Raw genomic sequence first — 230,686 nt, 5'->3', positions numbered from 1 at the left:
AACTGATCTTAGGTCCTTATGTAGGAGCTCCTACCGATCACACTATTATTCCTTACGGAAAAGGAATTTGCGGTCAGGTTGCGGTTTCCAATGAAACGTTCGTAGTGCCTGATGTGCATGAAGAAAGCAACTATTTAAGCTGTTCAATCGATACAAAAGCAGAAATAGTGGTTCCTATTTTTAAAGACGGAATAAATATCGGTCAAATTGATATCGATTCTCATACCGTTGACCCATTCACCAGTGAAGATCGTGAATTGCTGGAATGGCTTTGTAAGGAAGTTTCCAAGATTTTGTAATTGAATTTCAATACGATATAATATAGACTCCGGCTTTTATAGTCGGAGTTTTTTTAGCGTATTGAAATAGAATGTAGAGCCAAAGATTTCCAACCTTGCCCTTCATAGATTATGAATGATAAGTGGTAATGACAAACATAATTAAAGGCTCGTCTCCCGTGTTTTCAATAGAATGATAGCCTATTGAACTGATGGCTGTAATATCTCCTTTCTGAAGAATTTTCTTTCGTACTGGCCCTTCAGTTCCGGTTCTTTCACGATATTCTCCGGTTCCATGCATGACCACGTACAGTTCCTGCTCATTTCTTTGATTGTGCGTGTGAAACCCGGATTCATCACCCTTATTCAATAAAACCATATAAGCCGCCAAACGGTTATTAGCCAAATCTTTCTGATCAAACATCTGTACCATATATACGGTTCCGTTTCCACCATACATATTTTCACGTCTATCTACTTGTGTTATGGTCCGTTCATTCTTTTCAAAGGCCATTACATAAAGATGAATATATTTTGAGACTTCTTGTATAACGTGATCAAACTCTGCGCCTTCAGATAGTATAACCGTATCAGCCATGTGTATTAAATATTTAATGGATCAGTAGTACAGTCAATGTACCAGAAATTTTACAATAACAAAATTAACGATTTTTGTGACAGAGGCGCTATATAATGGCAGCATTTACCATTCCATGAAATGTAAACTATTTTTATTTGTAATTTGAAAACCGGAAATTTTCAAAAACGTAAATGTAGTTTTCAAGCATTCAGTCGTTTCAAAAAAACTTTTGCGCTAAAAAATCAGAGCTGCATACGGTGTACTTCTGCCAGCAATTCTTTAAAGTAGTTTTCACATTTCGCAATATGCGTTCCATACCAGGAAAATGCCTCACCATCTACGATTATAATGTTTTTGTCAGGATAGAAAGCCTGCAGTTCTTCAATATGTTTTTCTTTAAATGGGAAGGGCTCGGAAGAAAGCATAATGACATCAGCATCAGCCAGATCTTCAGTGGTAATTTGAGGATAACGGGTTTTATCCTTAAAAATATTTTCGAAACCAATTTCTGACAAAATTTTATGAATAAAGGTATCTGAGCCAATTGTCATATAAGGATTCTTCCAGATAAGATAGGCAACTTTAATAGGACTGTCCAGTTTTGCCTGATTCAGGATATCATAAATTTTGAGATTGAAAAGTTGTGCTCTGTCTTCCTTTCCGAGAAGTTTTCCGAGATTTTTAAGCAGGTAATAATTGTCTTCAATTGTTTCCACATGGGTTACCATTACCTTGAAATCATCCATTAAAGCTTCCACCTGATCTTTTACATTTTCTTCCTTATTGGCAAGAATAAGATCTGGCTGCAGCGCTTTGATTTTCTCGATATTGATGTTTTTGGTCCCACCGATTACAGGTACATTTTGTATTTTATCCTGAGGATGAATACAGAATTTTGTTCTCCCGATGACTTCATTTTCAGTAAGCCCAAGGTCAAATAATGCCTCAGTAATAGAGGGTACAAGTGAAACGATTTTCATATTGGCATGTTAGATGATGCCTAAAATTACAAAAGTTTTCCCGTTAAGAAAAGTCCGGCTACAGAAAAGTAAATGATAAGTCCCGTAACGTCTACAAGAGTGGCTACAAAAGGAGCAGATGAAGTAGCAGGGTCTAGTTTTAATTTCTTTAAGATAAATGGAACCATTGACCCTGAGAGAGTTCCCCAGAGTACGATCAATACTAAAGAAACGGCTACACTTAGTCCTACATAAACCCAGTGGGCACCATAACTGAAGAAGCCTGCTTCATGCCAGACCATGATTCTTAAGAAACCGATAATTCCCAAAATTCCTCCTAAAAACAATCCGGTGAAGATTTCTTTTTTCATGACATACCACCAGTCTTTTAAACCGATTTCTTGAAGTGCCATTGCTCTAATAATAAGCGTTGCGGCCTGTGAACCAGAGTTTCCGCCACTGGAAATAATTAACGGAACAAATAGGGCCAGCACCACTGCTTTTTGGATTTCGTCTTCGAAATATCCCATGGCCGATGCGGTGAGCATTTCGGAAAAGAATAATATAATCAGCCACATTCCTCTCTTCTTTACCATTTCGATGAGAGAAGTCTGGGTATACGGTAAATCTAAGGCTTCAAGCCCCCCGAATTTCTGAATATCTTCAGTGTTTTGCTGTTCAATCTGGTCAAGGATATCATCAATCGTTACAATCCCTACAAGAACTCCCGATTCTGTAATAATAGGAAGCGCTGAACGGTCATATTTTTCAAAATAAGTAACGGCATCTTCTTTGGAAGTCATCGTGGTGATCGCCACAAAATGGTTGTCCATAAGATCGGACACTAAAGTATCTTCTTCGGCCAACAGTAAACTTCCTACAGCTAAATCATCAATCAGACGGTTTCTTTCATCCACCACATACAGATAGTTCATGGTTTCCACTCTTTTTCCTACCTTTTTGATTTGCTGAAGACATCTTTTTACCGTCCATTCCTTACGGATCTGGATATAATAAGGCGTCATCAGACGGGCAATAGAATCAGAGTTGTAGCCAAGAAGCTTTAAAGCAATTCTTCTTTCCTGCGGATTAAGATGATTGATGGAATACTTGATAAGCTCATCGGGAAAATCCTCAAAAAGAGCAGTCCTGTCATCCGGAGTCATAGCATTCAGAATTTCAGAAACTTCATCGCTTCCGATACTTCTGATGGTATCTTCCTGAAAATCAGGATCAAGGTGTGAAAAAACTTCTGCTTTGTACTCTTTCGGAACCTTCAGGAACGCGAGCAGCCTCTCGTCAGCATGAAGTTCGCTGAGAGTTTCGGCAATATCGGCAGGGTTAAAGATAAGTTCGTCTCTAGAATTCAAAACGTGAAATTTTTGGATATGCAAAAATAATTCAAATTTTTAAGACTAAGCCATAAACTGGCAAATTTAAGGATTAATTAAAGTTTAGTCCTTCAGTATAAGGCCAAAAAAACACCCACCGAAGCGGATGTTCAAAAAATTAAATTTTAAAATTCCAATATACTTTTAAATGGGTTCACATTCTGAAGTAGGAATGAATACACAGACGTTATTGGTACAGCATAGATATGGACCGCAATCTGCATTGCTACCACATTTCTTTATTCCGCCCCCATTAATTCCTTTTTGTTCCTGTCTGTTTAGCTTTTTAAGATTTGAATTTCTCATAATCATCAATATATTTAAGATTAAGGCTCTATCATACAATCATGATCCAGGCATTCTCCATTACAGCAATATCCAACGGAGCAAGGTCTTGTTATGCTGCATCTGAACGGTCCGATACCGCCATTAATTTTTTTGGCAGCTTCTCTGCTGAGTTTCTTTAAGTTTTTCATATAGTTTAGATTTAATGTTGTACTAAAATAATAAATATTTCTATATTATTCATTTGTTAATGAAATATTTTACCATAAACTGAATTTTTATTTAATTTTTTAAATAAAAAACACCTACAAGGGCAGGTGTCTGTAATGATCATATATTATTCCAGAGGACATGGATTCAGAACACAAATGTTGTGACAACATGATCCGCCCGGACATTGGTAATGTTCTGTACATTTTTTGAAAGGCCCGCTGCCTTTGATTTCTTTTTGTGCTTGTCTACTGATTTTTTTTAGATTTTTCATGTGATTTTATTTTATAGTTGAGTGTTAAGTTTATTCAAGACAGATAAATGGTGAGCAAATCCCGTTACAGCACCATCCTACAGTACATGGATTGATATCACTGCATCTTTCAACAGATCCGCCGTTAATCTGCTTTGCTTTTTCTCTACTGAGCTTCTTTAGATTTTTCATATGATTTAAGTTTTAATGGTACACTAAAATAGTAAAAAATATTTAATAAATCCTTATTTGGTGAAAATATTTAATTGTTAGTCAGTTGTTTATAGTGTTTTTTAATATAAAAAGCACCTGTTTGTAAATAAAACAAGTGCTCAAATATTTAACATGAAAATTATTGTAACTCAGCACATGGGTCATTTATACATACTCTATGACAATATGATCCGCCCGGATATTCTAAAGAATTGGTATTTTTGAAAACGGATGATATTTATTACAATGTCTTTCCGCTCAGTCTCCTTAAATTTGAATTCTCCTAACGAGCTAGATCGAGCTAGATTTAATATGAAACTAAGCTAATGAAAGCCTTTACATTATCGATTAAAGGGTATATATTCTACAGGAAGTAGTCTATGAATGAATGATGAGCTGATATGCCTATTAATATGCATAGCAAATTCACGCTTGCGGAGCAAAATTGACCATTGATAATCAAAGGTCCTATATTCCAGCTTTAAACTTAAAGCTCAGCCTCCGTGGGTTTCAGTTTTCTCAGTTTTTTAATGATCCCTTTTATAGCGCCTTCAGTTCCTATTTTAACAGAATTTACTGTAGAACCCAGTAAACGCATATTTTTTCTATAGGTATCATGGTCTGTTTCAGTCACAAGATTTCCGTCAGCACCAAAAAGTTTCATGCTGACCACTACCTGATTGGAGAAAACATATTTTCCAAAACCTACTTTGAAATATCTTACTTTGGAAACAATAGCAAAATCTGCGTCATTATTGAGGCAGTAATCTACAATAGTCTGTTTGTCTATGCTGTCAAAGGGAACCTGAACTTCTGCCCGGAGTATTTTATTTCTTCTGCTGCTGAAATTATCAGAAATAACATCAAAGAATGCCGTGTTGGTAGGATCTTTTATCTCATCAACATCAGGCTCTACCTCGGGATTAAAGTAGAGAACTTTTTTTATTTTATCATCAGCAGATTTCTGAGCTTTTACCGAAGTAACGCCGATCAATAAAAAAGTAGCAATTGCTGTAAAGAATATAATTTTTTTCATTTGTAATTCGAATGCAAAATTACTGCCTTTTCGTTGGATTGCATATAATTTATTAAGAAATTTTTAACATTTTTTTCTATCAATTTTGATTTATGAAATCAATAATGTTTGCAGAATCAAAAAATAGTCGTAATTTTGCACCCGTTACATAATAATCATTAAACAATATTGGAATGTACTTAACAACAGACAAAAAGCAGGAAATTTTCGCAAAGCACGGAAAATCTGCACAAGACACAGGGAGTGCTGAAGGACAAATCGCTCTTTTCACTTTCAGAATCAACCACTTATCTCAGCACTTAAAGGCTAACCGTCATGATTTCAACACAGAGAGATCTCTAGTGAAATTGGTAGGTAAGAGAAAAAGTTTACTAGATTACCTTAAAAACAAGGATATCGCAAGATATAGAGCAATTATTGCTGAACTAGGTTTAAGAAAATAATCTATAAAGATTTTCAAAATAAAAAGCAACTTCGAAAGAGGTTGCTTTTTTTGTTTCTAAACATCAGTTACTGTACTATTCTTATCCCTAGCAAAATTTTTTTCACTCTTTTATTTATACGCAATAAGACTGCGTACATCGTTCTTTATTTTGCAGTATCAAAATGGGAATCATAATCCCATCCAAAAGTAATAAGATGAAAATACGTTTTAAAAACAAAGAGCAGGCTGCCCTTTCACATTTTTTTAAAGATGAGCATAAAGTAATTATTAAAGAGGCAACGCTTCAGGGATATTACAGCTATACCCTTTTTAATGAAAACCTGAATGAGATATTAGTGAATGATAATCAAGTGGTAGTTACTGATCATGATATGTCTGATATGATACAAAGAAATGATCTTGGTTATGGAAAAGAATTTTATATTAATCGGTTTTTAATAGAGTTGTTACCATTACAACCAGGAGAATTCATAAGTACACGGTCTCTTTGGGTAGCAGGCAAGCTTTTAAGGTTTTTTGAAAAATATAATTATGAAATTCCGGATTCTTATAGAGATAGAGTCTTGAACGAAACTTATAAAATGAATCTTATCGAAGGCTTCCTGATGGCCATAAATCCTTATATGGAAAGAAAGTTTATTGGTGGGAATTATTTTGAAAGCTTTGAGTTTTATAAAGGAAAAGCCATCTCTGAAATTCAGCTTAAGATAAATGATAGTCTTAATGAGCTTGCAATTGTGGATTATAAAAGCCTTTTGAAAAATTTTATTATGAAGTCTTTACATGATACCTATGATAACGAAGAAAACTCTAAAACGTTTTCAAATACCCTTTTTATTTTAATAGACTCTTTGTTCGTTTATGAAATCACCCGGATTTTTTCTTATAAGACTTTCTATGATGATTGTTTTGTTATAGAATATCAGAATGAATATTACTATTTGAATCAGTTCTGGTGGGGATAATAAGTTATTCCTTGTTTCTCCCGATTTTCCCAAGGTGCGTATTCTGAAAGCTGTCCGGATATTTCAATCCATAGCCCAGAATTCTGTCAAAAGCTGAATGAGAAAATAATATCGCTCCAATCATTTGTAAATAGGGTAGAGATAAGGCTGTTCCGGCAAGATAAACGATAATAGCCAATCCAAAATGATGGAAGACATTATAGGAAACAGCTCCGACTTTATTATTAACCGTATATCCCAACATGGAAATATCGGGAGCCAGAAAAAGTCCTGCAAACCACCACCATGAATATTCTGTTTGGGCAAAAGCATATATTCCTAACAATAGAAATGCTGCGTATTCAAGCTTTAATTGTATTTTCATTGTAATTGTGCTGGTCTATCCTTATTTTAATAGGAAGTTACGTTATAAGATCGAAAAAAAGCGGAATATTTTTGAGATATTCCGCTTTGTATATGTTAATCTAATAGAGTTTAATGTCCTGATTTGGCTTCTGTACTTTCTACATGACCGAGATATTTGGTACAATAAGCACCAAAGATCAAAATAACCAGATAACAGAATACAGGAATGATAAATGAATGCTGTACTCCAAACTGGTCTGCAAGATATCCCTGGAAAATAGGAACGATAGCCCCTCCTAAAATCGCCATTACCACTAAGGAAGATCCTTGGCTGGTATATTTCCCCAGTCCTGAAATCGCTAATGTATAAATATTCGAGAACATAATGGAGTTGAAAATCCCGATTCCCAGAATACTGTACATAGCCAGTTCGCCTTGATTTACCATAGCAGAAATCAATAATACGACATTGACAGCTGCAAAGATTGACAGGGTTCTCGCCGGAGCCGATTTACCAACGAAAAAGGCAATGAAATTAAGAATGATGAATACAAGGAAAAAGCTGATCTGGGCAAAGGTAAGATTCACAATACTGAAGATCACAAGGAAAACAGCGCCCGCTGCCCCCAGCATATAAAGAGCCTTTTTACCCTGGCTTAAAGATTGGTTTAAAGAGATAGCTCCAAGAAAACGGCCGATCATGGCCCCACCCCAGTAAAGAGAAAGATAATTCTTACTGATGATTTCATTAAAGCCCATAATCTGGGGCTGTTCAAGGAAACTGATGATAAAACTTCCCACAGCAACTTCTCCACCCACATAGCAGAACATCGCAAATACTCCAAATTTAAGATGGCTGAACTCAAGAGCTCCCCAGCCTTTTACCACTTCCTCTTCATCCATCTGGAATGACGGAAGCTTCACTCTGGAAATCAATAAAGCGACCAATAAAAGAATACCCGCAAAAATTAAGTAAGGAATTCTTGTTGCTACCGCACTGAATGATCCGTCCGGAGAAGAGAAAAATTCAAAAATAAGATGGCCTCCCAACACTGGAGCAATGGTTGTTCCGAATGCATTGAACGCCTGGGTCATATTCAGTCGGCTGGATGCGGATTCTTCACTTCCCAATAATGAAACATAAGCATTGGCTGTAATCTGCAGTACTGTAAAGCCAAGTCCTAAAATAAACAAAGCCCCCAAAAACAAAGGATAATAAGAAAAAGTAGCTGCCGGGTAAAATAGAACACAGCCAAAAGCGGCAAGGAAAATTCCGAACAGGATTCCTTTTTTATACCCTAATTTATTGATGGGATCTCCTTTTGTAATGGAGATCAGAAAATAAATCAGAGATCCGATAAAGTAAGCTCCGAAAAAACAGAACTGTACGAGCATGGACTCGAAAAAGGTAAGATTGAAAAGTTGCTTCAGATAGGGGATAAGGATGTCATTCATACAGGTGATGAATCCCCACATAAAAAACAGCAGGGTGATGGTAATCAACGGAACCGTATAATTCCTGCTTTGCGGTTGTACTTCTTTATTAGTCATAAACATTTATTTATCTGTATAAGGATAGGCCCTTAACTTTTTTTCCTACAGCATTGTAATTGGTGAAGTAGGGCAAATATAGGAATCTACCTATATTTTTGCAATAATTTTAATCGTTTTTATAATGAAATGGATATCTTTTCTCTCATCAGATTGTTATTTTCACTTTTTGAGACAATAATACAAAAACAACAGGATTTTTCAATGCATTATCTTTAAAAAAACACTTTTTTATTTTCACGAATAATGAATAAGTTGAGAGTACTGATACACATTTTTGAATCTTTCATCAATTGATAGCCAATTTTTTGTATTTTCAGAGCCTATTAATGCAATTGAAAAATTTAATATATCATTATTATATAGTACCTTTGCACACGAAATTTAAAGAGTTTAAATATTAATTCATACTCAATACGGAGTATCAAGAAGACAAATTTATGAGTATACCTCAAGCGTTTACAGAGCTGATTACTCTTGCTGATGGCAGAGAAATCACTATTGAAACAGGGAAGTTAGCCAAACAGGCTGATGGATCTGTGGTAGTAAAAATGGGTGGAACAATGCTTTTAGCAACTGTTGTAGCCAATAAAGAAGCAAATCCTGGTGTAGATTTTTTACCATTAACAGTAGATTATAGAGAAAAATTCTATGCAGGTGGAAGAATTCCTGGAAACTTCTTCCGTAGAGAAGCAAGACCTTCAGATCAGGAAATTTTAACAATGAGATTGGTAGACAGAGTATTGCGTCCACTTTTCCCTGAAGATTTCCACGCTGAAGTACAGGTAATGATTTCTTTAATTTCTTATGACGGAGAAACGATTCCTGATGATTTAGCAGGTTTAGCAGCTTCTGCAGCTATTGCAATTACTGATATTCCTTTCAATGGACCAATGTCTGAGGTAAGAGTAGTAAGATTTGACGGACAACTTTCTGTCAATCCTAGCTATGAAGAATTGAAAAATTCTGAATTGGATATTATGGTTGGAGCTACTAAAGATTCAATCGTAATGGTAGAAGGAGAGATGAAGGAGATTTCTGAGCAGGAAATGTTAGAAGCGATCATCTTCGGTCATGCTGAAATTAAAAAGCAGATTGAAGCTCAGGAGAGATTAGCAGAAAAAGTAGGTAAGGCTTTCCCAAAAAGAGAGTATTCTCACGAAAACCACGACGAAGAAATTCGTGCAAAAGTTTGGAAAGAGACTTACGATAAAGTATATGAAGTAGCAAGAACTCCTTCTGGTAAAGAAGAAAGAGGAGAAAAATTCAAAGCACTTCGTGAAGAATTTTTAGCTCAATATGCTGAAGATGCAGAAGAATTGGAAAGAGTAACTCCTTTCGTAAAAGTATATTATCATGATGTAGAGAAAGAAGCGATGCGTCAGATGATCCTTGAAGACAATATCCGTCTTGACGGTCGTGATCCTCAGACGATCCGTCCGATCTGGTCAGAAATTGACTACCTTCCGGGAGCTCACGGTTCTGCAGTGTTTACAAGAGGTGAAACTCAGTCTTTAACAGCAGTAACTTTAGGTTCTGTGAAAGATGCGAACATGGTAGACAGCGTTATTTCTCAGCACGACGAAAAATTCTTCTTACATTATAATTTCCCTCCTTTCTCAACAGGTGAAGCAAGACCTTTAAGAGGTACTTCAAGAAGAGAAGTAGGACACGGGAACCTTGCTCAAAGAGCATTACAGGCAGTTATTCCTGAAGAAAATCCATATACCATCAGAATTGTTTCTGATATCCTGGAATCAAACGGTTCGTCTTCAATGGCAACAGTTTGTGCAGGAACATTAGCATTAATGGATGCTGGGGTAAAGATTACAAAACCTGTTTCCGGGATTGCAATGGGATTGATCACGGATACAAAATCTGGTAAATTCACGGTACTTTCTGACATCTTAGGAGATGAAGATCACCTGGGAGATATGGACTTCAAAGTAACAGGTACTGCAGACGGTATCACTGCTTGTCAGATGGATATCAAAATTCAGGGTCTTTCTATGGATATCATGGAAAAGGCTTTGATGCAGGCTAGAGACGGAAGATTACACATCTTAAATAAAATCACTGAAACTATTGCTGAGCCAAGAGCAGATGTGAAACCTCACGCTCCTAAAATGGTAGTAATGGAGATCTCTAAAGACTTCATTGGCGCTGTAATCGGACCTGGAGGAAAAATCATTCAGCAGATGCAGAAAGATACTGATACAGTGATTGCTATTGAAGAAGTAGGAGAGATCGGACGTATCGAGATTGCAGGAAAAGACAGAGAGAAAATCAATGCTGCTGTTGCAAAAATTAACGAAATTACTTTCGTACCGGTTGTAGGCGAAGTTTACAGCGGAAAAGTTGTGAAAGTAATGGATTTCGGTGCTTTTGTTGCTATTGCTAAAGGTACAGAAGGACTTCTTCACATTTCTGAAATTGAGTGGGCTCGTCTTGACAAAGTTCCATATGCAGAAGGTGATGAAGTAGAAGTGAAGTTCATGGGTTACGATGACCGTAAGAAAATGAAACTTTCTCGTAAAGTTCTTTTACCAAGACCAGCAAGACCAGAAGGACAAAATAGACCAGAAGGACAAGGAAGACCAGAAGGTCAAAGAAGACCGGAAGGACAAGGAAGACCTGAGGGACAGAGAAGACCAGAAGGACAAAGAAGACCTGAAGGAGAAAAACCACAAGGAGAAAACCAAGTGGAAAACGAAACGCCTTCTAACGAAGCTTAATAAGATTCATTCTTAGATATAAAAAATCCCTCAGTTTTGAGGGATTTTTGCTTTTATGTCATTGCGAAATGTGTAACATTGAGGCAATCTCATCATTTTTATTTAAATTTTCAAAAGTGAGATTGCTTCGCCTTTGGCTCGCAATGACTGTTGTTACTAGCTTCCGATTCTCTGCTTAAGATCCTCAGCACCTCCCGTTTTTCTAGGCTGCCCATTTTTAGAAGAACCAAAATTATAAGTATAGGAGATGGTGGCGACACGCGAATCTCTTTTTACCGCAAAGTTTTCTATATAATCATTATAAACAGTCTGTCCTTTGATGTTGCTGGTAAAGAAAATATCTGTGAAAGAGAGCTTCAGTACACTGTTGTTCTTAAATTTCTTCTGTGCACCAATGTTTAAATACCAGTTAGGGCTCACATTCAGATAGGCATAGACTTCTCTGGCTTTATAATTTCCGGTAAGTTCAGCGGAGAAACCATTTCCTAGTTTAAAGGAATTAATACTGTTGATGCTAAAGGTAAAATTCCCCTGGTTATTGATCTGGGTTCCGGAAACATTTCCAGTGTATGAACCATAGTAGAAATTGGCACTGTTGTTCATCTCCCACCATGGGGTCACCTTTACCGGAGCGATCAGGTTTAACCCAAAATAAGAAGCCGAACTTAGGTTTTCAATCGTCTGTACCGTTACAATCTGTCCGTTTTCTATAACAGGTTTTAAGATGTCTGTAATGTTGTCAGAAGTCTTGCTGTAGCTTAACGTGGCGAAATATTTATTGCTAAGACTGTACGTCAGTTCATAATTCATCGTGATCTGCGGATTCAGGTCCGGGTTTCCGGCCTTCAGCGTGGTAGGATCAAGATAGAACTTAAAAGGATTCAGCTGATTGTAGCTTGGTCTTGTAATCCTTCTGCTGAAATTGACTTCCAGGTTACTTTTATCTGTAAGATCATAGGAAAAAACAGCACTTGGAAATAGCTGGGTATAATTTCTTTTGTTGATCTGGTTGGTTGTAATCTGAGTGCCTTTGACGTTCGTGTTTTCAAGTCTCAATCCTGCATTAGCTTTAAATTTCTCCCATTTTTTAGAGACATTTCCGTAGACTGCATTGATGTTTTCTTCGTAAATGAAATGATTGGTTTTAGACAAATCGGGAATGGAAACTCCTGAGCTTGCATTGAAGAATTTCAGATCATTGTCCGTCTTTACAAAACTCGTTTTAACGCCGCTTTCCAGCTTCCAGTCGTTCTTTAAGTTTTTCGTCAGATCAGACTTTAAAGAATAAATATTCAATTTTCCGTCCATATCCCCTTTGATAATATCAAGATTGTTCATACCACTGGCTATTTCATGAGTACTGGTATCAAAACTTTGTAAAGAAGAATTCGTGTAATTGATATAGTCAAAATCGGTTGAGATTTCAGAACCTAGAGAATCTATCGTGTATTTATGATTAAGATTAAATGAAAGATTGGTCCAGTGGTCATTTGATCTGTTGACGGTTGTGAAAGAGCTTTCAGGAAGGTGATTGCTGCCCAGGGTCACGTTAGAATTATCTCCGTTGATATTGAACTTGTTTGAAACCAGTCCTACAGAAAATCCAAGTACATTTTTATCATTCAGATAATAATCCATTCCTGCTTTGGCAAGATGACTGTTGAATTTGAATTTCAAATAATTATCCTGTACATATGCTTTTTTGAAATTGTTAGCTTCATAGAAATTTCTGTCCAGTACCAGACCGTTGTAAGCTTCCCTGTAAGCAAAGCTGTAATTTCCAAAAATATTGATTTTCTTATTCCTGTGGTTAATGCTGAAACTATTGTTGTTTTTCACGTATTTACCCGTACCCAGAGAGGTTGAAATGCTTCCGTTGGTTCCTTTTCTTTGTTCCTTTTTTAGTTTGATATTGATAATTGCAGATCCCGATGCGTCATATCTGGAAGAAGGATTCGTTATGAATTCTATCTTTTCAATGGTAGAGGATGGTATTCCTTTAAGATAATTGGCAAGATCAGATCCGGTCATAGGCGTATTTTTACCATCAATCTGAACCAGGAGATTTCCCTTTCCACGGAGGCTGATATTATCGTTGTTGTCTATATTGACTCCCGGAGCTTTCTCCAGTACTTCAAACGCAGAATTTCCAGTGCTGGCAATACTGTTTTCAACATTCATAATCATTTTTCCGTCCTGTCTTTCAATGAGAGGCTTGGTTTTGGTGATCGTTACCCCTTCAATAGATTTTACATTCAGGTCAATTGAAGACAGAACAGTGTTTTTTGCCAACACAATGTTTTCAGAATGATAGACTTCAGAACCGTTTTTATTGATCTTTAATTGATACGTTCCTTCTTTTACATCATTGAAATTGAACTGACCATTGTTATCAGCAATCTCTGTTTTGATTAATTTCTGATGGGTATCGAAGAGATTGATTTCCATCTGCTCTGCTTTGCCGGAATTGATGTTTCCAGACAATGAAAAACTTTGCGAGGTCTGTGCAGAAAGCATACTGCTGAAAGAAATCAACAGCCAGACAAAAATAAATGTAAATATTCTGATCATTGTATTTTATTTTTTAGAATTAAGACAGTTTTCTGAAATTTTCAGTAAAGCAGAATACATGACTTCCATTTCTTCATTGCTGATTCCCTTCAAAGCTGTGTTGCGGTTCTTCTCCACAATATTCTGAACCTCTTTGATTACCTTTACTCCGGAGTTTGTTACTTCCAGATTGGTTTTCCGGCGGTCTTCAGAATGAACATGTCTTGTGATGTATTCGGATTTTACCATTAAATCAATAATTCTGGTGACAGAAGCATTGTCCTTGAAAACAAGATCACCAATTTCATTCTGGGTAATGCCCGGGTTTTCCAGAATCGCCTTGATGATAAGCCACTGATCGATCGTAATCGTAAAACCATGGGCTTTCAGCTGACGCTGAGCATAGTTTCTATAGGCTCTGATCGCTTTGTCTATATTGTAGAATATAATTGAATTTAACTTTTCCATATTTTCAGACTTAAAATGATGTATCAATTATTGATATGTCAATTAATTAGTAAATCATCATTTTATTTTGTTACAATTCCTGAAAAATATTTTAAAAAAAAAATAAAACTGTTGATTTCTTACTTTGATTTTGCCCTTACAGAAGAGTTTTTTTGGTCATCACTAACAGTTATATTGTCTATGGTTTTGAACAATCTGTCAATCTCTTTTCTGGCTGAAATATCAGGAGCAGCTTTGTAAAACTCATTCATCAGATCTAATGAAGTCGGTTTTTTTGGATATTGATTATTGTTGAGAAAGCTTTTTAATGCTGTATTGAGTCTGCTTTCGCCTATCACATGACTCAATTGTACCATGGCCATTGCTCCTTTTGAATAAGAAATATGAGGGGCATCCCCAGTGGCTTTATAGATCGGAACATTTTCGGATAAACCTTTTTCATTGTCGTAAATCTGCTGATGCACTTTGATTCTTTCCATCATTTTTTCTCTGCCGTGCATCTGTTTGTAAAGCATCATTTCCGTATACATCGCCAGCGTTTCGGTAAGCATTACAGAACCTTCTCTGTCATCAGGGTTGATCTGGCTGTTTCCCCACCAAAGGTGTGAAAGCTCATGTCCTGCCAATTCATTGATGACATCCTGTTTCTTATCCGCCTGGATATTGGCATGGAAAATCATATCTTCAGGCATAAAGATGGCAGAAGGATAGGCAGTGGCAGCAAAACCTTTGGTAAAAGAAGAGATCTCTGCAAAATTGATCGTTTTAAAAGGATAGTGTCCGAAATTCTGCCGACAATAATCTAGAGTAAGTTGGGCATTTTCAAGAAGATGATTAACATTTTCATCATGTTTTTGATGATAAAAGATATTGATGGTAATTCCTTTATAATTAGCACTTTTTATCTCATATTCTGCGGATGAAACGGCAAACCGGAAAGGGATCTGATCTGCTTTATATTCAAAATAATGACGGCCGGATTCTGACCATTTTTTCATAAGATCTCCCGTTCCTATCGCTGTCTGGCCCTTTTCAGTGGAAATAATCATACTCAGATTGATAAAATCCTTTTTTAAAACTTCAGGAGCTTCCGGCTTCTTCAGTGCTGTGAGTTTTCCAAGCTTGAATTGGCTTCGCTGTTTTTCATCCTGAATTTCATAATCCTTTTGGTAGCCGATCGTAGGATAATACCTGCTGATTCTCATAAAAGATCCGTCTGCGATAATGGCGTTAAAGGATTGATGACCATTGACTGCGAACCATTGATAAGACAATGTGAAATTCAGGAAAGCCGTTTTACCAGGCAGGAGAGGCTGTTTTAATGAAACTTCCGTGACGTTTTGATGAATTTTTGTCGTTTCATTACCTGATGTCATTACTGCAGATTCCAGTTTTAAATCATCATTAAAATTGATTAAAATTTTGTTGATGGATTGGTTGGTTTGATTTTTAAGGATGTATTTTCCAACAATCTGGTAAGCGTTTTCAGAAGGATAAAGTTTAATTTCCGTGGTAACGTCAGAAATATCGGGCTGCGGAAGAGCTTCATATTTTCGGTAGTTCTTTTCATATTCTACAGAGCTTACAATAGCCTGCTCTTTATCTTTAGGAACATACCCTTTCATAAACAATATTCCGGCAAAGATTCCTGAAATCAATAGGATTATACTGAAGCAAGATGCAATGACTGGGACTTTTTTAATTTTTATAATACTGTTGAATACCCACAAAATACTGATGATACCCGCTCCGAAGAGAAGTCTTTGGGCAAAAGCTTTTTCATAGATTCCATAGCCGTTAAAATCACTGTAAGTTCCTTTAAAATCAGAAAATATTCTGAAAAGAGGGTAGGAGATCAATTTCCCGGAAACGGGACCTGATAATACAAATACCGCAAGTATGGAAATCCCGAGCGCAATGAATTTATGAGGAATTCTGTCATTAATCAAAAGGATCAATCCTGAAAACAGGATCAAAGGGAAAGTATTGAAAAGGAAAACACCGAGATAGGCATTCCAGTCAATATGAAAATACTGATAAGCCGCCTGAAAAATAATGCCCTGAATAATTACAATTCCGGTAAAGAAAAACATCAGAAAACTGATTGAAATAAAATGCCCGGTTAACCGGTTTTTTGAGAAAAAAGTGCTGTTTTCAATCAGGAAAAATCCGGAAGATTGGCTTCTCCAATAGACATCGTTCAGAAAATAAGCTGAAATAAGCAATCCAAGAAGGTGAAAGTTTTCTGAGATCGTTGCAGCCATAAGCCCTGAACCTGCATACTTTTGCGGAAGGCGGATTCCCTTTTCAATTTCGGCATACATTTCCATTCCGACACAAAATAACAAAAGGATGGATACAGCAGGAACAGCAATGCTCTTGAACAGGTAGGTAAGATCAGTTTTTGTAAAAGAGAGTACGGACCGGAAAGAGTTCAACTGATTAAAACTTGGGGTAACTGTGGAGTATTCTGAGGCATTTGTTTCAGATAGTGTATGAACGTTTGACAATGTTTTTACTTTCTTCCCGGAGGTATTGGAAAAAGAAAATAATCTGAGTGAAAGGAAAAGAATTCCCACCGATATAAAGAAAAATAGAAGCCTGTTGAACAACAGATATCCTGTAAAAGGAACCATCTGAATGTTTTTCTGATGCGAACTAAGATCACGGGCCTGCATAAAATAAGCAGATAGACCAAAAGGATCAATGAACGCTGAAAACTGCTGTATTTCCAATGACTGAGGCAGGCTTCCGGCCATAAAAGGGGAGTTGGAAAACAGCAAAATAATCATATAGAGCACATATAGAAGCAGCCCGCCCACTACAACCAGTAGTTTTCTTTTGACAATAACAGCAATGAGAAACAGAAAACTGCAGACAAACAAGCTGTTGGTAAAACCGAAAAGTAATAATGGGTAGAGGTAATGGATGATATGAAAATCTTCCTGCATTTCACTTCCGGTACGCATCATCTGACCTATGAGAAATCCAGTCATTAAGAAAGAGAAACTTACAAATGTCTGAAGAAAGTAAGCGATGAATTTCCCTTTCAGATAGGTTGATTTTGAAAATAGAAATGAAAACAGAATGCTGTCAAATTTTGAATCCTGATCTTTAAACAACAGTTGTAAGGCATACACAGTGGCAAAAAAAATCACGGCAAGACTCAGCATTCCGGTCATAAAACCAATGGTGTAGGGGGAGTTTAAATAAATTCCTTCTCCTACCGAAAGATTAAACTGATTCCCGCAAAAAATACCGATCCCTACCAAGAGTAAGGCCACAAGATAGGTGAGCCAGTGCTGGGTGCTGCGTCTGGCTTCGAATAAAAACAGAGTGTTCATGATTAAGGTTTTTGGGTGAGTGTATGGAAGTAAACGTGTTCCAGTAAAGGGGGTACGGAACTAAAGTCCTTGGGAGATTCTTCAGAAAATATGGTAATGTGAAGTTCTCTTTCGAGAAGTTGTCTGCTGATGATCTCATAGCTGGAATGATAGCTTTCCAGTTCGTTTTTGTCAATAGGTTTTGACCAGATTCTGTTTTCCAGTTCTGCGATCAGTGTTCCGGGATTTCCTTTTCTGAGAATCTGCCCATGATTCATCACTGCCATTTCCGAACAGAGATTTCGGACATCTTCAACGAGATGCGTGGACAGGATGACGATAACATCCTGGCTGATATCGTTGAGCAGTGTATTGAAACGGTTGCGTTCCTCAGGATCCAATCCTGCGGTAGGCTCATCCACAATGATAATTTTCGGATCTCCCAATAATGCCTGGGCAACCCCAAAACGCTGTTTCATCCCTCCTGAAAATGTATGAACTTCTTTTTTAGCAAAATCAGAAAGGTTGACTTTTTCCAGCAGACCCATAATTTGATTTTTCCGCTTGCTTTTATCGGTAATGCCTTTCAATACAGCAATATGTTCCAATAGATCATAGGCTGATACTTTCGGATATACTCCAAAATCCTGAGGGAGAAATCCCAGATTCTGCTTGATATAATCAGGGTTTTTAATAATATCCACTTCATTGAAAAGCAGTGTTCCTGACGTGGGTTTCTGAAGTCCTACAATGGTTTTCATTAGAGAAGATTTTCCGGCTCCGTTGGGTCCAAGCAGTCCAAACATACCGTTTTTGATTTCGAGAGAAATGTCTTTAATAGCCAGGAAACCATTTTTGTAGGTGAGGCTAAGGTTGTTGATGGATAATGTATTCATAGTGTTGGGTTTAGGGAATAGAAGGACAGGCGGCCTTTCGGCAGATGATGATTTAGAAATTAGAAATTAGAGGTTAGAAGTTAGTGGCTGGAAGCTAGAGGTTAGAAGTGAAATTTTACACTCCCACTCTCAAACACTCTTACTCTCAAACCCACACCCGCGGCTACTCTTTAAATTCAAGAATATCTCCCGGCTGGCATTCCAGGATTTTACAGATGGCTTCCAGCGTATCAAAGCGGACTCCTTTGGCTTTTCCGGTTTTAAGGATAGAGAGGTTGACGGGCGTGATACCTAGTTTTTCGGCCAATTCTTTACTCTGCATTTTTCGTTTGGCAAGCATCACATCTAGGTTGACTATAATTGGCATTTTAAATAAATAGGTCTTGTTCGTTTTGCAAATGTAGTCCTTGCTTAAAGATATTCGCAAGAAACAAACAGAAAATTCCAAGCATAAAGTGAATAAACACCAGTCCCCATATCATACTTTCTACTTCCACAAAGAAACTCGCGATAATTACTAATGGAAGCGGGATGAAAATATTATACAGGTAAAATCTCTTAAGCTGAATGATATTCTCCTGAGTAAACAGTTTCTGCTGGAAAAATACTTTGAAAACCCTGGCAGACAACCAGAAAAAGATTCCATAAGTAATAAGCACCAACATAAAAGAAAAGATCATATAGGGATAATTGTTTTCGATATTCAGAAACGGCTGTTCTGTAAACGGATAATTGATGTGAAGGAACTGTCCTTCTTTATATGGCGTAACTGAAAATCCGGTGATCAAACAGAGCAGAGAATACACAAAAGTAATCAGATATCCGGCCGAAAGTAAGGAGCAGATATAAAATAAAATCCTTGAAATAATTTTGGTCTGGTTCATGGCATGAATAATAATTGATATTGCAAATGTATAATTAATTATCGTAAAACAATAATTAATTTAAATAAAATTTTATTTTTCAAAATAAGAATCTATCAATAAACCGAAACAAATAGTGTGATAATCACCGTTTTTATTTAATTTTAAATAACATAAAAATTGAAATCATGGCTTACAGTACTGAACTTACCGACCGGGTACGTGAACGGCTTTCCATTGAAAATAATATAGAGGTTGAAGAAAAGAAAATGTTCAGCGGATTGTCTTTTTTGGTGAACGGAAAGATGTGTATCAACATCAGCCATGATAATCTGATGTGCCGTTATAATCCTGAACTTGAAGATGAGGTTTCGGAGAAAAAAGGATTTCTGCCGATGATCATGAAAGGGAAGCAGCTGACAGGATATTGTTATGTAGAACCAATTGGTTTCCAAAAGACAAATGATTTTGAATACTGGGTCAAAATCTGCCTTGATTATAATCCGATGGCAAAGGTGTCGAAGAAGTGAGTTGTGGGGTTTGAGTGAGAGTGTTTGAGAGTAAGAGTGTTTTAGAGTGGGAGGGTTTGAGAGTCGGAGAGTGGAAGTGCTGGAATTGATCAATACTGCCACTCATAACTCATCATTTATAATTCATCATGATGTCCGTAAAGCTTTTCCCTTATCTCAATCAGGATTTTTATTGTTTTTTCTAAATCCGGAGCGTCAGGAAGATTTGACTTGGAATAATGATTTTCTATAGACTGTATCAGATTTTCTGCCTTTTGCATTACGTTTTCATAAGACTGGTTTCCCGCTTTGATATCTAAGAGTTCGTCGCGGTTTTCTACGCGGATCGTCAGGGAATTGGTTTTAAAAATCTGTTCACAGGACTGCAGCAGCCGAATGGTATGCATCATATTTTTGCTGTCGTAATTTTGTCCGTGGGTATGATTGACATTATAACGGTCTTCATTGCGCTCAGCCACCCATTTCCAGTATTCTCTGTAATCTTTACAGTAAATAGAGTAGGCATCCAGATTGCAAAACAAATAAGCAGCCGGTTTTTCATCTTTGGGAACAGAGGATACGGAAACCTGATTCGCTTCTTCATTTTGAATAATACCTTTATATCCCAACGTCTCCGATTCATCATAAAATAAAGCATACATTCCCTTGGTATGATCAATACCTACCAATCCGCATTTTTCCTGTAAAAGACCATTTCCCCCTCCAGTGGAAGGGAATTCATCCAGCCATTTTTTCAACGGTACAGAACCCTGCCCATCAAGAATAAAACAGAAATCCAGGATCGATTTTCTTTCTTTATCGATAGGATTTACAATCTTTTTGTTCAGACCTTTTGCCTTTTTAATCTGCGATACAGCATAACCTGCAAAAGTATCTTTGCATAATTTTGACAGGAAATCTTCAGTTTTCAGCAGATCCATCAGGGGATGTTTGTACAGGATACTGTCTTCCGGACTTGCCAGAATTTCCAGAATATTAGGGTTGTTTTTCTGCAGCAGTTCTACAAACCTCCCGATTTCATAATACGTAATATCATTCGTTTCATTGGAAATCTGCGGAATATAATTTAGTCCAAAGAAATCTTCCTTCGGCAGATAATACACTCCACGGATATCCGTATCAGAATTCTCCGTTGCCAGCCCAAAAGCCCGGCTTCCGGAGATGGCTTCGAAGAGGAGGAGGTTTTTATTTTTTAGGTCTTGGATGGTCATAATTTTTCAAGTTTTGTAAATATTTTTTCGTGATATTGTTACCTTAGAAGTAAGTTTCCAAAAGATTTTATGGGCTTTTCAAAAAAATTAAAATTTGTCAAAAATCTCTTTTAAAAATGTTCTATAACTCTCACGTGTTGCTAATTCGTTTTCGACAAACAATTCATTTCTTAAATAAACAACAGATTCTTTAATAAAAGGATTGAAGCCTTGCTTTTTTATCTCCTTATTTAAAACTCCGACACCACGTTTTTGCCATGACGGAAGATTGTTATAATTGATTCCGTACTGAAAAAGCAATTCGTTTTTATCAGATTGTGACATTTTTTCAATGGTTTCTGTGGTTTGTTTGGCATTAAAACCATTTTTTCTTAATGTCCAGTAACAATAAGCAGAAAGCGAATTTCTGTGAGAATCTTCCTGTCTCCAGCAAAAATAATCCAGAAGCATTTCCCGATTGGGAATGGCAATGGTTCTACAGTCGAAAACACAGATTTCCTGAAACTGCAGACTGAAAAAGGCACTTGCTTCCCCTGCTAAAACAGAGTTTATCTTTCTTATTTTTCTATTGAACGTATTGTCATCTTTATGAATCAATAGAGAAATTTCATCGCTTTGAGTATAACCGTATATTACTTTAAAACCAATGCTAAAGAGGTATTTTGTAGTATCAATCATTACCTGACTGAACTTTTGATCAAATGGCTTTTCAAGTGAAAGTTTTTCTTTGGTGAGTTTTGTGAATCCTCTTCCATCTAATCTTACAATCATAAAATTTTCCGGCAGAATGTACTGTTCCAAAAGACTTTCATTTCTTCGCATTAAAGCTTCAATTTCTTCAAATTTCATAATCGTTGACTTCAAATTTTTGATCCACAATTTTCACATTGAATATTTTGTCAAAACCTTCTTCGAATAAAGGTATTTCCAGTTCTTTATATTTTGCTTTTATTCCAATTTCGTTAATGGAATCTTTTCTGTTTCTATTTCGTTCCATACAATCCTGAACATTGCTGTCAAAATAATACCCGATAACTTCATATTTATTTTGTTGAGCGAATTCAATGTATTTTTTTCGGCTTTCTTTAGTTACATTCGTATTATCAATTACCATCTTTGATTGTGTTTCGAAACAATACTGGAGTAACTTTCCTTCTTTATTTCGTGTATTCAGTAAATCCATGCTGATTCTGATATGCGAATTGAAAAAAAGCTCCTTGTAAAAGGAACTTTTTCCACTTGCAGGAATCCCAATGAGAATATTCATTTCCATAATCTTAATTTTTAATGCAACTGTTCACAATTACCTCCAGTGCTTTCTCTGCATCGCATGCATACAAACCTGAACACCATGCGGGATTAGCTTCAATTAAAGCCCAGCCTTTCCCTTTTATAATTCCAAAATCCAGCACAATACCAGTGGGAAGAGTAGAAGAATACTTTTGAATAAAGGATTCAAAGAATTGAAATAGATCTTTCTTTTCTCTTTCTGAAAGTTCATCAGTATCGAAAACATCATTTCGCCAATAAGAAGAATACGTTTTAATTTCATTATTTAAAACAAAACATCTCACTTCAAGCTCCCATTCCACAACTTCAGAGGTGAAAACCATGCTTTCCGGATCCAGTGTTTCAAAGCCTTTGATATCTGTAACTTTATCGAAAACTCCTGCTTTAAAACTTTTAAAATCCGAACATTTGATGAAAATATTTTCTTCATGTACGAAATCTTTCAGCCTTCCGTAAACAATTTTCCGTTTTGTAAACTCTTCTGAAACATTTGAAAGCCAGTCATCATCGGGTTTTGTTAATGTTAAATTACATTGTTCAGCAACAATTTCCGCATAAATATCCTCACCATACACTCCAATTACATCCTGACGAAATTCTTCGGGAACATTCCATTTGGCGTTGAAACGACTCAGTACATACGGCGAACTGAGGGATGCTTTTTTCAGATTGTTACTGTCTTCTGTATACATAGGAGACAGAGCAATTATATTTTTCATAATAAGGTCACTTTTTTTGATTCAAAATATTTAACTAGGTGGCTACGCTCATCTTCTGAAACACTATCCAAAATAATGTTGTACCCTTCTGTATATAATCTGGCATGCACAAGATTGGAACTGTTTTTCCACATCATATGATACTTGTCAGAACATTCAGAAATGAAGTCATAATCAGAAAGAGCTTCTGAAAGCGAGTTAAAGTCATCAATGCCATATCCAATGCAGGGAAGTTGTCTGTATTCCTGATAACTTGCAAAAAAGGCTTGTTGCTCTATAAAGGTTTCAAAAGATTCATAAAAAAATAGATAAGGACCGGGAATGTTATCCTTTAATGCAACCGTTCCACTTTCCGAAAGGTAGAGTCCATCGCACAGAGGAAACAGAACCTGTCCTTCATAACGAAAAGTCTCAATCTGTTGAAGTTCTTTTATTTGCTCAGGCTTGAAAATATAGAAGATAATGTCCTGTATGATATATCCGGAATAGCTTTCTTGAAACCTTAGAATTTCAGAAAAATCTTTGATGGGATATAAGCTTAAATGCTTTTCAATATCTTCTCTTTCAATATAAAATTCTTTTTTTCTTTCCTTACTGTTTAAAAAAGTCAGTGCTCTTTCAGATAATTGTTTCATAAATTATTATAAATGTAATATCTCCCTAAAAACCCTTTCCATCTCAGCTTTATCGGCCTTTCCTCCTGATAAACTCTTCGATTTTTCCTCATTTTCAGCGACTGTTTTCTCAAGAAAATCAAACAGTTCCCAATCGTTCGGATGGTAGTAAGATTCTCCTTTGGTCGCTTTTAAGGCAACAAGATCTTCTATTTTCCGTCTGGTTGTATCATCTGTTAAAACAAGCAGATCACTGAACAATACAGGCGGAAACGTTCCTTTTTCTATGATCCATTTTCCGGTAAGGGTAGTTCGGAGGCAATAAAAATAACTTTTTAATTTTACTTCATCACTTCTGCACGCTTCCAGATATTTCTTGCTCATGCTCAAATAATGATAAGAAACTGCGACCGGAGAAAAGCAGGCATCAGCCAAAGGTCTGAAGAGTTCTGCAAACTTTTCGTCCGCTTTATAAACGATAGGAGAATAGAACCAGCTCAGCAAAGCAGCATTTGACTTCAGCAAAAGGTGAAAAGTCTTTCGCAGATCCCAACCGGAGCCGTCCAGATCATCTTCTGTCATAAATTCTATGGTTTCATCCTTATCCCAGGGAGAAAGATACCAGTCCTTTTCATGACGGTATATAAAACGTATATCATAATCACTGTCAGGAGACGCAAAACCCCAGGCTCTGCTTCCTGATTCTACGGCAAGAAGGACTTCTACGCCCCGGCTTGCCTCAACTTCTTTTATTTTTTCAAGTATTTTTGGTGTCATTGTTTTTCATTTATATTGCAAAGTAAAAGATGATGTGCGCAATGTACTCGCGTAGTTATTTTGAGTTACAGAAATTTTTAAAAGAATGAGAAGATAAATGAATGCTGCAGACCAAAGTCTTTCTTTGACCTTTGAAAATTGTGTGGTAAAAAAATAAATTTTGTGAACGTTAAGAAAATTCTTCTGTTTGAGTGCGACAAAAATATTGATACAAAAAAACAATAATGAATTCGCACGAGTTTAGAATTTTTAGAGAACACATTTTATTTTTAGCTCAATTTTCCAGGTCTTGACCTTTTGTTTCTTTTGTGTCAAGACAAAAGAAAGATACTCATTGAATTTTACTAATATTGCACTTTTCCATTTAACATAACTATAAAAATCCATGTTATCATCAGAACTACAGCATAAAATTGATTTCAAAACAAAACCATTAGGCGCATTAGGACAATTGGAAAATCTTGTTCACAAAATTGGAATGGTTCAGAAGACCACTTCGCCCCAGTTATTGAATCCTCATATGGTGGTTTTCGCTGCCGATCACGGGATTGCTACAGCAGGGGTAAGTGCCTATCCACAGGAAGTAACCTATCAGATGGTCATGAATTTTCTTGGAGGAGGGGCTGCAATCAATGTTTTTTGCAGACAGCATGGTATTAAGATTAACATTGTAGATGCAGGAGTCAATTTTGATTTTCCGGAAGGGTTGAATCTGGTAAATAAAAAAGTCAGAAAATCCAGCCGTAATATTCTGGAAGAACCCGCTATGACTCCCGAAGAATATCAGCAGGCGCTTAAAAACGGTAAGGCTGTGGTTACTGATATTGTGGGAAAAGGGTGTAATATCATTGGTTTCGGTGAAATGGGAATCGGGAATACTTCAGCTTCTTCTTTAATGATGAGCAAACTCTTTGATATTCCGATTACAAACTGTATCGGACGAGGAACCGGACTGAATGACCATCAGCTGCAGAATAAGGTGAATATCTTAACAGAAGCCATAGAAAAATATCCGGCTGCAATGACTGAGGATGAAATTGCCCAAACTTTTGGCGGATTAGAAATTGCCCAAATGATTGGAGCAATAGAAGAAGCTTATCATCATAACATGCTGATCATGGTGGATGGATTTATTGCCACGGTAGCGGTAGCGACAGTCTGGAAAAAGAACCCTGAGATTCTGAACAACTGTATCTTCTGTCATGTAAGCAATGAAAATGCCCACCCTCAACTGTTGGGGCTGATGAGAGAGAAAGCTGTTTTAAATCTCAATCTTCGTCTTGGTGAAGGAACAGGCTGTGCATTGGCATACCCGATTATTCAAAGTGCGGTTAATTTCCTGAATGAAATGTCAAGCTTTGAAGATGCTCATATTTCTAATAAATCATCTTAGCTTTAGAAAATAATAAAGGGGCAGTGAAGCCCCTTTTATGGTATAGAAATGAAAACGATTAGTAAGTTTTAGCAATATCCTTGCCTGTAAACATCATACGCACAGGTTTGTGCTGAATAGCATCTTCATTGAAGTTATACAATTTAAATATCAGATCAGTAGGAATATATCGGTATAAACCATCATCAACCAAATATATTTTACCGTCGTTGGTGTTTTGTACCAATTGATTGGCTGAAGTGATATCTGGTCCTCTTTCTCCGGTATAGTCATTGATATTATTAACCTTTAAAATCTTCCAGTCTTTAGGTTTTCCTGTTCTTGGATTCGGTTTAAAATCGAATAATCCATTCACAACAGACCAGGATTCAATACGTCTTAAAGTACTTTCAAAAACAATGTATACGGCTCCTGTACTGTTATCCTGGAAAAATTCTCCGTCACGGATTCTGAAAGCTTTAGGCTCCGATTCTTTTAAGTAGAAAGAAATACCTTCGTAAACAAATCCGTCTTTTCCGTCTCCCAATTCATTTTTATCTCTCGTATAAAAGTGCGTTTTTTTATCAGCATTAAAATACCTGTAAATCGGAAAGCTTCCCGGCTCATCACCATTGTAGCTGGTGCCAAGATCTCTTTTCTCCCAATAACTTTGTCCGGCAAATTCATTAGGATTGGTTGTTAATACCAAATCATTACTGCCTGTATGAAACCAGCTTGAAATAACAGCCCCCGGCCCGTCTGCAGATCCCAGTAATCTATCCTGAAAATAATAGCTTAGTCCCGGATAAGATTTAGGAAGTTCGGATGCTAAGGGAGAGTTATTGTACAGGTATTTTTTGGTAAGAGTACTATAAAAACCGTAAATAGGTTTTGTTAAGTAAAAAGATTGGGACCAGATTCCTGCGGGAGGCGGAGTAGGGGTATCCGGATTATCTCTGAAGCCTCCTTTTGCTAATAGGTTAGGAGAAGATCCGTTAAGAGTTTGCGACTCATTTAAAGCTTCCAGTTCATCACCGGGAGCCGAACAGCTTACTATGGATAGAAGACACCATCCAACGAAATACGCTTTTTTCATTTGTTTTTTTTCATGGTTATTATGGTGCAAAACTAAAAATACTCAGGAAATAAAAGGGATCAATTTCGAATGATAAGATTCATGTTTTTCATTTTTTTAATTGATCTCTTTACCATTATTAAAAGCTTTCCTAATTTTACGGGAATTGGTTAATCCAATTTTATATTTAAAAAGAACATATGAAAGTACTCAAGAATGAACTGATCTACTTTGCCACAGCTCTGATGTTCTTCACCAGAATTCCGGTTCCGTTTACCGTTCCTTATTCTAGTGAGATCATGAATAAATCTCAAAAATACTTTGCCTGGGTCGGGCTCTTGGTAGGATTGATCAACGCCGTGATTCTTTATCTTTCTACATTGTTTTTTAATCTTGAAATAGGAATTGTGTTAATGATGATTTCCAGTGTTTTATTGACCGGAGCATTTCATGAAGATGGTTTTACAGATATGTGCGACAGTTTCGGAGGGGGATATGGGAAAGAGAAAATTCTGACCATCATGAAAGACAGCCGGGTAGGAGCTTATGGAACTATTGGAATTATCCTGCTTTTTGCGTTAAAATTTTACAGTATTCAGGCGTTGGGAATGGCTCATCCAGTGGGAGTTTTAGGGATTGTTATTTTAGGTCATACAGTAAGCCGTTTTATTTCAGGAACAATGATCTATACTCACCAATATGTTACCGATATTGACGTCAGCAAATCGAAACCTTTGGCCAATAAACCTTTGGACGGAATGGGTTTGCTGGTAGGATTCATCAGTATTTTACTTGCTTTTGCCCTGATTCCGGACTGGCGGTTGATTTTCGCTTTTGTGCTGGCGTATGTAGGGAAAATCTATATGGGCTGGTATTTTAAAAAGCATATCGGAGGCTATACTGGAGATTGCCTGGGGTCTGTTCAGCAGGTTTGTGAAGTTTTGTTTTACTTAGGAACAATAATCGTATGGAAATTCATCTGATTCGTCATACCGTTGTAGAAAACCCTGAAAACCTTTGTTATGGATTTGCTGAAATGCCACTACGGAAGGAGTATCTTGAAGATTTTAAAAACGTGAATATAGACTTTGATTATGACGCGGTTATTTCAAGTCCTTCTGAACGCTGCCATTTTTTAGCGGATTATTGTATGTTTCATTATCAAACAGATGAAAGACTTCGCGAAATGAATTTCGGGAACTGGGAACTGCAAAAATGGACTGATATTCCGGAAAAAGAAATCAATCCGTGGTACAAAGATTTTATCAATGTAAAAGCTTCGGGAGGTGAAAATCTTCTTGAAATGCAGGTCCGTGTCCTTAGTTTTTGGAATGAACTCATTCAGAAAAAAGATATCAATAAAGTGCTGGTCATCACCCATGCCGGAGTCATTCGTCTGATCCTTCAGACTGTGCTTCAGTTTCCGTTGGAGAATATGTTTACGATTCAGATTGATTATGGAAAGAAAGTCGTCATTGATCTAAATGAAGAAATTTTTTCTGTTAAAAAGTTGAATGTATAATACTGACCAACATCCCAACTGAAGATGTGAAAATTTCCCTCCCTCGGAGGGGTGGCGAAAATTCAAAGAATTTTTGACGGGGTGGTCAAAGTTGTCTCCCACAAAAAAACGCCACCCGATACAATCAGATGACGTCATGGAATTTATTTAAAAATCCTGATAAAACTATCTTTTTCCAGGCTTTCCAGTGAGAAATCAAAATCAGCTTCCGCTTTTTCTGTAGTAATCTCTGCTCCAAGTTCTTTTACAAGTTCATTGAAAGACATCGCTTCGTACCATTGCTGGTACAAGGCACTGGTTGCCATGATGGATACTTCATTATTTCCTGAAACATGAGAATGTCCTGCTCCGAAATTCAATAGTACGAAACATTGCTTTCCGTCCTTTGGTAACAACATTCCCAGAATCATTTGTTTCTGAACCGAGTTACATCTGGCTTCAGTAAAGAGATGATTAGGATTCATCATATAGTCGTAGGAAATGTTATCTCCTTTTCCGATGACGATTTTATATCCACAATTCGCATCTCCACTGAAAACGTTGTTCATGACAAGTGTTGGCGTACTCAGCCCTTTATTGGCATAAAGATATTCAACAGCACCGTTGGGAGCGGAAGTCATATCTCCGGAATACATCAATTGTCCTTCACCATGATTATAAGCGGCATTCCAACCTATTTTTCCGGCAATATTCAATCCTGAAAGGTCAAGGTCATTGGCCCCCCATTGATCTTCCCAATAGATACCAACGGCAAGTCTATCTCCATAAAAACGGGTTCCGGTAGGAATATTTCCCACAAACATTTTTTCAGATGTCGGCAATGCAAATTCTACATTCTCCGGGAAATAGAATTTCTTTCCGGAAAGGTTTTCGTACTTCAGTTTCAAAAAGTCCAAAATGAAATCATAGTTGAATTGATTCACGTAAGTTTCCTTACCTTTTTTAGTCCATGATTTTCCGTTTCTGACTCTGTAAACAAAGGTATCCTGACCATACATTCTTGAATGACATGCTGACAATGCTTTAAATAATGCAAACGGTGTCGCATTTTCCAGCCAATGCCAATCGCTGTTTTCCAGCAATGTATTGGTAGCATCATTCAATGGATTTGAAATTAATGGCTTATGGTGTACTTTAGACAGCTTGGATATTTTATTGACCGCTTTTGGAGCTCTGTTTTTATAAGCAAGGAATAAAGGTTTGAATCTGTTAAAAATTTCTGCCAGTTTTTCCAGTCCAAAGCTTTCGAACAGATAGGTTGGGTTGAATTTACTTTGCTTGATTACATTAATCAAATCATCATTTTTGATGAGAAGCGTTGTATTCGTTGTTTTATAAATAACATAACGGAAAAACTCAACAGGATTTTCAGGATAGATGTCATATAAGTCGGCTATTTTTATGATCGCTTCTTTATTTCTGATGTTTTCTTTTCCTGTAAAATCATAATCCAGTTCTGTATGTAAAATAGAAAGCAGATCATCAATCGTTTCTTCTTTCAAAGCAATTCCGGATCTTAAAAGAGAAAGGCATTTTTCCTGCATTTCTTCTACAGTATAGGCTTTGACTACTTTAAAGATCAGTTTCATGTTGGGAACATTCAAAACTTCTTCAGGAATATAAATTTCGTTCTGAAAATTACTTCCGTACGTTGAAATATAATGTTCGATCTGTTCAAAAAACAATTCTATTCTGGAAGTGTTTTTTATTTTCTCCCAGGATTTATGAAAGGTTTTGTTCAAATCATTTCCATTTAGTTTTTCCTTTGCATAATAAGAGATAATCTCTTTTTTTGCCCAAACTGCATCAGGCTCAATGATAAAACCATTATCAGAAATAAATGGCTTTTCATCAGATTTTCTAGCCAGTACAGCATTGAATAATTGTAGTGTTTTCATTGTTTTTTAGTTTAAAAAATAAGTGAGGAGTAGATTCATTAAAAGTGAAGGGTATAGGAACTCCTTTTACCTATAGTTTATAAAAAGCGGGGAGTAATTTATCCAAAAAATATAGGAACTCCCTTTGCCTTATCATTGGTGAAAAGGCGGAAAGTAATTCTGAATTATAGGAACTTTCTTTGCCTTTAATTTTTTTATCTTATGAAAATGACGAATACATGAATATAAGCATTTTCGTTATTTTGAGGAGCAGACAGGATTCGAACCTGTGACACACAATGGGGATTCATAGGAACTTTATTTGCCTGCAGCGAAAAGTAATTTTGTTGCTCTACCATCTGAGCTACTGCTCCTGCCGTTATGAAAAAAGTTTTCATGAACCCTACAGGCTTTTAGACCTGTAAGGCTTGGTTATTAGTTTTTTTTTGATGCTCTTATAGTGTTCTATGGCTATAAGATTTCGTTATTATTTTTCATAAACCTTATAGGTTTTTAAAACCTATAAGGTTTAAGTATTAAAGAAATTTTACATATTAAATTAAAAATTATGCTTTTCTGAATTTCTTCTTTTTCTTCCATGGGGCATTCTTCTGCACGTCTCCGGCCATGATACACCCATAAGGCATTACTTCATCCAGAACTTCACAAAGTCCGTACTCCTCAATCTGTGCTCTTACGTTCTTCGCACTTTTATAAGCGCTCGGAAGTTCAGAAATATCAACCTCATTGGAGTAGAAACGGATATCCAATCCTTCTGTTTCTTCATTGAAGATGTCTTCAGTCGTTTTATGAGCCAAAGATCTTTTATGCTGGCTTCTGCTGAAATTTCTTCCTGCTCCATGCGGTGCAAAACCTAAGTTTCTTTCATTCGTTTTTCCCTGAACGATCAATACCGGTTCTGCCATATTCAACGGAATCAATCTTGGTCCCGTGATATCAGGCATGAATTTATCATCCAGCGGAGTGGCTCCTTTTGCATGATAGAACAGATCTCCATCTTTGAAAACGAAGTTATGCTCATTCCAATATCTGTCTTCCTTTTCCATTTCCAGTTTATTCAAAACTGCATCATGAAGGGAAGTATGGTTTTCTTTTGTCCATTGTCTGATCAGCTGTAGCGCTTCCCAATAGGATTGTCCTTCTTCAGTATCATAAGGAATCCAGGCATTTTCTCTCAATGTTTCAGGGGAGATTTCCTGTCTGAAACGGTTGGCAACCTTCATTCCTTTATCATATAAAGCAGCTCCCGGTGCTCTGGACCCGTGATGTGTGACCATCATGGTATTTCCTGTATTTTTGGAGATTCCCACGAAAATGAAGTGGTTTCCGTCTCCCTGAGTTCCCATATGAGAACGGGCAATGCTGATCAGTTTTTCATCATTTAAGAATTCATTTTCTCTGAAAGCATCCATCAATTCCTGAGACATTGGCATCTGTTCTCCTCTTGGTCTTCCTCCATATCCAAAATGTGTTATAGAATGAGCTGCATCCAGAACCTCTTTAGGATTGGCTTTTCCAAAATCCGTCAGCATGACAGAACAGCAGATATCAGCGCTATGGAATCCTGGGTGAATGGCATTTTTGGCAACCACCACACCCCCTACAGGGATTTGACCTTCAGGACCTGTAGGGCAGGCATCAGGCATTAAAGCTCCGTCAATCAGCGTAGGGGTTTTCATCAGGACTTTCATGGTTCTGATTACTTTTTCTACATTATCACTTTCACTTTCGTGTTCTGCACGGATGTTGATCATAAAATCTTTAGCTGTTTCATGGAGCGGAATAATATCTGGCTGCTTGAACTGTACCAGATATTCCGCGATCTGATGTTCATCCAGATTATTCTCATTGATATAGCTAATAGCATCTTTAAACCATTTTGCTGGTCTATATCCTAATTCGATTAAATGATTACCATTAAATTCCATTTTATTTCATTTTGATATTGCAAAGTAAATACGTTATTGCGCAACTATTTTGCGCAGATAAAGAAATTTTAATTATTTTTACAAAAAGTTTAATTAAAAAGGCGAAAAGGCAGATCTGCAAATTGGCCAAACCAATATATAATCTAAAAAAAAACAAGGCTCATGGTATTATTAGAACAACTAAAACATTTCCCGGAAACGATACAGTTTAATGATGTTATTGCTCACATTGATGAAAATTATGAATTTACTCCTACTGCTTTTCAGAATGGAGATACTACGAACCAGGCGGGACAGAATAATGGTTCGTGCAAAGTTTTCAGCTTCGCCAGTATTCAGGATCTGACGAAAGAAGAAACACTTTGTCTTTTTGGAGAATTCTATAGAGAAGATGTGTTGAAAAATCCGGAGGGAACTGATCACCAGAATATCCGAAACTTTATAAAATTTGGCTGGGAGGGCATTACTTTTGACGAAAATGCACTGAAAGAGAAATAGTTTTTTAGAAAAGATCAAAAGGCGAATAAGCGAACTGCTTAATAAAAACACCCAATCATTAAACACTAAGGTATGTCATCCAATAAAAACGCTCTGATCAGATATAAAACATTAGATAAATGTCTTAAAAACAAATATAGAAAATATACGCTGGAAGATCTCATTGATGAATGTTCGGAAGCATTATTTGAATTCGAGGGAAAAGAATCTTATGTAAGTAAGCGGACGGTTCAGCTTGATTTGCAAAATATGCGGAGTGAGAAATTCGGGTATGAAGCTCCTATTGAAGTGTATGAAAGAAAATATTACCGCTATAGTGATGCTGACTACAGTATTCATAATATTTCTGTGAATGAAAGCGACCTGAAGGCGATGAACAATGCGGTCCAGATTTTAAAACAATTCAAAGACTTTTCTATGTTTAAGGAAATGAACGGGGTCATTCAGAAGCTGGAAGACTCTATTCACGCAACAAGTCAGAAGTCTATCATTCATCTCGATAAAAATGAACAGCTGAAAGGACTGGAGCATATTGATATCCTGTATGAAAGCATCTTGAATAAAAAAGGGTTGAAGATTCTCTATAAAAGTTTTACGGCAAGGGAATCCAACGTTTTTACTGTTCACCCGCAGTTGTTGAAAGAATTCAACAACCGTTGGTTTTTGATCTGTCTTTATAAGCAGAAAATGTATAATCTGGCGTTGGACAGGATGGAAAGCATTGAAGTAGATGAAAAACTTCAATATATTGACAAGGATCTTGATGGTGATGACTATTTTAAAGATATTGTGGGGGTTACGGTTTCAGAGTCAATGGATCCGAGGAATGTCATCTTTTGGGTAGATTCAGGCAATGCACCCTATGTGAAAACCAAGCCGCTGCATAAAAGCCAGGAGATTATAAGAGAAGATCATGATGGAACTCTGTTTAAAATATGTGTTCAGATCAATTTTGAATTAGAAAGATTATTGCTTGGGTTTGGTGACAGTTTGATTGTTCATAAACCTCGGAAATTAAGAGTGAAAATGGAAGAAAAATTTAAAATAGGAAGTAAAAATTATCAGAATCTGATTGTTCCTGATGAGAATTAAGGTTGTTTAAGATGCTTATTGATAGAAGGTTGTGTAAAATAATTTGTTCTTTCGTTTTATCTTGGCTTGGAAATTGCATTTATATAGCAACAATACCACACTATGAAATCAAGAATATTTAAAGCATTAATAGCAATCTTAGCCCCTATAGCAATAGAATATATTGTTAAAAAAATATCTGAGAAACTTGATAAAAAAGAAGATCAGAAAGATAAAGAACCAAAGCAGATTACGGCTTAAACGTAATAGTAGTTAAAATTTAAAATTATTGAAAAAGAGACTGTCATGAGTATGCACAGTCTCTTTTTTTGTTGAAACCACCCCGTCAAAAATTCTCTGAATTTTCTCCACCTCCAAGGGAGGGGAATTCTTGCGTCTCTAGTTGGGGCTATTGGTCAGAATTGTAATCTTTATTATCACTTGAAAATCAAAGATTTTCAAAAGCTCAAGTGTACTTCTTAAGCATTTAGCAGTGTCTTAAAACAACTTAAGTGTTCAATAAACTTTGACTGATTTACGGGTTTTTCTACACAAAATCATAAATTCCATCTTTCCAGCCTAATACTTTGGAAGAATCCGCTTTAAGCCAGTTTTTCAGGATCGTAGCATACACCTTTCTGAAATCTTCCTTGTAAATAAGATCTCCTTCATTGAGATTTTGCAAATCCGGGAGCGCGTTCAAAAGGCCTTTCTTTTTAAGATTTCCGCCGATAAAGAACATTTGGTTGGCCGTTCCGTGATCCGTTCCATTGCTGGCATTCTGGGCAACACGGCGTCCGAATTCTGAAAATGTCATCAGCAGGATATTTTTAAACAGTCCATTACTTTTCATATCGGCTACAAATGATTTTACCGCTTCATTGATATCATCAAATAACTTTTTCTGCCTTTCATTTTGATTGACATGGGTATCAAAACTTCCTATCGAAAGATAATAGACTTGGGTATTGATATCTGATTTTATTAAAGAAGCTACCGTTTTAAAGTCTTTTCCTAACTGAGAATTAGGATAGGTCTGTTCCGTTTTTTTGGCTTTGCTTTTTTCAAAAATATAATCGGCATTATTGATCGTGGAACCTAAAGTCTGATAAAGATAAGACACCGTTTCATCATCGTGGTGATGGTCATAGAGAGACTTAAAATATTTTTCCTGACTGGTCTGATAAAGTCTTTTAGGATCTTTAAAGGCGAAAGCTTTATTGTGATCTCCTTTTAAGGCTAAACTCAGCATATCATCCACTTCTAATGCCTGGGTAGGATGGTCACATCGGTAGCATTCTTCATCCAGAAAACGGCCAAGCCAGCCTGTTTCCAAAAACTGATCACTTCTACTTGCCGACTGCCAGATATCCATGCTGCGGAAATGCGACTTGTCCGGATTGGGATACCCTACATTATTCATCACAGAAAGTTCCCCATTATCAAAAAGCTCTTTAAAATAAGAGAGAGAAGGATTGATCCCGGCTTCATCAGTCAATGCCATTGAATCCTGAATGGCCAGCGTTTTCCTTTCCCTGAAATAAATGTCATTTTTGATTGGAACAATGGTATTCAACCCATCATTTCCTCCCGTAAACTGAAGCACTACCAGAATATTCTGATTAGGATTCAGGGCCTCATCAAAGGTCATCGCTTTTAAGAAATTAGGCATCAGCATAGAAGCGGTAGCCAGTGAACTTATTTTTAGGAATTCTCTTCTTTTGATTAACATAATTTTGTTTTTAGGGTAAAGGTGGTTGATAGGTGATAGGTGATAGGTGATAGGTGATAGGTGATAGGTTGCGGGTTGCAGGACTTGTCTATATACTACTGTTTGTTTTTATAAAAATTTTATAGCAGCAAATAATAAATAAATAGATAAATAGTTGCAAAGCTATACAGCGACCGCTATTACCTGTTGTCTGCAACCTAAATCCTGCAACCTACATTAACTGGTATTCCGGAGTAGACATCAGATTAATGACATTCATTTTTATACTCTTATCAGAAAAATTCTTTACAGAGTTCATATCGAGGCTCTGGATATTTTGAAGAAGATAATCTTCACAGTTTTTATTGGCGAAAAGCTTTTCAATACGGCCCCAGTCGATCGTGATATTGGGATTTTTAAAGCTTTTGTTTAAAGCTGTTTCCCGGGATTTCATTCCCATATCTATGTCATCATCCTGTCGCGGGCTGTATTCCAAAGGCCGGAGACCGGACCAGATCTGTGGCACCTGAAGTCTCAGCATAAGAGTTGAGCTGTCGATCCACGATTTTCCGTTGGGCCATCCTGAAACATTAGGAGGATAAAGAAGCATCTGTCCCAATAATTTCTGATAAACGATGAGGTTTTCAGGATTTTGAATCTGCATAGGAAGTATCCGCATGATACCTGCCATTAGCTCTACAGGAGATTTTATCCGGTTACCTATATTTTTTTGATCATAAAACCATGTGCTCGAAAATATTTCAGTCATCAGCTTTTTTATGTCATATCCGGAATTGTAAAAGTTCACACTGAGCTTATTAACGATATCCTGATCGATCTTTTCGTTGACAAAGAACTTATATATCTTGGTAGTAATAAACTGTGCCGTTGTTTTTTGTTCCAAAATAATATGTAAAACATCATTCCCATCGAAGTTGCCTGTTTTTCCTAGAAAAGTTTTAGAACCTTCATCATGGAAGTTTTTTCTTTCTTTAAAATTTCCCTCTTTATCATAGCTCCATCCTGTAAAGGCTCTGGCGCCCTCTCTCACATCTTTTTCAGTATAGTTGCCCCTTCCCATGGTAAAAAGTTCCATGACTTCGCGGGCGAAATTCTCATTAGGATGATCTTTTTTATTCTGTTGATTATTCAGAAAATTAAGCATGGCTGGCGACTGGCTTACCTCAAAAAGCAGATCTTTGAAATTTCCCAGCGCATTTTTCCGGATAGTATTTAAAAGCTGTTTGTTGAACTTTGGATTTACCACTCTTGAGGCAAAATGCCCATGCCAGAAAAACGCCATCTTTTCCCTCATCTGTTCCTTGCTGTTAACGATTTTATCCAGAAAGTTGAGGTTAAGTTCATTATTTTGCTCTCTGTTGATTCGCTGCATTTCTTTTTTCTTTTCTGCAGGAGCCGTACTGTTCATATAGTCTGCAGCAGAATCCGGATCAGGAGTGCTATAAGTAATCTCATTAAAGTTATCCTCTTTAAATAACTCATTCATCAACGTTTTAATGGTCTTATTCTTCAAATCATCAATTTGATTAACTCCAAGACCGAAACCTGCCCGCCAAAGAAGATGTTTATTTTTTAATAATGAATCAGCCATGAGAATTTATTTTTTTGATGTATTTACAAGAGAAAGGTTAAAAGTAATAACGGGTTAAGAATTGTTAATATTGTAGAGAGGGCTGGAGGCTGGAAGTTATTATGTTCTGGTAAACAGAATTAAGTTGTATAATAGTATATTACTTCAAGCTTCCATCTCCTGCTTCCTTTCTTCTTTAATTCCACTTTTTGATATCATTTTTTGATAAATTTTGTTAAACAAACATTTAAATTTTGTTAAAAATAAGATATTGATATTCATTGTTTTATGAGTTGTTTGAGTGTTAAAGTCAATGAATTAGCCTTGCTTGGCACGATTTTTACATCCTCTTGTTTAGTAAAATTTAAAAATTAGAGTTATGAAAATGTTTAAACAAGCAATATTGCTGGCTGGAGTTTTAACAGCAGGTATAGCAAGCGCCCAAAGTTCTCAAATGAATAATATGATTAAAGTAGGTGCAAATGTTGGTTTAGCAGTTCCCTCAGATAATCTTTCTGCTGCAGTAGGAGTAGATGTTGCTTACCAGAACCTGATTACACCAGGATTTGGATTAGGTATCGCAACAGGATATAGTCACTATTTCGGAAAAGAGAACAACGGGTATAAAAACAATGATGTAGGAGTAGTTCCTGTAGCAGCTTTAATCAGAATTTATCCAAAACAAACAGGTTTCTATTTCGGAACAGATTTAGGATATGGTTTCCTGGTTGGAGATAAAACAGTGGCATCAAACACCAATGTTGAAAGAGCAAACGGAGGTTTCTACATCAAGCCGGAGATCGGATACCACAACAGAGACTGGAATTTCTTCGTACAATACCAAAAGGTTTTTGTAGGAACAAAAGGAGATTTGCCAGGTCAGGACTATAATGTGGGGAATATCGGAGTAGGATTCGGTTACAATATTCCATTAGGAAAGTAGTTAGATTTAATATATAAACAATTATTAACCAAAACCTTTTCACGAAAGTGGAAAGGTTTTTTTGTTCTGTGCAGGATTTACAAAAACAATTATTATATTTGGTAAAATTAGAGGTTATGATTCTGAATCCAAAATTTCCACTTTATTTACCAGGAGTAGAGAACAGTAATAATGATAATGTTTCTATCATTGGAGCAAGTCTTCGTGAAGATATAACGATCTTAGGATATTTTGTTTCCGGAAACGGAGGTCTTGAGATACAAGTACAAAATACCTATGCAACTAAAGAATATGCTGCTTTTTCAGATATTTTAAAGAAGTTTATCCAGGATAATCAACTGCAAAATGTAAAACGTCTGGGAATGGCTGTGCCAGGTCCTGTACTTTACGGGAAAAGTAATCCTGTAAGGTTGGGATGGAATTTAGATGTTGAAGAGTATGCCCGTGATTTCGGGTTTGAAAAAGTAGACATGCTGAACGACCTTGAAGCTTCTGCTTACGGAATGGCTCTTCTTGAAGATAACGATCTTGAAGCGATCTATACCAGCGGACATCTTGAAAGAGGAAACGTAGCAGTGCTTGCTCCCGGAAACGGACTGGGTGAGGCTGGATATTTCTTTGACGGAAAATACCTGAGACCTTTCGCAACTGAAGGAGGTCACTCAGAATTTTCACCAAGAACCAATGTAGAAGTTGAGTTTTACCAGTTCTTAAATAATATCTATGGTATTGTAAGCTGGGAAAATGTACTTTCCAAGTCAGGATTATTCAATATTTATAGATTCTTAAGAGATGTAAAGAGACATCCTGAACCAGAATGGCTGAGCGAGCGTCTTGCACAAGGGAATTTCGTAGAAGAACTATATAAAGCCGCCGTAGAGGAGAATGTCCTTATTTGCAAAATTGCTTTAGATACCTTCCTTGAGTTTTTGGCAAGAGAGGCAAACAACTTAACATTAAAGCTTAAAGCTACCGGAGGATTACTGATTGCCGGAGATATTCCACAGACGATAAGAGAATATATTGATAAGGCTAAATTCTATGAGAAATTCAAGATCAGTGATAAAATGGAGGAGATGCTTAGAAGTACTCCCATTTATCTGGTCAAGCAAAATCATACAGCATTAAATGGTATAGCGCTTTATACTGCTTACTATCAAGAATAAACAGAACTCCGAAGAAATTCGGAGTTTTTTTATGAGATGATATTATTCATGAAAATAATAAAATTTATTGATATACATCAATGAAATCTATTGAATAAGATACCTACATTTGTATTATCAAATAAGTAAATAACTCTATTCAATGAAAAAAATATTTTTATTAGCAGTTTTAGCTGGTGGTCTAGCTTTCGGACAGTCAAAAAAAGTAGTAGCGTCTGATGTACACTGGTGGGGATACAAAGTAGCAAAATCTGAGGCTAGCTCTCACGACGGTACTGTAAAAGTAAAGTCTGGAGATATGGTGATGAAAGGAAACCAATTAGTAGGCGGTAGCTTCGTTTTGGATATGACTTCTATCAGCTCTACTGACCTTACAGGAGAATATCAGCAAAAACTAAACGGGCACCTTAAGAACGGTGACTTCTTTGAAGTTGAAAAATTCCCTACAGCAAGTTTCAAAATTACAGGAGTAAAGAAAAACAACGATAAAGTATACAACTCTCTTGTAACAGGAAACCTTACTGTAAAAGGAAAAACAAATCCGGTATCTTTCCCTGCTAAGATTTCTTACAGCAAAGGAGTAGTAAGTTTAGTATCAAACAAATTCTCTTTCGACAGACAAAAATTTGATGTAGCATACAAGTCTACAATGCAGGATGTTTTTGTGAAAGATGATATTGAAATGCTTGTAAAAGTAACTGCTCAATAAATTAATCAAAAAAAGATTGTTAAAAGTGTAGAAGTTCTACACTTTTTTTTATTTTTGTTGAATTGTAAATAAAAAAGAATGAAAAGATTACTATTGTTTGCTATGGTGTGTGCAGGCATATCATTTGTTTCTGCCCAGAAGAAATTTGATAAAGTTTCAAAAGTGACTTCATCAGAGATCAGATGGTGGGGGTATAAGGTGGTAAAAACCGAAGCATCTTCCCACTCAGGAACAGTAAAGCTGAAAAGCGGAAAATTCAACTTTGATCATACTGTTCTGGTAGACGGAGAGTTTGTGATAGATATGAGAAGTCTGATGGCTGGAGATGTTTCCGATGAGGATCAGATCAAGCTTACTAATGATCTGAAAAGCACAAACTTCTTTGAAGTAAAAAAATTCCCTATTGCCAAATTCCATTTGACTAAAATTATTCCTTTAGCAAACAGTGAATACAATTCTACAGTCTATGGTGACCTTACCCTTAAAGGAGTAAGAAAGACGATTTCTTTCCCTGCGAATGTATACGTTACCCAGTTTACAACATCTATTGAATCTGCGAAGTTTTCTCTAAACAGAAGAGACTTTAAAGTGTTCTATCAGTCTTCATTGAAAGATTATTTCATTAAGAATGAAATGGATATTCAGTTCAAAGTTACCACAGAAATGCTGGATAATGAGAATAGAGTTCCGAAGAAGAAAAAATAAGATTGAAAATACTACCAATATAGAAAAGAGCAGTTCTCATGAGCTGCTCTTTTTTTATGATTGTATTTGATAAGATTTGTGGCAGTCATTCCCATTTTCCTGTATTTTTTATAAATTAGTAGTATGAAAATTTATATCGTAAGCGGTCTGGGAGCAGACTTTAAAGTTCTTGAAAGAATAACGTTTCCCAAACATTGTGAATTGATTTTTATAGATTGGCTTATTCCGGAAAAAAATGAGCCTTTTGTTGCCTATGTCAAAAGAATGGCAGAGAAAGTAGACGACTCAGAGCCGTTCTGCTTGCTGGGATACTCTTTTGGAGGAATTATCGTGCAGGAGATCAATCAGCTGAAACCTGCAGAGAAAGTAGTGATTCTGGGGAGTATAAAATCTGACAAAGAAAAATCCAGATTCATAAAAACAGGTGAGGTAACCAAAATTCCAAGAATATTGCCTGTAGGCTTATTCAATGATAAAGCCGCGAATGTATATGCTGTTATCCGAAAGCTTTTTGATCCTAAAAATCCAAAGCTTATGCAGTATTTTAAAGTAAAAGATCCTTATTATCTGAAATGGTCTGTAGAAAAAGTCTCCGAATGGAAGTTTGAAGAAAATCCCAATGTAATTCAGATCTTAGGAGATAAAGATATTGTTTTCCCAATCCGCTATTCCAATCCGGATTATGTCGTTAAAGGAGGAACCCATCTTTTTCCTGCGACCAAATCTAAAGAAGTTACTAAAATATTAAATGAAGTATTTTGTGAAAAACAATAATATTGTTTTATAAATAGTTTTTTAAAGGGGTGTTATTGAAAAAAAATGTGTTTTCATAAAATTTATATTTAAATTTGATAGGGTTAAATATAAATTTATGAAAATAGGATTAAAATGGATCGTTTCATTCTCTGTGATTACACTTGTTGCATTCGGAGGTTTATTCTGGAGTCCGGCAGCAGATATTCCTGATACACGCGAGTTTTTAAGCGAAGATAAAATTGTGGGGGCAGATGTTGCCTGGATTCTGGCCGCTGCGGGACTTGTCCTGTTGATGACGCCGGGGCTATCCTTTTTTTATGGAGGGATGGTAGGCCGGAAAAATGTGATTTCTACGATGTTGCAAAGCTTTATTGCTTTAGGAGTAATTTCTCTTGTCTGGGTAGTCGTAGGATTTTCTTTATCTTTTGGAGAACCTCTGGGAATTACAATTGATGGACAGCATTACGGAATTATTGGAAACCCATTAAGTTACCCCTTCTTTAGCGGAGTAGGAAATCTGCCGCATAAAATGATGGCGCCTACTATTCCCTTTATCCTTTTTGCCCTTTTTCAGATGAAATTTGCAGTTATTACTCCGGCTATTATTACCGGATCTTTTGCAGAGAGGGTTCGTTTTATTTCTTATCTTTTATTCATTGTTCTTTTCAGCATTTGTATTTATACACCGCTTTGTCATATGGTATGGCATCCTGATGGCCTTTTAAACAAATATTTTGAAGTAAAAGATTTTGCAGGCGGTACGGTCGTACACATGAGTGCTGGTTTTGCAGCACTTGCAGGGGCATTGGTGGTCGGAAACAGGAAAAATCCACATCATGAGCCTTCCAATATTCCTTATGTTCTTTTGGGAACTGGAATGTTATGGTTTGGGTGGTTCGGATTCAATGCAGGGTCGGCATTGAGTGCTTCTGCTTCTGCAGCTACAGCTTTCGGAACGACTACCATTGCCTCTGCTTCAGCGATGCTGACTTGGATTTTTTTTGATAGGATCAATGGAAGAAGTGTATCTGCATTGGGAGCTTGTATTGGTGCTGTTGTAGGACTGGTAGCTATTACTCCCGGATGCGGCTTTGTAAGTATTCAGGAAAGCCTTTTTATAGGATTTATCACTGCGATAGTTTCAAATGTGATGGTCAACTGGAAAGCTTTAAAGAAAATCGATGATACTTTAGATGTTTTTGCCTGTCATGGAGTAGGAGGGATTATGGGAATGATTCTTACCGCCATTTTTGCCCATGGTGAAAAAGCCAGTTTGCTTCACGGAGGTTTTGATGTTTTTCTTCATCACATGGCTGCATTAATTTTGGTTTCTGCTTTCACCTTTTTGGGTTCACTGCTTTTGTATAAAATTACAGACTCTATGATTACATTACGTGTTTCTGAAGAGTCTGAAAATAAAGGGCTTGATCTTTCACAGCATGAGGAAAGTTTAAGCTGAGAAAGAAACAGGAGGCTGTCTCAAGAATGTCATTCTGAATACAGACTGAAGGTCTGCGAACGTAGTTAAGGAAATGTAATGAAGAATCTCATGCGTCTGGTTAATAATAAGATTCTTCCTTCGTCAGAAATCAAACATTCGACGTAGTCAATGACAAATGCCAAATAATCGGGCTTTTAAGACAGCCTACTGAGTAATATATTAAATCAAAAATGATTTATTGAATCGAATGAATCGCTTCAAAGATTGTATTTTTTGAATCTTCAAAGATATCACCTCCAAATTCTTCATTATCTAAGGAATGAATGGTGACATCATTCACCCCCATGATCCCGAAAATATGTTTCAGATAAGTTGTTTGAAAATTGACATGGCCATTCTTTTCATTTTCTCCGTATCCGGTATCACCCCTTGTTGAAAGAATAAAGAGTTTTTTATTTTCAAGGAGACCCACGTAATCACCATCCGGAACTCCTGATCTGAATTTCCAGGTTTCATTGATCCGCATTACCTGGTCAACATAAGCTTTTAATCCGGAAGGAATAGACCAGTTGTACATGGGAGTTCCGATCACATATACGTCATGTTCCTTAAGTTCTTGTATCAGTTGGTTACTGAGCTGTAAAGGCTTCTGGTTTTCTTCAGTCTTATCTGTAGGTTTTTTGAACGCTCCTGCGATCCAGGACTCATCAATGTTGGGGATGTTGTCTGTTCCAGCTTCTCTGTAGGTAAAGATGTCGAGAGGATATTTGGTCTTCCAGTTTTCAACGAAAAGCTGGGTTAGTTTTCTGCTGTAAGATCTTTCACTTCTTACACTGGCATTAATAATCAATATTTTCATTTGCTAAGAATTTATAACAGCAAAATTCCTGATTATTTGTTCCTGAAAAATTGATCTAGTTCAAGAGGATTTATTTTTTTTACGGATTCTGCTGATAAATTCTGCGGAGACTCCGAGGTAGGAAGCAATCAGATACTGAGGAACTCTGGATGAAATGTCGGGATAAGTTTCCAGAAAATCATAGTACTTTTGTTCCGCTTTCAGCATATGATTGAATACAACTCTTTTTTCAAGAGTTCCAAGATAACCTTCCAGAATAATTCTGAAGTATTTTTCCAGGGATGGAATTTCCTTCAGCATTTTTTGAAAAGACTGATGGCTGATCTGTAAGAGCTTTGTTTTTTCTACGGCCTGTATATTATAAATGGAAGGTTTTTGTTTTGAAAAACTGGCAATATCTGTTGCCCACCAATGGTCAATGGCTAAAAAGAGGATCTCTTCATTTCCATTTTCTTGATTAATGCAAAACGCTTTTAAAACTCCCGAAATAATATAGCTGTCATAGCGGCATATTTCTCCGTTTCTCAATAGATATTCCCCTTTTTCCAATGTTCTTTCTGTCCAGAAATTTTTACAGGCAGCTATTTCTTCCGGACTTAATTGGGCATGTTGCAGAATACTTTTAATTAATGTTTCCATGTAAAAAAATGATTAAAAAGAACAATGTAGTGATAGATCTGATTGAAACTCATACAATCGCTCATCTGCAAAAATACTTATTTTATAGGCTGTCAAACCAAATAAATCTAAGGTTTTGCTATGCTTTTATTAGGATTTATCATGTATCTTTGTTATTGAGGAAAATGACGAATCATTTATGGAATCAATATCGGTTTTTGAAATTATTAAAGTAGGAATAGGCCCGTCCAGTTCGCACACGATGGGACCTTGGAATGCAGCAGCAGCATTTATCAGGATTATAAAAAGAGAAAGATCAATCGAAGAAGTTAAAGAGGTTTTTCTTGAATTTTTTGGCTCACTCGCAAAAACGGGGATCGGGCATGGAACTGATATTGCAGGAATGCTCGGTTTGAACGGGGAAGATTTTAAGACAATCAATACTTCAAAAATTGACGAGAAAATAGACTACATCAAAAATACTCAAACCCTTAATCTGGGAGGGGAGAAAATCATTCCATTTGTCTACGGACATCACTTGATTTTAAATATGAAAAAGAGCCTTGATTTTCATCCGAACGGAATGATCTTCAGAGCTGTTTTCGAAGACGGAACAGAGCTTGTGCAGGATTTTTATTCTGTAGGAGGTGGTTTCATCGCCAGCCAGGAAAAAAACTCTATCCAAAAGCAGTGTGTACGTACATTGTATCCTTGTCATAAAGCTTCGGATATTGCGAAATACTGCGAGAAGTTAGGATTTGATAAAATTTCAGACTTAATTTTCATGAATGAAGAAAGCTGGAGAACTCAGGAGGAAACGAGAGGGGAAGCGCTTTACATCTGGCAGCAGATCAAAGAATGCATCTACAAAGGTGTCAATAAAGAAGGAATTCTTCCGGGTGGACTGAATGTTACCCGAAGAGCTGCGGGAATCAACAGAAAATTGTTAGGAGACAAAATTTATAAAAATAAAGATGAATGGTTCCAGCAGGTAGTTGATGCCGAAGAAAACTTCACGAACATCAACAAATGGATTGCCTGTTTCGCATTGGCCGTGAATGAAGAGAATGCAAGTTTCGGAAGAATTATTACCGCACCTACCAATGGGGCGAGTGGAGTAATTCCGGCCGTATTGATGTATTCTCAGGCGTTTACACCATTTACCAATGAAGATGATATTGTAAGATTCTTGCTTGTTGCAGGAGAAATTGGGACATTATTCAAGAAAAATGCAACCATTTCTGCAGCAATGGGAGGCTGTCAGGCTGAGATCGGAGTTTCTTCCGCCATGGCTGCGGCCGGGCTTACAGAAATTCTGGGGGGAAGCGTAGGACAGGTATTGATGGCGGCAGAAATTGCAATGGAACATCACCTTGGATTGACATGTGACCCGATTAAAGGACTGGTGCAGATTCCATGTATTGAAAGAAATACAATGGGAGCGATGAAAGCAATTACAGCTGCCAATATTGCATTGGAAAGTGATCCTGCTAAGGCAAAAGTAACATTAGATGAGGTGATCCAGACGATGTGGGAAACCGCTCAGGCGATGAGTGACCGTTTCAAAGAAACTTCTGAAGGCGGACTGGCTATTGCGGTAAATGTTCCGGAATGTTAACAAAGAAATTTATTTAAAAAATATAAAATCCTTAGATCATAGGTCTAAGGATTTTTTTTATGAATGATGTGATCTGAATATTACTTTTTATTAAACAGATATTTCTTATCTCGTTGTATAAGTTCAAACTGTCCTTTTTCAGGAATGAAAGTGATTTTCAAACCAGCTTGGTCAAACTTAAACTGATTTTTATCTACATATTCTAAGGCGAATTCCGGCTGCCCTGTTCCCTGAGCAAACAGGGTTTCGTTTTTGATAAATATTTTTAATCCTAAAGGAATATCTTTAGAAGTATAGTCTCCCGGATATTTTTCCAACTCGGAAACAGGAGCTTTAATTTTATTAAAGGCAGGATATGAATAATCCCTGTCATATATAAAATTCAGAATCGCAACAAACATACTGTTGTGTGGGAAGTTTTCACCATTGATGCTCATCGCAAAAGAAAGCTGATCAGTTGGTTCATAAGATACCGTTGAATGGGTTCCTGCAGTATCTCCACCATGCCCGTATGCCTCAATATTATAAAAAGGCATCTTCATAATTCCGGAGCCGAAAGTTTTTTCATTCTTATCTGAAATCATCGTTGTCAATGTTTCTTTTTTTATGAACTGCCCATTAAATAATGCATTGGCGAAGATGTTAAGATCTTCCGTCGTAGAAACAATATCTCCTAATCCGATGCAGTTATGAAAGTTGAAATCCTTCACTTCAGTCCAGTTTCCTGCTTCTTGGTGATAAGATTTAAAAACATTTTCCGGATTATCAATGACCGAAAAGGTATGGTTCATTTTTGCTTTTTCCAGGATGTTTTCTTTTAAGATCTCATTATAAGGCTTGTTATATAGCTTCTCCAAAATTCTGCTTAATAAAAAATATGCTGAATTGGAGTATCGTGTTTTTTTCCCAGGCTGGAAAAGGACCCCTTCTTTTTTTATAGCATTAATAATCGCTTTATCACCTACAGGTTTTTCGAAAAGCCAGTTATTATGAATGGATTTTCCTACATAATCTCCCAGTCCGCTGGTGTGATTGAGCATATTTTTTAGGGTAATATTTTTGGAATTGGGAATATCAGGATAGAATTTTTCCAGTTTATCAGTTAAAGATAATTTTCCTTTTTCTATAAGCTGATAGAGCATGATAGCAGTGATGAGTTTGCTCACAGATCCTATCTGGTATTGGGTATTTTTATCATACGTAATATTTTTCAGCTGCTGCTGGCCAAAATTTCTATGATAGATTTCTGAACCATTTCTGAAGATGGAGACACTGCCTATTCCCTGATTGTTCTGAACCATATAATCCAGAAAATCATCTATTTTCTTTGTGTTGATGGCCTTTCCATTGAGGTAGGGAACATCCTGACTTTTCTGAACATCCCTGAACAGATTTAAAGGGATCGTTTTTCCATTTTGGACAAAGGTTCCTTCAAAATGGTCTGTTTTATAAACTCCTTTATAACTGGCATTTATTTCTTGTATCTCAAAATTCAGTTCATTGTTGCTGAACTGAGTCTTATCAACGATAAAATCCCGGGCACTCTGTTTCGGACTGTTAAGAAAAGAACTATATCCTTCTTTTTCTTTTTTAACTTTGAAAATGATAGGGAGTTTCATGTTTTGGATATCCAATTCACCGTTCCATATGCCTTCAATTTGGGCGTGACAAAGATGTGCCAGAAAGACCAGCACGAGTAATAATTTGATTTTCATGGTATTTTAAATAAAATTAGACATTATAATCTGGCAGGCTAAAGTCGTAACAAGCGATACTACAGCAAAAAGAACAATATGCTGCCATTTTTTGATATTGGTAGCGGTTTTAAAGCCATTATAATAAATGACAATGCTGTAAATTAAAACAAGAATACTGAACATAGCCAGAGCCATCATAATGCTGATATCAAATATAGGGGTTGATTCAGTAGGATGTCTGGTGTAGCTTATCATTGTTTTTTGCGCGTTCTCTATAAAAGGAATCTTGTTCAGAGGCTGCAAAACAGCTAGAACAAGCTGTGAAAGTAAAACGGTATTGACAATATCAATAAGCCTTGTTCTATTATTTAATATTTTACCCAATATAAAAAGAATAATAATTGCAGAAGCAAAACTTGCCGTGGTTATAATGGCTGTAGTTTGAAGAGAAATGTTTTCTACATTATTGATTTTATATATACTGGTATAAGTAGTTTCCGTCCAATACCCAATTGTAATAGAAATTACTATTGTGAAGACTCCTACCAACAGGAGTAATTTTTCGTCAAATTTTTCAAACGGATTGAAAATGGTTTTCCAGTTCATAAGATTGAGTTTTACAAATTGGTTTTCAGTTGATCGATCTTAGTAATGAGGTCATCCATTTTATTTCTCATGGTAGGATAGGATAGGGCTGCCTGTTTAGCCATTTCTTTGATACTTCCGCTCGACAGGAAAAAATTGAGAACAAAATCCTGTTCTTCGCGGTTCAGTTTAAGGAGCACCGGAAGTTCATAATCACCGCTTACTTCTGTTTTGCAGTTAGGGCATTTCATCTGGCTTACGTTAAGCGTATTGTCGCAGCTTGGACAGACTATGGGGAGTTTCATGGATTATATTTTTTACGAAAGTAATACTTTTTTTAATAAAGTTAAAATATTTTTTAATTTTATTAAAATTTAATTGATTAAAGTGAATAAAAGTAAGTGCTGGAAGCTGGAAGGAGTGTGAATGAAAATAGTAGGATATAAAAACATAAAATCCTTAGACATGATTGCCTAAGGATTCTTAATAAAAATAAAAGTAAAAGCTGTCGGGCTTTTAGTGTCGTATATAGGTTGTTACCTTAAAATTCCCCTGATTCTGTTGGCATTGGTAATCAGTTCTTCAAGATATTCATAGTTTTCTTTTTCCAGTGCAGATTTGAATTTTCTGAGCTGGGTGATATGTTCATTCAGAACATCCAGAACATTTTCTTTGTTCTGCTTAAAAATGGGAACCCACATTTCAGGATGTGACTTGGCAAGACGAACCGTACTTGAAAAACCGGAACTGGCAAGCTGAAAAATGGTTTCTTCTTCACGTTCTTTTTCCAACACGGTATTGGCAAGAGCGTATGAGGTAATATGGGAAATATGAGAAATGTAAGCCGTATGGATATCATGATCTTCAGCATTCATGTAGATCATATGCATGTCAAGAGCATCCACTACTTTTTCAACGATGTTCAGCGCGTCTTCTGCAGACTCTTCCTTATTGCATATAACGCCTGCTTTCCCTGCAAAACTCTCTGCAATGGCTGATTTCGGACCACTGTTTTCTGTTCCCCACATCGGGTGGAAGGCTACAAATCTTGATCGTTTCGGGTGGTTTCTTACGGCTTTTACAATTCCAGCTTTTGTAGAACCTGCATCCATTACTGTTTGATGGTCAGACACAAGATCCAAAACACCTGGAAGTAATTTTCTGGCTGCATCTACAGGAATAGCAAGGATAATCAGATCCGAATTTTTGATTCCCTGCTCCAGATCTGCTCCAGCATCAATGATCTTGAGGTCTAAGGCATCATTGATATGCTGTGTATTGTTATCGATTCCGTAAATGAAGCTGGCGATATTTCTCTCCCTTAATTTCAAGGCCATCGAACCTCCGATTAATCCTACTCCAATAATACTTATTTTCATCTTTTTAAATTTTTTTAAATAAAAAAACCTCGTCCTAGGACGAGGTTTTAAATTATATTCATAAGAATCCCTATCCCAGATCTGAGTTAAAAATTCTATAATAATATGTTCCGTTGTTAAAATTCACTTAGCAAAGGTAAAAATATTTTTTAAACGAAACGAAATTTCTTATCTAAATTATATATAGATACCATTAATCGGCGCTGTGGATGTTACTTACTAAATGTATTGCATTAACTATTGAGTATTCGCTTTGATAATAGTAAGCCTTTCCTCTACTTCATTGATCCTTTTGATCCAGTAGTTGATTCCCTCCTGATTGGTTACGGTTTCTTTAAAAGCATTGCGGTTGACCGTCAACAAATAACTACCACTTTTTTGATAATCCTGTTCGCGTTCTTTTTTATTTTCAGGCTCTATACGGTATCTCCAGAATACAAGAGAATGCATATATTCTGCGCGGATTTTTTCAAGATAACAAATAATAGCTTTTCGGTCTTGCGGTATATATCCCGGTCCGGAGCAGCCACAGGAATGAAAAGTGATTCCGACTGTGTACAGATTCCGGATGTGAGCCCATTGTTTATCGTCATTTTTTGAAGGCGATTTGAAATCGAGCCCCATATTGGCCATCAGATTGCCGCATTCAGGGCATTTGGCTTCTACGGAGACCTGAGCATCCCGGTCCACATCTTTTAAATGACGTCGTTTGAAAGTTTTCTGGCAGTTAAAACAGGCATAATGTCCTTTGTAAACCATCATGGAATATCGGCACATACTAAAATCTTATTCTTTGGTTATAAGTTATTTTTATTTGTTTTTTTCCTCTTCATTAAAGTTGATTCCCATAAGGCTGCTGGCACTTCTTGGATCGTAGACCGACCATACATTTCCCCAGGGAAATTTGAAGGTGCAGCTTGGGTAAGGGTTTTTCTTTTTTTGGGTTGGAGACATTTCCAGAATCTGAGAAAGAAAAGTAGTATTCCGGTAGAAAACCTTCATTTCTTTTTCCTCTGTCCATTCATTCCAGTCTTTTGCATCACCATTTTCCCATGTGTTCATATGAATGATGTCCAGCTGATCTTCGAAAAAGCACAGACTGAAAGATACCTGGTATCCTTGTACTTCTATGCTCTTAAAATAATACCAAAAATACCCGGTTTTTGCATCCCACATATGATGATACTTTTCTTTATGAAAATCAGTTTGCTTCAGCTGATCAAATTTCATTCCTTTATAAAGCCGGGTAGTAAAGACTTCCAGTTCTATAACTCCATTTTCACTGTTAATCAGCATGTCCCAAAAAATTGAAGCTATAAATATACCCGTTTTTTCTTTACAGACAACGAATAATATTTACAGCTTCTGGTAGAAATAGAAATATCGGTGTGTTATTGTGCTAGGGATTTGATATAATCAATGTTGATGGGATATCAGAAAGCCAGAGACTTTTTGTATCGATCAGGTTTTTCCAGCTTTTGCTGCTGATAAGCATCAGATCCTGAGAGGTCAGAAACTCTTTCTCAATCTTTTTCTCATTGTACAAGGTAATATGATTAGGAGCTACCTGTTCTATACTTCTGATCAGTTCTTTCACCTCAATATTGTTTCGGATCTGTCCTGCAGCATCCAGAATAATAACCTGGGAATTGTTGTTATTGATAAGTCTTTTGGCATATTCCAGAAGATAGAAATCACTTAGATTAAAGATGGGTACAAATATTTTGTCTGCCGTTTTAAATTCTTTATCAACAAGAATTCCGACAGGAATGGTCGCTTTTTCTAAAACCTGAAGGGTAAGATCATCGTAAGGAGAGTTGTTGAAAATATTTCCTTTTCCTTTTACGGTGTTCAATAATTTTTCAGGATTAATGATTTTGGTTGTAAATCCTAATAATCTTCCCAATAAACTTCCTTCGTACATTGATTTTCCCAGCATGATAAGAAGAAGGTCATAATTCCCCTTATTGGTAATATTGGTGAGGTCACTTTCAACATCTGTAGAAGCCTTGAAAAGTGTTGTCACTTCAAGCTGAAGCTCGTGGGAGGTTTCAATGACATTTTTAAACTGTTCTCTTTCAAAGTTTTCTATATCGAAGGCGTGAAGCTCGTCAACAGGAGCAATATTCATTGCTGTTACACTTTTGTTCCCGTTCATTTTATGGGTGAAATTATCTGCAAGTTTCAATAGCTTACTTCCGGATTTTGCGGTTTCAAAAGATAAAAGAACCCTGTATTTTGTATCATCATCTTCCTGTTCATCTTCTTCAATCATCGATTTTTTTCCTTTGAAAAGATAATTGATAAAATCCAGACACGGCCCCGTCATAAATGTTGTAAATAAAGCCATGATAACAAGCATTGCGAAAAGTTCCGGACCTAATACTCCTAAATCATAACCGATATTAAGTACGATAAGTTCTGTAAGGCCTCTGGTATTCATTAAAGCACCTATTGTGAGGCTGTCTTTCCAGCTTATTTTCAAAAACCTTGCGGTGAGCGCACTTCCTACAAATTTTCCTGTAACGGCTGTCAAAATGATCAATCCTCCAATTTTCCAAAGGTGAGGATCATTCAATAATCCGATCTGGGTTCTTAGCCCTGTAAATACGAAGAAAAGCGGCAATAGTAAAACCAGGGCAACATCTTCTATTTTTTCTATGAAAAGATTCCTGAATTTAACGTTTTCCGGCATAATTGCTCCGGCCATAAATGCTCCGAAAAGAGCATGGATACCGATTACTTCTGTTGCATAAGAAGAGATGATAAGGATTAAGAAAAATACAGCAACCAGTGATTTGCTGATAAATCCTTTTCCTTTTTGTGATTCGGCAATTCTGTTCAGGAATGGTCTTACCGCTTTTATCATAATGAAAACATACAGAATAGCCATTAAGATAACGAATACTGATCCTGAAAAAGATCCAGCTTTTACCACGGCAATTACAGCTGCCAGAATACACCATGCGGTAATATCATCAGCGGCGGCACAGGTAATAACAACTGTTCCTATTTTTGTTTTGTGAAGGTTTCTTTCCTGAACAATTCTTGCGAGAACCGGAAAGGCTGTAATACTCATTGCAATCGCTATGAATAAGGCAAATGAACTGAACTGAATGCCTTCCGGGGCAAATTCTTTATAAATGAAATAAGAAAGTCCTACTCCTAATGCAAAAGGAAAAATAATACTTGCGTGACTGATCACTACGGCATCGTGTGCCTTTTTTCTCAGAACGCTCAGGTCAAGTTCCATTCCGACAATGTACATGAAGAGAATCAGACCGATCTGGCTTAAAAACTGTAGATTGGGAAGAGATTCTTTCGGAAAGATAAAGGCAGAAAGTTCAGGGAAATATAATCCGAAAAGTGAGGGTCCCAAAACAATACCGGCGATCATTTCACCTATTACAGAGGGTTGTTTCAGTTTTGTACAAATCCATCCGAAAAGTTTTGCGACAAGGATGATGGTTACAATCTGGGTAAGAAGAAGTGCCAAAGGGTGATGAAGGTTTGCCAGAAAAGAATCTGCAAAATTCTCCCACATCGTAGCTCCCGTAGCTTTGCTAGGAGTGATATTTTCTCCGATTTCCAGTGTTTTGCCCTGGATAAAGAACCAATACATGATGCAAGAAAAGAATGCAATGGTACTGATGTAAAAGATAATATTTTTGTATTTCCCCAAATTCATGATTCCAATATTTTATGCAAAGTTGATAAGAATATATTAAGATTAAAATACTATTGTTTTTAAATGTAATGAATGTTCTAAAAAATGTAATCAAATCTATTTAAATGAATAGCCAAGTCCAATTCCTACTTTCCAGCTGCCATTCTGATCAGCCGTTTTAGCATTGTAATAGGCCGGAATCTGAAAAGCTATCTTTTTATAAACCATGGTGAGGCCTGCTCCCAATGTGGGCATAATAGGGCTGTTTTTGGTTCCGGGCGAGTGGTCTTCTTTAATTCTCAATGAAGGAAGCATTCCCAGTATAAATTTAACATTTTTATGAGTAAGACTCACATTAGGACCTGTAAAGTTGATAAAGGCACCATGATCTACATATCCGGCCACTGCTATCCCGTCAAAAAATGACACCTTAACTTTTGAAGAGGTTTCCTGAGAAAAACACAGACCGGATATGAGAAATCCTGCAGCATAGAAAAAGTTTTTCATTATAAAATCAATTAATTCTCTACAAAATTAAATAGATTGAATACTGAAAAAGGGGAGTTGTAATGAAGCGTGGATATTCTGTAACGAAACCCTAAAGATTTGAAGAAGGTCTATTTTCCGAATAGCTCCATCAGAGAGTTTTTATAGGCATCTCCAATCTGAAGTTTCAAAAAATTATGATCCTCCGTAGGAATAGTGGTGATAATCTCGTTGGTTGAAAATACCTTAATGGAAGACAGAGCAATGATCTCTTTCTTGTTGACCTGTGCAAAATCTTTGGCTGGAAGCATTTCCAGAAGGTTTTTAAAATTCAGGTTTTTTAAAACAATAGTCGTTCCATCAATCAATATGATATCTTTATCCCTGCTGTCTATCTCAGAGGTTTTGATATAAGAAATCTGTTCTGTGAATATGACCGTTTTTCCGATATTGGTATTCCATTCGATAAAAGCTTTTTTAGGAGTGTCTTCCACCAGTTCTTTAGCTTTTTCAAAGGCTTGAATCAATCTTTCTTTTTTAATGGGTTTTCTTACGTAATCTACCACATTCAGGTCGAAAGCTTCGGCGGCATATTCTTTATAAGCCGTTGTAAAGATTATTTTTTTTGAGCCTGAAATAATCTCAGCTACCTGAAGTCCTGTCATTCCGGGCATTTCAATATCCAGAATACACAGATTACAGTCGATGTTATCTATTTCGTTCAGAAAAATTTTAGGATCATTAAATGCCTTTACGACCTCTACATTGTCAATCTGCTCGCATAGAAGTTTTAAATAACTGATGGCCAGTAATTCATCATCCAGAATAACGCATTTTATCATAGAATTCTCCTAAATTGATTTTTAATTCCGCTGTAAAGACTCCGTTTTTCGAACTTCTTTCCAGCTGGTAATAAGTGCTGTAGATCATTTTAAGTCTTTGATCAAAAGACTGGCTTCCAAAACCGCTTTTTTCCTTTTCCAGAATATTTTTTAAAGAAGCCTTATTGCTTACTTTCATGGTGAAAATACCATCTTCAAGCTCCATATAAATGGAAATGAAAGAATCCAGGGCAAGGAAATCTGTATGTTTGAAGGCATTTTCAATAAGGTCCACAGAGATCAGCGGAGCAAATACCTTTTCTTCATATAGAGAATCGGACTTGTTGATCCTGGATTTGATTCTGAAATCGAAAAGGGGATTGATTTTAATTTTATTAATCTCAATAAGGCTTAAAGCAAAATTAAGTTCTTCTTTAGGGCTGACATACTTATTGTTGCTTTCATATAAAATATAATCCAGCACATTGGCCAGTTTATCCAAAGACATATACGTCTGATAGGCATGAGACTGAACCGAATTGAGAATGTTTTTAAACAAATGCGGATTCAGCTTTGTACCGATATGTTCCAAACGGACTTCATTCAGACGCTGCTCGATAAGTTTGTTGGTTTCTGATAATTTGGTATTTTTCTGACTCAGCTTCTGATTCTGGCTGAAGAGATAAATACTTACCGTAAGAAACAGGAAAATGGCAAAAACTCCGACGAATATCAGATAATCATGAATCATGTAGTAATTGCCGCCCATAGAATCGTGGTTATTAAAAACTATTTAAGTTTCTTAAGACCGTTTACCGTTACCTCTTCTTCACATTTTTCAAAAGAGATCTCGTAAGATGGATTTTTTTCAGGATAGGTCAAAATATAGTTTGGACACGGTTTTTTCTGCGCCTGGCTGCGGTCAAAATCTACTTTTCCGTTAGTAATGATACTATCTTTTACAAATTTCTCATCAATCTTGTAGGTAGTCATTGCGCTTTTAACCCCTTCAGAATATTTGAATTCCTTCGATAGCGTTTCAGCAATAACACGGCTGTTGGGTAAATAACCGCTGCAGCTTGCTCCTTTTTTGTTTAAAATAAAAAATACGAGTAAAAGCCCAGGAACGAAGCCTATTGCATAAAATTTCAGTTTCTTCATTAGAAAATTAAAAGATTGATATCGTGGTACGTAAGTCCGAAACGGTCGCAGATGATCTTTTTGGTATGTCTTCCTTTGTACATATATAAGCTCTGCTTCATTTCGTTTTTGCGGATCAGCATGTTTTCAAAGCCGCCCTCTTCGTCATAATTTAAAATATAGGAAAGGAAGAAATTCGAGATGGCCTTGGTGGTAGTTCTCGGCATTCTTGAGGTAAGGTTCGGAAGTCCGCAGTGGATGACACCGTGCTTGATGATATAAGGATCTTCCATAGTGGTGAGTTCTGAAGTTTCAATAACTTTACCATTATCTATAGTGATATCGATGATCACGCTGCCTTTTTTCATTTTCATGACCATATCTTCAGTAACGATAGGGGTCATATTCAATCTTGGGAGTGCTCCTATGACAACATCAGCACGTCTTAAACTTTTGCTGAGTTCTTTAGGATCAATAATGGAAGTCGGAACACGGCTGTCAACAATCGTATGAAGTCTTCTCAGCTTCGATAATGAGTTGTCGAAAACCTTTACACTGGCTCCCAGACCTATGGCTGCTTTCGTAGCGAATTCACCTACAATCCCAGCTCCAAGAATCACTACTTCAGCAGGTCTTACACCTGTGATCCCTCCGAGCATTAAGCCGTTGGATAAGGCTAATAATTCCGAAGCATATAAAATAGAAACAGTGCCTGCAATTTCTCCTACTAATCTTACCAAAGCCAGCTGCTTGTATTCATCAACGATGAATTCGAAAGCAATGGCATTTATTTTTTTCTCAGCAAGCTTTAAGAAATAATCCTTGTCTCTGAGGTTGATCTGAAGTGCTGAAACCAGATAAGTATTCGGTTTCATATACTCTATTTCGTCTTCCGTAGGAGGGTTGACCTTAAGGATAAGATCCTGCCCGAAAGCTTCTTTAGGATCAGTGGTGATCTTCGCTCCAGATTCAGAGTATTGTAAATCTGTAAAAAAAGAACCTTGTCCGGCCCCAGATTCAATAATGATCTCATGGCCGTGCTCTACCAACACCTGTACGGCGTCAGGAGTAATGCAGGTTCTCCTTTCGTTGAGACAGGTTTCTTTAGGAATTCCAATACTGAATTGTTTTCCTTTTTTTATCACCTCCAATTTTTCCTCTTTCGGCATCAATTCTTCTTCTGTGAAAGGAGTAAAAATATTTGTACTCATCCTTAAATTAAATTATGTCTTACAGATTGTTATTTACACTCAATTAATGAGCAAAGATACATAATATTTAATCGAATGAAACTTCTCTGTTTTCACCCGTATTCACAATACTCATTGTGTGGTAGTTGAGCCCGTAAAGTTCCTCTTCATAGACTTCCGGCCACTCGATGATACAAAGAAAAGAGTTGTCCAGGTATTCTTCAATTCCGATATCATAGACTTCTTCAATGTTTTTTAAGCGGTAAAGATCAAAGTGGTACACTTTTCCTTTTTCTGTATTGTATTCATTGACAATAGAGTAAGTAGGAGAGTTGACTTCATCTTTGCTGCCCATATTTTTAAGCAAAAATTGGGTGAACGTCGTTTTTCCGGCTCCCAGGTTTCCCTTTAATAAAAAAATATTATGTTTTAATTGAGGAATGATGCTGTCAACAACTTCCTGCCAGTCTTCAATTGTATTTATAGTGAACTGCATATACTAATTTGTTTTGCAAAAATAATGAATTTAAAGAGCGAAAATTGAGAATAAAGAGAAAAGAATAAAGACCATAAAGATAGGTGAGTAGGATTGAAGCTACAATTGATTTTTGAGAGCAAACCCGAAACTCACATCTTACTCTTATACTCTCACTCTCAAACTCTTTCAATTTCTACATAAAAATACTTAATTTTACAGCATGATTTCTAAGCAGACCATTGATAAAATATTCTCCACGATCCGCGTTGAAGAGATTGTGGGCGAATATGTGCAGTTGAAAAGAGCAGGGTCTAACTTTAAAGGACTGAGTCCTTTTCATGAAGAAAAGTCTCCCAGTTTTGTCGTTTCACCAAGCAAACAGATCTGGAAAGATTTTTCAACAGGAAAAGGGGGTACAGCAATCTCTTTCCTTATGGAGATTGAAAATTTCACTTATCCTGAAGCGCTTCGCCATGCTGCCAAAAAGTACGGTATTGAAGTAGAAGAAGATCTGCGTGAAATTTCTGAGGAAGCAAAAAATGCCCAGACAGAAAAAGATATTTTATATAAGATCCACGAAGTAGCGAATACCTATTTCCAGGAGATCTTGTGGGATGATAAGGAAGGCAGAAGCATAGGGCTTTCTTATTTTAAAGAGAGAGAACTTAAGGATGATATTATCAATAAATTCCAGCTGGGATATTCTCCTGAAAAAAAGAATGCTTTTACGGCGTATGCCCTGGAAAAAGGATATACGAAAGAAATTCTTGAGAAATCAGGACTTTCTATTTTCCCGGAAAACACGCCGGGAGGAGTAGACCGTTTCAGGGATAGAGTGATCTTCCCGATTCACAGTTTTTCAGGGAGGGTTTTAGGTTTTGGAGCCAGGATTCTTAAGAGTAATGTCAAAACAGCAAAATACCTCAATTCGCCGGAAACGGAGATTTATCATAAATCCAATGTTCTTTATGGATTAAACCAGAGCAAGCAGTCCATTTCAAGGAAGAATGTCTGTCTTTTGGTGGAAGGATATATGGACGTGATCTCTCTTCACATGTCCGGAATTGAAAATGTAGTGGCCAGTTCGGGAACTTCTTTAACTACCGAGCAGATCAAACTGATCAAAAGGCTTACGGAAAATGTAACCATTCTTTTTGATGGTGATAATGCAGGTATTAAAGCCAGTTTCCGAAGTATAGATATGCTTTTGACTGAAGGAATGAATATCCGTGTATTGCTTTTCCCTGATGGAGATGACCCGGATTCTTTCGCCAGAAAACATCCTCAGGAATACGTTGAAAAGTATATCGAAAATGAAGCGATGGATTTCATCGACTTTAAAGCGGAAATCCTGTTGAGAGATGTTGGAAATGATCCTATTAAAAAGGCTGAAGCAATAAGAGATATCGTGAAATCGGTTTCTTTTGTACAGAATGCACTGAAAAGGGAAGTCTATCTTAAGGAAGTATCCAATAAGTTCGGACTTTCTGAGCAGAGTCTTTTCAATGAGCTAGGGGTTCAGAAGCAGATCACGCAGAATCAGACTCATCATGTGCAGCAGCAACCGAAGGAAAATGTTGCTCCTAAGATGGAGATTGTTCCTTTGGATAAGGAAAAAGAAGATCCTTTTTTGTTCGATGTATTGTTTATGGAGAATAAACTTGTAGAACACATGCTGGCATTTGGAGATATTGTTCTGAAACGTAAAAATGAACAGGGTGAAGAATATCAGATTACAGTCATTGAGGAGATTCTTCATCATTTTGAAGAAGAGCAGTATGCATTTTTAGTCAAAGGAAATGAAATCATTATCACTCAGGTAAGAGAAGGAATTCAAAAAGACGAGCTCAGAAGTGGAAACTTTTTTGTATCTTTTATGGATGAAGAGATTACCACAAAGGTTGTAGATGCTTTGATTCCGTTGGATGATCTTGAAAATTGGGCTTCCAGAAACATCTATCCACCCAATTACGGAGATAAAGTGGCGGATCAGATCCAGGGAGATGTTTTATTGCACAAATACAGATATATTGATTATTTAATCACAGAAACGGCAAAAGAACTGGATCAGTACAGCAATACAGATGAAGGAAAATATTATGAACTGATAAAAAAGATTACCTTACTGAAACAGGCTTCCATCAGATTGAGCAATATTATCGAATATTCACCTATCAAAGGGATTTATGTAGATCGTAAGAGATAGTTTGAAGTCAGTTTTTTTTGATATTCTGTGACAAAAAGTCCTATAAAATTTTAGGAATAAATATTGTAATTTAAACTTCAGGAATATTTAAAAATAATACATAATAAAAATATGGACATTAAAAAAGAATTCAGAGATTTCTCTGTAAAGCACTTAGGAAATAACGGTTTGGTTACCGATCAGTATATGGGAATGTATGGCCCAACGAATCTTACTCCGTACATCATGGAAGAAAGAAGATTAAACGTTGCTCAGATGGACGTTTTCTCCCGTTTGATGATGGACAGAATTATCTTCCTGGGAACAGGTATTGATGATCAGGTAGCAAACATCGTTACGGCACAGCTTTTATTCTTAGAAAGTGCAGACCCATCAAAAGATATTCAGATCTATATCAACTCTCCTGGTGGTAGCGTATATGCCGGTTTAGGTATTTATGATACGATGCAGATCATCAAGCCGGATGTAGCGACAATCTGTACAGGTATGGCTGCTTCTATGGGAGCTGTATTATTGGTTGCCGGAGAAAAAGGAAAACGTTCTGCGCTTAAGCACTCAAGAGTAATGATCCACCAGCCTTCAGGAGGTGCTCAGGGAGTAGCTTCAGATATGGAGATCAACTTGAGAGAAATGCTGAAATTAAAGCAGGAGCTTTATGAAATCATCGGTCACCACTCAGGACAAACGTATGAGTGGGTAGAGAAATCTTCTGACAGAGATTACTGGATGACTTCTGAAGAAGCTAAAGGTTACGGAATGGTAGATGAGGTTCTACAAAGATCTACAGAGAAAAAATAATTGATTATAAAATCATAAGAAACCGCACCCATCTGGTGCGGTTTTTTGTTTACCACAAAAGTTTTTTCCCGGAAAATTAAAACGCTTACAAATACTGGAGACGTAAAATTCCCCTCTTCAGGAGGAGTGAAAATTCAAATAATTTTTGACGGGGTGGTTTTACGTGTAGTTCTGGACATATCCTTATAAAAAAAGCGCCTTTCAAGGCGCTTTCTCTATTTCTTAACCATTTTATGGATCGTAGTACTTTCAGCAGTTTTAATTTCAACAAAATAAACCCCTGAAGTTAAAGACTGGATCGTAATCTTTGCTTCCTGAGAAGTCATTACCTTCTGTCCTGTGGCAGAATACATATTCACTTCCTTCAGTTTCTCAGCAGTTTCAATCTGAATAAAATCACTTGCAGGATTAGGATAAATACTGAATTTTTTCTTATTCACATCGGACGTTCCCAGTGTTGCATTAGATGCTTCAGTCGGGGTAAATGGTCTTCTCTGTCCAAAACTCAATCCCAACCAGTCGTTGTTGCTCAACTGAATCTGAGAAAGGTTAGTTTTGGTTTGCCAGCTCGACAAGTCTTTTCCTTTATACAACTTCCAGCTATCTGATCCGGAAGCGTTCCCGGTGAATGAATTCAATGATAAATTGGAAATCTGATTATTGACGGATGTAACATTAAAATAGGAAGTCTGTGACTGGATCAGTTGTAAAGCCTGTTCAGCCGTTATACTTCCATTATATTTTATTCCAAAGACAAAAGAATTGGCACTTCCGTTGGCATTATCAGTTCCAAAATCGATTACGATAAGACTTGTATTGCTTCCTGTTCCAATCCAGTTGGTAACCTGAGATGGAGTATACCATGTAGAGCTGTAAGCTGCAACGGGAGTAGAGGGAGGAGTATCGTAATGATCAAGACCATATGCCACTCCATACCATTTTCCGTCAACCAATGGAGTATACCCTACACCATTGTTCCACGTCATGTTTGATGCGCTGGGCCCAGACCATGTTATCCAGCTATCATCAGTAGTGGAGGTGTGATGATTATAATTCAGAATAGAAAGATATCCTGTAGGAATGTCAACCTGCATTTTGGATTCTGCGGCCACAATTGCATTGATAAGATCTTCCATCACTAAATCATTGCTATCAAAACGATATCCCCACGCATAAGAATTGGGAGTATTATCGTCATTAAAATCAGCAATGAAATAGGCCTTTTTAGAACCGGTTCCTACCCAAAATTTGATGTCGTTTTCTGTGAATTGGGCCGACAATAACTGCATACAAAGCAGTAAGAAAAAAAGATAGATTTTTCTCATGATATAATTAAATTAAAGTTTTATTCCCGAAACTTATCTTCAGAGTAAAAATAATTCCTTCTCTGAAGCCCGTATCTTAAGGCAGGTCTCCTGGCTCACATCTTACAGCTTCCTTCCCGGATTTTCAGACCCAGTGGATATTGTTGTGCTATAAGTTTAAACAGTTTACAGTTGCGGGTACAGCCCAAGATTTGAATATTATTCTCACTTGATTCCCTATTAATGAACATTGTTCAGCCTTAAAAAACGCTGCAAATATATCATATAAATAGGTGAGTCCGTTTTGTGAATTATTTTTTTTTAGAGATTCTTAAAAAGCTGATTTTCATATTAATTAATGATTGGGTTGAATGATTAATGTTTTATTTTAAAATTCAATGTTTTTCTGTTTATATTCAATTCATTTTGAGGTTCCATTGTTAAAACACAATTATCATTATATTCAAGATGAGTTTACAATCAATTTATACTTTCGCAGCCATAAAAGTGAATATGAAAAAATTACTATTGTCTGTTGTAGTGCTGGCAGTATTGGCTTCATGTAAAAGTGATGATGATACCACAATGATTAACCAGGATATTAATTATTCCAAACTCCCTCAGGAGTTTCCATTTACCAAATTGGCTACGATAAACGGAGTAGATGTTATCAATGGCGGATTTGGCTCCGGAGCTGCGGCTCACCCTACGAGAAAAGGCGAATTTTATGTCATTACAGACAGGGGACCCAACACGGACTTCCAGAATGGAAAAAAATTCTTAACCCCTAACTTTACTCCTACCATTATGCATTTTAAAATCAATGCTGATGGAAATGTAGAGGTGATCAAATATATTAAGCTTAAAAATCCATCGGGACAGCCTATTACAGGCTTACCAAACCCTGTAGGAATGGGGAGTACAGGAGAAATAGCCTATGATGCATCCGGAAATGTTCTGGGTACGGATACATATGGCCTGGACAGTGAAAGTATTGTTGCTGCGGCTGACGGTACATTTTGGGTTTCTGATGAATATGGTCCGCATATCGTGCATTACAGCGCAGATGGAGTAGAAATGGAAAGAATAAGCCCGATAGGTGTAAATACAGGAACAAGAAAATTACCTGCTGTTTTAGCCAAAAGAAGGGCTAACAGAGGAATGGAAGGACTTGCTATGACCCCGGACGGAAGAACATTGGTTGGAACAATACAGTCGATGATGTATGTGCCCAGCAAAGCATTGGCAACCAATACTAGCTTAACAAGAATTGTCACATTTGATATTATTACAGGGCAGACCAAGCAGTTTTTATACAAACAGGATGGAGGCGCTTCTGACTCGGTTTGTGATATTACGGCATTAAGTAATAATGAATTCTTAGTGATTGAAAGAGATGGAAATTTCGGATCTCAGGGAGGGCTTAAAAAGGTATACAGAATCAACCTGAGCAATGCCAGTGATGTAAACGGAGCTGATATTAATGCTGTAGACGGGATGAAAGTGAACGGAAAAGCTTTAGAACAGTGCTCATGGGATGAGATAACCAATGCAGGGATAAAGACTGTCACCAAAACATTGGCAGTGGATCTGGTTGCAAAATTAGGTTATGAACATGATAAATTTGAGGGAATTGTTTATTTAGGAAACAATAAACTGGCTGTTTTCAATGATGATGATTTTGGAGTAGTAGATGACGGGAACGGAAATCCTAAAGCAAAAATTCTGCCTAAAACAGGAAAGGTAGATAAAGGAACAATGTATGTAGTCGATTATCAATAGTTAAATGTTATCTGAAGATATAATAGTTGTTTGAGTTAAAATATTGATTATCAGTTGTAATTTTGATAATTTTGTATTGATAATAATTAATCTCCTTATTACTTTAAGATAATATCTAAAAAAATAGCAATTAGCAATATTTATATCGGAAAACGGAATATTCAAAAAGCTTGCTGTTATATATTAAGGGCTGTCCAAACTTTTTGGACAGCCTCTTGCTTTTGAGATTAAGGAGTGTCTTTATCTTTTTGATGATACTCGAACTCGCCGAACAGGCGGTTCTTCATACGCAAGAAGATGTTCTTCTCACACGTGTTGTTTTCATTAAGGAATTAAAAAGTAAGCATCCTGTTTCCTTTGATACAGAAAGAGAACTTTTGAAATCAGTTTTTATAAGAGCACTCTTCTGTAAGAATGATTCAACAGACGAGTATTATCTCAAATTGAAAGAAGAATTGCCAAATTTCATGCGTGTTCTTGAAACTTTGAAAGAAGAAGATAATGCGCATTTATCGAGACTTCTTCAAAATATAGAATCGCACTGCATTATTGATTATGTGACTAAAAAGATTGCGAAAGAGTACCCTGAAAATGGCACTTTTTACGATTCACGATTCTATTGCTGCAACAGTTGATTTTGAAGCGGTTTTAGGTGAGCTTATGGTACAATACGTTGAAGACTTTACAGCCTTTAAGCCGAAAGTCACTAAGGAAAGTTGGGATTTTGACAGATACCAAAACAACTAAGGATACTCTCAAATGGGTACATTAGTAATGCCAAAAGAAACTTGCTGAGCAAATACCATAAAATCAAGAGAAAGTATCTACAACTATACTTAAATGAGTTCGTTTACAAACTTAATCGAAGGTATTTGGGAGAAAAGCTATTCGATAGGCTCGTGATTGCAAATATTACTGTTGTATAAACGGATAATCAGTAAAAAAACAATAAATGACAATATATTTTATAAACCCCTCAAAAAAAATGTTACACGGGAAAACCTCAATGCTCTCATTTTGAATCATTTAAATTTTACATTTCAATGATTATTGTTAACATTTTTGCAAACCGCCACACTGCATAGCGATATTGTGTAATTTTGAAAAAAAATATTATGCTTTTAAGATTTTTTATTATTATATGTTTTGTTTTTTCGTCGTTCTTTATAAAAGGGCAGATAAATGAGATAAACAATATAAAAATCAAATATGTAAACTGGCTGACCGGAGAGGGAGCAGATTACACTAAAACAGAAGTAAGTAGCAGATACAATAGATACATTGGATCTAATCTTACAAATGCTAAAGCATTTGCTGATAATCTGGATTTAAATAACCCCGGTCCGGTATGGGATATTATCAGTAATAATAATGACAGAAATGATCTCAGAAAAACCGTAGAAAATAATCTTATTAACCTGGTATTTCCTTACTGTATCAAGGGACCGATAGTCAATGGTAATCCGTCGAATCCTAACTATCATCATCCAGAACTTCTTTCAAAGATTATTAAAGTTTTTGATTATTTACAAATAAAGGGTATCAGTTCTTCCAGTAATTTTACCATGGACGTTGATGTACCTGAACAAATTGTAGAAATGGGAGGTTCTACAGCTTTGAGAATGGCAGCTTATTCAACTTCGGTGTTAATGATGAAAGATGAACTTGCAAACGCTGGTAAGTTTGCCCATCATCTTGCCACCGTGGGGAAAATCACTGAATTTCTCGATCCTGATTACGGTGTGCTTACTTTTACTTATCCAGGCAGTAATACTGACATGATGAGATCCCTATCCCAGCAAAGATTTTGTTATATTCTGGCAGAAGAAGACAACAACGAGAAAATAGCGGATATGATTTTTTTTAAAGACTACCTTAATAATGCATTAAAAATAAGCTATGGATGGGCAGACAAAATCAAGCCGGATCTGATGACTTTTCACCACAGAGGTGTATATTCCAACACGTATGGAGAAAATGCTGTTAATGTGATTTCAAGCTTAAATCTGATGCTCAAAAATACACCTTACGAACTTTCATATCAGGCACGGGATTTATTAAAAAAAACGACATTAACCTGGACAAAATTCAGTAACAGGTTTGAAATTCCCCGTGGATTGACCGGGAGATTTCCATACAATACACAGGTAGTTGATAAAATAATGTACGCTATGGCATTGCAGTATGCTGCTGATCCAGTTGAAAACCTGATCTTGGGTAAAGAGTTCAGGCGACTTTGGAATACGGCTACTGCAAGTGAACGTTCTGCTCTTTACAGCAGTGCCTCTACAAGTATCAATATGCTTAGTGCTATGGGCGCCTCACAAAATATGGTGCAAACACTAACAGAGAACCCTGTGGGAAATACTGAATTAACAGGTTCCTTTGGATTTCCCTATGCAGGATTAAGTACCCATAAGTACAATGGTGCTATGGTAAGTGTAAAAGGTACCAGTAAACATATCTGGCACTATGAAAACTCGGGTACTGCAGGAGGTACAGGTGAAAACAGATTTGGAAGATACGAATCTGCCGGGGCAATGGAAATTCTTGTAGGCTCTCCATCTACCAGAGCAGCCAGTGGTTTGGGAGTAGATGGCTGGGATTGGGCACATCTTCCTGGAACAACAGTAGCTTATCTTACTCCTGATCAAATGAATGATAACCAGCAACGCTTGTTCAGTGGAAAAGTATTTCTGGCTCATGCTACTTTAGATCAGGTTTATGGCGTATTTGGAATGGACTACAAAGATGTCAATTCATCTACTGCAGCAACAGCTTTTAAAACCAATTTTTTTTATAAGGATAAGATATTGTGTCTGGGAACAGGTATTAATGACCCAAATGGCACCCATACTATACATACCACTCTGTTTCAGACTACCTTGGCAACAGCAAGTTCACCTACTGTTATAAACGGAACCACACATAGTACGCTCAATGATATTTTTACCGCAAATAACGGAGGTGTCTGGGCAACCGATGCGGTGGGTAATGCATATGTTATACCTAATAGTCCTATAAATAACAGTGAATTGAAAATTGCAAGAAATAATCAAATATCTAAGGACCAATCAGGGGCTAATACCACCAATGGCAATTATGCCACTGCTTATTTTGATCATGGTACAGCACCGGTAAACAGTTCTTACCAGTATGCCATTGCTGTACAGGGAGGTACTGCAGGAGCACAGGATCTTTATAACAATTTCAATACTTATTTTTCTGTTTTACAACAAGATAACAATGCACATGTAGTAAAGTTTGTCGCTGAAAATATATTTAATTATGTTATCTTCAATACGAATACGAATTTTAATATTGGAACGCTAAAAAATGCAAACAAGCCTTGTATAGTAATGACTCAATTAGATGTTGCAGGGAGTAGCTTAAAGGTAAGCTTAACTAATCCCAATCTAGGTATAATGCCTCTTAACGCATCTTATACATTCTCTCAAATAAATTCGGATGTTAACAAAGTAAATTCTATTCCCCAGTATGATCCTGTAAAAATAACCATAGCTGGTAAATGGGTTTTACAAAGCCCTGGCAATGATGTTACAGTAACAATTAATGACAATGATACTGAACTTGTTTTTAATACCATTAATGGACTTACTATCCAGACAACTCTTATTCCTGAAGCAGTTCTCAATATAAAAGAGGCTAACTATGATAACGAAAGCTTTACAATATATCCGAACCCATCAAAAGGAAAAGTCTCTGTCTGGTTTAAAAACAGCCAGGTTTCAGATATCAGAATAGTTGAAATGAGTGGAAAAGATGTCACGTTGAAAGTCCCCATAACAAGAGAAAATAAAACAATAAATTTGGATGTAAGTGACCTTAAAGAAGGAGTCTATCTTTTATTTACGGGTAATTTGTGTAAAAAACTCATAGTAAAAAAATAGAACTCAATATATCAAAACTTATTCCGGGAGTTTGTAATCTGTGTTTAGGAAACGAATATAAAGAATAATCAAAATATATAATAGAATAAGAAATGCTATACGGATGTGTATAGCATTTCTTATTGCACTGAGTTAAAAGCAATTATTTAAGACCAATGGTTCGGTTATCTTGCGGGGATAAATTTAATGTACAGTGAATACATTTCCTGGGATAGTGTCTTATTTTACTAGGTATTGATGTATTCAATAAGAATGGGCTTCAGCCCGTTTAAAATAGAAGAACATCTTCCATGGGCTTTAGCCGAAACGTCTAATAAAAACCCCTGAAATCATCTTTCAGGGGTTTATGCTTTATAGGTTTATTGTTCCTGACAATATTAGTTGAAAGCCTCAATAATTTTAGAGAAGTCCTCAAGCTTCAAAGCAGCACCTCCAATAAGACCTCCGTCAATATCCGGTTGAGAGAAAATTTCTTTTGCATTATCAGGCTTTACAGAACCTCCATAAAGGATAGAAACCTCATCAGCTACTTCCTGACCGTATTTTCCAGCGATGATGCTTCTGATGTGAGCATGAATTTCCTGAGCCTGCTCCGGCGTTGCCGTTTCTCCCGTTCCGATCGCCCAAACCGGTTCGTAAGCAATCACTACTTTTTTAATTTCTTCAGCAGAAAGTGTGAAAAGAGCCTCTTCAGTCTGGTTCTTTACTACCTCAAAGTGCTGACCTGCCTTTCTCTGCTCAAGTGTTTCTCCATTACAGTAGATAGGAGTAAGCCCTTTATCCAAAGCCAATTTGATCTTTTTGTTGCATTGAGCATCAGTCTCTCCATGGTATTGTCTTCTTTCAGAATGTCCGATCAATGATCCGGTTGCATCAATAGACTCTAACATATCTGCAGAAATTTCTCCTGTGTAGGCACCGCTTTCATGCTCGCTCATATCCTGAGAAAATACTCCGATTTCATCCTTTTCAAAGATGTCTTTCGCCATCATTAAATATAAAGACGGTGGAGCGATCCAAACCTCACAGTTGGTAGCATTGTTGTTTTTATAGCTTAGTAACTGAATCATCAATTGTTGTGCATCAATTACATTTTTGTTCATTTTCCAGTTTCCTGCAACTATTTTTCTTCTCATAAGATTTAAATATAGATTTATTTACTTTTAATTTTTTATTTAATGAATCTGCGTTGTCTGCAGAATCCGCGAGAGTTTTATTATTTATTAATTCCTTCCAGTTTAAACATGAATACATACACCAAAGCGATATCCTTCAGATAGTCAAATCTTCCGGAAGCACCACCATGACCGTATGCCATATCCGTTTTTAATAATAATACATTTTTATCCGTTTTCATATCCCTAAGTTTGGCAACCCACTTGGCAGGCTCAAAATATTGCACCTGAGAATCGTGTAGACCTGTTGTTACCAGTAGATTAGGGTAGTTTTTCTTCTCTATATTTTCATATGGAGAATAAGATTTCATATAAAAATAGGCTTCCTTGTTATTTGGATTTCCCCATTCGTCATACTCATTGGTAGTCAGTGGGATACTGGTGTCCAACATGGTATTCACAACGTCTACGAATGGTACCTGTGAAATGACTCCGTTCCAAAGACTCGGGCTCATATTGGCTACTGCTCCCATCAGAAGACCTCCGGCACTTCCTCCCTGAGCATACAGATGTTTTGGAGAAGTGTATTTTTCTTTCACCAGATATTCACCGGAATCAACGAAGTCGGTAAATGTATTTTTCTTTTTCATCATTTTTCCGTCTTCATACCATTGTCTTCCCATTTCCTGACCTCCGCGGATATGAGTAATAGCATAGGCGAAACCTCTGTCCAAAAGACTCAGCCTGTTGCTGTTGAAAGTAGCATCCATTGAGCTTCCGTAAGAACCGTACGCATAGAGTAGAAGCGGGCTGTTTCCGTCTTTTTTAAATCCTTTTTTATAAACAATGGAGATTGGAATTTTTGTCCCATCTTTTGCTGTGGCAAAAAGTCTTTCTGTGGTATAATTGTCTTTATTATAGCCACCCAGAACTTCCTGTTGTTTTAAAAGAGTTCTTTTTCCAGTCTTTAAATCCTGCTCATACTGAGAATTTGGAGTAATCATAGAAGTGTATCCAAAACGGAAATTATCCGTATTGTATTCAGGATTGTCCAGTGAAGAAACAGTATAGGCCGCTTCATCAAATTTCAGAAATTCCTTTTTTGCTGTTTTTCTGTCATAGATGACCAGTTGGGAAAGTCCGTTCTGTCTTTCGCTGAAAACCAGATAATTTTTAAAGGAAGTTATCCCCTGCATCAAAACATCTTTTCTGTGAGGAATAAAATCTTTCCAGTTTTCGACACCCGTTTTATCTAAAGGAGTTTCTACAATTTTAAAGTTAAGAGCATCTTTATTCGTTCTGATCAGAAACTTATCTTCCAATGGGGTAATGGTATACAAAACATTCTTCATTCTGGGTTGGAAAACATTAAATGTCCCGTCAGGCTGATCAGCATTTAGATATCTTGTTTCCGAAGAAGTGGTAGACCCTGAGTGGATCAGAACAAATTTTTCATTCTTAGATTTATAGACGGAAATAAAATTGGTCTTATCCTTCTCTTCATACACCGTTACATCTTTACTGGAATCTGTTCCCAGTGTATGCTTTTTGATCTTTTCAGATAAAAGGGTCGTAGGATTATTTTCTGTATAGAAAATAGTTTTATTATCATTGGCCCATGTTGCAGAACCTCCAGTGTTTTTTATTCCCAGATCTGTAACTTTTCCTGTACCGAGATCTTTTAAAAATAACTTATATTGTCGTCTGGAAACATCATCCACACCAAATACCATCTTTGTATTATCAGGACTGATACTGAAACCTGAAGCGGCATAATAGGAATGACCTTCAGCCATCTTATCTACATCCATAAGAATTTCTTCCGGAGCGGTAAGACTGCCCTTTTTTCTACAGTACTTAAAGTATTGTTTTCCGGCTTCTGTACGGCTGTAATAGTAATATCCATTCCTAAAAACAGGCACAGACTCATCTTTCTCCTTGATTCTGGCTTTCATTTCCTGGAAAAGCTTTTCTCTGAAAGGTTCTGTATCTTTCATCATGCCCTCCCAATAGGTATTTTCGGCCTTTAAATAATCAACGACCTTGGTAGAATCTTTTCCTTTTTTAAAATAATCAATCATCCAGTAATAGGGATCATTGACCTTATCACCATGTATTTCTCTGATATGTTCCTGTTTGTCTGCAACAGGTGTCTTCATATCCGGAAATTTCTGAGATTGAAATGTTGATGCACTCATTACAAATAGTCCTAGATAAATTTTTTTCATGGTATTTTGTTTTGGATTGATGCTATAATCCCCAAAGGTTTTTCAGCAAAACGTAGAATGTGTGCTCTTCTTCGGTTACTTTGTTGTCTGCTTTGATCAGTGATTTTGCAAACTGAACAAATTTTATACGCTCATCTTCTGTAGAATCTTCATGGAAACATCTCGCATGGAACTCAAAATGGTCTTTCCATTCTTCAGGCTGTAAAAGAGCCAGCGTTTCAAGTTCATTATCAAGATTCATTCTGAACGGAAATTCATCCGCCATATATTGCTGCACCAGCATTCCTTCTTCAGGAGCAAACTCTCCGTCTACAGAAGAAAGGATCATTAATAAGTGATAGCCAGCGATTGATTTATTTGATTTTTGCATGCGTTGTGGTATGTTTAAGTTTAGTGTTTAAATTTGATAATTGATAATTGATAATTGATAATTGATAATTGATAATTGAGCTACAATTATTTCTCATAGAGACTTCCTTTCTTCTATCATTTATAATTAATTAACGTAGTCTTTTGCAGGCTGTTTGTCTACAATTTTCCCTTTTTCAAGGATCAATACAAACGGGTTGCTTCTCGCTATTGTTTTGATGGCAGTTCCGTCCATCAGTACATTCTTGATGGTTTTAAAAGTATTGGGTTCTGTAGAAACTCCATAGATAAGAGCTCCTTTCTGAGCATTTACTTTCGCTTCCACTTTCTGAAGCAGATCTGCAGGAATCTCTTTGGGATGGTAAGAGAAAACCAGAACAGCTTTTGGAGCGTTAATGATCTCGTTGGTAACTTCCATTCCCGTAGGATCTTCAATCTTCAGTTTTACAATTTCAGACTTATAGCCTTCTTTGATCAACACAGATTCGTTTTTCCCATCCTCAATTTTCCATGGAGAACCTTCTGCCCAGTATTCTGTTTTTTTGATATAATCATCCTGATTTACTTTTACAACGGCTCCCGTTTTCTGATTTTTCAGAGAGTAGAAAGTCTTGTATTCAGAAGGATTCTTCTCGATTTTTACTTTTTCACCTTTAATATCTGTACCAATTTTGTAGTCACGGAAATCAATGATTGGTTCATGCATAATTCCCTGTGCCATAACGTAAATCATGCCCAGAGAAAAAACAGTTAAAAGAATATATTTGAAAGTGTTGGAAGGCTCTTTCTGAGTAACAGCATACTCATCTTTTTTACGGAATTCTTTTCTATACATGATGAATAGAATGATCAGTCCTACAAGAAGGACAACATCCTTAATGAAACTTTGCCAAGGCGTAAATTTGATTGCATCACCAAAACATCCACAGTCTGTTACGACATTGAAATACGCGGAATAAAAGGTAAGAAATCCAAAGAAAATACAAAGGGCAATTAATATGGATAAGGTAAATTTAAGCTTTAATTTAAGCAGCAGCATAAACCCTAAGAAAAGCTCCAGTACCACTACTATTACTGAAAATAGCAGTGCAAACTTTTCTAAAAACGGCATATTAAAAACAGGAGGAGCAAAATATTCTTCCATTTTGAAAGAAAAACCTACAAGATCCACGGCTTTCACAAAGCCTGAAAGGATAAAAATAACAGCGATAATAAAGCGTAATAAACCTTTGAGCATATTAAATATTTTTGGGTTCGAATTGATTTTCTTTTTCCGAGAATTTGATCAGGCAGAAGACAGCATAGTTCAGCATATCGAAATAGTTTGCGTCAAGCCCTTCAGAGACGATAGTTTTTCCCTGGTTGTCCTCAATCTGTTTTGTTCTTAATACTTTCTGATAAATAAGATCTGTAATCGAAGAGATTCTCATGTCCCTCCATGCCTCACCATAATCATGATTTTTTCTTTCCATTAAAGCCTTCGCTTCATGGGCGTATTGGTCATACAGACCTAAAATTTCTTCTTTATTTTCATTGAAATCATTGGAAAGACCTTTCTCAAGCTGAATAAGTCCAATGATAGAGTAGTTCACAATGGCGATAAATTCATCTTCCTCACTCTCATCTACCATTTTTTTATCAGTCATCTGAAGCGTACGAATCCTGTTGACTTTGATGTAAATCTGGTCTGTAATGGAACTCGGTCTTAGTACCCTCCATGCAGCCCCATAATCCTGTAGCTTTTTACCGAAAAGATCACGACACTGACTGATAACTTTCTCGAACTGTACTGATGTTTTTAGCATAAAATTTCTTAATCTTCCAAATATACGAATTCGGTTTTAGATTTTTGAATTTGAGGAGCTGAGTTTGTGAGTCAGAGCGTTTGAGGGTGGGAGAGTTTGAGTGTTTCGGATTCATGATGCGGGGGTTGGATTTCGAGTTGTTGGGTTTTAGAGTTTGAGAATAAGAGGGTTGGAGGGTGTTTGAGGAAAGAGTTTCAAGATTCGATTTACCGAGTTTTGAGGTTTGAGAGTGTGCATTTAGCTTCCAGCCTATAATTTCTAATTTCTTCTCATTAAAAACACATAAATCACTAATTTTGCACTACAAAATCATTTATCAACTGCCATTTATTAATTCTCATCCACCAATAATAAACTCCTATGCTCTCCAATCCTCCAATGATCCAGTCCTCCAACCCTCCAACCTATTCAATCAACTGCAACGGCCGATTGGTACAACTAGACACTCCAAAGATCATGGGAATCCTGAATCTGACTCCGGATTCTTTCTCTGATGGAGGGAAATTCAATAATGAAAAATCAGCTTTGTTGCATGCCGAAAAGCTTTTGAAAGAAGGGGCTGAAATACTGGATATCGGTCCTCAGTCTACACGCCCCAATGCAGAATTTTTGAGTGCTGAAGAAGAAATAAACAGGATCGGAAATCTCATTTCTATGATCAAAAAAGAATTTCCGGAAGCGCTGATTTCCCTTGATACTTTTTATACAGAAACAGTGAGATTTGGATTTAATGAAGGAATAGATCTGATCAATGATATTTCAGGAGGCCAATATGATGCAGAAATGTTTGATACAGCTGCTGAAACGAAGCTTCCTTACATCCTGATGCATGTAAATCCTTCCTATCAAACCATGCACGATAAAATAAAATTCGAAGATATAACGCTGGAAGTGAACCAATATTTTTCCAAAAAAACGAAAGAACTTTTAGAAAAAGGGGTGAATGATATCATTCTTGATCCCGGTTTTGGTTTCGGAAAAACAGTAGAAGACCAAATGAAAATGATCCACGAAGTTGAATATCTCGGATTTGGAAAATTTCCTCTTTTGATAGGCATTTCCAGAAAGTCATTTATCTATAAACCTCTTGGAAAATCACCTCTGAATATCAATGAAGAAACTCAGGAACTTCATATGAAAGTGTTGGAGCAGGGCGCAAAAATTTTAAGGGTTCATGATGTGGCTGAAGCAAAGGAAACGCTTACCCATTTTTTACGAAAAAAATAAAAAGTGTGAAAAAAACTTGTGAGTATTTAAAAAGTTTATACATTTGCAGTATGAATTTTACGAATCAGAAAAATATTATTGTCATTTCTATTATTGCTGTTGTCATTAACAACAGTAACGAAACGGCATTTTAAATAGATTTTAATTTAAATTATATATAGGCCGTTTCATATTTGAAACGGCTTTTTTTGTTTTAATTTTTTATAGTACAAGAGTATGTATCAGTTATTATCAGTAATTATTATCGTCATTATTATTCCCTTGCGTCTGTGAGATGGAAACTATATGACTATACATATATTGAGCCCTCTCACAGTGTGAGAGGGCTTTTTTTATTCCTTTTTTTAATTTTTTAAACTTCTATAACATGTATTACAACGACGACACAGTCATCTATTTTGACGGAAAATTTTTGAAGGCAAAGGAAGCCGGAACAGATCTTTATGGGCAATCCCTTCACTACGGTTACTCTGTTTTTGAAGGAATCAAATCCTACAGCACAGATCAGGGAACCCAAATTTTCAAAGCAAAAGAACACTACGAAAGGCTGAAAAGATCAGCAGAACTGATGCATATTCCTTTTGATTATTCCACAGAGCAGCTTACCAAATTGACTTATGAGCTTCTGGAACGTAACGGATTTACAGATGCTTATATCCGTCCGTTGGTCACATGTTCTCCCAATATGTCACTTTCAAAAGGACAAAAATCTTACCTGTCGCTTCTTGCCTGGGAATGGAACAACGGATACCTGGGAGATAAAATGAAAATCATGACTTCTCCTTTTCAGCGACCGAATCCTAAAGCTTTTAAAGTTGAAGCCAAAGTGGGTGGGCATTATGTGAATTCGATCCTTGCCTGTCAGGATGCCAAGGACAAAGGCTATGATGAAGCATTGGTTTTGGATGAAAACGGAAATGTTGCCGAGAGCTCAGGTGCCAATGTTTTCTACGAAAAAGATGGAGTATTATTTACCCCGGGCAAAGGAAGTATCCTTCCGGGAATTACAAGACAAACGGTTTTTGAAATCTGTGAGGAGCTTGATATTCCGGTTAAAGAATCCTTTTTCAAACCTGAAGAAATGAGAGGAGCGGATGCCGGATTTTTCTGTGGTACCGCTGCAGAAATTGTTGCGCTGGATTCGCTCGATGATGTCCCTTTTACCAGAGACTGGGAAGATACGGCAAGTGGGAGAGTACAGCGGGCTTATTTGAAAAGGGTAAGAGTTCTGTCATTGTAAATTTTTAGAATTTAAATATCTGGTTATCAAATAAATAAAGTTGTATTTCAAATGATTGGATATTGTAGTTTTTAGGAAAGTTAGAAATGAAAGAAATATTACAAGCTGTAGTTTTGGCTGAAAATTAAATAAAAAAAATCGCTTTAAGCAGATGAGAAGAAAAGAAAATGAAGAATAATATGCTAAATAAATATTCAAAAACGTTCACGCAAAACAGTGAACAGCCCGCTGCCAAAGCAATGTTGTACGGGATAGGCTTTACAGAAGAAGATATGCACAAGGCTCAGGTCGGGATCGCCAGCATGGGATACGATGGAAATACCTGTAATATGCACCTCAACGATCTTGCCAGAGAGGTAAAAAAAGGAACCTGGAATAATGGATTGGCTGGATTGATTTTCAATACCATTGGTGTAAGTGACGGAATGAGCAACGGAACAGATGGGATGCGCTATTCACTGGTAAGCCGAGATGTAATTGCAGACAGTATTGAAGCGATCTGCGGAGCCCAGTACTATGACGGATTGATCGCATTACCAGGCTGCGACAAAAATATGCCGGGAACCATTATCGCAATGGGAAGACTAGACAGACCCTCTATCATGGTGTATGGAGGTACTATTGCTCCCGGTTGTTATAAAGGGGAACAACTCAATATCGTTTCAGCTTTCGAAGCACTGGGGCAAAAGATTGCCGGTGAAATCACAGAAGAAGACTTTGATGGGGTGGTGAAAAATTCTTGCCCGGGAGCAGGAGCATGCGGAGGAATGTACACGGCCAATACAATGGCATCTGCGATAGAGGCATTAGGAATGTGCCTTCCGTATTCCTCTTCCAATCCTGCTTTAAGCCAGGAAAAACAAAACGAATGTCATGAAGCGGGAAAATATATTAAAATATTATTGGAAAAAGACATTAAGCCTTCTGATATCATGACCAGGAAAGCTTTTGAAAACGCCCTTCGTATGATTGTTATTTTGGGAGGAAGTACCAATGCGGTATTACATTTTATAGCCATGGCAAAAAGTGTTGGAGTTCCTCTCACTCAGGATGATTTTCAGAAGATGAGCGATTGCACTCCTGTATTGGCCGACCTTAAACCAAGCGGGAAATACCTGATGCAGGACTTATATGAGCACGGAGGAATACCGTCAGTAATGAAATATTTGCTGGAAGAAGGTTTACTTCATGGAGACTGCCTTACCGTTACCGGAAAAACACTCGCTGAAAACCTTAAAGATGTTCCGAATCTGGATTTTAATATACAGAAAATCATAAGACCTCTGTCAGCACCCATAAAAGCTACGGGACACCTGAGAATATTGTATGGAAACCTTGCTGAAAAAGGAAGCGTGGCAAAAATTACAGGAAAAGAAGGAGAACGTTTTGTAGGAAAAGCCCGTGTATTTGATGGAGAAAAAAATCTGATCAGAGGAATTCAGGATGGAACCGTACAACACGGTGATGTTATTGTCATTCGTCATGAAGGTCCCAAAGGAGCTCCCGGAATGCCGGAAATGCTGAAACCTACCAGCGCTTTGATTGGAGCAGGCCTTGGGAAAAGTGTTGCCTTGATTACAGATGGAAGATTTAGTGGCGGAACCCATGGTTTTGTAGTGGGACATATTACTCCGGAAGCTCACGAAGGAGGATTGATCGCCTTTGTAAACGACAATGATCTGATTGAAATAGATGCGGTAAACAACACCATACAGCTCAAAGTTCCAGAAGAAGAAATTGAAAGAAGAAAGAAAGGATGGCAAAAACCACCTCTTAAAGTACAGAAAGGACTGCTTTATAAATATGCACTAACGGTATCATCAGCCGCAGAAGGCTGCGTAACGGACGAAATCACTCAATAAAAGTATATGGAAAACCTGAATTTATCAACAGAAATACAACTTACCGGAAGCCGGATCATTTTGGAGGCATTTCTTCAGGAAGGAGTAAAAACCGTTTTCGGATATCCGGGGGGAGCTATTATTCCAATTTATGATGCCCTTTATGATTACCATGAAACGTTGGAACATATTCTGGTACGTCATGAACAGGCCGCGGTACATGCTGCGCAAGGTCTTGCAAGAGTATCTGGAGAAGTAGGGGTTGTACTGGCAACCAGTGGGCCCGGAGCAACCAATCTTGTCACGGGATTAGCAGATGCTCTGTTGGATAATACCCCTTTGGTATGCATTACAGGACAAGTTTTTGAACACCTTCTCGGAACCGATGCCTTTCAGGAAATAGATGTAATGAACGTCACAAGCCCGGTTACCAAATGGAATTACCAGGTGACTGATGCTAATGAGCTTCCCGAAGTACTGGCAAAAGCATTTTATATTGCAAAATCAGGTCGTCCCGGCCCTGTACTGATTGATGTCACCAAAAATGCCCAGCTGCAGTCTGTTGATTATAAAGGATATTCTCCATGTCATTCATTGAGAAGCTATAAACCGGATCCCAATCTATGTTTTGAAAGTATTGAAAAAGCGGCGGAACTGATCAATAATGCAGAGAAACCATTTATCATAGCAGGACAGGGAATTATGCTGGGGAAAGCTGAAAAAGAATTTTTAGCGTTTGCCGAAAAATCAGGAATCCCGGTAGCATGGACGGTTTTAGGAATGAGCGCAATCCCTACCGATCACCCTCAGGCTGTAGGAATGGTAGGAATGCACGGAAACTATGGACCGAATATATTAACCAACGAATGTGATGTTCTGATTGCTGTCGGGATGCGTTTCGATGACCGGGTGACTGGAAGGCTGGATCAATATGCAAAACAGGCAAAAATCATTCATCTGGATATTGATAAAGCAGAGATCAATAAAAATGTAAAAGCTGATGTTCCGATTCTTGGAAACTGCAAACAGACGATTCCTCTTCTTACAGGATGGATTACAAAAAGAGAGCATCCGGAATGGCATGAAAGATTTAAAAAATGTTATGAAATTGAAAGTATCAACCTGATCAATACGGAGCTTTATCCTGAAGAAGGAGAAATTACAATGGGAGAAGTTATCAGGTACCTGAATGAGATGACAGCAGGAGAAGCAATTATTGTAACAGATGTAGGGCAGCATCAGATGGCAACATGCCGTTACTCCACATTTAAGCATTCCCGAACCAATGTCACGAGCGGCGGATTGGGAACTATGGGATTTTGTCTTCCTGCAGCAGTCGGAGCATCGTATGCAGGGACCAATCGCCCTGTTGTAGCGGTTATGGGAGATGGAGGAGCCCAAATGAATATTCAGGAATTAGGAACCATTATGCAGTATCATCCAGAGGTTAAAATTCTAATTCTTAATAACTGCTACCTGGGAATGGTAAGACAGTGGCAGGAGCTGTTTCACGAAGAAAGATATTCCTCAGTGGATATTCAAAGTCCTGACTTTGTTCAGGTAGCAAAAGGATATCATATTCCTGGAAACAAAGTTTCTGAGAGAGAAAATTTGAAGTTGGCTCTTCGTGAAATGCTTGATCACAGCGGAGCTTTTCTTCTTGAAGTCATGACGGGAAAAGAGCACAATGTATTTCCAATGATCCCTCAGGGGAAAAGTGTTTCAGAAATTGTACTGAATAATAAATTTTAAAGAATAAAAAGATGAAAACAGATCATAAAGAATATACCATTACCGCGTATACAGAAGATTATTTAGGATTGATCAGCCGGATTAATGCTATTTTTTCGAGAAGGAGAATTTCTATGTTGACTTTCAACGTGGGGCCTTCCGAAATAGAAAAAGTAAAAAAGTTTGTCATTGTGATCAGAGAAACAGAAGATTCTGTTCAGAAGATCAGCCGGCAAATGGAAAAACAGGTGGACGTTCTGGAGGTACATTATCACAGAACCCCATATCTGACCGCAATAGAATATGCGAGTTAAGCAAAAAATTAAACATCATAATCAGTAATAAATAAAATCAAAAAAAATGGCAAAATTGAATTTTGGAGGAGTAGAGGAGAACGTAGTAACAAGAAACGAATTTCCGTTGGAAAAAGCTCAGGAAGTATTAAAAAATGAAGTCGTAGCAGTAATTGGATACGGAGTGCAGGGACCGGGACAGGCATTAAATCAGAAAGATAACGGAATTAATGTTATTGTAGGGCAGAGAAAAAACTCCAAATCATGGGATAAAGCAGTAGTAGACGGATTTGTACCGGGAGAAACGTTATTTGAAATCGAAGAAGCGTTAGAAAAAGGAACCATCATCTGCTATCTTTTGAGTGATGCCGCCCAGATTGAATATTGGCCAAAAGTAAAACAGCATCTTACCGCAGGAAAAGCTTTGTATTTTTCTCATGGTTTCGGAATTACTTTCAGCGAACGTACCGGAATTGTTCCTCCAGCTGATGTAGATGTATTTCTGGTAGCGCCAAAAGGTTCAGGAACGTCATTGAGAAGAATGTTTCTACAAGACAGAGGTCTGAACAGCAGTTTTGCCGTATATCAGGATGCAACAGGAAGAGCCAGAGAAAGAGTAACGGCAATGGGGATTGCGATAGGAAGCGGATATCTTTTTGAAACCGATTTTAAAAAAGAAGTATACAGCGACCTTGCGGGAGAACGCGGAACATTGATGGGAGCCGTACAGGGAATATTTGCCGCTCAGTATGATGTATTGAGAAAAAACGGACACAGCCCTTCTGAAGCTTTTAACGAAACCGTAGAAGAATTGACCCAGTCATTAATGCCATTAGTAGCAGAAAACGGAATGGACTGGATGTATGCCAACTGCAGTACTACTGCCCAGAGAGGCGCGTTGGATTGGTGGAAACGTTTCAGGGATGCAACTTCTCCTTTATTTGAAGAACTCTATGACAATGTAGCCAAAGGAAATGAAGCACAGCGTTCTATTGACAGCAACAGCAAACCGGATTATCGTGAAAAATTAGAAGTAGAGCTTACTGAATTAAGAGAAAGCGAAATGTGGAAGGCCGGTAAGACGGTACGAAGCCTGAGACCCGAAAACAATTAATAACTATAAAGATGATGAAAGAAGGAATAGCTTCCTCCATTTTAGAGAATGTCTATAAAGCGGAGGAACGATTAAAAGATGTAGTGGTAAAAACACCTTTGGCTGTCAATAATAACCTGTCAGCTATTTATGAGGCGAATATTAGTTTTAAAAGAGAAGACCTTCAAAGAGTAAGATCCTATAAAATAAGAGGAGCTTATAATAAAATGGCAACCATGTCACAGGAAGAGCTTTCAAAAGGAGTGGTATGTGCCAGTGCCGGAAATCATGCACAGGGAGTTGCTTTTGCGTGTCATACGATGAAGGTAAAAGGAACTATTTTCATGCCTTTGCCTACCCCCGGACAAAAACTTGAACAGGTGAAAATGTTCGGAGGAGAATACATAGATGTCATTCTGTATGGAGATACATTTGATGCAGCGAAAGATGCAGCGATGAGTTTTTGCAAAGATCATAACAGTGCATTTATTCATCCTTTTGATGATCCCGCGATTATTGAAGGACAGGCAACAACGGCACTGGAAATTCTGGAGCAAACGGAAGGTGTTATCGATTACCTTTTTGTTCCGATTGGAGGAGGAGGTCTGACAGCAGGCATTTGTACTGTATTTCAACATTTGTCTCCACAGACAAAGATTATTGGGGCAGAACCTTTAGCGGCAGCAAGTATGAAAAAAGCACTGGAAAAGGGGAGACCCGTACTTCTTGAAAAGATAAGCAGGTTTGTAGATGGAGCGGCTGTACAGCAAGTGGGAGATCTCACTTTTGAACGCTGCAAAGGTATCCTGTATGATATGGCTACGGTAGAGGAAGGACTTGTTTGCCAAACCATTTTGTCATTGTATAATAAAGATGCAATTGTGGTAGAACCTGCAGGAGCCCTTTCAGTCGCAGCATTGGAAAAGTACAGAGACGAAATAAAAGGTAAAAATGTAGTCTGTATTATCAGCGGAAGCAACAATGACATTACCCGTATGGAGGAAATCAAGGAAAAAGCGTTGCTGTATGCAGGATTGAAACACTATTTCCTGGTGAGATTTCCACAGCGCCCCGGAGCATTGAAAACGTTTGTAATAGATGTACTGGGACCTGATGATGACATTACCTACTTTGAGTACACCCAAAAAAACTCAAAAGAAAAAGGAATTGCAGTCGTAGGAATTGCTCTCAAACAAAACAAAGATTTCACCCCTTTGATTGATAAAATGAAGCAAAATGATTTTTTTGTCAACTATCTGAATAATGATCCTTCTTTAATGAATCTTCTTATTTAAAAGAATTTACATGTAAAAAGAGAAACGTTTCTCTTTTAACAATATCAAATGACATAAGAAACTGAAGCGTTAAGAAACTGAATGCTGTGAACGTTAAAAAAACTCTAGTGTTTGAGTGCGGGGCAATATTTGATACTAAACACAGACTGTTTCCGCACGAGTTTAGAGTTTTTAGAGAACAGATTTCATTTTTAGCGGAAGTTTCTAAGTTTTGAATTTTTGATTCTTTTGCTTCAAGGCAAAAGAACTATAATTAATTAAAAATAATTTTTTAAATCATTAAGGATAATTAAGTTTTTAAGAATATGAAGGAAAATATCTTTCGATATTATTAAGCGGAATGCTTCATTCAAATTGAATTGAATTTTAACCTTTCTTAAAGCCTTAATTTTTAATAATAATTCCAAATCATATTCTATATTAAATTATTTCGTTTTCAAACAGATTCTAAAAACACTATGATGAAAAAAGCTTCACAATCTGTGAAGCTTTTTTGTTTTTGGCACTGTCAAATGACATAAGAAACTGAAGCGTTAAGAAATGAATACTGTGAACGTTAAAAAAACTCTAGTGTTTGAGTGCGGGACAATAGGTGATTCTAAACACAGACCGTTTCCGCACGAGTTTAGAGTTTTTAGAGAACAGATTTCATTTTTAGCGGAAGTTTCTAAGTTTTGAATTTTTGATTCTTTTGCTTCAAGGCAAAAGAACTATAATTAATTAAAAATAATTTTTTAAATCATTAAGGATAATTGATAATTAAGTTTTTAAGAATATGAAGGAAAATATCTTTCGATATTATTAAGCGGAATGCTTCATTCAATTGAGCTGAATCTTAACTTTCCTTACAACCTAAATTTTCTTAATGGTTCAATTCTTTATCCTTATAAGTTATCTTTCAAGCGAAAAATTCGAAATTACTTTCGGACGTTCTGCTTCATTAGCTACTTTCCAGGATGTTCTGTACATCCATTCGGTCATCTTATACAGCTTTTTGTAATTGATATTTTCAGATTCATCCTGCGGAGTATGGTACTGATCATGCAGTACACTCGTGAAAAATAGAGCAGGAATCCCGATTTTAGCATAAGGAAGATGATCACTTCTAAAATAGAAATACTCAGCATGACTCGGAGAATCCCAATCTTTCAGGTATTTGAATTTTGTACTTTCATTATTGGCATCTTCAGCCATTTTTACCAATTCTTCAGAATTTTTATGAGGAGCATTTCCTCCTAATAAAGCCGCTTCATTATTATCATTTCTTCCGATCATATCACCGTTCAGAACCGCTACAATGTTCTCTTTAGGAACAACAGGGTGGGCTGCATGCCATCTTGAACCCAGTAGTCCTCTCTCTTCAGCCCCATGGAAAACAAACAAAATACTTCTTTTTCCCGGCTGTTTCTTATAAGCTCTGGCCATTGCCAACATGGCAACACACGTACTTGCATTATCATCAGCACCATTGTAGATCGTATCGTTTTTTACAGGATGTCTGATACCGTCATGATCCTGGTGTCCGCTTATCAAAACATACTCGTTTTTAAGAACCGGATCCGTACCTTCTATCTTTCCGATGATATTAATTGATGGATATTTGTAAGATTCAGTGATCAGGTTCAGAGAAGCTTTAGGATTGTTTTTTACCCAGCCTGCATTTTCTCTTTTGATCCACAAAACAGGAATATTATTGGTGATTTTCTCTCTTAGTCCTTCCACTCCGTAGCTTCCTCTTGTCATCTGAGGGAGTATTTCTACCCAGCTTTGCTCAGAAATATCATCGGTGATGAAAATAATGGCTTTAGCTCCCAGTTCAGAAGCTTTATTGTAATATTTATTCCTTACAAATCCGGGATACCTCCTTACGAAAAGAGTCATATCTTTGGAAATGTTTTTATCAGAAGCATTTATGGCAAGAACCTTCCCTTTGATATTTAATGTTGCAAGATCTTCAGGTTCTGCGTTTCCTGCGTACACAACTTCAGCATCTACAGACGCATTTACAGGCTCTGCAACCAGGAAATCTTTCCATAGTTTCAGGCTGTTGTCTCCAATTTTCAGACTGCTTTGCGGGATAATCTGATGTCTGTACATATCAAAAAACTGGAAAAAAGTTCCGTTATCCCCAGCAGGCTTCATGCCGGCTTCTTTTGCTTTGTCAGCAAGCCACATAGAAACTTTTAACTCGTCCAGAGTTCCGGCTTCACGGCCCCAGAATTGGTCTGCGGCAAGCTGATACATATCGGTACGAAGATCAGACTCTTTGATGGCAGATACCAAAGGTTTTTTATAATTCTGAGCATTTCCAATAGCAAATAAGAAAAAGCCCAGCAGAGAAAAAACATAATTTTTATTCATAGGAACCTTAATTGAAGTTAGCTAATTTCTCTGAAAACTGTTTTGAAAATTCCTTTCTGTCTTCTTCCAGCTTTTCCAGGTTAGAAGGCAAAAAATAATTAAAAAGGATCTTGTCTTCATGGTCTAAAAAGATAATTTCCTTTTCATTTCCATCGATCATCTGTGAGAAAATATCCCACATCGGAGTGTCTTTTAATTTTAATAATTCAAAAAACTGTTCTGCTTTGATTTCGATTTTCTGCATGTTCTTTTTTATATAGTATCGTTGAATATTTCTGAATTCTGATTCAAAAATAAAGATTTTGTATTTCACTGACGATTAAAACTCGAGAAACTTCAGCTTAAACTGGATAGCAAAATTTTCTTTAAAATGAGGTGTTGCATAATAACCCACTCTGTAGAATAAGCCCAGATTAAAATAACTGGAAAGGAAATTGTTCCATTCCAATCCGACTTCCTGATACAGGTGATCCAGCTTTCTGAACTTAAACTGGTGGTATTCCGGGTGCTTCATATCCCCGATAGTCCCTCTTAAAACAAAATCAAAACTGGAAACATTATGCCCGAAACTTTTGAAATACCAAGGCAGTTTGTGTGTAAAGTAATACGCTACGAATCTGTCATTATAGTATTTTCCACCTTCCAGTGTTGCAAACCCAAGATAAGAAGTAAGGTTAAAATTAAAATCCTTACCAGGAGAAGCCAGTCCGTTCATCGTAAAGTTTTTCCAGATAGGCGCTCCACCCAGAACAGCACCTCCATACAATCTGAAACCAGTAGTTCCGATCGGAGTCTTAAAATTATGAACAAAAAGAGCATCAAAACGGGAGTAATTAAAATCCCCCTGTAGCATTTTGTAACTCTGCTCATAATTAAAATACAGCTCAGGATATTTCTGATCGATCAGAGATTTTCCCTGTGGAGTCATAATATTGGTAGAATTCGGAGAATATTTTAAGGTAAAAAGAGTGTTAAAATTTCGGTAAGAAGTTCCTCTGTCTCTGAACTGATAATCAAATTCTGCGGCCTCTGTATTTCTACGTACAGCGAGGGCAAGGGTAAGACCGTTTGTGACATCATTCAGGTAAGACAATGACATTCCTTTAAAGTGAAAATATTTGTCATTATTTAGGTTATTCCCGAAGTTCATCGTTCTCATTTTGAAATTCCAAAGCTTTCGGTTAAACTCTCCTGATGCTGTTACATCATCATACACCTCAAATCTGAAAAATGAATTTTTCTCCAGCGTAGTTTTCATATCAAGCCCCATCCCGTATTTCCATTTTCTGTCTTTCACACCATAGGCAAAGTAATAGTCCGGTGAAAAATAAGGATTGAAATTTTCATTCAGCTTGGCTTTTAAACCTAATCTGAAGCCTTCGTATGAGTTGTAATTAACAATTTCATCCACAGCGATATCTACGGAACCCATTCTGATCTGCCCGTTCAGCAGTCCGGATAAGATCTGTGCTTTGCTGTCGATTTTATATTTTTTACCTAAACTGTCGATTGTTTTATAGGTATTTTGTTCCCTGTCCGTAAGAGGATCCGTTCTGTATTGATCCAGAGAATGGCCGTCAATGTTTTTTACAGAAAAAGTATAGCCTTTGAAATCTTTGGCATTCTCTTCAATTGGAGCCTCGAAATCAAAGTATTTAGACGTAAGAAACGCATAGGTTCCAAAGCTCTTTTTGCCTTTCTTGTCATCGGCATGCACTTTGTCATCCATCGCCATTTTACCCATTTTAAGCTTGGCTTTTTCGTGGGCAAGAAACCATTTGTTATTGTAAAAAACCCAGGTACTGGTGATGATTCCTTCATTTTTGCTTTTACTGAAATTTTCAATTTTTTTGACTCCGTAGGTTTCAGTATCTACATAAATGGCACCGTTATACTTTCGCTTTCTGTCTGGCTTCTTGTAGTTCACTTCACGGAAACGGATCACAAAGTTTTTTCTTCCGTCCAGCGTCACTGTATCTGAAAGAAAGAATCGGTAAAGACCTCTGTTTTCAGGCTTCAGTTGTTCGGGAACAACATCTCTGTTACTTTGCTGGAGTGCAATCATTTCATAGATAGGCTGTCTCAGACCAGAGATTCTGTTGTCCAGAATATTGATCTTCTCACCATACTTTTTGGAATATAAAAACTCCTGTGCCCTTTCCCAAAGGAAGAGTTTGCTTTTGGAAAATATTTTTCTTGCAGTGATGTTATTCAGTGAGTCTTTTTCCCTTTTTTTCTTGAAAATATTGAGATCATTGAAATACTGATTAAACTGGGAAAGGCTGTCCTCATCTATATCCAGAGATATTTTTTCGTAGGATTTATAGGAGTAGGAACCTAAGCTTTTCGGGGAGTTTTCTTTAAATAGTTTATTGACTTTTTTAAGAATTTCCAACGCTCTGGGATCACTTTTATCTTCAATCACCACAGTTTCAATGTCAGTAGTTTTTGATGTTTTTTTGAGCAGGGAAACTTCTATACTGCTCTCTACGGTAACGCTTTCTGTCTGATAAGTATCGGCTTCAATATCAATGTTTTTGCAACCCGTTTTGAATTCTAAAACGCCTTGTTCATTGGTATATCCAATAACTGTGTTGTCACAGGATATCTTAGCATTAAAGACAGGTTTTTGACTGGCGTCATCTACAACCTTAATCTTTGATTGCGAGTACGCCAAAAAGCTGATCAGAAAAAATAATAACAGTAAGCCCCTTTTCATGTATAAAAACTACGTCAAAATTAATGATATTTATTGTTCTGGAAAAGTTTTTAACAGAGTATAACATTGATTTAATCTAATGTTTGTATGTGCTTTTTCCTGAGAAAATTGAATGTCTGATTCTCTCAGATAGTCTTTCTGAATTTCTTGAAGATTTCCAATAAAAAAACTCCTGAACAGATGAGGCTCAGGAATTTTAATTGTTTATTGTAGTTTTTGTGTTTCTGAAATGTTTTATCGATCATCCAAAGCCTTCATAAATTCAATAATATCATCTATTTCTTTATTGGTCAGCTCTAACGGAGCATCAGAAAGTGTCTGATTTTCTACTGGGAAACCAATTCCTTTTCCACCGCCTTTGTTATAGAAATTCATCACTTCCTTTAGGGTTTTGTACCCTCCATTGTGCATGTAAGGCGCTGTTTTATTACTATTTCTAAGTGTTGGAGTTTTGAAAGAATGCTGTAATGAAGGAACTGTCTCATGAAACTTTCCTCTTCCCAGATCATTGTCAAATATTTTATTCTCTCCGTTCACAGCTACTCCCAACACTTCCTGTTCTGTTTTCTTGAAATTAGGAGGAACGGTACCATTGAATAAAGGAAGGAAATGGCATATTGCACACTGAGCCTTTCCAACAAAAAGATTAAACCCTCGCTTTTGGCCTTCCGTCATTGCCGACTTATTTCCTCTCATATATTCATCAAAAGCAGAATTGAATTTTGCCAGAGAACGGATGTAGCTCGCCAGTACATTCTGAAGCTGCCATACCTCCGTTTTTTGAGAATGATAGATCTTTTTAAAAGCTGCCTGATAGTTTTTATCCTGATTAATTTTTGCAAGAATGATATTCAGGTCGCCATGCATTTCTTCTTTGTTGGAAATCACATCTGAGCTCTGTCCTTCCAAGTCATCCTTCCGCATATCCCAAAACTGGCCATGCTGATATCCTGCATAATTGAGAGAAGGTGCATTTCGGGCAAGCTCTGAATTTTCAAGGGACATCGATTTAGCAAGGCCATCAGTAAATGCTTTCTCAGGGATATGACACGTTGCACAGCTTCGGTTGTTACTATTGGACAGTATCTTATCATTAAAAAGCTGGTGACCAAGAGCTGCTTTTTCTTCAGAGTATGCATATTCTTTTCCTGGAGTAAAAGCGTTGGGATTAAAAGCATTTTTAGCAAAAAAAGTAGCTGCATTTTTGTTTAAGGCAGTGGTTACCTCAACATCCGGAATTTTCTCCTGATTTTTAAAATCCAGCATCAAAGCAGTGATTTTATTCAGATGATCAGGGATAAAATTGACATAATCAAATGTATTTTTGTCTGTATTTTTTTTCAAAACTTCAATCGCCGAATGGATTTCTGCAATAATGTTTTTTAATGCTTTACCTTTCGACCGTTCAGTAGAGATTTGTTCTAATGTCTCTTTAATACCCTCCAGAGAAGAAGGCATTTCTTGTAAAAAAACTCCCGAAACAGGAGTATCGAAACCTGAAATTCCCAAGCTGGAAATCCTGAAAGCTTCCTGTCTTAAAGCATCAAATACCTGATCTTTGCTTACGGTAATGACCTGAAAGTTGGTTGCTATGGTATTGCTTTTATTGATAAGCTTATTAAGCATTCTGATCACTTCATCTTTATTCCCCTTATCATAAGGATAAAACATTTCTTCCAAAACCTGCAGTCCTTCTGGTTCTATTTCGGTATGCTCATCCATTTCTATTTCAGGAAGGGCAGGACCATTGATAAACCTTGCAGACTGGGGTAGGAAGTATTCTACCGCCCATTCCATTTTTTTGTAGGTTTTTCTGATATCCTGAAACTTTTCGTGAAGAAGTTTTTCCTCAGAATTTTTAGAAACAAGGGCTTTCAGTTCGTTGATCTGTTTTTCAAAATCTGTGTTGGTTTGGAGGATTCTGTTTTTTACAGAACCAAGATCTTCATACACTGGCTGCTGCTTATCATTTTTACAATAATAAAGAGTAAAAAGTGCGGCTGCACAGTATAACAAAAGAAGTATCGGGTATTTTGAAAGTTTATGCATAGGTATGAAAAAGTATCAACAGAAAATTTCTATTGATACTTTAATTTGATATGAAGGAATTAAAACTATTTTTCTACGTTTCTGATGATTACAATCTGTCCACCTTCTTTATTGGTGTTGATTCCGGAACCGTCAGGGTTTTTAAATTTATCTAACTGCCAAGTATGTGAGTGGATATTGACCGTAAAAGTATTTGGAATTCCGATGATATCGGAAATATCAACCATTGCCCCGAATTCCCAAGAACCAAACTTCTGAAGATCTCCAGATTGGTTGTAAGCCGTCTGCCATGCAGAATCGTTTCTGTTGTGCTTCATGTTCAACCATGGTTTATATTGTTTTGTAGCAATATTCAGCTGCCAGATGTAAGAATCGTGGTTGGCATTTTTATAATAAGAATCTCCGTCTTCCTGAATGTATACAAAGTTTTCAGTAACACATAAATTATCAGGATTGATAAGATTGTTTCCTGGGTTAGAATCTCCTTCAGCAACAACTTCCAATTTTCCTGTCAGCATATTACTGGAATTAAGAACAAGCTTGTATACTCTTCCCCACATCGTTAATCCTGCTTTTGGGTTCATTCCGTCCGAAGATTCTCCGGTAGCGGTAAAGTAAATTTCTCTTCCTTTTCCTGCTCCTTTTCTGTAATCTACATCTTCTACTCTTGAAAAGCGAATCGCGTTATTATCAATATTTTTCTGGTTAATCTGAGCTCCTGTAAGATTTTTGGCGTTAGGAATTTCAACAAACTCTACATCGTAGCTGCTTCCCTTTGTCATATCAGTTTCAGTATAGTTGCTGTTGGTTCTTTTTAAAGAATATAACTTACCATTATCCAGATCCCCTTGTGTATCGGCTACATACATGATCAACTGTCCTGCTGACTGGTGAGAAGAGGAATAAGACTGGTCTTCCCCAATGATGATATAAGATTTTCCATTGGAAACGTCTTTAGGAAGTGGAACGGCATTTTCCATGGAAGCTTTTCCTAAAGCTGGTTTTACTCTTGTTTTATCTGATGCCTGAGATACTGATGCCAGTGGATTCAAAGCATGAACCATACTTTCTTCACCCGATTCACCCGCTGTAAGGAAGGCGCTGAAACCATGAATTTCTGGTGTTGCTAATGTAGCGGAGCACAATCTTGTCATTCCTCCGGTTCCATTTAAAATATATTCTCCTTTTACAGGCTTAAAAGTTTTATCTAAATATACTCTTGATACAGACTGTTTGATCTCATGATTGGTGATCATCAGATAGCCGTCAGAATTAGGATCTTTCATAATTCCCATCCCATCAGGCTGACCTCCGAAAACGAAATCAGGAGAGCCTGAAAGAATATCAGAACTGGAAATAAGTGTCGTAATATTTAAATTTTCAAAACCAGTCATTCCAAAAACGAAAGCGGGTTCTTTAGAAAAATTTTCAATCTTTATTTTGTCATTGACAGGAGTATTTCCATCCCCGTTATTGTCATCATTACAGCTTTGAAAAGCAATAGCTGCAAGGATCAGGGCTCCAATAGTTTTGTTAATTTTCATAATTATATTTTTTGAATTTCGATTAAGGCAAAACTAAAGGTCTAGTGTTAACTATGTTTTACGAGGACAAAACAATTAGTTTAATATTAGGTAATGATTTGTTAAGATAAGGTCAATAATTAGAATGGATATAAATAGAGAGACTTTGATGAAAATGTTCGTAATAAGAATAATATATTATAACGCAGTGTACGCAAAGTTTTTATTTTCTGCTTTTTTCGTTTGCAAAGGCGTTACACTCAGCTATGAAATAATTGCTTTTTTTGCTAAATGAAATGCCTTTGCGAACGAAAATATTTATGATAGCATGAGTTTTTTGCGATCCTTAGCGGTTAAATAAAACATATATCTTTTTAATCCCCACGGATTTCACGAATTACACAGAGGTTTGAGGGGAAGTATGATTATTACGTACGCTTAGTCCGATCAATGAAGTTGATTCCATTCTTTGCCTCCCGAAATTATAAAGTATTATAGAAAAGACTTTGCGTTAAAGAACATAATATATGGCAAAAACAGCCCCGGCTGTCTCGATTCCGAGACAGCCGGGGCTAAAATTTATAATAGAAGTTTCTATTTTAGATACTCAACGCTTTCTGGTAAGCATTTTCTAAGCCTTCAAGATTTTTACCCCCCGCTGTTGCGAAGCCTGGGTTTCCACCGCCGCCGCCTTGGATCTCTTTAGCAAGATCTTTTACGATAGCACCAGCCTGATAATCTGCAGCCAGATCATCAGAAACTCCAACGGTAATCATTGGTTTTCCGTCTGCATCAGAAAGAATAATCGTCACTGAAGCAGGGATTTCTTTCTTCAGCTGGAATACGATGTCTTTTACAGAACCTGCGTCCAAAGAAGTTTTCTTTACCAAAAGCTGCTTGTTGCCTTTCTGCTCATAAGCATTCTTCCATTCACCAATTTCTCCTTTTGCTTTTTCTTTCTTAAGAGCATCTACCTCAGCTTTCAATGAAGTGTTTTCTTCGATCAGTTTTTCGATGGATCTTACAACATCTTTAGACTTTAACAGCTGAGAAAGTTCAATGATTTGTTTTTCAAGATTATTGAAATATTCCTCAGACTTATCTCCTGAAATAGCTTCAATTCTTCTGATTCCCGCAGCTGCAGAACCTTCGGAAGTGATCTTGAAATGACCAATTTCGTTGGTGTTTTTTACGTGAGTTCCTCCGCAAAGCTCCTTTGAGCTTCCGAACTGGATCATTCTCACGCTGTCACCATATTTTTCACCAAACAAAGCCATTGCTCCTTTCTCCAGAGCTTCCTGGATCGGAATATTTCTGAATTCCTGTAAAGCAATACTTTCTTTGATCTTTTTGTTTACTTTTTCTTCAATTAATGCTAATTCTTCCTCAGTCATTTTGTTGAAATGAGAGAAGTCGAAACGCAGATAATCAGGTCCTACATAAGACCCTTTCTGCTCTACGTGAGTTCCTAAAACCTCTCTTAACGCTTCATGCAGAAGGTGAGTCACAGAGTGGTTAGCCTGAGAATTTTTTCTTTCAGAAGCATTTACTTTAGCATAGAAAATAGCGCCTGCATCTTTAGGCAGATCATTGATCAATGAGATAATCAGTCCGTTCTCTTTTTTAGTTTCCAGTACTTCAAAGCTTTCAACTGCATTCTCAAGAACACCTTTGTCTCCAACTTGTCCACCTCCTTCCGGATAGAAAGGAGAACTGCTTAATACCACCTGATAAAATTCTCCGTCTTTATTTTCTACCTTTCTGTATCTTGTAATATACGTTTCAGATTCTGTCTGGTCGTATCCTACAAATGTTTCAGGTTTATCTTCAAGATTTACCCAGTCATAGACTTTCTGAGCAGAATCTGCCTTTGAACGTTGTTTTTGTTTTGCCAATTCAGCCTCAAAACCTTTTTCATCGATCGTTAAACCTTTTTCTTCAGCGATAATTCTCGTTAAGTCATCAGGGAAACCATAAGTATCATACAATTCGAAAACTTCTTCCGTTGGCAATACTTTTTTACCTTCCGAAATGGTCTGCTGAATTAATTTATCAACTCGGATTAATCCGGTTTCAATTGTTCTTAGGAAAGATTCTTCTTCACTTTTAATAACTTCAGTTACCAAAGTTCCCTGTTTTTCCAGCTCAGGGAAGAAAGTTCCCATTTGTTCCTGTAAAACAGCAACCAATTTGTAAAGGAAAGGCTCTTTCATGTCTAAGAATCTGTAAGAATAGGAAATTCCTCTTCTCAAAATTCTTCTGATTACATACCCAGCTCCTCCGTTTGAAGGTAGTTGTCCGTCTGCAATAGCAAAAGAAACCGCTCTGATGTGGTCTACCACAACACGGATCGCAATATCTTTTTCGTCTTCTAAAATTCCGGTGTATTTCTTCCCTGAAAGTTCTTCAACTTTACCAATTAAAGGCGTGAAAACGTCTGTGTCATAGTTGGAAGACTTCCCTTGAAGCGCCATACAAAGACGTTCGAAGCCCATTCCTGTATCTACATGCTGTGCAGGAAGTTTTTCCAGAGAACCGTCAGCTTTTCTGTTGAATTCCATGAAAACGAGATTCCAGACTTCCACAACTTGAGGATGATCATTGTTCACCAATTCAAGTCCTGAAACTTTAGCTTTTTCTTCCGGAGTTCTCAAATCAACATGGATTTCAGAACAAGGTCCGCAAGGTCCGCTTGCCCCCATTTCCCAGAAGTTATCTTTTTTATTTCCGTTGATGATTCTGTCTTCGGAAATTACTGCTTTCCAGTAGTCATAAGCAGCCTGATCTCTTTCCAGATTTTCAGAAGCATCTCCTTCAAAAATCGTTACATATAAATTTTCTTTTGGAATTCCGTATACTTCAGTCAGTAATTCCCAGGCAAAAGCAATAGCCTCTTTTTTGAAGTAATCCCCGAAAGACCAGTTTCCCAGCATTTCAAACATGGTGTGGTGGTAAGTATCTCTACCCACATCATCCAAATCATTATGCTTCCCTGAAACTCTCAGACACTTTTGAGTATCGGCAATTCTAGGGGCGGTAGGAGTTTTGTAGCCAAGGAAGAAATCCTTGAACTGCGTCATTCCGGAGTTGGAAAACATAAGGGTAGGGTCGTCTTTCAGCACAATAGGAGCTGAAGGAACGATCAAGTGCTCCTTACTTTTAAAATAATCTAAAAATTTTTGACGTATCTCTTGTGATGTCATAGTATTGCTTTTGCTTTTTTTAATATCAAATTTTGATAAGATGCAAATTTAAGATTTTTAAGCGATTTGTAATAATTTTATGCTATGTTTTGAATGGGGCAGGTTTTGATATGGGAGGCAGATTAGAATTTTTTAATTTCTTTTTATGAAACCTTATAGGTTTTCAAAACCTATAGGGTTTGCAGTGACTGTAATCAATAATAATCTTTCTAATTTTGCAATTTTCCTTTTAACTTACTACCTTCGTTGTGATCTGAAATAAGACAAAATATCCTTCCAATGACAAAAGATGAAGAACTGAAAAGCTGGATAGAACAATATTCGGGACCGCTTTTGAAGCGGGCACTGTACGTACTTTCAAATAAAGAAGACGCTCAGGATGTTGTTCAGGAAGTTTTTCTCTCTGCTTATTCCGCTTATGATTCTTTTGAAGGGAAGAGCCAGGCGCTGACCTGGCTGATGGCTATTCTTAATAGAAAAGTTGCAGATTTTTACCGGAAAAAATATAAATCTGAACCCAATATCAGACTTGACCATTTTTTTGATGAAACAGGATCATGGAAAAATAATGATGTTCTCAATGACTGGGATATCAATGAAAAGGAATCTGAGCTGTTAGATAATGATGATTTTAATAAGACATTGGAAGAATGTATTGAAGAACTGCCTTCCAGATGGAAAATTTTGCTTAAAATGTATTATATCGAAGAAAAAAAAGCACCGGAAGTGAGTCAGGAATTAGATGTTTCAACGACTAATCTTTGGAAGATCTTACAGAGATGCCGAATGCAGCTGAGAGAATGTCTGGAATTTAATTGGTTTTCAGGAGGATAAATGATTTAAAATGATAAGAAAAATTCTACATATCTTATTTCTACCATGCAATGAGGCTACTTTGTTGATGGAAAAAAGGAATGCCCAATCCATTTCTGCCAGAGAAAACCGGATGCTTAGCATGCACCTGATGATCTGCAAATGGTGCAGGATGTACAATGAAAAACTTGCTCTTTTGGATAAAGTTTTTAAAAAGACATTTTCTGAACAAAAAACTGAAATAAATGAAATTGAAATTCAGGACTTTAAAAATAAAATGATCGATAAATTAAATTTCTAAGAAAATTTCTGTCAGGATTTTGAAATTGTTCCGACTATACTTTTGAAAACAATAAAGTATTCATTTAATCTTAAAAAAATGGTAGGAACAGAACAAAAATCTAAACAGAATCAATTATCCCTAATCGGATATTACATTTCGCTTTTCGGAGCAGCGCTTATTTTACTGTGGATTGGTATTTTCAAATTTACCCCTACAGAAGCCGCCGCAATAAAACCTTTGGTAGAAAACCATTTCCTAACTTTTTTCGTATATAAATTGACAAGCGTCCAGGCAGTGTCAAATCTTATCGGAGTGATAGAAATTATCATTGCATTACTCCTGATATTTAGTGCGAAATTTGCTGTACTGAAAAAGTATGCAGGAATAGGAATGATTGCAACTTTTCTGGTAACATTAAGCTACTTGTTTACAACACCGGGAGTGTGGAAAGTGGTGGATGGAGTTCCTGTAACTGATTTCTTTATTTTAAAAGACCTGATGCTTTTAGGATTTGGATTAATGATTGTTCAAAATAATAAGTAATGAAAAAAAAGGTAAATATGAAAAATATATTCATTATACTCGGAATTGTTCTGGGTATAGCAGTATTTGCTGCAGGGTCCGGGCTTTTTACAAAAACAAAGCCCCATGAAGCGGAAGTAAAAAAAGAAAATGAGAACATTATGGATAATAAAAATGTCAAAGAGATTTATTTTGCAGGGGGATGTTTTTGGGGAACAGAACATTTTTTTCAACAAATTCGTGGAGTTGTAGGAACAGAAGTAGGCTATGCCAATGGGAATACCAATAATCCTACTTATGAAGAAGTGGTAAGTCATACAACAGGTTTTGCAGAAACCGTAAAAGTAAAATATGATCCTGAGCAGGTAGATCTGAAACTTCTGATTGATTTGTATTTTAAGACCATTGATCCTACAAGCAAAGATCAGCAGGGTAATGACAGAGGAAATCAATATAGAACAGGAATCTATTTCACCAACAAAACAGATGAAGCAGTTGTAAAAGATGAAGTTCAGAAACTGGCAAAAAATTATAACAAGCCATTACTCGTGGAAACTATTCCATTGAAAAACTTCTACAGAGCAGAAGATTATCACCAGGATTATCTGGATAAAAATCCGGGAGGGTACTGTCATATCGAACCGGGACTTTTTGAAATGGCGAAAAAAGCCAATCCGCTTCCAAAACCAGCCTATCATAAACAGGATAAAAAAGTTTTAAAAGGGAAACTGACCGCAGAACAATATAATGTCACTCAGGAAAATGGTACTGAAAGACCTTTCCAAAACGAATACTGGAACGAAACCCGCGAAGGAATTTATGTAGATATTACTACAGGAGAACCTTTATTTGTTTCTACAGATAAATTTGAATCCGGTTGTGGATGGCCAAGTTTCTCAAAACCAATTACGAAAAGTTTGATTGATGAAAAACTGGATCGTACCCATGGAATGGATAGGGTAGAAGTAAGAAGTAAAACCGGTGATGCCCACTTAGGACACGTTTTCACAGACGGTCCGGAAGACAAGGGAGGACTTCGTTACTGCATCAACAGTGCTTCTTTGAAGTTTGTCCCAAAAGCTGAAATGGAAACAAAAGGATACGGAAAATATCTTCCGTTGTTAGATAAAAAGTAATGTGAAAGGAAGGCTGCCATCTGGCAGCCTTTTATTTTTTGAATTAATGATGTAGTTGAAATCGTTCTTTAATGCTGAGCATAGAGATATTCAGAAATATAAGAAATCCGAATATAAAGAAATAGTCCTCTTTTGGAAGCGTTGTAAGAGCTGTTGTTATTTTTCCATAATAGCTATCGGTTTCTACGGATCCCCAATCTATAGTATCATTACAAAGTAAACATTCATATTCAGGATATTGCACCTTAGGATCAACATAGCTGTAAACAGCAAAAATATGTCCTGTTTTCTCCAGATCAACTGCATACTGTTCTTGTTTGGCTATATGCAGATCGTTCAAAACAGAAACAAAATCACCATACGTGTTATTTTGACCTAAAATAAACTCAATACCAGACTCTTTCTCATTTCTTTTTGGGAGGTTTTTCAGTTCGGAAACGTACAATTTTGAGTTTTGTTTAGCCGTGTTGGGAGCTACTTCTACTTTTTTGTAATTCCAGTTTCTTACAGATTCAAAAGAATACATATCGTTACTTCTATCTTCTTTTAATTTGGCTGGAAGTCCAATATCCATCACAGAAACGTTAATGTCTTCAAACTTTTGATTTCCATAATACCAGAATAAAACCGGGATAATGACAGCACTGATAAGCCCCGGGAAGTAGTATATTTTTTTCATGCTAATCTTTTTCTTTGGATTTGAAGGTTTTCTTTAATGCTGAACATAGAAATATTTACAAAGAGCAAAAAACCGAAAATAATATAAAAAGTTTGTTGGGGAACGTGATTGATAAAACTTTCTGGCTTGATTAAATTCAGGCTTTCTTTTTCTCTGTAGTCATTACCACCAACTACACATCCATAAACAGAACGAATTTCTTTATCGAGGTCTTTATAAAAATGAACAGCAAAAAAATGTCCCGTTTTTTCCATATCAACACAAAATGCATCCTGCTTGGAAATTGTCATAGCATCCATTAGAGCAATGAAATCCTGATAGCTATTGTTATTGTCAATGATAAATTCAATTCCAGATTCTTTTTCATTTCTTGCCTGCAGTTCTTTAAGTTCAGAAACATAGAAATTTTGGTTTTGAAGAGCAGTGTTAGGCTTAACTATAATTTTCTTGTAGTTCCAGTTTCTATAGAATTCAAAAGTATTGTCTAAAGGTATATTAGGTCTAATTTTCGCTGGAAGTCCAAGGTCCATTATGGTATATTGAGGATGAACCCTCTGGTTTCCGTAATACCAGAATAAAACAGGGATCAGTAAGGCACTGATGAATCCCGGAACGTAGTATATTTTTTTCATGGTTAGTTTTTGGAAAGAATGAAAATATTAAGCCAAAAAAAAGTGATCCGAAACCGAACCACTTTACAATAATCTTTAAATATTTTAATGATTAAATCTTTTAATCCTCAATATTGACATCTACCAATCTCTTTTCTTCAAAATCCAGTATGACCCGAATATAAAAATAGCACACCATACCAAACAGGCGATAAGACTTTCTGTAGGGTAATGGAACTCGTATTTTACGCCCATCATTTTAGCCATATTTAATCTCATCATCGGATTAGGAATAAGACTGGACATACTTTCCAGCGGTAAAAGATGAGTGATGAAAAAATCATTCTGAAGAATCTCATTTCTTTGTGGTCCCTGCATACCTTTTACTTTGGAGAAAACTTCAACAGCCGTTAAGATTCCTTCACCAATCCAGAAAACAAAAAGGGCAAGAAATACAAAAACCGATTTTCTTAATAAAATGGAAAGGAACATTAAGAAACAGAAGAAAGTGAAGAGCTTTACAAGATAATTTCCGATAAAGAAAATCTCAGCAAAAACCTTTGTAGACTCTGTGGTGTTTGAATATTGATATCCAAGCAATATGGTGATTCCGAATACAAGTACAGTAGAAACAAGGGTGAAAATACTGATCGTTAAAAGTTTTGACATTATGAATTCTTCTCTGCTCAATCCATCAATTGTATTCTGCTTAAACATTCGGTTGCTGAATTCCTGTGAAATGGAGAAAACAATGATCAATCCCAGGAAAATTTTCAATAAAGCAACAATCCATGTGGTGAAATTCCAGATTTCCGGAAAGTTATAAATCCCTTGTTCCTTCAAATTAATGGTTGCTCCGAAAAGATCAAAGTCAACCAATCCGATGAAAAGCAATGCGATAAGAATGGCAAAATATAATATGGTGAAAACCTTGAATGGTCTGTAATTCAGGTTTTTGTAGTATTCCAGTTTTAATAATTTTATCATGACTAATGGGTGTTTTTTACAAGTTCAAGGAATTGAGATTCAAGAGACAGCTTTTTCTTTGTAAGGTGTGACAGGAAAATCCCTTTTTCAGCCAGCTTCTGATTCAGTACAGAAGCCGAAACGGATACATCATCACGGAGTTGGGCTTTAATATAATCTCTGTCCTGATTGACGAAACTGAACCATGGAAGTTCATTTAAGGTATTGAAAAGTAATGTATTGTTGTCTGCCTTTAATTCAAAATAACCGTTGTTGGAAGTTATTTCATCCACTCTTCCGCAGTAGATGGAATTTCCTTCCTTCAACACAATTACATGGCTGCATATTTTTTCAATTTCATCCAGAAGATGGCTTGCAATGATAATGGTGATTCCCTGCTTGGCAATATTGCTGATGATTTCCCTGATCTGAATAATTCCTTCAGGATCCAATCCATTGGTTGGTTCATCTAATATCATTACTTCAGGATTATTCAACATCGCTGAAGCAATGGCAAGACGCTGTTTCATTCCCAGAGAAAAGGTTTTGAAAGTATCTTTTCTCCTTTCATACAGATTAACGGTTTTCAGAACTTCATCAATTCTGGAGTAAGGAGCTTTTTTAATTTCGGCTACAATCTTAAGGTTGGTTTCTGCACTTAAATAAGGATAAAAGTTGGGCTGCTCGATAATCGCTCCAATCTTTTTTAAAGTTTCCGGATCAGTACCTTTTTTACCAAACCAGAACCAATCTCCACTGGTAGGATTGATGGTAGAAAGCAGCATCCCGAAAGTTGTGGATTTCCCACTTCCGTTGGGACCCAAAAGCCCATAAACATTTCCTTTTTCGACATCAAAAGAAATATTGTTGACCACAACTCTTTTGAATTTTTTTGTCAAATTCTTTACTGATAAAATCTTTTCCATGTAATTTGTTTTACATAGTAGTAGTCTATATGAATTAGATAATGTTACAGAATTATCATAAATCAATGTTGATTTATTTGTAAATACATTAAATTTGATAGAATTAATCAACAGTTATGAAGCTAATTGAACTGGCAGAAGAATTGAACGTTTCTGCTGAAGCCATAAAACAATTTATACAGGATTTCGATATTGAGCTGGTAGACTGTATCAGTACCAATTTTGAAGTAAAAGAAGATTTTGAAAAATTTGCCCGCGAAAATATATCCTTTTTAAAATTATACGAGAAAGACCTGGACAAAAATAAAACGCTGGAACAGATTGCTGAGGTGATCAATCAACCTAAGGATAAGGTTGAAAAGGTAATCAAAGATAATAATCTGAATATTTTTGATAATGGATTTTTCAAGTCTTCTATATCAAGTTATGGAATTGATAACAAATTAGGGGGAAACTATAAGTTTGTGTATGATTATTTCGGAAGTAAAACCAGTCTTCAGCAAAGAGATTTCATAGGATACAGAGATTTATTTTTTTATACGTCAGCGGTTTTGGAACCCTTTCTGAATCCACAGCAGATCAAAGATTGGGGAATCCACAGACCTGCAGGAATTATTCTGTATGGGCCTCCTGGAAGCGGTAAAATATTCTGGGCCAATAAGATTGCTGAAATCATTGGATATCAGTTTAAGGAAGTGAAAAAGCACTATCTGGGAATTTCGTTGGTTGATGGAAATGAAATTAATTTCAGTGACTTCCTGGTGAGTATGATGAAAGAAAACAAAATGTTGCTTTTTATGGATGATTTCGATGAAATTATGATGCAGCGAAAAGCAGAAACAGATATTGCATCCTGCAATCTGGAAGCCCAGGAACTTATTCTTCATTATATAAGCAAATTTGAAAAAGAAGGCGTTTTAATGGTAGGTTCTGCCAATTCTGTTTCGGAAATCGATGAAGAAATTCTTGCTCCGGGAAGATTTGATGTGATGATTCCTGTCTTTCCTCCCAACGCCTCAGAACGGTCGGAAATTATTTTATATGCCATGACCAGAGGTCTTGAAGAGGATTCTTTATTGTATAAAATCCTTAAAAATAATAAAGCCGATAAAATTCCTTTCTGGCATGAGTCATCATCAAAAATGAAGGCATTCAGTAATACGATGCTGATAGACTTTACGCAGAGTTTAAAGAAAAGAATTAAAAATCTTTACCAAAAAACCCGAAATGAAAAGCTGAAGATCGATCAGAATCTTTTGAACGGAGCTTTAAGAGATGCCAGGTCTAAGCTTACCGAGGAATACCTTGATCAGGTAGCCCGATTCCTTGCCGATGCTATTATCAATAATTTTGATGATTTTAAGTTTAGAATTCAGGCATTGAAAATTGAACTGGAAACCTATAGGGTTGTTGAAGAACCTCGAAGAGAAATAGGATTTCAGCATAATGGCGAGGAAGATAAAGGGTAAAGTATGATCGGTTACGGGATTCGTGGGTAGGGGAGTTTCAATTTCTTATCTTTTAATCTCATGTCAGCTTATACACATTAATACATTTTACATTATACAAAAATCATTCATGAACAGCATCTGGGAACTGGACACCTTCTATAGAAAAAGAGATATTATCATTATTGGTGCTGGATTTTCCGGGCTGTGGACTGCTATATCCATCAAAGAAAAATATCCTGAAAAGTCTGTTTTAATGATTGAACGGAATGCTATTCCTCTAGGTGCATCAACGAGAAATGCGGGGTTTGCCTGTTTTGGAAGTCTTACCGAAGTTATTGCAGATTCGCAGAAAATGGGCTGGGAAAAAACACTGGAGCTTGTTAGAATGAGGTTTGAAGGACTTCAGAAAATCCAGCAGTATTTTAAAAATGATGAAATCGATTTTGAACTTAACGGAGGTTTTGAAATTGTAAATAATGAGGAACCCTTATTCCATATGGATGCCGTCAATGAAAAACTGAAACCCATTACCGGGCTGGATAAAACGTATGCTCTGAAACAGGATAAAATACAGGAGTTCGGGCTTGGGAAATCATCATTTCTGATTGAAAACCCCTGTGAAGGAAGCTTGCATTCAGGAAAGCTGCTACAGAAACTTCTTGAAAAATGTTATGAGCTGAAAGTGGAATTTTTATTCGGAACAGAGGTGGGAGGTATTGAAGAATCAGCAAATGAGATTGAAGTTTATCTTTCTGCTGATCTTTCTGTAAAAGCAGATCAAATGATCTATTGCACCAATGCATTCACTTCAAAGTTTCTGGAAAAAGAAAACATTATTCCTGCCCGCGGACAGGTTCTTATCACAGAGCCAATAGAAGGTCTGAAGCTTAAAGGAACTTTTCACTATGATGAAGGGTATTATTATTTCAGAAATGTAGGGAACAGGATATTGTTAGGAGGGGGCAGAAATCAGGATTTTAAAACAGAAGAAACGACCGCCTTTGAAACTACAGAATTCCTGCAGAATCATTTGGAGAACTTTTTGAAAGAAGTCATTCTGCCTCATCAAAATATTAAAATTGCTCTCCGCTGGTCTGGAATTATGGCTATGGGGGATGAGAAAACACCTATTGTAAAACACCTTTCGGAAAGACAATTTTGTGCAGTAAGACTTTCAGGGATGGGAGTTGCCTTGGCACCGAAGATTGGTGAAATAATGGCTGATATGATTTAAAATAAAATTTTGACTAATGAAATACCTGCCTTTTGAGCGCATTACTTATAGAACAAATTTGTCCGAACAGGAAATAATAACAAGGCTTTCCGGTTTTGTTGAACCAAAAAAATTCGGTTTTGGAAGGAATTCAATAAAAGAATATGAAGGATCTATGAACGATAATCATTTTGAAATCAACAGAGTGATCAGTAACAGAAATTCTTTTCTTCCTCAGATCGTGGGAATCATTCAAAAAAATAATTACGGAACGCAAATAGAGGTAACCATGAAATTACATGGATTTGTACTCTTTTTTCTAATTCTTTGGTGCTCATTTGCATTACTTTTCTTTGTAGGATTGTCTATGAAAGATATAAGGAATAAAGAAATATCTATAGAGTTTTTCATTCCTCTATTGATGCTATTATTTGTGTATGCCTTAACAATGCTGGGTTTCAAAATGGAAAGTAAAAAATCAAAAGAATATCTGAGAAAAAGCTTTGAAGCAGAAATTATCAATGAATAGTTATTGATTAAATCAAATCATTGACATCCATTCCAATCTGTTTTAAAGTATTAATGAAAAATACTCTTCCTTTCCTAAACCAAATTCTGAAACCTTAATAAATTCTGAATCCCGGAACTTTAAACTCAAAACGCTCCACTCTAAAAGAATTCCTTATTTTTGCAAAAAGAAAAATTCGTGATTAACAACGACCATATAAAAGAAGTTCAATCCAGAATTGAAGACTTACACAGATATCTTCAGATTGAAAAAAAGAAGATTGAAATTGCCAATGATGATGAAAAAACTGCTGCCCCTGAGTTTTGGGACAATCCAAAAACTGCTGAAGCATTTCTAAAACTGCTTCGTTCCAAGAAAAAATGGGTGGAAGGGTATGACGAAATTCAGAGTCAGTTTGAAGATCTGCAGGTTTTACTTGAGTTTGCCAAAGAAGATCCGGATTCTGAAAAAGAGTTGGATGAAACATTTCCACAATTGGTTGAAAAAATTGAGGATCTGGAATTCAAAAATATGCTTTCCAATGAAGGTGATGAGCTTTCTGCAGTGCTGCAGATCACTGCCGGAGCAGGAGGAACAGAAAGTTGTGACTGGGCAGCTATGCTGATGAGAATGTATACCATGTGGGCAGAAAAACAAGGCTATAAAATCCGTGAGCTGAATTTCCAGGAGGGGGAAGTAGCAGGAGTGAAGACCGTAACGCTGGAAATTGAAGGAGAATTTGCTTTTGGATATTTAAGAGGAGAGAACGGAGTACATAGACTGGTACGAATTTCCCCTTTTGACAGTAATGCAAAACGTCATACAAGTTTTGTATCCGTATACGTTTATCCTTTGGTAGATGATACCATCGAGATCAATATCAATCCTGCAGATATCAGTTTTGAAACCATGAGATCTTCCGGGGCAGGAGGGCAGAACGTAAACAAGGTAGAAACCGCGGTACGTCTTCGTCACGCACCTACCGGAATTATCATTGAAAACTCCGAATCCCGTTCCCAGCTTCAGAATAAAGAAAAAGCTATGCAGCTCCTTCGTTCAAGACTCTACGAAATGGAATTGGAAGAGCGTTTGAAAGCAAGAAATGAGATAGAAGCCAACAAAATGAAAATCGAGTGGGGAAGCCAGATCAGAAACTACGTCATGCATCCTTACAAATTGGTAAAAGATGTACGTTCGGGTCATGAAACATCAGATGTAGATGCCGTAATGAATGGGAATCTTACTCCATTCTTAAAAGCATTCTTAATGGCCGATGGGACGGCTGTTTCCGATGATGATTTCAACTTATAAAAATCATGATTGAATTTTAGTTAAAATCTTATAATTAATTTTTGTTTCAGACATTTTAGGCTTACTTTTGTTGTTCATCGATATTTATGGAAGATTTCAATAGCTGGAAGGATTTATTAAACCCTGAGTTTTATATTAAAATGGGAGGGTTTTGGCTTATTTTATTCATTGTTTTTGCTGAAACAGGCCTTTTTGTAGGATTTTTCCTGCCTGGAGACTCACTTTTATTCGTTTCCGGGATTTATGCCGTTGAAATTATTAAAGAGACTTTTGGTTCTACAGGAAGCGATTTATTAGATACCACTATTTTAGCTTCAGGAGTAGCTCTTGCTGCGATTATAGGAAATGAAGTAGGGTATTATTTCGGAAGAAAAGCAGGACCTGCTTTATATAAACGACCAGATTCAATGCTTTTCAAGAAAAAGTATCTTTACCAGGCTCACGATTTCTTCGAAAAACATGGGGCACTAGCTATTATTATGGCAAGATTCTTACCTGTTGTGAGAACTTTTACTCCAATTGTTGCAGGAATTGTAAAGATGGATAAAAAGGAGTTTTTAAGAGATAATGTTATCGGTGCGGTATTATGGTCATTTATCTTGATTTTTGCAGGACATTATCTGGACAAACTGTTTATGGAGCAGTTTGGAATCAATTTAAAAGAAAAACTGGAGTACATCATTATCGTAATCGTATTGGTGACTACACTTCCGGTCATCTTCAAGTTTGTTTTTGGAAAAAAAGAAGATCTTTCTAAAAAATACGAAGACCAGGATTCTGAATAAATAAAAATTCAATCAAAAATATAGAGCCGTCTCAATAGTGAGATGGCTTTTTTTATTGCTTATTGTATCAGCTTTTTCTTTAAAGAAAAGATTAAAGTTTAGAATTTCAGGAGGCAAAAATGGGAATCAATTTTATGGATTCTTATCAAGCGTATGCAATATCCATACTTCTCACAGATCAAACATATTACGTAGATTTTCAACAAACATCTGCGTAATCTGTGCCAGCGGGAGATTAAAATAATTTTGGGAAGCCATATAATAGCCGAATAGCTTTATCGGTGACAAAGTCACTATCACTTAGCTCTTTTAAGATAAAACGTTTAATTATCTATCCTTTGCGTTGAATAATTAAATAAAGTTTTATAAAAATCTCTACTTTTTAATCCATTCCAGAATATTCGGATAAATAATGCTATCTCTTTTTCTTTTACTAAAAAATCTTGGTGCATGTCCTGCCCCTTTCATAAAGACAAATTTGTGAGTCACATTCAGGTGGGTAAGCGCAGAGTCCATGGCTATTCCCTGATGCTGATTGACGAGAAAATCATTGTTTCCCTGAAATAGCAGGGTAGGAACATTCGTGATATTGGCAATAGGGCTGGCTTCTTTAAAGTCTTCAGAGATATTTTTCCTGTCAAACTTTGTCCCTACCACCTTTTGGAAAGTAGGAGAAGTATATTTAGAATAAAAGGATTTAAGATATTCAGAACTGAAAAAATCGGTAGGTGCGCTTAGAGAAATAATCTTTTTGATCTGTTCAGGATGCTGATACCCGTAGAGTAGAGCAAGATGTGCACCGGCACTTTCACCCAAAAGGATATAATTGTTAGGCTGGAGTTCTGCCTTTTCCGTTAAAGAATTAAATTTCTCAATGACCAGACCAATATCCTCAAGCTGTTGTTTGTAAGTGATTTTTTTCTTGGTGGAAACCAATCGGTAATTCATGCTGATGCTCGGAATCCTGTTGTTAAAAAGCATTTTCTGAACCTGAATCATATGCTCTTTTTTACCCAGAGTCCAAGCTCCGCCATGTACAATAAGAACTACAGGAGCATCTTGTGGGTAATCCTTGGGAAGAAAGACATCCATTTTCTGTCTTTTGTGCTCACCGTATTTTAAATTGTAAATTTTCTGCTGTCCTCCGGGACCTACCCAAACTCTGAATTTCGTATTGCAGGACTGCAGGAGAAATCCAATGCATCCCATGACGAAAAAATGATACCGGAGAATGAACTTTTTCATTAATTAAATTTACAAAAAGAAACTGTTGATTATGAAGGTTTCAAGGCTTAATTAAAGTCTTTCTGCTGTCTTTGATGAAAGTCCTTTTTTCATTGTAATAACGTCCTTTTCTCCTTTTTTGAAAATGAAAGAAATCTCGGTGTCATCATCCCGAAGAAAAAATACATCCTCTTTTTCAGCCAGCATTCTTATCTTGGGATCTTTATTGTTCTGAATAAAAAGCTGACCGTTTTCGTAGAGAATATGAATGACACTATCATCAGAAAGCTTATAATCACCAACATATTTTTTAAGAACATCAGCACTTAGCGTTGTTTCTTCTTTCGGTTGTGGAAGAGTGTAAGGTTGTCCTAAAAGTGCTGCCAAAATGGTGTTTCCAGCTTTCTCCAGTTTTTTACTTGTGATATTGTTCAAAAGGATAATACAAAGATCATCTTCAGGAAGCATCGCAAAATAACTAGTGGAGCCCTCTATATTTCCGCCATGGTTAATGAGTTTTTTCCCATAAAGATCATCAATGAACCAACCATAGCCGTAGCCGCTCAAATAAGGTGTGGTCGCTTTTTTAAAGGCTTCTTTGGAAACAATTTTATAATCTCTCAATCCTATATAATAATTGTAAAGGTCTTCAGCTGTACTGTAGATCTGTCCTGCAGGACCGGTTAATGTAGAATTCCAGACTTTTGTTTTTTCCTGTTTTGTTTTTGAAATATAAGAATAAGGAACTGTTTTGTAAGGACTTTTCAGAGCCATGTAGTTAAAGCCGGTATGAGTCATCTTGAGAGGATTTAAGATGATTTTTCTTACAGCATCTTCATAAGAAAGCCCCGTTATCTTTTCAATGATAAGTCCCAGTAAAATATACCCCGAATTGGTATATGAAAATTGAGTGCCGGGCTCAAAATCCAGCGGTTCGTTCTTAAAAAAAGAAAGTTCTTTATTTTTGGCTATAGTTTTTCCGGTGTGAAGCAGACTGAAGTATTCCTTATTTCGCAATACTTCATAAATTCCCGAAGTGTGGGTAAGGAGATGTTCTATAGTGATTTCATTTCCTCTTGGATAATCCTTAATAAACTTTGAAATAGGATCTTTAAACGAAAGCTTTCCTTCTTCACTCAGTTTTACAATGACAAGGGCAGTGAAAGACTTGGTTAAAGAAGCAATCTGATAAATGCTTTTATCCTGATTGGAGATCTTTTTTTCTGCATTTTGCCAGCCATATGATCTTTCAAAAATATTTTTATTCTGATAATGGATTAAAGCTGTTCCGTTAAATTTATTAATACCCTCAAATGCTTTTATAATACTGTCTATTTCCTGTTTTTTCTTTTCCTGATTAAAGCCGTTGAGATTTGTTGGAGTCTGAGCTTCTAAAGTAGAGCAGAATATACTGAACACACAAAACAAACATCCTAAAGTTAAAATATGAAATTGACGCATAGTATCAGTTTTAAAAAACGGTTAAAATTAAGCAGATTTTTGTTTATATTGACAGTAGATTTTCAGCATAGCGGCTCAAAGAATTATTGTATCTGGGCAAATGTTTTGATATTGCTTTCAATGCTAAAGATAGCGCTTCTTTGTGTTCTCCTGCTGAAGAAAGAGATAATGCTAAAAAAGAATCTACCGCATCATTCAGTTCATCGGAATAATTGGCTTTTTCTTCCCTTAAAATATGGATGCTTTCTATTATTTTTCCATTATTTCTTAGAGTACTTGCCAGCTGAATTCTTGCCCTTCTTCTGCGCAAGCCGGTTAGTCCCTTATCCAATGCGGATCTGTACAAAGGTTCCGCTTCTTTTTCATGTCCGGTGGAGTCAAAAGCGCAGGCTCTTTCAAAATCTGCAATAGCCTGGGAATCTGTAACAGTAAGTAATTCTACATGATTTTTAATTTGCTGAATAAACTCTTCATTGCTTATTGTTCCAAGCTTTAGCCATATACTTTGCAATTGGTTTTCCCAGTTTTCGTCCATCGATTAGATTTTACACAAAGATATAAAATATTGAAAGTGAAGTATTCCTTTATTATTCTCATAATTCTTAAAATTATTGTACTATTATGAATCAGAAAACGGAATTAAATATTTATTTTTGCTGAACTTAACAAAGATTAAAAAATTATTAAAATATGGCATCAGGCTTTTTTGCAATTTTGGATGATATTGCCGCATTGATGGATGATGTAGCCGTTACGAGTAAGATTGCTACCCAAAAGACAGCAGGTATTTTAGGAGATGATCTGGCTGTAAATGCAGAAAAAGCTACTGGTTTTCTTTCTTCAAGGGAAATCCCGGTTTTATGGGCAATTACAAAAGGATCATTTATTAATAAACTGATCATTCTGCCTATCGTTTTTTTACTCAATTGGTTGTATGCTCCGGCTATTAATTATGTATTGATCCTTGGAGGATTCTATCTGGCTTTTGAAGGCGTTGAAAAAGTAATAGAATTTCTTTTTCATCGTGACAAAAAAGGTCATGAAGTTATAGAGGAAATTGAAGAAGATGAAAAAAGTTCTGAAGAAATTGAAAAAGAGAAAGTAAAATCGGCAATTACAACTGATTTTATTTTATCAATCGAGATTGTTATTATTGCTTTAGGAACCGTATTGGAAGAAAGTCATCCTTTCATTACGCAGATTTTAGTAACGAGCTTGGTTGCATTTATTGCGACTGTTGGAGTTTATGGAATTGTAGCTTTGATTGTAAGAATGGATGATGCAGGGTTTAAATTAATAAAGAAAAGTAACGATAAAGGTTTTTTCGGGAGGCTTGGACATATATTAGTGAAGGCTTTACCTATTGTTATTAAAATATTAGGAGTCGTAGGAACAATTGCTTTAATAATGGTTGCTGGTGGAATTTTCCTACATAGGATTGAATTTTTCCATGGCATACTTCCAACCTGGCCGGATGTTTTGAAAGAGCTTACGCTTGGTGTTGTTGGCGGATTGGTAGCGGTTGCCGTATTTACTTTAGGAAAGGGAATCTATTCTTTAGTAGCAAAAAAATAAAACAGAATTAGAATTAAATAACCAAAAAAATCCTGTGTTCGAAAGAATGCAGGATTTTTTGTAATGTGCACTGCCAGGAGATTCTTATCCTTTATTAAGTTATGTATTAGTGAACCTACTTTTCAGAATAGGAGTTGTTGTTTTTCTTATCATTTTCAGCATATTATTTTTATCATACAGATGATTGAAAAAATGGTTGGTAAGAATATTTTTACTGACTTGGGTTAATTTATTGTAAGCTTATTTTATTTTCAACCCATTTACATAGGCTAATTTAATTGTATTCGCTCCGTGAAATTCAGAAGAATTGAGATCAATTTCATTTTCTGTTTTTAGTTTCTCGTAAAGTTTAAGAATATTCCCTTTATAAGGGCAATTGTTTACAAAATTATTTAGAAAAATTTCAGCAGTATCTTTTTCAGAAAAACATAAAAGGAAGTCTAAAGGAGAAATAGAATTCTCTGTCCATTGATTAAACTTTGTTCCATTATTTTTTAGAAATTCGACAGCAATTTCCTTAGAATTGAAAATTTTGAAAATTGGGAGGATGTATTTTTCTATATTTTCTGTGATTTCAATAATTGATTTTTCATAAGATAACCCTGCTAAATTCCATTGTTTCCAATTATTATACGGAGTTAAATAACCTATCTGATTTCCAAAAATTAATCCCTGAGAATATTCATTTTTAGTTTGCTCTGTCTGCCATTTCTTTAAAATTTTAGAATAGATAGCAATATGAGGAAGGAACTGAACGGATGAAGAATCATTCCTAAAACTGGACTGAAAATAAATTTCAAAATAGATATCTTTATCCGGGGAAACTTTTTTAAGCCTTTGTCCTTTTTCAAGTGTTTTGAAATCATTCAGCTGAGTGGCAATTTCATTGCAGGCATTTAAAAATATTGTTCTTGTATCCATTTGTATCTGATAGTATTTTGAATAAATCCAATTGAGGAGCAAAAATAAAAAAATAAAAGAGCATAAAAAAAGAGACTTAAAAAAGTCTCTTTTATATATTAATTGAATAAATCTTTTACTTTATCAAAAAAAGTTTTTTCCTTTCCGGATGGTTCTGCAACCATTTCTCCGCTGGACATCTGCTTTTCAAAGAAATCTTTCTGCTCTTTCGTAAGCTTCTGTGGCGTCCATACATTGATGTGGATGAACATATCTCCTTTTCCATAGCTGTCGATACTTGGAAGTCCTTTTCCAGCTAATCTTAGGATCTTTCCGGATTGAGTTCCCGGATCAACGGTAATTTTTACTTTTCCACCTACGGTAGGAATCTCTTTTTTAGTTCCTAAAGCAGCTTCAGCAAATGAAACATAGAGTTCCTGATGTAGATTATCTCCCTCTCTTTTGATCGTTTGATCTACTTCTTCTTCAATAATCACCAATAAGTCACCTGGAATTCCGCCAAAAGGAGCATCATTTCCTTTCCCTCTTACATTAAGCTGAATGCCATCTCTAGCTCCGGCAGGAATATTGATGGTGATTTCCTCTTCCTCTTTTATAAGCCCCTGTGCATTGGCTCCTGCAGGAATTTTATCAGCAACCTTTCCGATTCCCTGGCAGGTACCACAAGTAGTTTGTGTCTGCATTTGGCCAAACATCGTGTTCATTACTTTAAGCTGAACACCGGAACCATTACAGGTAGGGCATACTTTTGATGTGGCACCTTCTGCCATCATCATTTTTTTTACTTTAATGGTTTTTTGAGTTCCGTTTACCATTTCCTCAAGGTTCAGCTTGATTCTGATTCGTAAATTGGAACCTTTCACCTGCTGACGGCCACCGCCGCCACCGCCGAATCCTCCGAAACCACCACCGAAAATATCTCCAAACTGGCTGAAAATATCTTCCATGTTCATTCCACCTCCGAAGCCACCGCCTCCGAAGCCGCCGTTTCCACCTACTCCGGCATGACCGAACTGGTCGAATCTGGCACGTTTCTGATCGTCGCTTAGAACTTCATAAGCTTCAGCAGCTTCTTTAAATTTTTCTTCAGCCTCTTTATCACCTGGATTTTTATCCGGGTGATATTTGATAGCCATTTTACGGTATGCTTTTTTTATTTCGTCGGCCGATGCAGATTTGCTGATCTCAAGAACCTCGTAATAATCTCTTTTTGACATGACAATTTTATAATTGATTGTTGATAAATGATAAAAGATATTTTAAAGCTAATAAGTGAAATATTCATCTATTATCACTCATCATTTATCATTTATTAATTTTAATTTCCTGTTACTACTTTTGCAAAACGGATTACTTTATCACCTAAAGTGTATCCTGTTTCAATAACATCTACGATTTTTCCCTTCAAATCTTCCGATGGAGCAGGGATCTGAGTAATCGCCTCATGGAAATCAACATTAAAGCTGTCACCAGCCTTTACTTCCATTGTTTGTAAGCCCTTTTCAGTAAGTTTATTTTTGAATTTCTGATAGATCAGTTCTACACCTTGAAGGTCAGCAGGATTTCCGTTTTTAGCGATTTCCTTTAATGCTCTTTCGAAATCATCTAAAACGCCTAACATTGAAACCATCATTTCCTGGTTAGCGTACTGGAAGAATTCCATCTTCTCTTTACTCGTTCTTTTTTTATAGTTTTCGAATTCAGCATATAATCTGATGTAACGGTCTTTTTCTTCTGCCAAAAGTTCTTCTGGAGAAGGAGCAACTGTCACATTGTCCTGAGATGCTGCTTCGTTTTGAACATTGTTTTCTTCCTGATTATTGATGCTTTCTTCGTTAATATCCTTGTTTTCCATAATTCAATATTTATTTACTGATTGTTTGACAAAGAGCCTGCCAAATCTGAAATCAGGACATTAAGGCAGGTTTTAATAAATGGAGTACTGTGCTAAAACCTAATGTTTCAATAGTGATATATGGAAAAGTTCTTGAGGTGAATAATCAATGTTCATTTCTTCAAAAAGAATTCACATATAACATTTAAATATCAAACTAGCTATCAGTAACCATTTCTAGAAGCTCCATCACGCTATCTATTTATATTTCTTAGCTTTCTTTACGTGCTATGGGATAATCGAAATTATCGACTAGGGAGTTTATGTCTCACGATTTGCTAATTCAAATAAGAAAAGGAGATTGATTAGCAAATGTGGCAGTATATATAACTTGAGCTTGGTATAGAAATCCTGGCTCAATGATTATAATTTAAGGGTTAGAATAATTTTGTTGATTTAGTTTAAATATAGAAAAAAACCGACTCATTTCAAAGAGACGGCTTTTTGTACATTCATTATACAGAATAAATTTTTATTTAGTTACTGTAGTTGTGGTAGGGGTGTAAACACCAAAAGTAACTGTTGAAATAAGAACATTAAGGAATGTTTGTCTGGTATGAACTGTGTAGTTCTCGGAACCATTTGCCAGTTTATTAGAATCTGAAACAGATGCAGGAATTAAACCGTCCAAAAAGTAATGGTTCCATTTGTTTGTTTTCTCGACTCCTACTGCTCCTTTTCCTACAACACTTGTGTATGAGTAACAAGATGTTAATAAGATTGATGTAGCTACGACAGCAGTCATAATTCTGAATGTGTTTTTCATTTTTTTTAATTTAAATATTATAGGTAATGTGTGTGAATTATTTTATTGCAAAATCATTGATTTTATATCAATATTTATGTCTTTTTAAATTTTGTATTAAATAATTTTATCAAATAGTATTTTTATTATCAAATTGATAATTTGTATAAAATATTAACTTTGAACTTGTCTAAAATTTCCGGATTAGAATACTGCAAATAGCAATGAATTAAATACATTTCCAATGTAAGGCTCTAGTTTTAAAACGAATTAATAAGGCTTTGAATCTGTCTAACTATGCATTCATACACTCAATAACAGACCTTTTTTTGTACAATTTTTCATCAAAAATAACATCACATCAATAGCCTGGCTACATCCCAATGGAATATCTTGATTATCAAATAAGAACAATATATTGGTGGCTCTACACTTTTTTTCTTTCTCCACATTGCTTTGCCAGGGTATGAGAGCATCAAGCTCAATACATGATAAATCGATATAAGGACTAAACTCTTTTTTATTATATCTTCGTCTAACACAATTTGCTTGAAAGCATGATACAACTTTTTAGCAAGTATCATTCTTTCTTTTACTTTAGACAAGTTCAACTTTTAAATGAAGGGGATTTTTAATATAATAGTTTTTCTGATGAATTTTATAAGCTGGTATTTCCAATTTATAATCCAGAAAGAATTCTTTGGGCAGATCTTGAGTTAATGATAGCTGAATGGCTTCAGATCTACCTCTTCTTGTTAATGTATCGGTTACATATGATGTATACGGCTTGTTTTTCAGAAGAAATACATCACTTTGTTTAAAATCACATCTCTCTCCTGCGGCATTTAAAGTAGTCTTTCCATCTATGATCAATACCAACTGATAATCTGTTTTGTATTCTTCTGCTGGCTCAGCTGCCCTGACTGTGAGGTAAAAAAAAGGATAAAGTACTGTTTCCATATGCCTTGATATTTATGACGCTAATATCTTGGTATTACCGGAATTTTAGGTTTTCTATAAGGCTCAAATTAATTTTAGTATTTATTTATGAACACATATAAAATCATAGACCATCCTATAAAATTCAACTGTTAGTGAATAATCTATTGTTTTTTTCAGATAAGTAAACAAGAGCCTTTGAGAAAAGTTTTGCTTTCCTTCCTTCCTTCTTAAAACCTTTACTAAAGAATGAATACTAATTAAAAAAAAGTTTTATAAAGTAAATAGATATTTAAAATAATTATTACAAAAGAAATAATCCATACACAGATTTTAAGGAATGGTTTATTGACAAATTCACCCATTTTGGCTTTATCATTGGTAAACATTACCAGTGGAACAACAGCAAAACTCAGCTGCATAGAAAGAATTACCTGGCTTAAAACCAATAGATCAGTTGTTCCCTTTTCCCCGTAAAGGATAGCAACAATAAGTGCAGGAATTACAGCAATAAGTCTTGTAATAAGTCTTCGTAGCCATGGTTTTAATCTGATATTTAAAAATCCTTCCATTACAATCTGCCCTGCAAGTGTTCCTGTCAATGTTGAATTTTGTCCGGAGGCTAATAAAGCAATTGCAAACGCAATACTTGCCATGGAAGCTCCCAAAATAGGAGTCAGCATTTTATAGGCATCATGAATGTCTGCAACATGTTCATTACCCGTTGTATGGAATGTGGCTGCTGCGAGAATAAGTATGGCCGCATTGATGAAAAATGCCAGCATCAGCGAGACGGTACTGTCTAAAGTAGCAAATTTAATTGCCTCTTTTTTCCCTTCAGTATCCCGGGTGTAATCTCTTGTCTGTACAATACTGCTGTGAAGATAAAGGTTGTGGGGCATGACTGTAGCTCCTAGAATACCAATTGCAATATAAAGCATGGCCGGATTTGTAATGATTTCCTTTTGAGGTACCAATCCTCCCAGAATTTCGTTGAAAGCAGGTTGAGAGATCACAATTTCATAAATGAAACAGGCAAGGATAATGAATATAAGTCCGCCTACAATACTTTCAATCCATCGGAAACCTTTGGACTGAAGCAAGAGGATAATTAAGACATCAACCGTTGTGATGACAATTCCCCAGGTCAGCGGAATATGAAATAGTAGGTTTAAGGCAATAGCAGAACCAATGACCTCGGCGAGATCACAGGCGGCAATGGCTATTTCACAGAATACCCAAAGAATAAAATTAGTAGTAGGGCTGAAGTGATCCCTACAGGCCTGTGCAAGATCTCTTTCTGCTACAACGCCTAGTTTTACTGATAAATGCTGTAAAACCATTGCGAAAATATTGGAGATAAGAATAACCGAAAGTAAAGTATATCCAAATTGAGCTCCTCCGGCAATATCTGTAGCCCAGTTTCCCGGGTCCATATATCCTACCGCAATCATAAGCCCCGGCCCTGCAAATGCAAGATATTTCCTCCAAAAACTTGCGTTTTTAGGTACTTTAATAGATGAATAAACCTCTGATAAGGAATGAGATGTTTTATCTTTTCGCCAGGCGCTTTTTATATTGAAACTCATAAATGTTAGAAATGACTAACAAATTTAATTAAATAAATGTAAACACAAAAATATGGAAAGAAAAAATCCCGGAAATTAATTCCCGGGATCTAATTTTTATTGAATCTAAAGATTATTTAGCAAATCTTACAGACATTTTTCTATCAGCAGCTCTTTCTGCGTCAGAAGCTTTTGCATCTACTTTTGCAAATTTGCTTCCATAGCCATCAGCTTCCAGAACCTGAGCTCCAACTCCAGCTTTTGTTACAGCAGCTTTAATAAATTCAGCTCTGGCTTTTGATAATTTTAGGTTATTGGCCTCGTTTCCTGTTTTATCAGTGTAACCTCCCACTTTGATTTTTGCTTCAGGGAAAGCCTTAAGAATAGCTACTAAGTTATCCAATTGTCCTTGTGAACCAGCTTCCAGCTCCGTAGAACTACCCATTTTGAAATTAACGTGATCGAAATCATACCACTTATCTTTCAATACTGAATCATCAGCTGCATTCTTATACCCTCCGGATTTTAGGAAAGTAATCATCTGATCTTCCATTCCGCCTTTGTAACCTTTTAACATTACCCCGTTAAGGTCAATGTTTTCATCAGTTTTAGCAGTTGCCGGAGCAGGGGGTACAGTTGCAGATGCTGTATCTGCAGTTGACCCGGTTGTTGCAGAGTCAGACGTCGCTGTTGTAGTTGTTGTCGTCTGTTTTTTCTCACACTGTTTCCATAGGAAATAGGCGGCTGCTATTAATAATAAAAGCGGAAGCAACCATTTCCAGATTGAGCCTCCGCCTTGATTATTATTGTTATTATCATTAAATTGTTCTCTTATTTCTCTTGCTCCTTCCGAAACATTTTCTCTTGCTGTAGCAACACCTTCTGCGATGTTATCTTTAGCGGTAGAAGTAACAGAAGAAACCGTTTCTTTTGCCTGGCCAAACCAATTTTCAGCTCCTAATCCAAAGGAAGCCAAAGAAAGACCTGCCGGCAGTAAAGAAGAAATAATGCCTTTCTGATCATTCAGTAAGCTGGAAATACCTGAAGCACCCAAATTATTGTCTGCTGCATATTTTCCTACAGTGCCTGCTGTAGCTCCAGTCACCAAGTTTAACAAAGAACCTGCAGTGGTGTTGCTGACTCCTGAAAAACTTGCAATGGAATTGACTAATCCACCTACTTTATCTCCAAAAATGGAAGACAACAAAGTAGAAATTATAGGACTGCTAGACGATCCGCCTAATAAATTTCCTAGAATTCCACTTGATGAGGCTTGTGTAATAGCATCCACAACGCCAGGTTTATCTGCATTATTGGCTAATCCACCTACTACAGCAGGTAATAATCCACCAATTGCTTTAGAAATACCGGATTCACTTTCTCCAAACTGCGATGCAGCCTGTGAAACCAACGCGGGACCTAATTGCCCTTTAATTAAATCAATGACATTTAAAGACATAATAATAAATTTTTTTGATTAATGTTGATATAAATTTAAACAAAAATCCGTCCAAATGTCATTTTTTTTTGAATATTTCTTAAAAATTAACGATTTTTTTTTAATTATTAAAATTTTTAATACGCTTTTGCAAATAACACACGTCTCTTAGATGGCTTTCCAGAGATCAGTGAAACTCCTTCTTCTACATCATTATCTAAAGGAATACATCTGATCGTTGCCTTAGTTTCATCCTTGATTTGTTCCTCTTCTTCAGCAGTACCATCCCAGTGAGCATAGATGAAACCACCTTTCTCTTCCAGAACTTTTTTGAACTCTTCATAAGTATCCACTTTCGTGATATTATTGTTTCTGAACTCAAAAGCTTTATTGTAAATGTCCTGTTGGATAGTTTTTAATAATTCTTCGATGTAAGTATCAAGCCCTTCAATAGAACGAACTTCTTTTGTAAGATTATCTCTTCTTGCGATTTCTACAGATTTGTTTTCCAAATCTCTTGGTCCCATTGCGATTCTTACAGGAACTCCTTTCAATTCGTATTCTGCAAATTTCCAACCCGGTTTGTTCTGAGTGTCATTATCAAATTTCACAGAAATCCCTTTTGCCTTCAGCTTAGCCTGGATATCCAAAGCAACCTCACTGATTTGCTCTAACTGCTCTTCTCCTTTAAAGATTGGAACAATTACTACCTGAATCGGTGCTAAAGTAGGAGGTAATACCAATCCGAAATCATCAGAGTGTGTCATGATTAAAGCCCCCATCAGACGGGTTGATGTTCCCCATGATGTAGCCCAGGCATGTTCAATTTTTCCTTCTTTGTTGGTGAATTTTACATCAAAAGCTTTTGCGAAATTCTGACCTAAGAAGTGAGATGTCCCTGCTTGTAATGCTTTTCCATCCTGCATCAATGCCTCGATACAATACGTTTCATCTGCTCCTGCAAATCTTTCAGAAGGTGTTTTTAATCCTTGAACTACTGGTATTGCCATAAAGTTTTCTGCAAAATCAGCATACACTTTATTCATTTTTTCTGCTTCCTCCACTGCTTCGTCTTTGGTAGCGTGAGCAGTGTGTCCTTCCTGCCATAAGAATTCTGTTGTTCTTAAGAAAAGACGTGTTCTCATTTCCCAACGAACCACATTCGCCCATTGGTTAATCAATATTGGTAAATCTCTGTAAGATTGAATCCAGTTTTTGTATGTATTCCAGATAATAGCTTCTGAAGTAGGACGAACGATAAGTTCTTCTTCCAGTTTTGCATCCGGATCCACAATCAGTTTGGATGGATTGTTCGGATCGGTTTTTAATCTGTAGTGAGTAACAACAGCACATTCTTTTGCAAAACCTTCTGCATTTTTTTCCTCTGCCTCAAACAAGCTCTTGGGCACAAAAAGCGGGAAGTATGCGTTAACGTGACCTGTTTCCTTGAATTTTTTATCCATTTCATCACGCATTTTTTCCCAGATTGCATAGCCATACGGTTTGATTACCATACATCCACGCACGACTGAGCTTTCAGCTAAATCAGCTTTTACAACCAGCTCATTATACCATTTGCTGTAATCTTCGCTTCTTGAGGTTAATTTTGCCATTATTTTTTAAAATTTTTTTAACTTTTGTACATTATTGTTATCTAAAAATAAAAATCTATTTTTGATAGATTTTTCTACCAGTGCTTTGGTACATTTTTGGTACAGATTGCAAATATAATTTAAATTAAAAATTTTTACGTTATCATGAAAAGAAATATACATAAAAATTTGCTTGGTCTGCTAAGATCCAAAGGGATTTTGGCCATATCGGGCGGATTATTACTTGTGTCTTGTGGTGCTCAGATGGGAGGGTATAGCGAGACAGACGGGGTGTATTACGACCCCAATAAGGATACGCTACCTGAAGGAGTTATCATTAATGATAGCGGAAACAGGGTAGGAGAATACTATGACTACTATCAGGATTCTAATGTGATTCAAAATGCACAAACGAATTCCAGAGAACAGCAAAACAGATATAATGACTGGAGTGGTACCAATCCGAATTGGAACACCAATGCTACAGATTCCGATTGGGGACTTTATTCAGGTTCTCAAACGAACTACTATGATAACTCATGGGGATGGGGATCTCCTTGGGGAATGTATGGTGGCTATAGCCCATATTGGGGTATGAATCGTGGCTGGGGCTGGGGAGGAAGCATGTCCTGGGGTTGGGGCGGATCATTCGGATGGGGCTGGGGAGGCTCTTACGGATGGGGAAGTCCATACTGGGGATATGGTTATGGAGGATACTATGATCCATTCTGGGGCGGCTACGGAAACCCTTACTGGGGATACGGAGGAGGTTACTGGGGTGGTGGCTACTACAACAGACCTGTTTACAGAAGAAGTGGTGTAAGCGGAGGAGGATTCCAGAATACTGGAGTAGCGAACGCTGTATACAGAACGAATACAAATAATTCAGGTTTCAGAAATAGTAATGGAAACGGCGGATTCAGAAACACCAATAATGGTGGTTTCAGAGATTCGAACTCAAGTGGTGGTTTCAGAAACAGCAATGGCGGATTCAGAAACGGGAATTCCGGAGGTTTCAGAAATAGTAATGGGAACGGTGGATTCCGTAATTCTGCACCACAAACAAGACCTAATTACAATTATCAGCAACCACAGCCAAGATATAACAACAATAATAATGGAGGCTTCAGATCTAATGATTCAGGAGGTTTCAGATCTAGCGGTGGTTCCAGTGGAGGCGGCTTCAGAGGCGGTTCTTCAGGCGGCGGAGGCGGAATGAGATCCGGCGGCGGAGGCAGAGGTGGCTTCAGATAATTTTCAAACTAATAAACTATTAAAAAATAATGTTAAAAAAATCTTTAGTATTAATGAGTATTTCTGCTGCATTTTATGCGCAGGCTCAGGATGTTTCTGTAATAAGAAATACTGTGGATGTTTACTCAAGTACTCCTATGGTGGGATCGGCTAAGTTTAATGCAATGGCTGGATCTAATGGTGCGCTAGGTGGTGATGCAAATTCTTTGCTTACCAACCCGGCAGGTTTAGGGGTAGCTATTTCAGGAGAGGTTTCAGGAACTTTATCTATTTTAGGAAATAAAAACAGCAGCTCTTGGGCAGGATCTACTATAGACTATAGCAAAACGAAAGGTGATCTTGGAAATGCAGGGGGAATAATTGCTTTCCCACTGATGACAGAAACTGGATGGAAGTTTATTAATATTGGTATTAATTTTTCCAATCAACAACTTGATAATGTAATTCAGTCACCGGGAAATAATAATATCGTGTACGCTTTTGATAAAGCGGATATAACGAAAGATGCGGCATTGGCAGGGCATATGTATGAAAGATACGGTAATTTGTCAAAAATGAGTTTTGGGGTAGGAGCGAATTATAATCATAATTTATATCTGGGAGCAGGTTTCAATTTTTTCAATGCTTCAATTGATCAATATGACAGCTTGTTTTACAGAAATCTTACTAATAATTCTACAGAAGGATTCAGTAAGCAGGATACTCCTTATTCAGAAAGATCTTCAGGTTTTTCTGCTTCATTAGGGGTAATCGGAAAGCTAAGTCCTAATTTCAGAGTAGGAGCGTCTCTTGAAACGCCTACATTCTGGACGATAGACAGAAACTACTATTTCTATAATGACCCTACTTATGGAGACGATATGGGTGCTGAAAACAGAAAGTTTACTTCACCGCTTAAAGCAACCGTGAGTGCTGCATTTGTAGCAAGTAAAAACTTCTCATTGAACGTAGATTATACCCTTGGGCTTACAAAACCTGACTATAAAGTATATGGTGGTGCAGAAAGAGAGTTGAATGACTTCTTTAAGGATAACTACAAAAATCTTTCAGAAGTAAGAGTAGGAGCTGAGTACAGAGTACAGCAGTTTAGATTGAGAGGAGGTTATTCTTACCAGTCTAGTCCTTTTGATGCACTTACGATCAGCAGATTTAATGATGCAGGAAGTGTAGGAGATCAGTCTTACAGCAACCTGATATTAAGTGATAGAAATACGCTTTCATTCGGTATCGGATATGATTTCAAATCTTTCTATGTAGATGCATCTTATCAGAATATCTCTTCTAAATATGCCAATCCTTTTATGAGAGGATATATGGGTGATAATTTTGATTCATCTTACTATTCTGCCAATAAAATCTTCGAAAGTGATTCATATGCAGTAAGTGATGTAAAAAGTAACAGAAACAATTTCTTCCTTACTGTAGGATGGAAATTCTAAATTTAAAAATTTTAAAAATATACAAGAGGCTGCCCGAAAATTTGGGCAGCCTCTTTTTTTGCTGATTTTGTCTCGTCCTAAATGCCATAGAAGTATATGAATATATAATTCTTGGAAGGTGTTGATTATTCAATATCAATTCTTTAATCCGGATTTTGCAGCAGATTCGGCTGGATCTGAATCTGCTGCTCAGGAATATATTCGATCACTCTGTTATGGGTGTAAGGTACTGTGTAAAAGGCATTATTTCCGCTTAAATGGGTTCCGGGATATTGTCTGTCGAGATCCAGTTTATTTCTGAAGATATCGTATCTTCTATGTCCTTCAAAAGCCATTTCCAACCTTCTTTCCTGTAGAACAGCGTCCAGAGTAGTCTGTCCTGTAGGGACTGAATTATATACAGGTATTCCGGCTCTTGTTCTGATGGTATTTACGTCTGCGAGTGCTGAAGCAGTGTTCCCTTTTTTCGCATAGGCTTCGGCTCTGTTCAGATATATTTCTGTCAGTCTCATAATGACCGGAGACCACAATTGTGGAACCCCTTCCTGTAATGAACATTTTAAAACATAAAACTTAGGATATCCATTTCTTTTATCCATATCATTATCCAGGTAAACAGACGTTTTTCCACCGGTTGCATTAACAAAATAATAGTTTGTTTTATTGGATGTGACTTCAGATTGTACCTGATAATTGATATTATTTATGGTAAAATAAGTATTTCCATTCTGCTGGAAGGTCTTTTGGAATTGATAACTGTAGGTTGCGGCACCGGATGAGCTGGTTCCTTTTTGTACCCAATATGCTACAGGAACTGCCGGACTGCTGTATTTGGGAGAAATAAACTTCAGCCTTGCATCCTGAGGGTTCTGATTGATAAGATCCAGGTAAGAGGAAGAAGCGTACATTTCACCCCATCCCACATTCTGTATGGTGGCATACATAGAGCCTATAGTATACCAGCCATCACTATAATCTCCATCTTTATTATATTTAAATGCGAAAATAGTTTCTGTATTGGTCTCGGGAGTTTTGGTGGCATAAGCAGGCAATTCTGTTTTAGATAGAAGTGTATATTTCCCGGAATTGATGACTTTATCTGCATATTCTATCGCTTTATCATTGTTTTCCATGTATAAATAGACTCTGGAGAGTAAAGCCTGCGCTGTTTCTTTGGATGCATATATATTATCTTTATTCAGGGTCATCAGTTTTTCTGCTTTCAGAAGATCGTCTACCACTTGATTGTATATTGCTCCCACAGTGGCTCTGGCAGGCAAATCGTTGACATCGTCAGATAGTTTTAAGGGTACTCCAGAATTGCCCGTCCCTTGATTATATGGTCTTCCAAATACATTGACCATAGAAAAGTAAACATAAGCTCTCAAGAAATAATTTTCGCCTATGAGCTGATCTGTTTCTGTGTCTTTTCCTTCGGTAACCTTTGATATGACTCTGTTACATCCAATAATAGCCTTGTATCCGGAGTTCCAGATGGTATTGGTGCGGGCATTGTTTTTAATACTTTTGTAATTATAATAATAAAAGAATGGATCGGTGGTAGTTCCGCTGATATCAATATTATCACCACCATATTCACTGATCCTGTATAGGTTGTTGTAAAAGCCACCGCCATCAGCATCCCCTTTAAGCAATGCATAATTTCCCAGTGTTATGGTCTTCAGCCCTGTTGCATCCGCCAGAATAACTTCAGACTCCTTTGAATCATATGGTGAACGGTCTATGTTGCATGCCGTTAATGATACTATGAGAATGGGAATAAGTATTTTTTTCATAATTGTTTTTTTAAAAAGAAAAGTTTAAGCCTAAAGAAAATCTTCTCGGAATAGGGTAAATAGCTCCTGCATTGCCAGAATAGGCGGTTTGGTTATCTGCATTACCAACTTCCGGATCTACTCCGGAGAATTGGGTGATGGTAAATAAATTTTCACCCATAATATAAATATTCGCTGATTTTATTTTCATCTTTTCTGTTAGAGCTGCCGGTAAATTATATCCTATTCTAAGGGATCTTAACTTGACAAAGCTGGCATCCTCAAGATAACGTGATGAAGGCTTATTTGTTAATGAATTATTGTTGTATACAGCCGCCGGGTGGGTTGCGATATCTCCCGGCTTTTCCCATCTTGTCCATCCATTTTTTAAAACCATCTGGTTGTAATAAGGATAGGCACCGTCTGAATCAAATAATTCTCTGTATGAGTTATACACTTGTCCACCCTGTGAAAAATAAAGATTCGCGGCAAGATAGAAATTTTTGATATTCAGATTAGTACTTACAGAACCGTAATAATCTGGTGTAGCAGCTCCTACCACCTGTACGGAAGCCAGATTATATTTTGAGGTAGCACTTCTGCTTCCATCCGGATTAATTATCTCCCATTGTCCTTCACCATTGTCCGGATTTACACCCAGCCACTTTCTCATATAGAAAGAGGTAACATCATATCCCTGTATGGCTACATGATAATTATCTAATACCTGTGTACTGTTGTTTCGGGTAGAAAGGACATTGTTTTTATAGGTGCTGATATTGAACCCCAGATCCCAGCTGATATCTTTTGAGCGGATAATGGAATAATTTACATTGAACTCCCAGCCTTGGTTTTTGACGTCACCTATATTCAGGTACTGTCTGTCAACACCTGTCAGTGATGGCAGAGGGACAAGCACCAGTAAGTCTTTCGTTTTATTATTAAAATAATCAATATTTAAAGTCAGCCTGTTGTTAAATGCTCTGATATCCGTACCAATATTATTTTGATAAATAGATTCCCAGGTTAGTCCAGGGTTTCCGAGCTGGTACCATGTTGCTCCTATCTGTCCGTTATATTTCTCTGTAAGTGTATATAGGTCCTGCCATCCGTAATCAGGACTGGGTGTATTTCCCACAAGTCCTCTGCTTGCTCGTAACTTCCATTCGTTAACAGGTTTTATGTTGAAAAAATTTTCTTTATGAATATTCCATCCCACACTATACGCATAAAATAAGCCATTTCTCTTGCTGGCACCGAATGCAGAAGATGATTCGCTTCTTAAGGATCCTTGGATAAAGTATTTTTTATCATATACATATTCGGTATTAAAGAGAAAAGCATTATAAGCGCGGTCAATCTTTCTCCCTCTTGGCTTTTGTCCTGTGGTGGCACCGGTATTAAAAACATCTGTACCGGGTACTACACCATAAACACCTGCACGTGATTCCTTATAGAATCTGTCAGTATATTCATACGCAGCTAATGCATTGATGTTATGACTTCCAAAATCTTTATCAAACCTCAGCATCTGGTTGAAAAATTTGCTAATATCTTTTTGGTAGTTTTCGGTTAGCTCCCCTTTATTACTTGTTCCGCTGACCGATCTGGGATCGGTATAGTACATATCATCATAGTTTTTATAGGTAACGTTGTTTGTAGTGATGAATTTGAGATAATCGGTAAACTTGATTTCAGCATCTATATTTCCTATGAGATCCAGCTGATTGCTTTTACCATAGTTCCATTGAAGGTCATAAAGGTAACTACTTTTATCCCTTCCATACCAATTTGTGTAATCCTCATCAACCCGGATCAGATTTCCATTGGCATCTCTGGGGTTATCCCATGGCATATTAAGGTACATTTGATAAAGTGAAGCCTGAGTATCTTTTCCCCTGTTATATGATAAGCTGATTTTGGGCTTCAGTATTAACCATGGTTTTATAGTCTGCTCATGATTGATTCTGAAAGAGAGCCTGTTATATTCATCTCCTTTAATTGTTCCGGTTTCATTATAATAATTTCCTGAAATATAGGTTTTGGAATGGTCTGACCCGCCTCTAAAATCAATAGTATAGTTTTGTACAGTTCCTGTTTGTGTACCGTCTTTCAGCCAGTTGTAGCCATCGCTTCTAAGTGTTCCAGGGATTTCCGGGGTTCCTTTTAATGACGTGAAATAATCATACAGCTGCGTTCCGTTCATAAGTTTGAAGCGCCCGTTGTTAAAAACATTAAAAGAATTATTGAGGGAAACACTTAATGTTCCTTTTCCGGAATTTCCTGATTTGGTAAATACCTGTACTATACCATTGGCAGCTTTGGAGCCATACAAGGCTGTAGAAGCCGCATCTTTTAAGATATTGATACTTTCAATCTGATTGGGGTCCAGGTTGGGAGTATAGGGCATTACTACACCATCCACCACCCAAAGGGCAGAACTGGGACCATTGATCGTGGAAGTGCCCCTGATTTTTACAGTGGCTACAGAGCCTGCAGAACCTCCACCGGGCAAGATCTGAACTCCGGCAGCTTTTCCCTGCAGAAGACCGGATACGCTGGGGGTGTTGGAATCCTGGAGTTTTTTGTCGGAAATAACAGAAACAGCAGCTGTAAGACTGGATTTTTTCTGTGCCTTGTAACCGATAATTACAATGTCATCAATCTTTTTTTCTTCTAAAGAATCTGTTTTTTTTGTATTCTGGGCCGCTATAAAACCGGTCACTAAAAAAAAACAGACTGATGTTGTTAAATTTTTATGTTTTTTCATACATTTTAGGTGCTATTAATGTAGCCAATGTACAAAAAACAATGTATTGTTATTATATATATGTTAAAAAATGTTAAAAAATATATTTTATTTTGTTTTATTATGTAAATATTTAATTTTTATTTATTTTTTAATGTAAAATATTTTAAAAAAAACAAATTTTAACTTATTTGTCTAAATTGTTATGAGTAAAGATTAACGAGAATGATCATGGAAAACATGTATCATTAAAATAAAAAAAGCTCCGAATTTCGGAGCTTTTTTTATTTTTAATGAGAATGAGCAGCGGGATGTTGATGGAAAACATGCATCATCAATGCCAGTGAAACTCCTAAAACAACCAGGCCAATCTTCGTCCAGTCGATATTGTGATTCTTATTGCTTTCAAAAATGATCACGGAAGAGATATGAAGGAAAATTCCCCCTACAATAGCCAGAAAATAAGGCTGAAGATCGGGATTGAAATAATTTCCCAACAGCATTCCCATTGGAGAAGCCAAAGCAAATAAGGCTACAATGAGAATGGAAGGATATGATGAAGAACTCTTTGATTCTCCTTTTCTATTGAATAAAAATGCCCCCAGAATAAATGAAATAGGAAGATTGTGAAATACAATTCCCCAAAGATAAGGAGACATCTCATGTGTTTCATTGGCAAGAGGAATCCCTTCAATAAAAGCATGAATAAATAATCCTACCATTAAGGCAGCAGGAAGAATATTGTGCTCACTATGGTGGTGAAAGTGTCCGTGTTCAAAGCCTTTGGTAAGGGCTTCCAGAATCATTTGCAAAAGAACTCCTCCAATCACAAATATCCCAAGACTGTTGCTTCCTGCAGAGGTATAAACCTGCGGGAAAACTTCATTGAGACAGATGGTAATCAAAAACCCTGCACTTAATATCAATAGGTTTTTGGCTAGTTTTTCTTTTTTACCAAAGTGTTTTCCCAGAAATACTCCTGTTACTACACTTAAAATCAGTAAAAGTACTGTTGTCATTATTTTTTCTTAAATAAATTGATGCATCGTGGAGAATTTTCTTTCTTAAATTCATTCAGCTGATAATCTCCCCAGATTTTTATTCTTTCAAAACCACATTCGGAAGCATAGGCATGAATGGCTTCTAATGGGTGAAGTTTTACTTTTTCAAAGAAATGAAGCGGTTTACCATCTGCTTCAAACTGGATATCTTTGATGATATGTCTCCCTTCAATCTTTTTCAGGATCTTAAAATCAATATCACCACGGGTAATAACCGTTTCAGGAACTAACATATTTCTTACATACTCCTCGTTCAGGTAATCCAGTACAAAATATCCTCCAGGCTTTAACACGTTGTAAACGGATTGAAATACTTTTCTGTCATCATTTTCATTGTCGAAATACCCAAAACTTGTAAATAAGTTGAATACAGCATCCATAGGATCCGCATCAATGGGATTTCTCATATCATGAACATCAAAAATCAACGTTTGATTTTCATACTGTTTATCAGATTCAATACTTTGTCTTGAAAGATCCAGTCCTAAAACATCATATCCCAATTTATTGAGGAAAACAGAGTGTCTTCCCTTTCCGCAGGCAAGATCTATGATTTTCGACTGAGGCGGAAGCTGAAGGTCCGCAGTAAGCTTTGTGATGAAGTTTTCAGCTTCTGTATAGTCTCTGTTGCTATAAAGCAAATGATAATAAGGGGTATCAAACCAAGATTCAAACCATTCCATAATGCAAAAATAACTAAATTTGTGCGGTTAAAAGCAAAGTATTTTACAACATTAAGAGATTGAGAAATTCAATTGGACAATAAGTTACATAGCTAATCTTTTGATTTTAAAAACTTTAAAACTTTTAATTTATACATATGGATACAGAAAATATAAAAATACAGATAAAGACATTTTTCGGATTGGAGCCTATTCTTGCCGAAGAAATCAAAAAACTGGGTGGAAAAAACGTTGAAATTAAAAACAGAGCAGTAAATTGTGAGGGGGATCTTGGTTTTCTTTATAAAATCAATTATTCTGCGAGAACAGCATTGAAAATCTTAGTGCCAATTCACGAGTTTAAGGCTTTTAATCAACATCAGTTCTATGATAGATTGTTCAAATTTGAATGGGAGAACTTTATGGATGTTAACCAGTCTTTCTCTATTGATGCAACGGTGAACTCTGAAACATTCAAACATTCTCAGTTTGTCACTTTAAAAATGAAGGATGCCATCGTGGATTATTTCCAGGACAAATTCAAAAGACGTCCGAATGTGGAGACCAGAGAACCGGATATCAAATTTCACCTTCATATCGACAGAGAATTGGTGATGATCTCAATGGACTCTTCCGGAGACGCTCTGTTCAAAAGAGGGTACAGAAAAGAGCAGGGAGAAGCACCTATTAATGAAGTGCTGGCAAGCGGAATGCTTCAGCTGGCAGGTTGGGATGGAAAAGGAAATTTCCTTGACCCAATGTGTGGTTCCGGTACATTGTTGATTGAAGCAGCAATGATCGCTATGGACCTTCCGGCTCAGATTTTCAGAAAGAGATTCGGATTCCAGAACTGGAAAAATTATGATGCAGATTTGTTTTCAAAAATTAAAGAATTCAGAATCAACAGAGTAAGACAGTTTGATGGAAAAATCGTAGGATATGATATCGATTCAAGAATGCTGAATGCCGCAAGAATAAATGTTGAAGCAGCAGAAATGGAAGATGTTATCGAGATTAAAAAACAGGATTTCTTTGATTCGAAAAAAGAACTTTTCCCTTTATTAATGGTATTCAATCCACCATACGATGAGAGAATTTCCATCAATGATGATGATTTCTACAAAAAAATAGGTGATACCTTCAAAACCCATTATCCGAATACATTAGCATGGCTGATCTCTTCTGATCTGGAAGCAGTGAAGAAAATCGGATTACGTCCTTCAAGAAAGATCAAACTTTTCAACGGAAAGCTGGAAACAAGATTTTTACAGTACGAAATGTATGAAGGAACGAAGAAGGTCCATAAACTTGAAGATAATAAATAGTAAGAAAAAGTGTTAGGAGATTTTTTTGAAGTGCTAGATACTCTTTTTAGTATATCCGGGCTGTTAAATTCTGGCTCTGGTTCATCATCACGCTCAAATTCTGACAGAAAGAGCCTGAATTATGATGAAAAGCCTCAAAAGAAGGAATCAAAAAAATCAAAATATTTCACAGAGAAAGTAAGTGCAATAGGTTTAGTATTGGCTGCATTTTCTTTTTTTATTGTTTTCAAAGATCCTTTACCGGAACAAAACTATACACAAACTTTAGTGGTAGCTTCTTTAATAGGAGTCAGCATTTCGTTTTTAATGTTTTTTGTCCTGCATGTACTGGAGCTTTATTATTTTAAAACGCTGTTCAAACTGCTTTTGTTCAGCTGTTCAGTGGTCGCATTTTTTATTTCTGCGGTAATGTATATCTATTTTAAATCAGGTTTGTTTATATAGCAGACTTTAGTTTTATATCAAAATAAAAATAGGCTGTATTCATTGTGATACAGCCTATGTTATTTTATCGTGCCAAGGAAGGGGCAAAACCATACTGTTTTTTAAAGGCATGTGAAAAATGCGAGAGATCTTCAAATCCCACTTCCAGAAAAACATCGGATGGCTTTTTATTCTTTTCGGATAAATGATAATAAGCAAGTTCAAGACGCTTTTGAGTGAGCCAACGCTGTGGAGTCGTTAGGAAAATCCTTCTGAAATCCCGGTTGAAAGTAGATAAGCTCCTTCCGGTAAGATATCCAAACCGTTCCAAAGGCATATTGAACATATAATTCTTTTCCATGAAATTAATCAGATCTACTTTTCCCGGTTCATCAAAATCTGCCAGTATAGCATCTATATTCTGATCAATTTCTCTTATAATACTGATGGCCTCAGTAATCTTTAACTGAGCAATATTTTCAGGAAAAGGTCCTTCAACTTCAAAATAAGGTATAAGAGATGCCAGACAGCTGTTCAGAAGTGGATGACTGCTAAAGCTGTGAACACAGGATTCCCGCGGAGCCACTTTCTGTTTAAGATCAATAGAAGCATAAAATTGTTTCAGACGTTCGGTCGTAAGATGCATGACCACTGCTTTATGAGGAAGTCCGTCTTTCGGATAATTGATGATCGTGGCAAGATGATTCCTCGGGATGAGGAAAATATCCCCAGCTTTAAAAATATAGGTTTTATCTGCCTGAATAATTTTCGTTTCTCCGGATATAAACCAAACCAGCATATGGTATTCAAAAACCGTTTCCGTTTTGAACAGTTTATCGTCATAACTGGAAAGCTTGATATCCGGTGTGAGGTATTGTATCTGGAAATCCATTGTCAAAAGTTTTTCATTACAAATGTATTTAAAAAACACCTATTTCGTATCAAAACGGAATCCCAGCATCTCTTCGCTTAGTTTCCACAACCGTTCTGCATTTTTTTTATCGATAGAATAGGGCTGTACCCCACGGATGGTAGCCGGTTCATCAAATCGATGCTCAATTTGACCTTTGTCTATCTCCGCAATATTACAGTTTTCACAATAAACACCGCCAATTTCATTAAGCTGAGGACTTACAGAGCACCATACTGTAGTGGCAGCCCCTTGCTGAAGTGTTTTTAATCGTGCTTCAACCTCCGGTTTTATCGTTCCATTTTCATCATGGGTTCCAAGCTGTTTAAAAAGTTCAATAGGTTCTTCTCTGCCGAGATCAGTACCATACACAGAACCCGGATGAAGAGAATACGCTCTGATATTGTGTTCTTTTCCTCTTTCATCCAATTCTACAGCAAATAAATTACAGGCTGTTTTTGATTGTCCATAGCCTGCGAGAGTGTCATAGTCTCTTTTCTCAAAATTGGGATCTTCAAAATTAAAAGGGGACATCTGATGTCCATAAGACGAAACATTAATGACTCTCGCTGCCTGTGATTTTTTCAGAGCCGGCCATAGTTTTGATGTAAGGTGAAACTGCCCAAGATAATTGGTTGCCAGCTGAGATTCAAACCCTCGGCTGTCCCTGCGAAGGGGAACCCACATAATACCTGCATTATTAATAAGAAGATCCAGACTTCTTCCTGACGAGACAAATTTTTCTGCAAAGGCATCAATGGAAGCAGGATCCATAAGATCCATTTTTTCCAGTTCAAAATTTTCAATTCCTGAAAGATTTTTTCCTGCTTTCTCAATATCTCTTGCGGGAATAATGACATGTGCTCCGGCTGAAGTAAGCGCTTTTGTGGTTTCAAGCCCGATTCCTGCATAACCGCCGGTAATGATGATTGTTTTTCCGGTAAGATCAATTCCTTTAATCACTTCCTGAGCGGTTGAATAGGCATTAAAGCCCGATTGAATAGGTTGCTGCAATGTGCTGATAATTGGTTCCATTTTTTTTGTTTTTAAATTTCTATAGCAAAATTAAGAGGGATTCCTTGTATTCATTTTGTTTAAAATGTCAAATATGTTGGCTCAGAATTTCACCTTTATATTCTATTCATGGAGAGGAATAAAATCCTATTTGCATTAATTTCTCCGAATAAGCTGTTAAACTGTTTGTAGGTTGTCCTGCGAATAAGTAATTTTGAAAAATTTTCAATTTGAAGCCTACTATTTCCATTGTCGTTGCCATTTACAACCGAAAAGATGAACTTTTTGAGTTGCTGACTTCTCTTACCCAACAGACAGATAGGGAGTTCGAGATGATTATCGTAGATGATGGTTCTCTGATCGATCTGAAGCCTACCATCAAGAATTTTGAAGGAACCCTGGATATTAAGTATTTCAGAAAAGATAATTCAGGCCCTGGATTAACAAGGAATTACGGAGCGGCAAGAGCAGCAAATGAATGGCTGGTATTTGTAGACAGTGATGTCATTGTTGAAGCAGATTATATTGAACATATCAAAAAAGATATTCAGACCATTCCTTGTGATGCGTTTGGGGGAGCAGATAAAGCACATAAAGGTTTTAATCTGATGCAGAAAGCTATTTCTTATTCTATGACTTCTGTTTTTACAACCGGAGGGATCAGGGGAAGTAAGAAAGCAGTTTCCAAATTCCAACCCAGAAGTTTCAATATGGGAGTGAAAAAGGCTGTTTTTGAAAAGGTTGGCGGATTTTCAGAAATGAGGATAGGGGAAGATCCGGATCTGTCTATGACTCTTTGGGAAAATGGTTTTACTACCGCTTTTTTTGATGATATTGCGGTATACCATAAACGCAGGGTAGATTTCGGTAAATTCTCCAAACAGGTTTATCAGTTTGGTTGTGCAAGACCTATTCTTAATCAGAGACATCCTAATTATGTGAAAATCTCTTTTGCTTTTCCAACTTTGTTTATGTTAGGTTATATAATGGGCTTTCTGGAGTATTTTATTATGGGAAGAGGGATAATCCTTGCTTTTTATGGATTGTACACCTTTTTGGTGTTATTTCATGCCTTATTGCTGACGAAAAATATAAGTATTGCCGGTATGGCAGTTATTTCCACTTATATTCAAATGTTTTCTTACGGGTATGGGTTCTTAAAATCCTGGATCCTGCTGAATGTTTTCAGAATGAAACCGGAAGATGCTTTTCCGCATCACTATCATAAGAAATAATTTTAAGTTTTGGCTAAAGCCAATTGAAGGAATTCTTTTTAATAAACGGGCTTTAGCCCATTCCTATTGATTTATGAAATAAAAAAAGGGCTGTTTCAAACGAAACAGCCTTTTTACAATAAATTTAGATGATAGAAATGTTTTCATGGTGGTTAAGAACTCCTACTTTCAGCATACATTCTTTCATTTTATGATAAGTTCTTTTAATATCGTGGTCAAGGCCGATGGAGAATCTGATCAATCCGTCGGAAATACCTATGGAAGCGCGTTCCTCCTCTGGAATTTCAGATGAGGTAGATTTTCCTGAGCATGAGAATAAGGTTTTGTAGAACCCTAAGCTTACGGCAAGATAACCCAGGTTTTCTGTCTGCATCATTTCCATCAGTTCATTGGCTTTTTCTGTGGTTCCGGCATCCAGCGTCAATAGTCCTCCGTATCCGTACTCTTCATGAAGCATGCTTTTCATTAATTCATGATTTTTATGAGAGGGTAATCCCGGATAAGATACTTTTAAGCCGTCTTTTTCAAATCTTTCGGCAAGATACATCGCGTTGTGGCTATGTTGTTTTATTCTGATATGTAATGTTCTCAGGTTTTTTAAGATACTTGAAGATCTTAAGCTGTCCATCGTTGGTCCAAGAAGCATACAAGCTCCGGAATTTACATTTTTGGTATCATCGATGAAGGCTTGTGTTGCACAATATACACCTCCTACAGTATCACTGCTTCCGTTGATGAATTTCGTCAGACTGTGAATCACAACATCTGCCCCAAATAACGTTGGAGAGATAGAAAGAGGGGAGAAAGTATTGTCTACAATCAGTTTCAGATTGTGTTTTTTACAGATTTCGGAAAGTTTTCTAAGGTCTGCCACTTCAAGAAGCGGATTGCTCACACTTTCGCAATAAATAACTTTAGTATTGGGAGTTATTGCTTTCTCTATAGATTCAAAATTGTTGATATCAACAAAAGTGGTTGCTACATTAAACTGAGGAAGGAAATTTTTGAGAAAAGCATAAGTTCCTCCGTAGATGGTTCTGCTTGAAATAATATGGTCTCCACTTTTGCACACCTGCATCAACACAGAAGTAATAGCTCCCATTCCGGATGCTGTAACGTTGGCTGATTCCGTGTTTTCCATCTTGGCAAGAGCCTGTGCCAGATAAAGATTCATCGGGGATGAGTGTCTGGAATACAGGTAGCATCCTTCAGCATTTCCTTCGAAAGTATCAAACATGGTCTTTGCGGAAAGAAACGTATAGGTGGAGCTGTCAGAGATAGAAGGATTCACTCCTCCGAATTCACCAAAATACTGAAGATCCTGGATCTCATTGGCTGCGTTAAAGTTTTCCATAAATATTGTTTTTATTTTATTGTCCCAATTTGCATTAATTTCTTAATAATTACAACATAAATTTGAATTTATAGAATATAAAACTGTAAAATATTGTTTATTTAGAAAAAATATTTAGTATCTTCGGGATTGTTAAACTTTTACCAAAAAAATATCTATGGAACTTGACGAAACAGATAAGAAACTATTACTTTTTTTACAGGAAGACTGTAAACAAACCACCAAAGAACTGTCCGGCAAACTTGGATTGTCTGTTACAGCAATCTACGAGCGTGTAAAAAAGCTTGAAAATGCCGGAATTATTTCAAAATATGTAGCCTTGCTGGACAAGAGTAAAGTTAAGAAAAATTTTATCGTTCTGTGTCACGTAAAATTAAGCCAGCATAAAAAAGAATTTGTACTCCAGTTTGAAAAAGAGGTAATGGACCTTCAGGAAGTTACAGAATGCTTTCATGTAAGCGGAGATTATGATTATATTCTTAAAATAGGAGTGAAAGATATTGAAGACTATCGCAGCTTTATGCTGACGAAACTTACGACGCTTCAACACATCGCAAGTACGCACAGTTCATTTATGATTTCCGAGGTGAAAAATACAACGGCGATCGTATTGTAGACTATTGAAAAGTTTCCAATCCAGTCGGTTGATTGGAGTTAATATTTATTGGTCACCTTTGGTGATTTTATCGATGAAATAATGTAGTCTTTTAATATCTGCTCTTCCTTTATTGCTTTCATGTAAGAAACATGTTGTTACAATCACCATTTTCAGATCAGGAATGACACAGATCAGCTGACCTCCGTAGCCCGTTGCTACAAACGCCTGATGCCCGTTGGTTTTTCTTCGCCACCAATAATAGCCATATCCGTTTGCATTGGGCATTACATCCCATGAATCCAGCTTTACCTGTTCAGAAGTTGATTCCTGAATCCATTTCTGAGATACAATCTGTTTTCCGCTAAGTTTCCCGTTGTTAAGGATCATCGTTCCAAATTTCAGCATGTCCTCTGGTTTCATAAAAAGTTCTGAGCCTGCAAAGTTTCTATCCATAGAATCCGTATCCCATCTTGTAATATTCATTTTTAAAGGCCTAAACAGATTTTCATTGGCAAATTGTTTCAGGCTGGTTTTTACTATTTTTGATAAGGCTGCCCCGAAAAGATGGCTTTCACCACTGTTATAGTTGAATACAGTTCCGGGATATTCTTCAAAAGGTAAATCCAGGACAAATCTTACCGGATCACCGGAGAAAGACATGGCTGTCGAAATTTTTGAATTTTCAACCCAGTCGAAACCTCCCTGCATGGTCAACAGATTTTTTAGTGTTAACGTATTTCTGATAGAATCATGAAGAACTTTCCCTTCGATATTGGAAATATTTTTGAATCTGCTTCTTGAAATATTGTATTCCGGAAGGATTTTTAAAACCGGAGTATTGAGATTGGGAAGTATGTTTTTATCTTTTGCAATTCCTGCCAGAACAGAAACAATACTTTTGGTAACAGATTTTACACTGAAGGTAGTTTCTTTATTGGCTCCGTGAAAATAGTGCTCATACAAAAGCCTGCCGTTTTGGGTAACAATGAAAGAACCCAAGGATGGAATACTGTCATTGATTTCCTTGGTGAATTTGTCTTCAAATTCTTTTGGTAGTTCCTTATTGAAAGCTGCCTGTGATTTTACTTTAGGGCAGAATACGGTAAGACATAGCATTGTCAAAACCTGCAGTACTTGCTTGGATCTCATTGTTTAAAAAAGGAGGGATAAATGATTAGTTGATAAAAATAGACATTACATCGAATCAGAATTGAGTGATTTAACATATACTTTCAATGCCTCTAAATTATGAAAAACAATGAAATTTTAAAATATATTTTATCGAATATTTTTAATTTTTTCCAGGAATTCAGACATTCAGTTTTATGGTGTCTTTTTGATCTTTCATCGTATTGAAAAACTATACCAAAACTCCGTTTTTAGAAACAATAGGATCCGGAAGGTCTGTTTCTCCGCTCATCTGAAGCAGATCAATTTCAATAGTTCTGCAGATAGAAAGCATAGGGACATCAAACATCAATCCCGCAAAGGGGTTTTCAGAATAATCTCCTACCAGTTCCATGATGATATAGATCCATCCGATAATGATACAGAAAGGAATAGAAGTCCATATTCCCCAGTCACCCAGTTTAGCAAACTCATTTACTAATCCTAATGGGAGAAGCATAATAAACAGGATATTAAAAACAAAAGCCGTACTGGCAAATTGTCTTGGCGAAGGAAATTTTTTGATTCTTTCTGCCTGTCCCTGAAAATTATAGAATTCATTCAGGGCGTTCTGAAGCTGGGTCTGGTTGAACTCTGTAATGGCTCCCATGTTTTTAAGCTCATTGATGTCTTTTGCCTGTTGGGCAGTCAGGTAGGTAGCAAAGTTTTTATAATCATTTTTAAGATCATATTCTTCTTCCGAAAGATATTTGTGAAGGAAAATAGGAGCTCTTCCGTAATCGGGAAACCCTGCTTTGATCAACCTGTTTCTTCTCAGGTTGATATTCCCGAATTTATTATTTTCCGTACTGATATGCTCCCATTCTGTAGGAACAAGAAGCTGTTCACGGAAAGTATATAGCCATGCAATATGACGGTAAACAATTCTTCTTTTACGGTCTTCAAGATCAAACACACCAATTTCTTCATTTTTGGTATCGAAAGCGTACACCATGGAAGCAAACGAACGGCTTGAGTTCACAATTCCACCCCATATTTTTCTGGCCTCCCAAAGTCTGTCATAGGCCTGGTTGTTTTTAAAACCTACAAGGAATGCTTCTGCTGTACCAATCAGGGCAACAGGAACCCAGGGAATCGTCATCCAGTGCCAGTTGAAGAAATAAAAGAAAACAGCAATCAATGTACACCAGATAGAGATTAAGATAAGATGTACACCGGCTAGATTGAGAACCTGTTTATAATTGACGTATTTGGTTGTGATCATAAAGATGGGTGTGTTTTTGCGTGTATAGACAAAATAAATACCAAACTGTGATTGATTTTATTTTGTAATGCCTTTCAGATAATGGATCGTTGGGTTTTCTTGGTTTATAATGGTCTAAAATTGAGATTGATAATCTTAATAAAAGTAATGAAAAAATTGCATAAAAAAACCTCTAAAAATTTTTAGAGGTTTTCATTTTATATAAAATTAATATTTCAGCATTTCTTCGATCTTATTGCTGAGTTTTTCAGCATTTGGAAGCATTTCTTTTTCCAGTATCAGATTGATAGGTACAGCGGGTACATCCAGTGATCCCATTGTTTCTACAGGGGCATCCAGATATTTGAAGCAGTTTTTAGAAATACGGTGTGCAAAAGCTTCTGCAAAAGAGTTGTTAAGCTGTTCTTCTGTAAGAACGATACATTTTCCATGAGCTTTTACTCTTTCGAAAACAAGTTCTTCATCAAGAGGAATCAATGTTCTTAAGTCGATCACTTCAACTCTTCCGTTGAAATTCTTGGCCGCTTCTTTAGCCCAGTAAACACCCATTCCGTAAGTAATCACTAATAAGGTTCTTCCTTTTTCAGTTTCATCCTTATCAGCTTCGATGATTATTTTACCTTTTCCAAATGGAAGAACATAGTCTTCAGCCGGTTCTATCGTTTTAGCATCTTCAGTTCCCGGAACTTTGCTCCAGTATAATCCTTTGTGCTCCAGCATCACTACCGGGTTTGGATCGTAATACGCTGCTTTTAATAAACCTTTGAAATCTGCTGCATTACTTGGATAGGCTATTTTGATTCCCTTGATATTGGCCAAAATACTTTCAACACTTCCACTGTGGTAAGGACCGCCGCCACCGTATGCTCCGATTGGAACACGGATGATATTGCTTACAGGAAATTTTCCGCCACTTAAATAACTTGATTTTGAAATCTCCGTAATTAATTGGTTGATTCCCGGGTAAATATAATCTGCGAACTGAACTTCAACGATTGGTTTCAATCCTACAGCACTCATCCCGGCTGTTGATCCAATGATATATGCCTCCTGAATAGCGGTATTGAATACTCTTTTGCTGCCGAATTTTTTTCCCAACGTTACCGTTTCACGGAAAACCCCGCCAATTCTTTCTCCTACATCTTGTCCGTAAAGGAGGGCTTCAGGGTGCTTCCACATCAATTCCTGTATCGCGTGGATAGCAGCATCTACCATTACAATTTTTTCTCCGTTGGCAGGCTCACGCGTTCCTGTTTCTTCTGTAATAGGAGTAGGAGCGAAAACGTGCTGCATTACAGTTTCAGGCTTCGGATCTTCAGCGTTTTTAGCTTTTTCAAAAGCTTCTTCGGCTTCAAGACGTGCTTTTTTCGTGATTTGCTTTAATAGATCCTCGTCAATACCTGTTTCCAGTAAATGTTTTCTAAGGATTTCTCCCGGATCTTTAGCTCTATGTTTTGATAAATCTTCTTCATCTCTATAGAATTCTCTTCTTACACCGGAAGTATGATGTCCGATCAGTACGGTTTTTGCACAGACAACCAAAGGTTTTCTTTCTGTTCTTACAAAATCCACGGCTTTTTTCATGGCCTCAAAACTTTCAACGAAATCAGTTCCATCTACTCTCATTCTGCTCAACCCAGTGAATCCAGCTACAAAATCATAAGCGTCACAAGTTCTTGCTTCATCTTTTGTTACGGAAATTCCCCACTCATTATCCTGTACAAGAAAAATAATAGGAAGCTGATGCAAAGCAGCAAACTGCAAAGCTTCACTTACTTCACCTTCAGTAACAGAATTGTCTCCAAGGCTGCAAACAACTACAGGGTCGTTTTCAAAATTCTGAAGATTGAAATCCTGGATATATTTGATCCCTTGTGCGACTCCTGTAGTAGGAATAGTCTGCATTCCGGTTGCAGAACTTTGGTGAACAATTTTTGGTTTGTTTTCGTCTCTGCTGGAAGGGTGGGAGTAGTATGATCTTCCTCCTGAAAAAGGATCATCAGCTTTAGCTAATAATTGAAGCATTAATTGATAAGGTTCGAAACCTATTCCTAAAAGGATGCTTTCATCTCTATAATAAGGAGAAACCCAGTCTTCTTTCTTGAGCTGATAAGCTGTTGCAAGCTGGATGGCTTCGTGCCCCCTTGAAGTACTGTGAACATATTTACATACATTTCTGTTTTCTTCGTAAATATCAGCCATTGCTTTGGCCAGCATCATATGATTATACGCCTTGAGTAGTATATCTTGAGAAACTTTTTCGTGAAGTGCATTTTCCATAGGAAGCAAATATACATAAAAAAACAAAATACTAACAACTGTTAGTATTTTGTGTAAAATCTTTGTTTATATAGGTTATTCCTTGATCACTTTTTTGGAAATAACATCTTTGTCTGTTTTTACTTCAATGATGTAAATTCCTTTTGTGTAAGCAGATAAATCTATTGGTTCCTTATCATTATTGATGGTGCCGCTTTGTAGTTTTTTACCTGTAAGGTCATAAACACTGAAAGCAGACTTTTTAGGAGCTTTTAAAATGTTTGTAAAATCCTTTGTAATGGTAGGGGAAATCGCAAGATTATTAAGAGGGTTAGTAATATCTTTAGTACCCAATGCCTCAGTAAATCCTGTTACGATGATAGAGTAGTTTTGAGGAGCATTACCTCCTGAATTATTTTTCAATATCCCTTTATTGGTGATCTCTATTTTGTAGACAGCTCCTGGTGTTGGATTATCTATAACTACCTGTTCCACATTGTCTACTGTATTATCACCTTTTGTAGCAGGTGTCATTGGGCTATTTGCATTCAGTTTCCATGGAAGGTATACTGTGTTGTTGGCTGTATTAGTAATCCTTACATCTAAATCATTGATTAGCCTGGAGACTCTATTGTTGTATAGATTATTCACATCATCAGTGATGTTTGTGAATTCAGGATCACTCCAGGATATTGTTACCTTTAAAGGTTCAGACCCGGACGCCTTAACTGTTTTTACATTAGCCACCCCGCTATTTAATACTTCATCGTTAAAAATAATACTGTTGTTGGATTTTCCTACAAGCAGCTCAGCTCCTTTTTTTGCGTTGATATATCCCCAGCCAAACCATGGATCTGGTCCTACATTTCCGGCTTCAAGAGCTGAATGTACCATTAATGTTTTTGAAGCCGCTGCATTTAATTCTGCATTATTAAATAAGGATTTATAGATCTGCATCCAAAGCCCAATAATTCCAGCAACCTGAGGTGCTGACATTGAAGTACCACTGCTGATTTGCCAGCTTGTACTCCCTGTTGTATTTTCTTCAGTAGATGCCATCCAGACATCGGTGCCTGGAGCAGAAATGTCTGGTTTAATACCTCCGTCATCCCTTGGTCCTGCACTACTATAGCTTGACTTTACGACATCTGTTGCTGCGGTATATCTTTGGTTATTTGTTGTAATAGGGTCTGTTGCACCAACTACAATAATGTTTTTAGCTAATGAGCCGTAACCTATACAATCATAACCTTGTGCACAGTTAGCTGGTGGTGCTGTACCTGCTGCATAGGTAGAGTATCCTGATCCATCATAATAATATGCCGTTGTTGTACTACCAGACTGTCCAGGTCCGAATCCAAAAGAATTTCCGGCAGATTTTACAATAGTATAACTAGGGTTGTTGTACACAATAGCATCATAGGATTGATCAAGTGTATAATAGGTTCCCATTAAATCATAATTATTTCCAGAAACATAATTCCCTCCCCAATACCATCCGTTAGCAGGATATCCATTATCTGTAGTTTGATAATCCCAGGCTGCATTTACACCATAAGAGTGATTTGAAATTTTAGGTTGGGCTAATAAGATTTTATCAAACACTGTGCTTGTGCCTGAATTACCAGGTAGTGTTGTTGTTCCAAAATTATAAGCGTCCATTGTTGAATTCAAAGCGACTCCTATTGCATTTCCTGTAGTTGTTACTCCGTTAGTTGTAGATGATGCTGGAGATGATTTAGCTCCAATAATACTTGCGACACCTGTTGCGTGTTTATTATAAGGATGGGTTGCTTCTTCTTTGTTAGAAATTCTACCTGCTGTGTTATTGAAAGCAGTATGGGCTTCATAAATTCTTCCCCCGTCAAAAATTGCATATACAATACCTTCACCTTTAAAAGCCCCGGCCAGGCCATTTACTCCTCCGGCAGTTGTTAAAGCGTCTACATTGTTATTTAAAATTTGACCTTGATCTTCTGCCTGATAAAAGTTTGGAACATTTCCACTAAATCCTGCCAGATTTTCTCTCATTTTCTGAATTTGTCTTTGTGTTTCAGGACTTTTTTTACTACCAAACCTTCTGGAAACATAAGAGTCAAATTTTTCATTGTTCTCTTTGTTCTGCCTTTCAAATTTTCTCTTTAGAGCATCGTTGTTTTGAGCATTTATTAGCGTAATAGCTAAAGTGCTGATTAGAAGTAATCTTTTTTTCATTGTATGTAAATTATTAAAAATTAATGGGTTAAAAATATGAACTTGTCTAAAGTTTCCTGATATGATATATACTACTTGTTTTTCAGAAGAAATATATCACCTTGTTTAAAATCGCATCTCCCTCCTGCTGTATTTAAGGGAGTCTTTCCATCTATGATAAATACCAACTGATCATCTGTTATGTATTCTTCTGCTGACTTAGCTGCCTTGGCTGTGAGGTAAAAAAAGGATAAAATGCTGTTTCCATATGCATTGGTATTCATGAGGTAAATATCTTGGTATTACCGGAATTTTAGATTTTCTATAAGGCTCAAATTAATTTTATTGTTTATTTATAAGCACATACAAAATCATGGATCATCATCTAAAAATCAACTATTAGTGAGTAATCTATATTTTTTCACAGATAAGTGAATATGAGCCTTTCCAAAAAGTTTGCCTTCCTTCTTAAAGCCTTTACTAAAGAATGATTATGGGGATCTGTTTTAATTTTCGATACATCAATATGAACTTTACACTTATTTTTTGAATACCTAAATCCAAATAAGGGCTAAACTCTTTTTTACTATATCTTTGTCTAACACAACTTTTTTTAGGAAATATCATTCTTTCTTTTACTTTAGACAAGTTCTATGATAATTAATTAGTTTTAATGAATAAGTCTGATTTTTTAAGGTAATTTTAATTTGTATTGTTAAAGTGATTTTTTGAAAATCTCTTATTTTGGTATTTTTATAAATATTATTGATTGTTTATATGGTTGCTATAAAGCAATCTGTTTTCTTCGTAAATATCAGCCATTGCTTTGGCCAGCATCATATGATTATACGCCTTGAGTAGTATATCTTGAGAAACTTTTTCGTGAAGTGCATTTTCCATAGGAAGCAAATATGCATAAAAAAAATACTAACAGTTGTTAGTATTTTGTATAAAATCTTTGTTTATATAGGTTATTCCTTGATCACTTTTTTGGAAATAACATCTTTGTCTGTTTTTACTTCAATGATGTAAATTCCTTTTGTGTAAGCAGATAAATCTATTGGTTCCTTATCATTATTGATGGTACCGCTTTGTAGTTTTTTACCTGTAAGATCATAAACATTGAAAGTAGACTTTTTAGGAGCTTTTAAAATGTTTGTAAAATCCTTTGTAATGGTAGGGGAAATCGCAAGATTATTAAGAGGGTTGGTAATATCTTTAGTTCCTAATAACTCAGTAAATCCTGTTACGATGACAGAGTAGTTTTGAGGGGCATTTCCGCCTGTATTATTTTTCAATATTCCTTTATTGGTGATCTCTATTTTATAAGTTCTTCCTGCAACAGGAGCATCTACTATTACCTGTTCTACGTTGTCTACCGTATTATCTCCTTTGGTAGCGGGAGTCATTGGATTGTTGGCATCAAGCTTCCATGGATAATAAACCGTATTTGTAGTAGTATCAGTGATCTTTAGATCCAGATCATTAATCAGTTTAGAACTTCTGTTATTGTATATATTGCTCCATTGATTGGTGAAATTTGTAAATTCAGGATCAATCCAGGATATTGTTACTTTTAAAGGTTCAGACCCGGACGCCTTAACTGTTTTTACATTAGCGACCCCGCTATTTAATACTTCATCATTAAAAATAATACTGTTATTGGATTTTCCTACAAGAAGTTCAGCTCCTTTTTTGGCGTCAATAAAGCCCCATCCAAATTGTGGATCAGGACCTATGTTACCGGCTTCTTTCGCTGAATGTACCATTAAGGTTTTTGCTGATGCAGCATTTAATAAGTTGCCTCCAAATAACTGCTTATTAACCTGTGTCCAAAGTCCAATAATACCTGTTACTACAGGAGCAGAATAAGAGGTTCCATCTCCTATGTCGATTTTACTTCCTCCTGTACTGGTGTTATCAGTCCATGCACTGGCAACACTTGTCCCCACAGCTGTAATATCCGGTTTAATACCTCCGTCATCTCTTGGTCCTGCACTGCTGTAAACGGAATGGATAACATCCGAGGAAGCTGTATATCTTCCATCATTAGTCGTTATTCTATCTGCAGCTCCTACCACAATAATATTTTTCCCAAGAGAACCAATTCCTATACAGTCATATCCCTGTGCGCAATTATTAGGAGGTAGAGTATCAGTGGCAGCAAATTCTACGAAATTCCCTGTGTTATCTTTGTAATATTTTTTATAGGTACTAGTGTCAGCACTAGGTCCTTCACCAAATGAGTTTCCTGCCGATTTTACAATGATATAGGAAGGATTGTTGTATACAATCTGGTCGTAATCACGGTCGTTTGTGTGATACGTTCCCTGAGCATCAAAAGAGGTGTTTGGACTGGCAAAAGTACCATTCCATACCCATGCCGGTTCATTGTTAACCAATTGAGGGTCCGCCCATCCCTGATTACTTCCATAAGAATGGTTGGAAACATTAGGCTGTGCCTTTACGATTTTTTGAAAAACGGTACTTTGTACAGTTTCACCATCCAAAACAGAAGTCCCAAAAGCATAAGCATCTATTGTAGAGTTGGGTGCAATCCCTTTGAAATTTACCTGTCTTGTTGTCCCATTTGTAAATGTTACTGTGTATGGATAATCTTTCGCACCTATAAAACTGGAAACAGCTGTTGCGTGATCACCATAATTAACGTTGCTGCTTTCTTTATTGACTATTCTGTTAGGAAGATTGTTAAAGAAGACGTGGTTGGCAAATACTCTTGCTACGCCAGAAGCAGTACTGCCATCAAAAATAGTAAACTTAATGCCTTCTCCGTTAAAAGATCCTGTTAAGCCGGTAATATTTCCTCCCTGCAAAAAATCAGAATTGGAATTTTTAATCTGATCCATATCGTGAGCCTGAAAAAAATAGGGCTTATTGTCTGGTAAAAAGCCTGCAAGATTAGTTCTTTGCAGTTCAATTTCTTTCAAAACTTCAGGGGCTTTATTTGAACCATATCGTTTAGATACATAGGCATCGAACTTTTCGTTGTTGTCTATTCTCTGACGTTCAAATAATCTATTTAATTCTTCATTGTTTTGTGCATTTATTAGCGTAATGGCTAAAGTGCTGAGTAAAAGTAGTTGTTTCTTCATTTTGGGTAGTAAATTATTAAAACTATAGTGAATCAAAATTATGCTAAAATTTTAATAATTAATAAGTTTTAATAAATAAGTCTAATTTTTTAAGGTAATTTTAATTTATGTTTTAAATTGTTAAAATAATTTTTTAAAAATCTCTTATTTTGGTGTTTTTTATAAATATTATTGATTGTTTATATGGTTGCTATAAAGCAATATTTAGAAAAAATGAAGTAACTTTACATTCTCTTTTTTATAAAAAAGTTAGAAAATTATATGTATTTAATTTTTGACACAGAAACAACCGGTTTACCAAAAAATTTCAACGCTCCGCTTTCAGATTCGGATAACTGGCCAAGAATGGTTCAGATCGCATGGCAGTTGCACGATGATGACGGAAAGTTGATTGAGAACCAGGATTATATAATAAAACCTGAAGGGTATGATATTCCCTTCAATGCAGCACGTATTCACGGAATTACAACAAAAATTGCCAATGAAGAAGGACGAGACCTTCAGGAGATCCTTGAAGAGTTTTCTAAAGTCCTTGAAAGAGTAAGAGTTGTTTCCGGACATAATGTGGAGTTCGACTACAATATTGTAGGGGCAGAGTTTTACAGGAAAAACCTGAATGATAATCTACAGGAAAAACCCAAAGCAGATACGATGATTTTGGGGACCGACTTCTGCCAGCTTGGCGGAGGACGAGGCGGCCGATACAAATCTCCGAAACTGGAAGAATTGTATGAAAAGCTTTATGGGAATAAATTTGATGAAGCCCATAATGCAGCAGCTGACGTAAATGCTACGGCCAGTGCCTTCTTTGAAATGATAAGAATAGGGGTGGTTCCTGCTGAAACACTAAAGATCTCAGAAGACCAGCTCGCTTATTTCAAGAGCCTTTATCCAGATCCGATCAAGCCTTTTAACATTGTTATCAGAAGGCAGGTTGCAGATTTTCATAACAAGAAAAAGCAACAGGATTTTGGAAGTATTGATGAAATTGATTTAGGGAAATACTTCAATTTTGATAATCACAGTGTTTTTTCTACGCTTACGGCTACTTCAAGCATCAATGATCTGATCAAAAAAGCTACTGATGAGAATTTCCCTGCTGTCGGAATGGTAGATCTTGGGAACATGATGGGAGCTTTTAAGTTTGTTTCAGCGGTGGAAGGAACGAATGGGGACAGAGTAAAAAAGCATAAAGAATATTTAGCAAAAAAACAGGAAGCAGAAGAAAACGGAGAAGAATTTAATGAAGTAGAGCCTGTTTCAGAACCGTTAATTCCCGTTGTAGGCTGCGAATTTTATATTTCAGAACGTTACGAACAGAAACAATTTACAAAAGATGATCCCGATAGAAGAACGCAGGTTGTTTTGTTGGCGAAAGATTTTGAAGGCTATAAAAATTTAGCAAAACTTTCAAGTATAGGTTTCCTTAAAGGGTTCTATTTTGGAGTTCCAAGAATCAGTCGTGAATTGATAGCTGAATATAAAGAAGGTTTGATTGCGCTGACTTCAGGAATTCTGGGAGATATTCCCGATGCTATTTTAAATACCGGTGAACAAAAAGGGGAGGAGCTTTTCAAATGGTGGAAAGATACCTTTGAAGATGATTTTTATGTTCAGATTCAAAATCATAAACTGCCTGAAGAAGAGCATTTGAATGATGTTTTACTGCATTTTGCAGATAAATATAATGTTAAGATTTTAGCACAGAACGAAACTTTTTATTCTAATAAAGACGATTCTAATATTCAGGATATCGTAAGCTGTATCAAAGATGGAGAAAAACTGACAACTCCTGTCGGAAAAGGATTTGGGAAGAGAAGAGGGTTAGCTACAGGAGAATATTACATCAAAAATTCTGACGAAATAAAAGAAGCCTTTTTGGCGTATCCTGATGCTTTTGATACGTATGAAGAATTCACTGCAAAATTTAAACCCTATACCTTAAAAAGAGACGTTTTACTTCCTAAATTCGATATTCCTGAGGAATTTATTCATGCTGAAGACGATATTGACGGAGGAAAACGCGGAGAAATGGCCTATTTGACTCATTTAACTTATGAAGGAGCGAAAAAAAGATATGTAGAAACCGGAATCACAGACGAAATTAAAGAACGTTTAGATTTTGAACTGGAAGTTGTTGCCAACACAGGGTATCCCGGTTATTTCCTGATTGTACAGGATTTTTGTAACGAAGCAAGAAAAATGGGGGTTTGGGTTGGTCCCGGCCGTGGTTCTGCCGCAGGTTCTGCCGTAGCTTATTGTACCGGAATTACCAATATAGATCCTATTAAATATGATTTGCTTTTTGAACGTTTTTTGAATCCGGAAAGGGTTTCCATGCCCGATATTGATATCGATTTTGATGATGAAGGTCGTGATAAAATTATCAAATGGGTGGTTGAAAAATACGGTAAAAATCAGGTTGCACAGATTATTACGTATTCGGTTTTGGGAGGAAAATCTGCGATTAAAGATGCGGGGAGAGTTTTGGATGTTCCGATTCCTGATACCAATAATATTGCGAAACTAATTCCGCCAAGTCCGGGGATGAACATTGCAAAAGCTTTATCTAAATATGATAAACTAAAGCCAGAGGAACAGATGCTTGTTGATGAAATGAGATATGTTCTTAACACTCCGGGTGATGCCCGTCATGATGTGCTTGCGAGTGCAAAAAAGATGGAAGGCTGTATCAGAAATACAGGTATTCATGCCTGTGGGGTGATTATTACGCCTGAAGATGTAAGTAACTTGGTTCCGGTAACGATTGCGGCAAAAGATGCCGATATTTTGGTGTCTCAGTTTGACAACTCAGTGGCGGAAAGTGCAGGTCTTTTGAAAATGGACTTCCTGGGGCTGAGAACTTTAACGATCATTAAAGATGCATTGAAGCTTGTAAAAGCAAGATATGGTTTAGATATTGATCCTGATCTTATTCCGCTTGATGATGCGAAAACCTATCAGTTATTTAAAGAAGGAAGAACGGTTGGGGTTTTCCAATATGAAAGTCCAGGGATGCAAAAATACATGAGAGAGCTTAAGCCAACAGTTTTTGCCGATCTTATTGCCATGAATGCCTTGTACCGTCCGGGTCCGATTAAATATATTCCCAACTTTATCAACAGAAAACACGGAATTGAAGAAATTGTTTATGACTTACCGGAAACTGAAGAATATTTAAAAGAAACCTACGGAATTACTGTTTACCAGGAACAGGTAATGCTTTTGTCTCAGAAATTGGCCAACTTTACCAAAGGTGAAGCCGATACTTTGAGAAAAGCGATGGGTAAAAAGCAAATCGATGTTCTGAATAAAATGTACCCTAAATTCATTGAAGGAGGTAGAAAAAATAACCTGAATGAGGAAAGATTAGAAAAAATCTGGAACGACTGGAAAGCCTTTGCAGAATATGCCTTCAATAAATCCCACTCAACGTGTTATGCATTTATTGCGTATCAAACAGCTTATTTAAAAGCCAATTATCCTGCGGAATATATGGCGAGTGTAATGAGTAATAACATCAACAATACAGAGGCTATTACCATGTTTATGGAGGATTGTAAAAGTATGGGAGTTGATGTTTTGGGGCCTGATGTGAATGAATCTCAATATAAATTCTCTGTAAATGAGAAAGGGCAGGTTCGTTTTGGTCTGGGGGCAATTAAAGGTATTGGAGAAGGTCCGAGTGAAGGAATTACACGAGAAAGAGCGAACGGAAGATTTAAAAATATTTATGATTTTTTTGAAAGGATTCCGCCTTCGCAAATGAATAAAAGAGTAGCGGAAAGTTTAGTTTTGGCCGGAGGTTTTGATGAATTGAGTTCTTTCCACAGAGGTCAGTATTTTGATATTGATATGGCTGGAAGAACAAATATAGAAAGATTGATCAGGTATGGACAAAGCTTTCAGGAAAGTAAAAATGAGATGGAACACTCTCTTTTTGCAGACTTTGCTGAAGAAGTGCAGATTGAGCAGCCCAAACTGGCACCTTGCCCGGAATGGCCAAATATGCATAAGCTTAATAAAGAAAAGGAAACCATTGGGTTTTACCTTTCTGCACATCCTTTGGATGAATTTAAATATCAATATCAGTTTATGCAGGGACAGCTTTCTCAAAAGTCAGTTTTAGAAAAAGATGAAGAGGGAAAAACGGTGGCAGACGAAGCTCCGATTCTTGAAAAAGATTCTATTGATGAGATTGCAGATCTTATAGAAATTGTTTCCGATGACATCGTTGCCGGTGAAGAGGAAGAGATTATAGAAGAGGTTACAAAAAAAGCTGAGCCGAAAGGAGTTTTTCATTTTTTGAATCTCGATGAAGTTGATGCATATAAAGAACAGGCTTTTGCAAATAAGCCGGAAGAGCTTTTTGAAGAAAAGAAAAAAGACTGGAAAACTTTGCAGAAAGAAAGAGAAAATGGAGGTGGCGGAAAAGAATATACCGTTGCAGGTTTGATTACGGAATATGTGGTAAAAGATGGTTTCAGAAGCGGGGAGAAAGTAGCCTTTGTGACGCTTGAAGATTATTCTGGGTCATACTCATTCAGATTGGGGGATCGTGATTATATGAGGTTGAAGGAAAAGCTGGAGGTTCAGAGGTTTGTGATTTTCAAAATAAAATTTGCTCAGGTGAAAGACGGCAGAGTTTTCGTTAATGTAAATGATGTGATAGAGCTTCAGGAAGCATTTGAGCGATTTGCTAAAAGTATATCTTTAGTGATGGATGTGATGGATGTAAGACCGGAAGATCTGGATTTTTTCAGAACAGTTCTTGATAGGAATAAAGGAAATCAAAAACTGAAATTCTTTATTAAAAATATTGAAGATGATTCCCATATTGAAGTACAGTCTATGAAACATTCGGTAGATTTGACTGGAGATTTAATCAAAGAAATCCAGCTTCTTAATAAATATGAGTTTTATTTAAACTAGAAAAAATGATATAATAACTTAAAGAGTGACTTTTGGTCACTCTTTTTTTGTTTATATATTGCAGCTATTGATGAAAAATTTTACATGTTCTTTTATATTAAATAGAAAAATTTTCTGAAGTCTATTTTTATTGTATAGTATTTTAAATATTTGATTTTCAATGTTTTAATGTTTTTCATCATATTGCGAAATAAACATTAAAATTAAATAAACGTTTGATTTTATTTGATTTTATATTGGGTTTTAGTTGTTTTTATTCAAAATTTTATGATAATTTCTAATATTTAAATTAATATTTATACATTTACAAACCTAACTTTTTATTATTACTATTTATGAAGAAACTATTACTATCGTGTTTGACAGCATTTTATTACTGCGTGTCCGCACAGGTTGGTCCGCCTCAACTTACCACCCCCAATACAAATAATGGATATGGCTTTGCCCAGTCTTCTGGTACTTATACACCGTTATCTGCAAGCCGCACAATATGGCAGTCCGGTGCAACAATAGGAACAGATTTGGTATCAGGAGCTATTCCTCTATCAGGTTTTTTTACTTATAACAATCAGAAGTATAATTCAGTTTATATCAGTAACAATGGTTTTATTACGTTTGGGGTACCTGCTGCCAGCAACACTTACACAGGATTATCTTCCGATATTTCACCAACTACTTATGACGGAGCTTTTGCAGGCTTTGCTGTAAATCTTCGTCATGCTAATACTACAACCTCTGAAATTGCCTATGAAACTGTTGGTTCTAAGTTTGTTGTGCAATTTACAGATGTACAGGGCAATAGTGCTTCTGCGGCACAGCTTCTTAATTTCCAGATTCAATTAGACTTTACAACCAAAACAATTGCTATTGTTTATGGAAATTGTGTTTCAGGAACTGCAACCCTTACAGGACAGGTAGGGATAAGAGGATCGGAAAGTTCTGATGTTAATAATTTGACAGGAACAAACTGGACTTCTCTTGCTGTAGGAAGCTCAAATAGCTCTACTGCAACTTTAGGAAGTACAAACGGAACAACAGTTCCTGCTTCAGGACTTACATTTACTTATACACCGGGAACATGGCAAATTCCACCTGCCACCTATGCTACATTGCCTTTCACAGAGAACTTCAGTACCTGGGCAGATGGAAATTCAACCTTAGATCTTCCTAATGCCAATTATTGGAGAGCATGGCCGGCCAGAGGAGATAATGCATGGAGACAAAGTGATATTGTAACAACAGGATTTACTTCTGCTTCAGGATGGTCTGGCACTAGTGGATCTTCTACGGTTTCTACTCCTGCAGTAGCGCCAGCAGCCCGTTTTCATTCCTATAACTGCCAGTATGCTTCAGGATACATGGACTTATATGTCAATCTGTCTTCGGGTACAGGTACCAGATACTTAAGTTTTGATTATATCAACCCTTCTGGAACCGATGTTTTAAAAATCCAGATATCTACTGATGGTGGGACCACATTTACAGATGTAGGTTCTGCTTTAGGAGTTTCAGCATCATGGACCTCTAACTTTATAGATTTAGGGTCATCGAGTCCTAATGCAATCGTAAGATTCTTAGCTAAAGGTGATAACGGAAGTGACGATATCTATGTAGATAATGTTAAAATTTCAGCCATTACAATTCCGGATTGTACCGTAATTACTGCACCAGCTAATGCAGCAACAGGCGTATCTATAACACCAAATGTCAAATGGAATGCTACAGCAGGAGCAACTTCTTACAAATTGAATCTGGGGACTACGCCAGGAGGAACAAATGTGATAAATGGAGTAGATGTAGGAAACGTGCTTACTTATACGCTTCCTGCAGCAAATCAATTGTTATATGGTACTACCTATTATGCTACTATACTGCCAGTCAATAGTAACGGAACAGCTAGTGGATGTACGTCGGTCTCATTCACCACTAAAAATATTGGCTGTCCTACTGTAAGTGCACCTTCATCACCTGCAACAGGGGTTTCTTTGACCCCAACAATAACATGGGGTGCTGTAACAGACGCAACAGGATATAAATTGTCGATCGGTACTACAACAGGTGGAACTGATGTAATGAATAGTGCTGATTTGGGAAATGTAACAACTTATACACTTCCTAGTCCATTAAACTATGCAACAAAATATTACTATACAGTTAACGCTTATACACCAACAAGTAATTCTTCTTCTTGTACTGAACGTAATTTTACAACGACTTGTGCACCAGAAAATGCTCCAACAGCCTCCCAAAACTTTACCACATTTACTCCATTGTGTTGGTCAGTTGCTAAAGGAAGTGTTACAGCTTCATCTACTCTAACATATGGATCAAGCAAATGGGCTGCTGAGACAGGTTTTGCCAATACAGGATCTAATGCAGCCGTAAGAATCAACTTATATGGAACCAATACCGGGGATTGGTTGATTTCTCAACCGATTAACCTTGGAGCTACCCCGGGTATGTTTAGAATGAAGTATAAAATGGCCGTTACCAGTTTTTTGGAAACTGCTTCACAAACGACCTTAGGTACTCATCAGGTTAGAGTTATTGTCTCCACAGATGGCGGTACTACATGGAGTAATGCGAACGTTATAAAAACTTATACGGGAGCAGCAACTTATTCGAATACAGGGCAAACAGAAATTATAAACCTTACTGGATATTCTGGAAATATTAAAATTGCTTTTGTTGCAACAACAAGCTCCAATACTCCAGATATTGACTTCCATGTTGACGATTTTGTGGTAGAAGCTATGCCAACATGTCAGGAACCGGCTTCTCCTGTAGTAGCTAATCCTACAGTTTCTACAGCGAATCTATCCTGGACAGCACCAACGATAACACCAGCTAACGGATACGAGTATTATTATAGTACAAGTAGTACAGTTCCTACTGCTGCTACAACGGCTAGTGGAACAAGCAGTACTACTTCAGCTCCTTTATCCGGGCTGGCTTCAAGCAGCACTTATTATGTTTGGATAAGATCTGTCTGCAGTTCGAGCGATAAGAGCATTTGGGTTGGGCCTGCTGTTTTCAATACACTTTGTGGAACAGTTATAGCTCCTTTTGCTCAGAATTTTGATAATGGATTGGCACCAAACTGCTGGAATAATGTGAATCCTACAGCGACTACTACTGATGCAACTCTTTTCTGGAAATTTTCAGGAAGTGCAGATTACGGCGCAAGTCCAGCTAACAATGGAAAAGCAGCAGGTACCTATGCATGGGTAGATGCAAGTTCACCCTATGCTGGAGCCGGTACTAATACCGTTCAATTGGTTACACCTTCGGTGAATTTAACAGGATTGACTTCACCTGTTGTTTCTTTTGATTGGTTTAAAAATCACTCTACATCAACGTCTACTACAGTTTCGCCTTCTACTTATGATAATAATAAACTTACTGTAGAAGTAAACGATGGAAATGGCTGGGTAGCTATATTTAGTGATGCTACAAACTTAAATCAATGGAGAACAGTGAATATTCCTTTAGCTGCTTCTTATATAGGAGCAACGATTCAGGTGAGATTTACTGTAGATAAAAATGTAAGCGGTAACGGATACTTCTATGATGACATTCTTTTGGATAATGTTGAAATAAAACAAAATCCTAATTTATCAACTTCTGAAGTGGGTGTAAAAGAGAATAAAGTTAAGGTATACCCTAATCCATTTATTGACACATTAACAATTTCTGATGCATCTAAAGTGAAATCTGTTTCCATTCTTGATGTTGCAGGAAGACTTGTGAAGACTATTGAAGCTCCTGCTTCAGAACTTCAATTGAGAGATCTGAAAGAAGGAATGTATTTGGTAGTACTGAATATGAAAGACGGAACCCAACAAACCGTTAAAGCAATTAAAAAATAAATAATTTTTTTAAAAATATGAAAAAGAGACTGCTCAGACTGAGTAGTCTCTCTTTTTTGTGATAAAAATTACATTTTATTTAAAGAAAAGATTGATACGTTGTTATATAGTTATAAAAGTATTTTTTTTGTTACTGATTTTTAGCTAGATTTGACTTACTAATAATATATTATATGAAAAATATTTTACTCGTTGGTTTCTTAATGACCGGCCTTTTTGCCACCGCGCAGACATATTGTACGCCTGCATTTGCTAGTGGGTGTAGTGGTGGAGATCAGATAGACTCTTTTACAATTCCGGGTGCCGGATTTGATCATTCGAATACAGGTTGTTCTACTGATGCATATGGAGATTTTACCTCTATGACGATTAACCTGAATGCAGGTTTAAGCTATGGCTTTAGTATTAAGCATGGATATGAAGACCAAAATGTTCGCATCTGGATAGATTTTAATAATGATGGAACTTTTGATGACGCCGCTCCGGAACTTGTAGCATCTGCAAGTAGTACTTTTGTAGGAGGTGCTAATATTACAGCCGGACAGATAACGATCCCTTCTACAGTTGCTCCGGGCAGCTATAGAATGAGAGTAGGAGATAGGTTCTCAGATGATCCCATTCCTTGTAATATTGATGGATATGGAGAAGCTCATGATTATACGGTGGTCATTGGAGCAGTTCCAACCTGTTTCGCTCCAACTGCTATAACGGTGTCTGCGGTTACTGCAAATTCAGCTCAGGTGGCATGGACGGCTCCGTCTTCTGCTCCCGGCAGCGGATACGAATATTATTATTCGACCACGGCTACATATCCTTCTGCTAGTATCGTTCCGTCCGGAACAAGTACTACAACAAGTACTGGCTTGTCTACTCTTTTACCGGCGACTGCTTATCATATATGGGTACGCTCTGTATGTAGTAGTTCAGATAAGAGTGCATGGTCTCAGGAGGCAACATTTATGACCTCTTGTGTTTCTGTGGGTATACCATATACATTGAATTTCGAAAGTGTAACAGTTCCGGATTTGCCGATTTGTACAACAGCAGTTAATGAAGGCGCTGGAAATATATGGGAAACAGGAGATTTAGATGCTCAGGGATTTACAGGTAACGTTCTTAAGTATTCATATGATTCTTTCAATGATGCCAATACCTGGTTTTTCACCAATCAAATTAATCTTACAGCAGGAACTACCTACAGAATCAAATATAAATATGCAAATGCTGAAGGAACAGTATATGCTGAAAAATTAAAAGTAGCGTACGGAACTTCAGCTACAAGTGCAGGGATGACCAACATATTAGCAGATTATCCGAATGTGGTTACCAGTACAGCAACGAGTGCTTTTGTGAACTTTACACCAGCTACCACGGGGACGTATTATTTTGGGTTTCAGGCATACTCTGATGCTAATATGAATGAATTATACGTTGATGATATTAATATAGATGTAGCACCTGCTTGTAGTGAACCTACAGCATTAGCTGCTTCAAATATTACTGCTGCAGGAGCTACAATTTCCTGGACAGCAGCCACTCCTGTACCGGCAAACGGATATGATATTTATTATAGTACTACCAATACAGCACCTACAGCAACAAGTACTCCTAATTTTACAGGAGTTACAGCGATCACTTATAATATCCCTGGTTTAGCAGCTTCTACTCCTTATTATGTATGGGTGAGATCCGTATGTAGTACGACGACCAAAAGTGAATGGAGTGAATATGTTGCTTTTACCACTTTATGCTCAAGTACAGGCTTGCCTTATACTTTAGATTTTGAGAATGTTTCCACTCCGGAGCTTCCTGGCTGTACTATGGCTACTAATATGGGAAATGGAAACAACTGGGAAACAACGGACCCTCCTTCAGATAGTCAGGGATTCTCTACGAATGTATTAAAATATCAATTTAATTCTTCCAGCTCTGCCAATGCATGGTTCTTTACTCAAGGATTGAGCCTTACAGCTGGAGTACAGTATACCATCAGCTATAAGTATGGAAATAATTCATCAACTTTTGTTGAAAAGCTAAAAGTAGCATACGGAACTTCACCGGTTGAGTCAGCGATGACTAATTCTGTGGCAGATTATCCTTCAATTGATGATGCTACTGCACATACAGCGACGATTACGTTTACCGTTCCTACAACCGGAGTGTATTTCTTTGGATTCAATGCATATTCAGATGCAGACCAGTATAACCTGTATCTTGACGATATACATATTACCAACGAAAACCTGGCAACATCTGAAGTGGCTAAAGTGAAAAATAGCATTCAGCTATATCCTAATCCATTTACAGATGTATTGAATATCTCGGATGTTAAAAACGTGAAAAATGTATCAGTAACAGATGCTACAGGAAGATTAGTGAAAACTATTGCAAATCCTGAATCTACCATACATTTAAGAGATTTAATGCAGGGTGTTTATTTAGTAACTTTAGAAATGAAAGACGGTTCTAAACAAACTATCAAAGCCATTAAAAAATAAATCATCATTTAAATAAAGAGAAGAGACGGGTTATTTATAATCCGTCTTTTATTTTGTTTTGAAAATTAACGAATAAAAAAAGATGAACGGATTTCTTCGTTCATCTTTCATTGTATGACGTGATCATCACTTATAAGGAACAGGCTGTACTTCTCCTTTGTTCATGAGATCAAAAACAGTAGGGAAGAACATGACTAATATAAAGTAGACGATGATCATAAGGACCACCAGTGCGAAAAGAATGATCACTAAACTATTGGGTCTGTTTTTCTTTTTTGGTTCCATGATTTTGTAATATTTGGTGAATAAATTAAATCTATACTAAATATTAAGCTAATTTCTTGCCACATTTCTTACAATACCTTGCATCATCATCAATGTCATCATTTCCGCAGCGTTCACATATGATTTCCAGATTTTGTCTTTTATTTCTCATTTCTGCCGTGACGATTCCAGTGGGAACTGCAATAATGGAGTAACCGGCCAGCATCAGGATGACAGCAAAAAACTTTCCTAAAGGCGTGATAGGAGATACGTCACCATATCCTACAGTGGTTACTGTAACAACCGCCCAATAGATTGATTGCGGTATCGTTTCGAATCCCTGCCTTCCGCCTTCTACCATAAACATGAGTGATCCAACAATAACTGAGAAAATAATAAGGAATAAAAGGAAAATATAAATTTTTCTCGAACTGTTCCTCAAAGCCCGCACAATAAGATAGCCGTCATTCATGAAATCCAGTAAATTGAATATTCTGAAGACTCTTAGCATTCTCAGCATTCTGAAAATCAGGAAATACTTTGTAATAGGAAAGAAAAAGCTGAGAAAAAAAGGGACAAGAGCCAGAAAATCAATAATTCCAAAAAAACTGAAAATATAATTCCGTTTGTTTTTTATCACGGTAATTCGCATAGAATACTCGATGGTGAAGAAAATAGAGATCACCCACTCAAGGATCAGGAATGTATAATGAAACCTTTTATCAAGCTTAGGTACACTTTCCATCATGATGATAGCAGTACTGGCAAGAATTAAAGATAATAATATGATATCAAACAGTTTTCCGAGCCTCGTATCAGAGCGATAAATGATCCGGTAAAGGAATCTTTTCCAAAGACTGTCTTCAGGAATAAGATTATGTTCTCTTTCCATTTATATAAGGTTATTTCACAGCGAAGTTAATAATTTCTATAAAGTATAGGGTAAATATATGACTGTTAAAAGAATCTTGCAAATGTTAAAATAAAATTCATCCTTAAAAAGTGAATTAAGTATATTTAATTATTTGTATTTCAATTAATTATGTTTATCAAAATACGAATAAAATATGAGATATAAAAATATTATTTTTAACATTTTGACATCTCATATGCGTAATTTTATTCTACAAAAGCTTTATATCATGAGAAAAATTTTAACCTCCTTTATTCTGTTTTTCATAAGCAGTTTTGTGTATGCTCAGGTTGGGATTAATACATCAACACCAAACGGTGCTGCAGTATTGGATATAGTTTCCAGCCAGAAAGGAATCCTCATTCCTCGTCTTACAGATACAGATCGGGATACCAACCTGGCTGATAATGATGTTTCTACAGTACCTCCTGCAGGTGTCGTAAACGCTAACCTTACTGCAGGAACTCTAATTTTTAATACGACAACGAATAACTTCCAGTATTGGGATGGTACCCTCTGGAGACAGCTTTTTGTTCCCACATCTTCTCAGGCTGGTAACGACGGTGTCGTTAAAATAAATTCTGGAAACGCAAATGTAAAACCCTCATTCAATTTAAGTGCAGCAGGAAGTGGTTATGGTCCAAGACAACAAGTTCTCTATGCTGTACCATTAGTCTTTGCTGCAAGCCCTACGACGAGCTGGCCGGAAACAACTGTTCCCTTTCCGGGAGTTACATCCAATATTTATATTGCAGCAACTGGTAAATGGAGAGAAAATGAAATTAACGGACAGGTCCATATCTGGAGAGCAATCGCTACTATTACTCCAGGGTCCAACTCTTCAGGATCAGTAAAGGCTACTTTTAAAAATCCTGATTCCGGTTTTGAAATCAACTCTATCCAATTGGTTCCAAGTGGTTCAAGTGGAACAGGTAACATTCTTACATTTTATTTCTATACCATTGCCGATCCTGCGAGTCTTGATCCGGGAAAAGGTTATCAGCTTTTTATGGAGGCCGATTTAAGTTGTAGTGTGGTAATAGAATCTTTTACTAGAGTATCTCTCTTTAAAGATTAACAATCTTATTTAATTTTTTTATATCAAATTCAACCGGCTCATGAAAGTCGGTTTTTTTATTGCAGCAGAAATATTCTTTGGAATTTTAGTAAAAGTAATATCTTCGCTGTAACCGTAAAATATAAAGTAATGAAGCTAAAAACTGTAATTGCAAAGATAGAAGAGGAAATAAGTATCAGACAGGCAGAAGATTTTGATAATGTAGGCCTGTTGTGTGGTGTTTACGATCGTGATGTATCAGGGATTCTGGTTTGTCATGATGCTTTGGAAAATGTCGTAGATGAGGCGATTGAGAGAAACTGCAATCTGATTGTATGCTTTCATCCGATTATATTTTCCGGATTAAAATCTTTAACAGGGAAAAACTATGTAGAAAGAGCTGTTTTAAAGGCTATTGAAAATAAAGTCGCTATCTACGCCATCCATACCGCATTTGATAATGATTTCTTTGGGGTAAATCATGGAATTTGCAGTCAGTTGGGATTAAAGAATATGAAAATTCTACAGCCGAAAGAAAATAACCTGAAACAACTGACAGTTTTTGTTCCGAAAGATTACTCAGAAAAAGTAAAAGAAGCGATGTTCTCGGCAGGAGCCGGAAATATAGGATTTTATGACGAATGCAGCTTTACAGTCAATGGTAACGGAACATTCAGGCCGACCGAAGGTTCCAATCCATTTTCCGGACAGCAGAATATTCGCGAAAATGCAGATGAAGATATGATTTCTGTGATTTTTGAAGAGTACAAGCAAGGGCAGATTGTAGGGGCTATGAAGACCGCGCATCCTTATGAGGAAGTTGCCCATCAGATATACAGTCTGGATAACAAAAATCATCATGCCGGGTTGGGAATGTATGGTGATCTGGAAGAGGAAATGGATGAAAAAGATTTTCTTGGATTTGTGAAAGAAAAGTTTGGTCTTGAGGTGATAAAACATTCTTCTTTTAATCATAAAAAAATCAAGAGAGTAGGGGTTTTAGGAGGTTCAGGAGCCAGCGGAATACGATCTGCAGCAGCCAAAAAATGTGATGCCTATCTTACGGGTGATCTTAAATACCACGACTATTTTTTAGCAGAGTCTAAAATGTTGATTTGTGATATAGGACATTATGAGTCAGAACAATTTGTTGCTCAACAATTATTTGAAATTTTGTCACAAAAATTTAGTACATTTGCAATTTCAAAATCTATTGAAAAAACAAACCCAGTAAATTATTTCATTTAAATATGGCAAAAACCAACGATATTTCAGTTGAAGAAAAATTAAGAGCTTTATACGATTTACAGATCATTGATTCAAGATTGGATGAAATCCGAAATACTAGAGGAGAATTGCCAATTGAAGTTGAAGATCTTGAAATTGAGATTGAAGGTCTTGAGAAGAGAGCTGAAAAATTTCATGCAGACATTAAAGATCAGGACGATCAGATCAAAACAAAGCATGAAGTAATCAACCATGCAAAAACTTTAATTGATAAATACAAGTCTCAACAGGATAATGTAAGAAACAATAAAGAGTTTGAAGCATTAGGAAAAGAAATGGAATTCCAGGATCTGGAAATTCAACTTGCTGAAAAAAGAATTAAAGAATTCGGAGTTAAAATTGCTCACAAAAACGAAACTTTAAGCGAACTTACTTCAAAGATCGACGATTTGAAAAGCCACCTGAAATTCAAGAAAGAAGAATTGGATGGTTTGATCTCTGAAACTCAGAAAGAAGAAGAATACCTAATTGAGCAGTCTAAAGAATTTGCAGGTAAAATTGATGAGAGATTACTGGCTTCTTACAACAGAATCAGAACAAGCTCTATCAACGGTCTTGCAGTAGTAGGATTAGAAAGAGGAGCTCCAAAAGGATCTTTCTTCACAATTCCTCCTCAGAAGCAGATGGAAATCGCTCAGAGAAAGAAAATTATTATTGATGAGCATTCAGGGAAAATCCTTGTTGATGACGAATTGGTAATGGAAGAAAACGAAAGAATGAAAATGGTAATTAAATTCTAATTACTGATTTTAAATCATACAAAAGCTGTTTCAGAAATGAGACAGCTTTTTTTGTATACTCAATAGGAACGGGCATCAGTCCGTTTGTTTATCAAAAAAAATAAACTCCCATCCTTTGGCTGGCTAAAAAAGCTTATAAAAAAACCGCTTCAAAACGAAGCGGTTGTATTTTAATTATTCATGATGATCATACATCTTATTATACAAAGCAATAAACTTCTCTTTTACCGCTTTTCTTTTTAGTTTTAAAGTTGGGGTAAGCAATCCGCTTTCAATGCTCCAAACCTCAGGAGTAAGCTCAATCTTTTTGATTTTCTCCCAATTTCCGAGATGCTCGTTGATTCCTTCAATTTCTTTTTCGATTCTTTGCTTCAGTTCAGCGCTTTTTGCAATCTCTTCCGGTGTAGAACCTAAATTCAGATTGTTTCTCATAGCCCAGCTTTTTGCAAATTCAAAATCAGGTTGTACCAGGGCACATGGCATTTTTTCACCATCACCCACCACCATAATCTGTTCGATGAATTTAGATGCTTTTGCTAAGTTTTCGATGGTCTGAGGGGCAATATATTTTCCACCGGATGTTTTGAACATTTCTTTCTTACGGTCTGTGATCTGTAAAAATCCTTCACTATCGATATGTCCGATATCTCCGGTTTTGAAAAACCCATCTTCTGTAAAAGCTTCTTTGGTCATTTCATCATTTTGAAAATACCCTTTGAATACAGATGGACCTTTTACTGTAATCTCACCATCCTCCTGGATTTTTACCTTTAAATTATCCAATGGAATCCCTACCGTCCCCAATTTCATTTTATCAAAACTGTTCACGGAAATTACCGGTGATGTTTCTGTTAAGCCATAACCTTCTAAAACAGGAATTCCGGCATTCTGAAATATTAAGTTAAGTCTCGTAGACAATGCCGCGGATCCTGAAACCAGCGTTACGATTTCGCCGCCTAAACCTTCTCTCCATTTAGAGAATACAAGTTTATCAGCAATGATTTCCTGAAGTCCTGATGGTTTTGAAACGGTTTTCTTTTTACTGATTAAATTTAAAGCCCAGAAGAAGATTTTTGATTTCAGTCCTCCGGCAGAAGATCCCGTATTGTAAATTTTATCATATACTTTTTCTACCAGTCTTGGTACTACGGTCATATAATGAGGCTTCACTTCTTTTACGTTTTCACCCATCTTTTCGATACTTTCAGCAAAATAAAGAGAAAAACCATTGTACTGATAAAGGTAGAACAGCATTCTTTCAAAGATATGGCAGATAGGGAGGAAGCTTAAGGCTCTTGCATCCTTATAATCTAACCCTCTTTTCTTTGGAATCCTTGGAACAGATCCCAGTATGTTAGAAACAATATTATTGTGGGTAAGCATTACTCCTTTAGGTCTTCCGGTTGTTCCGGAAGTATAAATAATAGTTGCCAGATCTTCAGTATTGATGGCATTGGAAAGATCATCTACTTCAATCTGTGTAGATTCATCCTTACCCAAATCAAGAATTTCTCTCCAGTTAGCCGCTCCGCTGATGTTATCAAAAGTAAAGATCCCCTGCAGACTTGGGATATTATGTTTTACCTTCATGACTTTATTCAACAATTCCTTATCAGAAACAAAACAGTACTGAATTTCGGCATTATTGAAGATAAATTCATAGTCTTCCGGAGAAATACTTGGATAAACCGGTACTGAAACGACTCCGATCTGAGAAATACCAAAGTCCATAATAGCCCATTCCGTACAGGAATTGGTAGTGATCAAAGCAATCTTATCACCCGGTTTTATACCTAGCTTCAGTAATCCTCTGGATATCTTATTTCCTTCATTAATAAACTCCTGTGTAGAAGTTTTTTTCCATTCGCCTTGATATTTGGTAACAAACATATCCGTTTTAGGAAATTTCTCTAAAGCGTAGTGTGGAATATCGAATAATCTCTTGATCGTCATGATTTTTTAAGCAATTTTTAAAGAATTTTAAATATAAGCATTTTTTTTAATTCAAAAAATTGAATGTTATGAATTCAAGATTATTTAAATGCTTAACATATTAATTTAAAATCCGGTACGGAAAATAGATTACTTCCTTATATCTTTTCAACTGCTCATCGAATCCCTCCGTTTTTTTGTGGAAACATATTTTTACTCATCAATAGAAAGCTTTATTTTCCTGTTTTTATCAACCCAGCCGGCAAGGAAGAGAATGATTGCCATAAGAATTACAAAAGCTATAAATAAAACCTGTACAGAATCGGGAGGAGGAGGTCCGAATGTATTGGAAAGCGTCACAGCCACAAGCAACACGATCAGTCCCCAAAGCCCCCATTTGCCTTTCTTATTCTTTGCAGTGGTTGTAGATGTATAGACAAACAAACCTCCGAAAAAGATAAGAAATTCAATAATGAGCGTTGCAGCAATATGGTTCCATAGTCCGAATCCCATTTTATAATTGCTGAATGGGGTAATGGGCAGATCTGTCGTGTGAACGATCAAATCAAAGAACCAATGGCTGAGAACACATAAACCAATGACCACAGCGCTCCTGATATCTTTTTTTATTAAAAAATAGATGAACCCAGCAAGAATACCCCATATAATACCCATCAAAAGGCTGTGGGTGTAGGGAAAGTAAAGAAAATCGTATGCATTCACTTTAGTATATCCAGGAACAACCGCTACTTTTTCTATAGTAAAAATGAGCATAAAAGGCCAGAGTATATCTACAAACTGAGTGGCTGCAAATAAGGTAACTAATGAAACCTTGGGTGCTATTTTTTTGGCAGCAAATGATAAACCGAAATGTCCTATAAACATGATTGTATTGTTTTTACGTTTAATAACGGACACAAAGTTAGAATATAGAAGAAGGTGTACACTTGATAAAAATCAAGAATTACATAAGCTGTTTTTTTCTGATCCTGCTGAACGTTTCAGGGGTCATTCCCAATATGGAAGCAATATATTGTAAAGGAACCTGGTTAAATAATTCTTTGTTGTTCTCAAAAAAAGAATTGTATCTCTCTTCTGCAGACATCGATAAATGACTGAAAATCCTATCCTCCATATACGTAAGACATTGTATGATGAAATTCTTTTCCAGCTCATTCCATGTCGGAACTATATTGATGATTTTACTATAGTCACTGTGATTGATGAAATGAATTTCTGTATCGGACAGCGCTTGAATGGTCCAGCGGGATGGATTTTTAAAATAGAAACTTGATAAGTCTGTCCCAAAATATCCTTTGGTCGCGATCCATTGGGTAATTTCCTTATCATCTGTTGTTGTAAAGACTCTCAATAATCCAGACTGAATAAAACATAATTTATTACATCTACTTCCCGCTTTTAGAAAGTGATCTCCCTTTTTCAGGATCTCTGATTTGAAAAGTGAGCTTATCTGATTCAATTGTTCCGGCTGAATAATTTTAAAATGAGATTGGATATAGTGTTCAAGTTCTGTCATCACGCAGGAATTAAAATATTCATATGACCAAAGCTACACATTAAATCAATACTTTATATGCTTTGTGCTTTCAAGTAATAGGTTGTTCTTTGTCATATTTGTGCAGCGGGATAATTAATAACGGGCGATTACCAATTCTATTTTCAGATTTCGTTAAAAAGTGTAAATTTACGGCTATCTAATTATTTTTTTTATGGACTTTAATTTATCGGAAGAACAGCTGATGATTCAGCAGGCAGCAAGAGACTTTGCACAGAACGAACTATTACCTGAAGTTATTGAAAGAGACCGTGACCAGAAGTTTCCTGCAGAGCAGGTGAAGAAAATGGGAGAAATGGGACTTTTAGGAATGATGGTAGATCCAAAATATGGCGGTGCGGGTATGGACAGCGTTTCTTACGTGCTGGCAATGGAGGAGATTGCAAAAGTGGATGCTTCTGCAGCTGTTGTAATGTCTGTAAACAACTCTTTGGTTTGTGCTGGTCTTGAAAAATTTGCTTCTGAAGAGCAAAAAGTAAAATATCTTACTCCTCTTGCAAGCGGACAGGTAATCGGAGCGTTTGCTTTATCTGAGCCAGAAGCGGGTTCTGATGCTACTTCTCAGAAAACAACTGCTGAGGACAAAGGAGATTACTATCTTTTAAATGGTATCAAAAACTGGATCACCAATGGGGGTACAGCTACTTATTATATTGTAATTGCTCAGACAGATCCTGAGAAAAAGCACAAAGGGATCAATGCTTTCATCGTTGAAAGAGGATGGGAAGGTTTTGAAATCGGAGCAAAAGAAGACAAATTAGGAATCAGAGGAAGTGATACTCACTCTTTGATCTTTAATAATGTAAAAATTCCAAAAGAAAACAGAATCGGTGAAGACGGATTCGGGTTCAACTTTGCAATGGCCGTATTGAACGGAGGAAGAATAGGTATTGCTTCCCAGGCTTTAGGTATTGCTTCAGGAGCTTACGAAATGGCATTGAAATATGCTAAAACAAGAAAAGCTTTCAAAACTGAAATTATCAACCACCAGGCGATTGCATTCAAATTGGCTGATATGGCTACTCAGATTACTGCAGCAAGAATGTTATGCTTCAAGGCAGCTTGTGAAAAAGATGCTGGAAAAGATATCTCTGAAAGCGGAGCTATGGCAAAACTATACTCTTCTCAGGTAGCAATGGATACTACTATTGAAGCAGTCCAGATCCACGGTGGATACGGATACGTGAAAGAATATCACGTAGAAAGATTAATGAGAGATGCAAAAATTACGCAAATCTATGAAGGTACTTCTGAAATCCAGAAAATCGTGATCTCAAGAAGCATCGCAAAATAACATTTTATAAAACACACTATTTATTATGAAAAAATCTTTGTGGATCACCCTTGGGGTTGTACTGCTGCTGCTAGGCGTATTTGTCTGGTATAAGTACTATTTTGTTTTCGGAGAAGGAGTAAAATCCGGATACCTGAACTATGCTATGAAAAAAGGCTATGTCTTCAAAACGTATGAAGGTAAGCTGATTCAGGAAGGTTTCGGAAAGGGAAAGACAGGAACCATTACAAGCTATGAGTTTGAGTTTTCTGTGGATGACCCTGAAATTTTCAAACAATTGGAAACCAACAGTGGTAAAACTTTTGACCTGCATTACAAAGAGTACAATGGTGCACTTCCGTGGAGAGGAAACACAAAGTTTGTCGTAGACAAAATAGTGAATATGAAATAAAAACAAATAAGGCTCTCAAATTGAGGGCCTTATTTTACACCAAATCACAAAATATTAATATATGAAATAAAAATTTCCAAATTTACTTTTGAATTTCGCCTGATTGCAAAAATTCATTTATTTGATAATAAGCTTACCGGATGTCGGGAGTTGATCAACAATTTTATCGCCCACTCCAAAATTCCCTTTTAAAATATCTTTCGGATTTCCACTGATCCAGCTGCTGAGATCAATAGCTTCATATAAGCCATTATTAAATCCGAGAAGAACGATAAGCGTTTCTGTTCCCGTATTTTTGATGTAATGACCTGCTCCCATTGGAACATAGCCCACATCTCCTTTATTAAATTCATCTTTTACAAACTGTCCCTCAGCCAGAAAAACACCCATTTCTGCCTTTCCCTGAATGTAATACTGCCATTCGTCAGCATTAGGGTGCCAGTGCAGCTCTCTTAAGCCTCCCGGTTCTATTTCGAAAATACTTCCGGTGATGGTTTTCGCAATCTCAAATTCCTTCTGGGTAACCACTCTTTGTATCCCGCCTCCAGGAACAACAATAGGCTGCTGAGCTGCCAGCGGATAACGGTGTTTTGAAACCAGTGAAATTTCATTTTTTGCAGAAGCCAGTCCGGAACGGATATCCGGAAGCTCGCATTGTGCAAAATAAGCTTCGCCCTGATGCAGCTGCTTTACTTCATCCACAGTCAATCCTAAGTTCTGGGCAGCAATTTCTACCGGAACACTCGAGATAAAATCGGTGATGCTAAAGGTATGGTCTTCAGAAAAATCACCGTTGTCAAAAATTAATATAAAATGACAGCTTTTACTGCTGATACATTGCAGCACATGGCCATAACCTCTTGGAAAATACCATACATCTCCCGGATTAAAAATATCAATAAAAACATTTCCCTGCGGATCGATAACGGTGGTCCGCATCTGCCCTTCCAAAACATAGCCCCATTCTGCAGCATTGGCATGCCAGTGAAGTTCACGGATAGCTCCCGGTTCAAGATGCATGCTGACTCCGGCAAGATTTTGAGAGGCTTTGAATTCTTTTACAGAAACTCCTCTTGTGATTCCACCAGGGCCAAGTCTGGGCTCCTTTTTTTCTAACTCATACTTAAAATTAGGGAGTTCTTTATTCATGAGCCGATGTTTTGATGATTAATATTTTGATAAATTTAAAAATAAGAATTTATCTAAAATTACAAATATTATTAAAAAAATATTAAAAAATCCATCACAATTATGGATTGATGTTTAGTTAGCATCATTGTTAGGAATATTTTTCTTTTTCTTTTTGAAAAAATAATATCCAATACCTGCAATAAGAAATAATGGCCACAATGGAAGGATAAACAGGAAAATGGAAGTGATAACGTCCCAACCTGATTCTATGGCTGCCAATGATTTTCCACCGAAAGTGGTAGGTTCTTTTTCTGTTTCAGTCTTGTCTGCAATGTTGACATTGATGTTACAGATGGTATTATCTGCATAAGTACGCCCTGAAACCTGTATATCTTTTGTGTCAATATCGTTTACATTGCTGCTAATGGCTTCCATTAAGCCATCGAAATGCTGGATAGGAACTTTGATGTCAATACTGTATATTTTTTGATTCTCTCCATGAGGGCTGGCAGACTCAATATAAGAAAGGTTTTCACTTTTAATATAGCCGTTATTTTTGTTGGCTTCTTCCCGGATGATTTCCTTTACCGTTTCCGCATTGTCTGCTCTTATAACAAGGTATCCTGATTTTACCATTTTATCTTTTGGCATATTCAGTTCATAGCTGTCGTTTTTAGGCTTGTCTTTATAAATGATTTTGGTTTCCTTAATAACCTTGGGAGCCACAGCTTTTACAGCAATTTTTTCAGATTTTTTTTCTGCGGAATCTTTTTTCTCTATTTTGGATTCCAATTTTGTAGTGGCAATTTTTTCAGATAAAGAATCTACCATTTTTGACGTGTTTTCTATCTTCTGCTGAATATCGTTTTTGGTATTTTCAAAATCTTTTATTTTAATATTGGCAGAATCCAAAACTTTGCCTGCTGTTTTGTTGACGTTATCAATAGCTTCGGTAGCAATTGTGGCTGCGCTGTCAGCCGTATTGAAAGCTTCATTAATTTTACCTTGGGTAGCTTCTGGTTTCTTACACATAATGAAAGTGCTTGATACAGCAACGAGTAATATGAACTTTTTCATAACATTAATTTTTTTGATGAAGTAAAATTAGAAGGGAAGTTCTTGTAAAGATTGTAAATAGACTGTATTGTGCTGGTAAAATAGTAACTGTTATACTTTCAGTGTTTTGTATTTGTTTTACAAAAGATTTACAAGAGGATTTTCACTTGTTTGAAACCTTAAAGTTGTTTGAAACCTGTTGTCTTTTCTCCGGATATAAAATTAAAAACCTAAAAATCTCCCTCTTCTGGAAGGGTGGCGGAAATGTAAACAATTTTTGATGGGGTGGTTGTAGAAAGTATACCATAAAAAAAATCCGCAGAAATTTTCTACGGATTTATATTTTCAATGATTTCGCCTTTTCGCGATGTTGTCTGTTTATTTAATTTTCTCTGAACTCGCTGATGAAGTGCAGCTTCACATTCGGGAATTTCTCCTGCGTCATATGAATCGTGAATGATGAGTCTGCAAGAAATACCAATTGATCGTATTTATCTCTCGCAAGGAATCTCTGCTTTAATCTTGCAAATTCTTTGAACTCTTCAGATTTCTCATCAGCTTCTACCCAACATGCTTTGTGCATGGATAGAGGTTCATAAGTGCATTTTGCACCATATTCATGCTCAAGACGGTATTGGATAACTTCGTACTGAAGGGCTCCCACAGTTCCAATAATCTTTCTGTTATTCATTTCAAGGGTGAACAACTGTGCCACTCCTTCATCCATCAGCTGGTCGATACCTTTTGCCAACTGCTTAGCCTTTAACGGGTCGCTATTGTTGATATAACGGAAATGTTCAGGAGAGAAGTTAGGGATACCTTTGAAACTCAGTTTTTCTCCACCTGTAAGCGTATCTCCGATTCTGAAATTTCCTGTATCATGTAAACCAACGATATCACCAGGGAAACTTTCTTCTACTACTTCTTTTTTATCTGCAAAGAATGCGTTAGGAGACGAGAATTTCATTTTCTTACCTTCTCTTACCAATAAATAGTTTTCGTTTCTTTTGAATGTTCCTGAAACAATCTTTACGAAAGCTAGCCTGTCTCGGTGTTTAGGATCCATATTCGCATGAATTTTAAAAACGAATCCTGTGAAAGTATCTTCTTCAGGTTTTACCAAACGGCTATCACTTTCTTTTGGTTGTGGCATTGGAGCAATATCGATGAAAGCATTCAATAATTCACGAACTCCAAAGTTATTTAAAGCTGAACCGAAGAATACCGGCTGTAAATCACCTTTCATATAATCCTCACGGCTAAATTCAGGGTAAACAGATTGAATCAGATCAAGCTCTTCTCTTAAAGTGGCTGCTGCTTTTTCACCAATCACTTCATCAATGGAAGGATCATTGATATCATCAAATTTAATAGAATCTCCAACTTTCTGTTTTTTCTCTTCTAAGAATAACTGAATGTTGTTTTCCCAGATATTATAAATTCCCTGGAAGTCGCTTCCCATACCAATTGGAAGAGAAAGCGGACAAACCGTTAATCCTAATTTTTGTTCCACTTCATCCAATAGATCGAAGGCATCTTTACCCTCACGGTCCAATTTATTGATGAAAACCAACATCGGAATGTTTCTCATCCTACAAACCTGAACCAATTTTTCAGTTTGTTCCTCAACCCCTTTTGCAACGTCGATAACAACAATTACAGAGTCTACAGCAGTTAATGTTCTGTAAGTATCTTCAGCAAAGTCTTTGTGACCCGGAGTATCCAGGATGTTGATTTTGTGGTCTCTATATTCAAAAGCCAATACGGAAGTCGCTACAGAGATCCCTCTCTGTCTTTCGATTTCCATAAAGTCGGAGGTAGCTCCTTTTTTTATTTTATTGGACTTTACCGCACCCGCTTCCTGAATAGCACCCCCGAAAAGAAGTAACTTTTCTGTAAGAGTTGTTTTTCCGGCATCCGGGTGGGAAATGATCCCGAAGGTCTTTCTTTTTTGTATTTCTTTGATTAAGTCTGACATATCGTATTTTGAAGTTGCAAAAATCGTGATTTTTTGCGAGGTTTTCAAATTTTAATTAGGACAATGTTGGTTAGATGGGAGAGTAGGTCGTGGATAAGGTTTGATCGTTTAACGCAATGGCTGATTTCAGAACAATGCTATAAAATTGTATATTGTAGACTCAACCCCTTGGAATGGAGATTCTGTATTCATTTTGTGTGGTTCATGAATAAAGGAATGAAAATAAGAAATTCCTTTTTTAGTTGCCTGTAGCAGTCAAAAAAATTATCTTTGTTTCTAATAAACTTTTACAGAGAAAGGATGGAAAATAGCAAATATCCGAAGTTTACCTTCACATGGATTGGCGGTGTTACTTTGGTGGTTGGATTATTCGTAGGAACAATGGCTGTTTCTTTATTCAGCACTTTTTGGAAAGTTGTTTTCAAGGAAAATCTTGAGCTTAAAGATTGGTTTTTAATGGTAGCAAATTCTGTAGGATTTGTTACTGCTATTGCCTTCTTCGATTTCTTTATTGTAAGGCGTACCACTCAGAAGAAACTTAACTTCAATCTGTCATCAGTGAACTTCTCTACCTATCTCCTTATTTTTCCAATGATGACGGGGATGATGTTTATTGCAGAGTTTATAGCCGCTCAGATACCCACTACAGGACCTTTTTTTGGTGATTTTTATGAATATTTTATTCAGTTGATGAGTCAGTTGACGGATAATCCGGTAGTCATGATGATCATGACGGTAATTATGGCCCCTATTTTTGAAGAAATTATATTCAGAGGGATTATCCAGAAAGGTTTGATTAATAAAGGAGTAGAGCCATGGAAGGCGATTCTGTATGCCTCTGTTATTTTCGGAGTAGTTCATGGAAATCCCTGGCAGTTTATCAGCGCAGTGATGCTGGGCTGTGTGCTGGGACTGGTATATCATAAAACAAAGTCTTTATTGATGCCGATATTGCTGCATGCGTTTAATAACTTAACCTTGTCACTATTGGTACTATATGGTAAGGATGAAAGTTTTGCAAAGGTTCTTCATGTTTCAGAATGGCTGGTCCTGGCTGTTGGAATTGTACTTTTCTCTTTATTTTATTATCTTTTTATGAAAAAGTATAAAGTACATTATGCTGAAATGTAAGGAATCTGGCTAAAAAAAGTAAAATTGAAAATGAATATAGAAATGGAATTATTAGTAGCTACCCACAACGAACATAAAAAAGAAGAAATTCAACAGATTCTGGGAAGTGATTGCGTTGTAAAAAGTCTTACCGATTACAATATTCACGAAGAAATTGTAGAAGATGGAGATTCTTTTCATGCCAATGCTTTGATTAAAGCTAAATACTGCTTCGAAAAGACTGGCGTTCCAAGTTTGGGAGATGACAGCGGCCTGGTAGTAGAATCTTTAGATGGGAGACCGGGAATCTTTTCTGCCCGTTATGCCGGAGATCATGATTTTGCTAAAAATATCGAAAAGGTACTGGAAGAAATGCAGGGGATTGAAAACAGAAAAGCTTATTTTGTGACTGTTCTGTGCTACTACGATGATAACGGAGCTCAATATTTTGAAGGAAGAGTACACGGAAACCTTTTGACAGAAAATAAAGGTTTTAAAGGATTCGGGTATGATCCTATTTTTGTTCCTGAAGGATATGAAAGAACCTTTGCAGAAATGGATCCTGAAGATAAAAACAAAATCAGCCACCGTAAGCAGGCATTGGACCTTTTCATGGATTTTTTAAAAGTGACTGATTAAGTTTAAATATCACGGTGAAACACCCATTTAGATTTTCTGTCGTACATTTGTTATAATAAATTATTGATTTGAGTACTTATTTAACAATATTAGGCTTTAACTCCGCTATTCCAACCATCAACACGTCACCTACAGCCCAGCTGCTGGAAATGGAAGAAAGACTCTTTCTGATCGATTGTGGAGAGGGTACGCAGGTACAGCTGAGAAAAGCAAAAGCAAGATTTTCAAAAATCAATCATATTTTTATTTCCCATCTTCATGGGGATCATTGTTTCGGTCTTCCGGGACTTATTGCCTCTTTCCGCCTTTTAGGAAGAGACACCCCATTGCATGTCTATGGTCCGAAAGGAATAAAGAAGATGATGGAAACCATTTTTCAGATTACAGAAACCCATCGTGGTTTTGAAGTGATTTATCATGAATTGGATAAAGATTATTCTGAAAAAATATATGAAGACAACAGAGTAGAAGTATATACTATTCCGTTGGATCACAGGATTTACTGTAACGGTTACCTTTTCAAAGAAAAGCCGAAAGACAGGCATCTTAATATGAAAGAAATTGCCAAGTACAGCGAGATTGAAACCTGTGATTATCATAATATAAAAGCAGGGAAAGACTTTGTACTAAGCGATGGCTATGTTCTTAAGAATGAAATTCTGACCGTTGAACCTGCTCCGTCAGTATCTTATGCATTTTGTAGTGATACCCGTTATCTTGAAAGTCTTATTCCGATTATTAAGAATGTAACGGTTTTGTATCATGAATCCACATTTTTGCATGATCTGAAGGAAATGGCTGATTATACAGGACATACTACGGCATTGGAGGCGGCAACGATTGCTCAGAAAGCTCAGGTTGGAAAGCTTATTTTAGGACATTTTTCCAATCGATATGGTGATCTGACCGTGTTTACCGATGAAGCTAGAAAGATATTTCCCAATACATTTTTACCAAAAGCATTGGAAAGTGTAAAGATTTAGAATGGATATGCTGAAATTTGAAGAACTCAGAGATTTTCTTAACGAAAAAGCAGATCAGTACAACGCTCCTGATTTTATTGAAAATGATCCTATACAGATTCCCCACCGTTTTTCCTTAAAACAGGATGTGGAAATTGCAGGATTTCTGGCAGCTACCATCTCCTGGGGAAACAGAAAATCGATTATTAATTCTGCGGATAAGATGCTTGATATGATGGGAAATTCTCCCTATGATTTTGTGATGAATTATTCAGAAAAAGACCTGGAAAGTATTCAGGATAAAAGCATTCACAGAACTTTCAATGGACAGGACTTTTCCTATTTTATCAGACAGTTCAATAGGATTTATAAAGAAAATGAAAGCCTGGAAAGTTTATTTGAAGTAAAAAACTCAGAGAATAATTTTCTCCATGCGATAGAAAGATTCAGAAGTGGATTTCTGGAAACAGAAAAGCACAGAAGTCATAAACATATCAGTTCACCTTACAAAAATTCTTCTGCCAAAAGGATTATTATGTTTCTGAGGTGGATGGTGCGTAAAGATAAAAGAGGTGTAGATTTTGGGATCTGGGAGAATATCAACCAGAAAAACCTTTCCATTCCTTTGGATGTGCATACCGGAAATATCTCCAGGAAATTAGGATTGGTTTCCAGAACTCAGAATGACTGGAAAACAGTAGAGGAGCTTGATAATGCCATTAGAAAATTTGATAAAGATGATCCGGCAAAATATGATTTTGCATTGTTTGGATTAGGCGTAACGAAAGAACTGTTGTAACAATATAAAGGATGAAAAAATATAACGAAAAAACAGAAGTTCTTGAAAAGATTGCAGACAGTATTACCTCGTGGATAGGATCTATTCAGTCCCTGATCGTACATACGTTGCTATTCCTTACTTCGTTTTTGCTTCCGATGCTGAATATTGTAGATTTTGACAAAATGCTTCTGATTCTTACTACGGTACTTTCTCTGGAAGCTATTTATCTGGCTATTTTTATTCAGATGTCAGTCAATAAAAGTCACGAAAAAATTGATGATATCCAGGAGGATATTGAAGACATTCAGGAAGATATTGAGGAAATTAGTGAGGATATTGAAGAGATCAGTGAAGACATTGAAGAAATCAACGAGGATATAGAAGATATCCAGGAAGACATTGAAGAAATCAGTGAAGATATTGAAGAAATCAACGAGGACGAGGAGGAGGAAGATCATAATGAAAGAGCAAAAAATGTAATTCTTAAAAGCAATGTGACTTCCAATAAGAACGAAATAAAAGGTTTAAAAGATATCATCGCGCAACTGCAGAATGAGATCGATCAATTGAAAAAAGATCAATAAAATAACTAAATTATTTGAATAAAATTAAACAGATCAATATCATTGATCTGTTTTTTTAGGGATAATTCCAATTTTGAATAATTTACGGAAAATGTAACAATAAGAAATAAAAGTTATGAATCTAGAAGTTCATTTGTGAAATAGTCATACTGAAGGCTGATTTAGTATAATTATTTTTGCTACATTTGAACAAATGAAAACAAAATGTTAATCTATAGACTAAAAAACTATTTTTTCCTTTTTTCTTTTTTATTGATTTCTGTTGCTGCATTTTCTCAAACGAGACCTGTCAGAAAATCAGAAAAGATAAAACCTTCTGCTGCCAGTCTTAGGGCTGGTGCATTTATAGATGTGAATGTTCCTCCTTATACTCCGTCCAACTATACTCCGGAGCAATTGGTGAAAAATATTCTGATCAATGGTGGTACGAATTGTACGACAGCCAATGTAACGAATGTTACTGTATCTCCTAATCATGATGTGACTAATAACAACAGATTTTGGGGATATTTTCATAAAGGAACAACAAGTTTCCCTTTTACAGATGGGATTGTTCTGACTACAGGATATGCTTCAGAAGCTGGTAACAATTATGTAGCTGCTGTTGGGCAGTCAGTAGGAACAGGGAGTGATGCAGACCTTGTAACCGCTACTGGAGCTACGGTGAGCTTGACAGATGCTGTAGCTCTTGAATTCGATTTCGTCCCGAATTCCAATCAGGTGAAATTTAATTACATATTTGTTTCTGATGAATATACTTCAGATTATCCTTGTACCGGGTATTCTGATGCTTTTGCATTATTGTTAAAGAAAGTTGGAGATCCTACTTATACTAATCTTGCCATATTGCCGGGAAGCGCTGGACCCGTAAGTGCAACTAATATCGTTCCTGCAGGGAACGGATTCAGCTGTGGTCCTATCAATGCAAGTTATTTCGGAGCCTTGGCAAATCCGCATTTGGTTATTAATTATTTTGGAAGAACAACTCCTTTAACGGCAGTTGCAGATGTAATTCCTGGGCAGACCTATCATTTTAAAATGGTATTGGCAGATGCAAAGGACCCTTCTCATGACTCTGCAGTATTTCTGGAAGGAGGATCTTTTGATGTGGGAATTAAGATTGTAGATGAAACCGGCGTGGTATTGCCTGGCAGCATCAACATGTGTGACAATACACCAAAACAGCTGAAAGCACAAGTAGCAGCCATTCCGGGAATGACTTATCAATGGTACAAAGACGGAGTAGCCATTCCGGGAGCAACCAGCGCTGTTTATGTTGCAACCCAGCCAGGAGTATATACTGTAAAAGTAATGGTTCCGGGCAATCAGTGTCCTAGTGAAGCAACCATTACCATTATCGGAGGAACAAGTCCTACCGTACAGAATGCTGAGCTTAAACTTTGTACAACACCTACGCTCAGTACCTTTAATTTAGAAACAGCTAAACCTTTGATCAGTACAACGCAGGGAGCGGTATTCCGTTTTTATGCGAATCAGGCTGATGCGCAGGCTCAAAATAACAGCTATATTACCAATCTGACCAATTACACGGGGACAGATGGACAGATACTCTATGTACTGGTTTCCAATGGTGCTTTCTGTAGCAAGATTGCAACCTTAACGTTAAGAAAAGAAGAAACTCCAACAGCCTTAGTGACAGCTCCGAGATTAAAAATCTGTGCTGGTGAATCTGTACTGTTAACAGCAACCGGTGGAGTGACCTATCAATGGAGTGATTCTTCAAGCACTACTGGGGGAATAAGAACGGTAAGCCCTACTCAGACCACTACATATACGGTGTATGCCATCGGAGCACAGGGATGTAAATCTTTACAGCCGGCACGTATTACGATTGAAGTAGTACCAGCTATTGTTTCAAACTTAAAAGGCGGTCATATCTGTCAGGGAGATAAAATTATCCTGGATGCAGGTTCAGGACCTGGATATACTTACCAATGGAGTAGCGGTGAGACAAGCCAGAGCATTACTGTAGGAACTCCGGGAGAATATTCTGTAATGATAAGTAATGGAGTATGTTCAAAAGAGTTCAAAACACAGGTGATAAAAGCGGTGATTCCTGAAGTCACAAAAGTAGATTATAATGACAAAGGAACCATGATCCTTACTGCTAGTAATCCTAGTAATGGTATATTGGAATATTCAATAGATAATGGGGTAACCTGGCAGTTATCAAATGTATTTAACAATGTTCCTAAAAATAAAGTGATTGCTATCAGAGTGAGAGTGAAATTTACGAGCTGTGTAGGTTTCCTTGAGTTCTTTACATTTGTTATGAAAAATGTCATTACTCCAAACGGAGATAATGTTAATGATATCATTGACTTCAGCGGAGTGGTTAATTATAAAGATTTCAGTGGTCAAGTCTTCGACCGATATGGAAGAGTAGTATTCAAAGCAGAGAAGATGACACCGTATTGGGATGGATATTTCCAGGGTAAGAAACTTCCTACTTCAACCTATTGGTATCAGGTAACCTTTGAAGATCCTGCAAGTAAGGAGATAACCGTGAAAACCGGATGGATACTCCTTAAAAATATAGAATAATTTAAACCATATTAAATGATAATAGAAAGACTGGCTGTTTTGTCAGTCTTTTTTTATTATTTTAAAATAAACAAAGTTGATATCCTAACATAAATAAATTTGCGTTAGTAATAATGTAAATTGTGTTAACTTGAATTTCAATCAAAAAAAATAGTATTTTTGTTTAAAATAATATAAAATGTTAAATAGGAGGAGAGGAAATTTATTTTTAGCGTTATTTTTAGCTTTCATGGGGAACTTTGTTTTGGCTCAAAATAAAGGAAGGGTAGAAATTGCTGCAAAACCTAAAGCGGCTTCTTTAAGAGCGGGCGCCTTTATAGACGTGAATGCACCAAGTTATCCAGAATCCGGCTATCCTATTACCCAGCTGATAAAAGATGTTCTTATATCAGGAGGTACTTGTACAAATTCCAGCGTAAGTAACGTAACTGTATCTCCTAATCTACCTGCTACCAATCAGAACCGAAGCTGGGGATATTTCAATAAATCAAATACCAATTTCCCATTCAGTAAAGGGATCATCCTTTCAACAGGATATGCCAATAAAGCAGGAAATGTTGTTCAGGGAACTCTAAGTGATGATCTGGGAACAGGAGGAGATATAGATCTGGCAAATGCTTTGGGAATTGGTAATAATAATCTTACCAATGCCACCTCTATAGAATTTGATTTTGTGGCAGCTTCTACCGAAATTACTTTCAGATATTTATTTGCATCAAAAGAATATCAGCAAAACTTTCCATGTACCATCACTGATGGTTTTGCCTTGCTGTTGAAAAAAGCATCTGACCCTACTTACACCAATCTTGCAGTACTTCCTGCAGGAGCAGGAGCAGTAAGTGTTACAAATATTCACCCGCAATATCAAAACTGTGGACCTAAGAATGAAGCCTATTACGGAGGTACAAATACCGCTCAGATTGAAACCAATTTTAATGGACGTACAATCCCTCTGACAGCAAAGGCAACTGTAATTCCAGGAGAAACGTATCACTTTAAAATCGTATTGGCAGACTATCAGGATCCCAACTTTGATTCTGCCGTATTTTTAGAAGCAGGGTCATTCGATATTGGAGTAAAGATCCTTGATCCGGCAGGAGTACAGCTTCCCGCTTCTGTAAATATGTGTGATAATACACCGCAGACTTTTACGGCTTCTGTTCAGGGAGCCAACATAACCTATCAGTGGTATTTAGGAACCAATCCTATTGCCGGGGCTACCAATGCAAGCTATACAGCGACTCAACCGGGGGTATATACTGTTAAAGTTTTTATTCAGGGAAATAGCTGTCCGGGAGAAGCTACCATTACAGTAGTAGGCGGAACTTCACCTACCGTACAAAATGCTTCCTTGACAGCTTGTTATGCTGCCGGAAATGCCACATTCAATTTAACATCAGCACAAGCCTCAATAAGTACAACTCCGGGAGCTGTATTCTCATATTATACGACCTTGGCAGATGCCAATGCAGGAAATACAAATACAATTCCTACTCCAACAACTTACCAGAGCGCAGGGGGAACAGTATATGTGAGAGTAGCAAACGGTTTCTGTGCAAAAGTAGCCGAGCTTCAGTTGATAAAAGCACCACAAATGACAGTGTCAATAGCTCCTCCGATAGTACTAACCTGCGCTAGTTCTCAGACTACGCTGGATGCGTCGGCTTCGGTTTATCCGACCGGTGCTACGTTCAACTGGACAACTACAGGAGGAAATATTGTTTCAGGAGGAACAACTTTAAATCCTGTTATCAATGCTGCGGGAACTTATACTTTAACCATAACAAAAATTTATCAGCCCGGAAATCTCAGTTGTACTGTTGTGGGCAATGTAACTGTAACAGGAAACAGCGCTCCGCCAGTTACCGGACTTACCTCAAACAAATTGAAAATCTGTAAAGGTGATTCTGCAATACTTACCGCTTCAGGAGGTGCTACCTATAATTGGGGTAATGGACTTCCGGGAACAGGGAATACACAAACTGTATCGCCTACCGTTACAACAACTTATACCGTTACAGCTGTAGGAGCTAATGGATGTGTATCTCAAAATCCTGCTACTATAACGATTGAAGTATCAGAACCTTTTACTGCACAGAATGCAATATTGCACAAGTGCTATCAACCAGGATTGACCTATAATCTTACAGAGGCACAACCTCAGATCACGACTACCGCAGGAGTTACCTTTACCTATTATATAAACCAGGCTGATGCCAATGCTGCTAACGGAAACTTTATTGCAACTCCTACGACATATACTCCGCCAGCAAACCAGACGATTTATGTATTGGTAAGTAATGGAGGTTGTAGCTATGTGGTGTCTCTTCAATTATTGAGCACGCCTCAAACTACCCTTACGATTGCTGCGCCACAAACAATTACCTGTACAACCCCTCAGATTACAATTAATGCTTCAACTTCTGTAGTACCTGCAGGATCTACCATTGCATGGACAACAACCGGAGGAACCATTGTTTCAGGAGGTAATACACTTACTCCTGTTGTAAGCGCGGGTGGTACCTATACTTTAACTGTTACGAATGTATCACAGCCAGGAAATTTAAGCTGTACTTTTACTTCAACAGTAACTGTACAGGAAGATAAAGTAAAACCTGTGGCTGCACTTGTTTCATCACAACCGCGTATTTGTGTGGGAGAATCTGTAACATTGACTGCTTCAGGAGGGGTAACCTACAACTGGGGTAATGGTCTTACAGGAAACGGAAGTACTCAGGTTGTTTCACCTACTAACACTACAGTATATACAGTATTTGCTGTGGGAGCTAATGGATGTATATCTGCAACACCGGCAACGGTAACTGTTCAGGTAGGTCCGCCTATAGCAGGTCTTACAGCTTCCAAATTAAAAATTTGTGAAGGAGAATCTGTAACATTGACAGCCACCGGAGGAATTACTTATAACTGGATCGGACTTACCGGAAATGGAAATACTCAGGTAGTTACGCCTACAATAACGACAGAATATTCAGTATATGCATTGGGAGGAAACGGATGTAGTTCTGTGAACCCCGCTAAAGTTACTATTGAAGTAGTTCCGGCAATCGTTTCTACATTGAAAGATGTATTTGTCTGCGCTGGAGACAAGGGTACTCTTGATGCCGGTTCAGGACCAAATTATACTTACGTATGGAGTACAGGAGCAACGACTCAAACAATTACTACTAGTATTGCGGGAACGTACTCTGTGATAATCAGCAATGGAGTTTGTTCCAAAACGTTCTCTGCGCAACTGATCAATCCTGATTTGCCACAGTTTACAAATGTGGTGTATGATAATCATATCCTTACTCTTACAGCAAGCAATCCTACTGGAGGAACTTTAGAATATTCAATAGACGGAGGATTGACATGGCAATCATCAAATGTATTTACAGGTATTTTGAATAATACAACGTATTCTCTGATGGTAAGAGTGAAAGGCGCTAAATGTGGTACTTCACTGGATTATTTCACATTCGTTATCAGTAATGCTATTACCCCTAATATGGATGGTATAAATGATACCATCGATTTTACAGGAATCAGCGGATATAAAGATTTCGCAGCTTCTATCTTCGACAGATACGGAGCGGAAGTATTCAAAGCTGGAAAAGGGGATGCTATATGGAAAGGATCTTTAAAAGGTCTCAATCTTCCTACAGGTACTTATTGGTACAGGGTACAATGGGAAAACCCGGCCAGTAAGAAAATGGAACAACGTTCAGGCTGGATTCTTCTAAAGAACAGAAATTAGATATTTTTTTAAATATAAAATAAACAACAAAATCTTTCAGTAATGGAAGATTTTGTTATTTTTAAGAATATCTGTTATCGTGTTTTGTGAATTATTTAAAATAGGGGATAAATATGTTAAAACAATTTGTAACACGATGCTACCACATTATATAGGGGTTGAACGGATAGGGATTGATTAACGGAAATTTACTGTAAAAGGTTCTTATTTTGTTTTTTTGTCGTAAAAAACACAAATATGTATATGAGATATTTAAAAAAAAATTAAATTTGTTGAAACAAAAATATTATGAGAAGACATCTACCGCTTTGTTTATTTTTTTTAGTCATTTCGACTTTTTTATTTTCACAAAACCAGCCGCCAAGGAAGCAGGCAAAAGAAACGAGTACAGCTCTATCAAGAAGAGCAGGTGCTTTTATTGATGTGAATGCCCCGTCATATCCTGAGTCTAGTTTCACTATAGAGAAAATGGTAAAAGATGTATTGATCTCATCCGGGACCAATACCTGTTTGACTCCCAATGTAAGTAATGTGAAGATTACTCCTAATCATGCTGCAAGTGATGCAGACAGAGCCTGGGGATATTTTCATAAAGCTGCAACCAACTTTCCTTTTAAAGATGGGCTTATCCTTTCTACAGGATATGCGAGAAGAGCTGGTAATACCTTCGAAGGTGGACTTAGTGATGTCAATGGTGGAGGATCAGATGCTGATCTTGCACAAATTATTGGGGTAGTAGAAAGTAGATTGAATGATGCCGTGCTTTTGGAATTTGATTTCGTTCCTACTACAAGTCAGATTAAATTTAATTATTTGATTGCATCTGAAGAATATACAGGTTCATTCCCTTGTACCTTTGCAGATGCTTTTGCAATCTTACTTAGACCTACTTCAGGAGGGCCTTATGTGAATATGGCTATACTTCCGGGAGGAGCGGGACCGGTAAGTATTACCAATATCCACCCGGCAATAGCAGGGAGTTGTGGTGCGGTAAATGAACAGTATTTTGCAGGTTATAACACAGGTAATGTTGAAACGAACTTTAATGGAAGAACAATTCCATTGACTGCTACAGCAACAGTAGTAGCTGGGCAGCAATACCACTTTAAAATGGTAATTGCCGATTACAGTGACCATAGCTATGACTCTGCTGTATTCCTGGAAGGTGGATCTTTCAATATTGGAGTAGACCTTTTAGATCCTGCAGGGACAAAATTACCTTCTGATATCAATGTTTGTGACAACGTACCTCAGGTAATCACTGCTTCAGTAAATGATCCTAACCTTGTCTATCAATGGTATTTTAATGGTGCTCCGGTACCGAATGCCACGACCAATACTATTACGGCTATACAACCAGGTACCTATACTATTGAAGTAAGCGTTCCGGGGAATCCATGTCCGGGTAAAGCAACCATCCAGATTCACGGAGGAACAACTCCACAGGCTCAGAATGCAACATTACTGCTTTGTACAACACCGGATATTACCACTTTTGATTTAAGTACCATTATGCCGGCGATAAGCCCGACTCCAGGAGCTATCTTCAAATTCTATGCAAATCAGGCTGATGCAGTTGCGCAGAATAACAATTATATTCAGACTCCATTAAATTATAATGGAAACGATGGTCAAATTCTTTATGTGGTAGTTTCTAATGGCGGGTTCTGCAGCAAAATGGTTGAACTGACATTACAGAAAGAAGCAACACCAACAGCTAAAGTAAAAGCTTCCAGAATGCAAATCTGTCCGGGAGAATCTGTAACCCTTACTGCTGAAGGAGGAGATACCTATCTTTGGAGCAACTTTATGGGAACTGGCAATATGCAGACTGTTACTTTGTACCAGACTACAACATTTACAGTATACGCACTTGGACCAAAAGGCTGTAAATCTCTGAATCCGGCAACTATTAGAATCGAAGTTGTTCCGGAAATCACTTCACCATTGAAAGATGTTGAAATGTGTATTGGTGATAAAGTGACTTTAGATGCAGGTGCAGGCACAGGCTATAAATATCTTTGGAGTACAGGAGCTACCACGCAGAAAATTGTTGTAGACCAATGGGGAATTTATACCGTGGAAATTGATAATGGGATTTGTAAGAAAATCTTTGAGGTTAAAGTAATGGGAGCAGCTACTCCTTTTGTTACCGCTTTAAACTATGAAAGCATCAAAAAAACAGTAACGATCACTGCTGAGAACCCTCCAATGAACAATTTACCAAGCACATTGGAATATTCTCTTGATAACGGAATCAGCTGGCAGGCTTCCAATGTGTTTACCAATCTTTTGGATAATACCAACTACACGGTTTTAGTAAGAAGAGTAGGGACACATTGTGTAGGATCTCTTGAGTTCTTTACACTGCAGATCAATAATATTATTACTCCGAATGAAGACGGAATCAATGATGTATTGGATCTAAAAGCTCTTGGGGATTTTAAAAACTTTACAGGATCTGTATATGACAGATACGGAGTGGAAATGTTCAGATTCTCAAAAGAAGCTCCTATCTGGGACGGAACCGTAGGAGGGAAGAGACTTCCAACAGCAACATACTGGTATAAGTTTAATTTTGAGTATCCAAAATCAAAAGCTCAGATGAATTGGTCAGGATGGATTATGCTGAAAAACAGAAATTAAAATTGATAATGTAATATAAAAGAAAGCCTTTCAGATTTATTTTGAAAGGCTTTCTGCTTTTAAAAAAAATAAGATCTTTAATCCAATAAAAAAGCTCCCGATCAGGAGCTTTTTCAGGTCTTATTTATTGTCTTTCCAGAGATTGGCGAAGTATATAAAGTCTGCTACACTGAGTTCTTCAGCTCTTTTATCTAAAAATTCATGTCCTTTTAATGGCTCAGGAATATTTAATATTTTTAAAGCATTAGAAAGCTTTTTTCTTCTTTGGTTGAAACCTGCTTTTACAATCTGCTTAAATAGAACTTCGTTGCCTGCAAGACCATCTTTTGGATTTCTTGTAAGGCGGATTACCCCGGATTTTACCTTTGGCGGCGGATTGAAGACATTCTCATGTACTGTAAACATATAGGTTACATCATAATAGGCCTGTATCAGAATAGAAAGAATACCGTAATCTTTAGTTCTCGGTACGGCAGCCGTTCTTTGAGCTACCTCTTTCTGAAACATTCCTACCATTTCGGGGATCAGCTCGTAATAATCTACAATTTTAAACAAGATCTGTGAAGAAATATTATAGGGGAAATTTCCAATGATGGCAATCTGATCATCTTTGATAAAACTGAAATCCTGCTTCAGAAAATCTCCTACAAAATTTTCTTCAGTAACCTTTGTATAATTGTTTTTCAGGTATTCGATAGATTCTGTATCGATTTCTGCAAGATAGATGTTCTGATCTTTTTCAAGAAGATATTTGGTAAGAACTCCCATTCCGGGACCTACTTCCATGATGTTATTATAGTTCTCAAAACTAAGACCTTCTACGATTTTTCTTGCGATATTTTCATCTGTCAGGAAGTGCTGACCAAGATGCTTTTTTGCTTTTACACTCAACGTTTTTTATGATTTTATTAACAGTGATTTTCTTTTTTTCGTCCCAAATTTCGGAAGATTTTTTCTATTTTAGCCAAAAATTTTAATATTAATGGCTAAATCTGTAGATGAATTTAATAAGAAAAGGCTTCGGTCCAGCAATATTACAGTAGTGATAAGTATTGCCTTAGTGTTATTTTTGTTAGGGTTAATGGGACTTATTTTAATTAATGCCCAGAAATATTCTGACTATATCAAAGAACAATTGGTGGTGAACGCCTACTTTGATGAAAATTATGATGCTAAAGATTCTGTGAAAATTGCAAAACTAGAGGAAGAAACTTTTAAAAAGGTACAGACATTAGCTCCTGTAAAAAAAGCGACTTATATCTCAAGAAGCATGGCTGCAAAAGAAGCCAAGAAAACAATGGGAATTGACAGTGATGCATTGTTTGAAGAAAATATCTTCCCTTCTTCCATTGAAGTTGCTTTAAAACCAGAATTTGTAGATCCGGCAAAAATTGATGAAGCAATTAAAGAAATCAAATCTGTTCCAGGGATTATTGATGTGAAAAATGACAGCACTTTAATGGTGGATGTTTACAATAACCTGAGCAGAATTTTAAAGTGGATCTTAGGATTTTCTGTTCTGTTCCTGATATTGGCGGTTGTTTTGATCAACAACTCTATCCGTCTGAAAATATTCTCGAAGAGATTTATTATTAAAACAATGCAGCTGGTAGGAGCGAAAAGAAGATTTATCCTTAAACCTTTCATTATAGAAGCCATTATTTTAGGAGCTATTGGTTCTTTAATTGGTCTTCTTGCCTTAGGAGGTGTTTGGTATTATTTCACAAGCCAGATTGGTTCTGCTTTCGTACAGGACAACAACCAGTACTTCTGGTTAGTGATCTTAGTACTTGGAGTAGGAGTTTTTATCTCTGTCTTAAGTACAATTTTCGCTACATGGAGATTCTTAAAATCAAACGTTGACGATTTATACTACTCTTAACAATGAGCAAAAAAACAAATAAATTTTCCGCTTCAGACTTTGGACATGAAGCAGAAGTCCCACAAGAAAACTCTTTCTATTTTGGGCAGCAGAATTTCAAATGGATGCTGATAGGACTAGCATTCATTGTAGTAGGATTTCTACTGATGATGGGACCGGATGCCAATACGGTAGATGGGAAATTTGACCCAAACTCATGGAATGACGGTATCTTTTCTATCAGAAGAATCAGAATAGCACCTCTGTTTGTTGTTATTGGATTTGTAATAGAAGTGTATGCTATCTTAAAAAGAAAATAAATTAAATAATTTTATTTAAGATTAAAAAATTTAAGAATTAAAAGATTCAGTTAAATATTAATTTGAAAATGTATACCCAGTAATACAATTTCATCTATCAAATGATTAATATTTATTTCGGCAATAGCCAGTCTTTTAATTCTTAAATCTTTTAATCTTTTAATTTTTTAAAGGAATATGGATTTAATCAAAGCAATTATTATTGCCATTGTAGAGGGGCTTACAGAATATCTTCCGATTTCTTCTACCGCACACATGGGATTTACGGCTAACCTTATGGGGCTGGAAGAAACAGAATTTTTAAAAATGTTTCAGGTATCTATTCAGTTTGGAGCCATTTTATCTGTGGTAGTAGCATACTGGAAGAAGTTTTTTGACTTAAATAATATTCAATTCTATTTTAAACTGGCTTTTGCTGTAGTTCCGGCATTGGTATTAGGATATTTATTTGATGATAAAATTGAAGCGATTCTTGGTAATCAGATTGCTATTTCTTCAGTATTGGTTTTAGGAGGTGTTGTTTTGCTGTTTGCAGACAATTGGTTTAAAAATCCAAAAATTGATGACGAAAAAGGAATTACCATAAGAAAAGCCGTTACTATTGGTTTCTGGCAATGTCTTGCGATGATGCCGGGAACAAGCCGTAGTGCAGCTTCTATCATTGGAGGGATGACACAGGGACTTACCAGAAAAGCAGCTGCCGAATTCTCTTTCTTCCTTGCAGTACCTACCATGCTGGCAGTAACTGTATATTCAGTTTTTGTTAAAACCTGGGGAAAAGAAACCGCAAATCCGCAGAAAGGATATGAAATGATTATGTCTTCACAGGATCACATCATGATCTTCTTGATTGGAAATGTTGTAGCATTTATTGTAGCACTTATCGCTATTAAGGCCTTCATTGGAGTGCTTAATAAATATGGATTTAAACCTTGGGGCTGGTACCGTATTTTTGTTGGAATTGCTCTGTTGATTTATTTTTATTTCTTTAAATAAGAAATTACTCATCATTATACCCATTCATGACTGCTGAAGAACTGAAATCAGGATACATTTTTTTATTGGACAAGCCTTTGGACTGGACTTCCTTCCAGGCTGTCAATAAAATGAAATATAAGCTTAAAAGGGAGTTTGACCTTCCTAAAAAATTCAAAATAGGACACGCGGGGACTTTAGACCCCAGAGCAACAGGGCTTCTTATTGTCTGCTGTGGGAAATTCACGAAGAAAATTCCTGAGATTCAGGATGCTCCCAAAGAATACTGGACAGAGATCAAGATTGGTGTACAAACCGAATCTTATGATACTGAAAAACCCGAGATTCTTCATCAGGAAATCACTCATATTTCTGAAGAACAGGTAAAAGAAGTCCTGGAAAAATTTGTTGGAGAAATCGAACAGAAGCCACCCATTTACTCAGCCATTAAGATTGATGGTGAAAGAGCTTACAATCTGGCAAGAGCCGGCGAAGAAGTGGAGATGAAGTCCAGAAAAACTACTATTCATTATATCCAGGATGTTAAAATAGATTTTCCTTTGATTAGCTTTTTAGTAGGCTGTTCAAAAGGAACATACATCAGAAGTCTGGCACATGATATCGGGCAGGAATTGGGAGTAGGTGCCTACCTGACGCAACTAAGACGTACAAAAATTGGAGAATATGCTATTGAAGATGCTACAGATCAGTTTTTAAATAACGATTACAGATTTGAAGGTCAATGAAAATAAAATTATCCTTTTTTTTATTTGTATGTATTTTTTATAAGACCTTCTCTCAAGAGGTAGATACAGGAAAATCAAAAATGGACTTTTATTTAAACCCTTCCCTTAATGTGGGTTTTAATATTAATAAGAAGACTCAGACTAACAATTCGCAGTATATTGAGAACAGATCATCATTAGGAAATCTGACTTATGGTATCACTGCTATAGGAGGTTATAATTTTCTTCCTAACTTTGCACTGGGAACAGGGTTCAAATATAGCTTTATACAAGATCATTATCATTTGATTTATTGGGTTATTCAGCCGAAGATTATTTTTTCTCCCGGGGAACGACCTTTTTATATAGATATCAATTACGGAAAGCAACTTAATCATTCTGCTATTTCAGATACAGAATTTTGGGGTGGAAGACTTGGAATGCAGGTTTCTTATTCAAAAAGATTAAGTCAGGAAGGAGGAATTGTTTTTGAATCACATAAACTAAAAGATGGAGCTGATGGTTTTTTTATAGGCTTAAGCTATGGAATTACCATTTTCAGCAATAAAAATTATACCGGCTACGGAAAAGACTAATGGAAAAAACGCGCATCAATAAATATTTATCAGAAGTAGGATACTGTTCAAGAAGAGCGGCAGATAAACTTTTGGAAGAAGGGAGAATTAAAATAAATGGAACAATTCCTGAGTTGGGAACAAAAGTCTCTGACGAAGATCTTGTAGAAGTAGACGGGAAGCCGATCAGAGAGTCTGAAGAAAAGCCTATATATATAGCTTTTAATAAACCGGTTGGAATCGTTTGTACTACAGATACAAAGCGCGAAAAAAATAATATCGTAGACTATATCAACCACCCGAAAAGAATTTTTCCTATCGGAAGGCTGGATAAGCCAAGTGAAGGACTTATTCTTTTGACCAATGATGGAGATATCGTTAATAAAATTTTAAGAGCCCGTAATAATCACGAGAAAGAATATATTGTTCGTGTAGATAAGCCTGTCACTCCAAGATTCCTTGAAAAGATGAGGAATGGAGTTCCTATCCTGGATACGGTGACAAAAAAATGTGAAGTAGAGAAGATTGATGATATGAACTTCAGAATTGTCCTTACCCAGGGACTCAACAGACAGATCCGAAGAATGTGTGAATATCTTGGATATGAAGTGAAAAAACTGAAACGAATCCGTATCATGAACATCAAACTTGATCTCCCAATCGGAAAATGGAGAGATATGACAGAAGATGAAATGAATACTTTGAACACTTTGCTTTCTGATTCCAGCAAAACAATAGACTAACGCACAGCAGATATTTTAATGGTTTTCTATTCATCAATTTCAGTATAAACAACTGAAAATGAATTTGTAGTTATTTGTTAATTTTTCACACTTTAGTGTAATATATTTTATTTCACACTTAAAATGTGTTATATTTATCGCAATAATAACTATAACCTGAAAATCATGAAATTAAAATTCAATACCGCTGTTTTATTTGTTACTTTGGTGATATTCACCAGCTGTCATGATGATAACCATAATTCGGATCATCCACATGATTCTTCGTTTTACATTGATTACAGAAGCCTAAAAGGATTACCAGACGGAATTGCCGTTATTGAACTTGATCCTGAAGCTCCAAATTTCGGATATATCAGCAGCAGGCTTGAACTGGGTGTTGGCGTATTGCCGCATCATATTTATTATAATCAAAATGCTAAAAAAATGTTCACAACTGCTTTGGGAGGCAGTTATCTCTATGAGATAAAGACGGAAGAAGACAAGAATGGACAGCCAAAACTAATAAATGCAATCCCTATTGATACCGGTGAGAATACAGTAGGAGAGAATTTATTTTTCACCAATGACGGAAGGTATTTTATGACCTTTATGGGTGGGGCAGGAGGTCCGAAAGATGGTAGCATAGGTGTTTTTAATGCTAGTAATAATCAGCTTATTAAAACAATTAAAGCACCAATTCAAGCTAATCCTAACCAATTCATAATGTATCCACACGGTATTTCAATTAATGAAGAAAAGGGATTAATGATGGTAACCTCTACCATTCACCCGGATCTTACTACCGGCGTAGGGAATACGTGTACTTTATTAGATCTCAATACTTATGAACTCAAGGAGACCTATCAGGTAGCAGACTCGCCAACTGATATGTCCAGTCCTGTTGAAGTTTTATTATTGCGTGGAAAATTTCCACAATATGCACTTGCTACAACAATGCTTGGAGGAGATATCTGGATTGCTCCATACAATACAACAACCAAAAAATATGATACTTTCAGTAAAATTTTTGAAGGAAGCACACAAGGATTGGGCTGGGCGCTCGAAATGTATATTGATGATTCCAACAAACTGTATGTGAGTTTTGCAGATCCCGGAAAAGTGCTTGTCTTTGATTTAAGCAATCTTCCCCAACTCAAACTTTTAAAGACTTTTAACGCAGATAAAGGAGCACACCATATGGCCTTCTTTAAAACCAAATCAGGAAAAGAGGTTGTAGCAGTACAAAATAATTTATTGGATATCCCTAACATCAATTCCGGAACTATCAGTATAATTGATATCAATACAGGAAAAACATTAGGTACAGTGAATTTACGGGATCGATATGGAATTCTGCCGGAATCGATTGAAGGGACCAATGGTCCCAGTAATTATATGCACCACTAAAATTTAGAATCCTGCTTCAGATGATAAATAACTATTCCAATATAATATTTTGGAATAGTTGTTATCAGGGATTCATTGATCCTTTAAAATCCTAAGTAAAGTAGGGTGAATGTTTGAAATTCAGTTTTTTTGTAAGGGATTATGTTATTTTACATATAATCTCATTCTTTCTTCATACTCAGGTTTTAATTTTAAGAATTTCCATATTTTTTTATCATCAGGATTGCTGATCCGGTAAAATATGATTTTATCTGCAGAATACTTGAAATAAGGATGATTTTTAAGCCATTCCTCAGGAGCATCTACTAATGAATATCTTGGAACATCTGAAGTATTCAATGGTGGCGCTATTGAGATCAATTTTTGAACAAGATCCTGATCAATATTATAGGTGTTTACAATCTGTTGCTTATTGACAAAGCCACCCAGTCTCTTTCGAAAACCAATGATGGAACCGGCACTTCTTTCATCTAAGCCAAATTCTATAAGTTGTTTGAAAGTAATCATATTGAGATCGGTTTTAGAAAAATCTGTTTTTTCCTGCTGTGTTTCCTGAAGTTTAAAATAAGGTTTCAGCTCCTGAAATTTCTCTGGAGAAATCACAAAACATTTCTGCAGATCTTCCATATTTTTAAAGCTTCCCCGCAAATTCCTGTCACGGTAATTGATGATGGTAACGGCTTGTTTTTCTGAAAATCCAAGTGTTTTCCAACCTTCTAAATCCAGCTGATTAGGATCAAAAGAATGGTATTGAATTTTGGTTTTAACCGAATTATTGTTTGAGACATTCCTGAAGTTTTCAGGAGTTTTTGCCGGTAGTAAAATATAGGGTTCTAGTTTACCGTAATTTTCCGGTGAAATGATAAAACATTCTTTAAACTTCTCTTTGCTGATAAAACTTCCACCCAGATAATTTTTATATTTTAAAATGGCTTCTGCCTGCCTTTCACTGAAGCCCATTTTGAGCCAGTCGCTGGCAGAAAACTGATCAGGATTGAATTTTCCCGTAATAGTAATTTCTTTTTTTGCTGCGGTATTCAATTTCTTTGAATTTCCTTTTTCTGCAGCTTCGGGAAGTAATATGAAAGTTTCCAACTCACTAAATTTTTCCTCAGAAATAGCATAACATTTTTTCAACTGTTCTTTTGAAGTGAATTTTCCCCCTACGATACTTTTATACTTAAGAATCATAGCGACTTGCTTTTCTGAAAATCCAAGCTTATGCCATTGCTCTTTGTCCAATAGGTTGGGGTCGAAATCTGATAGATTGGAAGATAGGGAAGAGTCGGATATGAATGTAACTTCAGGAAATGGTTCTTTTTCCTTGCTGGTATATTTCTGATAGGCCAATAAAATAGTCAGTAATGTGACCATAAATGCCAATTTCTGGTAATCGTTTTTTCTCATCATAAAGTAAACTTATTAATAACAATAAAGCATGTCAATACTTGATAATGAAATGATTAAATATAATATAGAGATTGTTTATTATTGTTTAAAAATTGATGATAATATTGATTTTTTGTAATATAATTTCATGATTTGGGCTGAAGTTCTGGTGAGATTTTTTTATACGACAAGTTTTGTCGCTGCGCAGAGATAATTTTACATCAGAATAAGACAAATTTAATACATCATAAAGAAGATTTAATTATTAAAAGTATGATTTACAACATACCACATGAAAGTAATTTTATGTCTTAAAAAATGTTAAATTTGCAAGGTTTTAAATAACTAATTATTAACTCAAATAAACAAAAACACGAGAATGAAAAAAATCTATCTCGGTGCGCTAACCCTATGCGCTATTCTGGGTACATCTGCCCAGGAAGTGGTATGGCAGAAAGACATCAGATCCTCTACCCAGGATTTTCTCAGCCAGGTCACCACAACTATAGACCAACAATATCTTATTACAGGAAGTTCTATACAGTCTAAAAGCCAATCGCAAGCAGCCAGCAGCCAAAAGCAAAACAACGGTTACGATTTCCATCTGGTAAAACTCAACCAGCAAGGAAATGAAGTCTGGGAAAAATATTTCTCCGGAACCAACCATGATTATTTATCAGCAACCGTTACTACTCAGGATGGTGGATTTTTAATTTCAGGAACCACCTATTCAGGAAAGGGACTGGATAAAAAAGAGGATTCTAAAGGAGGATCAGATATCTGGCTGATCAGAATCAATGAATTTGGAGATGAACTATGGCAGAAAACCTTGGGAAGTTCTTCCGATGAAGAAGCCAGAGCTGTGATTCAAACGACCGACTTAGGATTTTTTGTTGCCGGGAATGTACAAAATGCTGCAAAAGGTTACGGTTCCAAAGACGTCTTGATTACAAGGCTGGATAAAGACGGAAAAGAATTATCCCAACTGATTTTAGGCGGAAAAGGTTTAGACGAAGTTGAGAAAATGATTCCCACGAAAGATGGTGGAGCATTACTGGGAATTTATTCTAGAAGCGGATCCGTTAAAACAACTCATCAGCAATCAACGACCAATAGTAATACTCCGTCTGAAAAACCTGCAACCCGCAACCTGTTATCTGCAACCTCAAAACAAACTGAAAATTTCGGAGAAGGTGACTACTGGATTGTCAAGCTAGACAAAACCGGAAAAGTAGAATGGGAAAAGAACTTTGGAGGGAAAGGAGATGATCACATCAGAACCCTGGCTTTAACTTCAAGTGGCTTCATCATTGGTGGCGAATCCAGATCGGAAAGATCAGGAAATAAAACAGTTGGAATTGAAGAAGGTACAGACCTATGGTTGATTTCTTTAAATGAAAGAGGAGATGAACAGTGGCAAAAATCCTACAATTTCAAAAACCGTGATATTTTAATGAGTATGAGTGTCCTTCATTCTGCTGATGACAAGTCTTCCAAAGGAGTATTGTTGGGGGGCTACACTCAGGCTGAAGGAAGAATAGAAACAGATGACGAAACCTTCTGGATGCTGTACTTAGATCAAAATGGCAATGAACAGTGGAGAAAGCATATCACCGGAGAATCTAGAAAAAAAGAGGAAAGGCTTTCCGATTTAAAACTCAACAGAGATGGTTCCATTGTTTTGGCAGGAACCAGTGCGGAAGAGCTTGGCAAAGAGAACTGGAAGATTGTGAAATTGGGAGACAAGCAAGTTGATCAATTGATCGAAAAATACGACATCAAGATCTATCCGAATCCAGTATCAGAGTATGCTTATGTAGAAATCGGTTTTGATTTTAAAGATGCTGATATTCTCTTGTATGATATGAGTGGAAGACAGCTTCAAAGTATAAAAACCAAGAACAGAGTGACTAAGATCAATACCCAGGCTTTGGTTCAGGGAGCTTATCTGGTGATGATAAAAACGGATACGAATAAAACGGCGAATGCTAAATTAATCAAGAAATAAGTAGAAATGAAAAAGATATTAATACTAATTTATAGTTTGTCTATAACTGCAATATATGCTCAGACTAGCTCAAGTTCTATTATTCAAAATGCAGTAAATAATACAGCAGTAGTATCTCCAAATACAGCAGCATTATTCAGGTATGCCGAAACACCGATTTCTTTATATACAGGGGTACCTGATATTACGATACCACTCTATACAATTAAAGAAGGTGATATTGAAGTTCCAATCTCTATTTCATATCATTCTGGAGGAATAAAAGTAAATGATGAAGCTTCTTCTGTAGGACTGGGATGGTCATTAAATACAGGGGGAATGGTATCACATATTATGGCTGGAGCCAATGACTTTAGTAACTATGGGTATTATAATATATATCCTAAAAATGCTAATGGTTATGTCGGTTCAGTATCAGGCTGTCCTACACCTTCATGGAATAATAGTACTGCTGTAAGTTCATATTATACTAATACCTTTCGTTTGCTTGTTAATGATCCACAAGGTTCTTTATATCCAGAATATGATTTTCAGCCTGATTTGTTTCTTATTAATTTGCCAGGTAAAAGTTATAAAGCTTACTTGGATATGTCAAAAACAACCAAGACAGACTATCCAAAATTTGCTATAGAAGGACAGGCTAATATTAATTTTAAAATCATTCCTAGTATAGGTTTTCAGCCTAATGCTTTTGGAGATTATAATTTTCAGATTACTGACGAAAAAGGATTAAATTATTATTTTGATCGAAGGGAAATAACACGATCTAATTATACAACGCCCACTACCGGAATTTCTGATCTTCTTTCGAAAATAGAAGATACAAAAGGAAAAAGTGTCAAGTTTCTTTATTCTAATTTTTCACTTAGCGGGATATGGAGATTAGCAGGTTCAAGAAGTACGAGAGTGAGTTTTACGCTGACCCAGGGAATACCTCCAGGAAGTGGGACAGGACCTGGCTATTTTAACAATAACCTTGGAGCAAATTATTATAGTAAACAAAGGATAGACGAAAATTATATTCAAAAAATTGAATTTACCAATGGTAAAGTTGAATTTACTTGGGAAGACAGGGAGGATATTAATAAATCCAAGAAATTAACTTCTGTTAAAATATATAACAACTATAAACTTATTAAACAATATGATTTCAATTATGACTATTTAATAGCTAACGATAATCTTAATACCGAAAAAATAGCTAGCTGGTTAGTAGCTCCAAACAATAAAGTACTAACACACAGATTGAGATTATTAAGCCTTACCGAATCACTGACCAATGAAAGATATTCTTTTGATTATAATACAGCTTATAATTTACCTAATAAATTGAGTTTTGCTGTGGATTTTTGGGGATATTACAATGGGCAGAATAATGATGATACTTTTATTCCATCTCCGGATAAATTTGTAAAAGGAACAAATCCATTTACCCTCACATCTTTTAATCAAGATCCAACAGGATACTGGTATCAACTCCCTGCATATCAAATTCCAAGTCCAACAACACCTATTTTTGATGAAGAGACAACTATGCTTTATACTTATAAAGCAGATGGTAAAAAATATTTATCCGATAGGAGAGCTTCTCTTAGTGCATTAGCAGGAATTTTGACAGGGATAAATTATCCAACAGGGGGAAGAACAGAGTTCGAATATGAATTAAATACATTTTCCAATTATCCAATACAGTCATTAATGGATAATATTAGTTCAGGTCCCGAAAAGGATTATAGTTTGGGAGGAGGAGTGAGAATAAAAAATATTAAAACAATAGAAAAACCAGGAGCACCCCCTTTAATAAAAAATTATATTTATGAAGAGCTCAATAATAATGGAACAAAAATTACCTCCAATGGAAATCTAGCTGAATTTCCAAAATTTTATGAAATAGAAAACAGATGTTATTCCTCACAAAGTGATATTAGTGGAGGTTCAATATTGTCAAATCCAGGTTGTTCAATTCAATATTTACCCAGTACATTTGGAGAATATCCATTTAGAATATCAGTATATGAAGGAACTCCAGCTCAAGGTGTATCAACTATTACCCAAAAAGGAGCCGTAGGATATTCTAAAGTTATAGAGTGGGTTATTGGAAAAGGAAAAACGGAGAACTATTTTATTAATAATGTAAGTGGTTCTTGTTTGACCATGATGCCTAGAGGAAAGAATTATTTTATTGGAAATGGAGACATAACCAAACAAAGGTATTATGATGAAAATAATTCATTAATTAAAGAGATTGGATATAATTATAAGTTTAATTCTCAAGATAATTTAAATACCTATTTCATATCTGGAGCAATATTAGAACCTGTAAACAGGTTTATTAGCCATGATTTTACAACAAATGCTTATCCTCCATTTGGAGGACTTATTCATACTTACACTATAAGTCTTTATAAATCTTTGCTGGAATCTACTGCAACCAAAGAGTATTTTCCGGCAGGTTCTGGTAATTATCTGGAAACAAAAACATTTACTACTTACAATAATAAATATTTACCTAAGACACAAAAAACAACTTATCCTGATACCTCTACAAGTGAAACTTCCTACAGCTATGCTGAAGAAAAAGGAAATCAGTTGATGATTAGTAAAAACATGGTTGAAATTCCATTGGAAGCTATTGTAACACAAACTAACAATGGAATAACCAAGACTTTATCAAAAATAGAAACGGTTTATCCTAATTCATTGCCTGATACCCAAATTGGTAATTTTATACTTCCAAAATCTGTAAAATCTTATGAATTAGACAATAATACATCTTCAACAGAGGTTACATTGGATAAATATGATACGAAAGGAAATCTTATTCAGTATACAACAAAAGAAGGATTATCGACATCTATTATTTGGGGATACAATTTTAGCTTGCCAATAGCAAAAATTGAAGGGGCACAATATGATAATATTGCAACATATGTTAATGATATAATTCTAGCGTCTAATAATGATGCAGAAACCCCATCTAATGAACAAGCCTTATTAAATTCAGAAGACAATTTAAGGAAAAATAGTAACCTAGCTGCTTATCAGATTACTACTTATACTCATGACCCTTTAATTGGAGTGACAAGCGTTACACCACCTTCAGGGGTTATAGAGTATTACAAATATGATATTACCAACAGATTAGAAAAAGTAGTAGATGTAAATAATAAAATAATAAAAGAATTTAAATATAGATATGGTAATAGCTCTCCTACAGGGTATTCTAATACTGAAAAAAGCGAGGTATTCACAAGAACAAATTGTACTGGTAATACAGTAGGAGGTTCCTATACATATATTGTTCCTAGTGGTACATATACTTCTAATGTAAGCCAGCTAGCTGCAGATTTAATGGCATTAGAAGATATTAATGCTAATGGGCAAAAAATGGCCAATCAAAATGGTCCGTGTATACCGATTGTATCTTGTAATTTTACATTCTCTCCGGCCCTCGGAAACCCATCATACATATATAATTCAACCACAACAGTAAATAACAATGTTAATTTTTATGTTTCATTTTCTGGGTATGGTATTTGGCAGAGTTGGGGAAGTGGATTAAATTTTGGTAAGGTAGGGGGGGCTTGTATACCTTCTGTTAATAGAGAAATAATCTATACAGAAACAAGCTTTAATCGTCAATGGAGAATTTTTATTGATACCTCTGGGAATTGCAATGCAACACTTATTTCAGGAACGGTTGATCCTTCTTCACAGAATTCAATTAATTTTTCTTTTCAATATCAAAAATAAATACAATAATGAAAAAAGTGACTTCTTTCATAGAAATATCTATAGATGATAAATCAGAGAGAGATAACGAAATTGAAGAGAATAACTATACAGGAATTAAATATAACTATAAACAATAAAAAAACTTAAATTATGAAAAAAGTAATATTCATTGCAGGAATTTTAGCAACTCAACTATCTTTTGCACAGTTGTATACCTCTTCAGGTGCTGTCAATCAGACATCTACACCTACATCAACTAACGTGGGAATTGGGGTTGCAGAACCTCATTCTAATTTAGAGGTGGGCCATCAAGACGGAGGCAAAATAACAATTTCGACCGCAGGATGGAGTGGTACTTCTGCCAATCCTAAATATCCCACATTAGAATTTGCTGGGTATTCCAATTCTCCTAAGGCAAGAATAACTGCCACTGAAGAAACGGGGAATATACATGGGTCTAAATTTTCTATTTTAGTTAATGATAATGCCAGTGCGACAAGTATGGCTGAAAGACTTTCAATCCTTCATAATGGAAATGTTGGACTGGGAAAAACAGAACCTAGAGAAAAATTGGATGTTTTTGGTAACATTTTGACGGGATCTGGTGATTCTGCGATAGGTATCAATGCCTTCGCTATACGTTATGTGAAGGGATCATTGAATAATTGGGGATCTTTACGAAGCTCATCATCTTCTTATATGAGTTTTGGGGTAAAAGCGGATGGGGCAAACGTAGGTTGGTTATCCAGCAGTGGGGAGGCAAGTCTGGCAAAAACAGCTGTTACTGTAGGTAATGAAGGATTTAGTTTCTTAAGCGCTCCTTCTCAACAGATAGCAATAGATTCACCGGTTCAAATGAATGAAGTAATGAGAATTACTAATAATGGAAATGCTTTACTACAAGGTAAACTGGAAGCTAAAGAACTGAAAGTAACCTTAACTCCAACCGCTGATTTCGTATTTGAAGAAAACTATGACCTTCCAAAATTGGAAGAGGTAGCGAAACATATTAAAGAGAAAAAGCACCTTCCTGAAATTGCTTCAGCCAAGGTGATGGAGAAAGAAGGAGTAAATGTAGGCGAATTCCAGATCAAATTATTGCAGAAAATTGAAGAGCTTACGCTGTATGTCATTAAGCAGGATAAACAGTTAAAAGACCAAGAGAAAAAAATGCAGCAGTTAGAAACTGAAAATGTGGATTTAAAAAAGATTGCTTCGGAAATTAAACAGTTGAAAGAACAGTTTCTTACAATTAAATCATCTGCAACCCATTAATCCAGACTAATGTATAAGAAAATATTTATAAGCATTGGGTTGTTATGGGGCCTCCATCATTATGGGCAGGTTGTTTTGACAGCTCCACCTGCTCCTAATACCGAAGTATCCGATCCACAAAGTATCCGGATGCTTCCGGGATTCAGGTTCAGTTCTGTTAATGGTACCTTTCGTGCCTATATCGGAGTATCTTCTTCCGGTAATGGAGGTACTTATACACCCATCACGGTAGATTATTCGTCCAATATGCCAACGACGGAAAACTATATCTATACCAGACAATATTTAGTACCGACCACAGTTTCAGATGCGTCCCTTCAGCAAATACAGAATGTTCAGTTTTTTGATGGCTTGGGAAGGCCTAAACAGTCTGTGAGTATAAAATCTACTCCTACAGGAAAAGATTTGGTAACGCATATTCCTTATGACAATTTTGGAAGACAAGTTGACAGCTGGCTGCCGGTTCCCATGAGTTCACTGAGTGGAAATATCCAGACTGGAGTAGAGGGTAGTGCAAATAGTTACTATCAGGCGAATGGGATTAACGATTCTTACCCTTTTAGCCATAAGACCCTGGAAAACTCTCCACTGGACAGAGTTTTAAACCAGAAAAATCCGGGTACTGACTGGCAAAATAAACCTGTTGTTTTTGGATATGAAGCCAATGCAGCTGGCGAAGTTAAAAAATATACTACCATTACTACATGGGTAGATGGAGCTACTTCCTCTGAACTCATTCTAGCGGGTACATATGGAGAATCTCAACTGTATAAAAGCACGGTAACAGATGAGGATACTAATAAAACCATAGAATTTAAAAATGGGAGAGGACAAACTCTGTTGGTAAGGAAAGTCATCAGTTCTTCAGAAAATGCAGATACGTATTATGTCTATAATGAATACGACCAACTGGCATTTGTGATCCCTCCTTTAGCTTCCGCTGTGGCAACCGTTTCGGCTTCCGCAATGGAGCATCTTTGTTATCAATATAAATACGATGGAAAAAAAAGACTGGTAGAAAAGAAACTTCCGGGGAAAGGCTGGGAGCAGATGGTTTATAATAAAAAAGATCAGATTATTCTATCCAGAGATACTGCTCTCAAAAATGGGATTGCTAATTTTTCATCTGACCAGTCATGGACGTTTACTAAATATGACCGTTTGGGAAGAGTTGTCTATACAGGGATTACCAGGGATACCAATCCAAGAAATACCATACAGAATACGATTGATAATCAAGCTGCCGATACTTTTGAAACCCGCGGTGGAAGCCTTACGCTGAATGGGGTTAGTATTGAATACGGAAATGCTTCTTATCCTACAACAATGGATAAGCTTCTTACGGTGAATTATTATGATACCTATCCTCAGGGAGCGCCAGCAGTGAGTATTGTTTTAAATCAGGAAGTACTTCCGCAGACCACACAGAATTCAGAGGTAAGCACGAAAAGTCTTGCAACCGCTTCTTATACTAAAAATATTGAAAATGACGGCTGGACAAAAGTATATACCTATTATGATAAGAAAGGAAGAGCCATCGCTACCCATTCTTTAAACCATCTTGGAGGATATACCAAGACTGAAAGCTTCCTTAAATTTTCAGGAGTACCGGAATATAGTCTTGTTGAGCACAAAAGATCTGCGAACGATACCAAAGTAAATATCAAGGAAACCTTTGAATATGATCACCAGGAAAGGCTGGTAAGACACTGGAATCAGGTTAATGGAGGCGCTCAGGAGCTTCTTGCCGAAAATCTTTACAATGATCTGGGACAGTTACAGACTAAAAATATAGGAAATACGACCGGAAGCCCACTGCAAAGTGTCAAGTATGCCTATAACATAAGAGGTTGGGTGACAAAAGTGAATGATCCTGCCAATTTGCAGAATAAACTCTTTGCTTATGAGTTGCGTTATAACACCCCTAACAATCAGTTTTCAGGTTCAGCAAGATATAATGGAAACATTTCCCAGATGTCCTGGATTACCCAAAATGATGCGGTACTGAGAAATTACTCTTATGAATATGACCCCCTTAACCGACTTAAAGAAGGTCGTTTCTGGGATGCTATGAATTTAGAACGAGGAGAATACCACGAGCAGCTTACCTATGACCTTAACGGAAATATAAAAAGCCTTTTAAGAAGAGGGAAACAGCTTCCAGGATATACAGCACCTGAAGTAATGGACAATCTGGAATACCATTATGAGAATGGAGAACAGAGTAATAAGTTATCTTATCTTAAAGAAATAGGAACCGGAAATGCCATCAGTGGCTATCCATTGGCATCAGGAAGTACAGGAAGTCCCATTAATTATGATGTCAATGGAAATATGACGACTCAACTGGATAAAGGAATTTCCTCCATCCAATATAATTATCTAAATTTACCTGAAAAAGTTACCCAAAACTCCAAAGTAACAGACTATATTTACAGAGCAGACGGGGTGAAAGTAAGAAAGGTTTTCGGAACAGAGACAACTGATTATCTGGATGGTTTTCAATACGAAAATTCTACATTAAAGTTCTTCCCAACAACAGAAGGATATTTTAATGTTGAGACCGGAAAATATGTGTACAATTATACGGATCACCTTGGAAATACGAGGTTGAGCTATGCTAAGAATGGATTGGGAGCAGAGATCATTGAAGAAAGTAATTATTATCCTTTTGGATTGAAGCATGAAGGATATAATATATTAACAGGAAATCCTGCATATAAATATAAGTACAATGGCAAGGAACTTCAGGTAAGTGGGATGTATGACTATGGAGCAAGAATGTATATGCCGGATCTGGGAAGATGGGGAGTAGTAGACCCTTTGGCGGAGAAACATTATGAACTAAGCCCTATGATGTATGCAGCAAATAATCCAATTATGATGATTGATCCTGATGGAAGAGATTGGACAATTACAGAGACTTATGATAAAAAGACAAATACAACTAATTATCATTTAGTATTTACTGGGGCTGTTCTAAATAGCTCCTCAAACAAGAAAATTGACATGAAAAAATTTGCAAATATAATACAATCACAAACTGAGGCAATGTTTAGTAAAGTAACTAATAATCCGAATGTTACAATCTCATCGAGTATAAATATAAGATCTATAGAAGATGAAAAAGACTTGAAAAATACAGATACGTTAATTGAAATAAAAAATTCAGATTCTGAGGATTTTAAAGTTTATAAAAAAGGTGAAGTGGTGGCTAGGCAAATGAATGGAAAAGAAGTATCAGTAAATGAGAAATATGTAGGTGATATAATGAGTGGTAAAAATGAGAAGACTATGCCCCATGAATTAGGTCATATTGGAGGATTTCAACATCCTGATCAACAGTCTAGTGGAGGTTTTTTTGACGTTTTTACTGGTTGGGATATTTCTTCCTCTAATTTTATGATGCGAGGAGCAATAAAAAATCCTACTGGACCCACGCCTTCACAAATAAAGAGAATGAATAGGTTATATAAAGCAGGAAGGTTAAATAATAAGAATATAATACCAAGTGAGCAAAGATGAAAAATATTAAAAGAATTATAATTTGTACATTGATCTTGATGGTTTCTTGTAAAGAAAAAAAAAAATTAATTGAAAAAGAAATAGCATATTCAAATTTATCTGAACCTAATGAAAATATATATGTAGAACTATTATCATACTATCCAGCTAAAAATAAAAATCAATCAAATTTTTATATAGTAAAGAATATTTATGATAATAAAGATACTTTATTTATTGTTGATAAAGACAATTTTCCAATTCCTGATTTTATAAAGAAGTATGAAGGTGTTGAGAAGACAGCTATAATATTAAGAAAAGGCGAGATGAAGAGTAAGACAAAGTATTTAGTCAATATATCAGAAAATGATAATTTAAAAAATAAAAAAATATATTTAGGAGAACTTATCAGATTGATAGATTAAAGAATAATTTCATATAAAATACTAGTATTGACATATCCTCGCTCATGTCCAAAAATAAAACGAAAAAACCACTGCTCCAGCAGTGGTTTTTATTCTTTTGTCTGTTATTTTCCAAGCAGCTTTTCCAGCCTACTCATCATTTCATCCTTTTCTTTCTACATTCTTTCATAAAGAGCAATTTTTTCTTCATGAAGCTGAACAATTTTATCAATAGGATTAATATTTTGGACTTCAATTCTATTATTGAACATTGCATTATTTTTGTTTAAGCAAAGAAATTTTTCTTCTGGTTCCAGTCTGCGTCTAAATCAAGAGCCAATGGTTTCTACTTTATTCCCAGCATTTCTCTAAAACGTTTTACATTTCTTCACTGATGTAGAGGGGCTGGTGAAGGGGGGATAGAATGTTGTGAAAGTAGCTGGGGCCGTATTTTCTAATAGATAGACTTTAAATAAAACCTCCGCTGCAATTAATTGCAGCGGAGTTCTTTATATTTTCAAAAGCTTATTCATCATCCCTTTCTCCTAAAGATTCTTTCAGTTTGATCAATTCAGCTTTTACAAATTCCAGGCGGTCGATGAGGGTAATAGTTTCGGAAATTTTACTATTGGTGGTCAGAGCGATGCGGGCTCCGTCCAGGGTATATCCTTTTTCCTTTACCAGGTGATAGATCATCTGAAGGTTTTTGATGTCTTCAGGAGTGAAATATCGGTTACCTTTTCTGTTCTTTTTAGGCTTGATAATAGGGAATTCCTGTTCCCAATAACGTATTAATGAAGTGTTTACATCGAATGCTTTGGCCACTTCTCCTATAGAATAATACAGTTTATCAGGTAAATTTATTTTCATTTTACGACTCCTAAACTTCAAAGATAAAAATTTTTTAAAGTTTTACCCAAATATATTGTAAAAAGTGCAGTATGACTTTTATTTCAAGAGACGAAAGTATTTTATTCATGAATACGTGATAAAAAATTAAAATAAATCTAATTTTTTAATATCTTAGGCGAACAAACCCAAATTAGAATGATATGAAACATTATTTCTTTATTTTCTCACTGATGATCCCTTTTCTAGGGTTTTCACAGTGGACAAGAACTGAGGTCAGGTCTCAGAAAGTTAAAAAATCACAGGAAAAATTAGAATTTTCCGGGTTGTATGCGTTAAATGCAAATCAGCTCAAACAGACATTGAAAAATGCACCAGTTCGTTTTTCAAGCGAAAAAGGAGTGGTCATTTCTCTTCCCGCAGCCAATGGAAAGCTGGAAAAATTTCAGGTTTGGGAATATTCAAACATGGCTCCTGAATTACAGGCGAAATTTCCGGATATCAAATCTTATGTAGGAACAGGGTTAGAAGACCCTTCTGTATATGTAAGGTTCAGTCTTTCTCCAGTCGGTTTTTCTTCTATGATAACCAGATCCGGAATCTCCGAGTTTATCGAACCATACACTGAAGACAGAGCTGTATATGCCGTTTTTGATTCCAACTCGAGAAGAGGACAAGAAAAAGAACCTTTTGAGTGTGTTACACCCAATAAACCAGAAACAAAAAACTCAGTAAAAAAAAACAATGCTGTCAATAAGAAAACGGCGGGTTTTAATGTTTTCAGACTTGCTATTACCTGTACAAATGAGTATGCGCAGTATCATCTTACCGTAGCAGGAACACCTTCTGGAGCAACAGATGCACAAAAGAAAGCTGTTGTCTTAGCAGCCATGAATACAACATTAACCCGTCTGAACGGTGTTTTTGAAAAAGATCTTTCCCTTCATTTTAACCTGGTAGCAAATAATGATGCTGTAATCTATGTTAATCCGGCTGCACCTGGTTATCCTTATACTGCATCAGGTGAGCAAAACCAAGAAGGACAGACAGCCATTACCAATCTTATCGGGGCAGCTAATTATGATATGGGACATATTTTTGACCGTGAAGACGGAAACGGATATGCGCCAGGAGATATCTGTGATGATGCCACAAAAGCAATGGGATGGACAGCAAGCAATTATCCGGAAGGAGATAATTTTGACATCGATTATGTGGCGCACGAAATGGGACATCAGTTAGGAGCCAATCATACATTCAGTTACAGTACTGCATCTGGTAACCTGGCATCACTGGTGGAGCCTGGTAGTGGTTCTACCATTATGGCCTATACCGGAATTACAAGTAACTATGACGTGCAGTTTAATTCCAATGATTATTTTCATGGATTTAGCGTACAGGAAATTAAAAACAACATAAACAGTGTGGCCTGTGGTACAAATACTCCTTTTGCGGGTCCTGCACCATCCATCGACGCAGGTGCAGATTATGTGATTCCAAAATCTACGGCATTTGTACTTAAAGGAACTTCCACAGATGCCAACACAGCACCTTATACCTATACATGGGAGCAAATGGATTCCGGTTCAGCTCAGACAGGGAATAATTCTATTCCTTATCTGAACAAGCCAACGGGGCCTACCTTCAGATCTATAAGCCCTGTAAACACTCCGGTAAGATATTTCCCGGACTTTAATAAAGTATTGGCAGGTGTTCTTACTACAAAATGGGAAACGGTTTCAGGAGTAGGAAGAAATCTTAATTTCGCACTGACTGTGAGAAATAACAGTATTGCTGCACCTCAAACCAGCAAAGATGCAATGATGATCACGGTAAATAATGCTTCCGGGCCGTTTAAAGTGACGGCTCCTGCATTTGGACAATCTGCCACTTCAGGATCAGCAGTCAATGTAACTTGGGATGTAGCCAATACCAATCAAGCACCTGTAAGCACGGCTAATGTAAATATTAAACTGTCTACAGATGGAGGGCAGACTTTTACTACTATTGCTGCGAACACGGCTAACGATGGAAGTGAGCAGGTTACAATTCCGGCAGGATCTACTGCTACGAATGCCTATATTTTAGTAGAAGCTGTAGGGAATATCTATTATGCGGTAAGCCCTAGCTTTGTGATTGATTATGCAGTAGAAGGAGAAAACTGTACTACCTATACTTATGGAGGTCCTGCAGTTCCTATTACGGATGGTCCTGGAGGAAATGCTGCTATTGCATCGCCTATGGTTTCAGCTCCTATGACCGTTAACAATACCGGAATCATTACAAAAATTAAAGTAACTCCTTCCGTTACTCATACCTATGTAAGTGATGTTTCATTGGGAATAGAAGGGCCTCTGGGAACTTCTGCCTTGATATGGCACAGACAATGCGGTTCTCAGGATAATATAACGGCAACATTCAGTGACACTGGAAATGCTGTTGCTTGTGCGACTCCAATTCAAGGAGAGGTAAAATCTAACGAATCTTTGGGTATTTTTGTAGGACATCCTGCTCAGGGGCAGTGGAAATTATTCGCTTCCGATAACTATACAGGAGATACAGGAACAATCAATGGATGGATGCTTCAGGTATGTACCCGCCAGACACAATCATTAGGAATCAAAGAAATGAATTCTCCATTAGCAGATGATATTAAAATCTATCCTAATCCAAGTGATGGTAATTTCTTTATTAAATCTCAAAATATAAAAGGAGATGTTAAAGTCAATATGTTTGATTCGAGTGGAAGATTAATCTATTCTTCAGCTTATAAGAGTGAAGGGAATAATACAAAAGAGTTTAATGTAAATGTACCTAAAGGAGTATATGTGATTAGCATCAATTCTTCAAAAGGAGTCTACAACAGCAAGCTTATCATAAAATAAACAGCTTAGCTGTAACAGATAATAAGGATCGGTCTCTACCGGTCCTTTTTTTGTCTAAATTTGTGGATCCTTACGATGCATATAAATATAAGTGATGAATCCAATTTCAGTTCTTCATATCGATCTTTTCCAGGCAGGTAAAAATACTTCAGATTTTTATTTTAACACGATGAAGAATCATTTGGTGGTGGGACATCGTCACATAGAAAAGCCTCATAGACATGATTTCTATGCAACCGTTCTTTTTACCAAAGGAGCAGGCGTGCATGAGATCGATTTTCAGAAATACGAAGTTTCCGAAGGAAGTCTCTTTTTTTTATCACCCGGGCAGATTCATAGCTGGGAGCTTTCGGAAGATATAGAAGGCTATATTTTCTTTTGTTCCCAGGAGTTTTATGAAATGCATTATGTAAATCAGAAGCTCAAGAATTTTCCCTTTTTTGGATCGGTATCTTTTCCCAGAAAACTTCAGCTGGATACTTTGGAGGTAAAGAAAAATAGTAAACTATTTCAGGAACTCGGGAAAGAGCACCAGGCTAAAAATTTGATGAAAGAAGGGCTTATTCTGTCACTCATGTCACAGATTTTCATCAATGCTACGAGATTGTTTTCCAGGGATTTTGATCCCTTAGCTTCTGCTGCCGGACTTTCTTATTTTAAACATTATCAGGATTTTGAAAACCTGATTGAACAAAATTTTACCTCCCATAAATCCATTGCTTATTATTCTTCCTTATTGGGGATTTCATCTAAGCATCTGAACAGAATCGTACAGACTGTTGTTCAAAAAACAGCTACCGATGTTATTACAGAAAGAGTTGTATTGGAAGCCAAAAGAATGTTGATGTACCTGGATGAAAGCCTGGTTGAAATTGCTTTCAGGCTGGGATATGAAGAGTATTCTTACTTTGTAAGAGTCTTCCGGAAAAGCTCCGGAATGACTCCCACTCAGTTTATGAGGAAATATAAGGCATAATGAGTTTAAAATTCAAAGTTCAGGTTTATTAGGATAATAGATTGGGGCGGGATTATTGCAAACCACCCCGTCAAAAATTCTTTGAATTTTCGCCCCCCCCTCCGCAGGAGGGGAATGATGGAAATATCAACTACTTTCCCTAATCCCTAATCCCTAATCCCTAATCCCTAATATCTATAACCCGCAACCTATTACTATCATCTGCAACCTAAAGAGCCAGCTTAAACGGTCCTTCAAAAGTAGTCTCAAACGAATCTACCAACTTCCCTTGTTCATCAAAAACACCGATGACCATATTTTGTTTGGAGAACTTAATGTCTTCTTCAGGAAAAGAAATATTAATATTTCCCTTCAGGATCTCGTCTCCTTTCAGGATGATTTTTTCAGAACCGAAATACGTAATTTCTGAGTTCATTGGGGTGATCACTTTGATGTTGAGGATTTTCTTTTCATTCGATTTGTTCAGAAGAGTGTAGATAAAGGTATTGGTGATTTTTCCATTTTTAATGAAAAAAGTAGAACCTGCCGGTTTGATGAATTTGGCTTCCATAGAACCTCGATCGTACATTAAGAATCCAAGGAAACCAATCAGCAATGCCAGAATAATGGTGGTAGCTTTCATTCTTGGAGTAAATCTGAACGTTTCACGGTTTTCAATTTCTGATTCTGTAGCATAGCGAACCAGCCCTTTAGGTAGGCCAACCTTTTCCATTACCTCATCACATGCATCGATACATGCTGTGCAGTTTACGCACTCCAGTTGCTGTCCGTGTCTGATATCAATTCCTGTAGGGCATACAACCACACATTGATTACAGTCGATACAATCCCCTTTTCCGGCTGCTTTTCTATCTTCATTATTTCTCCATTTTGAACGGCCTTCTCCTCTTTTAAAATCATAATATACATTGATGGTCTGTTTGTCAATCAATACCCCCTGAAGCCTTCCGTAAGGGCATACCAGTGTACAAACCTGCTCGCGAAGCCATGCAAAAACGAAATAGAAAGTCATCGTAAAGAAGATCATAACGGTAAACTTTAGAGAGTTTCCTTCAGGGCCCTCACTCATAATGCGGAAAACCTCTTTATATCCCACAATATACATGAACATAAAGTGAGAGACAATTAATGAAATCAAAAGAAAAGCCGACCATTTCGTCAGTCTTTTTCGTATTTTCTCTGCATCCCATTCCTGTCTGTCGAGTTTCATCTGCTTATTTCGGTCTCCTTCGATCCAGTATTCTATTTTACGGAAAACCATTTCCATAAAAAGGGTCTGAGGGCACAGCCAGCCACAAAATATCCTTCCAAAAACTACGGTAAATAACATCACAAAAATAACAGATGTTACAGCTCCTAAGGCAAGGATGAAAAAATCCTGAAGGTAAAACGGCTGCCCAACAATAAAAAACTTCCTGTCGATGACATTAATAAGGAGAAAAGGATTATTGTTGATGGTTACAAAAGGCAATCCGAAAAATAAAGCAAGGAGAAAGTAACTGGTATAATTCCTGTAATTGGTATACTTTCCTTTAGGTTTTCTTGGAAAAATCCACTTTCTCTTTCCGGTTTCATCCATGGTTCCCACTGAATTTCTGAAATCTTCATTTTCAATTTCCAAGGACTTGATGTTGTTGGACTCTATGCTCATTGTTGTATGCTATAAAAGTATTTTTGTGCTATTTTCATCCGGATCTATCTGTATTTTCAGAATGATTTTTTCATGAAAAAAAAGTGATCGATCTTGTTACTGCAAAGCTCCGCATTATATCCTTTTACTACTAATATGATCTACTTCCAAAATAGGACAATTGAGACATTTTATGTTAATGGTTTTTATTGTATCAAAATGAGAAAATATTTTGAAACCTGTTCGTCATATTGTAAATTGCGGTTTTAAAAGTGAAGCATGAAGAATATATTTAAAATAAGCATGATTGGTTTGGTTTTCGCATTGGTAAACTGTCAATCAGTAAATTATAGTAAAATGTTTTATGAAGGAGTAAAGCCGGAAATGGTTTCTGACAAGTTCAGTTTCACAGAAGGGCCATCAGCAGATCAAGAGGGGAATGTCTATTTTACCGATCAACCCAATGATAAAATTTATTATTGGAGTTGGAAAACCAATCAAATCATAGAATTTTTAGATAGGACGGGAAGAGCAAACGGAACACACTTTGACAAAGATGGATATTTAATTACCTGTTCGGATGATCAGGGAGAAATCTGGAAGATCTCAAAAGATAAAAAAGTAGAAGTTCTGCTCAAAGGTTTTGAAGGAAAACGACTAAATGGGCCGAATGATGTCTGGAATGATGAGGCTGGAGGAATGTATTTTACAGATCCTCTGTACGAAAGAGATTACTGGATTGGTTTTAAACAGGAGCTTTCGCATAAAAGTCTTTACTACAGAAATAAAGAAGGAAAAGTGACCAAGCTGGATACCTTCACACAGCCTAATGGGATTGTAGGAAGTGAAAAACTAAAGAAATTATACCTTTCAGATATTGATGCCGGAAAAACGTATGTGTATGATATATTAAGTGATGGAAAACTGTCTGAAAAAAAACTTTTCTGTGAAATGGGTTCAGACGGGATGGAGCTGGATAAACATGGAAATCTTTATCTAACAGGAGATGGAGTACATGTTTTTAACCGTTTGGGAAAGAAGATCTACCATATTTCTATTCCTGAAAAATGGACCTCCAATGTAACCTTTGGAGGAAAAAACAATGATATACTCTTCATTACCGCTTCAAAATCTGTGTATACTTTCCCTACCAGAGTTAGAGGAATAAAATAATATAGCGAATTTCTTTATATTAAAATAGCTCTGAAGTTTTTATAAACTTCAGAGCTATTTTTTGTTATGGTATTGAACCACCAGTTAAAAATTCTTTGAATTTTTACCACCCCCTCGAAAAGAAGGGAATTATCAGATGTTTCACTGCTATATCTGTGAAATTGTTGTGAATTTTGTGGAGAATAAAGTTGGGAATGTGGCTTTAAAGCTTAATAAGCAATCTCCATTTTTACTTTTTTCCCTTTTAGTTTTTCGTTCTGAAGTGTTTTTAAAAGAGTATTTACTTTATTTCTTGAAACAGCAACATAGGATGTGGTGTCTTTTACTTCGATAATCCCGACATCTTCTTTTTGCAGCTGTCCTTTTTTTAGTAAGTAGCCTACGATATCCACTTTATTGACTTTATCTTTTTTTCCTGCACTGATATAAACTGTCTGAAAAGGTGTTTTTTGCGGAACTTTAGTGAATCCGGCAACACTTTCTTCAGGCGTATTATTTTTAATGAACGGGAAATTTTCATCCTCTGTCATGATCAGATATACAAAGCCTTTGGCATTCATTCTTGCGGTACGTCCGTTTCTGTGAATAAAGGCATCTTCTTTGGGAGGCAGTTGGTAATGAACAATAGATTCTATCTCAGGAATATCAAGTCCACGGGCTGCCAGATCTGTTGTAATAAGGATTCTTGCAGAGTCATTTCTGAATTTAAGCAGAGCACGTTCTCTTTCATCCTGTTCCATACCGCCATGGAAGGTTTCCCTGTCGATTCCCATCTGATGAAGAAGCTCAGAGATACGGTCTACAGCTTCACGGTGATTACAGAAGATCAGGGTTCTCTTATTTCCTATTTTACAAATCAGATTGAAAAGAGTATCCAGTTTCTCCTCAGAAATAGTCATTACTTTTCTTAATTGAATATCCGGTTTTACTTCGTTTTCTTTAAGGAAACTAATTACTTTTTCATCCTTTAAACCTGTGAAAGCAGGAATTTCGTCCATCTCAGTTGCTGAAGTTAGAAGTCTTTGGGAAGTACCTTTCAATGAATTGATGATAAATTCCATATCATCATGAAAGCCTAGTTCCAGGGCCTTATCAAATTCATCAAGAACCAGGGTTTTTATCGTTTTCGGATCAAAATTATCATTTCTTACATGATAGGCCACTCTTCCCGGAGTTCCGATCAATACAGCAGGAGCTTCTATTAAATTATTAACCTCTATTTTTTTATCATGCCCGCCATAGCAAACAGAAACTTTAAAATCTGTTCCCATCGCTTTGAAAACCTGCTCAATCTGTAAAGCAAGCTCTCTGGCTGGAACCAATATCAATGCCTGAACTCCCTGAACATTTTTTTTCAGATCCCGAAGAACGGGGAATAAAAAAGCAAGCGTCTTTCCAGATCCTGTAGGAGAGAGTAAAACAATGTCTGTATTGTTTTCAGACGCTTTATAAGTAGATTTCTGCATCTGATTCATGTCCTGAATCTGCAGTTTCTGGTAGATTGATTGTAGTTCCATTTTGCAAAGATAATGAATTAGGCGGTAGGTTGCAGGTAAGTGAGTGATAGAGTATGATGGTTTTTAGAGACCGTAAGCTCTTGTCTGAAATTCTAATATTTTGCTCAATTCCATTTTCCTTCTTCCAGCCTGCGCAGTATTTCTTTTCCTCTGGATAGAGTAACCGGATATGTTTCATCCGGATTTCGGATTGATTTTTGGTAAAAATCCTTTGCAGTATTGGTATTTCCTTGTGTCAGATTGATAAAGCCCGAGATTTCATACATGAAATTTTGAAGCTTAAGATTTGTATTTTCTTTTGCTGATAAGTACTGTAATAGTTTTTCAGCTGAGGTAAGCTTAGCATCTTTGTATGGCTTTATATTATAGCCGTCAGGTTTGCTGAACCAATAATCCCAGGCACTGCCGTTATGGCGTTCGTTCCATGAATATTTGATGAGCTGTAGAGCTGTTTCCAGCAAAGCAGCATTCAATTTTTCATTTTTTGGCGATAGTTTCTCACTTTCTGCGATATAGTGATCAATGGTTGTATCTATACCTTTATCTTTCATTTCCTGGAAAATAGATTCTTTAAGATATAAAGAATGGTTCTTTGAGAAACTTTCATAAGCAAATGAAACGGGAAAATGATCGGCAAGATTTTCTACTCTGTATCCTTTCTTAAGTTCAGATTTCAGATCAATGGTATAAACTGTATTGTAATCGTGAAAAAGATAAACATAAATAATTCCTTTTTTCAAATCGCAGATCGTGGAATATAACGTATTTAGCTCACCTTCCTGATGGGTTTTGTCCAGAATTTTTTTGAGAAACCCTACATTGTTTTCTTTTGAGCCGGAAAGCATTTCATTGGCAATTTCAGGTCTTCTGCATGCTAATTTTCCATTGATCATATTGCAATTTGAATTGACCTGATAGTCTCCGCTTTTTTCGGTAATGCCTTTGGGATTGATCAGGATAGAATTTCCATCCTTATCTGCCAATAAAACCTGTGAATAAGATATATAGTCATACTTTTTTAATATAACGATGGCTTCTTTTACGGTTTTACATTTTCCTAATACCTCCCACATGATGTCTCCCGGATAAGGATTGGTCAGGTTCAATTTACTAAGGTCATAGCTAGCCGCTGCATAATCAAAAAACAACCCATGTTCATTCATTGCTGCAGCAACCTGCATATCCGGAGCCCCGAAGCAGACAGAGGCATAGCGGTCTTTGGTACTTGGGTTATACCAAATTCTGGTAAAAGGTGTCATGTCATCCTCATTGGCTGCTGCAAAAACCTCACCTCCTCTGGAGCATGAAAATATGGTACAAGCTTTCATGGTAGCTATACACCCTGACAAGCTGATTAAAATGAAAAGGAAATATTTTTGCATAATAAAGTTTTCATAGATATTGATCTTTTGATTAATGAAATATATTTTTGTTAAATCATATATTGATAAATTTATATTCCATTAAAGAATGGATACTCTAAATAAGTGAGACACAGCTTCCCAAAATTAAAGCCCAAAACCTGATACCGGTTGTTCAGTATCTTAGCTCTTGATTTCTGTTTCTTATCTCTTTTAATAAATATATATTGGTAATCAGTTATTTAATGCATGTATTTGTGAAAGAAAACCTATTGTTTGTTTTAAATAAAATTCATATCTTTGCACCCACTTTTGTGGCGAAAAGGTTTGATGGGTAAATTACTTACAATTAATTACTTCCGTATTTTTTAATCCGCATTTATTCAAACCGTTAAAAAAGAAGGAATACAAATTTTTATTAGAAAATGTCAAAAGAGACAAATTCAGCAGAGGTTATTTTAAACCAAAACGTAGCACCAGAACAATTTGATTGGGATTCATTCGAATCAGGTCTTGATGCAGATGCGAGAAAAGAAAAAAGCGACTTAGAAGAAATCTACAACGGATCTCTTAACAGCCTAAACGACAATGACGTTTTAGTGGGTAGAGTAGTAAGATTAACTGACAAAGAAGCTATCGTAGACATCAACTTCAAATCTGAAGGTGTTATTTCTCTTAACGAATTCCGTTACAACCAAGGCCTAAAAGTAGGTGATGAGGTAGAAGTAATGGTTGACAAAAGAGAAGACAAAACTGGTCAGTTACAATTATCTCACAGAAAAGCTAGAACGCTTAAAGCTTGGGATAAAGTAAACGAACTTCACGAAACTGGAGAAATCGTTAACGGTTTTGTTAAATCTAGAACTAAAGGTGGTATGATCGTTGACGTTCACGGAATCGAAGCATTCTTACCTGGTTCTCAAATTGACGTTAAGCCAATTAAAGATTACGATCAGTTCGTAGGAAAAACTATGGAGTTCAAAGTTGTGAAAATCAACCCTGAGTTCAAAAACGTAGTTGTATCTCACAAAGCATTGATCGAAGCAGATATCGAAGGTCAGAAAAAAGAAATCATCGCTCAACTTGAAAAAGGTCAGGTTCTTGAAGGTACTGTTAAGAATATTACTTCTTACGGTGTATTCATTGACTTAGGAGGTGTTGATGGATTGATCCACATTACAGACCTTTCTTGGTCTAGAGTGAACCACCCATCTGAAATCCTAGAGGACGGACAAACTGTAAAAGTTGTAATCCTTGATTTTGATGATGAGAAAACAAGAATCCAATTAGGTATGAAGCAATTAGAAGCTCATCCTTGGGATGCTCTTTCTGCTGACATGAAAGTTGGAGACAAAGTAAAAGGAAAAGTAGTAGTTCTTGCTGACTATGGTGCATTCGTTGAGATCGCTCCAGGTGTAGAAGGATTAATCCACGTTTCTGAAATGTCTTGGTCTACTCACTTAAGATCTGCTGGTGACTTTGTGAAAGTAGGTGATGAAGTAGAAGCTGAAGTATTAACTTTAGATAGAGAAGAAAGAAAAATTTCTCTTGGTATCAAGCAATTGTCTAAAGATCCATGGGAAAACATCGAAACTAAGTATCCTGTAGGATCTCAGCATGTAGGAACTGTAAGAAACTTCACTAACTTTGGTGTATTCGTAGAGTTAGAAGAAGGTATCGACGGATTAATCTACATCTCTGATCTTTCTTGGACTAAGAAAATCAAGCACCCATCTGAGTTCTGTGCAGTAGGTGATAAATTGAATGTTGTAGTTCTTGAATTAGATATCCAAGCTAGAAGATTATCTCTAGGTCACAAGCAATTGACTGAAAACCCATGGGATAAATTCGAAACTAAATATGCTGAAGGAACTATCCACGCTGGTAAAGCGGTAGAAGTTCACGATAAAGGAGCTTCTGTTCAATTCGAAGATGCTGAAGTAGAAGCATTCTGTCCTTCAAGATTATTAGAGAAAGAAGATGGATCTAAAATCAAAAAAGGTGAAGATGCTCAATTCAAAGTAATCGAATTCAACAAAGAATTCAAGAGAGTAGTAGTATCTCACACAGGTACTTTCAGAGACGAAGAAAAGAAAAACGTAAAAGAAGCTTCTTCTAGAAACGTAAGTTCTTCTAACAACGAAGAAAGATCTACACTTGGAGACATCGATGCATTAGCAGAGTTGAAAAGAAAAATGGAAGAAGGTAAATAATCTTTGAACCATTCATAAATAAGGAGCCGCTCGTTTGAGCGGCTTTTTTTATACCCAGATGAATAAAGTGTATCATTTAAATAAATGATAATAGGACAGTTTTTAAGATATTAAAAGCGGGAAAAAATGATGTTTATATTCATTAAAAATATTTAATAATAAATGCTTCATTTAGTGAAATATTTAAATCAAAAATTGATAAAATCGCTTTAAATATAATGGGATAGACATAAACCCATTATGAGATTCTCTGTATTGAGAAATATATAAAATAATTTTAAGTTGTATTTTGTATTTATATTTATTTATTGTTAAATTTTGATTAAAAAAAATAATAAAGATTTGTGAATTATTTGTAGATTAGCGGCTTTAATAATGGATATGAAAAATAAAGCTCTACCTATTTTATTTGCGGTATTTTCTGCGTTTCCAACAATATTGTTTGGACAGGATAATGAAAAACTGATTAAAGATTATATTTCTCAAAATAAAATAAGAGAATATAAGAAATCTGATCTTAATAATATCATCATTGATAATGTAGATCCTTCAAAATCATTGAATGGTAATGTTGTTAAATTTTTGCAGACGTATAATGGTTTACCCATATACAGCTCTGTAGGTACAGCATTGATTAAGGACAATAAAATTGTTTATTACACAGATAATTTTGTAAAAGATTATACTGCATCTACATCAGGTACGGCGGTTATTAATAAAAATACAGCGCTTCAGAAGATTGCTGAAGATCTGAAAAACCCTGATATTGCCAATTTTACGATTCTTGGATATCTTGAAAAGACTCAGAAAAAAGCTACATCAGCCAATCAAAGACTGGTATACACCAACGATGAGAATGGAAATCTGCGTTTGGCATATGAGTATACCTTAATGGAACCAAAATCTCCAAATTACTGGAATATTTTAGTAGATGCCAATACCGGAAATATCCTGTTGAAAAATAACCTCACATTATCTTGTAACTTCCATCATGATGCCTATAGTTCAGACGCTGATTATAGTCATGCGGACCATTTTGAGAATACATTAATTGGACCTCAAAACAATATAGTGCAAAACAATATTCCTTTGCTTGTACCGGATAATGCATCATATAATGTGTTTCCGCTGCCAATCGAAGCACCTACTTTTGGTTCCAGATCAATTCTTACCAATCCTTGGCTTCTGAATGCGTCTCCTGAAGGATGGCATTCTGACGGAGTTAATCACTATACTGCCACTAGAGGAAACAATGTTTTTGCCTATGAAGATGTTGCAGGAACGGCTTTAACAGCTCCTAATTATCTTACAGGTAGCCCTGCAGAAGGAGGTTTTACAAGAAATTTTAATTTTCCTTTTAACATTAATGATACTCCTGTAAATAACAGGAATGCTGCTATCACCAATTTATTTTATCTGAACAACAAAGTTCATGATATTTTCTATCAGTTCGGATTTACAGAATCTGCAAAGAACTTCCAGCAGAACAATTTTGGAAATGGACCTGTAGGAGGAGATGATGACTCTGTATATGCAGAAGCTCAGGATGGAGGTGGTTTGAATAATGCCAACTTTACTCCTCCACCGGATGGGTATAATCCTAAGATGCAGATGTATCTTTGGTCCACGACTAATAGCCGATTATTATTTTATAACAGCCCCACTGCAGCAATTGCGCGTGAGCCAATAGTTGTAGGAGCTCAGTTTGGGCCAGCATTAAATGTGCTTGGAGTAACAGGAGATGTAAAACTATCATCAGATTTACTCTCTTGTCAGGCATTACCAGCAGGATCTCTTACTGGGAAAATTGGACTTATTGAAAGAGGGGGAACCAATTGTGGTTTTACTGTAAAAGTGAAGAATGCTCAGAACGCCGGAGCTATTGGGGTTATAGTATATAATAATACAGGAGCTGTTAATCTCCCTCCATTAATGGGTGGTACAGATACTACTATTACAATTCCTTCAATACTTGTTACAAATTCAGAAGGAGAATATATAAAAAATCAACTTGCTTCCAATGCAACTGTAAATGTTACACTTAAAAAAGATCCTATCTATAATGTAGTTCCTGACGGAAGTTTTGATAATGGGATTGTTATTCATGAATATGGACACGGAATTTCAAATCGACTTACAGGTACAGGATCATCATGTTTGAATGCAAATGTAAGTAAAGAGCAGATGGGAGAAGGATGGTCTGATTTCTTTGCATTAATGTTAACCAATAAAACGGGAGATAATGCTGCTGTACCAAGAGGTATGGGGACTTATGTAGAAGGACAGCCTAATGAAGGAGGAGGTATAAGACCTGCGAGATATTCTCCAAACTTTGCTATTAATGATTTTACTTATGGAGATACTAATACAATGCAATATACCAATACAAGTGGTAATCTGGTTCCGGATGTGCATTCGATTGGATTTGTTTGGGCAACAATGCTTTGGGATCTTCACTGGAAATATGTTGAAAAATATGGATATTCTTCAGATGTATTAGCAAACACTACGAATGGAAGTGCCAGAGTACTACAGCTAATCACCAATGCTTTAAAACTTCAGTCTTGTAATCCTAGCTTTATTGAAGGTAGAGATGCAATATTGGCCGCAGAATTAGCAACTACACAAGGACAAGATAAATGTATGATTTGGAGTGTTTTTGCAAGAAGAGGTTTAGGAGTAAATGCCTTAGCTGGAGCTAAGAATGTAATTACTGATCAGGTAGAAAACTTTGCAGTGCCTGAAGAATGTCTATTGGCTACAAATGAAGTAAAAACTACAAAAGACAATAAAGTTGTGATCTATCCAAATCCGGCTAAAGACGAGTTTTATATCAAATTCCCAAGCAATACCCTTGGAAAAGTAAGTGTAGAGCTTTATGATATGTCAGGTAAATTGGTTTCTTCTGAAAATAAAATTTCACCGGATGCTCAGAAAGCAATTTCTACAAGCAACCTGGTAAACGGAACGTATATGGTTAAAATAAAAGGACTTGGTTTCGAAACAGCTTCAAAAGTAATGGTTAAAAAATAATTTACTTATAATCAATTTTATAATCGCCACAAGCTTGCTTGTGGCGATTATATTTATCTATCACCGCAACGCTTCCGACTGATTTAATTTATATATTGTAACTTTGCAGGCTGTTAAAAAAATTATGAAGAAGAAAAATATACTAAAAGGTGTTTTATTTGTAGGGATTGGAGCTAGTATATATGGTATGTTAGCCACTTTTGTGAAAATGGCTTATCATGATGGCTTCACAACTTCTGAAGTGACTACCTCACAATTCGTATTAGGTTTAATAGGACTTTTGATCCTTAATTGTATTCAGACCCTAACCTCAAAGCAGAAATTATCAAAACCAAGTTCTAAAGAAGTAAGAATGCTGCTGCTTGCAGGAACTTCTTTGGGAGGAACCAGCTTATTTTATTATATCGCTGTACAATATATCAATGTTTCAATTGCCATTGTCCTGTTGATGCAGTCCGTATGGTTCAGTGTAGTGGTGGAAAGTATTCTCACAAAAAAATTGCCCAATGCAAGAAAAGTAGTCTCCGTGGTTATTGTACTATTAGGAACTGTTCTGGCAACTAATCTTATCAATATGGAGATAGAACTGGACTGGCATGGAGTCTTTTGGGGACTGATGGCGGCGGCTTCATATACCCTAACGATGTTCACCTCCAATACACTGGCTACCCATCTGCCGGTTTTCAGAAAGAGTATCATTATGCTGGCGGGTGGATCTGTAATCGTTTTTGCATTTTTATTCTTTGCCCAGATAGGACCCATGTATTCTGATGGTTTAAAATCATTATACTTAAATTTTACAGAAAATACAGAACATATTCATCCATTTAACTATTCAATATTCCTGACTTACGGATTTATACTGGCTCTTTTTGGAACCATCATCCCTCCAGTTTTATTTAATATTGGGTTCCCGAATGCTGGATTAGGATTGGGAAGTATCGTTTCATCACTGGAGCTTCCGGTTTCCGTAACCATGGCTTTTGTTTTATTGGGAGAGAAGGTATTTTTCATCCAATGGGCAGGAATTGTACTGATTCTTTTTGCTATTGTTTTGATGAATTTACCGTCAAAAAAAGAAAAAGAAGTTTCGATGGCAGAATTGTCTTAAAAAATATTTAAATAAAAATAACAGTTTAAAACCGTTCCTTTTGGAACGGTTTTTTTAATTTTAATCTTTAAAATAAAAGTTTTATGAAACGTTTCAGAAATATAATGGCCGCTTTTACATTGACGGTGTCCGGTTTTATATTCTCACAAGTAAAACCTCTGGATGCAATGCTGTCAGATTATCAATATCCTTACGAAGTTCATTTCCTTACTTTACAATCTCAGGGGGAAGATTTGAAAATGGCTTATATGGACGTACAGCCACAAAAATCCAATGGAAAAACAATAATGCTTCTTCATGGAAAAAATTTTAATGGAGCGTATTGGGAGAGAACTGCAAAAGACTTGTCTGCAAAAGGATTCAGAGTGGTGATTCCTGATCAGATCGGATTCGGAAAATCTTCCAAGCCTCATGGTTACCAGTTTTCTTTTTCACAGCTGGCAGAAAATACAAAAGCTGTTCTGGATGAACTGAAGATTGATAAAGCTATAGTTCTGGGACATTCGATGGGAGGAATGGTAGCCACAAGATTTACATTGCTGTATCCGGAGAAAGTACAAAAATTGATTCTTGAAAACCCGATCGGACTTGAAGACTATAAAACTTTTGCTTCCTATCAGACCATCGATCAGGCATATCAGTCCGAACTTAAAAATACAGCGGAAACCTATAAAAATTATCAGTTGAAATTCTATTATGACAACAAATGGAAACAGGAATATCAGCCCTGGCTTGATCTGATAGCAGGATGGACACTCCATAAGGATTATCCTCAGGTAGCCTGGGATGCAGCCCTTACCACGGATATGATCTACAACCAGCCGGTATGTTATGAATTTAAAAACATCAAAGTTCCTACATTGCTGATCATTGGAACAAGAGACAGAACCGCGATAGGAAAGGATAGAGCACCTAAAGAGCTGCAGCCGAAAATGGGAGAGTATCAGGAATTGGGAAAGAAAACCCAGCATGAAATTGCTGGTTCAAAGCTTGTAGAGATTGATAATGTAGGACATCTGCCTCATATAGAAGTATACCCAAAATTCTTTGAAGCCCTGTATAGTTTTATACAATAGAACAAAGGTAAAACTATACATATTTGAAACATTAAGTTTTCATAAGTGATTCTGCTTCATTTTTCATCTTTGATGAAACTTAACGATTCTTATCATCTTCACTAAACTTAATGTTTCAAAATTAATTCTTTTTACCCTCAAATAATAATAGAGTACAAACTCCAATTCCCGAAAATAAGACACACGAAATTCCCAGGTTTTGTATAAAACCAATACTTATCAGCCCTAAACCTATCATAGCATAGTAAATTAACCCCAATAAAGCCCCGGCGCTACCGGTTTCGTTTTTATAATTGACGAGCGCTGTACTCAGAATATTCGGGATCGCAATGCTGAATGCCATAACAATGAAGAAATAAGGAATTAAAAAATAGATTCCTGAGCTTGCCAGCATCCATACAAAAATGGAAGCAAAAAAAGCTAACAATATACCTGCTTTAATCAAATATTCAGGTGGTATATTCTTTAATAATAAAAACCTGTTAAGCTGTGCTCCCGCAAATGTACCACCCGCCAGAATAATACTGCTGTATCCGAAAACGTAGGAGGAATACTGATTTTCTTTAAAAATAAACGGAGCAAGCGAATAGTACGAAAACAACAGTACATTAAAACTCATAATCAGCAGACAGCATCTGATGATTGAAGGGTCACGAAGCATCCGTTTTAAGAGGTCTGTCAAAGTACCGATGTTGATTGTTTTCTTTGAATAGCGAGTCTCAGAAACTTTATTTCTGGAGAGAATAAAAAATAAGAGTGCCAGCAGACATAATGTTATAAATACTCCCTGATGTCCTATAGAAGCAGCCAATACCGAACCGGTAATCATTCCGACCACCGGACTGATCGATAAACCAATTCCGATCCATGAGAATACTTTGCTGATATTGTCTTTATCATATGTATCCCTTAGAATCGTCTGCGTTACAATAGAACCCACCGAAATTCCGAATGCAGAAATAATCCTGGCACTAAGAAGAATCATGAAATTGGGTGCAAAAATGGCTGCCATAGTCCCGATTCCGTAAGTGATAAGCCCGTATTCCAATGATTTCTTTCTTCCAATCCTGTCACATTGTACTCCCCAAAATGCAACCCCCACAGCAAATGCTATAAAATACAAACTGATTGTCAACGTGGCCGATTCTTCCTTCACTCCGAACTGTTCCTGAACCATTGGCAAGACAGGGCTGTAAATGGTTTCTACAAACTGCGGAAGCATGACGAGCAGAGTCAGCAGCCAGATAGGATTTGTCTTCTTCATTTTTTTTCTGCAAAGTTTCCAAAAAATCAATGTATATTTATAATGATATAAAAACAAAAAACATCAAAAATAGGACATGGCTGTATTAGGACAAAATGATGAGTTTGATGCAGATTCTATTCTGGGAAAAGTAATCGGAATAGCCTCTGATATGGTGATGCATGATTCTGGCTTTCATTTTCATAAAACGAAGGCTCAGTTGTTGTATGCGCCATCGGGCTGTATGACGGTCACTACTTCTGACCGGCAGTTGGTTCTCCCCCCATTTAGAATGCTCTGGATTCCTGCCCATGAAATTCACCGTGTAAATTTCCGAAATATTGTCGCCTATAGATCTATCTATTTTGATACAAGTTATGCCGAAAAATATATAGGTTCCGGTCTTCATGTTTTACATGTAAATCCTTTATTAAAAGAAATTATCGAAAGAATTTGTTTTTGGGAATGGTCGGATCTCAAAATTGATCAGACTCATCTTTTAAAGGTGTTCTGGGACGAAATGAACAAGGCGCCGGAAGAAAAGCTGGAGCTAAAAATGCCTCAGGACAGACGCCTTAAAAAAATAGCTGAAGAATGGACACTACGTTATTCTATGCCGCCCATGCTGAAAGATCTTGCAGAGTGCACGGGAGCGGTGGAGAAAACAATTAGCAGAATTTTTAAAAAGGAAACAGGATTGTCTTATCAGGAATGGAGACAGCAATGGCGGTTACAGCGATCAATTGAGCTTTTGGTAGAAGGCAATTCAATAGGAGAGGTGTCTCATATTTTAGATTTCTCTTCAGACAGTGCTTTTATTGAATTTTTCAAGAAGCATACAGGTTCTACACCTTTGCGGTATCTGATGAAAAACGAGTAACCGTCCAGCAGGTAAAAAAGAGGTTTGGAAAAGAATGGGTTTAAACTAAAAGAAAGATTAAAGATTTCTCTAAGTTGTTAACCATGTCAAGGTTTTAAACCTTGACATGGTTAATGGTTAACGGTTAATGGTGTATGATGCGATAGTAAAAGAAAGGCAGGATGACTTCTATTCTAAAATATAAGATTTTTCTTAACTCATCTTATCTGCTTAAAAGCTCTTAATGGTTTAAAAATTCATAAATATTTCTTGTCCTATGCAAAGTTCATTGAATAATTATTTCCATAAAATTGTATAAGTCAATAGAATAGTTTTATAAAAAATATAAGATATGGACAATTATAATACTACAATTGAACTCAAGGCTACGGCAGAGAAGACTTATGAAGCACTTATTCATCAGATTCCTCTTTGGTGGTCTGAGCTGTTTATTGGTGAATCAGCAAAGAAGGGAGATATATTTACAGTAAGATTTGGAGACTATATTCACAAGACCATACGAATAAAAGAAGCAGTACCCCATTCAAGAGTGATCTGGTCTGTTGAAGATTCACTGATTGCTATTCCTGAATTAAAAAATCAGACAGAATGGATTGGAACAACTATAGTCTGGGAAATGGAACAAAAGGAAAACAGCAGTTTGCTGCAGCTTACCCATATAGGTTTGAATCCGGCTGTGGAATGTTACACGATTTGTTCTGGTGGCTGGAAGCAGTTTATTGGAAGCCTGAAGCTCTTTTTGGAAACGGGAACCGGAACTCCATACAAAAACTGAGGAAATGTTTTTAACAAAAAAAAGAAGCTGTTTATAAGTAAACAGCCTCTTTTTGTATGTATTGTTGTCTGAATTATTTCTTCTTGTAAGCAGCGTCTTTGATTCTTGCTTTTTTACCTCTAAGGTCTCTGAAGTAGTAAATTCTAGCTCTTCTAACTCTACCTCTTCTATCAACCTCAATTTTTTGAAGTGCAGGTAAGTTAATAGGGAATACTCTTTCTACACCTACATCACCACTCATTTTTCTGATCGTGAAAGTTTTTGTAGAACCAGTACCTCTTAATTGGATAACTGTTCCTTTGAAGAACTGAGTTCTTGTCTTTTGTCCTTCTTTAATTTCGTAATACACAGTAATTGTATCACCTGCTTTGAATTCAGGGAATTCTTTTTTCGCAATGTACTTGTCTTGTACGTACTTTAATAAATCCATTATTAATAAAATAAAATGTTAAGGCTAAGCAACTTACACGCTTTTCGTCAGAGGTTGAATAACAGGTTGCAAATGTACAAAATAGTTTTTGAATATGCCAAACATTTAATGTACTAAAAACTATAATTTTTTCATTCAGGTTTTGTTAAAAAGTTAACGGTTTCTTTAAAATACCATCAGGCTGAGTTTACATGGGAAGTCTACTTTTGCCCGAAGTAAAAAATCTGAGTAAAGATTTTTAAATGACTGATTTACAATTCGAAATTCTATATGTTATTTTAAAACGAAAACGATTATGAAACATTATTTCTTCTTTTTTTGTTTCGCGGTCCAGATGGCTTTCGGGCAGGCTTTGTTTCCCTATTTACAAAATCCGACTCCGAACTCTATGATCGTCAATTGGAAGACCGCTTCCAATAATGAAACAACTGTGATCTATGGAGATTCTCCAACGAATCTAAGTGTGACGGTAACGGGAACCACCAATATCTTCTCAGATACGGGGTACAACAACAATTACTATTATCATACGGCAAAGGTTACTAATCTGCAGCCGAATACAAAGTATTATTATAAGATAAAAACGGGAACCAGTGAGTCTGCTGTTTATAATTTCAGAACACTTCCTTTACCAGGACAACCTGTAACTGCGAATGGCAAGATCCGCTTCCTGATCATGGGAGACAACCAGATCAAAGCAGAACCGAGATATGACACTCTTACCTTGAATGCTTACAAGAAATTAAAGGAAAAATTCGGTGCCACTTCAGATCCGTCTGATAATATTGCCCTTACTTTTATGGTGGGAGATCAGGTAGATGTGGGAACATTGGATCATTATGAGAATGTTCACTTTAAAAAGAATATTAAACTATCACCTTATCTGCCTATTCAGACCACTGTAGGAAATCATGAAACTTATGGTACGATGGGTATGAATTCTTACTATGCCCACTTTTATATTGATGAAATTAGTTATAAAGGAATAAGCTCAGGAAATGAAAATTATTATGCTCAGCAGGCCGGTAATGTATTATTCGTAAGTTTAAGTTCAGAACATACAGGATCTGCACAGCAGACCTGGCTTCAGCAGATCTTAACAGCGGCTAATAATGATGCTACTGTAGACTGGATTATTTCTTTAAGCCACAGACCTTATCAGGCAGAGCAGTATGTAGGAGATATTTCTACCTGGGTAAGAGAAAATGCAGTACCACTTCTGGTAACTTCTGACAAATATTTAATGCATGTAGGAGCTCACCATCACCTGTACCACAGAGGTCAGCTTAAAGATTCACCCAACTATCAGATCATCTCCGGAGGAACAGCCTGGGATCAGTATTGGGGAATGTCTAATGAGAAGGATTTTGATGATGTTCAGAAAACATTGACAGACTGGACGTATCAGATTGTAGAAGTAGATATCCCGACAGGCAAAGTGGATATTGAATGTTATTCTATCGGAGGAGTATACAACAAGAAAAATAATGTACTGGTAGATTCTTTCCACCGGTATAAAAACCAGCCTAAACCAGCGAAGCCTTCTATTACAAACAATTTCTCAGGTCCGATTACTTTACCTTTGACATTGGATGGAAGTGCCTTTTCATCTTCAAATGGAGAGCTTTTGAATACAACACAATTTATGATCAGTAAAACTTCCAATTTTTCTGTGATTGAAAAAGAATTCTACCGAGATTTTGAAAACTGGTTCGGAAAAGACGGAAACGGAACACCGGATAAGACCAAAAACCTGAATGATGGGGTAGATATCACAAAAGCAACTTTGGCTACGAATTCTATTCCAAATGGAATCTATTATGTGAAAACGCGTTACAGAGACAGAAATCTTGAGTGGAGCGACTGGAGTGATGTGAAGCAGTTTGAAATTACTGGAAGTGTGGTTTCAAATCCTACATTTACTTTAAACAAAGCAGAATATGCCCAGAATGAAGCTATCATCGCTACTTATACTGGAGGTCCCGGAAATCAGCAGGATTGGGTAGGGATCTATAAGAAAGGACAAACTCCGGCTTCAACGACTTCACAAGGATTTATCTACACCAATGGACAGACTGCGGGTACAGCTACTTTCACTAATGGTTTGGCTAGTAAAGGTCAATACTTTGCTGGATTTTTTGCTAACGGTGGGTATACAGAAATCACACCAAGGAAAAATTTCTATGTAGGACCAAAAGTTCAGCTGCAGGCTACTGCTGATACTTATCCTGTGGGAGGGACGGTTGTCATCAATTTTACAGACGGGCCAAATTTACAGAAAGACTGGATCGGAATTTATAAAATGGGACAAACTGCCGGGACTACAGCTTCTATTAAATGGAGCTATGTGACTACAGCATCAGGAACCCTTAATTTCACAGGGCTACCGAAAGGATATTATTATGCTCAGTACTTACTGGAAGACGGATATAACGGAATCGGAGAGAAGGTATTCTTTAAAGTAGGAGATATCGTTACCGATTTATGGATCAACAAACCGGTATATACCTTAGGCGAAAATATCACTGCTTCATGGACGGATTCTCCGGGAATCATCAAAGACTGGCTCGGAATTTACCCACAAAATGTTCAGACGCCGGATGATAATTTTGTTTCTTATACCTATTTTGATGGAGTAACTCAGGGAACAAAAACAATCCAGGGAACGGCGGTACCTGCAACTCCAGGAAACTATTATATGGTCATGTTTACCAATGACTCTTATACAGAAGTTTCGAACAGAGTACAGTTTCAGGTTGCTTCCCCAACGTTGGGAACTGAAGAAACAAGGAGCACAGAGAAAAATGTAGTGTTGTATCCGAACCCAACGAAACCGGGGCAGCCTACCTTTATCAAAAGTGATTACCCGATTGAAAAAATTGAATTAGTCTCAGCTTCAGGAGAATTATTATATGTGTCGAAAAATATCAATAATCAACGTTTCTCTCTGGTGAATGAGAACCTTCCGGCAGGTGTTTATTTTGTAAAAGTACATGGAAGAAAACTATTTACTTTAAAACTGATCATTCAATAAAAAGTAAACTACACACAATTATAATGTTAGAGGCTGTCAGAAATGACAGCCTCTTTTTCATTTAATTTTTTACGGATCTTGTGCTAACTAAAAAACGATTTCAAAAATTGAAACCGTCTTTTAATATATAGGTAATGATTAGTCAAAATAGTATAAATCATCCTCATTGAGTATCGTCTGGTTTTCAGCAGATACATATTCTCCTTGTGCATCAGCAAGAGTTTTGGTTTCCTGAACAAGCTTTCCTTCCGTATTATACACTTTTAACAGGATCCATTTTCCACTGCGTTCAAGTTCTTTTGATCCATTTCCTGTTCTTAGTTTAATCTTTCCGCTTTGAAGAATACCTCCTTTTACTGAAGACTTGCTGGCAGGCTTACCCTTTACGTATTGTACCACTTGTGCTGTGAAGTTGTAATCATCATTTCCCTCTTCGCTCAAGGGCTGATTAAAGGTGTACAAAACAATTCCTTTATTATCATAAATCGTTGCATCATAAGCGGTTTGTTTAGAGTTCATCTTTTTTTCATAATTCAGCTTATGATCTTCAGAGAAGCTTTTTGTATTCACAATGATACCGTCTTTATACTGTGTTTCATTAAGACCTTCATAAGCAGTACCATTATAAGGCATTTCATCTTTATAGGTCAACGTAGATTTTAGTTTTCCATCCGGAGAATAGTATTTAATCTCCTGAGTGACATACTCTTTTAAAGTTTTTTCAGACAATAATTTCCCTTCTTCGTCAAAAGATTTACTCAATACAATAGATCCGTTTTGGTATACGTCAATACCAGACGTCTTGGTATAATCATAACTAAGCTGATAATCTTCACCCTCCACTGGCTTGAAAATATCACTTTCTTTATCGTACTGATACACCAGGTGACCTATTTTTTTGCCAGATTCATCATAAGTGGTTTTATAGCCGTCTTTTTTACTGTTTTTCTGCTCCTGCAGCAGTTTTCCGTTTTTACCATAAACAACCCCTTCCTTTACACTCCCGTCACTTTTATATTTTTCGATTTTAGAAATCCTCATCGGATTTGGATAATAGTCTACTAATAGGCTTTCCCCGGAACCTGAAGAAGCTGTACCAATCAGTTTTCCTTTTTCTCCATAATATTTGGTTTCGTTGCTGCCGTCTTTGCTAGAATAGGTCTCGTACCTTATTCCTTTTACATCTTCATCATAAACAATAGTCTTTACAGGTAAAGACTTCTCATAAGTGGTAATACTGTTGTAAAAATATTCATTTTCAGGATCTTTATAAACGAATGCTTTTCCATCGAAAGTACCATCAGCCTTATAAACTACATCTTCTGTAAGTCTTCCTTTTTCATCATAAGACTGAGAAACACCTACCTGCTTACCATTAGAAAATGTCGTTGTACTCATGATTTTCCCTTCAGGAGTATACCAGGTTACTTTTCCGTCAAAAACTTCACTGTTGGGAGTGGTGTCAGAAGCAAGACCTTCCATTTGGAGCTTTCCATCCTTGTAGAAATCTTTAATAAGGGTAAGTTTTCCCTTAGGAGTTGTTTCACGGTAGTATTCCATTTTATCCTGGGTCGTTTTTTCCCAGTTTTCATCGAAATAAGTTTTTTCCTGCGCATACACGTTGATGCTGAGTACCAATGCAAGTAATGCTGAGGTAAATAATTTTTTCATGATTTTATTTAAGCTTTGGTTTTTATATATGATTAATGTGATGATCGGTATTGAATTGTAAACCTGCGGAAGGTCAAAAGAAAGAGAAGAGACAGTAATAGTCTGCTGTGAAATAATTTTTACATTGAGAATTGTGTTAAAAAATAAATTATATCCGGAAACAATAAAATATCCTATATTTCCGGATTTAAAGGTTCAAATATAAATCAATTTGACGAGAAATACGATAAAAAATGAACAGGCTTGTTCGTTTCTTGTGGTGAAATTTTAACTGTAATGTGTTTTTGAAAGGTATTTAAAAAAAGTGTGAAATACAGAATCTTTTCCGGTCATCGGATATACAAGAAAATTTATTAAATTTAGCCAACAGAAAAATCTAATATTTCATGATAGATAAAAGAGTAAAAAATGCAAAGGAGGCCATCGAAGGAATTAATGATGGAATGACACTGATGCTTGGCGGATTTGGACTTTGCGGAATCCCTGAAAACTCAATTAATGCTTTGGTAGAAAGTGATGTGAAAGATCTGACTTGTATTTCAAACAATGCAGGAGTAGATGATTTCGGATTAGGATTACTGCTTCATAAAAGACAGATCAAGAAAATGATCTCTTCTTATGTAGGAGAAAATGCCGAGTTTGAAAGACAGATGCTTTCAGGTGAACTGGACGTAGAACTTACTCCACAGGGAACTTTAGCAGAAAAATGCAGAGCTGCTCAGGCGGGAATTCCGGCTTTTTATACCCCTGCAGGCTACGGAACAGAAGTAGCAGAAGGAAAAGAAATAAAAGAATTTAAAGGAAAACCTCATATTCTGGAACACGCTTACGAAGCAGATTATTCTATCGTAAAAGCATGGAAAGGAGACCACGCCGGAAACCTTATCTTCAAAGGATCTGCGAGAAATTTCAACCATCCGATGGCAGGCGCCGCGAAGATTACGATTGCTGAAGTAGAAGAATTGGTAGAACCGGGACAATTAGACCCGAACGAAATCCACATTCCGGGAATCATGATTCAAAGAATTTTCCAGGGAGAAACGTTTGAAAAAAGAATAGAGCAGAGAACAGTGAGAACTAAAGAATAAGCTCAGATCATAAAAAAAAGCGCTGAATGTATTTTCAGCGCTTTTTTTATGATTGAGGAGTAAGTGTCTTTCTCTCTCCGATTTGTTGTCTCCACATGGCGTAGTATAATCCTTTTTCTGAAATCAGATTGCTGTGGGAACCTGTTTCAACTACTTGCCCGCGTTCAAGAACATAAATTTTATCTGCATGCATAATTGTACTTAAACGGTGAGCGATAAGCACAGTGATCTGTTCCTTTTCTTTTGAAATGTCCTTTATAGTGGTCGTAATTTCCTCTTCAGTAATGCTATCCAGTGCAGAAGTAGCTTCGTCAAAAATCAAAAGGTGAGGTTTTCTTAAAAGAGCTCGTGCAATGGCAATTCTTTGTTTTTCACCACCACTTAGCTTCAGACCACCTTCACCGATAACCGTTTCAATGCCTTTTTCTGCTCTTTCAAGCAGACCTGTACAGCTTGACTTTTGCAAAGCAATGGCAATTTCCTGTTCAGTAGCGGCCGGATTTACAAAAAGAAGATTTTCTTTAATAGTCCCTGCAAATAATTGGGTGTCCTGGGTTACAAAACCAATCTGATTTCTCAGTTCATCAAAATCGAATTCTTTTCCATTGATACCGTTATAGAAAATATTTCCTTCCTGAGGTCTGTATAATCCAACCAATAACTTGACCAATGTACTTTTCCCGGAACCGCTCGGCCCTACAAAAGCAATCGTTTCTCCATTTTTCAAGTCAAAAGAAATATTATTTAGAGCCTTATATTGAGCAGATTGATGTTTGAAAGAAACGTGTTTGAATTCCAGCTCTTCAATAGCACCAATTTGTTTAGGATGAAGAGGCTTTTCTTCCACTTCCTTTTTCATTAAACGGTCAAAATTCTGAAGAGAAGCCTCCGCTTCACGGTAAGAAATAATGATGTTCCCGATTTCCTGCATCGGCCCGAAAATAAAGAAACCATAAAACATAAGAGACAGATATTGTCCCGGAGTTACAATATTTTTAAAAATTAAATACAATAAAGTCAGGGTAATCATTTGCTGAAGAAAATTGACCATCGTTCCCTGGATAAAACTTAAAGAACGGATGCTTTTCACCTTTCTCAGTTCAAGACCAAGGATCTTATAAGTATTGTTATTTAAACGGATCACTTCCTGGTTGGTTAATCCTAAACTCTTAACAATTTCAATATTTCTTAAGCTTTCTGTCGTACTTCCGGCTAAAGCAGTGGTTTCGGTAACAATACTTTTCTGGATCCCTTTTATTCTCTTGCTCAATAGATTGGTGACAAAAGCAATCAGAAAAATTCCACAGATATAAACCGGCATGATCGACCAATGTAAACGGATCGCATACACTGAAACGAAAATAATACTGACTAAAATTCCAAAGAAAATATTGATGAAATTGGTGATAAATTTTACAGTATCTTCTCTTACTTTCGTTAAAATAGATAAGGTTTCACCACTTCTCTGATCCTCAAATTCCTGATAAGGAAGGGCCATAGAATGCTTTAAACCATCTGTAAATATTTTAGCCCCAAACTTCTGTGTAATCACACTGACTACATAATCCTGAAAAGCCTTGGCAATTCTACTTATCATTGCAGTCCCGATCAGCAAACCCAGGAAATAAAAAGCGCCATGGTATACTGTGCTTCCGTATAAATATTCATTCAGATTTCGGGGAAGTAATTTTTCTTTATCAAAAAAATTAGGGTGAGTAACCAGCTGGTCAAGGATATTCCCTGTAATAGCAGGAGCAAATAAAGAAAAAACCTGATTAATAGTAGCCAAAAATAAGGAAATGAGAATCAGCCACTGATAAGGTTTAAGATATTTAAAAAGTATTTTCATTCGATTAAAATAATGGAGCAAAATTACAGATATTATTTTAACTAACGGTGTTAATTGTTGAATACAACAAAGCCCTTTTGTATTCAAGTGAAAATAATTAAATTGCAGTCTAAGTTTTTATTATGCTTACAAAAGAACAAATTGCCAAAAGAATTTCAAAAGAACTGAAAGATCGTTATTATGTAAACCTGGGAATTGGAATTCCTACTTTGGTTGCCAACTATGTTCCGGAAGGTATTTCCGTAGAATTCCAGAGTGAGAATGGAGTTTTGGGGATGGGACCTTTCCCTTTTGAAGGAGAAGAAGATGCCGATGTCATCAATGCCGGAAAACAAACTATTACTATTCTTGAAGGAGGTTCATTCTTCGATTCTGCATTCAGTTTCGGGATGATCCGTGGTCAGAAAGTAGACCTTACTATCCTTGGAGCAATGGAAGTTTCAGAAAACGGTGATATTGCCAACTGGAAAATTCCGGGAAAAATGGTGAAAGGAATGGGAGGTGCTATGGATCTGGTAGCTTCTGCTGAAAATATTATTGTTGCAATGATGCACGTAAACAAAGCAGGAGAAAGCAAAATCCTTAAAAAATGTACACTTCCTTTAACAGGAGTAAACTGTGTAAAAAAAGTGGTTACTGAACTAGCCGTTTTGGATGTAACGCCGGCAGGTTTCAAACTGGTGGAAAGAGCACCGGGAGTTTCAGTAGAAGACATTATCAAAGCTACAGAAGCCGATCTGATCATTGAAGGTGAAATTCCTGAAATGCAATTCTAATCAGACTATAATAAATAAAATATTCGGCCTCACAAAGTGAGGCCGAATATTTTATAAATAACCTGACATAGGAAATCGCAGCGTTAAGAAAATAATTCCTGTGAACGTTAAGAAAATTCTCCTGTCCGAAGCGCGAGACAAATTCAGAACTGATTAAGAAATATGGAATTCGCGCAAGTTTAGAATTTTTAGAGAACAGGATTTATTTTTAGCGAAGAGGTCCAGGTCTTGAATTTTTGTTTCTTTTGTTTTAAGACAAAAGAAATTAAAACCCAACAAAAAAGTAGCCTCATCAATGAAATAACTTTTATATTTAAAGTTTTGAAAACTATTTCTAAATATGACTTTAAAGCGACATAGGAAATCGCAGCGTTAAGAAAATAATTCCTGTGAACGTTAAGAAAATTCTCCTGTCCGAAGCGCGAGACAA

At 36.5% G+C, this 230,686-nt stretch carries 185 protein-coding genes, 1 tRNA gene, 2 pseudogenes and 1 riboswitch (1 of these 189 only partly in view); of the genes and pseudogenes, 86 read left to right on the top strand and 102 right to left on the bottom strand.

Translation table 11 applies throughout. From position 1 onward, the window contains the following. Positions 1 to 299, top strand: partial view of a GAF domain-containing protein gene (locus tag AC07UM_RS05105; protein WP_103235133.1) — the 3' portion only. It extends 151 nt beyond the left edge of the window; 299 of the gene's 450 nt are visible here — the last part of the coding sequence; its start codon lies off the left edge, out of view; its stop codon occupies positions 297 to 299. Between the two features lie 109 nt (positions 300 to 408). On the opposite strand, the gene AC07UM_RS05100 is transcribed toward AC07UM_RS05105, so the two are convergent. The 8 genes from AC07UM_RS05100 to AC07UM_RS05065 form a co-directional block, all read right to left on the bottom strand. Further along, entirely contained in the window at positions 409 to 876 is a 468-nt protein-coding gene (locus tag AC07UM_RS05100) for a cupin domain-containing protein (RefSeq protein WP_494684700.1), read from the bottom strand. A gap of 224 nt (positions 877 to 1,100) precedes the next feature. Next, complete coding sequence (locus tag AC07UM_RS05095; RefSeq protein WP_494684699.1) at positions 1,101 to 1,838, bottom strand: ABC transporter substrate-binding protein; 738 nt, start codon at positions 1,836 to 1,838, stop codon at positions 1,101 to 1,103. 26 nt (positions 1,839 to 1,864) lie between these two features. Further along, positions 1,865 to 3,187, bottom strand: coding sequence for a magnesium transporter (gene mgtE, locus AC07UM_RS05090; protein WP_103235130.1), 1,323 nt, complete (start codon positions 3,185 to 3,187; stop codon positions 1,865 to 1,867). A gap of 165 nt (positions 3,188 to 3,352) precedes the next feature. Further along, positions 3,353 to 3,514, bottom strand: coding sequence for a hypothetical protein (locus AC07UM_RS05085; protein ID WP_153816331.1), 162 nt, complete (start codon positions 3,512 to 3,514; stop codon positions 3,353 to 3,355). Between the two features lie 20 nt (positions 3,515 to 3,534). After that, on the bottom strand, positions 3,535 to 3,684 hold the full coding sequence (locus tag AC07UM_RS05080; protein WP_494684698.1) for a bacteriocin-like protein: 150 nt from the start codon (positions 3,682 to 3,684) through the stop codon (positions 3,535 to 3,537). Between the two features lie 146 nt (positions 3,685 to 3,830). Next, positions 3,831 to 3,977 carry a bacteriocin-like protein gene (locus tag AC07UM_RS05075; RefSeq protein WP_410494243.1) on the bottom strand — a complete coding sequence of 49 codons (147 nt, stop codon included), beginning with the start codon at positions 3,975 to 3,977 and terminating at the stop codon, positions 3,831 to 3,833. Between the two features lie 30 nt (positions 3,978 to 4,007). Next, positions 4,008 to 4,148 (bottom strand): bacteriocin-like protein, encoded by a 141-nt coding sequence (locus AC07UM_RS05070; RefSeq protein ID WP_494684697.1) that lies wholly within the window; start codon positions 4,146 to 4,148, stop codon positions 4,008 to 4,010. A gap of 508 nt (positions 4,149 to 4,656) precedes the next feature. Next, on the bottom strand, positions 4,657 to 5,205 hold the full coding sequence (locus AC07UM_RS05065; protein WP_494684696.1) for a pyruvate decarboxylase: 549 nt from the start codon (positions 5,203 to 5,205) through the stop codon (positions 4,657 to 4,659). 173 nt (positions 5,206 to 5,378) lie between these two features. Here AC07UM_RS05065 and rpsO point away from each other — a divergent pair, with 173 nt between their 5' ends. Further along, complete coding sequence (gene rpsO, locus AC07UM_RS05060) at positions 5,379 to 5,648, top strand: 30S ribosomal protein S15 (protein WP_034692246.1); 270 nt, start codon at positions 5,379 to 5,381, stop codon at positions 5,646 to 5,648. Between the two features lie 196 nt (positions 5,649 to 5,844). After that, the gene (locus tag AC07UM_RS05055) at positions 5,845 to 6,615 is read left to right on the top strand and encodes a hypothetical protein (RefSeq protein WP_494684695.1); all 771 of its coding nucleotides are present in this window, start codon (positions 5,845 to 5,847) and stop codon (positions 6,613 to 6,615) included. Between the two features lie 4 nt (positions 6,616 to 6,619). Here the strand turns inward: AC07UM_RS05055 and AC07UM_RS05050 are convergent, their stop codons facing one another. Together AC07UM_RS05050 and AC07UM_RS05045 are read right to left on the bottom strand one after the other, a co-directional pair. After that, the gene (locus AC07UM_RS05050; protein ID WP_494684694.1) at positions 6,620 to 6,979 is read right to left on the bottom strand and encodes a DUF4260 domain-containing protein; all 360 of its coding nucleotides are present in this window, start codon (positions 6,977 to 6,979) and stop codon (positions 6,620 to 6,622) included. A 110-nt stretch (positions 6,980 to 7,089) separates the two neighbouring features. Next, positions 7,090 to 8,511 carry a sugar MFS transporter gene (locus tag AC07UM_RS05045; RefSeq protein WP_494684693.1) on the bottom strand — a complete coding sequence of 474 codons (1,422 nt, stop codon included), beginning with the start codon at positions 8,509 to 8,511 and terminating at the stop codon, positions 7,090 to 7,092. A 440-nt stretch (positions 8,512 to 8,951) separates the two neighbouring features. Here AC07UM_RS05045 and AC07UM_RS05040 point away from each other — a divergent pair, with 440 nt between their 5' ends. Then, a complete protein-coding gene (locus tag AC07UM_RS05040; RefSeq protein WP_494684692.1) occupies positions 8,952 to 11,246 on the top strand; it encodes a polyribonucleotide nucleotidyltransferase in 2,295 nt (764 codons plus the stop codon). 156 nt (positions 11,247 to 11,402) lie between these two features. Here the strand turns inward: AC07UM_RS05040 and AC07UM_RS05035 are convergent, their stop codons facing one another. From AC07UM_RS05035 to AC07UM_RS05010, 6 genes are all read right to left on the bottom strand, one after another. Then, positions 11,403 to 13,817, bottom strand: coding sequence for a TonB-dependent receptor domain-containing protein (locus AC07UM_RS05035; protein WP_494684691.1), 2,415 nt, complete (start codon positions 13,815 to 13,817; stop codon positions 11,403 to 11,405). 6 nt (positions 13,818 to 13,823) lie between these two features. Then, a complete protein-coding gene (locus tag AC07UM_RS05030) occupies positions 13,824 to 14,264 on the bottom strand; it encodes a MarR family winged helix-turn-helix transcriptional regulator (RefSeq protein WP_494684690.1) in 441 nt (146 codons plus the stop codon). A gap of 119 nt (positions 14,265 to 14,383) precedes the next feature. Further along, entirely contained in the window at positions 14,384 to 17,608 is a 3,225-nt protein-coding gene (locus AC07UM_RS05025; protein WP_494684689.1) for an ABC transporter permease/M1 family aminopeptidase, read from the bottom strand. A 2-nt stretch (positions 17,609 to 17,610) separates the two neighbouring features. Continuing rightward, a complete protein-coding gene (locus AC07UM_RS05020) occupies positions 17,611 to 18,483 on the bottom strand; it encodes an ABC transporter ATP-binding protein (RefSeq protein WP_494684688.1) in 873 nt (290 codons plus the stop codon). A gap of 163 nt (positions 18,484 to 18,646) precedes the next feature. Continuing rightward, entirely contained in the window at positions 18,647 to 18,850 is a 204-nt protein-coding gene (locus AC07UM_RS05015) for a helix-turn-helix domain-containing protein (protein WP_002980904.1), read from the bottom strand. A gap of 1 nt (position 18,851) precedes the next feature. Next, complete coding sequence (locus AC07UM_RS05010; protein ID WP_494684687.1) at positions 18,852 to 19,367, bottom strand: DUF2975 domain-containing protein; 516 nt, start codon at positions 19,365 to 19,367, stop codon at positions 18,852 to 18,854. A 167-nt stretch (positions 19,368 to 19,534) separates the two neighbouring features. Here AC07UM_RS05010 and AC07UM_RS05005 point away from each other — a divergent pair, with 167 nt between their 5' ends. Further along, the gene (locus AC07UM_RS05005; RefSeq protein WP_494684686.1) at positions 19,535 to 19,876 is read left to right on the top strand and encodes a TfoX/Sxy family protein; all 342 of its coding nucleotides are present in this window, start codon (positions 19,535 to 19,537) and stop codon (positions 19,874 to 19,876) included. Between the two features lie 116 nt (positions 19,877 to 19,992). Here the strand turns inward: AC07UM_RS05005 and AC07UM_RS05000 are convergent, their stop codons facing one another. From AC07UM_RS05000 to AC07UM_RS04975, 6 genes are all read right to left on the bottom strand, one after another. Then, complete coding sequence (locus AC07UM_RS05000) at positions 19,993 to 21,087, bottom strand: nucleotidyltransferase domain-containing protein (RefSeq protein ID WP_494684685.1); 1,095 nt, start codon at positions 21,085 to 21,087, stop codon at positions 19,993 to 19,995. Between the two features lie 87 nt (positions 21,088 to 21,174). After that, positions 21,175 to 21,936 (bottom strand): tRNA(His) guanylyltransferase Thg1 family protein, encoded by a 762-nt coding sequence (locus AC07UM_RS04995; protein ID WP_494684684.1) that lies wholly within the window; start codon positions 21,934 to 21,936, stop codon positions 21,175 to 21,177. After that, positions 21,926 to 22,360 (bottom strand): AAA family ATPase, encoded by a 435-nt coding sequence (locus AC07UM_RS04990; protein WP_494684683.1) that lies wholly within the window; start codon positions 22,358 to 22,360, stop codon positions 21,926 to 21,928. Before AC07UM_RS04990 ends, AC07UM_RS04995 begins: the two co-directional genes overlap by 11 nt. 4 nt (positions 22,361 to 22,364) lie before the next feature. Beyond that, positions 22,365 to 23,096: an ATP-grasp domain-containing protein gene (locus AC07UM_RS04985; protein WP_494684682.1), complete on the bottom strand. Its 732-nt coding sequence runs from the start codon at positions 23,094 to 23,096 to the stop codon at positions 22,365 to 22,367. Beyond that, complete coding sequence (locus AC07UM_RS04980) at positions 23,093 to 23,731, bottom strand: hypothetical protein (protein ID WP_494684681.1); 639 nt, start codon at positions 23,729 to 23,731, stop codon at positions 23,093 to 23,095. Before AC07UM_RS04980 ends, AC07UM_RS04985 begins: the two co-directional genes overlap by 4 nt. Before the next feature lie 6 nt (positions 23,732 to 23,737). Next, complete coding sequence (locus tag AC07UM_RS04975; RefSeq protein ID WP_494684680.1) at positions 23,738 to 24,487, bottom strand: nucleotidyltransferase domain-containing protein; 750 nt, start codon at positions 24,485 to 24,487, stop codon at positions 23,738 to 23,740. Between the two features lie 385 nt (positions 24,488 to 24,872). Between AC07UM_RS04975 and cobT the strand changes: the two genes are divergently transcribed. Continuing rightward, positions 24,873 to 25,880 carry a nicotinate-nucleotide--dimethylbenzimidazole phosphoribosyltransferase gene (gene cobT / locus AC07UM_RS04970; protein WP_494684679.1) on the top strand — a complete coding sequence of 336 codons (1,008 nt, stop codon included), beginning with the start codon at positions 24,873 to 24,875 and terminating at the stop codon, positions 25,878 to 25,880. Positions 25,881 to 25,938: 58 nt separating this feature from the next. Here the strand turns inward: cobT and AC07UM_RS04965 are convergent, their stop codons facing one another. After that, entirely contained in the window at positions 25,939 to 26,955 is a 1,017-nt protein-coding gene (locus AC07UM_RS04965; protein WP_494684678.1) for a hypothetical protein, read from the bottom strand. A 179-nt stretch (positions 26,956 to 27,134) separates the two neighbouring features. Here AC07UM_RS04965 and AC07UM_RS04960 point away from each other — a divergent pair, with 179 nt between their 5' ends. Continuing rightward, positions 27,135 to 27,917 (top strand): adenosylcobinamide-GDP ribazoletransferase, encoded by a 783-nt coding sequence (locus tag AC07UM_RS04960; RefSeq protein ID WP_494684677.1) that lies wholly within the window; start codon positions 27,135 to 27,137, stop codon positions 27,915 to 27,917. Then, a complete protein-coding gene (locus tag AC07UM_RS04955; protein WP_494684676.1) occupies positions 27,902 to 28,456 on the top strand; it encodes a histidine phosphatase family protein in 555 nt (184 codons plus the stop codon). The genes AC07UM_RS04960 and AC07UM_RS04955 overlap by 16 nt, the downstream gene beginning before the upstream one ends. A 143-nt stretch (positions 28,457 to 28,599) precedes the next feature. Here the strand turns inward: AC07UM_RS04955 and AC07UM_RS04950 are convergent, their stop codons facing one another. The 3 genes from AC07UM_RS04950 to AC07UM_RS04940 all read right to left on the bottom strand — a co-directional run bounded on the left by AC07UM_RS04950 (position 28,600) and on the right by AC07UM_RS04940 (position 31,700). Beyond that, positions 28,600 to 30,354, bottom strand: a complete 1,755-nt coding sequence (locus AC07UM_RS04950) for a hypothetical protein (RefSeq protein WP_494684675.1) — start codon at positions 30,352 to 30,354, stop codon at positions 28,600 to 28,602. Positions 30,355 to 30,599: 245 nt separating this feature from the next. Then, a tRNA-OTHER gene (locus AC07UM_RS04945) sits at positions 30,600 to 30,707 on the bottom strand. Positions 30,708 to 30,899: 192 nt separating this feature from the next. Beyond that, positions 30,900 to 31,700 carry an RtcB family protein gene (locus AC07UM_RS04940; protein ID WP_494684866.1) on the bottom strand — a complete coding sequence of 267 codons (801 nt, stop codon included), beginning with the start codon at positions 31,698 to 31,700 and terminating at the stop codon, positions 30,900 to 30,902. Between the two features lie 744 nt (positions 31,701 to 32,444). On the opposite strand from AC07UM_RS04940, the gene AC07UM_RS04935 reads away from it, so the two are divergent. From AC07UM_RS04935 to AC07UM_RS04925, 3 genes are all read left to right on the top strand, one after another. Then, complete coding sequence (locus AC07UM_RS04935) at positions 32,445 to 32,780, top strand: HopJ type III effector protein (RefSeq protein WP_103233518.1); 336 nt, start codon at positions 32,445 to 32,447, stop codon at positions 32,778 to 32,780. Positions 32,781 to 32,852: 72 nt separating this feature from the next. Then, positions 32,853 to 33,872 (top strand): helix-turn-helix transcriptional regulator, encoded by a 1,020-nt coding sequence (locus tag AC07UM_RS04930; RefSeq protein WP_494684674.1) that lies wholly within the window; start codon positions 32,853 to 32,855, stop codon positions 33,870 to 33,872. Between the two features lie 102 nt (positions 33,873 to 33,974). Further along, positions 33,975 to 34,112 (top strand): hypothetical protein, encoded by a 138-nt coding sequence (locus AC07UM_RS04925; protein WP_494684673.1) that lies wholly within the window; start codon positions 33,975 to 33,977, stop codon positions 34,110 to 34,112. 286 nt (positions 34,113 to 34,398) lie between these two features. Here AC07UM_RS04925 and AC07UM_RS04920 read toward each other — a convergent pair whose 3' ends face one another. Together AC07UM_RS04920 and AC07UM_RS04915 are read right to left on the bottom strand one after the other, a co-directional pair. Continuing rightward, positions 34,399 to 35,583, bottom strand: a complete 1,185-nt coding sequence (locus AC07UM_RS04920; RefSeq protein WP_494684672.1) for a DUF1501 domain-containing protein — start codon at positions 35,581 to 35,583, stop codon at positions 34,399 to 34,401. Positions 35,584 to 35,794: 211 nt separating this feature from the next. Then, the gene (locus AC07UM_RS04915; RefSeq protein WP_494684671.1) at positions 35,795 to 37,174 is read right to left on the bottom strand and encodes a DUF1800 domain-containing protein; all 1,380 of its coding nucleotides are present in this window, start codon (positions 37,172 to 37,174) and stop codon (positions 35,795 to 35,797) included. Positions 37,175 to 37,532: 358 nt separating this feature from the next. Here AC07UM_RS04915 and AC07UM_RS04910 point away from each other — a divergent pair, with 358 nt between their 5' ends. From AC07UM_RS04910 to AC07UM_RS04885, 6 genes are all read left to right on the top strand, one after another. Next, a complete protein-coding gene (locus AC07UM_RS04910) occupies positions 37,533 to 38,096 on the top strand; it encodes a hypothetical protein (protein WP_494684670.1) in 564 nt (187 codons plus the stop codon). Positions 38,097 to 38,212: 116 nt separating this feature from the next. Continuing rightward, positions 38,213 to 39,262, top strand: coding sequence for a glucokinase (locus AC07UM_RS04905; protein WP_236850998.1), 1,050 nt, complete (start codon positions 38,213 to 38,215; stop codon positions 39,260 to 39,262). A 142-nt stretch (positions 39,263 to 39,404) separates the two neighbouring features. Beyond that, complete coding sequence (locus AC07UM_RS04900) at positions 39,405 to 39,971, top strand: YceI family protein (protein ID WP_103233523.1); 567 nt, start codon at positions 39,405 to 39,407, stop codon at positions 39,969 to 39,971. A 78-nt stretch (positions 39,972 to 40,049) separates the two neighbouring features. After that, the gene (locus AC07UM_RS04895; protein WP_494684669.1) at positions 40,050 to 40,676 is read left to right on the top strand and encodes a YceI family protein; all 627 of its coding nucleotides are present in this window, start codon (positions 40,050 to 40,052) and stop codon (positions 40,674 to 40,676) included. A 123-nt stretch (positions 40,677 to 40,799) separates the two neighbouring features. Then, positions 40,800 to 41,450, top strand: coding sequence for an alpha/beta hydrolase (locus AC07UM_RS04890; protein WP_494684668.1), 651 nt, complete (start codon positions 40,800 to 40,802; stop codon positions 41,448 to 41,450). 97 nt (positions 41,451 to 41,547) lie between these two features. Then, a complete protein-coding gene (locus AC07UM_RS04885; RefSeq protein WP_494684667.1) occupies positions 41,548 to 42,891 on the top strand; it encodes an ammonium transporter in 1,344 nt (447 codons plus the stop codon). Between the two features lie 217 nt (positions 42,892 to 43,108). Here the strand turns inward: AC07UM_RS04885 and AC07UM_RS04880 are convergent, their stop codons facing one another. Beyond that, positions 43,109 to 43,732 (bottom strand): FMN-dependent NADH-azoreductase, encoded by a 624-nt coding sequence (locus tag AC07UM_RS04880; RefSeq protein WP_494684666.1) that lies wholly within the window; start codon positions 43,730 to 43,732, stop codon positions 43,109 to 43,111. Between the two features lie 60 nt (positions 43,733 to 43,792). Beyond that, entirely contained in the window at positions 43,793 to 44,371 is a 579-nt protein-coding gene (locus AC07UM_RS04875; protein WP_494684665.1) for a Crp/Fnr family transcriptional regulator, read from the bottom strand. Between the two features lie 178 nt (positions 44,372 to 44,549). Here AC07UM_RS04875 and AC07UM_RS04870 point away from each other — a divergent pair, with 178 nt between their 5' ends. Then, positions 44,550 to 45,968, top strand: coding sequence for an L-serine ammonia-lyase (locus tag AC07UM_RS04870; protein ID WP_494684664.1), 1,419 nt, complete (start codon positions 44,550 to 44,552; stop codon positions 45,966 to 45,968). A gap of 80 nt (positions 45,969 to 46,048) precedes the next feature. Here the strand turns inward: AC07UM_RS04870 and AC07UM_RS04865 are convergent, their stop codons facing one another. The 13 genes from AC07UM_RS04865 to tsaE all read right to left on the bottom strand — a co-directional run bounded on the left by AC07UM_RS04865 (position 46,049) and on the right by tsaE (position 57,429). Continuing rightward, entirely contained in the window at positions 46,049 to 47,683 is a 1,635-nt protein-coding gene (locus AC07UM_RS04865; RefSeq protein ID WP_494684663.1) for a serine hydrolase domain-containing protein, read from the bottom strand. Positions 47,684 to 47,689: 6 nt separating this feature from the next. Further along, a complete protein-coding gene (locus AC07UM_RS04860; protein WP_494684662.1) occupies positions 47,690 to 48,271 on the bottom strand; it encodes a YIP1 family protein in 582 nt (193 codons plus the stop codon). Between the two features lie 11 nt (positions 48,272 to 48,282). Then, the gene (locus AC07UM_RS04855; RefSeq protein ID WP_494684661.1) at positions 48,283 to 48,555 is read right to left on the bottom strand and encodes a DUF2089 family protein; all 273 of its coding nucleotides are present in this window, start codon (positions 48,553 to 48,555) and stop codon (positions 48,283 to 48,285) included. Between the two features lie 231 nt (positions 48,556 to 48,786). Continuing rightward, the gene (locus AC07UM_RS04850; RefSeq protein ID WP_494684660.1) at positions 48,787 to 49,629 is read right to left on the bottom strand and encodes a prephenate dehydrogenase; all 843 of its coding nucleotides are present in this window, start codon (positions 49,627 to 49,629) and stop codon (positions 48,787 to 48,789) included. Positions 49,630 to 49,866: 237 nt separating this feature from the next. Continuing rightward, complete coding sequence (locus tag AC07UM_RS04845) at positions 49,867 to 50,391, bottom strand: hypothetical protein (RefSeq protein WP_494684659.1); 525 nt, start codon at positions 50,389 to 50,391, stop codon at positions 49,867 to 49,869. Between the two features lie 48 nt (positions 50,392 to 50,439). Next, a complete protein-coding gene (locus AC07UM_RS04840) occupies positions 50,440 to 50,925 on the bottom strand; it encodes a hypothetical protein (RefSeq protein WP_494684658.1) in 486 nt (161 codons plus the stop codon). 103 nt (positions 50,926 to 51,028) lie between these two features. Further along, positions 51,029 to 53,317, bottom strand: coding sequence for a cation:proton antiporter (locus AC07UM_RS04835; RefSeq protein ID WP_494684657.1), 2,289 nt, complete (start codon positions 53,315 to 53,317; stop codon positions 51,029 to 51,031). Positions 53,318 to 53,413: 96 nt separating this feature from the next. Next, on the bottom strand, positions 53,414 to 53,803 hold the full coding sequence (locus AC07UM_RS04830; protein WP_494684656.1) for a hypothetical protein: 390 nt from the start codon (positions 53,801 to 53,803) through the stop codon (positions 53,414 to 53,416). A gap of 110 nt (positions 53,804 to 53,913) precedes the next feature. Then, positions 53,914 to 54,624 (bottom strand): LytR/AlgR family response regulator transcription factor, encoded by a 711-nt coding sequence (locus tag AC07UM_RS04825; protein ID WP_494684655.1) that lies wholly within the window; start codon positions 54,622 to 54,624, stop codon positions 53,914 to 53,916. After that, positions 54,599 to 55,372 carry a histidine kinase gene (locus tag AC07UM_RS04820; protein WP_494684654.1) on the bottom strand — a complete coding sequence of 258 codons (774 nt, stop codon included), beginning with the start codon at positions 55,370 to 55,372 and terminating at the stop codon, positions 54,599 to 54,601. The genes AC07UM_RS04825 and AC07UM_RS04820 overlap by 26 nt, the downstream gene beginning before the upstream one ends. Positions 55,373 to 55,392: 20 nt before the next feature. After that, on the bottom strand, positions 55,393 to 55,764 hold the full coding sequence (locus AC07UM_RS04815) for a hypothetical protein (RefSeq protein WP_494684653.1): 372 nt from the start codon (positions 55,762 to 55,764) through the stop codon (positions 55,393 to 55,395). Continuing rightward, positions 55,764 to 56,954 (bottom strand): alanine dehydrogenase, encoded by a 1,191-nt coding sequence (locus AC07UM_RS04810; RefSeq protein WP_494684652.1) that lies wholly within the window; start codon positions 56,952 to 56,954, stop codon positions 55,764 to 55,766. The genes AC07UM_RS04815 and AC07UM_RS04810 overlap by 1 nt, the downstream gene beginning before the upstream one ends. Before the next feature lie 67 nt (positions 56,955 to 57,021). Further along, the gene (tsaE, locus tag AC07UM_RS04805) at positions 57,022 to 57,429 is read right to left on the bottom strand and encodes a tRNA (adenosine(37)-N6)-threonylcarbamoyltransferase complex ATPase subunit type 1 TsaE (RefSeq protein ID WP_236850984.1); all 408 of its coding nucleotides are present in this window, start codon (positions 57,427 to 57,429) and stop codon (positions 57,022 to 57,024) included. A gap of 202 nt (positions 57,430 to 57,631) precedes the next feature. On the opposite strand from tsaE, the gene dnaG reads away from it, so the two are divergent. Together dnaG and clpP are read left to right on the top strand one after the other, a co-directional pair. Continuing rightward, positions 57,632 to 59,617, top strand: a complete 1,986-nt coding sequence (gene dnaG / locus AC07UM_RS04800) for a DNA primase (RefSeq protein WP_494684651.1) — start codon at positions 57,632 to 57,634, stop codon at positions 59,615 to 59,617. Positions 59,618 to 59,728: 111 nt separating this feature from the next. Continuing rightward, positions 59,729 to 60,415 carry an ATP-dependent Clp endopeptidase proteolytic subunit ClpP gene (gene clpP, locus AC07UM_RS04795; protein ID WP_027373257.1) on the top strand — a complete coding sequence of 229 codons (687 nt, stop codon included), beginning with the start codon at positions 59,729 to 59,731 and terminating at the stop codon, positions 60,413 to 60,415. Positions 60,416 to 60,630: 215 nt separating this feature from the next. Here clpP and AC07UM_RS04790 read toward each other — a convergent pair whose 3' ends face one another. Beyond that, positions 60,631 to 61,704 carry a T9SS type A sorting domain-containing protein gene (locus AC07UM_RS04790; protein WP_494685264.1) on the bottom strand — a complete coding sequence of 358 codons (1,074 nt, stop codon included), beginning with the start codon at positions 61,702 to 61,704 and terminating at the stop codon, positions 60,631 to 60,633. 99 nt (positions 61,705 to 61,803) lie between these two features. Further along, a riboswitch (cobalamin riboswitch) is annotated at positions 61,804 to 61,997 on the bottom strand. Between the two features lie 235 nt (positions 61,998 to 62,232). Between AC07UM_RS04790 and AC07UM_RS04785 the strand changes: the two genes are divergently transcribed. The 4 genes and pseudogenes from AC07UM_RS04785 (at position 62,233) to AC07UM_RS04770 (ending at position 67,412) form a co-directional block, all read left to right on the top strand. After that, positions 62,233 to 63,501, top strand: coding sequence for an esterase-like activity of phytase family protein (locus AC07UM_RS04785; protein ID WP_494684649.1), 1,269 nt, complete (start codon positions 62,233 to 62,235; stop codon positions 63,499 to 63,501). Between the two features lie 570 nt (positions 63,502 to 64,071). Next, on the top strand, positions 64,072 to 64,248 hold the full coding sequence (locus AC07UM_RS04780) for a hypothetical protein (protein WP_494684648.1): 177 nt from the start codon (positions 64,072 to 64,074) through the stop codon (positions 64,246 to 64,248). Further along, positions 64,229 to 64,427 (top strand): annotated as a pseudogene (locus AC07UM_RS04775) (transposase); the annotation flags it as partial. The gene AC07UM_RS04780 and the pseudogene AC07UM_RS04775, both read left to right, overlap by 20 nt. 189 nt (positions 64,428 to 64,616) lie before the next feature. After that, positions 64,617 to 67,412, top strand: coding sequence for a polysaccharide lyase family 8 super-sandwich domain-containing protein (locus AC07UM_RS04770; RefSeq protein ID WP_494684647.1), 2,796 nt, complete (start codon positions 64,617 to 64,619; stop codon positions 67,410 to 67,412). Between the two features lie 377 nt (positions 67,413 to 67,789). Here AC07UM_RS04770 and tpiA read toward each other — a convergent pair whose 3' ends face one another. The 5 genes from tpiA to AC07UM_RS04745 form a co-directional block, all read right to left on the bottom strand. Beyond that, positions 67,790 to 68,548 (bottom strand): triose-phosphate isomerase, encoded by a 759-nt coding sequence (gene tpiA, locus AC07UM_RS04765; protein WP_494684646.1) that lies wholly within the window; start codon positions 68,546 to 68,548, stop codon positions 67,790 to 67,792. Positions 68,549 to 68,628: 80 nt separating this feature from the next. Further along, entirely contained in the window at positions 68,629 to 70,755 is a 2,127-nt protein-coding gene (locus AC07UM_RS04760) for a S9 family peptidase (protein ID WP_494684645.1), read from the bottom strand. Between the two features lie 22 nt (positions 70,756 to 70,777). Then, a complete protein-coding gene (locus AC07UM_RS04755; RefSeq protein ID WP_494684644.1) occupies positions 70,778 to 71,125 on the bottom strand; it encodes a tellurite resistance TerB family protein in 348 nt (115 codons plus the stop codon). Positions 71,126 to 71,251: 126 nt separating this feature from the next. Further along, on the bottom strand, positions 71,252 to 72,361 hold the full coding sequence (locus AC07UM_RS04750) for a BT_3928 family protein (RefSeq protein ID WP_494684643.1): 1,110 nt from the start codon (positions 72,359 to 72,361) through the stop codon (positions 71,252 to 71,254). A gap of 1 nt (position 72,362) precedes the next feature. Beyond that, positions 72,363 to 72,929, bottom strand: coding sequence for a DUF1599 domain-containing protein (locus tag AC07UM_RS04745; protein ID WP_103234244.1), 567 nt, complete (start codon positions 72,927 to 72,929; stop codon positions 72,363 to 72,365). 360 nt (positions 72,930 to 73,289) lie between these two features. On the opposite strand from AC07UM_RS04745, the gene folP reads away from it, so the two are divergent. The 7 genes from folP to ilvA all read left to right on the top strand — a co-directional run bounded on the left by folP (position 73,290) and on the right by ilvA (position 81,649). Further along, positions 73,290 to 74,156 (top strand): dihydropteroate synthase, encoded by an 867-nt coding sequence (gene folP / locus AC07UM_RS04740; RefSeq protein WP_494684642.1) that lies wholly within the window; start codon positions 73,290 to 73,292, stop codon positions 74,154 to 74,156. A 367-nt stretch (positions 74,157 to 74,523) separates the two neighbouring features. After that, on the top strand, positions 74,524 to 75,396 hold the full coding sequence (ilvE, locus tag AC07UM_RS04735) for a branched-chain-amino-acid transaminase (RefSeq protein WP_494684641.1): 873 nt from the start codon (positions 74,524 to 74,526) through the stop codon (positions 75,394 to 75,396). Positions 75,397 to 75,563: 167 nt separating this feature from the next. Next, positions 75,564 to 77,258, top strand: coding sequence for a dihydroxy-acid dehydratase (gene ilvD, locus AC07UM_RS04730; RefSeq protein WP_494685265.1), 1,695 nt, complete (start codon positions 75,564 to 75,566; stop codon positions 77,256 to 77,258). A 6-nt stretch (positions 77,259 to 77,264) separates the two neighbouring features. Beyond that, complete coding sequence (ilvB, locus tag AC07UM_RS04725; protein WP_494684639.1) at positions 77,265 to 78,989, top strand: biosynthetic-type acetolactate synthase large subunit; 1,725 nt, start codon at positions 77,265 to 77,267, stop codon at positions 78,987 to 78,989. A gap of 11 nt (positions 78,990 to 79,000) precedes the next feature. After that, on the top strand, positions 79,001 to 79,282 hold the full coding sequence (locus AC07UM_RS04720) for an ACT domain-containing protein (protein WP_103234240.1): 282 nt from the start codon (positions 79,001 to 79,003) through the stop codon (positions 79,280 to 79,282). A gap of 46 nt (positions 79,283 to 79,328) precedes the next feature. Beyond that, entirely contained in the window at positions 79,329 to 80,375 is a 1,047-nt protein-coding gene (gene ilvC / locus AC07UM_RS04715) for a ketol-acid reductoisomerase (protein WP_494684638.1), read from the top strand. Between the two features lie 11 nt (positions 80,376 to 80,386). Beyond that, positions 80,387 to 81,649 carry a threonine ammonia-lyase gene (gene ilvA / locus AC07UM_RS04710; protein ID WP_494684637.1) on the top strand — a complete coding sequence of 421 codons (1,263 nt, stop codon included), beginning with the start codon at positions 80,387 to 80,389 and terminating at the stop codon, positions 81,647 to 81,649. 891 nt (positions 81,650 to 82,540) lie between these two features. Here ilvA and AC07UM_RS04705 read toward each other — a convergent pair. The 6 genes from AC07UM_RS04705 to alaS form a co-directional block, all read right to left on the bottom strand. After that, positions 82,541 to 84,010 (bottom strand): M20/M25/M40 family metallo-hydrolase, encoded by a 1,470-nt coding sequence (locus AC07UM_RS04705; protein ID WP_494684636.1) that lies wholly within the window; start codon positions 84,008 to 84,010, stop codon positions 82,541 to 82,543. Positions 84,011 to 84,017: 7 nt separating this feature from the next. Further along, positions 84,018 to 84,254, bottom strand: coding sequence for a hypothetical protein (locus AC07UM_RS04700; protein WP_494684635.1), 237 nt, complete (start codon positions 84,252 to 84,254; stop codon positions 84,018 to 84,020). Between the two features lie 75 nt (positions 84,255 to 84,329). Further along, entirely contained in the window at positions 84,330 to 86,729 is a 2,400-nt protein-coding gene (locus tag AC07UM_RS04695; RefSeq protein ID WP_494684634.1) for a hypothetical protein, read from the bottom strand. 234 nt (positions 86,730 to 86,963) lie between these two features. Then, entirely contained in the window at positions 86,964 to 88,778 is a 1,815-nt protein-coding gene (locus tag AC07UM_RS04690) for a cytochrome-c peroxidase (RefSeq protein ID WP_494684633.1), read from the bottom strand. 65 nt (positions 88,779 to 88,843) lie between these two features. Then, positions 88,844 to 90,322 (bottom strand): PhoX family protein, encoded by a 1,479-nt coding sequence (locus AC07UM_RS04685; RefSeq protein WP_494684632.1) that lies wholly within the window; start codon positions 90,320 to 90,322, stop codon positions 88,844 to 88,846. 578 nt (positions 90,323 to 90,900) lie between these two features. After that, positions 90,901 to 93,504 carry an alanine--tRNA ligase gene (gene alaS / locus AC07UM_RS04680; RefSeq protein ID WP_494684631.1) on the bottom strand — a complete coding sequence of 868 codons (2,604 nt, stop codon included), beginning with the start codon at positions 93,502 to 93,504 and terminating at the stop codon, positions 90,901 to 90,903. Between the two features lie 279 nt (positions 93,505 to 93,783). Here alaS and AC07UM_RS04675 point away from each other — a divergent pair, with 279 nt between their 5' ends. From AC07UM_RS04675 to msrB, 4 genes are all read left to right on the top strand, one after another. Next, positions 93,784 to 94,338, top strand: coding sequence for a sigma-70 family RNA polymerase sigma factor (locus tag AC07UM_RS04675; protein WP_494684630.1), 555 nt, complete (start codon positions 93,784 to 93,786; stop codon positions 94,336 to 94,338). 10 nt (positions 94,339 to 94,348) lie between these two features. After that, a complete protein-coding gene (locus AC07UM_RS04670) occupies positions 94,349 to 94,618 on the top strand; it encodes a hypothetical protein (protein ID WP_494684629.1) in 270 nt (89 codons plus the stop codon). Positions 94,619 to 94,696: 78 nt separating this feature from the next. Beyond that, on the top strand, positions 94,697 to 95,143 hold the full coding sequence (locus tag AC07UM_RS04665; protein WP_494684628.1) for a DUF417 family protein: 447 nt from the start codon (positions 94,697 to 94,699) through the stop codon (positions 95,141 to 95,143). Between the two features lie 17 nt (positions 95,144 to 95,160). Further along, on the top strand, positions 95,161 to 96,258 hold the full coding sequence (msrB, locus tag AC07UM_RS04660; RefSeq protein WP_494684627.1) for a peptide-methionine (R)-S-oxide reductase MsrB: 1,098 nt from the start codon (positions 95,161 to 95,163) through the stop codon (positions 96,256 to 96,258). A gap of 43 nt (positions 96,259 to 96,301) precedes the next feature. Here the strand turns inward: msrB and AC07UM_RS04655 are convergent, their stop codons facing one another. From AC07UM_RS04655 to AC07UM_RS04640, 4 genes are all read right to left on the bottom strand, one after another. Beyond that, positions 96,302 to 96,937 carry a hypothetical protein gene (locus AC07UM_RS04655; protein ID WP_494684626.1) on the bottom strand — a complete coding sequence of 212 codons (636 nt, stop codon included), beginning with the start codon at positions 96,935 to 96,937 and terminating at the stop codon, positions 96,302 to 96,304. Further along, positions 96,934 to 97,569, bottom strand: coding sequence for a hypothetical protein (locus AC07UM_RS04650; protein WP_494684625.1), 636 nt, complete (start codon positions 97,567 to 97,569; stop codon positions 96,934 to 96,936). Before AC07UM_RS04650 ends, AC07UM_RS04655 begins: the two co-directional genes overlap by 4 nt. 120 nt (positions 97,570 to 97,689) lie before the next feature. Continuing rightward, the gene (locus AC07UM_RS04645) at positions 97,690 to 98,535 is read right to left on the bottom strand and encodes an ABC transporter permease (RefSeq protein ID WP_494684624.1); all 846 of its coding nucleotides are present in this window, start codon (positions 98,533 to 98,535) and stop codon (positions 97,690 to 97,692) included. A 2-nt stretch (positions 98,536 to 98,537) separates the two neighbouring features. After that, positions 98,538 to 99,440, bottom strand: a complete 903-nt coding sequence (locus AC07UM_RS04640; RefSeq protein ID WP_494684623.1) for an ABC transporter ATP-binding protein — start codon at positions 99,438 to 99,440, stop codon at positions 98,538 to 98,540. Positions 99,441 to 99,556: 116 nt separating this feature from the next. On the opposite strand from AC07UM_RS04640, the gene AC07UM_RS04635 reads away from it, so the two are divergent. The 5 genes from AC07UM_RS04635 (at position 99,557) to AC07UM_RS04615 (ending at position 104,708) form a co-directional block, all read left to right on the top strand. Further along, on the top strand, positions 99,557 to 100,909 hold the full coding sequence (locus tag AC07UM_RS04635) for an AAA family ATPase (protein ID WP_494684622.1): 1,353 nt from the start codon (positions 99,557 to 99,559) through the stop codon (positions 100,907 to 100,909). Positions 100,910 to 101,018: 109 nt separating this feature from the next. Beyond that, complete coding sequence (locus tag AC07UM_RS04630) at positions 101,019 to 102,125, top strand: NAD(P)/FAD-dependent oxidoreductase (protein ID WP_494684621.1); 1,107 nt, start codon at positions 101,019 to 101,021, stop codon at positions 102,123 to 102,125. A 16-nt stretch (positions 102,126 to 102,141) separates the two neighbouring features. Next, positions 102,142 to 102,633, top strand: coding sequence for a hypothetical protein (locus AC07UM_RS04625; RefSeq protein ID WP_494684620.1), 492 nt, complete (start codon positions 102,142 to 102,144; stop codon positions 102,631 to 102,633). A 177-nt stretch (positions 102,634 to 102,810) separates the two neighbouring features. Then, entirely contained in the window at positions 102,811 to 103,923 is a 1,113-nt protein-coding gene (prfB, locus tag AC07UM_RS04620; protein ID WP_494684619.1) for a peptide chain release factor 2, read from the top strand. 86 nt (positions 103,924 to 104,009) lie between these two features. Beyond that, positions 104,010 to 104,708, top strand: coding sequence for a DedA family protein (locus AC07UM_RS04615; protein WP_494684618.1), 699 nt, complete (start codon positions 104,010 to 104,012; stop codon positions 104,706 to 104,708). A gap of 375 nt (positions 104,709 to 105,083) precedes the next feature. Here AC07UM_RS04615 and AC07UM_RS04610 read toward each other — a convergent pair whose 3' ends face one another. Genes AC07UM_RS04610 through AC07UM_RS04600 form a run of 3 tightly spaced genes read right to left on the bottom strand, consistent with a single transcriptional unit; the run spans position 105,084 to position 107,928 of the window. Next, the gene (locus AC07UM_RS04610) at positions 105,084 to 105,953 is read right to left on the bottom strand and encodes an alpha/beta hydrolase (protein ID WP_494684617.1); all 870 of its coding nucleotides are present in this window, start codon (positions 105,951 to 105,953) and stop codon (positions 105,084 to 105,086) included. A gap of 51 nt (positions 105,954 to 106,004) precedes the next feature. Further along, on the bottom strand, positions 106,005 to 107,393 hold the full coding sequence (locus AC07UM_RS04605) for a serine hydrolase (protein WP_494684616.1): 1,389 nt from the start codon (positions 107,391 to 107,393) through the stop codon (positions 106,005 to 106,007). A gap of 43 nt (positions 107,394 to 107,436) precedes the next feature. Continuing rightward, positions 107,437 to 107,928 (bottom strand): tetratricopeptide repeat protein, encoded by a 492-nt coding sequence (locus tag AC07UM_RS04600; protein ID WP_494684615.1) that lies wholly within the window; start codon positions 107,926 to 107,928, stop codon positions 107,437 to 107,439. Between the two features lie 155 nt (positions 107,929 to 108,083). On the opposite strand from AC07UM_RS04600, the gene AC07UM_RS04595 reads away from it, so the two are divergent. Continuing rightward, positions 108,084 to 108,968 (top strand): DUF808 family protein, encoded by an 885-nt coding sequence (locus AC07UM_RS04595; protein WP_494684614.1) that lies wholly within the window; start codon positions 108,084 to 108,086, stop codon positions 108,966 to 108,968. Between the two features lie 240 nt (positions 108,969 to 109,208). Here the strand turns inward: AC07UM_RS04595 and AC07UM_RS04590 are convergent, their stop codons facing one another. The 8 genes from AC07UM_RS04590 to proS all read right to left on the bottom strand — a co-directional run bounded on the left by AC07UM_RS04590 (position 109,209) and on the right by proS (position 118,086). Beyond that, entirely contained in the window at positions 109,209 to 109,889 is a 681-nt protein-coding gene (locus AC07UM_RS04590; protein ID WP_494684613.1) for a DUF4304 domain-containing protein, read from the bottom strand. A 98-nt stretch (positions 109,890 to 109,987) separates the two neighbouring features. After that, positions 109,988 to 111,106 carry a molecular chaperone DnaJ gene (gene dnaJ, locus AC07UM_RS04585; RefSeq protein ID WP_494684612.1) on the bottom strand — a complete coding sequence of 373 codons (1,119 nt, stop codon included), beginning with the start codon at positions 111,104 to 111,106 and terminating at the stop codon, positions 109,988 to 109,990. A 101-nt stretch (positions 111,107 to 111,207) separates the two neighbouring features. Next, on the bottom strand, positions 111,208 to 111,744 hold the full coding sequence (locus AC07UM_RS04580) for a nucleotide exchange factor GrpE (protein ID WP_103232059.1): 537 nt from the start codon (positions 111,742 to 111,744) through the stop codon (positions 111,208 to 111,210). Positions 111,745 to 112,255: 511 nt separating this feature from the next. Continuing rightward, positions 112,256 to 112,549 (bottom strand): Bor/Iss family lipoprotein, encoded by a 294-nt coding sequence (locus AC07UM_RS04575; protein WP_494684611.1) that lies wholly within the window; start codon positions 112,547 to 112,549, stop codon positions 112,256 to 112,258. 576 nt (positions 112,550 to 113,125) lie between these two features. After that, positions 113,126 to 113,488, bottom strand: a complete 363-nt coding sequence (locus AC07UM_RS04570) for a hypothetical protein (RefSeq protein WP_494684610.1) — start codon at positions 113,486 to 113,488, stop codon at positions 113,126 to 113,128. A 239-nt stretch (positions 113,489 to 113,727) separates the two neighbouring features. After that, the gene (locus tag AC07UM_RS04565; RefSeq protein WP_494684609.1) at positions 113,728 to 115,056 is read right to left on the bottom strand and encodes an Nramp family divalent metal transporter; all 1,329 of its coding nucleotides are present in this window, start codon (positions 115,054 to 115,056) and stop codon (positions 113,728 to 113,730) included. A gap of 112 nt (positions 115,057 to 115,168) precedes the next feature. After that, positions 115,169 to 116,494, bottom strand: a complete 1,326-nt coding sequence (locus AC07UM_RS04560) for a DUF937 domain-containing protein (protein ID WP_494684608.1) — start codon at positions 116,492 to 116,494, stop codon at positions 115,169 to 115,171. 116 nt (positions 116,495 to 116,610) lie between these two features. Continuing rightward, positions 116,611 to 118,086, bottom strand: coding sequence for a proline--tRNA ligase (proS, locus tag AC07UM_RS04555; protein WP_494684607.1), 1,476 nt, complete (start codon positions 118,084 to 118,086; stop codon positions 116,611 to 116,613). A 144-nt stretch (positions 118,087 to 118,230) separates the two neighbouring features. Here proS and AC07UM_RS04550 point away from each other — a divergent pair, with 144 nt between their 5' ends. Further along, positions 118,231 to 119,319, top strand: a complete 1,089-nt coding sequence (locus tag AC07UM_RS04550) for a prolyl-tRNA synthetase (protein WP_494684606.1) — start codon at positions 118,231 to 118,233, stop codon at positions 119,317 to 119,319. A 53-nt stretch (positions 119,320 to 119,372) separates the two neighbouring features. Further along, a complete protein-coding gene (locus AC07UM_RS04545; RefSeq protein ID WP_494684605.1) occupies positions 119,373 to 120,758 on the top strand; it encodes an OmpP1/FadL family transporter in 1,386 nt (461 codons plus the stop codon). A 143-nt stretch (positions 120,759 to 120,901) separates the two neighbouring features. Here the strand turns inward: AC07UM_RS04545 and AC07UM_RS04540 are convergent, their stop codons facing one another. From AC07UM_RS04540 to AC07UM_RS04525, 4 genes are all read right to left on the bottom strand, one after another. Continuing rightward, positions 120,902 to 122,554, bottom strand: coding sequence for a RagB/SusD family nutrient uptake outer membrane protein (locus AC07UM_RS04540; protein ID WP_494684604.1), 1,653 nt, complete (start codon positions 122,552 to 122,554; stop codon positions 120,902 to 120,904). 10 nt (positions 122,555 to 122,564) lie between these two features. Continuing rightward, positions 122,565 to 125,303, bottom strand: a complete 2,739-nt coding sequence (locus AC07UM_RS04535) for a SusC/RagA family TonB-linked outer membrane protein (RefSeq protein ID WP_494684603.1) — start codon at positions 125,301 to 125,303, stop codon at positions 122,565 to 122,567. Between the two features lie 269 nt (positions 125,304 to 125,572). Then, positions 125,573 to 126,301: a ZIP family metal transporter gene (locus AC07UM_RS04530; RefSeq protein ID WP_124530366.1), complete on the bottom strand. Its 729-nt coding sequence runs from the start codon at positions 126,299 to 126,301 to the stop codon at positions 125,573 to 125,575. Continuing rightward, on the bottom strand, positions 126,301 to 127,026 hold the full coding sequence (locus AC07UM_RS04525; protein ID WP_494684602.1) for a class I SAM-dependent DNA methyltransferase: 726 nt from the start codon (positions 127,024 to 127,026) through the stop codon (positions 126,301 to 126,303). Before AC07UM_RS04525 ends, AC07UM_RS04530 begins: the two co-directional genes overlap by 1 nt. 137 nt (positions 127,027 to 127,163) lie before the next feature. Here AC07UM_RS04525 and AC07UM_RS04520 point away from each other — a divergent pair, with 137 nt between their 5' ends. Next, positions 127,164 to 128,330: a THUMP domain-containing class I SAM-dependent RNA methyltransferase gene (locus AC07UM_RS04520; RefSeq protein ID WP_103232067.1), complete on the top strand. Its 1,167-nt coding sequence runs from the start codon at positions 127,164 to 127,166 to the stop codon at positions 128,328 to 128,330. Between the two features lie 508 nt (positions 128,331 to 128,838). Here the strand turns inward: AC07UM_RS04520 and AC07UM_RS04515 are convergent. Continuing rightward, complete coding sequence (locus AC07UM_RS04515) at positions 128,839 to 129,645, bottom strand: helix-turn-helix domain-containing protein (protein ID WP_494684601.1); 807 nt, start codon at positions 129,643 to 129,645, stop codon at positions 128,839 to 128,841. Between the two features lie 39 nt (positions 129,646 to 129,684). Then, the gene (locus AC07UM_RS04510; protein ID WP_494684600.1) at positions 129,685 to 130,698 is read right to left on the bottom strand and encodes an SDR family NAD(P)-dependent oxidoreductase; all 1,014 of its coding nucleotides are present in this window, start codon (positions 130,696 to 130,698) and stop codon (positions 129,685 to 129,687) included. A 209-nt stretch (positions 130,699 to 130,907) separates the two neighbouring features. Here AC07UM_RS04510 and AC07UM_RS04505 point away from each other — a divergent pair, with 209 nt between their 5' ends. Further along, on the top strand, positions 130,908 to 131,912 hold the full coding sequence (locus AC07UM_RS04505; RefSeq protein ID WP_494684599.1) for a glycosyltransferase family 2 protein: 1,005 nt from the start codon (positions 130,908 to 130,910) through the stop codon (positions 131,910 to 131,912). 124 nt (positions 131,913 to 132,036) lie between these two features. On the opposite strand, the gene AC07UM_RS04500 is transcribed toward AC07UM_RS04505, so the two are convergent. After that, a complete protein-coding gene (locus AC07UM_RS04500; RefSeq protein ID WP_494684598.1) occupies positions 132,037 to 133,266 on the bottom strand; it encodes an aminotransferase class I/II-fold pyridoxal phosphate-dependent enzyme in 1,230 nt (409 codons plus the stop codon). Positions 133,267 to 133,423: 157 nt separating this feature from the next. Between AC07UM_RS04500 and AC07UM_RS04495 the strand changes: the two genes are divergently transcribed. Next, on the top strand, positions 133,424 to 133,882 hold the full coding sequence (locus AC07UM_RS04495; RefSeq protein ID WP_494684597.1) for an Lrp/AsnC family transcriptional regulator: 459 nt from the start codon (positions 133,424 to 133,426) through the stop codon (positions 133,880 to 133,882). A 45-nt stretch (positions 133,883 to 133,927) separates the two neighbouring features. Here the strand turns inward: AC07UM_RS04495 and AC07UM_RS04490 are convergent, their stop codons facing one another. From AC07UM_RS04490 to AC07UM_RS04465, 6 genes are all read right to left on the bottom strand, one after another. Continuing rightward, complete coding sequence (locus AC07UM_RS04490) at positions 133,928 to 135,013, bottom strand: serine hydrolase domain-containing protein (RefSeq protein WP_494684596.1); 1,086 nt, start codon at positions 135,011 to 135,013, stop codon at positions 133,928 to 133,930. A 211-nt stretch (positions 135,014 to 135,224) separates the two neighbouring features. Further along, on the bottom strand, positions 135,225 to 136,256 hold the full coding sequence (locus tag AC07UM_RS04485; RefSeq protein ID WP_494684595.1) for a bestrophin family protein: 1,032 nt from the start codon (positions 136,254 to 136,256) through the stop codon (positions 135,225 to 135,227). A 207-nt stretch (positions 136,257 to 136,463) separates the two neighbouring features. Continuing rightward, positions 136,464 to 138,536 (bottom strand): alpha-ketoacid dehydrogenase subunit alpha/beta, encoded by a 2,073-nt coding sequence (locus tag AC07UM_RS04480; RefSeq protein ID WP_494685218.1) that lies wholly within the window; start codon positions 138,534 to 138,536, stop codon positions 136,464 to 136,466. Between the two features lie 75 nt (positions 138,537 to 138,611). After that, the gene (locus AC07UM_RS04475; RefSeq protein ID WP_494682295.1) at positions 138,612 to 140,729 is read right to left on the bottom strand and encodes a S8 family peptidase; all 2,118 of its coding nucleotides are present in this window, start codon (positions 140,727 to 140,729) and stop codon (positions 138,612 to 138,614) included. A 71-nt stretch (positions 140,730 to 140,800) separates the two neighbouring features. Then, positions 140,801 to 140,992 carry a hypothetical protein gene (locus tag AC07UM_RS04470; RefSeq protein WP_494682296.1) on the bottom strand — a complete coding sequence of 64 codons (192 nt, stop codon included), beginning with the start codon at positions 140,990 to 140,992 and terminating at the stop codon, positions 140,801 to 140,803. A gap of 687 nt (positions 140,993 to 141,679) precedes the next feature. Then, the gene (locus AC07UM_RS04465) at positions 141,680 to 143,821 is read right to left on the bottom strand and encodes a S8 family peptidase (RefSeq protein WP_494682297.1); all 2,142 of its coding nucleotides are present in this window, start codon (positions 143,819 to 143,821) and stop codon (positions 141,680 to 141,682) included. A 261-nt stretch (positions 143,822 to 144,082) separates the two neighbouring features. On the opposite strand from AC07UM_RS04465, the gene dnaE reads away from it, so the two are divergent. From dnaE to AC07UM_RS04450, 3 genes are all read left to right on the top strand, one after another. Further along, positions 144,083 to 148,753, top strand: a complete 4,671-nt coding sequence (dnaE, locus tag AC07UM_RS04460) for a DNA polymerase III subunit alpha (RefSeq protein WP_494682298.1) — start codon at positions 144,083 to 144,085, stop codon at positions 148,751 to 148,753. Between the two features lie 335 nt (positions 148,754 to 149,088). Then, on the top strand, positions 149,089 to 152,622 hold the full coding sequence (locus AC07UM_RS04455; protein ID WP_494682299.1) for a T9SS type A sorting domain-containing protein: 3,534 nt from the start codon (positions 149,089 to 149,091) through the stop codon (positions 152,620 to 152,622). 173 nt (positions 152,623 to 152,795) lie between these two features. Continuing rightward, the gene (locus AC07UM_RS04450; RefSeq protein WP_494682300.1) at positions 152,796 to 155,120 is read left to right on the top strand and encodes a fibronectin type III domain-containing protein; all 2,325 of its coding nucleotides are present in this window, start codon (positions 152,796 to 152,798) and stop codon (positions 155,118 to 155,120) included. Between the two features lie 126 nt (positions 155,121 to 155,246). Here AC07UM_RS04450 and AC07UM_RS04445 read toward each other — a convergent pair whose 3' ends face one another. Next, positions 155,247 to 155,405, bottom strand: coding sequence for a hypothetical protein (locus AC07UM_RS04445; protein WP_494682301.1), 159 nt, complete (start codon positions 155,403 to 155,405; stop codon positions 155,247 to 155,249). A 43-nt stretch (positions 155,406 to 155,448) separates the two neighbouring features. Continuing rightward, a complete protein-coding gene (locus AC07UM_RS04440) occupies positions 155,449 to 156,276 on the bottom strand; it encodes an ion transporter (RefSeq protein WP_494682302.1) in 828 nt (275 codons plus the stop codon). Between the two features lie 250 nt (positions 156,277 to 156,526). On the opposite strand from AC07UM_RS04440, the gene AC07UM_RS04435 reads away from it, so the two are divergent. The 3 genes from AC07UM_RS04435 (at position 156,527) to AC07UM_RS04425 (ending at position 159,381) form a co-directional block, all read left to right on the top strand. Then, on the top strand, positions 156,527 to 157,375 hold the full coding sequence (locus AC07UM_RS04435) for a phage tail-like protein (protein ID WP_494682303.1): 849 nt from the start codon (positions 156,527 to 156,529) through the stop codon (positions 157,373 to 157,375). A 129-nt stretch (positions 157,376 to 157,504) separates the two neighbouring features. Next, complete coding sequence (locus AC07UM_RS04430; protein WP_494682304.1) at positions 157,505 to 158,602, top strand: Nif3-like dinuclear metal center hexameric protein; 1,098 nt, start codon at positions 157,505 to 157,507, stop codon at positions 158,600 to 158,602. 2 nt (positions 158,603 to 158,604) lie between these two features. Further along, the gene (locus AC07UM_RS04425; protein ID WP_109738866.1) at positions 158,605 to 159,381 is read left to right on the top strand and encodes a zinc ribbon domain-containing protein; all 777 of its coding nucleotides are present in this window, start codon (positions 158,605 to 158,607) and stop codon (positions 159,379 to 159,381) included. 174 nt (positions 159,382 to 159,555) lie between these two features. Here the strand turns inward: AC07UM_RS04425 and AC07UM_RS04420 are convergent, their stop codons facing one another. From AC07UM_RS04420 to AC07UM_RS04410, 3 genes are all read right to left on the bottom strand, one after another. Beyond that, a complete protein-coding gene (locus tag AC07UM_RS04420) occupies positions 159,556 to 161,334 on the bottom strand; it encodes an AMP-dependent synthetase/ligase (protein WP_494682305.1) in 1,779 nt (592 codons plus the stop codon). Between the two features lie 192 nt (positions 161,335 to 161,526). After that, on the bottom strand, positions 161,527 to 162,198 hold the full coding sequence (locus tag AC07UM_RS04415; RefSeq protein WP_494682306.1) for a hypothetical protein: 672 nt from the start codon (positions 162,196 to 162,198) through the stop codon (positions 161,527 to 161,529). A gap of 79 nt (positions 162,199 to 162,277) precedes the next feature. Beyond that, on the bottom strand, positions 162,278 to 162,850 hold the full coding sequence (locus tag AC07UM_RS04410; protein ID WP_494682307.1) for a Crp/Fnr family transcriptional regulator: 573 nt from the start codon (positions 162,848 to 162,850) through the stop codon (positions 162,278 to 162,280). A 193-nt stretch (positions 162,851 to 163,043) separates the two neighbouring features. On the opposite strand from AC07UM_RS04410, the gene AC07UM_RS04405 reads away from it, so the two are divergent. Both AC07UM_RS04405 and AC07UM_RS04400 read left to right on the top strand, forming a co-directional pair. Next, positions 163,044 to 164,183 carry an acyl-CoA dehydrogenase gene (locus AC07UM_RS04405; RefSeq protein ID WP_109738867.1) on the top strand — a complete coding sequence of 380 codons (1,140 nt, stop codon included), beginning with the start codon at positions 163,044 to 163,046 and terminating at the stop codon, positions 164,181 to 164,183. Positions 164,184 to 164,208: 25 nt separating this feature from the next. Further along, positions 164,209 to 164,574, top strand: coding sequence for a hypothetical protein (locus AC07UM_RS04400; protein ID WP_494682308.1), 366 nt, complete (start codon positions 164,209 to 164,211; stop codon positions 164,572 to 164,574). Positions 164,575 to 164,691: 117 nt separating this feature from the next. Here AC07UM_RS04400 and AC07UM_RS04395 read toward each other — a convergent pair whose 3' ends face one another. The 3 genes from AC07UM_RS04395 to AC07UM_RS04385 all read right to left on the bottom strand — a co-directional run bounded on the left by AC07UM_RS04395 (position 164,692) and on the right by AC07UM_RS04385 (position 168,739). Next, complete coding sequence (locus AC07UM_RS04395) at positions 164,692 to 165,723, bottom strand: cupin domain-containing protein (RefSeq protein ID WP_494682309.1); 1,032 nt, start codon at positions 165,721 to 165,723, stop codon at positions 164,692 to 164,694. A gap of 114 nt (positions 165,724 to 165,837) precedes the next feature. After that, positions 165,838 to 166,782, bottom strand: coding sequence for a DUF4349 domain-containing protein (locus AC07UM_RS04390; protein WP_494682310.1), 945 nt, complete (start codon positions 166,780 to 166,782; stop codon positions 165,838 to 165,840). Positions 166,783 to 167,143: 361 nt separating this feature from the next. Beyond that, positions 167,144 to 168,739 carry a peptide chain release factor 3 gene (locus AC07UM_RS04385; RefSeq protein WP_494682311.1) on the bottom strand — a complete coding sequence of 532 codons (1,596 nt, stop codon included), beginning with the start codon at positions 168,737 to 168,739 and terminating at the stop codon, positions 167,144 to 167,146. A 300-nt stretch (positions 168,740 to 169,039) separates the two neighbouring features. Here AC07UM_RS04385 and AC07UM_RS04380 point away from each other — a divergent pair, with 300 nt between their 5' ends. From AC07UM_RS04380 to AC07UM_RS04345, 8 genes are all read left to right on the top strand, one after another. Beyond that, on the top strand, positions 169,040 to 169,870 hold the full coding sequence (locus tag AC07UM_RS04380) for a CPBP family intramembrane glutamic endopeptidase (protein ID WP_494682312.1): 831 nt from the start codon (positions 169,040 to 169,042) through the stop codon (positions 169,868 to 169,870). Positions 169,871 to 169,912: 42 nt separating this feature from the next. Then, a complete protein-coding gene (rdgB, locus tag AC07UM_RS04375; RefSeq protein ID WP_410494242.1) occupies positions 169,913 to 170,488 on the top strand; it encodes an RdgB/HAM1 family non-canonical purine NTP pyrophosphatase in 576 nt (191 codons plus the stop codon). A gap of 68 nt (positions 170,489 to 170,556) precedes the next feature. Then, positions 170,557 to 171,471 (top strand): ribonuclease Z, encoded by a 915-nt coding sequence (locus AC07UM_RS04370; RefSeq protein ID WP_494682313.1) that lies wholly within the window; start codon positions 170,557 to 170,559, stop codon positions 171,469 to 171,471. A gap of 7 nt (positions 171,472 to 171,478) precedes the next feature. Continuing rightward, the gene (locus AC07UM_RS04365; protein ID WP_494683055.1) at positions 171,479 to 172,249 is read left to right on the top strand and encodes a TIGR02757 family protein; all 771 of its coding nucleotides are present in this window, start codon (positions 171,479 to 171,481) and stop codon (positions 172,247 to 172,249) included. Between the two features lie 11 nt (positions 172,250 to 172,260). Further along, positions 172,261 to 172,815 carry a DUF1003 domain-containing protein gene (locus AC07UM_RS04360; RefSeq protein WP_494682314.1) on the top strand — a complete coding sequence of 185 codons (555 nt, stop codon included), beginning with the start codon at positions 172,261 to 172,263 and terminating at the stop codon, positions 172,813 to 172,815. 204 nt (positions 172,816 to 173,019) lie between these two features. Next, entirely contained in the window at positions 173,020 to 175,380 is a 2,361-nt protein-coding gene (locus AC07UM_RS04355) for a choice-of-anchor L domain-containing protein (RefSeq protein ID WP_494682315.1), read from the top strand. A 178-nt stretch (positions 175,381 to 175,558) separates the two neighbouring features. Continuing rightward, positions 175,559 to 179,137, top strand: coding sequence for a choice-of-anchor L domain-containing protein (locus tag AC07UM_RS04350; RefSeq protein WP_494682316.1), 3,579 nt, complete (start codon positions 175,559 to 175,561; stop codon positions 179,135 to 179,137). 288 nt (positions 179,138 to 179,425) lie between these two features. Further along, positions 179,426 to 181,783 (top strand): choice-of-anchor L domain-containing protein, encoded by a 2,358-nt coding sequence (locus tag AC07UM_RS04345; protein WP_494682317.1) that lies wholly within the window; start codon positions 179,426 to 179,428, stop codon positions 181,781 to 181,783. Between the two features lie 120 nt (positions 181,784 to 181,903). On the opposite strand, the gene rsmA is transcribed toward AC07UM_RS04345, so the two are convergent. After that, on the bottom strand, positions 181,904 to 182,674 hold the full coding sequence (gene rsmA / locus AC07UM_RS04340; protein ID WP_494682318.1) for a 16S rRNA (adenine(1518)-N(6)/adenine(1519)-N(6))-dimethyltransferase RsmA: 771 nt from the start codon (positions 182,672 to 182,674) through the stop codon (positions 181,904 to 181,906). 91 nt (positions 182,675 to 182,765) lie between these two features. On the opposite strand from rsmA, the gene AC07UM_RS04335 reads away from it, so the two are divergent. The 7 genes from AC07UM_RS04335 to AC07UM_RS04305 all read left to right on the top strand — a co-directional run bounded on the left by AC07UM_RS04335 (position 182,766) and on the right by AC07UM_RS04305 (position 188,371). Continuing rightward, positions 182,766 to 183,665 carry a cell division protein FtsX gene (locus tag AC07UM_RS04335; RefSeq protein ID WP_494682319.1) on the top strand — a complete coding sequence of 300 codons (900 nt, stop codon included), beginning with the start codon at positions 182,766 to 182,768 and terminating at the stop codon, positions 183,663 to 183,665. 2 nt (positions 183,666 to 183,667) lie between these two features. Further along, positions 183,668 to 183,964, top strand: a complete 297-nt coding sequence (locus tag AC07UM_RS04330) for a DUF3098 domain-containing protein (protein ID WP_494682320.1) — start codon at positions 183,668 to 183,670, stop codon at positions 183,962 to 183,964. Positions 183,965 to 184,141: 177 nt separating this feature from the next. Next, the gene (locus tag AC07UM_RS04325) at positions 184,142 to 184,960 is read left to right on the top strand and encodes an undecaprenyl-diphosphate phosphatase (RefSeq protein ID WP_494682321.1); all 819 of its coding nucleotides are present in this window, start codon (positions 184,142 to 184,144) and stop codon (positions 184,958 to 184,960) included. 26 nt (positions 184,961 to 184,986) lie between these two features. After that, a complete protein-coding gene (gene truB, locus AC07UM_RS04320; RefSeq protein WP_494682322.1) occupies positions 184,987 to 185,685 on the top strand; it encodes a tRNA pseudouridine(55) synthase TruB in 699 nt (232 codons plus the stop codon). A gap of 80 nt (positions 185,686 to 185,765) precedes the next feature. After that, positions 185,766 to 186,260 (top strand): hypothetical protein, encoded by a 495-nt coding sequence (locus AC07UM_RS04315; RefSeq protein ID WP_494682323.1) that lies wholly within the window; start codon positions 185,766 to 185,768, stop codon positions 186,258 to 186,260. Continuing rightward, complete coding sequence (rluF, locus tag AC07UM_RS04310) at positions 186,260 to 186,982, top strand: 23S rRNA pseudouridine(2604) synthase RluF (RefSeq protein WP_494682324.1); 723 nt, start codon at positions 186,260 to 186,262, stop codon at positions 186,980 to 186,982. The genes AC07UM_RS04315 and rluF overlap by 1 nt, the downstream gene beginning before the upstream one ends. A gap of 165 nt (positions 186,983 to 187,147) precedes the next feature. After that, the gene (locus AC07UM_RS04305; RefSeq protein WP_494682325.1) at positions 187,148 to 188,371 is read left to right on the top strand and encodes a YncE family protein; all 1,224 of its coding nucleotides are present in this window, start codon (positions 187,148 to 187,150) and stop codon (positions 188,369 to 188,371) included. Positions 188,372 to 188,515: 144 nt separating this feature from the next. Here the strand turns inward: AC07UM_RS04305 and AC07UM_RS04300 are convergent, their stop codons facing one another. Next, the gene (locus AC07UM_RS04300; protein WP_494682326.1) at positions 188,516 to 189,781 is read right to left on the bottom strand and encodes a helix-hairpin-helix domain-containing protein; all 1,266 of its coding nucleotides are present in this window, start codon (positions 189,779 to 189,781) and stop codon (positions 188,516 to 188,518) included. Between the two features lie 358 nt (positions 189,782 to 190,139). Between AC07UM_RS04300 and AC07UM_RS04295 the strand changes: the two genes are divergently transcribed. The 5 genes from AC07UM_RS04295 to AC07UM_RS04275 all read left to right on the top strand — a co-directional run bounded on the left by AC07UM_RS04295 (position 190,140) and on the right by AC07UM_RS04275 (position 200,707). Next, positions 190,140 to 191,768, top strand: a complete 1,629-nt coding sequence (locus tag AC07UM_RS04295; RefSeq protein ID WP_494682327.1) for a T9SS type A sorting domain-containing protein — start codon at positions 190,140 to 190,142, stop codon at positions 191,766 to 191,768. A 6-nt stretch (positions 191,769 to 191,774) separates the two neighbouring features. Continuing rightward, positions 191,775 to 195,521, top strand: a complete 3,747-nt coding sequence (locus AC07UM_RS04290) for a DUF5977 domain-containing protein (RefSeq protein WP_494682328.1) — start codon at positions 191,775 to 191,777, stop codon at positions 195,519 to 195,521. Between the two features lie 132 nt (positions 195,522 to 195,653). Next, complete coding sequence (locus tag AC07UM_RS04285; protein WP_494682329.1) at positions 195,654 to 196,778, top strand: hypothetical protein; 1,125 nt, start codon at positions 195,654 to 195,656, stop codon at positions 196,776 to 196,778. A gap of 9 nt (positions 196,779 to 196,787) precedes the next feature. Continuing rightward, entirely contained in the window at positions 196,788 to 200,303 is a 3,516-nt protein-coding gene (locus tag AC07UM_RS04280) for a DUF6443 domain-containing protein (protein ID WP_494682330.1), read from the top strand. Then, positions 200,300 to 200,707: a hypothetical protein gene (locus tag AC07UM_RS04275; protein ID WP_494682331.1), complete on the top strand. Its 408-nt coding sequence runs from the start codon at positions 200,300 to 200,302 to the stop codon at positions 200,705 to 200,707. The genes AC07UM_RS04280 and AC07UM_RS04275 overlap by 4 nt, the downstream gene beginning before the upstream one ends. Positions 200,708 to 200,862: 155 nt before the next feature. Here AC07UM_RS04275 and AC07UM_RS04270 read toward each other — a convergent pair. Beyond that, a pseudogene (locus AC07UM_RS04270) lies at positions 200,863 to 201,050 on the bottom strand (hypothetical protein). A gap of 161 nt (positions 201,051 to 201,211) precedes the next feature. Beyond that, the gene (locus AC07UM_RS04265) at positions 201,212 to 201,556 is read right to left on the bottom strand and encodes a MerR family transcriptional regulator (protein WP_105703076.1); all 345 of its coding nucleotides are present in this window, start codon (positions 201,554 to 201,556) and stop codon (positions 201,212 to 201,214) included. 182 nt (positions 201,557 to 201,738) lie between these two features. On the opposite strand from AC07UM_RS04265, the gene AC07UM_RS04260 reads away from it, so the two are divergent. Together AC07UM_RS04260 and AC07UM_RS04255 are read left to right on the top strand one after the other, a co-directional pair. Next, positions 201,739 to 204,420: a reprolysin-like metallopeptidase gene (locus AC07UM_RS04260; protein WP_494682332.1), complete on the top strand. Its 2,682-nt coding sequence runs from the start codon at positions 201,739 to 201,741 to the stop codon at positions 204,418 to 204,420. 94 nt (positions 204,421 to 204,514) lie between these two features. Further along, positions 204,515 to 205,396 (top strand): AraC family transcriptional regulator, encoded by an 882-nt coding sequence (locus AC07UM_RS04255; protein WP_494682333.1) that lies wholly within the window; start codon positions 204,515 to 204,517, stop codon positions 205,394 to 205,396. 208 nt (positions 205,397 to 205,604) lie between these two features. Here the strand turns inward: AC07UM_RS04255 and ccoG are convergent, their stop codons facing one another. Then, positions 205,605 to 207,047, bottom strand: coding sequence for a cytochrome c oxidase accessory protein CcoG (ccoG, locus tag AC07UM_RS04250; RefSeq protein WP_494682334.1), 1,443 nt, complete (start codon positions 207,045 to 207,047; stop codon positions 205,605 to 205,607). Positions 207,048 to 207,305: 258 nt separating this feature from the next. Here ccoG and AC07UM_RS04245 point away from each other — a divergent pair, with 258 nt between their 5' ends. After that, a complete protein-coding gene (locus AC07UM_RS04245; RefSeq protein WP_494682335.1) occupies positions 207,306 to 208,199 on the top strand; it encodes an SMP-30/gluconolactonase/LRE family protein in 894 nt (297 codons plus the stop codon). Between the two features lie 209 nt (positions 208,200 to 208,408). Here the strand turns inward: AC07UM_RS04245 and AC07UM_RS04240 are convergent, their stop codons facing one another. Together AC07UM_RS04240 and AC07UM_RS04235 are read right to left on the bottom strand one after the other, a co-directional pair. Next, a complete protein-coding gene (locus tag AC07UM_RS04240) occupies positions 208,409 to 209,716 on the bottom strand; it encodes a DEAD/DEAH box helicase (RefSeq protein ID WP_494682336.1) in 1,308 nt (435 codons plus the stop codon). A 104-nt stretch (positions 209,717 to 209,820) separates the two neighbouring features. Then, the gene (locus tag AC07UM_RS04235) at positions 209,821 to 211,098 is read right to left on the bottom strand and encodes a C45 family peptidase (RefSeq protein WP_494682337.1); all 1,278 of its coding nucleotides are present in this window, start codon (positions 211,096 to 211,098) and stop codon (positions 209,821 to 209,823) included. Between the two features lie 404 nt (positions 211,099 to 211,502). Between AC07UM_RS04235 and rpsA the strand changes: the two genes are divergently transcribed. The 4 genes from rpsA (at position 211,503) to AC07UM_RS04215 (ending at position 218,510) form a co-directional block, all read left to right on the top strand. Further along, positions 211,503 to 213,290 (top strand): 30S ribosomal protein S1, encoded by a 1,788-nt coding sequence (gene rpsA / locus AC07UM_RS04230; RefSeq protein WP_109738095.1) that lies wholly within the window; start codon positions 211,503 to 211,505, stop codon positions 213,288 to 213,290. Positions 213,291 to 213,671: 381 nt separating this feature from the next. Next, positions 213,672 to 216,323, top strand: coding sequence for a T9SS-dependent M36 family metallopeptidase (locus AC07UM_RS04225; RefSeq protein ID WP_494682338.1), 2,652 nt, complete (start codon positions 213,672 to 213,674; stop codon positions 216,321 to 216,323). A 124-nt stretch (positions 216,324 to 216,447) separates the two neighbouring features. Further along, positions 216,448 to 217,434: an EamA family transporter gene (locus AC07UM_RS04220; protein ID WP_494682339.1), complete on the top strand. Its 987-nt coding sequence runs from the start codon at positions 216,448 to 216,450 to the stop codon at positions 217,432 to 217,434. Between the two features lie 83 nt (positions 217,435 to 217,517). Next, the gene (locus tag AC07UM_RS04215) at positions 217,518 to 218,510 is read left to right on the top strand and encodes an alpha/beta fold hydrolase (protein ID WP_494682340.1); all 993 of its coding nucleotides are present in this window, start codon (positions 217,518 to 217,520) and stop codon (positions 218,508 to 218,510) included. 121 nt (positions 218,511 to 218,631) lie between these two features. Here AC07UM_RS04215 and AC07UM_RS04210 read toward each other — a convergent pair whose 3' ends face one another. Further along, the gene (locus AC07UM_RS04210; RefSeq protein WP_494682341.1) at positions 218,632 to 219,774 is read right to left on the bottom strand and encodes an MFS transporter; all 1,143 of its coding nucleotides are present in this window, start codon (positions 219,772 to 219,774) and stop codon (positions 218,632 to 218,634) included. A gap of 76 nt (positions 219,775 to 219,850) precedes the next feature. On the opposite strand from AC07UM_RS04210, the gene AC07UM_RS04205 reads away from it, so the two are divergent. Both AC07UM_RS04205 and AC07UM_RS04200 read left to right on the top strand, forming a co-directional pair. Beyond that, positions 219,851 to 220,633 (top strand): AraC family transcriptional regulator, encoded by a 783-nt coding sequence (locus tag AC07UM_RS04205; RefSeq protein WP_494682342.1) that lies wholly within the window; start codon positions 219,851 to 219,853, stop codon positions 220,631 to 220,633. A gap of 331 nt (positions 220,634 to 220,964) precedes the next feature. Then, positions 220,965 to 221,408: an SRPBCC family protein gene (locus AC07UM_RS04200; protein ID WP_494682343.1), complete on the top strand. Its 444-nt coding sequence runs from the start codon at positions 220,965 to 220,967 to the stop codon at positions 221,406 to 221,408. A gap of 73 nt (positions 221,409 to 221,481) precedes the next feature. Here the strand turns inward: AC07UM_RS04200 and rplS are convergent, their stop codons facing one another. Then, positions 221,482 to 221,838: a 50S ribosomal protein L19 gene (gene rplS / locus AC07UM_RS04195; protein ID WP_068942389.1), complete on the bottom strand. Its 357-nt coding sequence runs from the start codon at positions 221,836 to 221,838 to the stop codon at positions 221,482 to 221,484. 295 nt (positions 221,839 to 222,133) lie between these two features. On the opposite strand from rplS, the gene AC07UM_RS04190 reads away from it, so the two are divergent. After that, positions 222,134 to 224,872, top strand: a complete 2,739-nt coding sequence (locus tag AC07UM_RS04190) for a fibronectin type III domain-containing protein (protein WP_494682344.1) — start codon at positions 222,134 to 222,136, stop codon at positions 224,870 to 224,872. A gap of 138 nt (positions 224,873 to 225,010) precedes the next feature. On the opposite strand, the gene AC07UM_RS04185 is transcribed toward AC07UM_RS04190, so the two are convergent. Further along, positions 225,011 to 226,543, bottom strand: a complete 1,533-nt coding sequence (locus tag AC07UM_RS04185; protein WP_494682345.1) for a toxin-antitoxin system YwqK family antitoxin — start codon at positions 226,541 to 226,543, stop codon at positions 225,011 to 225,013. A gap of 386 nt (positions 226,544 to 226,929) precedes the next feature. On the opposite strand from AC07UM_RS04185, the gene AC07UM_RS04180 reads away from it, so the two are divergent. Continuing rightward, the gene (locus tag AC07UM_RS04180; protein ID WP_494682346.1) at positions 226,930 to 227,631 is read left to right on the top strand and encodes a CoA transferase subunit A; all 702 of its coding nucleotides are present in this window, start codon (positions 226,930 to 226,932) and stop codon (positions 227,629 to 227,631) included. A gap of 46 nt (positions 227,632 to 227,677) precedes the next feature. Here the strand turns inward: AC07UM_RS04180 and AC07UM_RS04175 are convergent, their stop codons facing one another. After that, on the bottom strand, positions 227,678 to 229,480 hold the full coding sequence (locus AC07UM_RS04175; protein WP_494682347.1) for an ABC transporter ATP-binding protein: 1,803 nt from the start codon (positions 229,478 to 229,480) through the stop codon (positions 227,678 to 227,680). A 122-nt stretch (positions 229,481 to 229,602) separates the two neighbouring features. Between AC07UM_RS04175 and AC07UM_RS04170 the strand changes: the two genes are divergently transcribed. After that, the gene (locus tag AC07UM_RS04170) at positions 229,603 to 230,256 is read left to right on the top strand and encodes a CoA transferase subunit B (RefSeq protein WP_494682348.1); all 654 of its coding nucleotides are present in this window, start codon (positions 229,603 to 229,605) and stop codon (positions 230,254 to 230,256) included. Positions 230,257 to 230,686: the final 430 nt, after the last annotated feature.

This window comes from Chryseobacterium sp. GW821-FHT04C04 (genome assembly GCF_059420365.1).
The sequence above is the reverse complement of the archived record's forward strand: the minus strand, read 5'-3'. Positions and strand labels throughout refer to the sequence as shown.

What these genes read in the sequence shown, in the direction of transcription:
- AC07UM_RS05100 (WP_494684700.1), bottom strand. Translation starts at nt 876, where the DNA reads ATGGCTGATACGGTTATACTATCTGAAGGCGCAGAGTTTGATCACGTT.
- AC07UM_RS05095 (WP_494684699.1), bottom strand. Translation starts at nt 1,838, where the DNA reads ATGAAAATCGTTTCACTTGTACCCTCTATTACTGAGGCATTATTTGAC.
- AC07UM_RS05085 (WP_153816331.1), bottom strand. Translation starts at nt 3,514, where the DNA reads ATGAGAAATTCAAATCTTAAAAAGCTAAACAGACAGGAACAAAAAGGA.
- AC07UM_RS05080 (WP_494684698.1), bottom strand. Translation starts at nt 3,684, where the DNA reads ATGAAAAACTTAAAGAAACTCAGCAGAGAAGCTGCCAAAAAAATTAAT.
- AC07UM_RS05075 (WP_410494243.1), bottom strand. Translation starts at nt 3,977, where the DNA reads ATGAAAAATCTAAAAAAAATCAGTAGACAAGCACAAAAAGAAATCAAA.
- AC07UM_RS05070 (WP_494684697.1), bottom strand. Translation starts at nt 4,148, where the DNA reads ATGAAAAATCTAAAGAAGCTCAGTAGAGAAAAAGCAAAGCAGATTAAC.
- AC07UM_RS05065 (WP_494684696.1), bottom strand. Translation starts at nt 5,205, where the DNA reads ATGAAAAAAATTATATTCTTTACAGCAATTGCTACTTTTTTATTGATC.
- rpsO (WP_034692246.1), top strand. Translation starts at nt 5,379, where the DNA reads ATGTACTTAACAACAGACAAAAAGCAGGAAATTTTCGCAAAGCACGGA.
- AC07UM_RS05055 (WP_494684695.1), top strand. Translation starts at nt 5,845, where the DNA reads ATGAAAATACGTTTTAAAAACAAAGAGCAGGCTGCCCTTTCACATTTT.
- AC07UM_RS05050 (WP_494684694.1), bottom strand. Translation starts at nt 6,979, where the DNA reads ATGAAAATACAATTAAAGCTTGAATACGCAGCATTTCTATTGTTAGGA.
- AC07UM_RS05045 (WP_494684693.1), bottom strand. Translation starts at nt 8,511, where the DNA reads ATGACTAATAAAGAAGTACAACCGCAAAGCAGGAATTATACGGTTCCG.
- AC07UM_RS05040 (WP_494684692.1), top strand. Translation starts at nt 8,952, where the DNA reads ATGAGTATACCTCAAGCGTTTACAGAGCTGATTACTCTTGCTGATGGC.
- AC07UM_RS05035 (WP_494684691.1), bottom strand. Translation starts at nt 13,817, where the DNA reads ATGATCAGAATATTTACATTTATTTTTGTCTGGCTGTTGATTTCTTTC.
- AC07UM_RS05030 (WP_494684690.1), bottom strand. Translation starts at nt 14,264, where the DNA reads ATGGAAAAGTTAAATTCAATTATATTCTACAATATAGACAAAGCGATC.
- AC07UM_RS05025 (WP_494684689.1), bottom strand. Translation starts at nt 17,608, where the DNA reads ATGAACACTCTGTTTTTATTCGAAGCCAGACGCAGCACCCAGCACTGG.
- AC07UM_RS05020 (WP_494684688.1), bottom strand. Translation starts at nt 18,483, where the DNA reads ATGAATACATTATCCATCAACAACCTTAGCCTCACCTACAAAAATGGT.
- AC07UM_RS05015 (WP_002980904.1), bottom strand. Translation starts at nt 18,850, where the DNA reads ATGCCAATTATAGTCAACCTAGATGTGATGCTTGCCAAACGAAAAATG.
- AC07UM_RS05010 (WP_494684687.1), bottom strand. Translation starts at nt 19,367, where the DNA reads ATGAACCAGACCAAAATTATTTCAAGGATTTTATTTTATATCTGCTCC.
- AC07UM_RS05005 (WP_494684686.1), top strand. Translation starts at nt 19,535, where the DNA reads ATGGCTTACAGTACTGAACTTACCGACCGGGTACGTGAACGGCTTTCC.
- AC07UM_RS05000 (WP_494684685.1), bottom strand. Translation starts at nt 21,087, where the DNA reads ATGACCATCCAAGACCTAAAAAATAAAAACCTCCTCCTCTTCGAAGCC.
- AC07UM_RS04995 (WP_494684684.1), bottom strand. Translation starts at nt 21,936, where the DNA reads ATGAAATTTGAAGAAATTGAAGCTTTAATGCGAAGAAATGAAAGTCTT.
- AC07UM_RS04990 (WP_494684683.1), bottom strand. Translation starts at nt 22,360, where the DNA reads ATGGAAATGAATATTCTCATTGGGATTCCTGCAAGTGGAAAAAGTTCC.
- AC07UM_RS04985 (WP_494684682.1), bottom strand. Translation starts at nt 23,096, where the DNA reads ATGAAAAATATAATTGCTCTGTCTCCTATGTATACAGAAGACAGTAAC.
- AC07UM_RS04980 (WP_494684681.1), bottom strand. Translation starts at nt 23,731, where the DNA reads ATGAAACAATTATCTGAAAGAGCACTGACTTTTTTAAACAGTAAGGAA.
- AC07UM_RS04975 (WP_494684680.1), bottom strand. Translation starts at nt 24,487, where the DNA reads ATGACACCAAAAATACTTGAAAAAATAAAAGAAGTTGAGGCAAGCCGG.
- cobT (WP_494684679.1), top strand. Translation starts at nt 24,873, where the DNA reads ATGTTATCATCAGAACTACAGCATAAAATTGATTTCAAAACAAAACCA.
- AC07UM_RS04965 (WP_494684678.1), bottom strand. Translation starts at nt 26,955, where the DNA reads ATGAAAAAAGCGTATTTCGTTGGATGGTGTCTTCTATCCATAGTAAGC.
- AC07UM_RS04960 (WP_494684677.1), top strand. Translation starts at nt 27,135, where the DNA reads ATGAAAGTACTCAAGAATGAACTGATCTACTTTGCCACAGCTCTGATG.
- AC07UM_RS04955 (WP_494684676.1), top strand. Translation starts at nt 27,902, where the DNA reads ATGGAAATTCATCTGATTCGTCATACCGTTGTAGAAAACCCTGAAAAC.
- AC07UM_RS04950 (WP_494684675.1), bottom strand. Translation starts at nt 30,354, where the DNA reads ATGAAAACACTACAATTATTCAATGCTGTACTGGCTAGAAAATCTGAT.
- AC07UM_RS04940 (WP_494684866.1), bottom strand. Translation starts at nt 31,700, where the DNA reads ATGGGAACTCAGGGAGACGGAAACCACTTCATTTTCGTGGGAATCTCC.
- AC07UM_RS04935 (WP_103233518.1), top strand. Translation starts at nt 32,445, where the DNA reads ATGGTATTATTAGAACAACTAAAACATTTCCCGGAAACGATACAGTTT.
- AC07UM_RS04930 (WP_494684674.1), top strand. Translation starts at nt 32,853, where the DNA reads ATGTCATCCAATAAAAACGCTCTGATCAGATATAAAACATTAGATAAA.
- AC07UM_RS04925 (WP_494684673.1), top strand. Translation starts at nt 33,975, where the DNA reads ATGAAATCAAGAATATTTAAAGCATTAATAGCAATCTTAGCCCCTATA.
- AC07UM_RS04920 (WP_494684672.1), bottom strand. Translation starts at nt 35,583, where the DNA reads ATGTTAATCAAAAGAAGAGAATTCCTAAAAATAAGTTCACTGGCTACC.
- AC07UM_RS04915 (WP_494684671.1), bottom strand. Translation starts at nt 37,174, where the DNA reads ATGGCTGATTCATTATTAAAAAATAAACATCTTCTTTGGCGGGCAGGT.
- AC07UM_RS04910 (WP_494684670.1), top strand. Translation starts at nt 37,533, where the DNA reads ATGAAAATGTTTAAACAAGCAATATTGCTGGCTGGAGTTTTAACAGCA.
- AC07UM_RS04905 (WP_236850998.1), top strand. Translation starts at nt 38,213, where the DNA reads ATGATTCTGAATCCAAAATTTCCACTTTATTTACCAGGAGTAGAGAAC.
- AC07UM_RS04900 (WP_103233523.1), top strand. Translation starts at nt 39,405, where the DNA reads ATGAAAAAAATATTTTTATTAGCAGTTTTAGCTGGTGGTCTAGCTTTC.
- AC07UM_RS04895 (WP_494684669.1), top strand. Translation starts at nt 40,050, where the DNA reads ATGAAAAGATTACTATTGTTTGCTATGGTGTGTGCAGGCATATCATTT.
- AC07UM_RS04890 (WP_494684668.1), top strand. Translation starts at nt 40,800, where the DNA reads ATGAAAATTTATATCGTAAGCGGTCTGGGAGCAGACTTTAAAGTTCTT.
- AC07UM_RS04885 (WP_494684667.1), top strand. Translation starts at nt 41,548, where the DNA reads ATGAAAATAGGATTAAAATGGATCGTTTCATTCTCTGTGATTACACTT.
- AC07UM_RS04880 (WP_494684666.1), bottom strand. Translation starts at nt 43,732, where the DNA reads ATGAAAATATTGATTATTAATGCCAGTGTAAGAAGTGAAAGATCTTAC.
- AC07UM_RS04875 (WP_494684665.1), bottom strand. Translation starts at nt 44,371, where the DNA reads ATGGAAACATTAATTAAAAGTATTCTGCAACATGCCCAATTAAGTCCG.
- AC07UM_RS04870 (WP_494684664.1), top strand. Translation starts at nt 44,550, where the DNA reads ATGGAATCAATATCGGTTTTTGAAATTATTAAAGTAGGAATAGGCCCG.
- AC07UM_RS04865 (WP_494684663.1), bottom strand. Translation starts at nt 47,683, where the DNA reads ATGAAAATCAAATTATTACTCGTGCTGGTCTTTCTGGCACATCTTTGT.
- AC07UM_RS04860 (WP_494684662.1), bottom strand. Translation starts at nt 48,271, where the DNA reads ATGAACTGGAAAACCATTTTCAATCCGTTTGAAAAATTTGACGAAAAA.
- AC07UM_RS04855 (WP_494684661.1), bottom strand. Translation starts at nt 48,555, where the DNA reads ATGAAACTCCCCATAGTCTGTCCAAGCTGCGACAATACGCTTAACGTA.
- AC07UM_RS04850 (WP_494684660.1), bottom strand. Translation starts at nt 49,629, where the DNA reads ATGAAAATAAGTATTATTGGAGTAGGATTAATCGGAGGTTCGATGGCC.
- AC07UM_RS04845 (WP_494684659.1), bottom strand. Translation starts at nt 50,391, where the DNA reads ATGATGGTTTACAAAGGACATTATGCCTGTTTTAACTGCCAGAAAACT.
- AC07UM_RS04840 (WP_494684658.1), bottom strand. Translation starts at nt 50,925, where the DNA reads ATGCTGATTAACAGTGAAAATGGAGTTATAGAACTGGAAGTCTTTACT.
- AC07UM_RS04835 (WP_494684657.1), bottom strand. Translation starts at nt 53,317, where the DNA reads ATGAATTTGGGGAAATACAAAAATATTATCTTTTACATCAGTACCATT.
- AC07UM_RS04830 (WP_494684656.1), bottom strand. Translation starts at nt 53,803, where the DNA reads ATGAAAAACTTTTTCTATGCTGCAGGATTTCTCATATCCGGTCTGTGT.
- AC07UM_RS04825 (WP_494684655.1), bottom strand. Translation starts at nt 54,624, where the DNA reads ATGATAAAATGCGTTATTCTGGATGATGAATTACTGGCCATCAGTTAT.
- AC07UM_RS04820 (WP_494684654.1), bottom strand. Translation starts at nt 55,372, where the DNA reads ATGGGCGGCAATTACTACATGATTCATGATTATCTGATATTCGTCGGA.
- AC07UM_RS04815 (WP_494684653.1), bottom strand. Translation starts at nt 55,764, where the DNA reads ATGAAGAAACTGAAATTTTATGCAATAGGCTTCGTTCCTGGGCTTTTA.
- AC07UM_RS04810 (WP_494684652.1), bottom strand. Translation starts at nt 56,954, where the DNA reads ATGAGTACAAATATTTTTACTCCTTTCACAGAAGAAGAATTGATGCCG.
- tsaE (WP_236850984.1), bottom strand. Translation starts at nt 57,429, where the DNA reads ATGCAGTTCACTATAAATACAATTGAAGACTGGCAGGAAGTTGTTGAC.
- dnaG (WP_494684651.1), top strand. Translation starts at nt 57,632, where the DNA reads ATGATTTCTAAGCAGACCATTGATAAAATATTCTCCACGATCCGCGTT.
- clpP (WP_027373257.1), top strand. Translation starts at nt 59,729, where the DNA reads ATGGACATTAAAAAAGAATTCAGAGATTTCTCTGTAAAGCACTTAGGA.
- AC07UM_RS04790 (WP_494685264.1), bottom strand. Translation starts at nt 61,704, where the DNA reads ATGCAGTTATTGTCGGCCCAATTCACAGAAAACGACATCAAATTTTGG.
- AC07UM_RS04785 (WP_494684649.1), top strand. Translation starts at nt 62,233, where the DNA reads ATGAAAAAATTACTATTGTCTGTTGTAGTGCTGGCAGTATTGGCTTCA.
- AC07UM_RS04770 (WP_494684647.1), top strand. Translation starts at nt 64,617, where the DNA reads ATGCTTTTAAGATTTTTTATTATTATATGTTTTGTTTTTTCGTCGTTC.
- tpiA (WP_494684646.1), bottom strand. Translation starts at nt 68,548, where the DNA reads ATGAGAAGAAAAATAGTTGCAGGAAACTGGAAAATGAACAAAAATGTA.
- AC07UM_RS04760 (WP_494684645.1), bottom strand. Translation starts at nt 70,755, where the DNA reads ATGAAAAAAATTTATCTAGGACTATTTGTAATGAGTGCATCAACATTT.
- AC07UM_RS04755 (WP_494684644.1), bottom strand. Translation starts at nt 71,125, where the DNA reads ATGCAAAAATCAAATAAATCAATCGCTGGCTATCACTTATTAATGATC.
- AC07UM_RS04750 (WP_494684643.1), bottom strand. Translation starts at nt 72,361, where the DNA reads ATGCTCAAAGGTTTATTACGCTTTATTATCGCTGTTATTTTTATCCTT.
- AC07UM_RS04745 (WP_103234244.1), bottom strand. Translation starts at nt 72,929, where the DNA reads ATGCTAAAAACATCAGTACAGTTCGAGAAAGTTATCAGTCAGTGTCGT.
- folP (WP_494684642.1), top strand. Translation starts at nt 73,290, where the DNA reads ATGCTCTCCAATCCTCCAATGATCCAGTCCTCCAACCCTCCAACCTAT.
- ilvE (WP_494684641.1), top strand. Translation starts at nt 74,524, where the DNA reads ATGTATTACAACGACGACACAGTCATCTATTTTGACGGAAAATTTTTG.
- ilvD (WP_494685265.1), top strand. Translation starts at nt 75,564, where the DNA reads ATGAAGAATAATATGCTAAATAAATATTCAAAAACGTTCACGCAAAAC.
- ilvB (WP_494684639.1), top strand. Translation starts at nt 77,265, where the DNA reads ATGGAAAACCTGAATTTATCAACAGAAATACAACTTACCGGAAGCCGG.
- AC07UM_RS04720 (WP_103234240.1), top strand. Translation starts at nt 79,001, where the DNA reads ATGAAAACAGATCATAAAGAATATACCATTACCGCGTATACAGAAGAT.
- ilvC (WP_494684638.1), top strand. Translation starts at nt 79,329, where the DNA reads ATGGCAAAATTGAATTTTGGAGGAGTAGAGGAGAACGTAGTAACAAGA.
- ilvA (WP_494684637.1), top strand. Translation starts at nt 80,387, where the DNA reads ATGATGAAAGAAGGAATAGCTTCCTCCATTTTAGAGAATGTCTATAAA.
- AC07UM_RS04705 (WP_494684636.1), bottom strand. Translation starts at nt 84,010, where the DNA reads ATGAATAAAAATTATGTTTTTTCTCTGCTGGGCTTTTTCTTATTTGCT.
- AC07UM_RS04700 (WP_494684635.1), bottom strand. Translation starts at nt 84,254, where the DNA reads ATGCAGAAAATCGAAATCAAAGCAGAACAGTTTTTTGAATTATTAAAA.
- AC07UM_RS04695 (WP_494684634.1), bottom strand. Translation starts at nt 86,729, where the DNA reads ATGAAAAGGGGCTTACTGTTATTATTTTTTCTGATCAGCTTTTTGGCG.
- AC07UM_RS04690 (WP_494684633.1), bottom strand. Translation starts at nt 88,778, where the DNA reads ATGCATAAACTTTCAAAATACCCGATACTTCTTTTGTTATACTGTGCA.
- AC07UM_RS04685 (WP_494684632.1), bottom strand. Translation starts at nt 90,322, where the DNA reads ATGAAAATTAACAAAACTATTGGAGCCCTGATCCTTGCAGCTATTGCT.
- alaS (WP_494684631.1), bottom strand. Translation starts at nt 93,504, where the DNA reads ATGACATCACAAGAGATACGTCAAAAATTTTTAGATTATTTTAAAAGT.
- AC07UM_RS04675 (WP_494684630.1), top strand. Translation starts at nt 93,784, where the DNA reads ATGACAAAAGATGAAGAACTGAAAAGCTGGATAGAACAATATTCGGGA.
- AC07UM_RS04670 (WP_494684629.1), top strand. Translation starts at nt 94,349, where the DNA reads ATGATAAGAAAAATTCTACATATCTTATTTCTACCATGCAATGAGGCT.
- AC07UM_RS04665 (WP_494684628.1), top strand. Translation starts at nt 94,697, where the DNA reads ATGGTAGGAACAGAACAAAAATCTAAACAGAATCAATTATCCCTAATC.
- msrB (WP_494684627.1), top strand. Translation starts at nt 95,161, where the DNA reads ATGAAAAATATATTCATTATACTCGGAATTGTTCTGGGTATAGCAGTA.
- AC07UM_RS04655 (WP_494684626.1), bottom strand. Translation starts at nt 96,937, where the DNA reads ATGAAAAAAATATACTACTTCCCGGGGCTTATCAGTGCTGTCATTATC.
- AC07UM_RS04650 (WP_494684625.1), bottom strand. Translation starts at nt 97,569, where the DNA reads ATGAAAAAAATATACTACGTTCCGGGATTCATCAGTGCCTTACTGATC.
- AC07UM_RS04645 (WP_494684624.1), bottom strand. Translation starts at nt 98,535, where the DNA reads ATGATAAAATTATTAAAACTGGAATACTACAAAAACCTGAATTACAGA.
- AC07UM_RS04640 (WP_494684623.1), bottom strand. Translation starts at nt 99,440, where the DNA reads ATGGAAAAGATTTTATCAGTAAAGAATTTGACAAAAAAATTCAAAAGA.
- AC07UM_RS04635 (WP_494684622.1), top strand. Translation starts at nt 99,557, where the DNA reads ATGAAGCTAATTGAACTGGCAGAAGAATTGAACGTTTCTGCTGAAGCC.
- AC07UM_RS04630 (WP_494684621.1), top strand. Translation starts at nt 101,019, where the DNA reads ATGAACAGCATCTGGGAACTGGACACCTTCTATAGAAAAAGAGATATT.
- AC07UM_RS04625 (WP_494684620.1), top strand. Translation starts at nt 102,142, where the DNA reads ATGAAATACCTGCCTTTTGAGCGCATTACTTATAGAACAAATTTGTCC.
- AC07UM_RS04615 (WP_494684618.1), top strand. Translation starts at nt 104,010, where the DNA reads ATGGAAGATTTCAATAGCTGGAAGGATTTATTAAACCCTGAGTTTTAT.
- AC07UM_RS04610 (WP_494684617.1), bottom strand. Translation starts at nt 105,953, where the DNA reads ATGAAAAAGTTCATTCTCCGGTATCATTTTTTCGTCATGGGATGCATT.
- AC07UM_RS04605 (WP_494684616.1), bottom strand. Translation starts at nt 107,393, where the DNA reads ATGCGTCAATTTCATATTTTAACTTTAGGATGTTTGTTTTGTGTGTTC.
- AC07UM_RS04600 (WP_494684615.1), bottom strand. Translation starts at nt 107,928, where the DNA reads ATGGACGAAAACTGGGAAAACCAATTGCAAAGTATATGGCTAAAGCTT.
- AC07UM_RS04595 (WP_494684614.1), top strand. Translation starts at nt 108,084, where the DNA reads ATGGCATCAGGCTTTTTTGCAATTTTGGATGATATTGCCGCATTGATG.
- AC07UM_RS04590 (WP_494684613.1), bottom strand. Translation starts at nt 109,889, where the DNA reads ATGGATACAAGAACAATATTTTTAAATGCCTGCAATGAAATTGCCACT.
- dnaJ (WP_494684612.1), bottom strand. Translation starts at nt 111,106, where the DNA reads ATGTCAAAAAGAGATTATTACGAGGTTCTTGAGATCAGCAAATCTGCA.
- AC07UM_RS04580 (WP_103232059.1), bottom strand. Translation starts at nt 111,744, where the DNA reads ATGGAAAACAAGGATATTAACGAAGAAAGCATCAATAATCAGGAAGAA.
- AC07UM_RS04575 (WP_494684611.1), bottom strand. Translation starts at nt 112,549, where the DNA reads ATGAAAAACACATTCAGAATTATGACTGCTGTCGTAGCTACATCAATC.
- AC07UM_RS04570 (WP_494684610.1), bottom strand. Translation starts at nt 113,488, where the DNA reads ATGGAAACAGTACTTTATCCTTTTTTTTACCTCACAGTCAGGGCAGCT.
- AC07UM_RS04565 (WP_494684609.1), bottom strand. Translation starts at nt 115,056, where the DNA reads ATGAGTTTCAATATAAAAAGCGCCTGGCGAAAAGATAAAACATCTCAT.
- AC07UM_RS04560 (WP_494684608.1), bottom strand. Translation starts at nt 116,494, where the DNA reads ATGTCTTTAAATGTCATTGATTTAATTAAAGGGCAATTAGGTCCCGCG.
- proS (WP_494684607.1), bottom strand. Translation starts at nt 118,086, where the DNA reads ATGGCAAAATTAACCTCAAGAAGCGAAGATTACAGCAAATGGTATAAT.
- AC07UM_RS04550 (WP_494684606.1), top strand. Translation starts at nt 118,231, where the DNA reads ATGAAAAGAAATATACATAAAAATTTGCTTGGTCTGCTAAGATCCAAA.
- AC07UM_RS04545 (WP_494684605.1), top strand. Translation starts at nt 119,373, where the DNA reads ATGAGTATTTCTGCTGCATTTTATGCGCAGGCTCAGGATGTTTCTGTA.
- AC07UM_RS04540 (WP_494684604.1), bottom strand. Translation starts at nt 122,554, where the DNA reads ATGAAAAAAATACTTATTCCCATTCTCATAGTATCATTAACGGCATGC.
- AC07UM_RS04535 (WP_494684603.1), bottom strand. Translation starts at nt 125,303, where the DNA reads ATGAAAAAACATAAAAATTTAACAACATCAGTCTGTTTTTTTTTAGTG.
- AC07UM_RS04530 (WP_124530366.1), bottom strand. Translation starts at nt 126,301, where the DNA reads ATGACAACAGTACTTTTACTGATTTTAAGTGTAGTAACAGGAGTATTT.
- AC07UM_RS04525 (WP_494684602.1), bottom strand. Translation starts at nt 127,026, where the DNA reads ATGGAATGGTTTGAATCTTGGTTTGATACCCCTTATTATCATTTGCTT.
- AC07UM_RS04520 (WP_103232067.1), top strand. Translation starts at nt 127,164, where the DNA reads ATGGATACAGAAAATATAAAAATACAGATAAAGACATTTTTCGGATTG.
- AC07UM_RS04515 (WP_494684601.1), bottom strand. Translation starts at nt 129,645, where the DNA reads ATGGATTTCCAGATACAATACCTCACACCGGATATCAAGCTTTCCAGT.
- AC07UM_RS04510 (WP_494684600.1), bottom strand. Translation starts at nt 130,698, where the DNA reads ATGGAACCAATTATCAGCACATTGCAGCAACCTATTCAATCGGGCTTT.
- AC07UM_RS04500 (WP_494684598.1), bottom strand. Translation starts at nt 133,266, where the DNA reads ATGGAAAACTTTAACGCAGCCAATGAGATCCAGGATCTTCAGTATTTT.
- AC07UM_RS04495 (WP_494684597.1), top strand. Translation starts at nt 133,424, where the DNA reads ATGGAACTTGACGAAACAGATAAGAAACTATTACTTTTTTTACAGGAA.
- AC07UM_RS04490 (WP_494684596.1), bottom strand. Translation starts at nt 135,013, where the DNA reads ATGAGATCCAAGCAAGTACTGCAGGTTTTGACAATGCTATGTCTTACC.
- AC07UM_RS04485 (WP_494684595.1), bottom strand. Translation starts at nt 136,256, where the DNA reads ATGATCACAACCAAATACGTCAATTATAAACAGGTTCTCAATCTAGCC.
- AC07UM_RS04480 (WP_494685218.1), bottom strand. Translation starts at nt 138,536, where the DNA reads ATGGAAAATGCACTTCACGAAAAAGTTTCTCAAGATATACTACTCAAG.
- AC07UM_RS04475 (WP_494682295.1), bottom strand. Translation starts at nt 140,729, where the DNA reads ATGAAAAAAAGATTACTTCTAATCAGCACTTTAGCTATTACGCTAATA.
- AC07UM_RS04470 (WP_494682296.1), bottom strand. Translation starts at nt 140,992, where the DNA reads ATGAATACCAATGCATATGGAAACAGCATTTTATCCTTTTTTTACCTC.
- AC07UM_RS04465 (WP_494682297.1), bottom strand. Translation starts at nt 143,821, where the DNA reads ATGAAGAAACAACTACTTTTACTCAGCACTTTAGCCATTACGCTAATA.
- dnaE (WP_494682298.1), top strand. Translation starts at nt 144,083, where the DNA reads ATGTATTTAATTTTTGACACAGAAACAACCGGTTTACCAAAAAATTTC.
- AC07UM_RS04455 (WP_494682299.1), top strand. Translation starts at nt 149,089, where the DNA reads ATGAAGAAACTATTACTATCGTGTTTGACAGCATTTTATTACTGCGTG.
- AC07UM_RS04450 (WP_494682300.1), top strand. Translation starts at nt 152,796, where the DNA reads ATGAAAAATATTTTACTCGTTGGTTTCTTAATGACCGGCCTTTTTGCC.
- AC07UM_RS04445 (WP_494682301.1), bottom strand. Translation starts at nt 155,405, where the DNA reads ATGGAACCAAAAAAGAAAAACAGACCCAATAGTTTAGTGATCATTCTT.
- AC07UM_RS04440 (WP_494682302.1), bottom strand. Translation starts at nt 156,276, where the DNA reads ATGGAAAGAGAACATAATCTTATTCCTGAAGACAGTCTTTGGAAAAGA.
- AC07UM_RS04435 (WP_494682303.1), top strand. Translation starts at nt 156,527, where the DNA reads ATGAGAAAAATTTTAACCTCCTTTATTCTGTTTTTCATAAGCAGTTTT.
- AC07UM_RS04430 (WP_494682304.1), top strand. Translation starts at nt 157,505, where the DNA reads ATGAAGCTAAAAACTGTAATTGCAAAGATAGAAGAGGAAATAAGTATC.
- AC07UM_RS04425 (WP_109738866.1), top strand. Translation starts at nt 158,605, where the DNA reads ATGGCAAAAACCAACGATATTTCAGTTGAAGAAAAATTAAGAGCTTTA.
- AC07UM_RS04420 (WP_494682305.1), bottom strand. Translation starts at nt 161,334, where the DNA reads ATGACGATCAAGAGATTATTCGATATTCCACACTACGCTTTAGAGAAA.
- AC07UM_RS04415 (WP_494682306.1), bottom strand. Translation starts at nt 162,198, where the DNA reads ATGTTTATAGGACATTTCGGTTTATCATTTGCTGCCAAAAAAATAGCA.
- AC07UM_RS04410 (WP_494682307.1), bottom strand. Translation starts at nt 162,850, where the DNA reads ATGACAGAACTTGAACACTATATCCAATCTCATTTTAAAATTATTCAG.
- AC07UM_RS04405 (WP_109738867.1), top strand. Translation starts at nt 163,044, where the DNA reads ATGGACTTTAATTTATCGGAAGAACAGCTGATGATTCAGCAGGCAGCA.
- AC07UM_RS04400 (WP_494682308.1), top strand. Translation starts at nt 164,209, where the DNA reads ATGAAAAAATCTTTGTGGATCACCCTTGGGGTTGTACTGCTGCTGCTA.
- AC07UM_RS04395 (WP_494682309.1), bottom strand. Translation starts at nt 165,723, where the DNA reads ATGAATAAAGAACTCCCTAATTTTAAGTATGAGTTAGAAAAAAAGGAG.
- AC07UM_RS04390 (WP_494682310.1), bottom strand. Translation starts at nt 166,782, where the DNA reads ATGAAAAAGTTCATATTACTCGTTGCTGTATCAAGCACTTTCATTATG.
- AC07UM_RS04385 (WP_494682311.1), bottom strand. Translation starts at nt 168,739, where the DNA reads ATGTCAGACTTAATCAAAGAAATACAAAAAAGAAAGACCTTCGGGATC.
- AC07UM_RS04380 (WP_494682312.1), top strand. Translation starts at nt 169,040, where the DNA reads ATGGAAAATAGCAAATATCCGAAGTTTACCTTCACATGGATTGGCGGT.
- rdgB (WP_410494242.1), top strand. Translation starts at nt 169,913, where the DNA reads ATGGAATTATTAGTAGCTACCCACAACGAACATAAAAAAGAAGAAATT.
- AC07UM_RS04365 (WP_494683055.1), top strand. Translation starts at nt 171,479, where the DNA reads ATGCTGAAATTTGAAGAACTCAGAGATTTTCTTAACGAAAAAGCAGAT.
- AC07UM_RS04360 (WP_494682314.1), top strand. Translation starts at nt 172,261, where the DNA reads ATGAAAAAATATAACGAAAAAACAGAAGTTCTTGAAAAGATTGCAGAC.
- AC07UM_RS04355 (WP_494682315.1), top strand. Translation starts at nt 173,020, where the DNA reads ATGTTAATCTATAGACTAAAAAACTATTTTTTCCTTTTTTCTTTTTTA.
- AC07UM_RS04350 (WP_494682316.1), top strand. Translation starts at nt 175,559, where the DNA reads ATGTTAAATAGGAGGAGAGGAAATTTATTTTTAGCGTTATTTTTAGCT.
- AC07UM_RS04345 (WP_494682317.1), top strand. Translation starts at nt 179,426, where the DNA reads ATGAGAAGACATCTACCGCTTTGTTTATTTTTTTTAGTCATTTCGACT.
- AC07UM_RS04335 (WP_494682319.1), top strand. Translation starts at nt 182,766, where the DNA reads ATGGCTAAATCTGTAGATGAATTTAATAAGAAAAGGCTTCGGTCCAGC.
- AC07UM_RS04330 (WP_494682320.1), top strand. Translation starts at nt 183,668, where the DNA reads ATGAGCAAAAAAACAAATAAATTTTCCGCTTCAGACTTTGGACATGAA.
- AC07UM_RS04325 (WP_494682321.1), top strand. Translation starts at nt 184,142, where the DNA reads ATGGATTTAATCAAAGCAATTATTATTGCCATTGTAGAGGGGCTTACA.
- truB (WP_494682322.1), top strand. Translation starts at nt 184,987, where the DNA reads ATGACTGCTGAAGAACTGAAATCAGGATACATTTTTTTATTGGACAAG.
- AC07UM_RS04315 (WP_494682323.1), top strand. Translation starts at nt 185,766, where the DNA reads ATGGACTTTTATTTAAACCCTTCCCTTAATGTGGGTTTTAATATTAAT.
- rluF (WP_494682324.1), top strand. Translation starts at nt 186,260, where the DNA reads ATGGAAAAAACGCGCATCAATAAATATTTATCAGAAGTAGGATACTGT.
- AC07UM_RS04305 (WP_494682325.1), top strand. Translation starts at nt 187,148, where the DNA reads ATGAAATTAAAATTCAATACCGCTGTTTTATTTGTTACTTTGGTGATA.
- AC07UM_RS04300 (WP_494682326.1), bottom strand. Translation starts at nt 189,781, where the DNA reads ATGATGAGAAAAAACGATTACCAGAAATTGGCATTTATGGTCACATTA.
- AC07UM_RS04295 (WP_494682327.1), top strand. Translation starts at nt 190,140, where the DNA reads ATGAAAAAAATCTATCTCGGTGCGCTAACCCTATGCGCTATTCTGGGT.
- AC07UM_RS04290 (WP_494682328.1), top strand. Translation starts at nt 191,775, where the DNA reads ATGAAAAAGATATTAATACTAATTTATAGTTTGTCTATAACTGCAATA.
- AC07UM_RS04285 (WP_494682329.1), top strand. Translation starts at nt 195,654, where the DNA reads ATGAAAAAAGTAATATTCATTGCAGGAATTTTAGCAACTCAACTATCT.
- AC07UM_RS04280 (WP_494682330.1), top strand. Translation starts at nt 196,788, where the DNA reads ATGTATAAGAAAATATTTATAAGCATTGGGTTGTTATGGGGCCTCCAT.
- AC07UM_RS04275 (WP_494682331.1), top strand. Translation starts at nt 200,300, where the DNA reads ATGAAAAATATTAAAAGAATTATAATTTGTACATTGATCTTGATGGTT.
- AC07UM_RS04265 (WP_105703076.1), bottom strand. Translation starts at nt 201,556, where the DNA reads ATGAAAATAAATTTACCTGATAAACTGTATTATTCTATAGGAGAAGTG.
- AC07UM_RS04260 (WP_494682332.1), top strand. Translation starts at nt 201,739, where the DNA reads ATGAAACATTATTTCTTTATTTTCTCACTGATGATCCCTTTTCTAGGG.
- AC07UM_RS04255 (WP_494682333.1), top strand. Translation starts at nt 204,515, where the DNA reads ATGAATCCAATTTCAGTTCTTCATATCGATCTTTTCCAGGCAGGTAAA.
- ccoG (WP_494682334.1), bottom strand. Translation starts at nt 207,047, where the DNA reads ATGAGCATAGAGTCCAACAACATCAAGTCCTTGGAAATTGAAAATGAA.
- AC07UM_RS04245 (WP_494682335.1), top strand. Translation starts at nt 207,306, where the DNA reads ATGAAGAATATATTTAAAATAAGCATGATTGGTTTGGTTTTCGCATTG.
- AC07UM_RS04240 (WP_494682336.1), bottom strand. Translation starts at nt 209,716, where the DNA reads ATGGAACTACAATCAATCTACCAGAAACTGCAGATTCAGGACATGAAT.
- AC07UM_RS04235 (WP_494682337.1), bottom strand. Translation starts at nt 211,098, where the DNA reads ATGCAAAAATATTTCCTTTTCATTTTAATCAGCTTGTCAGGGTGTATA.
- rpsA (WP_109738095.1), top strand. Translation starts at nt 211,503, where the DNA reads ATGTCAAAAGAGACAAATTCAGCAGAGGTTATTTTAAACCAAAACGTA.
- AC07UM_RS04225 (WP_494682338.1), top strand. Translation starts at nt 213,672, where the DNA reads ATGAAAAATAAAGCTCTACCTATTTTATTTGCGGTATTTTCTGCGTTT.
- AC07UM_RS04220 (WP_494682339.1), top strand. Translation starts at nt 216,448, where the DNA reads ATGAAGAAGAAAAATATACTAAAAGGTGTTTTATTTGTAGGGATTGGA.
- AC07UM_RS04215 (WP_494682340.1), top strand. Translation starts at nt 217,518, where the DNA reads ATGAAACGTTTCAGAAATATAATGGCCGCTTTTACATTGACGGTGTCC.
- AC07UM_RS04210 (WP_494682341.1), bottom strand. Translation starts at nt 219,774, where the DNA reads ATGAAGAAGACAAATCCTATCTGGCTGCTGACTCTGCTCGTCATGCTT.
- AC07UM_RS04205 (WP_494682342.1), top strand. Translation starts at nt 219,851, where the DNA reads ATGGCTGTATTAGGACAAAATGATGAGTTTGATGCAGATTCTATTCTG.
- AC07UM_RS04200 (WP_494682343.1), top strand. Translation starts at nt 220,965, where the DNA reads ATGGACAATTATAATACTACAATTGAACTCAAGGCTACGGCAGAGAAG.
- rplS (WP_068942389.1), bottom strand. Translation starts at nt 221,838, where the DNA reads ATGGATTTATTAAAGTACGTACAAGACAAGTACATTGCGAAAAAAGAA.
- AC07UM_RS04190 (WP_494682344.1), top strand. Translation starts at nt 222,134, where the DNA reads ATGAAACATTATTTCTTCTTTTTTTGTTTCGCGGTCCAGATGGCTTTC.
- AC07UM_RS04185 (WP_494682345.1), bottom strand. Translation starts at nt 226,543, where the DNA reads ATGAAAAAATTATTTACCTCAGCATTACTTGCATTGGTACTCAGCATC.
- AC07UM_RS04180 (WP_494682346.1), top strand. Translation starts at nt 226,930, where the DNA reads ATGATAGATAAAAGAGTAAAAAATGCAAAGGAGGCCATCGAAGGAATT.
- AC07UM_RS04175 (WP_494682347.1), bottom strand. Translation starts at nt 229,480, where the DNA reads ATGAAAATACTTTTTAAATATCTTAAACCTTATCAGTGGCTGATTCTC.
- AC07UM_RS04170 (WP_494682348.1), top strand. Translation starts at nt 229,603, where the DNA reads ATGCTTACAAAAGAACAAATTGCCAAAAGAATTTCAAAAGAACTGAAA.